This window comes from Pseudoduganella violaceinigra DSM 15887, assembly GCF_000425385.1.
Taxonomy (GTDB): Bacteria; Pseudomonadota; Gammaproteobacteria; order Burkholderiales; family Burkholderiaceae_D; genus Rugamonas; species Rugamonas violaceinigra.
The window spans coordinates 55456-262426 of the sequence record NZ_AUDI01000016.1; the positions used below are offsets into that span (position 1 = coordinate 55456).

At 62.6% G+C, this 206971-nt stretch carries 212 protein-coding genes, 2 rRNA genes, 1 pseudogene and 1 riboswitch (1 of these 216 cut by a window edge); of the genes and pseudogenes, 68 read left to right on the top strand and 147 right to left on the bottom strand.

Annotation, left to right across the window (positions count from 1 at the left end; genetic code table 11):
* The 3 genes from H597_RS0111085 to H597_RS0111095 form a co-directional block, all read left to right on the top strand.
* Positions 1–1080 carry the 3' end of a UvrD-helicase domain-containing protein gene (locus tag H597_RS0111085; RefSeq protein ID WP_028102203.1) on the top strand. The gene continues 1230 nt to the left of window position 1, outside the view, so the window shows 1080 of its 2310 coding nt (coding positions 1231–2310); its start codon lies beyond the left edge, outside the window; it ends in the stop codon at positions 1078–1080.
* Between the two features lie 155 nt (positions 1081–1235).
* Positions 1236–2159, top strand: coding sequence for a DMT family transporter (locus H597_RS0111090; RefSeq protein ID WP_028102204.1), 924 nt, complete (start codon positions 1236–1238; stop codon positions 2157–2159).
* 243 nt (positions 2160–2402) lie between these two features.
* The gene (locus H597_RS0111095; protein WP_035373902.1) at positions 2403–3785 is read left to right on the top strand and encodes a reverse transcriptase family protein; all 1383 of its coding nucleotides are present in this window, start codon (positions 2403–2405) and stop codon (positions 3783–3785) included.
* Positions 3786–3798: 13 nt separating this feature from the next.
* On the opposite strand, the gene H597_RS30535 is transcribed toward H597_RS0111095, so the two are convergent.
* From H597_RS30535 to H597_RS0111120, 5 genes are all read right to left on the bottom strand, one after another.
* The gene (locus H597_RS30535; RefSeq protein WP_083941050.1) at positions 3799–5007 is read right to left on the bottom strand and encodes a glycoside hydrolase family 5 protein; all 1209 of its coding nucleotides are present in this window, start codon (positions 5005–5007) and stop codon (positions 3799–3801) included.
* A 6-nt stretch (positions 5008–5013) separates the two neighbouring features.
* Entirely contained in the window at positions 5014–5730 is a 717-nt protein-coding gene (locus H597_RS0111105; protein ID WP_154668049.1) for a hypothetical protein, read from the bottom strand.
* A 414-nt stretch (positions 5731–6144) separates the two neighbouring features.
* The gene (locus tag H597_RS0111110; protein ID WP_028102207.1) at positions 6145–6405 is read right to left on the bottom strand and encodes a hypothetical protein; all 261 of its coding nucleotides are present in this window, start codon (positions 6403–6405) and stop codon (positions 6145–6147) included.
* Between the two features lie 106 nt (positions 6406–6511).
* Positions 6512–7036 carry a hypothetical protein gene (locus H597_RS0111115; RefSeq protein ID WP_028102208.1) on the bottom strand — a complete coding sequence of 175 codons (525 nt, stop codon included), beginning with the start codon at positions 7034–7036 and terminating at the stop codon, positions 6512–6514.
* A 235-nt stretch (positions 7037–7271) separates the two neighbouring features.
* Entirely contained in the window at positions 7272–7778 is a 507-nt protein-coding gene (locus tag H597_RS0111120) for a GNAT family N-acetyltransferase (RefSeq protein ID WP_028102209.1), read from the bottom strand.
* 130 nt (positions 7779–7908) lie between these two features.
* Between H597_RS0111120 and H597_RS0111125 the strand changes: the two genes are divergently transcribed.
* The gene (locus tag H597_RS0111125) at positions 7909–8229 is read left to right on the top strand and encodes a DUF7709 family protein (RefSeq protein WP_028102210.1); all 321 of its coding nucleotides are present in this window, start codon (positions 7909–7911) and stop codon (positions 8227–8229) included.
* On the opposite strand, the gene H597_RS0111130 is transcribed toward H597_RS0111125, so the two are convergent.
* The 10 genes from H597_RS0111130 to thiC form a co-directional block, all read right to left on the bottom strand.
* On the bottom strand, positions 8223–9335 hold the full coding sequence (locus H597_RS0111130) for an aldo/keto reductase (RefSeq protein ID WP_028102211.1): 1113 nt from the start codon (positions 9333–9335) through the stop codon (positions 8223–8225). The two genes, H597_RS0111125 and H597_RS0111130, sit on opposite strands and share 7 nt — an antisense overlap.
* A 151-nt stretch (positions 9336–9486) precedes the next feature.
* Complete coding sequence (locus tag H597_RS0111135; RefSeq protein ID WP_028102212.1) at positions 9487–11532, bottom strand: M56 family metallopeptidase; 2046 nt, start codon at positions 11530–11532, stop codon at positions 9487–9489.
* A gap of 232 nt (positions 11533–11764) precedes the next feature.
* Positions 11765–12871 carry an S-(hydroxymethyl)glutathione dehydrogenase/class III alcohol dehydrogenase gene (locus H597_RS0111140; RefSeq protein WP_028102213.1) on the bottom strand — a complete coding sequence of 369 codons (1107 nt, stop codon included), beginning with the start codon at positions 12869–12871 and terminating at the stop codon, positions 11765–11767.
* A gap of 37 nt (positions 12872–12908) precedes the next feature.
* Entirely contained in the window at positions 12909–13301 is a 393-nt protein-coding gene (locus H597_RS33225) for a response regulator (RefSeq protein ID WP_051293704.1), read from the bottom strand.
* 153 nt (positions 13302–13454) lie between these two features.
* Positions 13455–14084: an ANTAR domain-containing response regulator gene (locus tag H597_RS0111150; protein WP_028102215.1), complete on the bottom strand. Its 630-nt coding sequence runs from the start codon at positions 14082–14084 to the stop codon at positions 13455–13457.
* A gap of 18 nt (positions 14085–14102) precedes the next feature.
* Complete coding sequence (gene thiE / locus H597_RS0111155) at positions 14103–14720, bottom strand: thiamine phosphate synthase (protein WP_028102216.1); 618 nt, start codon at positions 14718–14720, stop codon at positions 14103–14105.
* Between the two features lie 12 nt (positions 14721–14732).
* On the bottom strand, positions 14733–15614 hold the full coding sequence (gene thiD, locus H597_RS0111160; protein ID WP_028102217.1) for a bifunctional hydroxymethylpyrimidine kinase/phosphomethylpyrimidine kinase: 882 nt from the start codon (positions 15612–15614) through the stop codon (positions 14733–14735).
* Positions 15611–16393, bottom strand: coding sequence for a thiazole synthase (locus H597_RS0111165; RefSeq protein ID WP_028102218.1), 783 nt, complete (start codon positions 16391–16393; stop codon positions 15611–15613). Before H597_RS0111165 ends, thiD begins: the two co-directional genes overlap by 4 nt.
* 12 nt (positions 16394–16405) lie before the next feature.
* The gene (thiS, locus tag H597_RS0111170; protein ID WP_028102219.1) at positions 16406–16609 is read right to left on the bottom strand and encodes a sulfur carrier protein ThiS; all 204 of its coding nucleotides are present in this window, start codon (positions 16607–16609) and stop codon (positions 16406–16408) included.
* Positions 16606–18465, bottom strand: coding sequence for a phosphomethylpyrimidine synthase ThiC (gene thiC / locus H597_RS0111175; RefSeq protein ID WP_028102220.1), 1860 nt, complete (start codon positions 18463–18465; stop codon positions 16606–16608). The genes thiS and thiC overlap by 4 nt, the downstream gene beginning before the upstream one ends.
* 76 nt (positions 18466–18541) lie before the next feature.
* Positions 18542–18643: riboswitch (TPP riboswitch) on the bottom strand.
* A gap of 57 nt (positions 18644–18700) precedes the next feature.
* Between thiC and H597_RS0111180 the strand changes: the two genes are divergently transcribed.
* The 10 genes from H597_RS0111180 to H597_RS0111225 all read left to right on the top strand — a co-directional run bounded on the left by H597_RS0111180 (position 18701) and on the right by H597_RS0111225 (position 31723).
* Positions 18701–19321, top strand: a complete 621-nt coding sequence (locus H597_RS0111180) for a hypothetical protein (protein ID WP_154668050.1) — start codon at positions 18701–18703, stop codon at positions 19319–19321.
* A gap of 107 nt (positions 19322–19428) precedes the next feature.
* On the top strand, positions 19429–20634 hold the full coding sequence (locus H597_RS0111185) for a DUF4382 domain-containing protein (protein WP_035373904.1): 1206 nt from the start codon (positions 19429–19431) through the stop codon (positions 20632–20634).
* A 159-nt stretch (positions 20635–20793) separates the two neighbouring features.
* Complete coding sequence (locus tag H597_RS0111190) at positions 20794–22569, top strand: acyclic terpene utilization AtuA family protein (RefSeq protein WP_028102223.1); 1776 nt, start codon at positions 20794–20796, stop codon at positions 22567–22569.
* Positions 22566–23684, top strand: coding sequence for an acyl-CoA dehydrogenase family protein (locus H597_RS0111195; RefSeq protein ID WP_035373972.1), 1119 nt, complete (start codon positions 22566–22568; stop codon positions 23682–23684). Before H597_RS0111190 ends, H597_RS0111195 begins: the two co-directional genes overlap by 4 nt.
* A 12-nt stretch (positions 23685–23696) precedes the next feature.
* Complete coding sequence (locus H597_RS0111200) at positions 23697–24569, top strand: SDR family oxidoreductase (RefSeq protein WP_028102225.1); 873 nt, start codon at positions 23697–23699, stop codon at positions 24567–24569.
* Positions 24569–26188, top strand: a complete 1620-nt coding sequence (locus tag H597_RS0111205; RefSeq protein ID WP_028102226.1) for an acyl-CoA carboxylase subunit beta — start codon at positions 24569–24571, stop codon at positions 26186–26188. The genes H597_RS0111200 and H597_RS0111205 overlap by 1 nt, the downstream gene beginning before the upstream one ends.
* Positions 26189–26201: 13 nt before the next feature.
* Positions 26202–27359, top strand: a complete 1158-nt coding sequence (locus H597_RS0111210; protein WP_028102227.1) for an acyl-CoA dehydrogenase family protein — start codon at positions 26202–26204, stop codon at positions 27357–27359.
* Positions 27356–29344 carry an acetyl/propionyl/methylcrotonyl-CoA carboxylase subunit alpha gene (locus H597_RS0111215; protein ID WP_028102228.1) on the top strand — a complete coding sequence of 663 codons (1989 nt, stop codon included), beginning with the start codon at positions 27356–27358 and terminating at the stop codon, positions 29342–29344. The genes H597_RS0111210 and H597_RS0111215 overlap by 4 nt, the downstream gene beginning before the upstream one ends.
* 11 nt (positions 29345–29355) lie before the next feature.
* On the top strand, positions 29356–30186 hold the full coding sequence (locus H597_RS0111220; protein ID WP_028102229.1) for an SDR family oxidoreductase: 831 nt from the start codon (positions 29356–29358) through the stop codon (positions 30184–30186).
* Entirely contained in the window at positions 30179–31723 is a 1545-nt protein-coding gene (locus H597_RS0111225; protein ID WP_028102230.1) for a class I adenylate-forming enzyme family protein, read from the top strand. Before H597_RS0111220 ends, H597_RS0111225 begins: the two co-directional genes overlap by 8 nt.
* Positions 31724–31754: 31 nt before the next feature.
* Here the strand turns inward: H597_RS0111225 and H597_RS0111230 are convergent, their stop codons facing one another.
* Positions 31755–32369, bottom strand: a complete 615-nt coding sequence (locus tag H597_RS0111230; protein WP_028102231.1) for a TetR/AcrR family transcriptional regulator — start codon at positions 32367–32369, stop codon at positions 31755–31757.
* Between the two features lie 55 nt (positions 32370–32424).
* On the opposite strand from H597_RS0111230, the gene H597_RS0111235 reads away from it, so the two are divergent.
* Together H597_RS0111235 and H597_RS0111240 are read left to right on the top strand one after the other, a co-directional pair.
* On the top strand, positions 32425–35220 hold the full coding sequence (locus H597_RS0111235; protein WP_028102232.1) for a valine--tRNA ligase: 2796 nt from the start codon (positions 32425–32427) through the stop codon (positions 35218–35220).
* A 161-nt stretch (positions 35221–35381) separates the two neighbouring features.
* Entirely contained in the window at positions 35382–35831 is a 450-nt protein-coding gene (locus tag H597_RS0111240) for a DUF2147 domain-containing protein (protein WP_035373909.1), read from the top strand.
* Between the two features lie 64 nt (positions 35832–35895).
* Here the strand turns inward: H597_RS0111240 and H597_RS30545 are convergent, their stop codons facing one another.
* The 5 genes from H597_RS30545 to H597_RS0111265 all read right to left on the bottom strand — a co-directional run bounded on the left by H597_RS30545 (position 35896) and on the right by H597_RS0111265 (position 44321).
* Complete coding sequence (locus tag H597_RS30545) at positions 35896–38259, bottom strand: efflux RND transporter permease subunit (protein WP_229632147.1); 2364 nt, start codon at positions 38257–38259, stop codon at positions 35896–35898.
* Positions 38256–39326 carry a WD40/YVTN/BNR-like repeat-containing protein gene (locus H597_RS30550; RefSeq protein ID WP_035373912.1) on the bottom strand — a complete coding sequence of 357 codons (1071 nt, stop codon included), beginning with the start codon at positions 39324–39326 and terminating at the stop codon, positions 38256–38258. Before H597_RS30550 ends, H597_RS30545 begins: the two co-directional genes overlap by 4 nt.
* Positions 39327–39409: 83 nt before the next feature.
* Complete coding sequence (locus H597_RS0111255) at positions 39410–40753, bottom strand: DUF1329 domain-containing protein (RefSeq protein ID WP_028102234.1); 1344 nt, start codon at positions 40751–40753, stop codon at positions 39410–39412.
* Between the two features lie 23 nt (positions 40754–40776).
* A complete protein-coding gene (locus H597_RS0111260) occupies positions 40777–42708 on the bottom strand; it encodes a DUF1302 domain-containing protein (protein ID WP_083941052.1) in 1932 nt (643 codons plus the stop codon).
* Positions 42709–42908: 200 nt separating this feature from the next.
* Complete coding sequence (locus tag H597_RS0111265) at positions 42909–44321, bottom strand: coniferyl aldehyde dehydrogenase (RefSeq protein ID WP_211232034.1); 1413 nt, start codon at positions 44319–44321, stop codon at positions 42909–42911.
* Positions 44322–44472: 151 nt separating this feature from the next.
* Between H597_RS0111265 and H597_RS0111270 the strand changes: the two genes are divergently transcribed.
* On the top strand, positions 44473–45396 hold the full coding sequence (locus H597_RS0111270) for a LysR family transcriptional regulator (protein ID WP_028102237.1): 924 nt from the start codon (positions 44473–44475) through the stop codon (positions 45394–45396).
* A gap of 7 nt (positions 45397–45403) precedes the next feature.
* Here the strand turns inward: H597_RS0111270 and H597_RS0111275 are convergent, their stop codons facing one another.
* Positions 45404–46084 carry a Crp/Fnr family transcriptional regulator gene (locus H597_RS0111275; protein ID WP_028102238.1) on the bottom strand — a complete coding sequence of 227 codons (681 nt, stop codon included), beginning with the start codon at positions 46082–46084 and terminating at the stop codon, positions 45404–45406.
* Between the two features lie 81 nt (positions 46085–46165).
* Between H597_RS0111275 and H597_RS0111280 the strand changes: the two genes are divergently transcribed.
* Positions 46166–47032: a sterol desaturase family protein gene (locus tag H597_RS0111280; protein ID WP_028102239.1), complete on the top strand. Its 867-nt coding sequence runs from the start codon at positions 46166–46168 to the stop codon at positions 47030–47032.
* On the opposite strand, the gene H597_RS33230 is transcribed toward H597_RS0111280, so the two are convergent.
* The 8 genes and pseudogenes from H597_RS33230 to H597_RS33245 all read right to left on the bottom strand — a co-directional run bounded on the left by H597_RS33230 (position 47029) and on the right by H597_RS33245 (position 54551).
* Positions 47029–48537, bottom strand: coding sequence for a sensor histidine kinase (locus H597_RS33230; RefSeq protein ID WP_051293705.1), 1509 nt, complete (start codon positions 48535–48537; stop codon positions 47029–47031). The genes H597_RS0111280 and H597_RS33230 overlap by 4 nt on opposite strands.
* 8 nt (positions 48538–48545) lie before the next feature.
* Entirely contained in the window at positions 48546–49853 is a 1308-nt protein-coding gene (locus H597_RS33235) for a response regulator (protein ID WP_371850728.1), read from the bottom strand.
* Positions 49842–50443, bottom strand: a pseudogene (locus tag H597_RS35480) (sensor histidine kinase); the annotation flags it as partial. The gene H597_RS33235 and the pseudogene H597_RS35480, both read right to left, overlap by 12 nt.
* 10 nt (positions 50444–50453) lie before the next feature.
* Positions 50454–51500 carry a GAF domain-containing protein gene (locus H597_RS34070; RefSeq protein ID WP_229632148.1) on the bottom strand — a complete coding sequence of 349 codons (1047 nt, stop codon included), beginning with the start codon at positions 51498–51500 and terminating at the stop codon, positions 50454–50456.
* A 71-nt stretch (positions 51501–51571) separates the two neighbouring features.
* Positions 51572–52048 carry a hypothetical protein gene (locus H597_RS30565; protein WP_154668054.1) on the bottom strand — a complete coding sequence of 159 codons (477 nt, stop codon included), beginning with the start codon at positions 52046–52048 and terminating at the stop codon, positions 51572–51574.
* A 73-nt stretch (positions 52049–52121) separates the two neighbouring features.
* Positions 52122–52889: a glutaminyl-peptide cyclotransferase gene (locus tag H597_RS0111320; protein ID WP_028102244.1), complete on the bottom strand. Its 768-nt coding sequence runs from the start codon at positions 52887–52889 to the stop codon at positions 52122–52124.
* A complete protein-coding gene (gene ruvB, locus H597_RS0111325; protein WP_028102245.1) occupies positions 52882–53937 on the bottom strand; it encodes a Holliday junction branch migration DNA helicase RuvB in 1056 nt (351 codons plus the stop codon). The genes H597_RS0111320 and ruvB overlap by 8 nt, the downstream gene beginning before the upstream one ends.
* A 38-nt stretch (positions 53938–53975) precedes the next feature.
* Positions 53976–54551: a hypothetical protein gene (locus tag H597_RS33245; RefSeq protein ID WP_051293706.1), complete on the bottom strand. Its 576-nt coding sequence runs from the start codon at positions 54549–54551 to the stop codon at positions 53976–53978.
* Between the two features lie 96 nt (positions 54552–54647).
* Here H597_RS33245 and H597_RS0111335 point away from each other — a divergent pair, with 96 nt between their 5' ends.
* Entirely contained in the window at positions 54648–54812 is a 165-nt protein-coding gene (locus tag H597_RS0111335; protein WP_154668055.1) for a hypothetical protein, read from the top strand.
* Between the two features lie 10 nt (positions 54813–54822).
* Here H597_RS0111335 and H597_RS0111340 read toward each other — a convergent pair whose 3' ends face one another.
* The 4 genes from H597_RS0111340 to H597_RS0111355 are packed head-to-tail and all read right to left on the bottom strand — an operon-like array spanning position 54823 to position 56744.
* Positions 54823–55104 (bottom strand): hypothetical protein, encoded by a 282-nt coding sequence (locus H597_RS0111340; RefSeq protein WP_028102247.1) that lies wholly within the window; start codon positions 55102–55104, stop codon positions 54823–54825.
* 40 nt (positions 55105–55144) lie between these two features.
* Positions 55145–55720 carry an LURP-one-related family protein gene (locus H597_RS0111345; protein ID WP_028102248.1) on the bottom strand — a complete coding sequence of 192 codons (576 nt, stop codon included), beginning with the start codon at positions 55718–55720 and terminating at the stop codon, positions 55145–55147.
* Positions 55721–56185 (bottom strand): GNAT family N-acetyltransferase, encoded by a 465-nt coding sequence (locus H597_RS0111350; protein ID WP_028102249.1) that lies wholly within the window; start codon positions 56183–56185, stop codon positions 55721–55723.
* A 4-nt stretch (positions 56186–56189) separates the two neighbouring features.
* Positions 56190–56744 carry a dihydrofolate reductase family protein gene (locus H597_RS0111355; RefSeq protein ID WP_028102250.1) on the bottom strand — a complete coding sequence of 185 codons (555 nt, stop codon included), beginning with the start codon at positions 56742–56744 and terminating at the stop codon, positions 56190–56192.
* 303 nt (positions 56745–57047) lie between these two features.
* On the opposite strand from H597_RS0111355, the gene H597_RS34075 reads away from it, so the two are divergent.
* Complete coding sequence (locus tag H597_RS34075) at positions 57048–57572, top strand: glycine zipper 2TM domain-containing protein (RefSeq protein WP_035373914.1); 525 nt, start codon at positions 57048–57050, stop codon at positions 57570–57572.
* A gap of 465 nt (positions 57573–58037) precedes the next feature.
* Here the strand turns inward: H597_RS34075 and H597_RS0111365 are convergent, their stop codons facing one another.
* Positions 58038–58970 (bottom strand): LysR family transcriptional regulator, encoded by a 933-nt coding sequence (locus H597_RS0111365; protein ID WP_229632149.1) that lies wholly within the window; start codon positions 58968–58970, stop codon positions 58038–58040.
* Positions 58971–59080: 110 nt separating this feature from the next.
* Here H597_RS0111365 and H597_RS0111370 point away from each other — a divergent pair, with 110 nt between their 5' ends.
* Entirely contained in the window at positions 59081–59935 is an 855-nt protein-coding gene (locus H597_RS0111370) for an SDR family oxidoreductase (protein ID WP_028102252.1), read from the top strand.
* A gap of 439 nt (positions 59936–60374) precedes the next feature.
* Here H597_RS0111370 and H597_RS0111380 read toward each other — a convergent pair whose 3' ends face one another.
* The 4 genes from H597_RS0111380 to H597_RS34780 form a co-directional block, all read right to left on the bottom strand.
* Positions 60375–60728 carry a hypothetical protein gene (locus H597_RS0111380; protein WP_028102253.1) on the bottom strand — a complete coding sequence of 118 codons (354 nt, stop codon included), beginning with the start codon at positions 60726–60728 and terminating at the stop codon, positions 60375–60377.
* 365 nt (positions 60729–61093) lie between these two features.
* The gene (locus tag H597_RS0111390) at positions 61094–61510 is read right to left on the bottom strand and encodes a DUF7674 family protein (protein ID WP_154668056.1); all 417 of its coding nucleotides are present in this window, start codon (positions 61508–61510) and stop codon (positions 61094–61096) included.
* A 180-nt stretch (positions 61511–61690) separates the two neighbouring features.
* Positions 61691–62931, bottom strand: a protein-coding gene (locus H597_RS0111395; protein ID WP_229632150.1) for an IS3 family transposase whose coding sequence is annotated in 2 segments (ribosomal slippage) — positions 61691–62646 and positions 62646–62931 — 1242 coding nt in all. Because the reading frame shifts where the segments join, the coding sequence is not laid out codon by codon here.
* 162 nt (positions 62932–63093) lie between these two features.
* Positions 63094–63384: a hypothetical protein gene (locus tag H597_RS34780; RefSeq protein ID WP_154668057.1), complete on the bottom strand. Its 291-nt coding sequence runs from the start codon at positions 63382–63384 to the stop codon at positions 63094–63096.
* Positions 63385–63566: 182 nt separating this feature from the next.
* Here H597_RS34780 and H597_RS0111410 point away from each other — a divergent pair, with 182 nt between their 5' ends.
* Positions 63567–63800, top strand: coding sequence for a hypothetical protein (locus tag H597_RS0111410; protein WP_028102259.1), 234 nt, complete (start codon positions 63567–63569; stop codon positions 63798–63800).
* A 246-nt stretch (positions 63801–64046) separates the two neighbouring features.
* Here H597_RS0111410 and H597_RS0111415 read toward each other — a convergent pair whose 3' ends face one another.
* The 5 genes from H597_RS0111415 to H597_RS0111440 all read right to left on the bottom strand — a co-directional run bounded on the left by H597_RS0111415 (position 64047) and on the right by H597_RS0111440 (position 67536).
* Positions 64047–64421: a DUF7674 family protein gene (locus tag H597_RS0111415; protein ID WP_028102260.1), complete on the bottom strand. Its 375-nt coding sequence runs from the start codon at positions 64419–64421 to the stop codon at positions 64047–64049.
* A 150-nt stretch (positions 64422–64571) separates the two neighbouring features.
* The gene (locus H597_RS0111425) at positions 64572–65054 is read right to left on the bottom strand and encodes a hypothetical protein (RefSeq protein ID WP_028102262.1); all 483 of its coding nucleotides are present in this window, start codon (positions 65052–65054) and stop codon (positions 64572–64574) included.
* Between the two features lie 430 nt (positions 65055–65484).
* Positions 65485–66063 carry a hypothetical protein gene (locus tag H597_RS30585; protein ID WP_051293708.1) on the bottom strand — a complete coding sequence of 193 codons (579 nt, stop codon included), beginning with the start codon at positions 66061–66063 and terminating at the stop codon, positions 65485–65487.
* Between the two features lie 128 nt (positions 66064–66191).
* Entirely contained in the window at positions 66192–66485 is a 294-nt protein-coding gene (locus H597_RS34785) for a hypothetical protein (RefSeq protein ID WP_154668058.1), read from the bottom strand.
* 130 nt (positions 66486–66615) lie between these two features.
* A complete protein-coding gene (locus H597_RS0111440) occupies positions 66616–67536 on the bottom strand; it encodes a LysR family transcriptional regulator (RefSeq protein ID WP_028102264.1) in 921 nt (306 codons plus the stop codon).
* A 202-nt stretch (positions 67537–67738) separates the two neighbouring features.
* Between H597_RS0111440 and H597_RS0111445 the strand changes: the two genes are divergently transcribed.
* From H597_RS0111445 to H597_RS0111460, 4 genes are all read left to right on the top strand, one after another.
* Positions 67739–70888: a winged helix-turn-helix domain-containing protein gene (locus tag H597_RS0111445; RefSeq protein ID WP_028102265.1), complete on the top strand. Its 3150-nt coding sequence runs from the start codon at positions 67739–67741 to the stop codon at positions 70886–70888.
* 128 nt (positions 70889–71016) lie between these two features.
* A complete protein-coding gene (locus H597_RS0111450) occupies positions 71017–72876 on the top strand; it encodes a M4 family metallopeptidase (RefSeq protein WP_051293709.1) in 1860 nt (619 codons plus the stop codon).
* Positions 72877–72908: 32 nt separating this feature from the next.
* Positions 72909–74822: a M12 family metallopeptidase gene (locus H597_RS33250; RefSeq protein WP_051293710.1), complete on the top strand. Its 1914-nt coding sequence runs from the start codon at positions 72909–72911 to the stop codon at positions 74820–74822.
* Between the two features lie 229 nt (positions 74823–75051).
* Positions 75052–75588: a hypothetical protein gene (locus tag H597_RS0111460; RefSeq protein ID WP_028102267.1), complete on the top strand. Its 537-nt coding sequence runs from the start codon at positions 75052–75054 to the stop codon at positions 75586–75588.
* On the opposite strand, the gene H597_RS0111465 is transcribed toward H597_RS0111460, so the two are convergent.
* From H597_RS0111465 to H597_RS0111535, 15 genes are all read right to left on the bottom strand, one after another.
* Entirely contained in the window at positions 75527–76027 is a 501-nt protein-coding gene (locus H597_RS0111465; RefSeq protein WP_154668059.1) for a type II secretion system protein, read from the bottom strand. The genes H597_RS0111460 and H597_RS0111465 overlap by 62 nt on opposite strands.
* Positions 76014–76445: a type II secretion system protein gene (locus H597_RS0111470; RefSeq protein ID WP_028102269.1), complete on the bottom strand. Its 432-nt coding sequence runs from the start codon at positions 76443–76445 to the stop codon at positions 76014–76016. Before H597_RS0111470 ends, H597_RS0111465 begins: the two co-directional genes overlap by 14 nt.
* Positions 76435–76911 (bottom strand): type II secretion system protein, encoded by a 477-nt coding sequence (locus H597_RS0111475; RefSeq protein ID WP_028102270.1) that lies wholly within the window; start codon positions 76909–76911, stop codon positions 76435–76437. The genes H597_RS0111470 and H597_RS0111475 overlap by 11 nt, the downstream gene beginning before the upstream one ends.
* Positions 76908–78785, bottom strand: coding sequence for a secretin GspD/PilQ domain-containing protein (locus tag H597_RS30595; protein ID WP_035373919.1), 1878 nt, complete (start codon positions 78783–78785; stop codon positions 76908–76910). The genes H597_RS0111475 and H597_RS30595 overlap by 4 nt, the downstream gene beginning before the upstream one ends.
* A complete protein-coding gene (locus H597_RS0111485) occupies positions 78782–79327 on the bottom strand; it encodes a hypothetical protein (protein WP_154668060.1) in 546 nt (181 codons plus the stop codon). Before H597_RS0111485 ends, H597_RS30595 begins: the two co-directional genes overlap by 4 nt.
* Positions 79328–79330: 3 nt before the next feature.
* Complete coding sequence (locus H597_RS0111490) at positions 79331–79870, bottom strand: hypothetical protein (protein WP_028102272.1); 540 nt, start codon at positions 79868–79870, stop codon at positions 79331–79333.
* Positions 79867–80373: a PilN family protein gene (locus tag H597_RS0111495; RefSeq protein ID WP_154668061.1), complete on the bottom strand. Its 507-nt coding sequence runs from the start codon at positions 80371–80373 to the stop codon at positions 79867–79869. Before H597_RS0111495 ends, H597_RS0111490 begins: the two co-directional genes overlap by 4 nt.
* 16 nt (positions 80374–80389) lie before the next feature.
* Positions 80390–81175, bottom strand: coding sequence for a hypothetical protein (locus tag H597_RS0111500; RefSeq protein ID WP_154668062.1), 786 nt, complete (start codon positions 81173–81175; stop codon positions 80390–80392).
* Positions 81156–82886, bottom strand: a complete 1731-nt coding sequence (locus H597_RS0111505; RefSeq protein ID WP_154668063.1) for a GspE/PulE family protein — start codon at positions 82884–82886, stop codon at positions 81156–81158. The genes H597_RS0111500 and H597_RS0111505 overlap by 20 nt, the downstream gene beginning before the upstream one ends.
* Entirely contained in the window at positions 82883–84076 is a 1194-nt protein-coding gene (locus tag H597_RS0111510; protein WP_035373922.1) for a type II secretion system F family protein, read from the bottom strand. The genes H597_RS0111505 and H597_RS0111510 overlap by 4 nt, the downstream gene beginning before the upstream one ends.
* A gap of 15 nt (positions 84077–84091) precedes the next feature.
* Positions 84092–84538, bottom strand: coding sequence for a type II secretion system major pseudopilin GspG (gspG, locus tag H597_RS0111515; RefSeq protein WP_051293712.1), 447 nt, complete (start codon positions 84536–84538; stop codon positions 84092–84094).
* Positions 84539–84688: 150 nt separating this feature from the next.
* Complete coding sequence (locus H597_RS0111520) at positions 84689–85153, bottom strand: VOC family protein (RefSeq protein WP_211232035.1); 465 nt, start codon at positions 85151–85153, stop codon at positions 84689–84691.
* Between the two features lie 5 nt (positions 85154–85158).
* Entirely contained in the window at positions 85159–85722 is a 564-nt protein-coding gene (locus tag H597_RS0111525; protein ID WP_028102279.1) for a hypothetical protein, read from the bottom strand.
* Between the two features lie 47 nt (positions 85723–85769).
* Positions 85770–86366, bottom strand: a complete 597-nt coding sequence (locus H597_RS0111530; RefSeq protein ID WP_028102280.1) for a hypothetical protein — start codon at positions 86364–86366, stop codon at positions 85770–85772.
* Between the two features lie 67 nt (positions 86367–86433).
* On the bottom strand, positions 86434–86925 hold the full coding sequence (locus H597_RS0111535) for a hypothetical protein (RefSeq protein ID WP_028102281.1): 492 nt from the start codon (positions 86923–86925) through the stop codon (positions 86434–86436).
* A 500-nt stretch (positions 86926–87425) separates the two neighbouring features.
* On the opposite strand from H597_RS0111535, the gene H597_RS34790 reads away from it, so the two are divergent.
* Positions 87426–87710: a hypothetical protein gene (locus tag H597_RS34790; protein ID WP_154668064.1), complete on the top strand. Its 285-nt coding sequence runs from the start codon at positions 87426–87428 to the stop codon at positions 87708–87710.
* Between the two features lie 84 nt (positions 87711–87794).
* On the opposite strand, the gene H597_RS34795 is transcribed toward H597_RS34790, so the two are convergent.
* The 8 genes from H597_RS34795 to H597_RS35370 all read right to left on the bottom strand — a co-directional run bounded on the left by H597_RS34795 (position 87795) and on the right by H597_RS35370 (position 91979).
* Complete coding sequence (locus H597_RS34795) at positions 87795–88013, bottom strand: hypothetical protein (RefSeq protein ID WP_154668065.1); 219 nt, start codon at positions 88011–88013, stop codon at positions 87795–87797.
* A gap of 82 nt (positions 88014–88095) precedes the next feature.
* Positions 88096–88443, bottom strand: coding sequence for a hypothetical protein (locus H597_RS0111540; protein ID WP_028102282.1), 348 nt, complete (start codon positions 88441–88443; stop codon positions 88096–88098).
* Positions 88444–89285: 842 nt separating this feature from the next.
* On the bottom strand, positions 89286–89759 hold the full coding sequence (locus H597_RS34800) for a hypothetical protein (protein ID WP_154668066.1): 474 nt from the start codon (positions 89757–89759) through the stop codon (positions 89286–89288).
* A gap of 463 nt (positions 89760–90222) precedes the next feature.
* Positions 90223–90522, bottom strand: coding sequence for a hypothetical protein (locus H597_RS0111555; protein WP_028102283.1), 300 nt, complete (start codon positions 90520–90522; stop codon positions 90223–90225).
* Between the two features lie 89 nt (positions 90523–90611).
* Positions 90612–91007 carry a toxin-antitoxin system YwqK family antitoxin gene (locus tag H597_RS34080; protein ID WP_229632151.1) on the bottom strand — a complete coding sequence of 132 codons (396 nt, stop codon included), beginning with the start codon at positions 91005–91007 and terminating at the stop codon, positions 90612–90614.
* Positions 90994–91200 (bottom strand): hypothetical protein, encoded by a 207-nt coding sequence (locus H597_RS35690; RefSeq protein WP_028101337.1) that lies wholly within the window; start codon positions 91198–91200, stop codon positions 90994–90996. The genes H597_RS34080 and H597_RS35690 overlap by 14 nt, the downstream gene beginning before the upstream one ends.
* 80 nt (positions 91201–91280) lie before the next feature.
* The gene (locus tag H597_RS0111565; protein WP_371850726.1) at positions 91281–91703 is read right to left on the bottom strand and encodes a low molecular weight protein tyrosine phosphatase family protein; all 423 of its coding nucleotides are present in this window, start codon (positions 91701–91703) and stop codon (positions 91281–91283) included.
* Positions 91704–91979: a hypothetical protein gene (locus H597_RS35370; RefSeq protein WP_028102285.1), complete on the bottom strand. Its 276-nt coding sequence runs from the start codon at positions 91977–91979 to the stop codon at positions 91704–91706. It abuts the gene before it with no gap.
* Between the two features lie 139 nt (positions 91980–92118).
* On the opposite strand from H597_RS35370, the gene H597_RS0111575 reads away from it, so the two are divergent.
* A complete protein-coding gene (locus H597_RS0111575; protein ID WP_028102286.1) occupies positions 92119–93084 on the top strand; it encodes an integron integrase in 966 nt (321 codons plus the stop codon).
* 14 nt (positions 93085–93098) lie between these two features.
* On the opposite strand, the gene H597_RS0111580 is transcribed toward H597_RS0111575, so the two are convergent.
* The 9 genes from H597_RS0111580 to H597_RS35695 form a co-directional block, all read right to left on the bottom strand.
* A complete protein-coding gene (locus H597_RS0111580; RefSeq protein ID WP_028102287.1) occupies positions 93099–93878 on the bottom strand; it encodes a hypothetical protein in 780 nt (259 codons plus the stop codon).
* The gene (locus H597_RS0111585; RefSeq protein ID WP_154668068.1) at positions 93850–94239 is read right to left on the bottom strand and encodes a hypothetical protein; all 390 of its coding nucleotides are present in this window, start codon (positions 94237–94239) and stop codon (positions 93850–93852) included. Before H597_RS0111585 ends, H597_RS0111580 begins: the two co-directional genes overlap by 29 nt.
* A 12-nt stretch (positions 94240–94251) precedes the next feature.
* Entirely contained in the window at positions 94252–94773 is a 522-nt protein-coding gene (locus H597_RS0111590; RefSeq protein ID WP_028102289.1) for a GNAT family N-acetyltransferase, read from the bottom strand.
* A gap of 9 nt (positions 94774–94782) precedes the next feature.
* Complete coding sequence (ruvA, locus tag H597_RS0111595) at positions 94783–95361, bottom strand: Holliday junction branch migration protein RuvA (protein WP_028102290.1); 579 nt, start codon at positions 95359–95361, stop codon at positions 94783–94785.
* A 19-nt stretch (positions 95362–95380) separates the two neighbouring features.
* Entirely contained in the window at positions 95381–95917 is a 537-nt protein-coding gene (ruvC, locus tag H597_RS0111600; protein WP_028102291.1) for a crossover junction endodeoxyribonuclease RuvC, read from the bottom strand.
* A gap of 146 nt (positions 95918–96063) precedes the next feature.
* Positions 96064–97638, bottom strand: a complete 1575-nt coding sequence (gene purH / locus H597_RS0111605) for a bifunctional phosphoribosylaminoimidazolecarboxamide formyltransferase/IMP cyclohydrolase (RefSeq protein ID WP_028102292.1) — start codon at positions 97636–97638, stop codon at positions 96064–96066.
* 92 nt (positions 97639–97730) lie between these two features.
* Positions 97731–97964, bottom strand: a complete 234-nt coding sequence (locus H597_RS0111610) for a helix-turn-helix domain-containing protein (RefSeq protein WP_028102293.1) — start codon at positions 97962–97964, stop codon at positions 97731–97733.
* Between the two features lie 43 nt (positions 97965–98007).
* On the bottom strand, positions 98008–99024 hold the full coding sequence (gene dusB / locus H597_RS0111615; protein ID WP_083941059.1) for a tRNA dihydrouridine synthase DusB: 1017 nt from the start codon (positions 99022–99024) through the stop codon (positions 98008–98010).
* A 69-nt stretch (positions 99025–99093) separates the two neighbouring features.
* Positions 99094–99372 carry a hypothetical protein gene (locus tag H597_RS35695; RefSeq protein ID WP_211232036.1) on the bottom strand — a complete coding sequence of 93 codons (279 nt, stop codon included), beginning with the start codon at positions 99370–99372 and terminating at the stop codon, positions 99094–99096.
* Positions 99373–99411: 39 nt separating this feature from the next.
* Between H597_RS35695 and H597_RS0111620 the strand changes: the two genes are divergently transcribed.
* A complete protein-coding gene (locus tag H597_RS0111620) occupies positions 99412–100371 on the top strand; it encodes a hypothetical protein (protein WP_211232037.1) in 960 nt (319 codons plus the stop codon).
* A gap of 66 nt (positions 100372–100437) precedes the next feature.
* Here the strand turns inward: H597_RS0111620 and H597_RS0111625 are convergent, their stop codons facing one another.
* From H597_RS0111625 to tyrS, 4 genes are all read right to left on the bottom strand, one after another.
* On the bottom strand, positions 100438–101082 hold the full coding sequence (locus H597_RS0111625; protein ID WP_028102296.1) for a histidine phosphatase family protein: 645 nt from the start codon (positions 101080–101082) through the stop codon (positions 100438–100440).
* Positions 101079–101693: a YbhB/YbcL family Raf kinase inhibitor-like protein gene (locus H597_RS0111630; protein ID WP_028102297.1), complete on the bottom strand. Its 615-nt coding sequence runs from the start codon at positions 101691–101693 to the stop codon at positions 101079–101081. Before H597_RS0111630 ends, H597_RS0111625 begins: the two co-directional genes overlap by 4 nt.
* A gap of 194 nt (positions 101694–101887) precedes the next feature.
* Complete coding sequence (gene dtd / locus H597_RS0111635; RefSeq protein WP_028102298.1) at positions 101888–102337, bottom strand: D-aminoacyl-tRNA deacylase; 450 nt, start codon at positions 102335–102337, stop codon at positions 101888–101890.
* Complete coding sequence (gene tyrS / locus H597_RS0111640) at positions 102334–103566, bottom strand: tyrosine--tRNA ligase (RefSeq protein ID WP_051293713.1); 1233 nt, start codon at positions 103564–103566, stop codon at positions 102334–102336. Before tyrS ends, dtd begins: the two co-directional genes overlap by 4 nt.
* A 156-nt stretch (positions 103567–103722) precedes the next feature.
* On the opposite strand from tyrS, the gene H597_RS0111645 reads away from it, so the two are divergent.
* Entirely contained in the window at positions 103723–105105 is a 1383-nt protein-coding gene (locus H597_RS0111645; RefSeq protein WP_028102300.1) for a M23 family metallopeptidase, read from the top strand.
* An 82-nt stretch (positions 105106–105187) separates the two neighbouring features.
* On the top strand, positions 105188–106279 hold the full coding sequence (locus tag H597_RS0111650; protein ID WP_028102301.1) for an anhydro-N-acetylmuramic acid kinase: 1092 nt from the start codon (positions 105188–105190) through the stop codon (positions 106277–106279).
* Positions 106280–106346: 67 nt separating this feature from the next.
* Here H597_RS0111650 and erpA read toward each other — a convergent pair whose 3' ends face one another.
* From erpA to rplM, 5 genes are all read right to left on the bottom strand, one after another.
* Entirely contained in the window at positions 106347–106703 is a 357-nt protein-coding gene (erpA, locus tag H597_RS0111655; protein ID WP_028102302.1) for an iron-sulfur cluster insertion protein ErpA, read from the bottom strand.
* A 162-nt stretch (positions 106704–106865) separates the two neighbouring features.
* The gene (locus H597_RS0111660; RefSeq protein WP_028102303.1) at positions 106866–107534 is read right to left on the bottom strand and encodes a DUF6776 family protein; all 669 of its coding nucleotides are present in this window, start codon (positions 107532–107534) and stop codon (positions 106866–106868) included.
* Between the two features lie 12 nt (positions 107535–107546).
* Entirely contained in the window at positions 107547–108584 is a 1038-nt protein-coding gene (gene argC / locus H597_RS0111665) for an N-acetyl-gamma-glutamyl-phosphate reductase (RefSeq protein WP_028102304.1), read from the bottom strand.
* 205 nt (positions 108585–108789) lie between these two features.
* Positions 108790–109182, bottom strand: a complete 393-nt coding sequence (rpsI, locus tag H597_RS0111670) for a 30S ribosomal protein S9 (RefSeq protein ID WP_028102305.1) — start codon at positions 109180–109182, stop codon at positions 108790–108792.
* 9 nt (positions 109183–109191) lie between these two features.
* On the bottom strand, positions 109192–109620 hold the full coding sequence (gene rplM / locus H597_RS0111675) for a 50S ribosomal protein L13 (protein WP_028102306.1): 429 nt from the start codon (positions 109618–109620) through the stop codon (positions 109192–109194).
* A gap of 224 nt (positions 109621–109844) precedes the next feature.
* Between rplM and H597_RS0111680 the strand changes: the two genes are divergently transcribed.
* From H597_RS0111680 to H597_RS0111695, 4 genes are read left to right on the top strand one after another with little or no spacing between them, the layout of a single operon-like run.
* A complete protein-coding gene (locus H597_RS0111680; RefSeq protein WP_028102307.1) occupies positions 109845–111251 on the top strand; it encodes an alpha/beta hydrolase in 1407 nt (468 codons plus the stop codon).
* On the top strand, positions 111248–111982 hold the full coding sequence (locus H597_RS0111685) for an ABC transporter ATP-binding protein (RefSeq protein ID WP_028102308.1): 735 nt from the start codon (positions 111248–111250) through the stop codon (positions 111980–111982). The genes H597_RS0111680 and H597_RS0111685 overlap by 4 nt, the downstream gene beginning before the upstream one ends.
* 2 nt (positions 111983–111984) lie before the next feature.
* A complete protein-coding gene (locus tag H597_RS0111690; RefSeq protein WP_229632152.1) occupies positions 111985–113163 on the top strand; it encodes an ABC transporter permease in 1179 nt (392 codons plus the stop codon).
* A 30-nt stretch (positions 113164–113193) separates the two neighbouring features.
* Positions 113194–113616, top strand: a complete 423-nt coding sequence (locus H597_RS0111695) for an OsmC family protein (protein WP_028102310.1) — start codon at positions 113194–113196, stop codon at positions 113614–113616.
* On the opposite strand, the gene H597_RS0111700 is transcribed toward H597_RS0111695, so the two are convergent.
* Both H597_RS0111700 and H597_RS0111705 read right to left on the bottom strand, forming a co-directional pair.
* Positions 113603–114163, bottom strand: a complete 561-nt coding sequence (locus H597_RS0111700; protein WP_028102311.1) for a flavodoxin family protein — start codon at positions 114161–114163, stop codon at positions 113603–113605. The two genes, H597_RS0111695 and H597_RS0111700, sit on opposite strands and share 14 nt — an antisense overlap.
* On the bottom strand, positions 114160–114633 hold the full coding sequence (locus tag H597_RS0111705) for a DUF2938 domain-containing protein (protein WP_035373925.1): 474 nt from the start codon (positions 114631–114633) through the stop codon (positions 114160–114162). Before H597_RS0111705 ends, H597_RS0111700 begins: the two co-directional genes overlap by 4 nt.
* Before the next feature lie 66 nt (positions 114634–114699).
* Between H597_RS0111705 and H597_RS30600 the strand changes: the two genes are divergently transcribed.
* The 3 genes from H597_RS30600 (at position 114700) to H597_RS0111720 (ending at position 116772) form a co-directional block, all read left to right on the top strand.
* Entirely contained in the window at positions 114700–115107 is a 408-nt protein-coding gene (locus H597_RS30600) for a helix-turn-helix domain-containing protein (RefSeq protein WP_035373928.1), read from the top strand.
* 76 nt (positions 115108–115183) lie between these two features.
* The gene (locus H597_RS30605) at positions 115184–116035 is read left to right on the top strand and encodes a DUF2167 domain-containing protein (RefSeq protein WP_051293714.1); all 852 of its coding nucleotides are present in this window, start codon (positions 115184–115186) and stop codon (positions 116033–116035) included.
* On the top strand, positions 116032–116772 hold the full coding sequence (locus tag H597_RS0111720) for a hypothetical protein (RefSeq protein ID WP_028102313.1): 741 nt from the start codon (positions 116032–116034) through the stop codon (positions 116770–116772). Before H597_RS30605 ends, H597_RS0111720 begins: the two co-directional genes overlap by 4 nt.
* Positions 116773–116845: 73 nt before the next feature.
* On the opposite strand, the gene coq7 is transcribed toward H597_RS0111720, so the two are convergent.
* The 3 genes from coq7 to H597_RS0111735 are packed head-to-tail and all read right to left on the bottom strand — an operon-like array spanning position 116846 to position 118461.
* The gene (gene coq7 / locus H597_RS0111725) at positions 116846–117484 is read right to left on the bottom strand and encodes a 2-polyprenyl-3-methyl-6-methoxy-1,4-benzoquinone monooxygenase (RefSeq protein WP_028102314.1); all 639 of its coding nucleotides are present in this window, start codon (positions 117482–117484) and stop codon (positions 116846–116848) included.
* Between the two features lie 60 nt (positions 117485–117544).
* Complete coding sequence (locus H597_RS0111730; protein WP_154668069.1) at positions 117545–118006, bottom strand: hypothetical protein; 462 nt, start codon at positions 118004–118006, stop codon at positions 117545–117547.
* Between the two features lie 8 nt (positions 118007–118014).
* Entirely contained in the window at positions 118015–118461 is a 447-nt protein-coding gene (locus H597_RS0111735; protein WP_035373930.1) for a hypothetical protein, read from the bottom strand.
* Positions 118462–118686: 225 nt separating this feature from the next.
* On the opposite strand from H597_RS0111735, the gene H597_RS0111740 reads away from it, so the two are divergent.
* The 3 genes from H597_RS0111740 (at position 118687) to H597_RS0111750 (ending at position 123654) form a co-directional block, all read left to right on the top strand.
* A complete protein-coding gene (locus H597_RS0111740; RefSeq protein ID WP_028102317.1) occupies positions 118687–119580 on the top strand; it encodes an ABC transporter ATP-binding protein in 894 nt (297 codons plus the stop codon).
* 11 nt (positions 119581–119591) lie between these two features.
* Complete coding sequence (locus tag H597_RS0111745) at positions 119592–123167, top strand: ABC transporter permease/M1 family aminopeptidase (RefSeq protein WP_028102318.1); 3576 nt, start codon at positions 119592–119594, stop codon at positions 123165–123167.
* 70 nt (positions 123168–123237) lie between these two features.
* Complete coding sequence (locus H597_RS0111750) at positions 123238–123654, top strand: DUF3597 domain-containing protein (protein ID WP_028102319.1); 417 nt, start codon at positions 123238–123240, stop codon at positions 123652–123654.
* Positions 123655–123658: 4 nt separating this feature from the next.
* On the opposite strand, the gene H597_RS0111755 is transcribed toward H597_RS0111750, so the two are convergent.
* Positions 123659–124588, bottom strand: a complete 930-nt coding sequence (locus H597_RS0111755) for a LysR family transcriptional regulator (RefSeq protein WP_028102320.1) — start codon at positions 124586–124588, stop codon at positions 123659–123661.
* A gap of 75 nt (positions 124589–124663) precedes the next feature.
* Between H597_RS0111755 and H597_RS0111760 the strand changes: the two genes are divergently transcribed.
* Genes H597_RS0111760 through H597_RS30610 form a run of 3 tightly spaced genes read left to right on the top strand, consistent with a single transcriptional unit; the run spans position 124664 to position 126899 of the window.
* Positions 124664–125689: an NADP-dependent oxidoreductase gene (locus H597_RS0111760; protein WP_028102321.1), complete on the top strand. Its 1026-nt coding sequence runs from the start codon at positions 124664–124666 to the stop codon at positions 125687–125689.
* Entirely contained in the window at positions 125686–126369 is a 684-nt protein-coding gene (locus H597_RS0111765) for a hypothetical protein (protein ID WP_229632153.1), read from the top strand. Before H597_RS0111760 ends, H597_RS0111765 begins: the two co-directional genes overlap by 4 nt.
* Complete coding sequence (locus tag H597_RS30610) at positions 126366–126899, top strand: hypothetical protein (protein WP_051293715.1); 534 nt, start codon at positions 126366–126368, stop codon at positions 126897–126899. Before H597_RS0111765 ends, H597_RS30610 begins: the two co-directional genes overlap by 4 nt.
* Here H597_RS30610 and H597_RS0111775 read toward each other — a convergent pair.
* The 10 genes from H597_RS0111775 to H597_RS0111820 form a co-directional block, all read right to left on the bottom strand.
* A complete protein-coding gene (locus H597_RS0111775) occupies positions 126896–128011 on the bottom strand; it encodes a succinylglutamate desuccinylase/aspartoacylase family protein (RefSeq protein WP_028102323.1) in 1116 nt (371 codons plus the stop codon). The two genes, H597_RS30610 and H597_RS0111775, sit on opposite strands and share 4 nt — an antisense overlap.
* A gap of 10 nt (positions 128012–128021) precedes the next feature.
* On the bottom strand, positions 128022–129407 hold the full coding sequence (locus tag H597_RS0111780; protein ID WP_028102324.1) for a YfcC family protein: 1386 nt from the start codon (positions 129405–129407) through the stop codon (positions 128022–128024).
* A gap of 86 nt (positions 129408–129493) precedes the next feature.
* Positions 129494–129829: a hypothetical protein gene (locus tag H597_RS0111785; protein WP_028102325.1), complete on the bottom strand. Its 336-nt coding sequence runs from the start codon at positions 129827–129829 to the stop codon at positions 129494–129496.
* Between the two features lie 259 nt (positions 129830–130088).
* The gene (locus tag H597_RS30615; protein ID WP_051293716.1) at positions 130089–130517 is read right to left on the bottom strand and encodes a hypothetical protein; all 429 of its coding nucleotides are present in this window, start codon (positions 130515–130517) and stop codon (positions 130089–130091) included.
* 37 nt (positions 130518–130554) lie between these two features.
* Positions 130555–131094: a hypothetical protein gene (locus H597_RS0111795; protein ID WP_154668070.1), complete on the bottom strand. Its 540-nt coding sequence runs from the start codon at positions 131092–131094 to the stop codon at positions 130555–130557.
* Positions 131081–133129, bottom strand: coding sequence for an alpha/beta hydrolase domain-containing protein (locus H597_RS0111800; RefSeq protein WP_154668071.1), 2049 nt, complete (start codon positions 133127–133129; stop codon positions 131081–131083). Before H597_RS0111800 ends, H597_RS0111795 begins: the two co-directional genes overlap by 14 nt.
* Before the next feature lie 43 nt (positions 133130–133172).
* Positions 133173–135839, bottom strand: coding sequence for a DNA topoisomerase III (locus tag H597_RS0111805; protein ID WP_028102328.1), 2667 nt, complete (start codon positions 135837–135839; stop codon positions 133173–133175).
* 147 nt (positions 135840–135986) lie between these two features.
* Positions 135987–136451: a Smg family protein gene (locus H597_RS0111810; protein ID WP_028102329.1), complete on the bottom strand. Its 465-nt coding sequence runs from the start codon at positions 136449–136451 to the stop codon at positions 135987–135989.
* A 49-nt stretch (positions 136452–136500) separates the two neighbouring features.
* Positions 136501–137667, bottom strand: a complete 1167-nt coding sequence (gene dprA / locus H597_RS0111815) for a DNA-processing protein DprA (protein ID WP_035373932.1) — start codon at positions 137665–137667, stop codon at positions 136501–136503.
* Positions 137668–137672: 5 nt separating this feature from the next.
* Complete coding sequence (locus H597_RS0111820; RefSeq protein WP_028102331.1) at positions 137673–138770, bottom strand: LysM peptidoglycan-binding domain-containing protein; 1098 nt, start codon at positions 138768–138770, stop codon at positions 137673–137675.
* A gap of 176 nt (positions 138771–138946) precedes the next feature.
* Between H597_RS0111820 and def the strand changes: the two genes are divergently transcribed.
* Genes def through H597_RS0111835 form a run of 3 tightly spaced genes read left to right on the top strand, consistent with a single transcriptional unit; the run spans position 138947 to position 141362 of the window.
* Positions 138947–139486, top strand: coding sequence for a peptide deformylase (gene def, locus H597_RS0111825; protein WP_035373996.1), 540 nt, complete (start codon positions 138947–138949; stop codon positions 139484–139486).
* 16 nt (positions 139487–139502) lie between these two features.
* Complete coding sequence (fmt, locus tag H597_RS0111830; RefSeq protein ID WP_028102333.1) at positions 139503–140459, top strand: methionyl-tRNA formyltransferase; 957 nt, start codon at positions 139503–139505, stop codon at positions 140457–140459.
* A complete protein-coding gene (locus H597_RS0111835) occupies positions 140460–141362 on the top strand; it encodes a LysR family transcriptional regulator (protein WP_028102334.1) in 903 nt (300 codons plus the stop codon).
* Between the two features lie 29 nt (positions 141363–141391).
* Here H597_RS0111835 and H597_RS0111840 read toward each other — a convergent pair whose 3' ends face one another.
* Entirely contained in the window at positions 141392–141793 is a 402-nt protein-coding gene (locus H597_RS0111840) for a tautomerase family protein (protein ID WP_028102335.1), read from the bottom strand.
* Positions 141794–142174: 381 nt separating this feature from the next.
* Between H597_RS0111840 and metH the strand changes: the two genes are divergently transcribed.
* The gene (gene metH / locus H597_RS0111845) at positions 142175–145942 is read left to right on the top strand and encodes a methionine synthase (RefSeq protein WP_028102336.1); all 3768 of its coding nucleotides are present in this window, start codon (positions 142175–142177) and stop codon (positions 145940–145942) included.
* A gap of 56 nt (positions 145943–145998) precedes the next feature.
* Here metH and H597_RS0111850 read toward each other — a convergent pair whose 3' ends face one another.
* The 17 genes from H597_RS0111850 to rsmB form a co-directional block, all read right to left on the bottom strand.
* The gene (locus H597_RS0111850) at positions 145999–147288 is read right to left on the bottom strand and encodes an ABC transporter permease (RefSeq protein WP_028102337.1); all 1290 of its coding nucleotides are present in this window, start codon (positions 147286–147288) and stop codon (positions 145999–146001) included.
* A 9-nt stretch (positions 147289–147297) separates the two neighbouring features.
* The gene (locus H597_RS0111855) at positions 147298–148236 is read right to left on the bottom strand and encodes an ABC transporter ATP-binding protein (RefSeq protein ID WP_028102338.1); all 939 of its coding nucleotides are present in this window, start codon (positions 148234–148236) and stop codon (positions 147298–147300) included.
* A 60-nt stretch (positions 148237–148296) separates the two neighbouring features.
* Entirely contained in the window at positions 148297–149580 is a 1284-nt protein-coding gene (locus H597_RS0111860) for an EAL and HDOD domain-containing protein (protein WP_028102339.1), read from the bottom strand.
* Positions 149581–149635: 55 nt separating this feature from the next.
* On the bottom strand, positions 149636–150421 hold the full coding sequence (locus H597_RS0111865) for a class II glutamine amidotransferase (protein WP_035373935.1): 786 nt from the start codon (positions 150419–150421) through the stop codon (positions 149636–149638).
* Between the two features lie 43 nt (positions 150422–150464).
* On the bottom strand, positions 150465–150944 hold the full coding sequence (locus H597_RS0111870; protein ID WP_154668072.1) for a hypothetical protein: 480 nt from the start codon (positions 150942–150944) through the stop codon (positions 150465–150467).
* Positions 150945–150998: 54 nt separating this feature from the next.
* Entirely contained in the window at positions 150999–151382 is a 384-nt protein-coding gene (locus H597_RS0111875) for a VOC family protein (RefSeq protein WP_028102342.1), read from the bottom strand.
* Positions 151383–151401: 19 nt separating this feature from the next.
* Positions 151402–152406, bottom strand: a complete 1005-nt coding sequence (locus H597_RS0111880) for an ankyrin repeat domain-containing protein (RefSeq protein ID WP_028102343.1) — start codon at positions 152404–152406, stop codon at positions 151402–151404.
* Between the two features lie 18 nt (positions 152407–152424).
* Positions 152425–153081, bottom strand: a complete 657-nt coding sequence (locus H597_RS0111885) for a glutathione S-transferase family protein (RefSeq protein ID WP_028102344.1) — start codon at positions 153079–153081, stop codon at positions 152425–152427.
* A 30-nt stretch (positions 153082–153111) separates the two neighbouring features.
* On the bottom strand, positions 153112–153966 hold the full coding sequence (locus tag H597_RS30620) for a DUF695 domain-containing protein (protein WP_035373940.1): 855 nt from the start codon (positions 153964–153966) through the stop codon (positions 153112–153114).
* 1 nt (position 153967) lies between these two features.
* Positions 153968–154336, bottom strand: coding sequence for a hypothetical protein (locus tag H597_RS0111895; protein WP_028102345.1), 369 nt, complete (start codon positions 154334–154336; stop codon positions 153968–153970).
* A 29-nt stretch (positions 154337–154365) separates the two neighbouring features.
* A complete protein-coding gene (locus H597_RS0111900) occupies positions 154366–154890 on the bottom strand; it encodes a hypothetical protein (protein WP_154668073.1) in 525 nt (174 codons plus the stop codon).
* 255 nt (positions 154891–155145) lie between these two features.
* Positions 155146–155403 carry a BTH_I0359 family protein gene (locus H597_RS0111905; RefSeq protein ID WP_028102347.1) on the bottom strand — a complete coding sequence of 86 codons (258 nt, stop codon included), beginning with the start codon at positions 155401–155403 and terminating at the stop codon, positions 155146–155148.
* Positions 155404–155458: 55 nt separating this feature from the next.
* Positions 155459–155821, bottom strand: a complete 363-nt coding sequence (locus tag H597_RS30625; protein WP_035373941.1) for a hypothetical protein — start codon at positions 155819–155821, stop codon at positions 155459–155461.
* Complete coding sequence (locus tag H597_RS0111915) at positions 155818–156534, bottom strand: response regulator (RefSeq protein WP_028102348.1); 717 nt, start codon at positions 156532–156534, stop codon at positions 155818–155820. Before H597_RS0111915 ends, H597_RS30625 begins: the two co-directional genes overlap by 4 nt.
* 100 nt (positions 156535–156634) lie before the next feature.
* Positions 156635–158920, bottom strand: coding sequence for a sensor histidine kinase (locus H597_RS0111920; RefSeq protein ID WP_028102349.1), 2286 nt, complete (start codon positions 158918–158920; stop codon positions 156635–156637).
* Positions 158921–159454 carry a DUF4390 domain-containing protein gene (locus H597_RS0111925; RefSeq protein ID WP_035373943.1) on the bottom strand — a complete coding sequence of 178 codons (534 nt, stop codon included), beginning with the start codon at positions 159452–159454 and terminating at the stop codon, positions 158921–158923. It abuts the gene before it with no gap.
* Between the two features lie 64 nt (positions 159455–159518).
* Entirely contained in the window at positions 159519–160868 is a 1350-nt protein-coding gene (gene rsmB, locus H597_RS0111930; RefSeq protein WP_051293727.1) for a 16S rRNA (cytosine(967)-C(5))-methyltransferase RsmB, read from the bottom strand.
* Positions 160869–161541: 673 nt separating this feature from the next.
* Here rsmB and argS point away from each other — a divergent pair.
* The 7 genes from argS to H597_RS0111965 are packed head-to-tail and all read left to right on the top strand — an operon-like array spanning position 161542 to position 167660.
* Positions 161542–163251: an arginine--tRNA ligase gene (gene argS, locus H597_RS0111935; protein ID WP_028102352.1), complete on the top strand. Its 1710-nt coding sequence runs from the start codon at positions 161542–161544 to the stop codon at positions 163249–163251.
* Positions 163252–163258: 7 nt separating this feature from the next.
* Positions 163259–163942 carry an SPOR domain-containing protein gene (locus H597_RS0111940; protein ID WP_028102353.1) on the top strand — a complete coding sequence of 228 codons (684 nt, stop codon included), beginning with the start codon at positions 163259–163261 and terminating at the stop codon, positions 163940–163942.
* Between the two features lie 13 nt (positions 163943–163955).
* A complete protein-coding gene (locus H597_RS0111945; protein ID WP_028102354.1) occupies positions 163956–164624 on the top strand; it encodes a thiol:disulfide interchange protein DsbA/DsbL in 669 nt (222 codons plus the stop codon).
* A 4-nt stretch (positions 164625–164628) separates the two neighbouring features.
* Positions 164629–165402 carry an SDR family oxidoreductase gene (locus tag H597_RS0111950; RefSeq protein ID WP_035373945.1) on the top strand — a complete coding sequence of 258 codons (774 nt, stop codon included), beginning with the start codon at positions 164629–164631 and terminating at the stop codon, positions 165400–165402.
* Positions 165399–166184: a biotin--[acetyl-CoA-carboxylase] ligase gene (locus H597_RS0111955; protein WP_028102356.1), complete on the top strand. Its 786-nt coding sequence runs from the start codon at positions 165399–165401 to the stop codon at positions 166182–166184. The genes H597_RS0111950 and H597_RS0111955 overlap by 4 nt, the downstream gene beginning before the upstream one ends.
* A complete protein-coding gene (locus H597_RS0111960) occupies positions 166181–166942 on the top strand; it encodes a type III pantothenate kinase (RefSeq protein WP_028102357.1) in 762 nt (253 codons plus the stop codon). The genes H597_RS0111955 and H597_RS0111960 overlap by 4 nt, the downstream gene beginning before the upstream one ends.
* A gap of 16 nt (positions 166943–166958) precedes the next feature.
* Positions 166959–167660 carry an SPOR domain-containing protein gene (locus H597_RS0111965; RefSeq protein WP_028102358.1) on the top strand — a complete coding sequence of 234 codons (702 nt, stop codon included), beginning with the start codon at positions 166959–166961 and terminating at the stop codon, positions 167658–167660.
* On the opposite strand, the gene H597_RS0111970 is transcribed toward H597_RS0111965, so the two are convergent.
* The 6 genes from H597_RS0111970 to H597_RS0111995 are packed head-to-tail and all read right to left on the bottom strand — an operon-like array spanning position 167647 to position 174388.
* A complete protein-coding gene (locus H597_RS0111970; RefSeq protein ID WP_028102359.1) occupies positions 167647–168648 on the bottom strand; it encodes a septal ring lytic transglycosylase RlpA family protein in 1002 nt (333 codons plus the stop codon). The two genes, H597_RS0111965 and H597_RS0111970, sit on opposite strands and share 14 nt — an antisense overlap.
* Positions 168645–169760, bottom strand: coding sequence for a rod shape-determining protein RodA (rodA, locus tag H597_RS0111975; protein WP_028102360.1), 1116 nt, complete (start codon positions 169758–169760; stop codon positions 168645–168647). The genes H597_RS0111970 and rodA overlap by 4 nt, the downstream gene beginning before the upstream one ends.
* Positions 169761–169769: 9 nt before the next feature.
* Positions 169770–171824, bottom strand: coding sequence for a penicillin-binding protein 2 (gene mrdA / locus H597_RS0111980; protein WP_028102361.1), 2055 nt, complete (start codon positions 171822–171824; stop codon positions 169770–169772).
* 2 nt (positions 171825–171826) lie between these two features.
* The gene (mreD, locus tag H597_RS0111985) at positions 171827–172339 is read right to left on the bottom strand and encodes a rod shape-determining protein MreD (protein ID WP_028102362.1); all 513 of its coding nucleotides are present in this window, start codon (positions 172337–172339) and stop codon (positions 171827–171829) included.
* Positions 172336–173298, bottom strand: a complete 963-nt coding sequence (mreC, locus tag H597_RS30630) for a rod shape-determining protein MreC (protein WP_083941062.1) — start codon at positions 173296–173298, stop codon at positions 172336–172338. Before mreC ends, mreD begins: the two co-directional genes overlap by 4 nt.
* 46 nt (positions 173299–173344) lie before the next feature.
* On the bottom strand, positions 173345–174388 hold the full coding sequence (locus H597_RS0111995; protein ID WP_028102363.1) for a rod shape-determining protein: 1044 nt from the start codon (positions 174386–174388) through the stop codon (positions 173345–173347).
* Between the two features lie 240 nt (positions 174389–174628).
* Here H597_RS0111995 and gatC point away from each other — a divergent pair, with 240 nt between their 5' ends.
* The 3 genes from gatC (at position 174629) to gatB (ending at position 178035) form a co-directional block, all read left to right on the top strand.
* Entirely contained in the window at positions 174629–174928 is a 300-nt protein-coding gene (gene gatC, locus H597_RS0112000; protein WP_028102364.1) for an Asp-tRNA(Asn)/Glu-tRNA(Gln) amidotransferase subunit GatC, read from the top strand.
* Between the two features lie 81 nt (positions 174929–175009).
* A complete protein-coding gene (gene gatA / locus H597_RS0112005; RefSeq protein WP_028102365.1) occupies positions 175010–176485 on the top strand; it encodes an Asp-tRNA(Asn)/Glu-tRNA(Gln) amidotransferase subunit GatA in 1476 nt (491 codons plus the stop codon).
* 89 nt (positions 176486–176574) lie between these two features.
* Positions 176575–178035, top strand: a complete 1461-nt coding sequence (gatB, locus tag H597_RS0112010) for an Asp-tRNA(Asn)/Glu-tRNA(Gln) amidotransferase subunit GatB (protein ID WP_028102366.1) — start codon at positions 176575–176577, stop codon at positions 178033–178035.
* A 95-nt stretch (positions 178036–178130) separates the two neighbouring features.
* Here gatB and H597_RS30635 read toward each other — a convergent pair whose 3' ends face one another.
* From H597_RS30635 to pyrE, 3 genes are all read right to left on the bottom strand, one after another.
* Complete coding sequence (locus H597_RS30635) at positions 178131–179033, bottom strand: alpha/beta fold hydrolase (RefSeq protein WP_051293720.1); 903 nt, start codon at positions 179031–179033, stop codon at positions 178131–178133.
* 4 nt (positions 179034–179037) lie between these two features.
* Entirely contained in the window at positions 179038–179415 is a 378-nt protein-coding gene (locus tag H597_RS0112020) for a hypothetical protein (RefSeq protein WP_028102367.1), read from the bottom strand.
* A 72-nt stretch (positions 179416–179487) separates the two neighbouring features.
* Positions 179488–180144: an orotate phosphoribosyltransferase gene (pyrE, locus tag H597_RS0112025; protein ID WP_028102368.1), complete on the bottom strand. Its 657-nt coding sequence runs from the start codon at positions 180142–180144 to the stop codon at positions 179488–179490.
* A gap of 48 nt (positions 180145–180192) precedes the next feature.
* On the opposite strand from pyrE, the gene H597_RS0112030 reads away from it, so the two are divergent.
* The 3 genes from H597_RS0112030 (at position 180193) to H597_RS0112040 (ending at position 182204) form a co-directional block, all read left to right on the top strand.
* On the top strand, positions 180193–180963 hold the full coding sequence (locus H597_RS0112030) for an exodeoxyribonuclease III (RefSeq protein WP_028102369.1): 771 nt from the start codon (positions 180193–180195) through the stop codon (positions 180961–180963).
* Between the two features lie 4 nt (positions 180964–180967).
* Positions 180968–181681 (top strand): hypothetical protein, encoded by a 714-nt coding sequence (locus tag H597_RS0112035; RefSeq protein WP_028102370.1) that lies wholly within the window; start codon positions 180968–180970, stop codon positions 181679–181681.
* Positions 181682–181802: 121 nt separating this feature from the next.
* A complete protein-coding gene (locus H597_RS0112040; protein WP_028102371.1) occupies positions 181803–182204 on the top strand; it encodes a hypothetical protein in 402 nt (133 codons plus the stop codon).
* Here H597_RS0112040 and H597_RS0112045 read toward each other — a convergent pair.
* Together H597_RS0112045 and H597_RS0112050 are read right to left on the bottom strand one after the other, a co-directional pair.
* Positions 182182–183318: an alkane 1-monooxygenase gene (locus H597_RS0112045; RefSeq protein WP_028102372.1), complete on the bottom strand. Its 1137-nt coding sequence runs from the start codon at positions 183316–183318 to the stop codon at positions 182182–182184. The two genes, H597_RS0112040 and H597_RS0112045, sit on opposite strands and share 23 nt — an antisense overlap.
* Positions 183315–184292: a 2Fe-2S iron-sulfur cluster-binding protein gene (locus tag H597_RS0112050; protein WP_229632154.1), complete on the bottom strand. Its 978-nt coding sequence runs from the start codon at positions 184290–184292 to the stop codon at positions 183315–183317. The genes H597_RS0112045 and H597_RS0112050 overlap by 4 nt, the downstream gene beginning before the upstream one ends.
* Positions 184293–184383: 91 nt before the next feature.
* Here H597_RS0112050 and H597_RS0112055 point away from each other — a divergent pair, with 91 nt between their 5' ends.
* Positions 184384–185415, top strand: coding sequence for an AraC family transcriptional regulator (locus H597_RS0112055; protein ID WP_028102374.1), 1032 nt, complete (start codon positions 184384–184386; stop codon positions 185413–185415).
* Positions 185416–185446: 31 nt separating this feature from the next.
* The gene (locus H597_RS0112060; protein ID WP_028102375.1) at positions 185447–186148 is read left to right on the top strand and encodes a hypothetical protein; all 702 of its coding nucleotides are present in this window, start codon (positions 185447–185449) and stop codon (positions 186146–186148) included.
* Here H597_RS0112060 and H597_RS0112065 read toward each other — a convergent pair.
* The 12 genes from H597_RS0112065 to H597_RS0112120 form a co-directional block, all read right to left on the bottom strand.
* Positions 186145–187062, bottom strand: a complete 918-nt coding sequence (locus tag H597_RS0112065; protein WP_028102376.1) for a pseudouridine synthase — start codon at positions 187060–187062, stop codon at positions 186145–186147. The genes H597_RS0112060 and H597_RS0112065 overlap by 4 nt on opposite strands.
* A 1-nt stretch (position 187063) precedes the next feature.
* A complete protein-coding gene (locus H597_RS0112070) occupies positions 187064–187954 on the bottom strand; it encodes a M48 family metallopeptidase (protein ID WP_028102377.1) in 891 nt (296 codons plus the stop codon).
* A 22-nt stretch (positions 187955–187976) separates the two neighbouring features.
* Positions 187977–188588 carry a methionine biosynthesis protein MetW gene (metW, locus tag H597_RS0112075; RefSeq protein ID WP_028102378.1) on the bottom strand — a complete coding sequence of 204 codons (612 nt, stop codon included), beginning with the start codon at positions 188586–188588 and terminating at the stop codon, positions 187977–187979.
* The gene (metX, locus tag H597_RS0112080; protein WP_035373948.1) at positions 188585–189742 is read right to left on the bottom strand and encodes a homoserine O-succinyltransferase MetX; all 1158 of its coding nucleotides are present in this window, start codon (positions 189740–189742) and stop codon (positions 188585–188587) included. Before metX ends, metW begins: the two co-directional genes overlap by 4 nt.
* Positions 189743–189768: 26 nt before the next feature.
* Entirely contained in the window at positions 189769–191517 is a 1749-nt protein-coding gene (gene ptsP / locus H597_RS0112085; RefSeq protein ID WP_028102380.1) for a phosphoenolpyruvate--protein phosphotransferase, read from the bottom strand.
* Positions 191518–191535: 18 nt separating this feature from the next.
* Entirely contained in the window at positions 191536–191805 is a 270-nt protein-coding gene (locus H597_RS0112090) for an HPr family phosphocarrier protein (protein WP_028102381.1), read from the bottom strand.
* A gap of 12 nt (positions 191806–191817) precedes the next feature.
* On the bottom strand, positions 191818–192219 hold the full coding sequence (locus tag H597_RS0112095; RefSeq protein ID WP_028102382.1) for a PTS sugar transporter subunit IIA: 402 nt from the start codon (positions 192217–192219) through the stop codon (positions 191818–191820).
* A 2-nt stretch (positions 192220–192221) separates the two neighbouring features.
* Positions 192222–193172 (bottom strand): glutathione synthase, encoded by a 951-nt coding sequence (gshB, locus tag H597_RS0112100; protein WP_028102383.1) that lies wholly within the window; start codon positions 193170–193172, stop codon positions 192222–192224.
* A gap of 93 nt (positions 193173–193265) precedes the next feature.
* Positions 193266–194564, bottom strand: a complete 1299-nt coding sequence (gshA, locus tag H597_RS0112105; RefSeq protein WP_028102384.1) for a glutamate--cysteine ligase — start codon at positions 194562–194564, stop codon at positions 193266–193268.
* A 152-nt stretch (positions 194565–194716) separates the two neighbouring features.
* The gene (locus tag H597_RS0112110; RefSeq protein WP_028102385.1) at positions 194717–196270 is read right to left on the bottom strand and encodes an ammonium transporter; all 1554 of its coding nucleotides are present in this window, start codon (positions 196268–196270) and stop codon (positions 194717–194719) included.
* Positions 196271–196281: 11 nt separating this feature from the next.
* The gene (locus H597_RS0112115) at positions 196282–196620 is read right to left on the bottom strand and encodes a P-II family nitrogen regulator (RefSeq protein WP_028102386.1); all 339 of its coding nucleotides are present in this window, start codon (positions 196618–196620) and stop codon (positions 196282–196284) included.
* 12 nt (positions 196621–196632) lie between these two features.
* Positions 196633–197394 (bottom strand): TorF family putative porin, encoded by a 762-nt coding sequence (locus H597_RS0112120; protein WP_028102387.1) that lies wholly within the window; start codon positions 197392–197394, stop codon positions 196633–196635.
* 193 nt (positions 197395–197587) lie between these two features.
* Here H597_RS0112120 and H597_RS0112125 point away from each other — a divergent pair, with 193 nt between their 5' ends.
* Entirely contained in the window at positions 197588–197830 is a 243-nt protein-coding gene (locus tag H597_RS0112125) for an accessory factor UbiK family protein (protein ID WP_028102388.1), read from the top strand.
* Positions 197831–197985: 155 nt separating this feature from the next.
* On the top strand, positions 197986–199506 hold the full coding sequence (locus tag H597_RS0112130) for a YifB family Mg chelatase-like AAA ATPase (protein WP_028102389.1): 1521 nt from the start codon (positions 197986–197988) through the stop codon (positions 199504–199506).
* Here the strand turns inward: H597_RS0112130 and H597_RS0112135 are convergent.
* Positions 199503–200879, bottom strand: a complete 1377-nt coding sequence (locus H597_RS0112135) for a hypothetical protein (RefSeq protein ID WP_154668074.1) — start codon at positions 200877–200879, stop codon at positions 199503–199505. The two genes, H597_RS0112130 and H597_RS0112135, sit on opposite strands and share 4 nt — an antisense overlap.
* Positions 200876–201307 carry a hypothetical protein gene (locus H597_RS34805; RefSeq protein ID WP_154668075.1) on the bottom strand — a complete coding sequence of 144 codons (432 nt, stop codon included), beginning with the start codon at positions 201305–201307 and terminating at the stop codon, positions 200876–200878. The genes H597_RS0112135 and H597_RS34805 overlap by 4 nt, the downstream gene beginning before the upstream one ends.
* A gap of 235 nt (positions 201308–201542) precedes the next feature.
* On the opposite strand from H597_RS34805, the gene H597_RS0112145 reads away from it, so the two are divergent.
* The 3 genes from H597_RS0112145 to H597_RS0112155 all read left to right on the top strand — a co-directional run bounded on the left by H597_RS0112145 (position 201543) and on the right by H597_RS0112155 (position 204800).
* Complete coding sequence (locus H597_RS0112145; protein WP_028102392.1) at positions 201543–203837, top strand: TonB-dependent receptor domain-containing protein; 2295 nt, start codon at positions 201543–201545, stop codon at positions 203835–203837.
* A 30-nt stretch (positions 203838–203867) separates the two neighbouring features.
* On the top strand, positions 203868–204380 hold the full coding sequence (locus H597_RS0112150; RefSeq protein ID WP_051293721.1) for a hypothetical protein: 513 nt from the start codon (positions 203868–203870) through the stop codon (positions 204378–204380).
* Between the two features lie 69 nt (positions 204381–204449).
* The gene (locus H597_RS0112155) at positions 204450–204800 is read left to right on the top strand and encodes a DUF1840 domain-containing protein (RefSeq protein WP_028102394.1); all 351 of its coding nucleotides are present in this window, start codon (positions 204450–204452) and stop codon (positions 204798–204800) included.
* A 3-nt stretch (positions 204801–204803) separates the two neighbouring features.
* Here H597_RS0112155 and H597_RS0112160 read toward each other — a convergent pair whose 3' ends face one another.
* The 3 genes from H597_RS0112160 to H597_RS0112170 form a co-directional block, all read right to left on the bottom strand.
* Positions 204804–206564, bottom strand: a complete 1761-nt coding sequence (locus H597_RS0112160) for a DUF885 domain-containing protein (RefSeq protein ID WP_051293722.1) — start codon at positions 206562–206564, stop codon at positions 204804–204806.
* A gap of 83 nt (positions 206565–206647) precedes the next feature.
* Positions 206648–206760, bottom strand: a 5S ribosomal RNA gene (gene rrf, locus H597_RS0112165).
* An 86-nt stretch (positions 206761–206846) separates the two neighbouring features.
* Positions 206847–206971 (bottom strand): 23S ribosomal RNA (locus H597_RS0112170); the annotation flags it as partial.

Here is a 206971-nt window from a genome sequence, read left to right on the forward strand (position 1 = left end):
GTGGTGAACTTCCCGGCGCGCGGCATTGGTGCGCGCTCCATCGAGCAGTTGCAAAATGCTGCGGCCACGTACAACTGCTCGCTGTATGCGGCAGTGCCTTATATGGTCGGCAAGGCGGGCAGCTCGCTGGCGGCCTTCACCAAGCTGGTTGAAGGCGTGCGTTTCGAGACGCAGCAGCTGGCGTTGCCCGAGCTGGTGCGCATTACGCTGGATTCGTCCGGCCTGCTGCAGCACTACCAGAATGAAAAAGAAGGCGCCGACCGGGTGGAAAACCTGGAGCAGATGGTCAGCGCCGCGACGCAATTCGTGTCGGAAGAAGGTTTCGGCCAGGGCGCTCCCGCCCACCTCGGCCCGCAGGCTTCCGCTTCCGCCGGCGCCCAGGTGGTGGTGGCCGATGGCGTGGAAATCATCGACGCCGACGCGCCGCTGGCAACCGTGATGTCGCCGCTGTCCGCCTTCCTGTCGCATGCCTCGCTGGAAGCCGGCGACAACCAGGCGCAGGAAGGCCAGGATGCGCTGCAGCTGATGACCGTGCACTCGGCCAAAGGCCTTGAGTTCGACAATGTCTTCATCACGGGCCTGGAAGAAGGCCTGTTCCCGCACGAGAGCAGCTCGAAGGAAGAAGGCGGCGTGGAAGAGGAACGGCGCCTGATGTACGTGGCGATCACCCGCGCCCGCAAGCGCTTGTACATGGCGTTCTGCCAAACCCGCATGCTGCACGGCCAGACCCGCTACAACATGAAGTCGCGCTTCTTCGACGAACTGCCGGAGGAATCGCTGAAGTGGCTGACCGCACGCGCCCAGCAGAACAACTGGTTCAGCACCGGCTCGCGCAAGTCGGCGTGGGATGAGATGCCTTCCGTGCCAAGCGCAGACAACCGCCTGGCGGCGCGCATGAACGAGCGCTCCGGCGCATCGGGCGGCTGGCGCATCGGCGAATCGGTGGCGCATGCCAAGTTCGGCGAAGGCGTGATCGTCAACATCGAAGGCAGCGGCGCAAACTGCCGCGCGCAAATCAACTTCGGCTCCTTCGGCATGAAGGTGCTCGACCTGTCGGTCGCCAAGCTCGAACGGCTCTAACGACCCTGGGTGGAAGCTTCTTCGCTTCCGCCCGATTGGGATTCCAAATCGCGTTCTGCATTTTTGCATAGCCAGAACGCGATTTTTTGGAATACCAATGCATGAAAGCATAGCCTACAGTGGGCGCCAGTGAACAATCACACTGGAGCCCACAGATGGAAACCTTCCTGATCCCCGCCTCGCTGATTGCAGGCGGACTGCTCGCCGTCCAGGCGGGCGCCAATGCGCAACTGTCGAAGGCAACCGGCAGCCCCTTTGCCGCTACGACGCTGCAATTATCGGTCGGCACGCTGGCACTGCTGGTGCTTGCGCTTTTAAGCGGAACGCTGACCGCGATCTCAAGTCTCCCCAAGGTGCCTTGGTGGCATGCCGTCGGTGGCGTGGCCAGCGCGTTTTATGTCGTTTCCACTATCCTGTTGTTTCCACGCCTCGGCGCGATCGTGTCGGTCGGCCTCTTCATCGCAGGGCAGATGCTCGCGTCTTTTGCCCTCGATGCCAGCGGCGTGGCCAACGGCGCGCCGCGTCCGATTGATGCGCCGCTTGCCCTCGGCATGACTGCAATACTCGCGGGCGCGGCCATCATTGTGAGAGGCCAGGCTGGCCAACAGTCGCAGCCCGTTCAGGGCAAGGCCGGCTGGATCGTCCTCGCCCTGCTGGCAGGAGCCGTCCTTCCTATCCAGGGCGTGGTCAACGGCCTGCTGCGACATGACCTCGGAGCGCCATTCGTCGTCGGCGCAGTGAGCTTCCTGGTCGCCACATTGGCAATGGCGGCTGCGCTGCTTTTCTCCGCCGTAGTCCTGCGCGCGCCGGCGCCCACGCTGCAAGGTCTGCCCACTATGCCATGGTGGGGATGGTTGGGCGGCTTTGCCGGCGCGGTTTATGTCACCACGGTATTCACAGCCATTCCGGTGATCGGCGCATCGGCAGCGGTAGGCCTGACAGTGGCCGGCCAACAGCTGGCCTCCGTGTTCGTTGACCGCCACGGCTGGTTCAGGCTACCAAAACGCGAGGTCTCGCCGCTGCGGCTGGCCGGTGTCGTGCTGCTGCTCGCCGGTGTCGCTGCAATCAAGCTGCTGTAAGCAACCGCAAGCGCGAGGAGCGCAGTGCCGGAGTTGACCTTTAATTGGAATTCCCCTAAGGTGTCGGCGGGGCGTATCCTTCAAGCCGGCCTGTCCTTGCCTCGCGCAGTGACAGCCTCTACGGGGCTACCCCGTGGGATATTTTTTGCTCAGCATTTCGCCGCATGAGAGTCCTTGCGCTCCGCGCAACGAAACTCAAGCATCACGAGACTCGTTGAAGGCTCTGCGCCCCTCCCTACACCAATGACTACCGATAAACTCACCGCGCTGGCACTTGCCGATACGATGCTGGCCACCGACGGCAGCATGGAAAGCCTGATCGCGGCATGTAATCGCGTCTTCGGCTCCCGTCAGCCGTGGGCGACGGGAATCTGCGTTGCACTCATTGAACGGACCGGCGAAAGCTTCCATTACTTCAGCCGGCATGAGCTGGCCGACATACTGCTGCAGCTCCTTGGCCACCAGTTCGACGACGATGAGTACGGCGAGTACAACGACGACGAGTTTGGGGAAGAAGACAGCTCGCCGCCATACATCGAGCTGCCGCAAGTGCGGCGCTATTGCCTCGATCAGCCGATACGCCCCCCGAAACCGGAGTGGCTGGCCGCACTTGCACTCCCCGAGCTTCCCACCATCGGCGATCTCGCCCACTGGCTGAACGAACCGGTCGGCGCGCTCGAATGGTTTGCAGACCAATGGCGCCTTGCGGGCGACGCGCAGTCGCGCCTGCAAAACTACCATTATCGCTGGGTAGCAAAACGCAGCGGCGGCTTGCGCCTGATTGAGATACCCAAGGCACGACTTCGCAGAGTCCAGCAAAAAATCCTGCGCCAGATACTGGATCTGGCGCCGCCGCATCCATCCGTACATGGTTTCCGCCGGGGGCGTTCCAGCGTTACGCACGCTGCCCTGCACGCAGGCAAGCGCGTCGTGATTCGCATGGACCTGAAAGACTTTTTTCCAAGCATTCAAGTCTCACGCATCCATGCGCTGTTTGAAAAGCTGGGCTATTCCCAAAGCGTCGCAGGCACACTGGCCCGGATATGCGTCAACCGCGCACCCTATGGCCTGTTCCGTGACAAACAGACGGGAGGCTCGCTACCCTGGGTCGAACGCCAGGCTTTGAAGACGCCTCACCTACCGCAGGGATCCCCCTGCTCGCCGGCATTGGCCAACCTATGCGCATACCGTCTCGACATACGGCTCGAAACGCTGGCTCAGTCGCTTGGCGCTTCCTACAGCCGCTATGCCGACGACCTGGCATTTTCTGGTGGCGCGGATTTCGCGCGCGCTGCCCACCGCTTCCATATCCAGGTTGCGGCGATCGCGCTTGAAGAGGGATTTCGCGTCAATACACGGAAGACCCGCGTCATGCGCGAAGGTACTCGCCAACAAGTGACAGGCGTTGTCGTCAACACCCACCCCAATCTCGCGCGCAGCGAGTACGACACGTTGAAGGCCATGCTGACGAACTGCGTCCGCCACGGGCCGACATCGCAGAACAGGCATAACCGTCCCGACTTCCGCGCCCATTTGGCTGGCAGGATTTCTTATGTGAAGATGCTTAACGTGAATCGGGCAGTCAAGTTACAGAGACTGTTCGAAAGCATTGCGTGGACACCTTAAGCATGACACCTGCTTACGGGACCGCGCCCATAATAGCGTGCATCAGCTCCGGATAGACCCACGTGTTGTTCCGGCGGTCCAGCAATCCAAAGACTTCGGCCTGCTCGGATGAAACGGAAAGGTCGCCGTTATCCCACACAATCGTTGGAATGCCTGCGCGCCTGGCACTACGGATCAAATATGCTGCGTGGCGGACTCTCTGCGCCAGGTTGTTCTTGTGTATCGATCCCCACTCGCCAATCACCACCGGCACGCCCTTCTCGATAAAATTGCGTGTCAGGCGGTCGAAATACTGGTCAATCTCCTTCTCGCCGTGGAATTCCGCCGTCCCTGCCCACTTCATTGTGAACTGCGACGGCATATAGGCGTGGGTGGACAATGCAACCATCCGGTCCGGGGGCATTACAACAGCGTCCAATTGCGCCGCTCCTCCCGTCGCCGCGTATGACGGCAGCATAACCAGCCGTCGGGCATTATTGCCGCCACTGGCCCGAATTGCCGCCAGCGCCGCTAAATTCAACCGGTTGACCACCTCGAAATATTCCGGTTTTCCTTTCCAGTCTTCCTTGCCGTTGACCGTTACGTGCGGCTCATTCATGACCTCAAAGATTAAATGATGCCCGTATGGCTTGAAGCGTTGGGCGATCTGTACCCATAGCTTGGCCAGGATATCGTTCGCACGCGCCTCGTTAGCGGAAGTTGGCTCTTCCCAGCCGTTGTTGTGATGGACATTGACGATCGCATACATGCCGTTGTCCAAAGCGTAGTTGACTATCTCCTCGACCCGGTCCATCCAGGCATTGTCGATAGTCCAGTCAGGACCGCTCACATGATTGTCCCAGCTGACAGGAATGCGCAAGGTATTCATGCCCAGGTCCTTGAGCTTGTCGACGTTGACCCTGGTCGTCCTGGGATTACCCCATCGCGTTTCATCACCCGGTGCGTCGGGTTTTTCGTCAATGGAATCCATGGTGTTGCCAAGATTCCAGCCCGTCCCCATTTCACGAGTGATGTCAAAACCGTTGCGCACCGCGCATCCGTCGCCGGACGCGAGGCCTGCGCAGATTGGCAAATCCGCGCTGCGATGCAGCGATTCCGCATTTGACGATGGGTTGCAGGCGTTGGGCGGCATGTCGCCCGCATTGACGCCGACGCTAACAAACACCGCCGCTGCGATTGCGGCAAACCTGATAGTTCGTATGTTCGGCACCTTCTTCTTCAATTGCCGCTAGCGCTCAATATCAGGCGCCACTGCGACGGGATAGCCAATTTCCAGTGCCATTTCTTCCGCCTCATTCATTTCGATTTCTGGATTCAAGCTTGCGACCAGGCTCGCGGTGAGCGGCGCATGCGCAAAGATGGCGCGGATGGCATCGATCGGAATATTTTCCTCAAAATAGTCGCTGGCATATTCCTGGTATGCCTCCTCAGGCGCGATCAGGAGTGCTAGCAAATAGCTGCTCCCATCATCCTCGTCTGCCCACTGCACGTCTTCCACATTCACCTGCGACCAGTGGCTGTCGTACCCGCGCCGCCAGAAGCAGAAAGTCGCTTGCGCCATCGAGAACGCCGGCTCGCCAAGGAAGGAACTGAAGTCCTGGGGCACCCTTTCCTGTATCGCCTTTGCAAGGTTGGCACCGACGACCGCTGATTCATGCGAAAATCCTTTCAGCGCCGCGTCATTTTCGTCGAACAGCAGAAACCAGTCGTCTCCTTCGCCATTGCGCATCGATGCCATTTCCTCACCGGGGGACCAGTGTGCATTGAAGCTGAAATACCGATAATCCCACTCAGGGCAAATCAAGGCATCCAACATCGCCAGCGCCATACACTTGCGGCGAAGGATCTCAATCTCAGGTAGCTGCGCCGCTTTTATTTGCATTGGTGGCCAATCACTTCGCGAATTCGACATAGGTGTGGCTTTCACCTTCCAGTTCTTCTTCAATGATCGATGAGCTGGACTAGATCACCGCGGATCGTCTGGAGGGGCATGAGCAATACACCTTATCGTGGCTATTTAAATGAAGTTAAAAAATGCGTTATGTTTCAGCGGGCAAAAATGCCCACCGTAGCGCTTCTATACTAAGGGTGTCACCTGACTGAAGCTCAATTTCGAACAGTCCATTCCGTGGCTGACGCACGGAGTTAACCGACGAGGATGGTCCCCAGCTCTCATGGCGCGGAAGATCGATTCGTGTGAACCCTTCGAATACCAGCAGGTGCGGCAGCGTGCCGACCGGACGAAATCGGAGTTCGCATCGTGCTACGTCCCAGCTAACCAAAACCGAGATTAAGACGGCATCATGCATTGGCAAGGTATCGAATCCGTCGTCCACCGGCATTCCCATCGTTTGACTATTCATCTTTCAGTATTTTGATTCGACCCAAACAATCGCGTCGGGATGATGTTCTCGTACCGTTTCAATTGCGCCTGCAAGGATGTTTTCAGGCTCACCTGCCAACGGGAAGGAAATCGGGTAAGGCTCAAACCACTGTGCGCGCCGAACTCTTGCTCGGTCATCGCGTCGGCACCGCACCAAATGACAGCACCGCTCACTGAGGCGGTCAAAAGCGCTTGCTGAAGACCCTTTGCACTAATCGCCAAATAAACGGTGCTCATTTTTTTGCATCCCGTCGCATGTAAGACAGAAGACGAGCTGCTGCGCGCTCAACGGACGAAAAGGCAAATCGGGAGAACGGCAACCAAACGCTCGACGCAAACTTTATTAGCGCTCTTCTTTACATCTTGCATAAGCAATGAGCACACGGTCTGTGTAGAGTTCATCCGTCACCACGTTTACGGTTCGGAGCAGACGTCCATCTTTCATGCGCAGGAAATCGGAGATCTTCGTATCGCCATCGTCATAGCGAAGAATCGCGTTGCCATAATTCGCCGCCAGATGCTCCGACCACGAAGGTATGTCGTCCGGTTGCAAATAGATGCCCTCATCATTCCGGCGAAGCGCACCATTGAATGGAACCACGCTGTTGCACAAGACACCTTCTACGTCGAACCAGGTAACCGATGGCTGTCCGGTCAGGTGCTCGGAAAAGCGTCCATCAGGTGCCACTTCAAGTTTCATGCCGGAGGTGCTTTTCAAACTCTCCTCAAGTTCGTCGCCAACACCGTTCAACCAATCAGCGATCCCGTCTGGATCAGGTTCATCGTCGACGAACGCGATCTCGCTATTGATCGTGGTGCTTCCCACCAGCTCCCAGCAACCGGCAATCGATTCGAAATTGTTTTGCATCAGAGCACCTCAAACAAGGAAGGTTGGCAATATAGCACTGCCACTACCCTGATGGCCAATGATACCGTTTCGTTCGAAGAGATTTTTTGCTTCCTTCAGCGCGCTTAGACGACCTGCGATCCAGGCGTTCTGCGGAGCAGTCAACTAGCCTGGATGACAAAAATATTCCTTCTCACTTCGCCTTAACGACCATTAACCCGGCTCAGGATGATGGCCTGCGCCTCTTCTGCAGCAATCACGCTTCCAATACCTTTGTCATCGGGATTTCATCATAGGCTACACCGTTCACTACCAACGCGGCCGGCTCGCATCCCCATGCTTTGAATCCTAATGACTCATACAGCTTCTGTGCAGGCACATTCCCCGCGGTGACCGCGAGATTGACGTGAGTTACGCCGGGTAGCGAAGCGGCGAGATTCAACCCGTATTCCATCAATTTCCGTGCTGCGCCTTTGCCGCGATGTGCGGCGGACACGTAGACGCCGCGAATGTAGGCGCGGTGACGCTGTTTCGGGCTGCTGTCCCGGTCAACACGCGCGATTGCAATCAGTACGTCCCCTTCGAAGACGCCGAAATAGTCGCGCCCCGATCCGGGTGCGAGACGCCATTCAATTTCGCTGAGCGGCGTCCGCAGCTCTTCCTCGTAGCTCGCAGTGAATGCGGAGGGGGTATCAAGCAGCCCCTCAAGCCGCAGCGCGTGGTAGCTGGCAGCATCGGCGGGTATCAAGGATCGGGTTTGCATGTAGCGAAGTACGCCGGATGAATGGTAATCGCCAGATGTTATCGCAAAACCGTCAAGGTTCGCCCCAAAGGATTTAAAGCGCCGCGGACGGTGCGAATATGCATCTCATCCAACGACGAAAGGAACCAAGATGGAAAACAATCTCGCGGCAATCAACCAGAAAATCCTCGCCGACGGCGAATCGCTGCCGCTGGTGCAGCTGAAAGACGGCAGCAAGGTGCAGACCGGCACCGTGGCCACCATGCTGCGCAATATCGACCTGTACAACGCCGGCGAACGCGGCGACATTGAACGGCAGCTGGAAGCCGCCATTTCTACCGTCGCCAAAGTGGGTCTGTTCGACCTGTTCCCGCCGCAGGAATGGATCGCCGGCGACAACGCAGGCCGCCGGCTGGTCGGCCAGCTGGCAATGCGCCACCTGGCCAAAGAGGGCGATGCTGTCCTCTATTGAACCCCGGCCGCCGGGCCGCTGATACGCACCGGCGCGTGGTAGCCATCGGGCTTATCGCCCAGCGGCGCCGCGCCCGACAGCATGGTCTGCATCCCCGGCGTGAAGAAGGTATATGGGTAACCAGGCGTGTTGGCGCTGACTGCATCGAGGCGCGCAAGCAGCTCGTGCGGCAGCTCGAAATCCAGCGCGCCAAGGTTATCCTGCAACTGCGACAGCTTGGTCGCCCCTATCATCACGGTGGACACGCCAGGCCGGTTGGCGACCCAATTCACCGCCACCTGCGCCATACTGCGGCCCATCTTCTGCGCCACCTGTTCCAGCTCCGCCACGATGGCGAAATTGCGCTCGCTGAATTTGGAGAAAGCCGGATTATTGGAAGCGCTCATGGTCTGCAACCGCCCTTCGCCGAACTGGCCGCCGGTGCTGGGCTTGTACTTGCCGGACAACAGCCCACTGGCCAGCGGACTCCATACCATCACACCCATGCCATGGCGCGTGCCAAGCGGGATATATTCATTCTCGATGGCGCGTTCGGCCAGCGAGTATTCCAGCTGCAGCGTCGTCAACGGCTCGTAGCCGCCCAGTTCAGCGACCGCCTGCATGCGGCTGGCGTACCAGGCCGGCACATTCGACAGGCCGATGTGGCGCACTTTACCGGCGCGTACCGCATCATCCAGCGTGCGCAGCACTTCCTCAGGCTGGGTCACCAGATCCCAGGCATGCACCAGGTACAGATCCACATAGTCGGTACCCAGGCGCTGCAGCGAACCTTCCAGCGCGCGCATCAGATGCTTGCGGCCATTGCCGCCCGCGTTCGGGTTGGACGGATCGGAACTGTAGGAAGCCTTGGTGGCCAGCACCAGCTTATCGCGCAAGCCGCTGTCGCGGGTGAACTCGCCGACCCAGCGTTCCGACTCGCCGTTGGTGTACAGGTCGGCCGTGTCGACCAGATTGCCGCCCGCTTCCGTATAAGCCATGAACAGGTCGCGCGCACTGGCCTTGTCGGCGCCCCATCCCCAGTCGGTGCCGAAGGTCATGGTGCCAAGCGCCAGGCGCGACACGCGCAGGCCGGAATTACCGAGGGTGTAGTACTGTTTCAGGGACATGCTTTCTCCATGTGGTTTGTTGACAATGAGGAAATGCAAAATAGACCATAGCATGGATTTGAAAGTCGGGATCAGCTCGGCTTCTCGAGGAGCTTTTCGCTGCGCGACGCGCAGCGAAATGTCCGATTGCCAGAGCTGACCCCGACTTTCATTACATAAGCGGCTTGGCGCTGCCGTTGCTGATGGCTTCGTCGATCAGGGTGCGCGAGGTTTTGTCCGCTTCACGCGACAGGCGCCCTTGTTCTCGGCCCAGTTCGCCCATCTTCCGGCCCAGTTCGCGCATTGGCTTGGAGGCTTCGGCGATGCGGGCGTGCAGGTCGGCCATCGGGGCCTGGCGTGCCGCCAGTGCGGCGTGGCGTTCGGCGATCTCCTTGCCCTGGCGCGCCATGTCGGCTGCCAGCGGTTCCATCTGCTTGCGCAGCTCTTCCATGTCGCGTTCGAGCTGGGCGCGCGTCTTGTCGTCCGCCAGTTCCATCTTGCGGCTGGCTCTTTCCATGGCGCGGCCGATGCGTTCCTGCTGGCGTGCCGAACGTTCCAGTTTGCGCTCCACGTCGCGCTCGATTGCGCGCTGGGACGCCTGCTGTTCCCGGCTGCCCATGGCGGCGTCGACTTCTTTTTCGATTTGCGCACTCATGGCTTCCACTTGCTTGCTGTGGACCTCCATCAGCTTGCCTTGCTCTTCCAGCTTCTTGCCCTGCTCTTCCGCCGGCTGCCAGGCGGCCTTCACCTTGGCCAGCGTGGCGGGATCCTGGATCAGGTAGGCCTTGCCTTCCTTGCGCACAAAGATGAAGTCTCCTTTGGTGTCGCGTTTCAAGCGCTGCACTTCGGACGTGTCCGAACCGCGGCCATGGACGTTCATTGTTTGCTGGCCATCGCGCACGATGGTGTAGGCGGTGCGGCTGCTGTCGTTGAAGTTGTAGTTGTTGCTGCCCTCTTCGTCCTTCAGCTCCTTGGGTGGCTTGGGCGGTTTCGGTGGCTTGGGGGGGTGGGGGAGCGGCGGCACGGCGGCCATCGGTGCCGCTGGCGCAGCGTCGGCGGCTGGCGGCGGTGGTGCCGGGGGCGCAGGAATAGCCGGCGGCGCAGGCGGGGCCACTGGTGCCGGTTCCACCTGGTGCTGGTCGCCGGCGTCCGTGACATGGACCGCTGCGGGCGCGCTGGCCGCCTGCGGCGCCGCATGGGCGTACAGTGCGGCGCAGGCCGCGAAAATACCTAACAGCGGGGTCGCCATCTTCCAGCTCAGTGGTTGTGCATCGGGACGGATCAGGCGTTTGATTCGGGACATGAGGTCTCCTCCGTGTGCCGCGGGGGCAGCAAAGTGCGTGGTGGTGAACTGGAATTTATCCAGCTCGGAAAGTGCAAGTGCCAGGCGCCGCGGTTCGCCGAGCGTGCTTGCGGCTAAGTCGTCTGCAATTTGTTCGCGTTCGCAGCGGATGCATTGCGACAGCATCCACACGCTTGGGTGATAGAACAGGAAAATCTCGATGCCGCTCTGGACCAGGTTGACCAGGTAGTCGTGGCGCCGCACGTGGGCCAGTTCATGCGCCAGCAGCGCTTCCAGCAAGTCGGGCGGCAGGCCGCTGACCAGGGCTGCCGGCAGCAGCACGATCGGGCGCAGGATGCCGGCCGTGATCGGGCCTTCCAGCGCATCGTCCGAGACGCCCAGCAGCACCGGGCGGCGGATGCCCATGCGCTGCGCCAGGACCGTGGCGCGGGCCTGCCAGCCGGCGTCGGCGTGGTAATGGCCGTGAAGCGTGCGGCGCCGCACCCATTGCAGGCCAAGCGAGAGCCGCAGCGTCATCAGCGCCGCGCCGGCGGCCCACAGCAGCACCAGCCAGGGCATCTGGCGGCGCAGCAGGTATTCCCAGGCAGTCATGGCGTCGGCGTCGACCAGGGCCGTATCGCTGCCTTGGACCTCGGCGATCCCGGGGATGGCGGCGATGGCCGTGGCTTCGAGCGGCGCCGGCAGCACATAGCCGGTCTCGGCGGCATCGGCCAGGCGCCAGGCGAAGTTGGCCAGCGGCAGGGCCGCGCACAGCAGCAGGGCGCCGCAGGCAAGCAGGTAGCGCGCCTGCGGCCTGGCGTTGCGCAGGGCGTGCAGGGCCAGGGCCGCCACGCAGCCGATCAGCAGGCCTTGCCACAGGAAGTGCAGCAGGGACCAGCCCAGGGCGGGGATGACGGCGTTCAGCAGGTGGCTCATGGCAGGCGGCTCCGGTGGTGGTGTCCTTGCAATCTAGATTAAATTATCTAGAACTTTATGTCTAGAAATTTTTGTCTAGATCAGGGTGCGAGGGCTCAGGAGGGAATGTAGCCAAGTGCTGCCGGGGTGGGGGAGGATTTGCGACGGACGGCGTTTTTTGCCGACTGGGATGCGTTTACAGCGGAAAACCGGGGTCCGACCCAAGGGTCGGACCCGGTCTGTTCTGGCTGTATCAGTAGACGACCACGGAGCGGATCGATTCGCCGCGTTCCATCAAGTCGAAGCCTTCGTTGATGCGCTCCAGCGGCAGGGTGTGCGTGATCAGTTCGTCGATCTTGAGCTTGCCTTCCATATACCAGTCCACGATCTTCGGCACGTCGCTGCGGCCGCGCGCGCCGCCGAACGCGGAACCGAGCCAGTGGCGGCCCGTGACCAGCTGGAATGGACGGGTCGAGATCTCCTGCCCCGCCGCCGCCACGCCGATCACGATCGACTTGCCCCAGCCCTTGTGGCAGCACTCGAGTGCCTGGCGCATCAGCTCGGTGTTGCCGACGCACTCGAAGCTGTAGTCGGCGCCGCCGTCGGTCAGCTGCACGATGGCGTCCACCACGTTTTCCACATTGCGCGGGTTGATGAAGTGGGTCATGCCGAACTGGCGCGCCATGGCTTCGCGCGCCGGGTTGATGTCGATGCCGATGATCTTGTCGGCGCCCACCATCTTCGCCGCCTGGATCACGTTCAGGCCGATGCCGCCCAGGCCGAACACCACCACGTTGGCGCCCGCCTCCACTTTTGCCGTGAACAGCACGGCGCCGACGCCGGTGGTCACGCCGCAGCCGATGTAGCACACCTTGTCGAAGGGCGCGTCGGAACGGATCTTGGCCAGCGCGATCTCCGGCACCACGATGTAGTTGGAGAAGGTGGACGTGCCCATGTAGTGGAACAGCGGCTTGCCGTTCAGCGAGAAGCGGCTGGAACCATCGGGCATCAGGCCTTTACCCTGGGTGGCGCGGATCGCCTGGCACAGGTTGGTCTTGCGCGACAGGCAGAATTTGCATTGGCGGCATTCCGGCGTATAGAGCGGGATGACATGGTCGTCCTTCTTCAGCGACGTCACGCCCGGGCCGACGTCGACCACCACCCCGGCGCCCTCGTGGCCGAGGATGGCCGGGAACAGCCCTTCCGGATCGGCGCCGGACAGCGTGTAGTGGTCGGTGTGGCAAATGCCGGTCGCCTTGATTTCGACCAGCACCTCGCCCGCGCGCGGGCCGTCCAGGTCGACCTCTTCAATCGTCAGCGGTGCCCCCGCCTTCCATGCTACTGCCGCTTTCGTCTTCATCGCCGTACTCCGAATGTGATAAAGACGACAGCATAGCCTAACTCCTAACAGCGAGCATGGACTCCAGGCCCAGCATATGCGACACGGTGCGCCACAGCTGGCGCGGCGACGTCCACGGCTTGGGCAGGAAGGCATGCGCCTGATGGTGCAGCATGGGCTGGCTGGCCGAATACAGCAGCACCGGCGTCCGCAGGTCGGTCTGGCGCATGGTGCGGATCAGGGTATGGCCGTCGCCGTCCGGCAGATCGGGGTCGATCACCAGCAGGGCGAATTCGCACTCCCGCAACTGGTCGCGCGCCTGGCCATACGTGGCGGCGTGCACCACGTGGATTTCGGGTGCCAGCAAGGTGGCCAGCACGATGGCGCTATCTTCATCGGAATCGACGTGCAGCACCCGTGGCGCCGGGTGCAGATCAAATGACATATTCATGGAACGTTCTCCGCACTGCAGGGATGGTCGGCGGAGCTGGGCCGAAGGATATTGCCGGGCCGCGAAGAAGGGGCGGCCGCTGAGGGATGCGACGGGCGGGCGAGTTGAGGCCCATCTCGACAGTGTAGCCCAAGAACCAGGCTGGCGGAACGATTATTTTTTCAGGCGTGTATTGAAAGCAGCGTGCAAGCCGTTCAACATTTCTTCCGCTGCAAGCAGCTGGTCCGCCACTTCGTTGATCTTGCGCCGGCTCGAGCGCGCGTGGTCGCGCAGGACTTCAAAGGCGGTATTGCGGTCGGTCTGGTACTTGCACATTAACAGGCCCACCGCCAGGCTGGTTTCACGCCCCGCCGCCAGCGCCGCGTTGAGGTTGATTTCCGTGCGGCGCAGCTGGCGGATTTCATCCGCGCGCGCCAGGCCGGCCTCAAAGGCCGGCATCAGGTGCTGTTCATCGACCGGCTTCACCACGAAGCCCACCGCGCCATAGGCCGCGGCCTGCTTGCCGGCATCGGCGTCGCCGCGGCCGGACAGGAACATGAACGGCACGGAGGTGTTGCGGTTGAGCTGCTTGGCCAGGTCCAGCCCCGACATGCCGGGCATGTGGATATCGAGCAGGGCCAGGTCCGGTTCGCATTCGGCGATCAGGGCCAGGGCCTGGTCGGAGGAATGCGCCAACATGGTGTCGTAGCCGGCGCGCGCCAGCAACTCGCCCAGGAACTCGGTCAGGATCTTATCGTCGTCAACGATGAGGATCAGTCGCTTCAGTGCAGGCTGGGCATTCATTGGGCGGCAACCTTATGGTTATGCTAATGGCCCGATTATAGACCGAAATTCCCGCACCGCCGCCGCCACGTCTTCAGCCATATACACACTGGTGATTGCGGCTACCAGCTGTGCACCCTCGGCCACCAGCGGGGCCGCGTTCTGCGGCGTCATGCCGCCGATCACGCACAGCGGCACGCCGATCGCTTCGCGCGCATGGCGCAGGATGGCCGGCTCGGTGCTCACCGCGTACTGCTTCACTTTGGACGGATAGAAACCGCCGAAGGCGACGTAGCTGGCGCCAGCCGCCTGCGCCGCCTGGGCGCGCGCCAGCTCGCCGTAGCAGGAAGCGCCAATCAGCTTGTTCGGCCCCAGCGTGGCGCGCACTTCGGCCAGCGGCGCATCGGTGCCGCCCAGATGCACGCCGTCGGCGCCCAGTTCGCGGCACAGCGCCACGTGGTCGTTGACCAGGAAGGGCACGCTGTATTGGTGGCACAGTTCGCGCAGCGCCCCGCCCTGCTCGCGCCGCAGCGCCGGGCTGGCTTCCTTGTGGCGGTACTGCAGCAGGGCCACGCCGGCGCGCAGCGCCTGCTCGGTCACCGCCAGCAGTTGTTCGGTGTCATCCCAGTTCGGGGTGACCAGGTAAAGTCCTTGCATTACATGTGCTCCTTAGCGTTGCGGGATGCGCTGGCCGGGCGCGATGGCGTACGAGGCGGCCAGTGCATGCTGGGTATAACCCTGGGCCTTGGTCAAGGCCTGCGCCATGCTGTTGCCCAGCGCCAGCAGGGCCGCGGCAGCGGCCGCCAGCGTGCAGCCACTGCCGTGGAAACTGCCCGCCAGGCGCGGCCAGCTCCAGTTCTGCTGGCGGTCGGGGCCCAGCCAGCGGTTCACCACCACATCGGTGTTCTCTTCGTGGCCGCCGGTGACCAGCACATGGCTGCAGCCCATGGCGCGCAGGGCGCGCGCATGCGACAGCGCGTCGCCGTGCGGCGTGCCCTGCCAGGCCGCATGCCCGGCGCCGGGCGGCAGCGACGCGTGGCGCGCCATACCGGCCGCCAGCGCAGCCGCTTCCGGCCCGTTGGGGGTGACCAGGGTGGCCAGCGGCAGCAGCGGCGCCAGCGCCTTGACCGCGTCGTCGCGGCCCAGCGCATCGCCGTGGCCGCTGCGCAGCACCGGGTCCAGCACCACCGGCGGTTCGCTGTACAGCTGCTGCGCCCAGCCGGGCGCCGCCCCCGCCGCCTGGCGGTGGGTGGCGCGCAGCTCGGCGATCAGCTCGGCGATGGCCTGCGCGTTTTCCGCGCTGCCCGGGATGCCGATCTTGACCGCCGCCACCGGCACCTGCGCCATCAGGGTGCGCGCCTGCTGCTGCACCACTTCCGGCGCCAGCGGCATGACGGCGTGCACGCGGTTGTTGTCCTGCACCGTGATGGCGGTCAGCACCGGCAGCGCGTGCGCGCCCATGGCGGTGATGGCCTGGATGTCGGCGGCCATGCCGGCGCCGCCCGACGGGTCGGCGCCGGAGAACACCAGCACGCAGGGCCGGTCGCTCATGCGATTCTCCCAGCCATCGGCGAGGAAGGCGAGGCGGCAAAGCGGCGCGGCATGCGGCCGGCCAGGAAGGCCTCGCGCCCGGCCTGCACGCCCAGTTTCATGGCGCGCGCCATGCGCACCGGGTCGCCCGCCGCCGCGATGGCCGTGTTCATCAACACGCCGTCGCAGCCCAGCTCCATGGCGATGGCCGCATCGCTGGCCGTGCCGACGCCGGCATCCACCAGCACCGGCACGTTCGACTGTTCGATGATCAAGGACAGGTTCCACGGGTTGAGGATGCCCATGCCCGAACCGATCAGGGAAGCCAGCGGCATCACGGCGCAGCAGCCAATGTCTTCCAGCATGCGCGCCTGGATCGGGTCGTCGCTGCAGTAGACCATGACGTCGAAGCCGTCCTGCACCAGCTGTTTTGCCGCCACCAGGGTTTCCGGCATGTTCGGGAACAGGGTTTTCTCGTCGCCCAGCACTTCCAGCTTGACCAGCTTGTGGCCGTTCAACAGCTCGCGCGCCATCTGCAGCGTGTACACCGCGTCCTTGGCCGTGTAGCAGCCGGCCGTATTGGGCAGAATGGTGAATTCATGCGGCGGCACGTAGTCCAGCAGGCTGGGGGCGTGCGGGTCCTGGCCGATATTGACGCGGCGGATCGCCACCGTGATGATTTCCGCGCCGGCCGCCAGGGTCGCTTCGCGCGTCTGCGCCAGGTCCTTGTACTTGCCGCTGCCGACCAGCAGGCGCGAGCCGTATTCCTTGCCGGCGATGGTCAATGGTTGGTCTTGCATCTTGATTCTCCCTTAGCCCCCGCCGATGGCGCGGACAATGTCTACTTTGTCGTTGGCCGCCAGCGCGACCAGCGGCCAGCGCTGGCGCGGCACCACCTGGCGGTTGACCGCCAGCGCCAGCGCCTGGCCGGTCAGTTCGAGCGCATCGACCAGCTGGTCCAGCGTCTGCTGCGGCGGCACCGCATGCGGTGCGCCATTCAGTTCGATCGAAATCATGCCTGCTCGCGGTAGATATTCGCACCGCCCTTGACGAACTCGATGGACTTTTCCTGCATGCCCTTGGCGGCGAATTCACGCACTTCCTGCGTGATCTTCATCGAGCAGAAATGCGGGCCGCACATGGAGCAGAAATGCGCCACCTTGGCCGAATCCTTGGGCAGGGTCTCGTCGTGGAATTCGCGCGCGCGGTCCGGGTCCAGGCCCAGGTTGAACTGGTCTTCCCAGCGGAATTCGAAGCGTGCCAGGGACAGGGCGTTGTCGCGGATCTGGGCGCCCGGATGGCCTTTCGCCAGGTCGGCCGCATGGGCCGCGATCTTGTAGGTGATGATGCCTTCCTTGACGTCGGCCTTGTTCGGCAGGCCCAGGTGCTCCTTCGGCGTCACGTAGCACAGCATGGCGGTGCCGTACCAGCCGATCTGCGCCGCGCCGATGCCGGAGGTGATGTGGTCGTAGCCCGGCGCGATATCGGTGGTCAGGGGGCCCAGGGTGTAGAACGGCGCTTCGCTGCACTGCTCCAGCTGCAGGTCCATATTCTCTTTGATCAGCTGCATCGGCACATGGCCCGGGCCTTCGATCATCACCTGCACGTCGTGCTTCCAGGCGATCTGCGTCAGTTCGCCCAGCGTCTGCAGTTCGCCCAGCTGCGCGTCGTCATTGGCGTCCCACACCGAGCCCGGACGCAGGCCGTCGCCCAGCGAGAAGCTGACGTCGTAGGCCTTCATGATCTGGCAGATGTCTTCGAAATGCGTGTACAGGAAGTTTTCCTTGTGGTGGGCCAGGCACCATTTGGCCATGATCGAGCCGCCGCGCGAGACGATGCCGGTCATGCGGTTGGCCGTCATCGGCACGTAGCGCAGCAGCACGCCGGCGTGGATGGTGAAGTAGTCGACGCCCTGCTCCGCCTGCTCGATCAGGGTGTCGCGGAAGATTTCCCAGGTCAGGTCTTCGGCCTTGCCGTTGACCTTTTCCAGCGCCTGGTAGATCGGCACCGTGCCGATCGGCACCGGAGAATTGCGCACGATCCATTCGCGCGTTTCGTGGATATGCTTGCCGGTGGAGAGATCCATCACGGTGTCGCCGCCCCAGCGGATGGCCCAGGTCATCTTCTCCACTTCCTCGCCGATGGAGGAAGTCACGGCGGAGTTGCCGATATTGGCGTTCACCTTGACCAGGAAGTTGCGGCCGATGATCATCGGCTCCAGTTCCGGGTGGTTGATGTTGGCGGGGATGATGGCGCGGCCGCGCGCAATTTCCTGGCGCACGAATTCGGGCGTGATTTCCTCCGGTATGGCGGCGCCGAAGGATTCGCCGCGGTGCTGGCGGCCCAGCAGCTCGGCCATGCGCTGGCCCTTCTCGCCCTGGGCGCGCAGGCCGGCCAGGTATTCCTTGCGGCGCAGGTTTTCGCGGATCGCCACGTATTCCATTTCCGGCGTGACGATGCCCTGGCGCGCGTAGTGCATCTGGGAGACGTTGCGGCCCGGCTGGGCGCGGCGCGGCTGGCGGTGCAGCTTGAAGCGCAGCGCGTCGAGCTCCTGGTCGGCCAAACGCTGGCGCCCGTAGTCGGACGTCGGGCCGTCCAGCACGTCGGTGTCGTTACGCTCGGCGATCCAGGCCGCGCGCGGGGTGCCGAGGCCGGAGCGGATGTCGATCCGCGCCTCGGGATCGGTGTAGGCACCGGAGGTATCGTACACGGTGACCGGCGCATTCTCGCCGGACAGGCTGATTTCGCGCATCGGCACGCGCAGGTCGGCGCGGCTGCCCTGGATGTAGATTTTACGGGAGTTCGGCAGCGGTGCTACGGCTGCGGAGTCGACCTCGGCCTGTTCGGCGAGGAATTTCGGATTGGCGTTCATTTGGCTCCTTGGTTGGCGCAGGAGCCAGCAAAGGAGGTTAGGTTGCGACCGCCGCGCGCGCGTCGGCGCAGGCAGCAAGCGTATCCTGAAGCTTCCCTTCGCTGGCATTATCCAGATCAGGTTCGGAGGGTATTTCTCACCCGCGCACTTGCAGCGCGCAGGACCCCTAGCGTTTGCCACCTTTCGGCAGCGAGCGGATTATATCTATAATCACCGCGCATTGAAAGGAGAGTGGATGCGATATGTACTATTCGTGGCGGCGATGACCGCGCAGGCCGCCGCGGCCGCGCCAGGCGAGGCATCGCGCGCGCCGACGCTGGCCGAGCAACGATCGTTCGCGCAGTTCTGGCAGGGCATTGCACCGGGCACCAGCGCGCCGCCCCTACAGGCGCAGCGCGCGGCGGGCGCGCGGCAATGGAGCGTCAGCGCGGTGGCCGACGCGCCGCCGCTGCGGCTGGGGCTTCCCCTGTGCCGCGTAAGCCGCACGCGCTACACCCTGGGCGCCGGCGACAGCTGGCAAAGCGCCAGCAGCCAGCATGTCTGGGTCAACCACAGCACCGCCTGCGGCGCCCCGCCCGCCACCATGGTCGAACTGCGCGCCGCGCTGCCGGAGATGGACGCGTTCAAGCTGCTGCTGGCCCAGGGCGAGCTGCTGCAGCGCGCACGCTTGCTGATGTCCGGCAACACCAGCTGTGCCCCCATGCGCTCGCGCAACTTTGCCGTGGTGGCGCTGGGATACGGGGAGGATAAGCTGCCGCTGTTGGTATACCGCAACGACCTCGGCGGCCTGCTCAAGCTCTCTGTGCGGCCAGCGCGCAGCGATTACCTGCCATGGAATGTCGCCTGCTCGCCATGAGCTGAGGCGGCCATGTAACAATCGATTCCTAAGTGTGTAAGCGCACATGGCAGTAGGCCAATCCGGCGCCATAATGGAGGAGTGCTAATCAACCGAGAGGCAACATCATGAGCCCGAAGGTCTTCCTGCTTCCCCTGCTGCTGTCCGCCCTCCTGCTCACCGCCTGTGGCGGCGGCGGTGGCAGCGGCACTGCCCCGCCGTCGCAGACCGCCGGCACCCTGGTCGTGTCGCTCACCGACGCGCCATCCTGCGGTTTCGATGCGGTCAATGTGACCGTGACCAAGGTGCGCGTCAATATGAACGCCACCGCCAGCGAAACCGACGGCGGCTGGACCGACATCACGCTGTCGCCGGCGCGCAAGATCAACCTCCTGAACCTGGCCAACGGCACGCTGGACGCGCTGGGCCAGACTGCGCTGACCGCCGGCCACTACACCCAGGTCCGTCTGCTGCTCGACCCGAACACCGGGAATTCGATGGCGAACTCCGTGGTATTGAGCAGCAATGGCAGTGAAGTCTCCCTCGACACGCCAAGCGCAGTGCAAAGCGGCATCAAGCTAAATGCCGACTTCACGGTGGAAGCGGGCCAGCGCTACGACCTGGTGATGGACTTTGACGCCTGCAAATCCATCGTCACCAAGGGTAACGGCAGGTATGCCCTGAAACCGGTGGTCAAGGTGGTGCCGACCGCCCTGAACGGCATCAGCGGCTTTGTCAGCACCGCCCTGCTGGCCGACGGCGTCATGGTCAGCGCCCAGCAGAGTGGCGCGGTGATCGCTGCCACGGTACCGGGCAGCACCGGTGAATTCGGCCTGACCCGCCTGCCGGTCGGCAATTACGACGTGGTGATCACCTCCAACAGCCATGCCGCCTATATCGTGGGCGGGGTGCCGGTCAATTCCAGCACCGCCATGGTACCGATCAGCACCAGCGGCGCACCCTTCACCCTGGCCGCCAGCAGCCTGATGGGATCGATCAGCGGCAGCGCCGTGCTGGCGCCGGCCAGCGCCACCGAGTCGGCCCTGCTTTCGGCCAAGCAAGCCATCGCCAGCGGTCCGACGGTGACCGTCCGCTATGCGGGCGCCGACCTGGTGACCGGCGCCTACAGCCTCGGCAAACTGCCGCTGGCGGCGCCGCAGTATGCGACCTACAGCGCGATCCTGCCGCTGACCTTCGTGGGCGCGACCACCTTGCCTGGGATGGGCAAGTACAAGGTGGAGGCCGGGGCGGCCGGCTACACCACGCAATCGACGCCGTCGGTCGACATCAATGCCGCCGACGCCACCGGCGTCAACTTCAACCTGGTGCCCTGAGGCACCGGCCCGGCGCCGCCTTGCGGCGGCAGCCGGGTTCCCCCCCACACATTCCCGTCATCCATGCGTCGTGCGCCCGCAACGGGATGCGCTTGCGCCTTGCCATATTTTCACGGTATCCTGAATTATTCAATCGATTGATTTAATAAAGGAGGCGCGGTGCGCACAGGCAGGAACCATGTCCGCATTGGCGGCGCGGCGGGGTTCTGGGGCGACAGCGCCCTCGGCCCGCGCCAGCTGCTCGAGGGCGGCGACCTCGATTACCTGGTATTCGACTATCTGGCCGAGCTGACCATGTCGCTGCTGGCGGCGGCGCGCCGCAAGCAGCCAGAGCTGGGCTATGCCACCGACTTCATCGACGCCATGCGCGATGTGCTGGGGGACGCCTTGGCGCGCGGCGTGCGCATCATCGCCAATGCGGGCGGCATCCATCCGCAAGGCTGCGCCGCGGCCCTGCGCGCCCTGGCGGCGCAACAGGGCCTGGCGCCGCGCATCGCCGTGGTCGAAGGCGACGATGTCGCGGCCCTGCTGCCGGCGCTGCAAGCGGAGGGGACGGCGCTGCCGGCCGCCGTGCTGAGCGCCAACGCCTACCTGGGCGCCCTGCCGATCAAGGCGGCGCTGGACGGCGGCGCCGACGTGGTGATCACCGGCCGCTGCGTCGACAGCGCCGTGACGCTGGGCGCCCTGATGCACGAATTCGGCTGGGCCGGCGACGATTACGACCGGCTGGCCGCCGGCAGCCTGGCCGGCCACCTGATCGAATGCGGCTGCCAGGGCAGCGGCGGCCTGTTCACCGACTGGGAAGCGGTGCCGGATTGGGCCAACAGCGGCTACCCGGTGGTGGAATGCCGCGCCGACGGCAGCTTCGTGCTGGGCAAGCCGGACGGCACCGGCGGCCTGGTGGCGCCGGCCGTGGCGGCCGAACAGCTGCTGTACGAAATCGGCGACCCGGCGCGCTATGTGCTGCCGGACGTGGTGTGCGATTTCACCGGCGTCACCCTGGCGGCCGACGGTCCGCAGCGCGTGCTGGTGCGCGGCGCGCGCGGCCATGCGCCGACGCCCACCTACAAAGTCAGCGCCACCTATGCCGACGGTTTCCGCAGCGCCGCGCAGCTAACCATCGTCGGCCATGACGCGGGGCGCAAGGCGCGCCGCAGCGCGGAGGCGATCCTGGCCCGCACGCGCGCCATGTTTTCCCGCGCCGGCCTGGGCGACTACACGGCCACGCATATCGACGTGCTGGGCGCCGCCGAAGGCTTCGGCCAGGCGGTGATGTGGCTGGCGGTGGCGCATCCCCAGCGCGCCGCGCTGGAACTGTTTGCGCGCGAAATCGCGCCCGCGGGCACCTCGTGGGCGCCCGGCACCACCGGCTTCGGCGGCCGCCCCGCCGTCTCGCCGGCCATCAAGCAGTTCTCCTTCCTGCTCGATAAGACCCGGCTGCAGCCCGTGGTCCACCTGCCCGATGGATCGCAGGTACGGCCCACGATCCCGCCCGGCCAGGCGGTCACGGACGGGCCCATGCCCCAGCTTGGGCACACCGCCAGGGCCGACGGCGGGACGCGGGCCGAAACGCCGACAGAGGCAAAGGACGGCTGGCGCAGCGTGCCGCTGATCGAACTGGCCTGGGCGCGCAGCGGCGATAAGGGCGACATCTCCAATATCGGCGTGATCGCGCGCCATCCCGACGACCTGGCCCTGCTGCGCGAGCAGCTCACGCCGCAGACGGTGGCGGCGTTTTTGGCCGACAAGGTCGGCGGGCCGGTGACGCGCTACGAACTGCCCGGCATCCACGCCTTCAATTTCGTCTGCGAGCAGGCACTGGGCGGCGGCGGCATGGCTTCCCTGCGCCACGACCCGCTCGGCAAAGGCATGGCGCAATGGCTGCTGGCGATGCCGGTGGTGGTACCGCCCGGATTCACGACGCGGAGGCCATGATGGAAGAAGCCCTGCGCGCCACCGTGCGCCGCTTCGTCGACCAGGAGCTGCAGCCGCATATCAACGACTGGGAGGAAGCGGGCGTCTTCCCGCGCGCCCTGTACCGCCAGGCCGGCGACCTTGGCCTGCTCGCCCTGGGCTTCCCGGAAGCGGAAGGCGGCATTCCCGCCAGCTACCGCAACCTGCAAGCCCTGAACGAAGAATTGTGCCGCACCGGCTGCGGCGGCCTGCTGGCATCGCTGTTCAGCCACCGCATCGGCGCGCCGCCGATCGTGCACGGCGGCTCGGCGGAACTGCGCGCGCGCGTGCTGCCCGAGATCTTCGCCGGCGACAAAATCAGCGCCCTGGCCGTGACGGAACCTGGCGGCGGTTCCGACGTCGCCAACCTGGCGACGACCGCCGTGCGCGACGGCGACCACTACATCGTCAACGGCAGCAAGACCTTCATCACGTCCGGTATGCGCGCCGACTGGCTCACCGTGGCGGTGCGCACGGGCGGTGCAGGCGCTGGCGGCGTGTCGGCCCTGCTGGTGCCGGGCGACGCTCCCGGCCTGGCGCGCTCGCCGCTGAAAAAGATGGGCTGGTGGTGTTCCGACACCGCCGAACTGCACTTCGCGCAGTGCCGGGTTCCCGCCGCCAACCTGCTGGGCGCGGAGAACGCCGGCTTCGCCCTGCTGATGCGCAATTTCAACGACGAGCGCCTGATGCTGGCCATGCACGCCTGCTACCTGGCGCAAGCCTGCCTTGACGAAGCGGGCGAATGGGCGCGCCAGCGCAAGACCTTCGGCAAGGCCCTGGTGCAGCACCAGGCGGTGCGTCACAAGCTGGTGGAAATGGCCACCCGCGTCGAGGCCACGCGCGCCTTCATCGACAGCGTCGTGGCGCGCATGGACGCCGGCGAAGCGCCGGTGGCGCAGGTGTGCATGCTGAAGAATTTCGCGGCCCAGACCATGCAGGTGTGCGCCGACCACGCCGTGCAGATCCTGGGCGGCATGGGCTTCATGCGCGGCACGGTGGCCGAGCGGGTCTACCGCGACGTCAAGGTGTATATGATCGGCGGCGGCGCCGAAGAAATCCTCAACGACCTGGCCGCGCGCCAGCTCGGCTGGTCCTGAAAGGAAAGACGAATGTACCGATCCATCTTCAAACCCGGCCTGTTCGACGGGCGCACCATCGTCGTCACCGGCGGCGGCAGCGGCATCGGGCGCTGCACGGCGCACGAGCTGGCGGCCCTGGGCGCGCGCGTGGTGCTGGTGGGACGCGACGGCGCCAAGCTGGAAAGCGTACAGGCCGAAGTCGCCCAGGCCGGTGGCGCCGCGTACACCGCCAGCTGCAATATCCGCAGCGAAGAGGCGGTGCGCGAAACGGTGGCCGGCATCGTCGCCGCGCACGGCCCGATTCACGGCCTGGTCAACAACGCCGGCGGCCAGTTCCCGGCGCCGCTGCGCAGCATCTCGCAGAAAGGCTGGGAGGCCGTGGTGCAGACCAACCTGACCGGCGGCTTCCTGATGGCGCGCGAATGCCTGGAACAGAGCATGGCGCAGCACGGCGGCGCCATCGTCAATATCGTGGCCGATATGTTCGGCAGCATGCCCAATATGGGCCACTCCGGCGCCGCCCGCGCCGGCATGGTGAGCCTGACGGAGACCGCCGCTTTCGAGTGGGCGCAATACGGCGTGCGCGTGAACGCGGTGGCGCCGGGCTATATCGCCTCCTCCGGCATGGACCAGTACCCGCCAGAGATGCGCGACACCATCCGCGCCTTCCCGCGCACCGTGCCGCTGCACCGCTTCGGCACCGAATCCGAAGTGGCGGCGGCGATCGTCTTCCTGCTGTCGGAAGCGGCGGGCTTCATCACCGGCACCACCCTGCGCGTCGACGGCGGCCGGCCAAACGTGCGGCCCGGCATGCCCATGCCCAGGCCGCAGCAGGCTGGGGCAGCGGCCGCCTTCGACGGCTTCCACCTGGCGGCCCGGCCGCGCGTGCTGGAGGGCGAATAATGCCCGCGCTGTCGAGCCGCGTCACGCCGCAGGGCGAAGCCTTCCAGGCCAACCGCGCCGCGCTGAGCGGCCAGCTGGCACGCCTGCGCAGCCTGGAAGCGCGCACCCGCGATAAATCCGCCGCGTCGGCGCCGCTGTTCGCCAAGCGCGGCCAGCTGCTGCCGCGCGAACGCCTGGGCGCCCTGCTCGACCCCGGCGCGCCCTTCCTGGAAATGGCGACGCTGGCCGGCTACTGCCTGGACCACGCCGATCCCGAACGCTCGGTCCCGGGCGGCGGCCTGCTGGGCGGTATCGGCTTTGTCAGCGGCGTGCGCTGCATGGTGGTGGCCGACGATTCCGGCATCGACGCCGGCGCCGTGCAGCCGATGGGTATCGAAAAATTCCAGCGCCTGCAACAGGTGGCCCTGGCGCAGAAACTGCCCTTCATCCACCTGGTCGAATGCGCCGGCGCCAACCTGCTGGACTACAAGGTGGAGACCTTCATCCACGGCGGCAGCGGCTTTTACTGGCTGGCGCGCCTGTCGGCGGCCGGGCTGCCGGTGATCAGCGTGGTGCACGGCCCCAGCACGGCGGGCGGCGCCTATATGCCGGGCCTGTCGGACTACGTGGTGATGGTGCGCGAGCGCGCCAAGGCCTTCCTGGCCGGTCCACCGCTGCTGAAGGCGGCCACCGGCGAAATCGCCAGCGAAGAGGAACTGGGCGGCGCCGAGATGCACGCCGCGGTCTCCGGCCTGGCCGAATACCTGGCCGAGGACGACGCCGACGCCCTGCGCATCACGCGCGAGCTGGTGGCAAGCCTGGGCTGGAACGCCGCCCTGCCGCCGGCCCTGCCGGCCTTCGAGCCGCCGCGCTACGCGGCCGAAGAACTGCTCGGCATCGCCTCCTGCGACCAGCGCAAGCCGCTCGATATGCGCGAAGTGATCGCCCGCATCGCCGACGGCTCGGCCTTCCTGGAATGCAAGCCCGGCTACGGCGCGGCCACCGTGACCGGCCACGCGGCCATCTGCGGCATGGCGGTCGGCATCGTGACCAATAACGGCCCGCTGGACCCGGCCGGCGCGACCAAGGCGGCGCATTTCATCCAGCTGTGCTGCCAGTCCGGCACGCCGCTGCTGTTCCTGCAGAACACCACCGGCTTCATGGTCGGCAAGGCCTACGAGCAGGCCGGCATGATCAAGCACGGCTCGAAGATGATACAGGCGCTGGCCAACGCCAACGTGCCCAGGATCACCGTGCATTGCGGCGCCTCCTTCGGCGCCGGCAACTACGGCATGTCGGGGCGCGGCTTCATGCCCGACTTCTGTTTCAGCTGGCCCAATGCGCGCACCGCCGTGATGGGCGCCGAGCAGGCCGCCACCACCATGGCCATCGTGATGGAGGGCAGCATGCGGCGCAAGGGCAAGGAAGTCGACCAGGACGCCATCGCCGCCATGCGCGCCCGGGTAATCGAGACCTTCGAGCGCCAGACCGACGCTTTCACGACATCCGGACGCCTGCTGGACGACGGCGTCATCGATCCGCGCGACACGCGCAAGGTGCTGGCCTGCGTGCTGGCGGTGTGCGCCGAAGCGCGCCGCCGCGAGCTCAAGCCCGTGCAATTCGGCGTCGCCCGGCCATAACCAAGGAGACCACATGGAATACAGCCACGAACACCTGGAATTGCAGCGCAACCTGAAACGCTTCATCGACAGCGACATCAATCCCTTCGTGGACGAATGGGAGGCGGCGGAAATCTTCCCGGCCAAGGAAGTGTTCCAAAAGCTGGGGAAACTGGGCATGCTCGGCGTGTCCAAGCCGGCCGCATTCGGCGGGCTGGGGCTGGACTACTCTTATTCGATGGCGATGGCCGAGGCGCTGGGCCACATCCGCTGCGGCGGCGTGCCGATGGCGATCGGGGTGCAGACGGATATGGCGACGCCGGCCCTGGCGCGCTTCGGTTCGGACGCGCTGCGGCGCGAATTCCTGGCGCCAGCCATCAGCGGCGAGGCGGTGGCCTGCGTCGGCGTGTCCGAGCCGGGCGCGGGCTCCGACGTGGCGGCCGTGCGCACCACGGCGCGCAAGGACGGCGGCGACTACGTCATCAACGGCAGCAAGATGTGGATCACCAACAGCCTGCAGGCGGACTGGATGTGCCTGCTGGCCGTGACGGGCGACGGCCCGGCCCACCGCAACAAGTCGCTGATCATCGTGCCGATGGATACGCCCGGCGTCAGCGTGGGCAAGAAGATCCGCAAGATCGGCATGAACTCCTCCGACACGGGCCTGATCCACTTCGACGAGGTGCGCGTGCCGCAACGCTTCCTGATCGGCGAGGAGGACAAGGGCTTCACCTACCAGATGCTGCAATTCCAGGAAGAGCGCCTGTGGTGCGCCGCCAATATCGTGCAGCAGATGGACAACTGCATCGGCGCCACCATCGAATACACGCGCGAGCGCAAGATCTTCGGCGCCAGCGTGCTGGATAACCAGTGGGTGCATTTCAAGCTGGCCGAAATGCAGACCGAGCTCGAATCGCTGCGCGCCCTCACCTACCGCGCCTGCGGCATGTATATCGGTGGCGCCGACGTCACCGAGCTGGCCTCGATGGCGAAGCTGAAGGCGGGCCGCCTGGCGCGCCAGATCACCGACGGCTGCATGCAGTTCTGGGGCGGCATGGGCTTCACGCTGGAAAACCCGGTATCGCAGTTCTACCGCGACGGCCGCCTGACCTCGATCGGCGGCGGCGCCGATGAAGTCATGCTGGGCATCATCTGCAAGTACATGGACATCCTGCCGGGCCGCAAAGCGTGAGCGCCTTCGACACTATCCTGGTCGCCAACCGGGGCGAAATTGCGCTGCGCGTGATGCGCACGGCGCGCCGCATGGGCTACCGCTGCGCGGCGGTGTACTCGGACGCCGACCTGGGCGCGCCGCACTGCCTGGCCGCCGACACCGCCCTGCGCATCGGCGGCCCCGCGCCGGCCGACTCCTACCTGAATATCCCGGCGCTGGTGGCAGCTGCGCGCGCCAGCGGCGCCGGCGCGGTGCATCCGGGCTACGGCTTCCTGGCCGAACGGGCGGAGTTTGCGCAGGCCTGCGCCGACGCGGGGCTGGTCTTTATCGGGCCGCCGCCCGCGGCGATTGCGGCCATGGGCAACAAGGCGGGCGCCAAGCGCCTGATGCTGGAAGCCGGCGTACCTTGCGTGCCGGGCTACCAGGGCCAAGACCAGTCCGACAGCCGCCTGGCGCAGGAAGCGCAGCGCATCGGCTACCCCGTGATGGTCAAGGCCGCCGCCGGGGGCGGAGGACGCGGCATGCGCCGGGTCGACGACGCGGGCGCGTTCGGCGCGGCGCTGGTCTCGGCGCGCTCCGAAGCGATGCATGCCTTCGGCAGCGGGGAAGTGATCCTGGAGCGGGCCATCATCGAGCCGCGCCACATCGAAATCCAGGTCTTCGCCGACGCCCACGGCAACGTGGTGCATCTGGGCGAGCGCGATTGCTCGGTGCAGCGGCGCCACCAGAAGCTGATCGAGGAAGCGCCATCGCCAGCGGTTTCGGCGCAGCTGCGCGAGCGCATGGGCGCGGTCGCGGTGGCGGCGGCGCGCGCCATCGGCTATGTCGGCGCCGGCACGCTGGAGTTCCTGCTCGACCGCCACGGCGAATTCTATTTCATGGAAATGAACACCCGCCTGCAGGTTGAGCATGCGGTCACGGAAGCCATCACCGGCGTCGACCTGGTCGAGTGGCAGCTGCTGGTGGCCGCCGGCGCGCCGCTGCCGCTATCGCAGGCCGAACTCGATACGCGGCGCTCGGCGGGCGGGCATGCCATCGAAGTGCGCCTGTGCGCCGAAGACCCGCAGCAGGACTTCCTGCCGCAAAGCGGGGCAGTCTTGCGCTGGGAAGCGCCGTCCGGCGTGCGCTGCGACCACGCGCTGGCTGACGGCGTGCAGGTGCCGCCTTACTACGACTCCATGCTGGCCAAACTGGTGGCCCACGGCCGCGACCGCGCCGATGCCTTGCGCCGGCTGCGGCGCGCGCTGGACGATTGCTTGCTGCTCGGGCTTCAAAGCAACCGCGCCTTCCTGGCGCAATGCCTGGCGCATCCGGTCTTTGCGGCGGGCCAGGCAAGCACCGGCTTCATCGCCCAGCACCTGCCTGCCGACCGGCGCGGCAATGGCCCCGCGCACGAGCGCGTCTTACTGGCGGCAAGCGCGCTGCTGGCGTGGCACCGCGCGCAGCGCAACGCGCGCCGCTATCCGGCCGAGCTGCATGGCTGGTGCTCCAGCCACGCAAATGCCCAGCCCTTGCGCTTCACGCTGGATGACACCGGGCACCGGGCCCGCGCCAGCGCCGACGGCCCCAATGCCTGGCGCATCGACAGCGACGGCGCCGCAGCGTGTGCGCTGGCCGAAGTAGTCGATGCCTGCGCGGGAACCCTGCGGCTGGCTCTTAATGGCCAGCCCGCGACCCTGCATTTCGCCGCCGACGGCACCCACCTGTTCTTCCTGCTGGACGGCATTGAACACAGGCTGGACGACCTGGGCGACGCGCCGCCGCGCGCCGCGGGCAACGGCGCCGTTGACGGCCGCATCGAAGCGCCGATGAACGGCCGCGTGATCGCGCTGCATGTCCGGGAAGGCGACATGGTCAGCATCGGCCAACCGCTGCTGGCATTGGAAGCGATGAAAATGGAACACAGTATGCTCGCCACACGCGACGGAACAGTATCGGCGCTCGGCGCTGCCCTTGGCACACAAGTGGCGACCGGACAGCTGCTGCTGGAAATCACACTCTGACGGAGAAACCCATGGATACGCTGCAAGGCAAGACCCTGTTCATCACCGGCGCGAGCCGGGGCATCGGCAAGGCGATCGCCTTGCGCGCGGCGCGCGATGGCGCCAACGTGATCATTGCGGCCAAGACCACCGAGCCCGATCCGCGCCTGCCGGGCACCATCTACTCCGCAGCCGAGGAGATCCGCGCCGCCGGCGGCAAGGCGTTGCCGCTGGTGGTCGATGTACGCGAAGAGGAGCAGGTCGCCGCCGCCATCGAACAGGGCGTCGCGGAGTTTGGCGGCATTGATATCCTGGTCAACAATGCCAGCGCCATCAGCCTCACGAACACGCAAAGCACGTCGATGAAGCGCTATGACCTGATGATGGACATCAATGTGCGCGGCACCTTTGTCTGCGCCAAGCACTGCATCCCGCACCTGCTGCAAGCGAGCAATCCGCACATCCTGACACTCTCGCCGCCGATCGACCTGAACCCGAAATGGTTCGCCCGCCACGCCGCCTACACCACGTCGAAGTACGCGATGAGCATGATCGTGCATGGCCTGGCCGCCCAGCTTGCGGAGGACGGGGTCGGCGTGAACGCGCTGTGGCCCCGTACGGCCATCGCGACGGCAGCCCTCAACGTCGCCATGCCTGGCGGCGCCAAGTACGGCCGCACGCCGGACATCATGGCCGATGCCGCCCACCAGATACTGACCAGGAAAAGCCGCACAACGAACGGCAACTTCTTCATCGACGAGGCGGTCTTGCGCGACAGCGGCATCACCGACTTTTCCCATTATCAGGTGACGCCGGGAGAGGAACTGATGATCGACCTGTTCGTGGAGCCCGGTCATGCATGACCGCATGCAGGATACCCTTGGCAACCTCGTGTCCCGCAGCGCGCGCCGCAACGGCGCCGCACCGGCACTGCTGGAAAACGGCCGCAGCATGTCTCACGCCCGCCTGGACGAAGACAGCAACCGCTTCGCGCACTACCTGCTCGCCGGCGGCCTGCAAGCCGGCGACAAGGTCGCCATGCTGAGCCCCAATTCGATGGACTTCGTGGTGGCGGCTTTTGGCATCCTGAAGGCCGGCCTGGTATGGGTGCCGGTCAACGCCATGCTGTCTCCGGCCGAAGTGGGCTATATCGTGCACCACGCCGAAGCGCGGCTGCTGCTGGTGGATGCCCAACTGGCCGCACATCCCGCCTGGAGCGCCGCCCTGCCGGCATTGGGCGTCCCCCTGCTGCGCTGTGCCAGCGGCACCGATGACGGCGACGGTACGCTGGCGCAGGCAATCGCCGGGCAAGCAGCCACGTCGCCCGAATTGGATATCGATGAGAACACACTGGCGCTGATCATGTACACCAGCGGCACCACCGGCAACCCGAAAGGCGCCATGCATTCGCACCGCTCGGTGCTGGCGGCGGTGATGTCGAACGCCGTCACGATCTCGGTCGTGCCGCGGGATGTGCTGTCGGCCACCCTGCCGCTATTCCACTGCGCGCAGTTCAGCATGTCCGCCGCCGCACTGGCTTGCGGCGCGGCGATCTCGCTGTCGCGCGGCTTCGATCCAGCCGCCGTCCTGGCCGCACTGCAACGAGACCGCGTCACCGTCATGGCTGCGCTGCCGGCCATGTATGGCGCCATGCTGATGCACCCGGCGCGCGCCGGAACCGATTTGTCCGCGCTGCGCCTCGCCATCTACGCCATGGCCCCCATGGCTCCCGTCCTGCTGCAACGCCTGATGCACGAGTTCTGCCCGCGCTTCGCCCTGGGCAGCGGCCAGACCGAGATGTTCCCGATGACGGTCTATTTCCCGCCCGAGCAGCAATTGCAGCGCAGCGGCAACTGCTGGGGCCAATCGACGCCGGTCAACGACACGGCCATCATGGACCCGGACGGGCAATTGCTGGGCGCGGGCGAGATTGGCGAAATCGTGCACCGGGGGCCCAACGCGATGCTGGGCTACTTCAAGGAACCCGAAGCCACGGCCGCCGCACGTCGCTTCGGCTGGCACCACACCGGCGACCTTGGCATGTGGGACGAGGATGGCCATCTGCATTTCAAGGGCCGCCTGAAAGACATGATCAAGACCGGCGGCGAAAACGTGCCCGCCATCCGCGTGGAGGAAGCCCTGCTCGGCCACCCCGCTGTCGCCGTGGCCGCCGTGGTCGGCCTGCCGCATCACGAATGGATCGAGGCGGTGACCGCCTTTGTCTGCCTCAAGCCGGGCCAGACTGCCGATGCCAGCGCACTGCAGGAACATTGCCGCGCCACGCTGGCCGGCTTCGAAATCCCCAAGCACATCGCGATTGTCGAAGCGCTGCCGATGACATCCACCGGCAAAATCCAGAAGCACGTGCTGCGGGCAAGTCACGAAAGCTTGTACCGCTAGCCTCCCTCGGGAGGAGGTGCTGAAATCTCACCTAAGCGCGCAGCAGGAACCGGATGGCGGACTCCGCCAGTTCATCGATGCTGACGCCCGCATCGCGCCGGTACCACTGCGCCGACCAGTTCAGCGCCCCGAACAGCCACAACCGGTCCAGCTTGCCCGGCGCCGGCCACTCGCCGGAAGCCTGCAGCTCGCGCAGCACCGCATCCCACAGCGCCTCGTAGCGATCCTTGGCCGCCACGATGCGCAGCTGCGCCTGCGCATCCAGCGCGCGCCACTCATACAGCATCACGTAGACAAAATCCTGGCCTGGCAAGAGCAAGGTCTCCAGGTGGGTGTGCACCAGGCGCCGCAAGGTTTCGCGCGGCGGCAACTGCAAAGCCGCCACTTCCTCGATGCGGGCCAACGCCTGCTGCATGCCCTCCTCGATCACCGCCTGCAGGATGTCCTGTTTGGATTTGAAGTGATAGAACCAGGACCCGGCCTGCACCCCGGCAGCCGCGGCGATATCGCGCACGGTGGTGTTGTCAAAACCCTTTTCTCGGAATAGTCTTGCTGAAACGGCAACCAATAGCACTTTCAGGCTGTCGGAAGCGGCCTGCGCGGGGCGGCCGCGCTTGCGGGGCGGGGGGGAATTGCTGGCGTCCATGTCCCCAACAATCTACCTTATAATGAAAGTTTTCGCCAAATTTACAGCCCAAATCATGGAATTAGCCAAGTCTTTCGAGCCTGCCGACATTGAACAGTTCTGGCGCAGCGAGTGGGAAAAGCGCGGTTACTACGCAGCCTCCCTCGACCTGAGCAAGCCGTCCTTCAGCATCCAGCTGCCGCCGCCGAACGTCACCGGCACGCTGCACATGGGCCACGCCTTCAACCAGACCATCATGGACGGCCTGACCCGCTACCACCGTATGCTGGGCCACAACACCGCCTGGATCCCGGGCACCGACCACGCCGGCATCGCCACCCAGATCGTGGTGGAGCGCCAGCTGGACGCGCAGAAGGTGTCGCGCCATGACCTGGGCCGCGAAAAATTCGTCGAAAAAGTATGGGAGTGGAAGGAAAAATCCGGCTCCACCATCACCGGCCAGATGCGCCGCATGGGCACCTCCCCCGATTGGAAGCGCGAATACTTCACCATGGACGCCGAGCGCTCCCAGGTGGTCTCCGAAGTCTTCGTGCGCCTGTTCGAACAAGGCCTGATCTACCGCGGCAAGCGCCTGGTCAACTGGGACCCGGTGCTGGGCACCGCCGTCTCCGACCTGGAAGTGGTATCGGAAGAAGAAGACGGCTCGATGTGGCACATCAAGTACCCGCTGGCCGACGGCAGCGGCCACCTGGTGGTCGCCACGACCCGTCCTGAAACCATGCTGGGCGACGTCGCCGTGGCAGTCGACCCGACCGACGAGCGCTACACCGCGCTGGTGGGCAAGATGCTCACGCTGCCGCTGGTCGGCCGCGAAATCCCCGTCATCGCCGACGAATACGTCGACAAGGAATTCGGCACCGGCTGCGTGAAAATCACCCCGGCGCACGACTTCAACGACTACGCCGTCGGCCAGCGCCACAAGCTGGACATGCCGTCGATCCTGACCCTGGACGCCAAGATCAACGAAAACGGCCCAGCCGCCTACCAGGGCATGGACCGCTTCGCCGCCCGCAAGCAGATCGTCGCCGACCTGGACGCGCAAGGCTTCCTGGTCGAAGTGAAACCGCACAAGCTGATGGTGCCGCGCGGCGACCGCACCGGCGTCGTGATCGAGCCGATGCTGACCGACCAATGGTTCGTCGCCATGAGCAAACCGGCTCCTGAAGGCACCTTCAACCCGGGCAAGTCGATCACCGAAGTGGCGCTGGAAAAAGTCGCCAGCGGCGAAATCAAATTCGTTCCTGAAAATTGGAGCACCACCTATAACCAGTGGCTGAACAACATCCAGGACTGGTGTATTTCGCGCCAGCTGTGGTGGGGCCACCAGATCCCGGCCTGGTACGACGAGCAAGGCAACGTCTACGTCGCCCGCAGCGAAGAAGACGCGAAGGCACAAGCCGCCGCCAAGGGCGTGAGCGGCACGCTGACGCGCGACAACGACGTGCTCGACACCTGGTTCTCCTCCGCCCTGGTACCGTTCTCCACCCTCGGCTGGCCGAACGAAACGCCTGAACTGCAGGCCTTCCTGCCGTCGTCGGTCCTGGTCACCGGCTTCGACATCATCTTCTTCTGGGTCGCGCGCATGGTTATCATGACCAGCCACTTCACCAACAAGGTGCCGTTCAACACCGTCTACGTGCACGGCCTGGTACGCGATTCGCAAGGCCAGAAGATGTCCAAATCCAAGGGCAACACCCTGGACCCGATCGACCTGATCGACGGCATCGGCCTGGACGCACTGGTGGCAAAGCGCACCACTGGCCTGATGAATCCGAAAGACGCGGCCAAGATCGAAAAAGCCACCCGCAAGGAATTCCCGGACGGTATTCCGGCCTACGGCACCGACGCCGTGCGCTTCACCATGGCTTCCTACGCCTCGCTGGGCCGCAACATCAACTTCGACCTGGGCCGCTGCGAAGGCTACCGCAACTTCGGCAACAAGCTGTGGAACGCCACCCGCTTCGTGCTGATGAACACCGAAGGCCACGACTGCACCGCCAACGAGGCCGACCTGTCCGCCGCCGACAAGTGGATCATCTCCGCCTTGAACCGCGCCGAGCAGGAAGTGCACAAAGGCTTCGCCGACTACCGCTTCGACAATATCGCCTCCACCATCTACCAGTTCGTCTGGTACGAATACTGCGACTGGTACCTGGAACTGGCAAAAGTCCAGGTGCAGCAAGGCACGCCGGGCCAGCAGCAAGCCACCCGCCACACCCTGCTGCGCGTGCTGGAAGTGATCCTGCGCATGGCGCATCCGATCATCCCGTTCGTTACCGAGCAGCTGTGGCAGACCGTTGCCCCGCTGGCCGGCAAAGGCGGCGAAGGCCAATCGATCATGACCCAAGCCTACCCGCTGCCTAACTTTGCGGCCATCGACGAGGCGGCCGAAGCATGGATCGGCGAGCTGAAGGGCCTGACCGATGCGGCGCGCAACCTGAAGGGCGAGATGAAACTTTCGCCGGCTGTGCGCGTGCCGCTGCTTGTGGAAGCATCCAGCGCCGACAAGGCAAAGATGGAAGCATTCGCACCTTATGTGCAGATGGTAGGCAAGTTGTCGGAAGTGCAGATCGTGGACGCCCTGCCGGAGTCGCCAGCCGCCGTCTCCGTGGTCGGCACCACGAAGCTGATGCTGAAGGTCGAAATCGACGTGAAAGCGGAACGCGAGCGCCTGTCCAAGGAAATCGCCCGCCTGGAAGCGGAGATCGCCAAAGCCTCGGCCAAGCTGTCGTCCGAATCCTTCGTCGCCCGCGCCCCCGCGGCCGTGGTCGCGCAGGAAAAGGAAAGGGTCGCCAACTTCGGCGCCACCCTGGCCAAGATGCAGGAACAACTGGCCAAACTTCCAGCATAAAAGCCGGGGTCAGCTCTGGCAATCGGACAAAAAGGCGCACTCAGGTGCGCCTTTTTCATTTCTAGAGTATTTCCTCCAAAAAAAATAGCATGAGCGTGCGGTGTCGTTGCGGGCCTTACGCTAAACTGGGTTTCCCCAAACCTATAAAAGAGACACAACCCATGCGCCTTATCCGCACCGCGGCGCTGGCTGCAGCGGCTTTGCTGGCTGCCGCTCCCGCCATTGCCCAAGAACCCTCCCCTGTCGGCCTCTGGAAGAATATCGATGACGTTTCCGGCAAGCCGAAAGCCCTGATCCGCATCACCGAGGAAAACGGCACCCTGCAGGGCAAGATCGAAAAACTGTACCGCGCTCCGAACGAGGAACAGAATCCGGTCTGCGACAAGTGCACCGATACGCGCAAGGACAAGCCGATCGTTGGCATGGTGATCGTCTCCGGACTGAAGAAGGACGGCAGCGAGTACGGCGGCGGCGAGATTCTCGACCCGAATAACGGCAAGGTTTACAAGAGCAAGCTGGAAGTTGCCGACGGCGGCAAGAAGCTGAAAGTACGCGGCTATATCGGCGTGTCTTGGCTGGGCCGTTCGCAGACGTGGGAACGCCAGGAGTAAAACCGGTAAACCAGGGTCAGACCCGCAGGGTCAGACCCTTGGCTCCGACCCTGCCCTACCGGTATTAACGCTTAGGCAGCAGCAACGACGCCAGCGCCGGAATCATCACAATCGCCCCCACCATATTCCACAGGAACATGAACATCAGAAGCAGGCCCATATCCGCCTGAAACTTGATGTCCGACCAAACCCAGGTCAGCACCCCCAGCGCCAGCGTGACGCCGGTCAGCGCCACCGCCACACCGGTAGTCTTGAGCGTCTCGAAATAAGCTTCCTTCAGCGCCATCCCCCGGTCCAGGAATCCCTGCAGCCGGTTGTAGATATAAATGCCGTAATCGACCCCAATACCGATACCCAGCGCAATCACCGGCAAGGTCGCCACCTTCACGCCCAGCCCCAGCCGCGCCATGATGGCCTCGCACAGTGCTGAAGTGATATACAGCGGCACCATAATGCAAATGGTCACGCGCAGCGAACGGAATTCCCACCACACCAGCAGCGCCACGATGGCATACACCAGCACCAGCATGGTGATTTCTGCCTGCTTGATCACGATATTGGTGGCCGCCTCGATCCCCGAATTGCCCGCCGCCAGGATGAACTCCGCCTGCAGCGTATTGTTCGCCTTCGCGAAGGCCTCCGCCGCCTGCACCACCCGCGTCAGGGTATCGGCCTTATGATCGGCCAGGAACACGAGCACGGGCAGCATCGAGCAATCGTTGCTGTACAACTCGGACGGAATCATGCGCTGCGCCGAATTGGACACGAAACGGTTGCGCGACAAGGCCTGCCACTTCAAGCTGCCGCCGTTCACATTGGAGATGATCCGCTTCTGCACCGTGAACAGCGAAGTGGTCGACTCCACGCCCGGCACGTTCTCCATCTCCCACTGGAAGCGGTCCACCACCTCCGCCGCCGGGTAAGCGCCGCATTCGCCGGCCGGCGTCTTCACCATCACCACGAACACGTCCGAGCTGGTCGAATAGTGCCCGGTGATGAAAGCGTTATCGCGGTTATAGCGCGAATCGGCCCGCAGTTCCGGCGCGCCGGGATCGAGGTCGCCGATCTTCAGGTCGCGGTTCAGCGCAAAGGCGGTGGCGAACACCGCCAGCGCGCCCAGTACCGCCAGGCGGGCGAATTTTGGCTCCGCAAAACGCGACAGCTTGTGCATGAAGCGGTGCTTGCGCTTGGCCTTCCTCGCCTGGTTGCGCAGGCAGGCATCGGTCACGCCCACATACGACATCAGGATCGGCAGCAGGAACATCTTGGTCAGTACGATCACCGCCACGCCCACCGAAGCGGAAATGGCCAGCTCGCGGATCACGCCGATCTCGATCACCAGCAAGGTCGAGAAGCCGACCGCGTCGCACAGCAGCGCAATGGTGCCGGGAATGAACAGCTGGCGGAACGTCTGCTTGGCAGTTTCCATATCCGATTTACCGGACAGGCGCTCGGTCGCCATGGTATTGATGTTCTGCACCGCATGCGACACGCCGATGGCAAAGGTCAGGAACGGCACCAGGATCGAATACGGATCGAGTCCGAAGCCCAGCAGCCGCACAATGCCCAGCTGCCAGATCACCGCCAGCGAACAGCAGAACACCGTCACCAGGGTCGACTTCCAGCAGTGCGAATACCACAGCAGCAGCGCCACCGTCATGGCGAACGTGATCGCGAAGAACATGCCGATCGCCTTGGCGCCGTGAATCAAATCGCCCACCACCTTGGCAAAACCGACGATGTGGATCTTCACACCCTGCGCTTCATACTTGTCGCGCACCAGCTTTTCCAGGCGCTCTGAGAACAGACCATAATCGAGCTTGGTCCCCTTATCGGGATCGATCTCCAGCAAAGGCACCTGTACGATGGTGGACTTCTGGTCCGCCGCCACCAGGCTGCCGATACGTCCCGAGCGCGCCACGTTCGCCCGTACCTCGTCCAGCATGGCCGGCGAACCGTCAAAGCCCTGCGGGATGATCTGGCCGCTGTTCATGCCCGTTTCTGTGACCTCCATCCACTGCACGTTCGGCGTCCACAGCGACTTCAGGTTGCCGCGGTCGACGCCGGGAATGTAGAACACTTCGTCGGTCACCGCCTTCAGCGTATCCAGGTACTCTTTCGAGTAGATATCGCCTTTGCCCGCCTCCACCGCGATACGGATATTGTTACCCAGCGGGCGCAGCTCGTTTTCGTATTTCAGGTAGTTGGCAATGAAAGGGTGCGTGGCCGGCACCATCTTCTGGAAGCTGGCGTCCGGCTTGAGCTGCGCGGCCTGCCAGGCAAACAGCAGCGACGCCGCCAGGAAGGCCAGCATGATGAGGAAGCGGTGCCGGAACAGGCGCGGCTCCAGCCAATGTTCGATGGAATTGAAGCGCTGGTGGCTCTGCTCCATCGCCTCGCAGGCTTTTTCACTATCGTCGCGCATCATCTCCCGCCCTCCCGCACGCCGCCGATACCGGACAACAGCAGCGCGCCGCCCACGTCCAGCATGCTGGATGTCGGCACCGCATCGCCCTGGCGCAGCACGCGGAAACTGGCGCCGTCGTCCTCGCTGCGCAGCAGCGCGCCGTCCTGCGCAGCCAGCACAATGCTGCTGCCCTGCATGGCGCCGCCGACCAGGCTCTTTTTCGTCACGGCCGGCGTTTCGCGCCATGTAGCCCCGCCGTCTTCGCTGCGGAACACATGGCCGCCGAAGCCGTAAGCCAGCATGCTGCGGCCGGTGAACATCACCCCGTACAGCTGGCCGCTGTAGCCGGTCTCGCCGCGCTGCCAACTGGTACCGCCGTCCGTCGAGCGGTAGACGTAACCGCCCTCACCTGCGATGGCCAGGATGCCGCCCGGGCCGCCCGCCACCGCGTTGTAATGCAGGCCTTCTGGATTGGGCAGGCCGGCGCCCATGGAAGTCCAGTTTGCCCCGCCATCCGTCGTGCGGAAGGCCTGGCCGTAGGCGCCCACCGCGTAGCCCGTTCTGGCATCGCCGAACCATACGCCAAACAAGGGGCGCGACGGACCGAATTTGGCCGCCGCTTCGATATCTCCCAGCGCGTTTTCGGCGTCGGCCAGGGCATTGCCGCCCGCCGCCCGCGCCTTTTCCACTGCCGCCCTGGCGTCGGCCAGCATCAGCGCATTGGCCTGCTTGCCGTCAAAGCGGCTGGTCCATTGCGCCCCGCCGTCATTGGTGGACAGGATGGCGCCATCGTGGCCGACCGCCCAGCCGTTGGCCGCATCGGCAAACGCCACCCCGGTCAGCGTGACCGACACCGGCACCCGGGCCTGGCGCCAGGGCGCGCCTGCGCCGCCGTCGCGCACCACGATGATGCCGCGCTCGCCCACCGCCACCGTGCGCTGCCCGGCCTGGGCCAGCGCCAACAGCATGGCCTTCGGCGCACGCGCCGCCATGCGCGCCGGCGTTTGCAGCGGATCGCCCGCCACGGCCGGCAAGCCCGCCAACGCGCCCAGCAAGGCTGCGCCGGCCTGTATCAACACTTTTTTCATGCTCCGCCTGCGAAAAAATGGGCGCAGCGCTCCATGGGAACGCAAGCGCCCGAAGAGACACCCCCAAAGCCCGCTGCGCCCTCTTAGTTGGAAGAGCGGCGCAACGTATCCGGCGTGAAGTTCGACGGGTCGAGCTTCACGCCAAATTTCATCGGTTTCTCCTGGTTGGAGATGCCCGACAGCAGGTAGCGGCGTGCCTGCAGGTCATAGAACACTTCGTTGGCGAAGTAATGGGTCATCGCATCGTAGTACTGGATGCCGCCGATCTCGTGCACGCGCCACAGCTCACCGCGTCCGTCGTAGGCATCGGTGTGCGCGACTTGCCAGCTATCCTCGTCGATGTAGAACACGCGCTTGGCGTAGATATGGCGCTTATCCTTCTTCAGCGTCGCTTCCACCACCCAGACCCGGTGCAGCTCATAGCGCACCATGTCCTGGTTGATGTGGCCCGGACGCACGATGTCGGCGTATTTGACGGCCTTGTTGGTCATCTTGTAGTTGTTATAGGAGATCAGCATCTCCTTCTTGCCGACCAGCTTCCAGTCGTAGCGGTCCGGCGCGCCGTTGAAGCCGTCGTAGTCGTCGGTGGTGCGCAGACCATCGGCGCCCTGGCCCGGCGAGTCGTACGCCACGTTCGGCGCGCGCAGCACGCGGCGCTGGCCCGGGTTGTAGGTCCAGGCCAGGCGCGATTCCTTGACCTGGTCGAGCGGATCCACCACCAGCAGCGCGTCGCCGGCCACCGACGACGGGCCGGTCAGGGTCGCCATGTAGTACAGCAGGCGGTTCGGTTCCGGATTGCTCATGCCCTGGGCGAAGGCCACTTTCTCGGTGCGGGTCACGGGCGTAAAGGCGCCGTTGGTCTGCACCGGGAATTCGGCCGTGTGGCGCTCGATGGTGCCGCCGCGATAGCGCATCAGGTGGTTCCAGATCACCTCCACGCCGGTTTTCGGAATCGGGAACGGCACCGTGGTCTTGCTGATGCCGGTCACGCCGTTGCCGCCGCCGGTCAGCTCGGCCTTGGAAGCCTCGGCCTTGACGGTGTCGTACACCGCCTGCGGGTAGCCCGCCGTGCGGTAGGTCTTGTAGACATTCATCTTGTAGCTCGGGTAGCGCTTCAGCATCTCCATCTGGCCCGGCGTCAGCACGTCTTTGTACTTGTCCATATTGGCGGCGGTGACGGTGTACAGCGGCGCTTCGTTCGGCAGCGGGTCGGCATAGCCGTTCTTGCCGTCGAAGCCGGCCGGCGCCTTGGTCAAGCCGCCGCTCCAGGCCGGGATGGTGCCGGCCTTGTTGCCTTCTTTTTCCGCGCCGACCGGAGTCAGGTCCTTGCCCAGGCGATCCACTTCGTTTTGCGCCAGGCCCGCCAGTGCGCCACCCGCGATGCACGCCAGCGCCGCGGCCAGCAAGCTTTGCTTCATCATCTTCATCTACATGTCTCCTCAGTGCTTTTTTAGAAGTTGGCGCCGATCACGAAGGACATATTGTCCCGGTCGTGGAACTGGTCGTACTTGGCGCTCTTGTTGTAGCTGGTGTAGCTGATGTCCGCGTAGTAGCGGTTGTTGTAGTCCGCGCGCAGGCCGATGCTGCGGGTCTGGCGGTCTTCGACGAACAGGTTGTCCGCGGCATAGCCTTTCACGTCGTGCGCGAAGTAGACGCGCGGCTTGAGGTTGATGCCGGCCAGGGCGTTCGGGAACAGCAGTTCCGCCGACAGGCGATAGCCCCAGGCGCTGCTGGTGGCGTAGCCCTGGTTCTCGCAGTAGGAGGCATTCGGCTGGACGCCGGCCGGACCGCAGGTGCCGCCCAGCGCCGCCGTGGGACCGAAATTGAACATGAAGGCGCGCACGTAGCGGGTGCTGGTGTTCGGGTCGCCGATGCCGCTCCACTTCTGGCCCGCCACTTCGCCCAAGAGCGTCAGCGAGTCAGCGCCCAGCACCTGCGGAATCTGGCGGATGAAGGAAAGCTGCACCTGTGTCTTGTCCTTGCGGTCGTAGCCGTGGATCACAGTGCCGGTCGGTACGTTCGGGTCGCGTGCAATGGCCGCCAGCTTCGCTTGCGGGCCGATGCCCAGCGCCGTGCCGACCAGCAGGTCGATAGCGTTGATCTGCACCGGGATATCCTTGGTGCGCGATATCTCACCGAACAGCGAGAAGCCCCCGACTTCGGTGGCGGCCGACAGGCCCATGGTCTTGACGTTCTCGCCGCTGTAATCCCACACGATATTCCCGGGCGGCAGAACGGCCAGCGTGCCGAGCGAAGGCGCCAGCGCCGGCACGGCCTTGGCCAGCTGCGCGATGCGGCCCGACCACACCGACGGCAGGGCCGACGGCTGCTTGACCACCGAAACGATCGGCGAGTGGCCGTGGTAGCGCGCGAAGTAGACACCGAAGTCGGTGGCGATCGCATCGGCGAAGTAGTGGCTGGACAGGCCGAACTGGCCCGAGTCCTTCGGCTTGATCTTGGTGGCGGTGGTCATGCGGAAGTTCAGCGGCATGGAGCGCGACAGGCCCATCGAGGCCAGCACCGGATCCAGCGCGGCCGGCAGACCGGCCAGGAACGGCCGGCCGTTGTACTGGCCCTGGTCGTCCAGCTTGGTGCCGTCGCCGAACAGCACGGTACCGTTATTGCAGTTCAGCGAATCGGCCGCCGACCAGTAGGTGCCGCAGCCATCGACCACGTTCTGGCGCCAGCCCAGGTTGTAGAAGGCTTCCACCGAGACGCCCTTGCCCAGGCCCAGATTGAACATCAGGGCCGGCTGCGGACGCAGGATCTCTTTGACCTGGGCGCCCGGACGGCGCGCGGCGCTGGTGTCGAAGGCGCCCATGGCGTTAATCCCCGGCACGAACAGGCTCTCGCCCCAGTTGATCACCTGGTTGCCCAGCTTGACGGACACCGGTTTGCCGCCCAGGTCCCAGTTGGCGAACACATAGGCGTCGGCCAGCGCCGCGCCATCGAAGGTGGACAGGCGGTCAAAGCCGTTGTCGCTCAACTCCGTGTTCGGCACATAGCCGTTGTTGAAACTGCCGTGCGGCACATTGTGGCTCTTGAGCACCTGGTCGTACCAGGCGAAGCCGCGCATGAACAGGCCGTAAGTGTCGCCTTTGAGCTCGAATTCGCCGGTCAGCTTGCCGACGGTGGAATAGGCATCGTGCTTCTTGAAGTTCAGGTTGCCGTCATCGGCGCCGGCGCCGGCCGTGCCGCCGTTGACGACGGAGATCAGGTTCTTGTCCGCATCCTTCATGCGGATGCTGGTGCCGACCGAAGCGTTGAGGGACCAGCGTCCCTCCAGTCCATTGTCGGTGGTGAAGGTATCTGCGTGCGCCAGCGGTACCGCAAGCGCAGCCGCCACGGCGAGCGCCATGGTACGGTTGTACTTCCTCGTCATCCTTGTGTCTCCTAATGGTTTTGTTTTACAGCTTTTTAACCAGCTTTATTCAACTGCTTAAACTGCGAATCCAAATCATCTTCTACACACTGCCTTTGGCATGGCTACGCGGCAGGCAAGGTAGCCTAACACTTCATTGCGCGCACGGGAACTGGCGTGACGCGCAATGACAACCGGGCGAGCGAAACGCCCGCTAGCCTTTACATATGGCGCTTCAGGAAACCGGCCAGGGAATCGAACAAGGGGCCGTAAGGAGGACGGAACAGGCCGAAACCGTTCAACCGCGCCTGGCGGTAGATCGGCTTCTGCTTGGAGAAGGCAAGGAAACCATGCTCGCCGTGGTAGGCGCCGATGCCGCTCGCACCCACGCCGCCGAACGGCAGGTTCTCCTGCGCCGCATGCCACAGCGCGTCGTTGACGGTGACGCCGCCGGAAATCGTCGAGCGCAGCACCAGGTCGCAGTTGCTGCGCTCCCGGCCGAACCAGTACAGCGCCAGCGGGCGCTCGCGCTGGTTGATGAAGGCGATGGCCTGCTGCAGCGTGTCATACGCCACCACCGGCAGCACCGGCCCGAAAATCTCCTCGCGCATCACCGCCATTTCAGGGGTGACGTTCAGCAGCAGCACCGGCGCCATGCGGCGCTCGCCGTCCGCGCCCAGCCGCACCGCCATCGCGCCCTGCTCTTCCGCTTCGCGCACCAGTTGCTGCAGGCGCGCCAGGTGGCGTTCGCTGATGATGCTGGTGTACTGCTGGTTGCCCGCGTACTGCGGGTACATGGCGGCGGCCGCGGCGGTGACTTCGCGCACGAACTCGGTCACGCGGGCGCGCGGCACCAGCGCATAGTCGGGCGCCACGCAGGTCTGGCCGGCGTTGAACAACTTGCCGAAGGTCAGGCGCGGCGCCGATTCCGCCAGGTCGCAGCTCTCGTCGATGATGGCGGGCGACTTGCCGCCCAGTTCCAGCGTGACGGGGGTCAGATTGTGCGCCGCGGCGACGGCCACCTGGCGCCCCACCGCCGTCGAGCCGGTGAAGATCAGGTGGTCGAACGGCAGCGCGGCGAATTCGCGGCTGACATCGACGCCGCCTTCGACCACGGCCAGTTCGTCCGGGCTGAAATACCGGGCCGCCAGTTGCGCCAGCAGGCGCGAAAAGGCCGGCGTCAGCTCGCTCGGTTTGATCATCACGCGGTTGCCTGCCGCCAGCGCCGCCGCCACCGGCACTAGCGCCAGCTGGCAAGGGTAGTTCCAGGGCACGATATTGCCGATCACCCCCAGGGGCTGCGGCATGATCTGGCTCGATCCCGGCAGCATATGCAGCGGGGTCGCCACGCGGCGCGCGCGCATCCAGCGTCCCAGCTTGCGGCGCTGCTGGCGGATGGCCGACAGCACCACAAACAGCTCGGTCAGCACCATCTCCTGCCGCGCGCGGCCGCCGAAGTCGGCGCTGATCGCCTCCAGGATGGCCGCCTCGTTGCCGGCCACCATTTCATGCAGCTTGTCCAGGCGCTGGCGCCGGGCCGCGGCGCTGGGCAGCATATCGGCGTTGAAGGCGGCGCGCTGGGTTTCCAGCATGTCGGCGAGGGATGCTCCAGCGTTCTGCAGCGGTGCGTTCATGGCTCTCCTGGTCTTGTGGCTATTATTTTGCAGGCCGGCTTGGATGGGCGAATGCCGGCCATTATTGAAAAGAGTATGTGTTTGGCACTACTATTCGTCCAATGCATTGTACTCATTGATCCAATGCATAGTGCGCATACTAGGAGATTGCATGGATTTCAAGCGCCTGCGCTACGCGCTGGCGGTGGCCGACGAGGGCAATTTCGTCCGTGCCGCCGAGCGTATCAGCATCAGCCAGCCGGCCCTGTCGCGCGCGGTGCAGGCCCTGGAGGAAGAGCTGGGCTTCCTGCTGTTCGACCGCGGCAACCGCAACGTGGCGGTGACGGTGGCCGGCGCGGCCTTCTTCAACCACGCGCGCCGCATGCTGTTCGATGTGCGCAATATGGAGCACGACCTGGCCCTGTTGCGAAATGGCGACAGCGGCCACGTGGCCTTCGGCGTCGGCCCCCTGCACTCGGGTGCCCTGCTGCCGCGCGTGCTGCGCCAGGTGCGCGCCGGCCAGCCGGGGATCCGGCTGTCGGTCACCATCAATACCTCCAGTTACCTGCTGGACCACCTGCGCGCCGAGGAAATGGAATTCTTCATGTCCGACGTGCGCCTGATCGAACCGGCGGAAGACCTGATCATCACCCATGAGTGCCGCCAGTACGGCGGCATCTACTGCCGCCCCGGCCACCCTTTGCTGCGGCGCAGCGACCTGGCGCCGACCGACCTTCTGCCCTACGGCATGGCCGCGCCCACCATGCCCGAGGTGCTGATGGTGCAGATGAACCGCCTATTCCGCCTGCCGCCCGGGCGCAACCTGCCCATCATGCTCAGTTGCGACAGCGTGCACACCCTGGTCGACGTGGTGGCGGAAAGCGACCTGCTGCTGATCTCCAGCCACGCGGCGCTGGCCGAGGCGGCCGAACTGGGGCGGCTGGAACAGGTGCCGGTGCCGCTGCCGCCGCTGTGGGCCGATATCGCCACCATCCGCCTGCGCGGCCGCACCCTGTCGCCGGGTGCGCAGCGCGTGCTGCAGACGGTGCGCGCCATCCTGTCGCAGCTGGCGGGAACGGAGATGCCGCGCCAGTAAGCGCGGCTCAGGCGGCGGCCGCGGCGCGCAGCAAATCCAGGTCCAGCACTTCAATCTGCCCATAACGCAGGGCGATCGCCCCGCTGCGGGCCAGCGCACGCAGCTCCGTGTTCAGGGTGGTGCGCCCCACGCCCAGCATCATGGCGATATGGTCCTGCGAAGCGACGATGGTGCTGCGCGCACTGCTGGCGTTGGTCAGGTCCCCGCGCGCCAGCATCAATAAGCGCCGCGCCAGCCGCGCCCGGGTTCCGTGCAGCGCCATGTCCGCCACCAGGCCCAGCGCGGCGCGCAGGCGCTGCGCTTCCAGGCGGGCGATGGCGTAGGCAAAATCGGCATGCCGCATCAAGGCTTCGAAATGTTCGGCGCTGACGGCCAGCAGTTCGGTATCTTCCTGGGCGGTTGCCGTGGCGGCCCGCGGCAAGTCCTCCAGCAGCGCCGTTTCGCCGAACCAGTTGCCCGGTTCGACAATGGTCAGGATCGCCTCATTGCCATTTTCGTGCATGACCGACAGGCGGATCGCGCCGGAGGCGACGCCCCAGATGCCGTCGCGCACCTTGGCCGCAGGCTCGCCCTGCAGGTAGAGCATCGCGCCCTGGGCCAGCCGCATGGGGCGCGCCGCCGCCAGCATGGTCCGGGCATGGGCGGGCGGAAGCGCTGCGAACCAAGGGTTATCGAAGAACACCTGCATTTAAAAATCCTGAATTGCACGGAATTGAACAATTTTCGCGGGTAAGGCATTGCATCATGGCGGCGACAGGAGGCAAAACACATGGATCAAGACATGATATATCTGCTGCTCGCGCTCGTGATCGCGGGCCTGGCGACGGCGGAATTCGCGAGCCGCCGCTACCGCGAGACGGTGCATGCCAGCGCCAATGATACAACGCTCGAATTGCTGATGACAGCCAGCCTGCTGGCGCTGACGCAACCCTTCATCCTCTTCTGCACCCATCTGCTGGGCCAGTGGCTGGCTCCCGGCATGCGCGGCGCCTGGGCCGGGATACCGTGGTGGGCCTGGGCCGGTCTGCTGCTGGTGGGCGACGACATGACGCAGTACTGGTGGCACCGCATGTCGCACTCGCCGCTCCTGTGGCCGCTGCACCGCGCCCACCATTCCGCCTGCTACATGAGCATTCGCATCACCTACCGCAACAACTTCTTTTACTACCTGATGATGCCGGGCCTGTGGGTCGGCGGCGCGCTGCTCTACCTGGGCTGCGGCTGGATGTACTTTGCCTATGTCTTCGTCAAGCAGACGGTGATCCTGGGCGCCCACTGCGCCTGGGCCTGGGACGCACCGTTGTACCGGATCCGGGCGCTGCGCCCCCTGGCGTGGCTGGTGGAGCGCACCATTTCCACGCCCGCCACCCACCGCGCCCATCATGCCATCACCAACGACGACGGCATCGGCCACTACAAGGGAAATTTCGGCAACCTGCTGTTCTTCTGGGATGTCGTCTTCGGCACCGCCCACATCACGCGCCGCTATCCGGCCGAAGTCGGCCTGCGCGACGACCAGCTTTTCGGTGCCGAGCGCTGGGACAGGCAGATGTTCTATCCCCTGCTGCAATCGAAGCGGGAATACAGCGCGCTGAAGTTCGGGGGAAAAATCTATGGCAACGACGAGCAGGCCTAGCCAGCCACCAGCGGCAGGGTGAATTCGAAGCGCACGCCTTGCCCGGGCACGCTGCTCAGGCTCACGCTGCCGTTCAAGGCGCCGCATACCAGGTTGTTCACGATATACATGCCCAGCCCGGAACCGCCAGCCCCGATCTTGGTGGAGAAGAAGGGCTCGAAGATCCTGGCCTGCACTTCGGGAGCGATGCCGACGCCGTCGTCGGCATAAACCAAGTGGACCGCGTCGCCCGCCACACTGGCCGTAATCGACACTTTGCCGCCGCCGCGGCCCTCGAAGCCATGCAGGATGGAGTTGACGATCAGGTTATTGAAGATCTGCTCCAGGTGGCCGGGATACGAATCCATCTGCACCCCGTGCGGTACCTGCAGCGCCCCCGTCACATGCGCCTGGCGCATCATGCGCCCCAGAGTCACCAGGCTGTCCTGCAGGCAGGTGTGCAGGTCGAACCGGCGGCGGCGCTGGCTGGTCTGGTCCACCGCCACATTCTTGAAACTCTCGATCAGCTCGCGCGCCTTGTCGGCGCTGCGTATCAGCACCTCGCTGGCATCCCGGCATTCGCCGGTCGACTGGATCAGGCAGGAGCGCGTCAGCTTGCCCGCCAGCGCGTTGTCGGCCAGCTCGGTGACGCGGTCGCGCAGCGTCGACGCCAGCAGCACCAAGTTGCCAACCGGGGTATTCAGCTCGTGCGCCACGCCGGCCACGATGCTGCCCAGCGCCACCATCTTTTCCTGCTCCACGATCTGCTGCAAGGCTTGCCGCAGCTCGCAGCTGCGCGCCGCTTCCGCTTCCTTGCGCTGGGTGATGTCGCGCACCAGCGCCGCGAAGACGGGCGGCTGCGACTGCGGCAGCTGCCACTGCGACAGTTCCACATCGAATTCGCGTCCTTCGCGATGGCGCGCGCGCTGGCCGCCGCCCTGCGCCGGCGGCAGCACCCTGGCGGCCGGCTGGCCCAGCATCTCGTCGCGGCGCCAGCCGAACAGCGCCTCCGCCGCGTGGTTCCAGTCCGTGACCAGGCCGTGGCTGTCGGTGGCGATGAACGCTTCGCTGGCACTGTCGATGACCATGCGCAGGCGCTGCTCGGACGCGTGCAGGGCCTGGGTGCGCTCCCGCACCTTGGCGTACAGCTCGCACAGCACGGCGACCTTGTTGCGCAGCACCGCCGGTTCGATCGGCTTGTTGAGGAAATCGACCGCGCCCATTTCGTAGCCCTGGAACTGGCGCACCTTGTCGTGCAGGCCGGCGGTGACGAAGATGATGGGCAAGTGGCGCGTGCGCGGATTGGCGCGCAGCAGTTCGGCTGTTTCCAGGCCGTCCATCCCGGGCATCTGCACATCCAGCAGCACCACGGCGAAATCGTGCTTGAGCGACTGGCGCAGGGCGTCATTGCCGGACATGGCTTTCACCATATGCAGCGGCTGCGGCATATCTTCCAGCAAGGCTTCCAGCGCCGTCAGGTTTTCCTGTCGGTCGTCCACCAGCAGCACCGGGATGGCTTGGTCCATGCGCTCCCCTAGCGTCTTGTCCACACCCGCAACAGCGACAGCAGCTGGGCGGTATCGATCGGCTTGGCGAGGTAATCGCTGGCGCCCGCCTCCAGGCATTTCTGATGGTCGCCCGGCATGGCCTTGGCAGTCATCGCGATGATGGGCAGCTCCTTGAAACGGGCATCGGCGCGGATCCGGCGCATCGCTTCATAACCGTCCATCTGCGGCATCATTATATCCATCAGCACGACGTCGAAACCCGCTTCGGCGGCCAGCTTGTCGAGCGCCTCCTGCCCGTTCTCCGCCTCCACCACCTGCACGCCCCGGTCGCCTAGCAGGCTGGCGAGCGAGAACAGGTTGCGCATATCGTCGTCCACCACCAGAACCTTGCCTCCCGCAAGGGCCAAGGCTTCCTGCTCCACCGCGTGCCCGCCCTGCTCCACGCTATGCAGGAATAGCTGCACTTCGCTGAGCAGCCGTTCCGGGCTATGCCTGCCTTTGATGATGATGCTGCGCGCATGGCGGTTCAGCACGCGCAGTTGTTCGCGGTCCAGGTCCTGGCCCGAATGCACCACCACAGGCACGTGGCGCAAGGCCGGCGCAGCCTGCACGGCCTCCAGCACCTCGTAGCCGGACATGTCCTGCAGGCCCAGGTCCAGCACCATGCAGTCGAAGTGGCTATGCGCCAGCAATTCCAGCGCCGCGCGCCCGGACTTGCAGCGTACCACCTCGATGTCGCGCCCCGCCAGCAAGGCTGCCAGGCTGCTCAACTGGCTCTCGTCGTCCTCCACCACCAGCACCCGTTTCAAGGCACCGGCCCAGGCCTGCTCGATGGCGTCGAATACCTGCGCCAGCTGCTCGCGGCTGACAGGCTTGCTCACCAGGCCGAGCGCCCCCAGGTCGCGCGCGCGCTGCCATTCGTCAAGGCAGGAAATGAAGTGTACCGGCAGGTGGCTGGTGCGCGGATCCGCGCGCAGGCGGCGCATCACTTCCCAGCCGTCCATGCGCGCCATCATCACGTCCAGCAGCACGGCATGCGGCGCCTCCAGCTGCGCCAGTTGCAAGCCCTCCTCGCCGTCGGCCGCCACCAGCGGGGTATAGCCGCGGCCATGGACGAAGTCGGCCAGCAGGTGGGAAAAGAAGGGATCGTCCTCGACAATCAGGATGCGGCGGGTGCCGCCCGCGCCCGGCGCCACCGGCAGCGTCGTCGCCACCGGGGCTGGCACGGCTGGCCGTGCTGCGGCGTGGTCGGTGCTGCCCGCCTGCAGCGGCAGCATGAAGGTGAACGTACTGCCTTCGCCTTCCTTGCTGTGCAAGTGCAGCGCCCCGCCCATGGTGCGCGCCAGCTGCAGCGAAATCGACAGCCCCACCCCGTGCCGCCGTAATGCCGGCTGATACTGCCATCGGCCTGGCGGAAGGCTTCGAAAATCGTCACCTGCTTATCCATCGGAACGCCGATGCCGGTGTCGCTGACGGCGAACGACCGCTGGTCAGCCGCCACCGACACCCGCAGCGCCACGCTGCCCTGGTGCGTGAACTTGATGGCGTTGGCCAGCAGGTTGCGCAGCACTTGCAGCACGCGCTGGCGGTCCATCTGCGCCGCGGCGGGCGTGCCCGGCAGGCGTTCGATCAGCAGGGCCAGGGCTTTCTGCTCGGCCTGCGGCTGGAATTGCGCCTGCAGCTCCTCGCACAGGCCGGCCAGCTCCACCGGCTCGATATGCAGCTCCACCTTGCCCGCCTCCATCTTGGCCAGGTCGAGGATATCGTTGATCAGGTTGAGCAGGTCGCGCCCGGCGGTGTGGATGGTGCCCGCGTATTCCAGCTGCTTCTCGTTCAGGTTCCGCCCCTTGTTCTCCTTCAGCAGCGCCGACAGGATCAGCATGGAATTGAGCGGCGTGCGCAGTTCATGCGACATATTCGCCATGAACTCGCTCTTATAGGCGCTGACGCGCTGGATTTCCTCGCGCTGCCGTTCCAGCAGATCGGCGCGCTCCTCCAGCTCCGAATTGCTTTGCTGGAGCTCTTCCTGCTGCACCCGCAATTCCTCCGCCTGCTGCGCCGTTTCCGCCAGCAAGGCGCCCGTGCGCTGGCGGGTGATATTCACTTCCAGCCCGATCGCCATGGCCTCCAGGCTCAGGTCGACGAAGGCCAGCTCGTTCTCGCTGAACGCGCGGAAGGCGCCCAGCTCCATCACCCCCACCATATTGCGCCCATGCTGCAAAGGCATCACCAGCACCGCGGACGGCGCCGCGTTGCCCAGGGCCGAACTGATTTCCAGGTAGCCCGGGGGGGGCGGCGCCGACCAGCACGCGCTTGCCGTCGCGGATAGCCTGCCCCGCCAGCCCTTCGCCCGCCACCACGCGCTGCGGATGGCGCTCCAGCACCAATCCATAGCCGGCCAGCAGGCACACGCCCGCGCCCTGCCCTTCGTCCACATACAGCGCGCCAACGCGCGCGCCCAGCAGCCTGGCCAGGAAGTCGAGCAGGCGCTGGCTCAGCACCGCCAGGTCCTGTTCGCCGCGCATGACGGTGTTGAGTTCATTCTGGCTCGACTTGAGCCAGTCCCGCTCACGCTCGGCCAGGTTGCTGCTGCGTAGCGCCTCCGTCATCTTGGCGAACGCCTCGTCGAAGCTGCGCTGCGACTCCGCCAGTTCCGCCACCGATTGCAGCAAGTCGCCCGCCTCGTCGTGCGCCACGCCGCTCATGTCCACCTCGGGCAAAGGCACGGGCGTGAAGCCGTGATCCAGGTTGCCGCCCGCGAGGGCTTGCACCGCTTCCACGTGGCCGGCGCGCGAACTGGCCAGGGCGCGCGCCGAATCCAGCGCCCGATGCAGCGGCCGTGCCACATTGCGCTGGTAGAAAATGCGCAGTGAAAGCGACACCAGGGCCAGCACCGAGCCGAAGGCGATCAATACCCAGCTCGCAATGCGGGAGGCGCGGGCCGCCTCCCGCGTCGAATCGACTTCCAGTACACCGCGCACATCGCCCAGCTTCCAGTCGGTCTTCGGGCTTTGCGGGTGGCTGTTATGGCAGGACACGCAAGCCTGGGCGCTCATGCGGTCGGCCAGGGCCACGCGCACCGTGTTTCGGTCCGGGAGAACACGCCCTCCGGCGTCTTCTGCAGGTAGTTCCAGGCATCCTGCGCGAACTGGTCGCTGGGGCGCTCGCGCCGCTGGGGGAAGGGATAGGGGCTGTACAGCTTGACCGCGGTGCCGCTGCCCTGCATCAGGGCGCTCAGGTCGTGGATCATGGTGGCCGGCAGCGGGATCGCGTTCTGCTTGGTGCGATAGTCCGCGTCGACCTGCAGATCGGACTGCGACAGCACGCGCGCCGCCACGTTTTCGGTGTAGTACTTGCGCAGCAGCAGGAACTGGCGCACGGTGGCCTGGGCCGCATCGACCGCATCCCGTTCCGCGTTATCGCTGATCAGAACAGGCAATAATGCCGAAACGACCAGAGCGCAGCCTGCCAGCAGCGCGCCGACATGCAGGAACAGCTTCCAGAACAAGCTGCTGGAACGAGCGCGCACGGTCAGTCTCCGCCAGGATGAGTTCTCACCCTATTCTTGCGCGGAAAACTGGCCGAGGCAAGCCTACCGAAAGTTACTTCTTCTTGTGGGACTTCAGCTCGATCTCGAACAGCTTCGGCCAGCGCTTGCCGGTCACAAACAGGCGGCGCGACTTGGCGTCGTAGGCAATGCCGTTCAGGACATTGTCGGCATCCGCCCCCACCTTGGCGGTGGCGGCCAGGCCGGACAAATCGATCCAGCCCAGCACCTGGCCGCTGGCCGGGTCGATGCGGGCGATGCGGTCGCTCTGCCAGACATTGGCATAGATCTGCCCTTCCACCCACTCCAGTTCATTGATCTGCATCAGCGGCTGGCCATCGGCGGTCACCTGGATGCGGCGCTGTTCGCCGAAAGTCTTGGGATCGAGAACGCGGATCTCCGGCGTGCCGTCGCTCATATACAGGCGCTCGCCGTCGCTGGTCAGGCCCCAGCCCTCGCCCAGGTAATTGAAGGTGCCCTTGATGGCGAAACTGCCCTGATCCATCACATAGCCGGCCTGGTTCATCCAGGTGATGCCGACGATGCTGTCGCCGTGCGGCGCAATGCCTTCGCCGAACACTTTTTCCGGCAGATCGCGCTTTTGCAGCACCTTGCCGGTGGCCAGCTCCACCTTGCGCACCGAAGACGCTCCGTACTGGCCCGTGCTCTCCCACAGGAAGCCATCCTTGAAGAACAGGCCCTGGGTGAACGCTTGCGGATCGTGCGGGTAAGCCGCCTTGATTGCATATCCTTGCACCGGCACGGCGGCCGATGCGATTTGCGCGGCCAGCGCCGCCGCGCCCAGCGCTACCAGCTTACGCATCCCACAGGTCCCCGCTGGCGTTGGTGCGCGGCGGGTTGACGCCGAAATGCTGGTAAGCGAGCGCGGTGGCGACCCGGCCGCGCGGTGTGCGTTGCAGGTAGCCCTGCTGGATCAAGTAAGGTTCCAATACATCCTCGATAGTATCCGCGGCCTCGCCGATGGCGGCCGCCAGGTTGCCGATGCCGACCGGGCCACCGCCGAATTTGTACAGCACCGCTTCGAGCAGCTTGCGGTCCATCACGTCGAAGCCCGCGTGGTCGACGTCCAGCATGCGCAGCGCCGCATCGGCCTGCTCGCGCGAAATGTCGCCGTTGCCCTTCACTTCCGCATAGTCGCGCACCCGGCGCAGCAGGCGGTTGGCGATACGCGGCGTACCGCGCGCGCGGCGGGCGATTTCCACCGCGCCGGCGTCGTCGATATTGGCCTTCAGCAGCGCGGCGCTGCGGGCGACGATCTTCGCCAGTTCATCGGTGGTGTAGAACTCCAGGCGCGCCACGATGCCGAAACGGTCGCGCAGCGGGTTGGTCAGCATGCCGGCGCGGGTGGTGGCGCCGACCAGGGTGAAGGGCTGCAGGTCCAGCTTGACGCTGCGCGCCGCCGGGCCTTCGCCGATCATGATGTCGATCTGGTAGTCTTCCAGCGCTGGGTACAGGATCTCCTCGACCACGGGCGACAGGCGGTGGATCTCGTCGATGAAGAGGACGTCGTTCGCTTCCAGGTTGGTCAGGATGGCCGCCAGGTCGCCCGGGCGCTCCAGCACCGGGCCGGACGTCTGGCGCAGGTTGACGCCCATTTCGCGCGCAATGATATTGGCCAGCGTGGTCTTGCCCAGGCCCGGGGGGCCGAACAGCAGAGTGTGGTCCAGGGCCTCGCTGCGCTTGCGGGCCGCCGTAATGAAGATTTCCAGCTGGTCGCGGATCTTGGACTGGCCGACGTATTCGTCCAGGTGCTTGGGACGCAGCGCGCGCTCAATGGCCTCCTCGTTGGGCGAGGTGGGCGCCGCATCGATAATGCGCTGCTCCGTGAAGTTGTCGGTTTGAATGCTCATGCCAGCTCGTTCAGAATGTCTGGCCATGATTGTACCCGTTATCGCTGCGCGCTCCGTGCCGGCAACAGCCCGGAAATCGCGCTGGCCCAGAGAATCAGGCCGGTGCCCAGGCAGCCGACCGGGTCAGCCGCGCCGCCCTTGGCCAGCAGGGGATAAGCGAGCGCCAGCAGCATCAGCGCCACGCCAACCACGTAATGGCGCGGCGCCCTGAACACCGGCGCCAGCGGGATGAAGTGCAGCCCCACCACGAAGATAAATGCCGGGATGAACCACTCCGGATGGCCGATGTTATTGGCCACATTCAGCGCCAGGAAAATCGCTATGCCCTGGCCGGCGTTGACCCAATTGAACACTTTGGCCGCACGCTTGCTCTCCTCGGAACCGGATTCCGCCGCGTGAGCCTCCTGGTTGCGCTTGAACTGCATGATCGCCGCCAGCAGCATGCCAAGTCCAAGCAGCGCGATGGCGCCCCAGACGACAGGCACCCGTCCCATGGTTTTCTGGGACCAGACGATCAGCCAGCCCGCGCCGAACACGGAGAAAATCAGGGAACCGATGGCGGCGCTGGCGCGCGATGCCGATTGAACTGCCACGTTACGGGTTGCTCCAGCCATCGCCTTGCCTTGAAATAGTGAAAAGCCAATACTAATTGAAAAGTTATTTATTTTGCAAACCGAACGTGTGCAATGGCACTTGCGGATGTTATTCTTTTGGCAAAATGCCGCCTGAGTTTCAGGAGTGCCTCGTGTGACGGCTGCTCGCGCACGCTGCGCCTGGCCGGCGCGCCAAAAGTGGAGACCGTCGAGAAGTCCGGGCACTACCTGCAGAAGGACGTGCCGGACGAAGTGGCGAATGCCATCGACAGCCTGCGTTAGCAGGCCTGGCTTACTTGGTGTTTGAAGCCGCCGCACTGGCGGTGTCGCTGGTCTTTTTCTGCACGCTGCCCGCCACCTTTTCCGCACGCTCATAACGGGCTTGCGCATCCTGCTGCGGGCTGCTTTTCACGCCGGTGGCGGTACGCGCCGAACTGGCCGCCCGCATCTTGATGGAAGACGACGCCTTTTGCTGATTGGACTGCTCCTGCGTGGTGTTCGGCTTATCCTGCCCGATCGCCGCGCCCGCAACGCATGCGGCGAGCGACAGCAACAACAGCTTTTGCATCTTCATGGGTCGTCTCCTATCTGGAATAGCCTGTGACGCGGAAAGCTTATCTCTCTTTGTAGACAATGTCGATGGCCAGGCCGGCCGCCAGCAGCAGGCCGGCATTAGCCTTGAAGTCTTCGGCAATCGAGATCATGTAGTTGTCGGCGGTGGTGAACAGTTCCTTGCCGATGCCCGCCCATTTCTTACTGACGGAGCCCTTTTCATTGCCGCTGGCGTCGATGAACTTGAAGTTCCAGCCTTTCCAGTCGCCCTTCACTTCCGCGATCAACTGGTCGCGCATATCGTAGACGAAGAAGCCGCCGCCCAGGCTGAACAGCTTGGACTTGAAGTAGCCGATCGCCTGGCCGGAGCCGTCCAGGATTTCGATGCGGGAACGCAGCAAGGTGATGCCGCGCTTCATCGTCAGCAGCGCAGGCCCGTTGGCTTTGTCTGAAATTTCCACTTTGGTCGGCAGGACGCGTTTGTCGATCACCAGGCGCAGGGCCTGCACCAGGAAGCTCAGTTTTTCCTGCGCCACGCCCAGTTGCTGCTGCGTTTCCGGATCGATGATATCGTAGGCATCCGTCAGTTTAAGCAAGCCGACGTGTTCTTTGACGAAGTAATTAGTCCTGTCCAGCATTTATTTCCCCAGTAGAGAGTTAGAGTTATGTAATACATGTGCCGACGCGGCAAACTGCTCGTTGCCCGCCAGCTTGCCGCTGATCGTGTCGATGATCTTGAAACCGGCACTTTGATACAAGGCCAGCGCCGCGGCATTCCCGACCAGCACGTCGAGCGACAAAGGCTTGCCGGATTCGCGTAATACCGCATCAAGCAGCGCGCGGCCTATTCCCTGCCGGTAGCGGGCAGGGTCGACATACATCCAGGTGACTTCGTCGTCGGTGAAGCCGGCAAAGCCTGCCACGACGCCATCGACCTCCGCCACCAGCAGCGTGGCATCGAACAGGCCCTCTTCCTCGCCGGTTTCTTCCAGCGTCAGGAAGGCATCGGCCAGGCCGCTGGCCTCGAGTTCGAACTTGCGCGCAGCATCATGCACCTGGCAGATCCGCTGCCAATCGGATGTCTGGTAAGGACGGATCAGCATGGGTTCAGCGTCCCGGAACCAGATAGCGCAATTCCGCCATGCCGCTGCCGATCTGCCGTGCCGATTGCAGCAGCAGCGGCGGGTTCGTCAGCCGGCGCGGGAACAGCGGTTTGCCACGTCCCAGCGTCACTGAGCCAACCTGCACGATCAACTCGTCCAGCAGGCCGGCATCATGGAATTGCCCGGCCAGGTCGCCGCCGCCCACGATCCAGATATTCTTCCCGTCCGCGGCAGCGCGCATGGCGGCATGCACATCGCGCACGTCGCCCTGCACGAAGCGCAGGTCTGCACCGGGAATCGCCGGCAAGGTACGCGACGAAAACACCCACGTCGGCTGCGAATAAGGCCAGGGCGATCCCACTTCCGCCGCCACCGTTTCCGCATTGCGCCACATCCACTGGTAGGTGGAGGAGCCCATTGCAATGGCGCCGATCTGGGCGATGAATTCTGGATAACTGCTGTCATTGACGTCGCCGAGCGGGAACAACCAGTCGAGCGAATCGTCTTCCGTCGCGATAAAGCCGTCCAGGCTCGTCGCGGTAAAGAATTGGGTCTTCATATTTCAAGGCTGCCGCCTGTGCGGCGGTAATGAGGTGCAATATTGTACCGTCAGGCGCCTGTTCGAATTCTCTCGAAATATTACGCAGTGCCAGCGGGCTGCACACACGCGACCACCTTGCCAAGAACAGCACGCACCAGAATAAAGGGATAGCCAAATGACAAGCCCTTCCCTCAATTTCAAGCTACCGCGCCGCCCGTAACATTTCCTTACTGACGAAACAATTTCTGCGTCACCGTGTTTTCCTTCCAAGCCGTTTTATGAGCATGCGCCACTGATGGCGAATCTTCTGTGAGGACAAAAATGGAAAACAGCGCACGCACCCCAATTCATCCAATGATGGTCATCGCGGCCGCTTCGGTGGCGCTTGTAAGTCTGGTTGGAGCAGCTTCAATCGCAGGCCTTCTGCCGAATTCGCATGCGTCCACGATGTCCAACGATGCCGCCGCGCCGGTGGCTGCGGTTACGACGCCCGCTGCGGTTGTGGCGCCAATGCCTGCGCAAGAAGCCCCCCGCGTAGTCGAGCATAAGTCTGTTTCACATCGCACCAGCATGCCAGCTTCGCGTGTCGTGCCATCTGAATCGCAGGCACCAATGTCGGCCGCAGTTTCCCAACCTGCGACGGTGCCAGCGCAAGCACCGGCACCAGCGCAAGCACCACAGAACAGTGCACTTGGCATCGGCATTGGAGCCGTGGTGGGTGGCCTGATTGGCAATCAGGTAGGCGGCGGCAATGGCCGTAAGGTCGCCACCATCGTCGGTGCTATCGGCGGCGGCTACGTTGGCAACGAAATCGCCAAACACAATCAGCAGCAACCGCAGCAGTGAGGACCGAGGTGCACAAGGCAGCGAAGGCCGCTGATCGAAGTTAGCGAGAGCAATCGCGAATTTCGAATTCAACGCCTAAGCAATCGCGAAGCGAGCGGAGAAACTCCGCCGCTTCAACGTGAAAATGTGCACACAGGGTAATGCGTCAGTTGATGGACTTGGCCGTCAAGGTCATTGCACCTTGAACGGCATGGATTTTGACGGCACGGCACTTGACCCGATCAAGAAGGCGACCGGCCTCGCCCCCGCAGCGGTGACCGGATACGGCGTCTCTGGCAGAAGCTTGAACTGCGCTGCAAGTAGCGTCTGCCGGTGGCCAATGTGCTGGAGTAGTACTTTTCGCCGATGCAGCCCAAGCAAGTGCGGGTAACAGACATCAATTACGTGCCCACGGGTGAAGATCGGCTGTATCTGGCCGGTAGCGAAGAAGTAGGTCTTCGCAGGCTCGGTTGCCAGTCGGGTTACCTATGCTCGGGATGGCGGGCGCCGCTGAGTGGTTGCGATGTACTCGCGCAGGAAGTCGATGAAATGGCGCACTTTCGCTGGGACGTGCCGTGTTTGGGGATATACCGCGTGGATTCCCTGGCGCGGCATGTCATAGTCCGGCAGAAGACGTACTAGCCTCTGATCCCGCAAGTCGTCTTGCACGATCCATTCCGGCAGCACGGCAATACCTGCGCTGGCCAGCGTAAAGTGCCGCTTGGCTTCTGCGCTGTCGGCTTGAATGGCGCCCCTGAAGGGTACTGCAAAAGGTGTCGCGGCTCCGTCGCGCCTGGTCATCCGGATTCTCTGATCGAATCCCGAGAGCACGATCCAACGCAAGCGTTCGAGGTCTTGAGGTGATTTGGGGACGCCATTGTCACGTACATAGTCGGGTGACGCCACTAAAACAATGTCGAACGACCCTAGTGTCGTGGCATGGTAGCCGGAATCCTCCAGCCGCCCGAGACGGATCGCAAGATCGAAGCGCTCCGCAACCAAATTCGCCAACCCTGTCGACCCGGAAAAATCGACCGCAAGATCCACGTGCTGCTTGGCAAAAGCAGCAAGCGCCGGAATTACCGCATGTATTCCAAACTCAAGCGTTGAAGTAACGCGCAGCTCGCCGCTCAGCTTGGTTTGACCAGAGCGTGCAGCGTCGATGGCGCGCTGCGCGTCGCCAAGCAGCTTAACGCAATCATTGTAGAAGCGCTCCCCGACATCGGTAAGTGCTAGTGCGCGCGTCGTCCGTGTGAGGAGGCTGCAGCCGAGTTCCAACTCCAATTGTTTTAAGTGCGTGCTGAGCATCGCCTTCGTCAGTCCCATGTTATGCGCAGCGCGGGTTAGGGAGCCAGCATCAACGATGCTGACGAAGGCATGCATGCGATTCAAGTTAATTTCCACGACCAGGCTTTCCACTTCGAAGATATTGTCAATATTAACTGAACAATCAATTACTGCCGAGCACGTTTTTCGCTGATGTGGTTCTTGCTACCATCCGACCACATTCACTTTCGGAAGGAATCGATATGATCGGTATTACTGGAGCAAACGGACAACTGGGGCAGTTGGTGATTCGAGGCTTGCTGAGCGCCGTCCCGGCATCACAAATCGTTGGCCTGGTCCGTCGCCCCGCAGAGGCGCAGGCCTTACATGCAATGGGAGTAGAAGTGCGTATGGGCGACTATGATCGCCCCGACACTCTGAAGGCTGCCTTACGCGGCGTGGACAAGCTCCTGCTGATCTCCGCCGTCCAACCCGGGGAGCGGTTGCGGCAGCATAGGGCCGTGATCGATGCGGCCAAGCAGTCGGGCGTGACATCGATCGCGTACACAAGCATGCTGCGTGCCGATACGTCCAGCATGATTCTCGCTCGCGAGCATCGGGAAACCGAAGCCTACCTGAAGCAGTCTGGTCTCGAATACGTCATCCTGCGCAACGGCTGGTACCTGGAAAATCATACTGGTTTGGTCGGGGCGGCAATCGCCAATGGCGCTGTCATCGGTAGTGCGGGGGAAGGTCGTTTCGCCTCCGCTACTCGTGCAGACTACGCGGCGGCGGCAGTCAAGGTCTTAAGCAGTGCTGGTCATGCCAACCAGACCTACGAACTGGCAGGCGACCGAGCCTTTTCGATGACCGAATTCGCCGCCGAAATCTCGGCCCAAACGGCAAAACACATCGGATACACCGATCTGCCGCCTCAAGACTATGCCGCAACGCTATCGACCTTTGGCTTGCCGCCCATGATCATAGAAGTGGTGATTGACGCGGATCTCAAGGCGCAAGCGGGCGAGTTGGACAGCACGTCAAGCACCCTGTCGGAACTCATCGGTAGGAAAACCACTACGCTCGGCGAGGCAATTGGGGCAGCTCTGCGACCATAATTTTTTGAACGTCTTACCAGAACGCGCTTCGCGAAGCAGCCAACTGAATGTTGGCTTCATCGCGACGCCGCTCGGTATGTCGCTCAACAAACTGCGGCAAGAGCAGAACGCGTTCCTTGTGCCTGCTTCCTTGGATGGGCCGCAAGATGCCGAGCGGTGGGTGCATCGCCGCTGGAGCATGTTCTTCGAGCGCAACCTGAACGAATGGTACACGCTGGAATCGTGGCGGCCCCAGAAGCGCACGCTGAAGATGTTTAAGGAATGGTTCGGCGTCCAGTACCACTCGATGGCGTGGGACATGGCGGCAGGCGAGCCTATTGAATTACGAAGACTCGGACTCGCCAGAGGATGGCCTGGAACTGATCAGAGAGCGATCTGCGAGCGCTCTGGAGAAAATCCGAGTCGAGCGAGATTACGAGTTCTTTCATCAGATTCAAGTTCACCATGTAGTTCCACAGCACAATGCTCTTATGCCGTACCAAAAAATATAGTGGGAAACGCAGACAGCAATAATCACAATGATGAGAGTCCAGGGATCCCGCTTCCAGGCGCGTTCTACCGCGCCACGCATTTTACGAAGCCTGATCAACATGCTGCCTCCAGCGAGTAGCCCCGGCAAGAAACCAGCAAGTAGAGTCTCAAGCATAAAATCGGACATGCCCCATACCTCATCGAAATAGTATTGGCCAATCATGTAGCCGTATGACAGATAATTCCAGATTCCCGATAGCACCCAGGTGGCGCACATCGCACCGATGTAGTGGATCGTTGCCAAACGATGGAATGTCATCATCAAACGCACCTCGATTCAATCACGATGTTCGGGTAGTCAAGCTTCTGGGACACTTGCCGCTGCTGGAGCGCTTTGTAGGTAGAACTGCCGATCAGTCCTCGTGAGGCGAAAATCCCGGTAAAGTCGGATTGACACTCCCCGGCATGGCCTATCGAAAATAGCGCAATTTCGGCGGCATGCGTGCCTGCGGGAAGGATGAGATTCGTCATCGATTCGTTGTTCTCAATAGTGCTGCATCGACATGAACATCCGTCGGGTGAAGGTATCCGACTCAAGCAAATTTGCGAGGACCGAATTCCTTGGCCCAACGTGCATGATCAGCCGCGCCGTAAGGCGTCCGCTGGATTGTTCCCCTGAACTTGCGTTTAGTTTCGATGCATCCATTCGCGGGCGCCCCAGGTTTTCTCGTACAAAGCGCGAACTTCTTTCGCGATGTTCGGCCAGCCAGCGGTTTTGTCCTCTGCACCAAGATTCCACATCAAGTTTTCTGCATAAGCAACGTCAACAAGTTTGCGCACTGCGTCGGAGCCCTTCCGATACTCCGCAGCCAGGAACTTCGTGTGTTCAATCACCATATTCCAGTCTGCCAAGCGAACCGCGTCACTTGTTCGGTCGGCGAAAGCTTCAATCCAGACGTATGGCACCTCGTTCAGGTCATCCCAACCACGCTCTCGCAACCAAGCATCTGTGCGATCTGCTTCGCCAGGGAACCGATTCCGAATTCGGATGACGACATCCTTTTCATCTAAATATTCAATGCTCATTTCCGTCATCGCGACCATCGTTTTCTGCAATAGTAACCAATTCCAAATAGCCCTTTCAAATCAACCTTGGGTGAGTGAACTCTTCGATCTGACGCAGCTCGTATAAGTAACGGTCCCAGAACGAATTCCACTTTTTAGCTTTCTTCGGAGACGGGATTGTAAAGTGGACCCATCAGTCAAGACACTTTGCTGCGTAATTTAAGCTGTATCCATTTCCTCAGCTGCTCGGCGCTGGCCCGCATTACTTTTCTTCTGTTCCTCGTCCGAGTCACCAAACCGATCAACGATCAGCGCACCACCACCAACGCCAGCGCTGTAGACGGAGGCTGGCGTTTGATAGCCCAGTGCCTGGTGCGGCCGCTCAGCGTTGTAGAACGCAAAATACTGCGTCAGCCCCAACGTCAATTCGGCCATATTGGCATAGCCCTTCAGGTAGACATCTTCGTACTTCACGTTCCGCCACAGCAGCTCGACGAATATATTGTCCAGCGCCCGCCCGCGACCGTCCATGCTGATGCTCACTGCTTCACGCTTGAGCACGTCGGTAAACGCCTTGCTGGTGAACTGCGATCCCTGGTCGCTGTTAAACACCTCAGGCGTTCCGTGGTGGCGCAAAGCGTCCTCCAGGCAATCCACGCAGAACGACGCGTCCATGCTGTTGCTGATACGCCAGGACAGCACTTTGCGGCTATACCAGTCGATGATGGCCACCAGATAAGCGAAGCCGCGCGCCAGTCGGATATATGTGATATCCGTGCTCCACACTTGGTTCGGTCGCGTCACCGCCACGCCTCGTAGCAGGTAAGGATAGACCTTGTGCTCCGGATTCGGTTTGCTCGTCGCCGGGCCCGGCGCCATGCCCGCCAAGCCCATTTCGCGCATCAGGCGCTGCACGCGCTTGCGGTTGACGCAGTGGCCTCGACCACGCAGAAATACCACCATGCGCCGGCTGCCATAAAACGGCCGATTTGTATATTCCTCGTCGATCAAGCCGCGCAGCTGCAAGTCCTCTTCGTCCAAACACTGCTGTCGGGCTGCCGCTTCCAGGCGCCGGTAGATCCAGGAGCGCGGCACGCTTGCCAGCTCGCATTGCATGGCCAACGGCATTTCAGCGCCTTGCTCGATCCATTGCGAGCGCTCGGCCGGGCTCATTCCCCTAGCTTTTTTTTAAGCCAATCTACCTGCATCTTCAGCTTGCCGATCTCGCTGTACAGCTTGTCCTCTGGGCTGCTTTCGTCCACCGGCTTCGGGCCGCGTTTGACGTCGAATAGCGCTCCCGCGTTCTCCAGAATTTCCTTCTTCCACTGGCCGACCAGCACCGGATGCACGCCGAACTCCTGCGCGATCTCCGTCACCGTCTTCACCCCGCGTACCGCTTCCAGGCCGACCTTGGCCTTGAATTCCGCCGTGTGCACCCTGCGTTTCTTACCTTCACTCATTTGCTATCATCCTTTCGCGGACGACAGCTTAAACCACTGTCCCAAACTCGGGGTCCACTATAATATGACCTCGTGGCTTACCGCTTATCGCCTTTGAATGGCATCAATGCCTTCAACCAAGGTCACAACGGAACTTCCGCAGGGCTGCTTCAGCCTGGTTGGCTAGCGCTGATCGAGGTTAGGATGAATCGTCCACGATGCGATGAAGTGAACTCCAGTTATGGTTTCGCCTGTCGACCGAAGCGTATAGGTGGAATCTGGATCAGCGACATCCAGTTCACCATCAAACGGGATCGAAAACTCCCCATTACCATCCGCTCGCTCAAAATAAAGTGAATGCGCAGCCAGCCGCGAGATGATTCCGTGAAGCTGAATTTGTTTCGCCACGCCTCCCGAAGCATCAAGGTAAGTAAGCCCAACCAAGATTCGCTTTCCAAAAATTGTGTCGTTCATATTGCTATCGTAGACGTTCGTTGGCGGCCGTAAGCCGTGCGACGGAGTGAGGAGAGAGGCAGATGGCCACTAGCAGGCTGCTGAAATACTGATTTGCGTCATCTTCTGTCGGATTGCCGACCTCGTAAAACGAGCTACAAGCGATTTTTTCGACATGTTCAAGGGTAAAGGCACCCTGACTCATGTCCAAACTGGGTGTGTTTCGGAGGTATTTCAGCAGCCTGCTAGCAGTCATGACTTCCCCCACATTCAGAGTCAAGATTGCCACCGCCGGAATCAAGGTCAATGCTTATGTGGGGATAAAAGCTGGGGTCGTTTTCTTTAGCTCTTTTTCGTTGAGCTTCTTCATTGGCCAGTATGGCTTCTTCGCGTTCTTTAGCCAAGATGGCCCTAAGTTCTTCGCCCGAGAGAACTAAGCCCGTCGGCAATTGCAAACCACAATTTTCGCACTTGGGATAGCGGTTTGTGAACACTGTAAAGCCACAATTTGGGCACCGTGGAGTTGTTGCTGAATCTGGCATCATGAATTCTTGGTCTTAAGTTTTTATCGTCATCTGGAGCTGATGGCTAGAGCGCATATTTATCATCCCTAAATATTTTGCAACCACCGCGCTACCTGCGGCATTCGGCGTACAGAAAATCCATTCCGCTTTAATGACAGCCTAGGGTTCCCGGTGGTGGAAGCCAAGGTATAGCTCGCGGATGGCAGGTGGCAATTGTGGCCAGTAAGCGGCGCACTTGGCGCTGGACACTTGCCAGAAGAGGTTCTCGACAAAGGCTACATCGATGCATCGATAAACTTCTTCGCTGGCGTTTTGGAGAACATGGCCGAAGTAAACGAAGAGCGGTTCATATACCTTGAATTCGACTTGTCGATTCATCTCTGCGTTAAGTGCGTTAGCCAAGCTCTCGAACCACGAATATGCGAACTCAGAATCGATTTCCCCCCATTGGCGAACATGAATCGTGTCCGCCTTTTTACGAATGGCCGGGAATTTCGATCTCACCGCGTTGTATAGGTCGAGGACGGTTTTCAACGAGCAGAACCCTTGCGTGTCTGATCAGCGGCACGTTCAGGCATCCGCTGTAAAAAGAGCAGACCCTGGAGCTTAGCCGGGGCTCCCTGAAGCTTCCTTTCCAGAGCCCCGCTCTTACGCTTGGTCAAGGTAACACGCTGATCGAGCATGTCAGTTGGCTGGGTGGCAATAGCGTGCATGCCAGGCTTTCATAACTTCAAGGAGCTCTTTAGTCGAGACTCTGAACTGATTTTGAACCGCTCCCTCTACCCCGGAAAGCGCCGATGCCACTGCGCGTCCGGCTTTGAAGCGCGAGTACGTGGCAACGTAGTTGAATCCGACCATTTGGTTGCCGTGAACGGAGACAAGCTGGAGGTCTCTGATGTCGCACCAAGCGGTCTTGTGCCGTCGGCCAAGACTACAGATCTCAAATCCGGCGTGATCCAGTTTGAGATAGGTGAGTCCCGGCAGAAGCATAGCCAGGGATACCGGGACACCTAGGCCAAAGAAGCACATGACGAACCAGCCCATCATGGGCTGATCACGTCGCATGAAGAAGCCGATAGCAACGAAGGCGCAGCTAATTGCGAGGAGCAATATCCCCTTCTTTGGGCTCGGGCCAAAGAAGATTTCGGAGTTTTCAAGATGAGTCATCTAGCGTTAAAGGTAATGATCAGAACGCTTCGCTAGCCGCAAGCGTTGAAATTCACGTGTCAGATACCAGCCAACTCTCGGGCAAGCGATCATCAGCTATTAGCTCCCTGACGGCTAGGGTAATGGTTGCGCGGTCTAGAGTTTCGACCAGCAAGTCCGGTGGTAATAGCCATTGCGCCCGAGTATCCGAAGCCGCGCCCGTCATGGTCCTGCTGCGCGCCTGTTCAAGGAAAGTAAATGTCCACACGTTCGCCGCATACATCACTGAATCCAAGCAAATATGGATATTGCAAAAGTCGCACGCTGGGTCGTCCTGCGGACCCGGGAAGGCTCCGGCGTACTCCTCGAACTCGAGCCAAAGCGAAAATTTTTCCACTGGGACCTATTCTAATGATAAGCGGCGTCCTAAGACTCCGGGTTGAATGCAATCCTAGTCACCATGCAGCGTGGCGAACTTTGTTGCCCAGTTTCCGGGCGCGGCGCTGACAAGCTGACGCAGTGCACCGTGAAGTTCGTTGGCGACAGCGCCAAGACTTTGATTTGACTGCGGTGTTTCCTGGCCCGTCAGTTGAGCAATGAATGTCTCAATATCGTCGATACTTGGCTCAGCCCAGCCCCCCGCAGCACTCAGCAAATAAAGCAAATGATATTCAATATTCAGTCCGCTAACACTGTACCCATCTTGAGCGGCTTGTGCAATGAGGGCGGCAGTGGCAGCCAGCTGTGTACTGCTGAAGCTGCGATCTTCCAACTCGGAACATAACTCCGAATACGCGATACTTTCCTGGGCCAGGTCACGCCAATACGCCGCGTCGTGAGTGCCGTCGAGCTGCTCCATATAGTGGTGGGCGAATTGTGCCATTACATCAATGCTGTCGAGCAGGGGCGAAACCACCAAATCATTCGAATAGTCGAAACCAAAGAAATAGGTCTGCCCATCGAGCACTAGAGATTCGATGCCGCCAATGTGGCCGATGCGCTCAGCGATGGGTTCGTGCGAGGAATTCATGGGATGTTGCTCCGGTAGATGGATGGTGTGAATAGGCTAACGTGGCTGATCTGCGGCGCTGTCAGGCGCCGGTTGGAGCTTCGACGCTTGAATGGCGGCCTTTCGCAAAAGCGAGCTTGTGCATGCAATTAGTCACTGCGTCGTACGCCAGACACGATAAGCCGGTACAAATACCAGACCGCCAGTCCCAGACTGAGCAAGCCAAATTCGAAGCGATCGTTTGAAAACAGTGCCGCAACGCCGAAGATGACAAACAGGGATGCATACGCGGCATTAAACGAAGGGTGCGGCCGGAACGAACTCGCAACATCGAGAATAATTCGCACCGGCAGGCCAACGAATACAACCATAGTAAGAAGTGGCGACATACTTTGCGCTTGGGCTAATGTGTGCGATATCTGGCGGCTGGAGCGCGCAGCCATGCGAAGTGGCGGAGATGACAGTCAAGTACAAGGAACGGCCAGACGAAAGTCGACGTCAAATTGACGTTTTCGCAAATTTTAACACGACGAAAGATCGCCCTTTTCTCCGTGCCTTGCCCCACTTACGCGATCAGGGCGTACATGACCAAGGCTGCACAGGATTGAAGCGCGCCCGGAGGAATTCGAAGAAGCGCCGAACCCGAACAGGAATCCCGTCACGATGCGGCACGATGGCAAGGATATCGGCATCAGGACAATGCCAGTCCGGCATTACCCGCACCAGCTCACCGCGCATCAAGCTATCACGCACGCTCCATTCCGAGCGGATGATCAGCCCTTTTCCAGCCACGGCCCACTGCTTGGTCACTTCGCCGTCATTGCTGCTGAAGGTCCCTGCCACGCGCACGCGTTCCATATGTCCATCCTGGTGGAACTGCCACAGCGTCGCGTCTTCATCGTTCTCGCGCAGGATGATGCAGCGATGATGCAGCAGGTCGGCGGGATGCTCCAGCGGCGGTGCGGTCTTGAGATAGGAAGGAGCCGCGCATAAGTAGCGCGCGTTGGGCGCCACCTTGTAGACGGCGGAACTGGTGGCCGGCATGGCGCCAATATGCACCACCAGGTCGAAGCGGTCATGCGCATGCGCCGACAGGCGGTCGGCCAGCGTCAGGGTGATGTCCACTTCGGGATGCAGGTCATGGAATTCCGCCACCATGCTGGAAAGGTATTGGCGCCCGAAGCCCGGCGGGCCGAATACACGCAAGGGCCCCGCCAGCGATTCGTGCTGCTGGTGCAGCTCGCGCTGCAGCGCGTCCAGGTCGCCGAGGATGCGTTTGCCGCGCTCATATACCAGGGTGCCCTCCTCCGTTAGCTGCAGCCGGCGCGTGCTCCGGTGCAGCAGCTTGGTGCCCAGGCGACCTTCGAACTGGCGCAGGCGTTGCGACAACGCCGATGAGGTTTGTCCCAGCTGGCGCGCGGCCGTCCCCATACCCCGTGCGTCGACAATCGCGACAAAAATGCGCAGTGATTGGATCTCACTGAAGTTCTTCATACTTTCCATAGCTTGCCTGCCGTCGGGTTGGTGGAATAATGAGTAGGAGTCGGTGCGCGAGTTTGCTGGAAATCAATATGCGGATCGTTTACGGATTCTGGCTATCGTTCAAAAAGTTATAAAATGTTGCCAAATTGCACCACTCTTGCCCATGCGACCTGCTGACCACGTCTTGAACGTTGTTAAACTGTCATGCCCAGACATGCATGAGGCTCTGCCGCGCCCGCGCCTGTTCAAACTGCTGGACGCCATGCGCCTGCGGCACAAGCTGGTCTGGCTGACGGCGCCGGGCGGCGCCGGCAAGACAACCCTGGCGGCCGGCTACCTGCAGCACCTTGGACAAGTCCCGCTGTGGTATCAGTTCGACAATGGCGACGCCGATCCGGCCTCGCTATTTTTTTACCTGGCGCAGATGCTCGGCGAACGCGGCGCCGGCCTGCCCTCGCTGCAGCCGGAGTTAAGCGGCGACGTTCCCCGCTTTGCACGCATCTTTTTCCGTGCCTATTTCGCGCAACTGGCGCCGGGCAGCGTACTGGTGTTCGACAATGTGCAGGAATTCGCTTGGGAGCATTGGGGCCAGCTGTTCGAAATCGCGTGCAGCGAAATCCCGGCGGGCATCTGCGTGCTGGCCCTGAGCCGCCACGCACCGCCGGCGCGTCTGGCGCGCTTTGAGCTTGACGCCAGCCTCGCCACGCTGGCGTGGGAAACCCTACGCTTCAACGCCGATGAGGCGCGCGCACTGGCCAGTGCCGACGGCATGCCGCTCGATCCCGCATGGCTGGAGCGCGCCGACGGCTGGGCCGCCGGCATCGTGATCATGCGCGACCATGCGGCGCGCGAGAATGGCACCGCCATCCCTGCGCTGGAGGGGCACGACGCCATCTTCCGCTACCTGGCCGGCGAAATCTTCGAGCGCGCACCGGCGGCGGTGCAACGCCACCTGATGATGCTGTCCTGCCTGCCGGCCGTGTCGGCGGACGACGCGGAACATCTAAGCCAGGATCCCTCCATCCGCCAGACCTTGGACCACCTGTACCGCAATCGCCTGTTCATCGAACGGCGCGGCGGAGCGCTGCCGACCTACCACTTCCATGCCCTGTTCCGCGACTTCCTGCAACACGCCGCGCAGCAGCAGCTGCCGCAGGCGGAGCGCCAGGCCTTGCTGGCGCGCGCGGCGCGTATCCTGGACCGGCAAGGCCGCACGGAGGAAGCGCTGCAGCTGTACCGGGACAGCGGCGCCTTCGATGCGCTGGTGGCGGTGCTGCTGGAGCATGCCTACGAGATGATGGGCACCGGCCGCGCCCAGTCCTGGCTGCATTGGCATAGCTGGGTGCCGCAGGCGGTGGTCGAAAATTATCCGCGCCTGTGGTTCTGGCAAGGCGTCATGCTCAATCCCGTGGACCCGCAGCGCGCCCGCCCGATGCTGGTGCGCGCGGAAGCCGTGTTTGCCGCCCAGGCCGATGTGCAATGGCGGCTGATGTCCGCTGCCACCCTGGTCGACAATTCCTACTTCCAGTATGGCTGGCGCGATTCCGACACCATGTCGCACTGGATCGGCGTGATGCTGGCCGGGCTGGCGCAGGTCGATGCGGACGGGATCGACCTGGAGATTTCGGTGCGCATCCAGTCGCGCCTTATCCTGGCCCTGATCTCCAGCGGCGAGGCGCCCGACCCGCGCGTGTTCGGCGCCGCCGTGGAGTCCTGCGCCAACGCCCTGCGCCAGATCGAGGATTACGGCCGCGTGCTCGACGTCATCGGCATCGTGCTGCTGGCATCGCACTGGATCGCCCTGGCGCCCGATATGGAAGCGATCCTGCTGGCCGCGCTGCGCCAGAATATGCACAACGCGGCGGCCAATCCCTACGCCCGGCTGCATGCGGTGCAGTGGGCGGCCTTCCGCATGCTGAACCTGGACGGCGACCTGCAAGCAGCGCGCGAGCTGTTCGAATTCAACCGCAAGCTGGTCGACGAATACGGGCTGGATCGCTGGCGCCTGAATATCACCTACTTCAACACCCTGGTCCACCTGGCGCTGCATCAACTGGAGCCGGCCGGCGACTGGCTGCGCCAGACCAAGCAGCACTTGCTGCCGCTGACGCCTTACAAGACGTCGCGCCTGGCCATGCTGGAAGGGGAATACCTGCGTCAAAGCGGCGACGCCGCCTGCGGCCTGCAGCTGCTGCTGGACGGTTTTGAGCGCGGCACCGACAACCAGGCCACCAGCGCGCTGGAGCGGGCCCGCTTCGAGCGCCTGATCGCCGGCCACTACGCGCTGCAAGGCGAGTTCGACGCGGCCGAGCGCTGGTCGCAGCGCGCCATCGCGGACGCCTATGGCCTGGACCAGATGGTGTCGCAGCTGGGGCTGAGCTTCCTGCGCGCCTATGCCTGCGCGCGGCGCGGCGACCGGCAGGAGGCGGAAGCGCTGATGCGTCCTGCCATGCAGGCGCATCGCGCGGGCCGCCACCACGGCTTCTACGTACGCCTGCCGCAGCTGGCCAGCGAGATCGCCGCGCTGGCGCTCAGCATGGATATCGAAGTCGAGCATGTGCTGCAGATCATCCGCCGCCAAAACCTGCCGGCGCCGGCGCGCGCGGTGCGGCACTGGCCATGGCCGGTTGCCGTGCGCACCCTGGGCCACTTCAGCGTGGCGCTGAACGGCGCGCCCCTGACGGCGGGCGGCAAGACGCAGCAGCGCCCCTTGCTGCTGTTGAAGGCCCTGCTGGGCAGCGGCGAGGCCGGGCGTCCCCTCTCCATGCTGATGCAGCTGTGGTCGGACGTGGCGGCGCCCAAGGCGGCGCTGAATGCCGCCATCCACCGGCTGCGCAAGCTGCTCGGGAATGACGCGGCGATCCTGGTCTCCGGCGCCAAGGCCAGCCTGGACCGCCTGCAGGTCTGGTCCGACGTCGATGCGCTGCTCGCGCTGTGCGACCGCATCGACAGCCTGCCGCCGCAGGCGCCGCTGGCGGACCTGCGCGCCTGCGCCGACGAGCTGCTGGAATTGTATCGCGGTCCCTTCTGCGAAGGCGACGACGCCTTCTGCCTGCGCCCCACGCGCGACCGCTGCCGCAACCGCTTCCTGCACGCGGCCGACGCGCTTGGCCAGCGCCTGGAGGCGCGGCAGGAATGGCCGCTGGCGCACGATGTTTATGCGCGCGCCAACGAAGCCGAACCGCTGGCGGAAGCGGCCTACCGCGGCTTGATGCGCTGCGCCCAGGCGCGCCGCGATCCGGCTGCGGCGTTCGCCATCTACCGCCGCTGCCGCGAAGTCCTGTCGATCGTCCTCAATCAGCAACCCTCCCCCGAAACGGCGGCACTGGCCCACTCGCTCGGCCTGCCGCCGGATGCCGCCTGACGCCCGCCGTCGATCGGCATTGTGTAGCGTTACTAAGGAGTCAATGTAGCGTGCACTAATTGCCGCTAAGAAACACAAATGTTTGAATGTCGTCCGGCTTCTGGTGAAGTCATTTACAAGGACAAGACATGAAACAGAGACTCTACCGCCGGCAATTCCGCCTGGCGGCGTTAACGTGTGCCGTACTGAGTATCAACCCGGCGTTTGCCGCCACCCGTGTTGACCTGTCCAAGGGCGTGCAGCGCGACGCCGTGGGCAGCGCTGATGTGCGCCCGACCAATTCCGCCTTCATGACGGCGGACGGCAAGCGCAAGGTACGCTTCCAGCAATTCTTCCACAATGTCCCGGTATGGGGCGAATCCCCGGTCGTGGCCGAGCAGTCGCCGGACCGCCACGGCACCTTCGGCGATGCCGGCACCAACTTCGTCAGCGGCACCTTGCTGGAAGGCCTGGACGCCGATCTGCCGCAGGGGAAGCCTAAGCTGTCCAAAGCCGACGCGCGCCGCCTGCTGCTGGCGCAAGTGCGCAGCCAGGGCGGCGACACCGCCAAGGCCGAACACGACGACATCGAACTGTACGTCCAGCTGGACAAGAACGGCCGCGCCCAATTCATCTACATCGCTTCCGTCTTCCTGCACGGCGACGCGCCATCTCGCCCGACCTACATTTTCGACGCCAACAGCGGCGCCATCCTGCAGCAGTGGGATAACCTGCAGCACCGCGACGCCACCGGCATCGGCGGCAACGAAAAGACCGGCGCCTACCACTACGGCAAGGAGTTCAAGCCGCTGCAAATCATGGACGACTGCAGCTACGACAGCGCCAACGTCATGACCATCGACATGCAGAACGGCACGGCCGCTGTGACCACGCCGTTCAAGCTGGCCAGCTGCCCGACCACCGGCATGCCGAACAACGACCTGCGCCCGATCAACGGCGCCTTCTCGCCTGAGAACGACGGCCAGGGCTACGGCAATGTGCTGTTCAATATGTACCGCGACTGGTACGGCGTGCGTCCGATCGAGCAGAAGCTGTCGGTGCGCGTCCACTACAGCAACAACTATTCGAACGCGTTCTGGGACGGCCGCCAGATGACCTTCGGCGACGGCGGCACCAGCATGTACCCGCTGGTCTCGCTGGGCGTGCTGGCGCACGAAGTGAGCCACGGTTTCACCGGCCAGCATTCGAAGCTGGTGTACAGCGGCATGTCGGGCGGCATGAACGAGGCTTTCTCCGACATGGCGGCCCAGGCGGCGGAAGAATACTTCCTCGGCAAGCCGACTTTCCTGATCGGCGGCGAGATCGTCAAGGCGCAGGGCAAGGCGCTGCGTTATATGCTGAATCCGGAGCAGGACGGCAAGTCGATCGGCCACGCCAGCAAGTTCACTTCTTCGCTGAACGTGCACTACTCGAGCGGCGTGTACAACAAGGCCTTCGCCACCCTGGCCAGCACGCCTGGCTGGACCGCGCGCAAGGCCTTCGAAGTCTTCCTGCTGGCGAACTCCATGTACTGGAAGTCGGGCAGCACCTTTAACGAAGGCGCTTGCGGCGTAGTGCAGGCAGCCAAGGACAAGGGCTATCCGCACGCGGAAGTGACCAGCGCCTTCTCCGTGGTCGGCGTCAGCTGCGACGGCGGCACCACGGGCGGCGGCGGCACCGGCAACACCGGCAGCGCCAAACCGCTGACCAACGGCGTCGCTTTGACCGGCCAGACCATCGCCGCCAACGGCAACCTGCAGTACACCGTCACCGTGCCTGCCGGCGCCAGCTTCCTGGCCGTGCGCACCGGTAACGGCAACGGCGACGCCAACGTCTATGTGAAGGCCGGCAGCACCATGCCGACCACCACCAGCTTCGACGCCAGCTCCACCGCATCCGGCAACGCCGAAGTCGCGCTGGTGAAAGCGCCAAAAGCCGGCACCTACTCGATCCTGGTGACCGCAGGCGCCGCTGTCAGCGGTCTGTCGGTGATTGCCGTGACCCGCTAAGCGCCGCATAAAAACCACAAAGGAAGACATTGATGAAATTCGAATTAAAGTTGATGGCCGGCGCTGTTGCGGCGGCCCTGCTGGCAGGACAGGCCTTCGCCGACCCGATCGACAATCCGGAACTGGCGCAGGCGCGCCGTCCGGTCACCGCCAGCGCAGTGGTGCAGGGCACCGACCAGGTGCTGACCTATGAGGTGGTGGACGACCGCGCCATGCTGGGCGACATCGTGCTGGGCAAGCATAAGGACATCCAGGCGCGCGGCATTCCTCCGCTGTTCGTGCAGAACTGGACCAAGAAGACTGCCGTGCAGAGCGCCATGGTGGCGATGGACAATGTGTACAAGTCGGCCACCCATTGGCCGAACAACACCCTGTACTACACCCTGGACCCGCTGCTGACGCAGAAAAAACTGGACGCCATCGCGGCCGGCCAGAAACTGATCTCCGACGCCACGGCGATCCGCTTCGTCAAGCGCACCAACGAGCCTAACTACGTGAAGTACACCTCCTCGGGCGGCTGCTGGTCCTACGCCGGCATGGTGGGCGGCGAACAGCCGATCTCGATCGGCGACGGCTGCGAGAAGTCCGGCGTTGCGGCGCACGAAACCATGCACTCGCTGGGCTGGATGCACGAGCATATGCGTCCGGACCGCGACACCTACGTCAAGGTCAACACCGACAATATCTCGCCTTCCATGCAGAGCCAGTTCACCAAGCTGCGCCAGGACCAGGTGGTCCTGAACGGCCCGTATGACCTGGACTCCGTCATGCACTATCCGTCCTGGGCCTTCTCCGCCAACGGCAAGCCGACCATCGAACCGGTCGATCCAGCCGTCGATCCGAAACGCATGGGTCAGCGCACGCAACTGAGCCCGCTGGACATCGCCGCCCTGCGCGCCACCTATCCGGGTGAAGTGGGCACCGTGGAACTGAAGATCGCCCTGAGCGCCAAGGAACTGACCTTCGACCAGGACAGCAGCGGCAAGCTGACCCTGGACGTATCGGCTCCGGCAGGCGACCTGGCCGGCCTGAAATTCAGCGCCCAGTCCGACAACACCGCCCTGATCGCCAACACCGGCGTGGTAGTGGGCGCCGCGGCGGGCAACCAGCGTCCGGTCACCATCACACCGGTGGCGGGCGCCTCCGGCGTGGCCAATATCGTGCTGCACGCGACCAACAGCGCCGGCAAGGATGTCACGGCCAACGTCAAGGTCACCGTACTGAAAGGCTCCGGCGGCGGCACCACCCCGGGCGGCGGCGGTACGACTCCCGGCGGCGGCACGTCGGGCAAGCCGTTCGAACAGACCGTCAAGTACCGCGGTGGCGATGTGGTGTCGATGGGCGGTAAGAACTACACCTTCAAGGTGTTCTTCAACGGCGCGGCAGTCACCAACTACTTCATCAACGGCAAGTCCTGCGTGCCAGGTTCCTGCACCGAGCAGAAGCCGTTCATCTGGGGCGGCATCAAGTCCTACTGGGTCGAATCGGGCACCAGCGGCGGCGGCACCACCCCGGGCGCGAAGTGCGACGTGACCCTGGACACCACGCGCGACTACCTGATCGCCACCGCCGGCCAGCAGAAGTCCCTGGTACCGGCTGCCGACGTGGCAGGCGCCCCGGGCATGGTCTGGCCTGACGGCGGCGTGCAAGTCTGGAACCTGCAGCGCAACGCGGACGGCTTCTACAGCATCGTCAGCAAGGCTTCGCGCCTGGCGCTGGACACCCAGGGCGGCAACGCCGGTGCGCAAGTCGTACTGGCGGCGGCATCCAGCGCGCAGAGCCAGCAGTTCTGCGCCAAGGCTTCCGGCACCGGCTACCAGCTGACCACCCGCGCAGGCAGCCTCGCGCTGAATACGACTGACGCCGACGGCGCCGCAGTCAGCCAGGCCGCCAGCGGCAGCAACTGGCTGCTGACCGCCAAGTCCGGCATCAAGTCGATCAAGTAAGGCCCTTTTACCGGCGCGGCGGCCTCCTCCCGCTGCGCCGGTTTTTTTTGCGTTAACATCAGCAAACGTAAAATTGGCCCGCATCAGTGGCAAGGGCGGGTCTGCCCCTTGGGTCGGACCCTGGTTTGCCGGTTTTGGCAAACGCCGGCACAGGATCGCCCCATCAACTCGACTGAAACAGACCAATCCCGCGTTACCGCTGATCCGTGAAACCAGAAAGATCTCCCCCATGCGCTACCGCCCCCCGCTTCTCTCCCTTCTCCTGACCGCCAGCCTGGCCGCCTGCGCCGCCGAAACCGGCCCCCAGCAGCACTGGCAATCCGCCACCCGACTGCTCCTGCAATGCCCTCCGGGCCAGGACTGCAGCGGAAAAGTGGACTACCGCGCCCTGTACATCAACGAAAACGGACGTCAGCTCTACCTCTCGTTCGCCGGCAACCTGCCGTCAAGGGCGCTGGACGCCGCGGCACTGTCCGCGAACTTCCGCTACGGCGATTTGTACTGGCCCGAAGGCGGCGGCACCGCAGCCGCGCATTTGCAGGCCGACGGCAAAGGCGACGGCAAGCTGCGCTTCCTGCCCGCACCCGATGGACGCCTGCAAGCGGAAGCTTTGCTGGAGCAATACAAGATCGTGATTGAGCGAAGCGGCGGCGCCGAATGCCGGCTCGACGACGTGGCCGGGATATGCCGCACGGAGACCGTGGTCAAAAAGCCGCTGCGGGTTTTGCTGGACTTCCCGCTGCCGGAGCCGTTGCCTGGTAAGTGAAGCGCCACTCGGCCAGCGTCGTCTTGCCTTCGAAATCGGCATTGATGGTTGCGAAGCCGCTGCGCTTGTGCGGCGCGCGCGACGACCTGCTGGCCACCCCGATCAGCGATCCATCCGGGCCGCGCAGCAAGCTCCATTCGCCGCCCGTTTCAGGGTCCGGCCGCATCCGGCGCAAATGCCGCACCACGACGGGAAAGCGCGGATCCTGCAACAGATCCTCCAGCGAGCGCGGATAATGGCCGTTGGCGCCTGGCGCCTGCACATAGCTGGCGATGGCGCGGCGGTACTCGTCGCCCACCTCCAGCAACTGCTTCTCGCGCAGCCGTTCGCCCTGCGTGAGGTCGACTTCCACCGCACGCCCCAGCAGCAAGGCCATCACGGCCAATAAGCCCAGCATCCACAGGTAAGCCATGCCCTGCTGCCGCCTACCATTGCGCATAGGGCCTCCCATCGCTGCCGGTGCCGGGCGCACCGCTGCGCACATCGGCCACATTGCCGCGCGGCGCTTCCGCACTGACCGGAGCACCAGGAGGCAGTTCCGCCACCTGAGCCGGCGCCACCACCAGCCAGCTGTCGCGCCGGTCCGTGATCGGGTCAACCGGGATGTCGCGCAGGTAGCGCAGGCTGACCAGTTCCTCCAGCGAGTCCGGGAAGGCACCGCGGTCGCTGTGATATTGGTCGATCAGACGGCGGAACGTCGCCAGGTCGTCCTTCAGGACAGATTCCTTGGCGCGGTCGATATGGCCCATATAGCGCGGCGCGATGATGCTGAGCAGCGTCGCCATGATGGCCATGGCGACCAGCAATTCCAGCAGGCTAAATCCAGTTGCGCGCCGTCCCTTGGTCTTACCATTCACGGTACGGTACCCCGTTCAGCCCCGTGCCCTGGTTCAGGGACATCACATCGTAAACATCTTCCCCAGCCTGCGGCGCGTCGGCGGGAGAAGCATAGGCGCGCTGCGCCCAGGTGGCTTCCGGCGCAGCCGCCGGGTCGGGAAAGAATGGGTCGCGCGGTATGCGGCGCAGGAACTGCAATGGTTTGCCGTCCGGCGTGCTGCGGTCCGGTACCCCGGCGACCAGGATCTGCAAGTTGGCCGGGTAGCCGCTGCCGCCAAGCTTCTTTTCGATCTTGCCTTCGTCCGTGGCGCGCTTGTAGGCATCCAGCGCGTTGCGGATCTCGCGCAGGTTGTCGCGCAACTCCGCCTCTTTCGCACGCAAGGCAAACCTTTGCGAAAGCGGCATGGCTGCCCCCGCGATGATGCCCAGCAGGGACAGCGTCACCATCAACTCAAGCAGGGTAAATCCCCCCGAACGCGGTTTCATTGCTGCGCGCCTGCCGGTGACTGTTCCACGGCCGGCGCCGGAGCCGGAGCCGCGACTGGCGCAGCGCCCGGCGGCGGCAGTGCCACGCCCGATTCGCGCTTGGGCAGTCGCAGCAGGTCGCCGCCAACATCTTCTTCGGTGCCACTGGCGAACTCGCTGACCTCCGCCGCAGGCAGCTCGCGGCCGCGCAGGATATGCGGGGTAATCAGCAGCACGATCTCGGTCTTGCTATGCTGGCTGCGCTGCGACGAGAACAGGCGGCCCAGCATCGGCAACTGCCCCAGGCCCGGCACACGCTGCGCCGATTCGATCTCGTCGCGCTTGATCAGGCCTGCCAGGATCTGCGTTTCGCCATCCTTCAGGCGCAGCGCGGTATTCGTGGTGCGGGTGCCGATCTGATAGGTGAGAAGGCCGGACTTGCTGGCCACTTCCTTCACGATATTGCTCACCTCCAGGCTAAGCTTGATGCCAACCTCGCTGTCGTCGTACACCTGCGGCTCCACGTCCAGCTTCAGGCCGACGTCAAGGTAGTTGACCGATTCAGCAATCGAGCCGGAAGTCGGATTGGTGGTGGTGGTGATCACGGGCACCCGGTCGCCGATATGGATCTTCGCCTTTTCCTTGTTCTTGACGCGGATGCGCGGATTGGCGAGGGTATTGGTATCGCCGTCCGTGCTCTTCATGCGCAGTACCAGGGCGGGGTCGGCCACGCGCAGCGGCATGTCGCGCAGGCCGACGCCTTTCAGCCCGTTCAGCGACAGCTGCGCGCCGTCCGCCGACAGGGGCAGCGCCAGGCCGATGGTGTCGGGGAATTGGAGGCCCAGGTCATTCATCTTCTCGCGCGCCACCTCCATGACTTCAACCTCCAGCATCACTTCCGCATCGGCGATATCGTTGGCGGCAATCAGCTTCTCGGCAATAGCGATGGCGGCCGGCGTGTCGCGGATGGTCACCGAGTTCATTTTTTCGTCGACATGGATATCGCGGGTACGGGCAATGGTCTTGATCAAACCGCTGGCCACTTTGGCGTCGATGTTATTGAGATAGAAGGTTTTCACGTTCAGCGCCTCCAGCCGCTTCATCTTGTTCGGCGTGGCGGGGTAGATCAGGATCGAATTGTCATTCAGGATGCGGCGCGCCAAGCCGTTGCCCGACAGGAGCACGCCCAGTGCGTCGATCAGCGGCGTATCGTGGGCCAGGATGGTGGCGCGCCCATCGAGCTTGACGTCGCTGTCGAACACGAAATTGATGCCGGTGCTCTGCCCCAGCATGTCGAAAATCGACAGAAGCGGCGCATTGCGGAATTCCAGGTTGACCAGCTTGTTCATGGCCGACGACATAGCAACCGGCGACAGGTCCTGCCGGTTGCGCGCCGCATCCAGTTCCGCCAGCTGCTTGCGCGCACGCGCGTCGCGCGGCGCCGCCAGCAGCACTTGCCTGACCAGGAAGCGCGCATGCTCCGCATCGCCCTTCTGGAAGGCGGCTGCCGCTTCGTCCAGTTGCCCCGTATGCAGCCGGCTGCGCTCCAGTGCCTGCAGTCCCAGCACGGCGCGCGGGTGGTCGCGCTGGATGCGCAGCACAGCTTCATAGCTTGCCTGCGCCTCGTCGTATTTCTGGTTGGCCGCCAGCGTGGTGGCATTGCGCAGCAAACGGTCGGTGGCGATCTCGCGCTGGCGCAGCCAGTACTTGCGGTATTCGTCGTTGGCGCCACCGCTTTGCACCAGTTGCTCCAGGTTGGAGAGGCCTTCTTCGCTGCGGCCGTCCGCCAGCATCTGGCGCGCCTGTTCGAAGCTGCGTTCCGACGAGGTACTGCAGGCGCCCAGCAAGGCGGCGCAGCAGGCCAGGAGGGTCAGGCGAAATGGAATGGCATTCATTGGTTAACCTTCAGGGACAGCATCTTCTTTTGGTTCGATGGCAGATGGGTAAAGGCCAGCGCGCCCGCTTCGACGCCGTCGAAGCGCCAGCCGCCCGGCAGGTTCTGGCCAGCACGGGCAACCAGCGGCGCGCTGCCGTTATCGAGGTAGACATCGAGCACGCCGTCCTTCTCCAGCTTGCCCAGGTAGACGTAGGGAAGCTGCAGCTCCGGCGCAGGTTCGGCGGCGCGCGGCTGCCGCGGATTGCCGGCCGCCGGCGCGCGGGTCGAGGTCTGGGGCATCGGCGGCGGTGCGGCCTGCTCCATGCCGAAGGGGTCGCCTGCGACCGGCGTCCCGGCCAACGCCCGCAAATGCCCGCGCCATGAAGCGCGCGCCATTTCCACAATGTCCACAGCGGGAGCTTCGTGGCGCGACGCGGGAGCGGGAGCGGCCTGGGCACCTCCAGCGCTCTCGTCATCGTCCGGCGCCTGCCATATGCTCCACACCGACAGCAGCAGCACGGCGGCCAGTGCCAGCACCATCTTTTTCGTTCTCGCGTCCACGTCTTATGACTTACCCTTCCCCGGCGCCGGCGGCGGCCCCTGGTAGTAGAAACTGATACGCAGATGGGCCGTCACCTGCTGCCCCTTGGCGTCGCGCTCAAAGCGCGTTTCATCGAAGGTGGCGTTACTGGCTTCGTTCATCGCCATGTTCAGGAAGGCGCGCAGGCTGGCGTAATCGCCGGCGATGGCGAGCACCACCTGGTAGCGCTGCAACGCCAGCGAAGGCACTGGCTGCAGCTGGTATTGCGCCGCGCCGATCTTCAACTTGACCGAGTCTGCCGCGGCATCGAGCTGCGCCAGCTGGTCCGGCAGCACCTCGAGCTTAGGGAAGTGCTGGTAGAAGTCCCCCAGGGATGGCGCTGCGGGGAGCGGCGCCGCTTTCGCCGGCCGCGCCGCGCGGAGCTCCGCCGTCAGATGCGCAGCCTGGCGCCAGGCCGGCAGCACACGCACGGCCAGAAGCAGCGCGGCCCCCAGCAGAAGCCAGGCGCCGATCCGCCCCGCCGGTCCCAGCTGCTTCCAGCCGAATTGCAGCCACGCCTTCATGGCGCGGCCTTCTGCTTCGGCCCCTGCTCCCAGGTGGCGGCGAGCTGGAACTGATGGATATGGGCCTGTTCGTCCCAGCGCTGCTGCATCAGATGCACGTCGCGCAGCTCTCCGCTGCCCGACAACCTGCGCAGGTACTCATACATATCCTCGGGCCGATCCGCTTCGCCCGCCAGTTGCAGCTGGCTGCGCGCGCCGGCGGTCTGCGGCAGGATCTGCGTCAGACGCACGCCGGGCATGCTCGTGCCCTCCAGCGTCAGGAACAGCTGCTCCCACGGACGGCGAAACTGCAATGCCAGGCGGTCCGCTGCAGCCAGGGCTTCCGCCTGGCCTTTCGGTACGGGCGCGGGCGGCGCGCGCAAGCGCCATAACTGCCCTTCCAGCATCGAGCGTTCGGCATCGGCCCGGCTGTACATATAGCTCGCACCGAGGGCGCATGCCAGACCGGCCAGCAGGACGGCCAGGCCAAGCACCCGGCTGCCGTCGCGGCCTACAAAATCCAATTGCACTGCGCGCATCTCAAACCCCCAGGCACATGGACAGCACCTGGTCGCGGCGCGGATCGAAGCGACCGCTGGGCGGCAAACGCAGCCAGGTACCCTGCAGCAGTCCCAGGTCGGGTCGCTCGTGCTGCGGTGCGATGATGAACAGGGGCACATTGAACGCACCCAGCGCGGCACGTGCCTGCGTGATGAAGCCAGGCAGGTGCGGCGCCCAGTTGGCCGGCAGCATGCGGTTATGCACGCTGTGCCACTGCCCCTGCGCCAGCTGCAGCAATGCCAAGCGGCGCGGCTCCACCATGGCAAGCAAGGCGTTCGGCGGCAGCTCGCGGCCGACCCGGTTCAACACTGCGGCCAGCGCCGGGCGCACAGCCGCCAGCTTCATGCCGCTGCGCGCCGCCAGTCCTTCCAGGGCGGCAAACCAGCGCTCATCGACCGCGACGGCAACACGCGGCCGGCGCGGGTAAAACGCCGACAGCGTGACACGCCAGCCGTTACTGGCATCGCCGTACTGCTGCTGGAACAAGGCGCGCGCAAAGTCCATGGCCAGCGCCTCGTTACCCAGCGCATCCTGCCATGGCACGATCACATAGCGCACCCACGTGTTCGAGAGGACCACCTCCAGCCGCCCGCCGGATTTTCCCAGCCAGTCGCCCACTTCGCTGAAATCCGGCGCCCCATCCTGCATGGCGAGGGCGCACGACATCGGCTCGCCCGGCGTGCCGCGCCAGCCCTGCAGCCGCACGCAGTCGATACGCTCGGCCCCCACAGCGAGCCGCACGCGTTCAGCGGACAAAAGTGACACGGTTGATCTCCTCCAGGGTAGTTTGGCCGCGCGCCACCGCCTTCAGGGCCACTTCGCGTAGCTGCCTGGTGCCGTTGGCCCGCGCGGCCGCCTTGATGTCCGCCATGGGCGCCTGCTTGACGATCAGCTCGCGCAGATTGTCATTCAGCTCCAGCACTTCGGCGATGGCGATCCGTCCCGCATAGCCTGTGTTACGGCAATGGGAACAGCCCGCGCCGCGCATGAAATTGAAATACTTGAGCGCCGCAGGCTGCACGCGCGAATGCAGGACCAGCTCCGACGAAGGCCGGTATGGCCGTGCGCAGGAAGGGCAATTGCGGCGCACCAGGCGCTGCCCGACGATGCCGTTCAAGGCCGACACCAGGCTGTATGGGTCGACTTCCATGTGCAGGAAGCGGCTGATCACGTCGAACACCGAGTTCGCATGCACCGTCGACAGCACCAGGTGGCCTGTCAGCGAAGCCTGCACGGCGATCTGCGCGGTCTCCGGATCCCGGATCTCGCCGACCATTACCTTGTCCGGGTCATGGCGCAGGATGGAGCGCAGGCCCCGTGCAAAAGTCAGGCCCTTTTTGTCGTTGACGGGGATCTGCAGCACGCCCGGCAGCTCGTATTCCACCGGATCCTCGATCGTGATGATCTTGTCGTCGCCGGTATTGACCTCCGTCAGTGCCGCATACAGCGTGGTGGTCTTGCCGGATCCGGTGGGGCCGGTCACCAGCAGCATGCCGTAAGGCTCGGCCGCCAGGGCGCTGATGCGCGCCCGCGTCACGGCGTCCAGGCCCAGGCTCTCCAGCGTCAGGCCCGACATCTGCCCGGCGACGGCCTGCTTGTCCAGGACCCGCAGGACCGCGTCTTCGCCATGGATGGAGGGGATGATCGAAACGCGGAAGTCCACCTCCCGCCCCAGGATCACGGCTTTGAAGCGCCCATCCTGCGGCACGCGCCGCTCGGCGATATCCAGTTCGCTCATCACCTTCAGGCGCGATACGGCTTGCATCGCCAGTTCGCTGCCGGCCACGCGGTTGGCGCCGTGCAGTACGCCGTCGATACGGTACTTGATACGCAGGCCTTCCGGCTCGCTCTCGATATGGATGTCGCTGGCGCCGCTTTTCAGCGCGTCGTACAGCATCGAATTCACCAGCTTGACCGGGGCGCTATGCTCCGCATCGATGCGCTCCAGCGTGATGACCTCGACCACCTCGCCGCGCTTCTTGCCTTCGCCTTGCGACTGCACGCCGTCGATCGCGCGCTGTCCCTCTTCCAGTAGCGCAAAGCGGCGCTTCAGCGCATCGACGTCGCACAAGGCCAGCTGGTAGCTGCCGTCCAGCTTTTGTTCCAGCCAATGCATCAGACCCGGTTGCAGGGGATCGGCCACGATGGCGAACAGCATGCCCTTGTGCAGGATCGGCAGGCAAAGCCGTGTCAGCGCCTCGGAAAATGGCAGGCGCGTAAAGTCAGGATTCAATTCGGGCAGTTTCTGGTGCGCCAGCAAAGGGATGCCCAGCGTTTCGGACAATGCCACCAAGACCATTTCCGGCGTATTTCGAACCAGCACCGCCAGCGCGGCCTGCAGGCTCGATCCGTCCTGCTGCGCGCGGTCGCGCGCGCACTGCAGCTGGGCGGGAGTCAAAAGGTTGCTGCGGCGTTTGCGGGGCGGCACCTTGGCCACCGGGCGCTCCTTGCTCGATATCAGCTTGTTGTCGCTCATTGCATGCCTCCCGCCAGGTCAAAGATCGGCAAATACATCAGCACTACGATCAAACCGATAAAGCCGCCCATGAACAGCATCAACAAGGGTTCAATCAGCTTGGTGGCCACGTCGACGAAACGCGCCAGTTCATCGTCGTGGAAAGCGGCGGCGCGCTCCAGCATTTCCCCCAGCTTGCCGCTGCGCTCCCCGACCCGTATCAGGCGCAAAGCGACCGGCGTGGTCAGGCCGGCCGTGGCCATGGTGTCGCCCAGGGGATGCCCCTGTTTCAGTTGCCCCACGGCCTGCAGCAGGGCGCTGCGCAGGCTGGGATGCAGCAGATCCGCCACGCGCTCGCATGTAGTGACCAGCGGGATGCCGCTGCATAACAGCATTCCCGCCGCGCGGTAAAAGCGCGCCAGCTGGAATAGTTTCAGCTTGGTGCCAAGCCCCGGACTGCGCCAGGCCCACAGGCCCAGTTGCGCGCGCGTGGCGGGCATGCGCAGCAGCAGTGCCAGGCCGATGATCGTCCCGGCCAAAGCCGCCAGCGTCAGGCTGCCGTGGCGCTCGACGATGCCGCCGAACTCCAGCAGCAGGCGCGAAGCGAACGGCAAATCGCTATGCAGGCCATCGTAAATACGGGAGAACTTGGGCACCAGATAGCCAAGCAGGAACGCGCACACGCCGCCGCCAGCCACCAGCAGCATGGCCGGATACGTGGCAGCGCTAACAAGACGCTTGCGCAGCGCATCGACCTGTTCCTGATAGCTGATGTAGCGCGCCAGCGCGCGATCCAGGTCGCCGGTGGTCTCGCTGGCGCGCACGCTGGCGACCAGCAGGTCCGGGAACGTCGCCCCGCGCGCCGCCATGGCCTGCGACAGGGAATTCCCCTGGTACAGCGCATCGCGCAAGGCATCCAGCTCCGCCTTCATATGCGGCCGCAGCTCCTTCTCCGCCAGCGCTTCAATCGCCTCGGTCAGGGCCAGGCCAGCTTCCAGCAAGGCAGCCAGCTCCTGCGCGAACAGCATCAGATCGAAACGCGGGCCGCGCTCCCAAGGGGAAGCCTTGGCCGGCGCACCGCTCACCCCGAGCACCTTCAGGCCGCGCGCGGCGGCTAGGGCACGCGCCTCCTCCGGCGAGGCGGCCGCCAGGGCCAGGCTCGCCATGCGGCCAGCCGGGTCCTGTGTGATCAGGCGATACAGGTGCGACATTGCGGTGCGCCGAAGTCAGTTCACCAGGTCAGCGTCGTCGCCGGTACCGCCCGGCCGCCCATCGCGGCCCATCGACATGATGTCGAACTCCCGCCCCTCGGCACCGGGTTGGTGGTATTGGTAAGGATTGCCCCAAGGGTCATTTGGCACGCCCTTGCGCATATACGGACCATGCCAGTTCGGCTCATCCGACGGCGCGTTGTTCAGCGCAGACAGGCCCTGGTCGGGACGCGGGTAATGACCGTTATCGAGACGATAAGCTTCCACGGCTTTGGCAATCGAATCCATCTGGGCGCGCGCCGTGGTCACCTCGGATTTACCGAGGTTTTTGAACAGATTGGGGCCGATAACGCCAACCAGCAGGCCGATGATGACCAGTGCGATCAGCAATTCCAGCAAGGTGAAGCCGTCAATGCGGCGCTTGTGCCGGAGCGCCGTCCGGTGATGCAAGGGTACGTTCATTCTGTCAGCTGCAAATGGGTGGCAACATCCCGCCGCCAGCGGCGACGGATGCCCATTGGAGCATTCCAGGAATTTCGTAACAAGCGAGGCACGCTAAACGCTTAGTTCAGCAATGCTAAAGAATTGTCGTTTCGTTACTACCTTTCGGCGTCACGCTGAGTTGACTTTGTCCACGATCAGCCTGTGGCCGTCGTCAAACACCCAACCATCTTCAAAATTGACTTCGAACAGGTGGCCATCTGGATCCTTGAAATAGCCGGCCACACCCCAGGCAGTTTTGGTCGCGGGCTTCACCAACGTTCCGCCCGACGCGACTGCCATTTCCAACATGCGCGGAACTTCATCCGCAGTTCGCGCCAGATAAACCAGGCCGATCCCCGCAAACCCCGATCCCGTCGATGTGGGAGACAAAGCATCCTTGGCGAATGCGTCGCGCGCGAGCAGGCACAGTGCGTAGCCGCCTAAATCGAATTTCGCAAAACCGTCATTCCCCGTGGGAGAGCGTCGCCATCCCAGCGATTCATAGAACCGTATGGACGCGGCTACATCGTTCACGCCCAGCAGGATCAGATGCAGCCGCTGGCTTGGGGGCTGTGATGAAGTCATAATTGGCATGGCGCTCATTTTTCAGACCGTATCACAAGGGCGCCGCTATCGCACAAGTCCTGGTTCGCCTTACGAAATTCGCCAGCATACTCAGGATTGCTGAACCCCAGGGTGATGCTGCGGATATCACCGCGAAAAGTGCGCTTCAAACCCCGCAAATAAATTGGCTGGTCGTTGCTGGTTCGGGGTAAATCCGGCTTCCGCAGCCGGAAGTATGCCGCCATCAGGAGGACGGCGAGAATCGCCGCCGTCCGGCCCAGGTTGTCCCGGACCAGATCCGGCAAGAAGTTCATCGGAATGAACATCAGCGCCCCCATCAGCACAAAAAAGACGCCCATGGTAATGAGCGCCTTGGAGAGCAGCCCCAGCCTGTAACGATCCGCCGTGCCGATGCAGCCTGTACAAAACGGCAGCGTAAGCAATAGGTTGGTTTCAGTACCGGCCAGCAGAAAGTATCGCGTGTACTTCAGCGTTACCTCAATTGGATGAAGGTCGGAACGCTGCCCGCAGTTGCAGCACATATGCGAAGGCGACACAAACGGCAGCTCCGCTGCTCGCCCGGGAAAATGGAGGATCATTTGCGTTGCTGAATATAAGGGAGTTTGTCCATCGTCCGATGCCCGGCCTACTTCAAAGGAACAAGGCGTAATTCATCCGGGAGCGCGCCTCCGCGCAGCGCTGCGCTCACCAGCGATATATCTTCATCAGATTTGAAGCTCAGCGCCATATCGCGTGACAGGGGCCCCGTAATGCGGATCCGATCCAGAACCCGGCCTTCCCATTCAATGAGAGCAAGCTTGCCGGACACGCCTCGAGTAAGCGCAGCCACGCGCTCGGCTGCACTTTCTGTCAGCCGAATTGCCAGTTCTGAGCGAGCACCGCTGGAAATCGGCCGGGCATCGGCAACATCCGCTTGGGTCACGAGGGGACGCGATTCCCCTTCCATGATGAGCCGGAACTTCCCATGGGTTGAAGTCAGGTAGTTGATCTGCTTTGAACTGGGCGACCAGCCGCCGAAGCGAAGTGTGATTTTGTTCGCGATGACTTGTGCTTCAACTGAAGTAAAGAAGCCTGGCTCAAGGCTCTTAAATCGCCGTTCAAGAATTTTTGCAATCGCTGGTATGGATGCCGGAGCAAGTTGATCCGCACGCAGGGTGATTGCGATTGTTTCTGCACTCGCGGCCGCGGATGTGACCAGGGCGGCTACTACGATAGATATCATTGCGCACCTGCGCTCAAATTGCAGACCCATATTTCCCTTTACATTCACCTTAGGTCGGCCGGCTCGATCAGCGATCGCTTTCCGGTGTTTCGGCTGAGCCCACGCGGGCGCCATCACTTCGCTTCCCAAGTGCCTCAAAGGTCAATGGAAAGTGCTTCTTGAACGTAGTCCAGTCCGGAGAATCAGTGAAGCCTCCGTATTCGTAGCCCGCATCAAAATAGCTATATAACAGTTCAGATTCTTGTTTGTCCAGCTTGAAGACCAATGCACTAAAAGGGCGATCGCCTGCCTTGAGCAGTACTTCCACCAAGGTTGTACCATGATCATAGCACCCGGCTGCGCCACCACAATCAGCGCTAAGCAGGTACTTCAGGGCATCAATATCCAGTTCGGCGACCAGCGACTTGAGCGCCCTGTGATACCGGTATTGTTCAATAATTGATTGAGTCCCCAGCACCGTTTCGTACACACGAACGCCTTCGACTGTGCGAAACACATAATAGAGATGAGTCGCAATTGCCAGGAGGCAGAAAGTAATAGCAGCAATCTTCTTTTTCATTTGGTATCCGACATTCCGGCGCCGTCAAGCTGCGATCCCGTTGAGTCCAAGCTGCTTCCATTTCGCGTAAGACAGCGCCGAAATGAGCGTTTGCAGAAGCGGAGGCTGCATCGAAGAGCCCAGCTCCCGGCTCCTCTGGATAGGAGGTGTGATAAATGATCCATCGCTTCGGATAGTCCCGTTTAGGATTAGTCTTTCCGGGAACGAACAGAATCCAATCTTGGCTTTGAACGCCGCGTGAACACGTTGACCAACCTGAGTCAATCTCAAACATATCACCGGGACGCAATTTCCCTTTATAGGTCCGCTCGACTCGAAACCTTGCACGCTCGATGTCCATCTTGAAGTTAGGGTCGATCCAAGATCCCTCGCGTACATTCCTGACGTCGATCACGGTGGCGACCACAACAAACTGAGCGTTATCAAAATTTGATTTGACTCGGGCTGGCGAATTTTCCCAATATTTCTCCGCCAACGGTTGGCATGCATTGGCGCTCTGCATGAGAAAAGTTGCGATTACCAAAGCGTTCAGTTTGTTGCGTATTTTCTTAGCCGGCCAGGTGAATATGGACGTCCAACCGTGCAGCGTAACCGGACGTTACAGCGCGCAGCGATGTCACGCAGCTGATACATCGACCGCAAAGAAAAATAAGAAGATGACGAAAATGCGAAGGATCATAGATGTCGCGCCCAACGTTGCGGTTCAGCGGCGCGCGTCAGCGCGTCCGCTGGAAGATATGGTTGAGCGAGATTCCGGCAAAAAAGTCACGAGCCGATTGCCGTAAGATAGCCGCCGGTACCGTCGGGAGTCAAAATCGGATAGAAGGTCTTTGTCTTGCCGCATACGTCGGCGATCCACTTCTCCGAAATCACACCGGGACGCGCGCAACATTGGGTTGAACCTCAATAATTTTCGGCGAGTTGCACTGATGTTCCTGTGCTACCTGAGACAGCCATCGCTGATAGGTGTAATTGAGCAGCCCATCTGTCTTGATGCTTGATCCAGGAACAGCATTTGCAACGGTTCCGGCGATTGCGCAGCCAGACGCAATTGCGGCAAACGCCAGGGCGGTCAAAACAGATTTCATAGTTCTCCAATAAGATGCGCGAGCTCGCGCCAAACATCGCTATTCAACGACGGCGCAGTCAGGCGTCCGCTGAAGCTGATGGTTAAAATGCGGCCAGTTCGTAGATATGATCGGCGCCATACTCGGTGATGAATTTTCTCAGTAAGGCAATATCTTCAGGGTGTTCAACCTCTAGTGCCGAACACGGATCGAGCACTTTTTGAAGAGCAGTCGGATTGATCTGAAAAATGGCGATTCCAGAGGCCTCGTCATACACAATTGGATCTCCATGGACCCAGCTAACGTTGGCTCCGTCAAGCGCCATTTCAAAATCAAGGGTAAGAAGCTCGTCCAGCGCAACGTGCACGAAGTCCTCCAGTGCATCAAGATCATCCCCTAGCTTTACCAGTTCTTTCGAGATTTTTGTTGAGATGAAGGTACTTCCGAGCATATGTCTATCTTTCTAACGTGCCGATTCAGCGGCGCCGGCAGGCGTCCGCTTGAAGGAATTGTTAGCGCATTTGATCACGGCGTTTGCATCCCAATGAATACTACAGCTCCGCCACCAATTGAGGCGGCAACTTTGACTAAAGCTTTAAGCATTACGAAAGAGCGAAGCCTCGGTTTCATCGGACGCCTGCATTCTACATTCCAACGCCCGTTTTCTAGGCCTTCCAACTCAACGGCCACAAAACAGTAGCCTAGGATTCTCGATACACGACGTGCGTTTCCCTCTGCCGGGAAATTGAGCAGGCACATCATTGTGCGCGCTACGGCCTGATCAAGTTCGATGTCAGTTCCCGCCAAATGAATTGGAGCCGACCACAAGTACTTCACATACCGAGACAGCATAATGAAGCAAATGATAACCAGAGTCTTTACAAGAAATTCTGCCATGTGTGCGCTAACGTGCTTGTTCAGCGGCGCCGTCAGGCGTCCGCTGGAACTGAAGGTTAGATTTTTGCATTGCGGCCCATAACGAAGGAGAGCGGGAGATAGAAGTACTTGTCATCATCCGCACTTGGCCATTTGAAGGCACACGGAGTCTCGCCATTCACGGAGCCATGACAACAACGAACCAATGTTCCATCTGCATGTTGGGTCGAGCCGAATTTGGTGTCACCGCAATTCGGGCAAACAAGACGGCCTGCGAAGTACGCGTCGTCTGACACAGAAACAGCTCCAACAGTTCGCATAGTCTTCTTCAAAATCTAACGTAGAATTGAGCGGCGCGCGTCAGCGCGTCCGGCGGAACGAAGTGCAGCGAACTCGAATGTCATGTTATGCATTTGTTTATGGCTTGGTGCCGCTGCCTTTAATAATCGCATCCCGAATGCAATCAATGATCTCATTTTTTTCATTGTCGCCATATTTCGATTGGCAGGCGAGAACATCAGCAGCAACTAATCTAAAACCAACAGGAATCGACTTCCGCTGAGCTTCGCGAAAACAGACTTCAGAACGGAAAACATAGTAAGGAAATTGTCGTATTTCCGGATATCCATAGACGTCATCGAGTACTTCATACATCAATTGCGCCATGCGATTGTTGTTCGGCCCTCGCTCCGGAAGTAGCCTTGCCATTTCTTCCTTTGTCTTGCCCTTATCCCTTAGCGCAACAGCGGATACAGCTGCTTGTTGGTCTTGCTTGCAAATAAATGCACTCATTTCCAACTGTGCTTTGGGATCGGTGGGTTGCTCGGCAAGGGCAGCTGAACTTGATACAACCGAAATAAGACAAAGAAATAGTTGTGACGCAAATTTCATACCGCTCCTATGGGGCATAACGTGGCTGTTCAGCGGCGCCGGTAGGCGTCCGCTGGAACTGGAGGTTATGCCAAAGCGTTATTGTAAGGGTCATCGGGTTTGGCGACGGAATACCTGGTTAAGGAGCGGCAAGCGAATCTCAGATATGTTGGGGTTGTGCTTGAACTCTTTGATCTGGCGCAGCTCGTACAAGTAACGATCCCAGAAAGAATTCCACTTCTTTGTTTTCTTCGGAGACGGGACATGAAGCTTCCAATGCACACGAACGCTCTCGCGACCGCAAAGCGGGCAAAAGAAAGCCTCGATGTTTTGATCTTTGCGTTGAAGTTTGCGGCAATGGAGGCACGCGAATGTTCGATTACTCATGATGCATAACGTTGGACGTAACCGGACGCAGCAGCGCGCAGCGATGCGGAGGTCCGGTTGACGGAATTGTTGGGCATATAGCGAGACCGCAAAAGCATTATTCGGGCTCCAATTCGCGAATACGGTCCCGGAGCCCGCGAGCATCATCATCTCGATGCATGTTCGAAGCCGCACGTTCGAGCGCATTCAGAAGCGGGAGCGTTGACCATTGGCTTTCGCGCGTGATCGATTCCAGCCAATCGAACGCCAAACCTAGCTCATTATGTTCGAGGAACTCGTCGAACTGCTCCAAGCTCGTGGAGTGTAACGAAGCCACTTCGGGCTCCAAAAATGCCCGCGCATCAAGCAAGTGACGTTCTGTCACCGCCCAAGATTTTAGGAGTTCAGCCGTTGCCATGTCTCTCAGCCCAACGTGATTGCTCAGCGGCGTGCGGAAGCGGGCAACGCCCGCTGTAGCACGTCCGCTGGATCTGAAAGTTAGGACAATTATTGCTCTTTGTGACCATCGGGACTCCAATAGCTCCAGGTGCCAATTTCCACTCCGCCCTCGTAGTGACCTTCCGCTGCCAACTGAGCATTGTCATGAAAATCTCGCCAAAGGCCTTGTTCATTCCCATGTGAATAGGTGCCAGTGGACGCAAGGGTTCCGTTCTCGTGATAGGCCTCGAACAGCCCATGGCGTATCCACTTGCTTCCGTCTTCCGCAAGGTATCGGGCGTATCGAAACCTCAGGCCTCCAGATTCGTAAGGGATTTCGGCGATTTCTAGGTGCAGCATGTCTTCTAACGTTGGACGTAACCGGCCGCTGCGGCGCGAAGCGATGCAGTGGTCCGGTTGACGGAATTGTTGGGCATAGGGATCAGCGTTCTCATCCGCGTTCAAAATGTACCCAAAAATGATTGTTGGGACAGTAAAGGCCCAGCGCTTTCTTATACTTGATAATGTCTTCTACCGTTAGCACAACTATTACGGTTTCACTGCATTTTGGACAGATGACTTTCAGCTGGCCAGCGGAGTACTCGTTCACAATTCGGATTTTGGTCTTGAGCGTCCCATCGTAGACGATCTCTTCCATCGATATCTCAATCTAAGTAAGCCCAACGTGGCGGTTCAGCGGCGCCGCTAGGCGTCCGTTGGAACATTTTGTTGGGCCGATTATGTGCCATTGAATGCACCTGCAGGAAGAAATTGGGGAACCTTTGCCTCGAGGAGTCGAATGAGGCTCGGATCCATGAAGTCATATTCATCGGGGATTTCAAGGCACACAATCCGCTTTCCGTTCAGCGAAGACCGGAATTTCTTCTGAAGCTTATTTCGATGTGCGCGTTCCATGACAATGATGATGTCGGCCCACTCCAATGCCTCCGGAGTCACAGGGTTTTCGGCATCGTGGTTTGTGCCGGCGGAACTAACTTCCAGTCCCATCCAAGTCGAGAACACTTGTTCCGCCGTAGGGCTCCTCAGCTGATTCTGACTGCAAATAAAGAGTACCTTCTTCATATAGCCCAACGTGTGCGATAACCGGCGGCTGGAGCGCGCAGCGCGGAAGCCGTCCGGTTGATTGTTCTGTTCGGCCACTTAGTCATGCAGCGGCACTACAGAATGGACTGTGATTCCGCCGTCAAAGCCCTCAGCAATATAGGCCGAGATGCAATCCGAAAATTCATCGACGAGACCAAGTCCCTTCGGGTCATTTTCTGAATTCGCCCGTAGCGTCAAGGCTTGCCCGTCCCACGTGCAAAGAACATTCGCCTGCCAGGGGCGATGATCCGCAAATTCTTTCGTAATGTCGATAGCTGCCTCCGCGCCAGCGGAGGCGGGCACGCCATGGCAGATTAGAGTTATTTGATCCATAAAGCCGAACGATAAGTGGACGTCATATTGACGTTTTAATAAATTTCATTATGACGCCTAATCCCACATTGATCAATGTCTAGGTTCTCCGGTTGAAACCGCGCGAACATAAAGCGTCCCGCCGCCGGAGAAAAACGTCATGCATTCAAATGAGCCGAAGCTGCTTGACCGCGTTCGCGCGCTGATTCGAACAATGCATTACAGCATTCGAACCGAAATCACCTACGTAGAATGGGCCCGGCGCTACATCCTTTTTCATAAGAAGCGCCATCCCGCCGAAATGGGTAAAGATGAGATCGAAGCCTTTCTAACCCATCTCGCCGTCAATCGACGCGTATCGGCATCCACTCAATCGCAGGCTAAAGCCGCCCTACTCTTTCTTTACCAAAAGGTCCTGAAACTCGAAGTCGACTGGTTGAAAGACGTCGTCTCCGCCAAGCAGCCCCAACGCCTGCCAACTGTCCTGACAATTGACGAAGCGAAGTCCTTACTGTCGCGAACTGAGGGAAATGTTTGGCTTATCGCATCTTTGTTATACGGCAGCGGACTGCGCCTCATGGAGGCTTGCCGCTTGCGCGTCCTGGATGTTGACTTCAACATGCCGCAAATTACAGTCCGAAATGGGAAAGGCGCCAAGGACCGCGTCACCATGCTGCCGGAATCGCTTGTCGCGCCGCTCACATCGCATCTGGATCTGGTCAGGCTACAACATCAGCGCGACTGCAATCAAGGCGGCGGAGACGTCTATTTGCCATTTGCCTTAGATCGAAAATATCCCGCAGCGGAAAGGGAATGGAAATGGCAATATGTTTCTCCCGCAGACAGCCTCTCGCAAGATCCGCGCTCGGGCGCAGTCCGGCGTCATCATTTTGACGAACAACGTGTTCAGCGTGCAGTGAGGCAGGCTGCGCAGGACGCCAATATCCAGAAGAAGGTGACGCCGCATACCTTACGCCATAGCTTTGCAACGCATTTACTGCAAAGCGGCTGTGACATTCGGACCGTCCAGGAGCTACTCGGCCACAAAGACGTTCGCACGACCCAGATTTATACGCACGTCCTCAATCGTGGCGGCAATGCCGTCCTCAGTCCGCTGGATCGCTAGCGTTACCTTAGGCATCAGCTTTGCGGCGCCGGCATGTCGCACGAACTATAACCGTCCTTGTCATGCAGCACACAAGACTTTCGGACGAACTTGGAGTCGGCCAGCTGGTAAATGGTTGTGTACAACCCATACGTCTTCGGCGCTTGTTCAACGAGGACTAGCTTGCCATTGACTTTATCGTCAAGCACTTGCAACCCGTACGAAGCCCAATCCCCATGTGCCGGTTTGAAGCCCTTCTTCGAATCGGAGAGCATCACGAAGTAGGCATTGGTCTGGTTATTCGAAAAATCCCGGCAGTAGTACCTGTCGGAGATGATGTAATCTTTGATGCCATCACCATTCAAGTCGAAACGGTCCGCAGTCACGGCCTGGCCCAGCGACTCTAGGCCGTAACCGTGCTTTTTGAGGCAGGCTTCATCGGCTTCATTATCGTACTCGTTATAGCATGCGGATTTATCGCCAAGACGTTCCGAAACCAGCTGTCCGGAGCAGCGCGCGAGCATATCAGCCAGCTCGCGCCCCTTCGGCCATTTCGCAAGCTGCGACCGCAGCGACTGTGCCACCGGTTCCGGAACATAATCCGGCTCCTCGGGCTTTACCAGGCGCGGTTTGCCAATCAGGCTGTTGGCGCTGCCCTGCAGTATTTTCAGGTTGGATATGCGGACATCTTCTTCCGATACGCCGCTTACCTTCTCGCCGCAGGCCGATATTAAGAGCGCGCACGACATGGCCAGGAAGGCGGTGGACTTCGGTTGGCAGGACATTTCAGCGCGGCCCTTCCGGCGCGACGGCATTCGCGGCTTGCTTACATTGCTCCACATTGGACGCAAAACGCGGCAGGAATGCAGGGTCCTCGCATTGCTTATCCGGTGTAGGCGTACGACAGATTCCTGCCACGATCATGGCGATCACGGCATCAGCGCAGCGCGGCGCAGTTTCAATCTTCGCCCCATACTGGCTAATGAGCGCCATCATGCGCGCGTATGCCTCGCCGAAATATTTGCTATCGTCCGCCTGCACCGCGCTGTCCATCAACGGCAGTTCGGTAGAAAGGAATTCGTCTGCCGCAATAGCAAACGGCTTGGCCTCTTTACTTGCATGCGCGACCGAGACAGCAAGGAGCGCGAGGCATGCTGCCATCACATTTCGTTTCATGTTTGCTTTGGTTTAGCTCACCATTTCAGGGAACCAGTAAAGATAGAGCGCGGTTTCGTTGGCCACGGCAGCCTGCGTGCGATACGAAAACCGGTCAAATCCGCCGACCTGGAAGCCATTTCGAAAATACACTTTGCACGCCGCGACGTTATTGGTCTGCGTCTCCAGCCGAACGCCTTTGAGTTGCCGCTCAAGCGCCCAAGACTTTGCAAAATCAATCAGTCCCGTAGCGACGCCCCTTCCACGGAATTCGCGGGCGACCACAATATGTTCGATGGAAGCCAGCTCATTCCACGTCGGCGCCAGTTCTACCTTGCCAACCAGCCCATTGTTTACAAATGCGCCGTAGGATTCGACTTCATCGCCCCACTCTTCCGCAGCATCGTATGCCTTGGAGAACGGTTCGACCGCCCGCACTGTCAGTTTGATTTCACCGTCGACAAGGTCAATATCAAACACTTCGCCGGACGTAAAAACGTTCTCCTCGCGATCCAGCGGGCTAGGCGCTTGTTCATGGATCCGCCTGATTTCCATGTTCGAATATCAGCCTTTGGACAGCGCTTTGAGTGCTTGCTTGATGCCGTCAGAGACGGTCGAACCCGCAGGCACGGTCTTCAGCGCCTGCAGCGCTTCCTTATCCGAGTAGCCCAGCGCCAGCAACGCGTTCAGGATATCGGATTGCGAATCGTGGACCGGATGCGCGCCGGTTGCGCCGATGTCGGCCCCCAGCTTACCCTTCAGTTCCAGCAGCAGGCGTTCGGCGGTTTTCTTGCCGATGCCGGGAATCTTCACCAGTCGGCCGGCTTCCTGCAGCGTCACAGCTTGCGCCAGATCGGCGATGGACAGGCCGGACAGGATCGACAGCGCGGTGCGCGCGCCGACGCCGCTGATCTTGATCAATTGCCGGAAGACAGCGCGCTCCTCGGCGTTACCGAAGCCGAACAGCAGATGGGCGTCTTCGCGGATCGTCAGGTGCGTGAACAGGCTGACCTTTTCGCCCACGCCGGGCAAGTTGTAAAAGGTCGACATCGGCACATCGACTTCATAGCCGACGCCTTGCACGTCTACCAGCAGTTGCGGGGGATTCTTTTCGAGCAGGATGCCGGTGAGACGACCGATCATATTGTTCCTTTGGATTCGATTAGCCGACCAGGCGGCCGCGCTTCATGCGCAGTCCGGACAAGGCGGGATGGACGTTGGTGACCACCGACAGTGTGGCCTGGCTGTGGGCATGGCAGATCGCGATGCCCAGCGCATCGGCGGCATCGGTGCCGGGCAGGCCGGGCAGCGCCAGCAGGCGCGCGACCATGTCCTGCACCTGCGCCTTGGTGGCGCGGCCGGTGCCGACAACGGCTTGCTTCAACTGGGTCGGGGAGTATTCGGCGACGTTGAGTTCGTGCGTCACCAGTGCGCATATCGCAGCGCCGCGGGCTTGCCCCAGCAGCAGGGTCGATTGCGGGTTGACGTTGACGAAGACTTTTTCGATTGCGGCGCAATCGGGCTTGTAGGTGGCAGCCACTTCGGCCACGCCGTCGAGGATGACCTTAAGCCGCTGCGGCAGCTCCCCCTCGCCGCTCTTGATGGTGCCGGAGGCGATGTAGCGCAGCTTGTTGCCCACTTTTTGGATAACGCCAAAGCCAGTGGTGCGCAAGCCGGGGTCGATGCCGAGAATAATCATTCCGGGATTTTACGGCAGAAACCGGTAAACCGGTGTCAGACCCACAGGGTCAGACACCGTCTGAGCCCAGTTTGCGGCCACAAAAACACCTGCGGCCTTCGCGCAGACAGTGTCAGACCCTCGGGTCTGACACTGGTTTACCGGTTTTAATGACGGAAGTGACGGGTACCGGTGTACAGCATCACCACACCACGCTCATCGGCAGCATCAATCACTTCCTGGTCGCGCATGGAGCCGCCCGGCTGGATCACGCAGGTAGCCCCCGCATCCACCACCACATCCAGGCCATCGCGGAACGGGAAGAACGCATCGGAAGCCACCACGGAGCCTTGCAGCGACAGACCGGCATTCTGCGCCTTGATCGACGCAATACGCGCCGAATCGATACGCGACATCTGCCCCGCACCCACGCCCAACGTCATATTGCCGCCGCAGAAGACGATGGCGTTCGACTTGACGTACTTGGCCACGCGCCATGCGAACATCAGGTCCGCCAGCTGCTGCTGGGTAGGCTGCAGCTTGGTCACCACGCGCAGTTCCGACTGCAGCACATTCTTCGCGTCAGCCGACTGCACCAGCAGGCCGCCGCCCACGCGCTTGAAGTCCATCGCATTCACGCCGTCACCCAGCGGGATTTCCAGCAGACGCACATTCTGCTTGGCGGACATGATCTGGCGCGCTTCAGCGGTGAAGGAAGGAGCGATCAGCACTTCCACGAACAGTTTGGCCAGTTCGGTGGCGGCAGCGCCATCCACTTCCACGTTGAAGGCGATGATGCCGCCGAAAGCGGAGGTCGGATCGGTCTTCAGCGCGCGCTGGTAGGCTTCCAGGGCGTTTGCGCCCAGGGCCACGCCGCACGGGTTGGCGTGCTTGATGATCACGCAGGCGGTGGAGCCCATGGACTTCACGCACTCCCACGCCGCATCGGCGTCGGCGATGTTATTGAACGAGAGCTCCTTGCCCTGCAGCTGGCGGTAGTTGGCCAGCGCGCCGGCCACCGGGGCCAGGTCGCGGTAGAAGGCGGCCGACTGGTGCGGGTTTTCGCCGTAGCGCATGTCCTGCACCTTCTCGAAGGCCACATTCAGAGTTGCCGGGTAGGCGGAACGGGTCTCGTGCTTGCGGTCCGGGCCCAGGCTGGAGAAGTAGTTGGTGATGGCGCCGTCGTACTGCGCGGTGTGCGCATAGACTTTCTTGGCCAGGTTGAAGCGGGTTTCGTAGGTAACGTAGCCGGGGGCGTTGTCGGTGCCCTTCATTTCCGCCAGCACCGCGCCGTAGTCGTGCGGGTCGCAGATCACCACCACATCCTTGTGGTTCTTGGCGGCGGAGCGCAGCATGGCCGGGCCGCCGATGTCGATATTCTCGATCGCGTCTTCCAGCGAGCATTCGGCCTTGGCCACGGTCGCCTGGAACGGATACAGGTTCACCACCACCATGTCGATGGTCGGGATGCTGTGCTCTTCCAGCTTGGCGACGTGCTCAGGGAAGTCGCGGCGCGCCAGGATGCCGCCGTGGACTTTCGGGTGCAGCGTCTTCACGCGGCCATCCAGCATTTCCGGGAAACCGGTGTAGTCGGCCACTTCGGTGACCGGCACGCCGTTATCGGCCAGCAGTTTTGCGGTGCCGCCGGTGGACAGGATGTTGACGCCCATGGCCGACAGGGCCTTGGCGAAATCCAGCACGCCGGTCTTGTCGGAAACGGAGATGAGAGCTTGTTTGATCATAGCTGTGGGGGGAAGGTTATGGGAAATCTGTCGAACCCACCGGCCCCACGGCCCGTCGCGGCCTGAGTAGGGACCGGGACGCGGAATCAGCCTTAGAGCAGGCCGTGTTCCTGTAATTTCTTGCGCAAAGTATTGCGGTTAATGCCCAGCATCTGGGCTGCGTGCGACTGGTTGCCGTCTGCGCGGCCCATCACCACTTCGAGGATAGGACGCTCAACGGTCATCACCACCATGTCGTAAACGTTCGAAGCTTGCTGCTCGCCCAGGTCATTGAAGTAGTCTTCCAGGCTTTTCTGGACTACTTCCTGAATGCTTTCTTTGCTCATTTTTTGTCTGTATGTTGCTAACTATTGCCAGTGCAGGCGCGGTTCACGCAGCCAGCGGTTCTTCGGCGAGGCGGTATTGTAACCGCTCGCCGTATTTCCATTGGGATTCGAAGAAACTGTCGACTGCGCGCAGTTGTTCTGCGGTCGACTCGAGGCGGTTCATCTCCTGCCGGAATTCCTCCCCGCCCGGGAGGTCGCGCACATACCAGCCGATATGCTTGCGCGCGGTGCGCACGCCCAGGAATTCGCCGTAGAAGGCGTAATGGGCCTGCAGGTGTTCGTCCATCAGCTTGCGCACCTCGGCCACCAGTGGCGCCGGCAGATGTTCGCCGGTGCGCAGGAAATGGTCGATTTCGCGGAAGATCCAGGGACGTCCCTGGGCGGCGCGGCCGATCATGACGGCATCGGCGCCGGTCTTGTCGAGCACATAACGCGCTTTCTCAGGGGTGGTGATATCGCCGTTGGCGACCACCGGGATGTTGACTGCGGCCTTGACGGCGGCAATGGTGTCGTATTCGGCGTCGCCGGTATAGCCGTCGGCGCGGGTGCGGCCGTGCAGCGTCAGCATCTGGATGCCGGCTTGCTCGGCGATGCGGGCGATGCGCAGGGCGTTCTTGTTCTCGCGGTTCCAGCCGGTGCGGAATTTCAGGGTGACGGGCACGTTCACGGCCGGCACCACCGCTTCCAGGATGCGCTGGACCAGGTCTTCATGCTGCAACAGGGCCGAACCGCACCAGTTGTTGCAGACCTTTTTCACCGGGCAGCCCATATTGATATCGATGATCTGGGCGCCCCGGTCGACGTTGAACTTGGCGCAATCGGCCAGTTCTTCCGGCACCGCGCCGGCGATCTGCACCGCCTTCGGCTCCATCTCGCCCGTGTGGTCGGTGCGGCGCGACGACTTCTCGCTGGCCCACAGGCGCGGGTTGGACGCCGCCATCTCGGACACCGCATAGCCCGCGCCCAATTCCTTGCACAATTGGCGGAATGGGCGGTCCGTCACGCCAGCCATGGGCGCGACAAAGACGTTATTGCGGAGCTCGTGAGGTCCGATTTTCACTTAGTAAATCCGTAAGACATGGCGGGAAAGGGGGGTATTTTAACCGATCCGCTGCCCAAAAACTAAGCACTATTTTTCGGAATATTTGTTGCCGCCGTGCCAATAGGCTAAAATTTTAGGCAAATGACCTATCCCGCCCGACTGAACGCCCTTCTTTACGCCCTGCTCCTGTCTTTCGGCGCGCCCGCCATGGCCGTCGCGGAGCCCGATACACCGCCAGCCGCAAGCGCCGCCGTGGTCAGCCCTGCCCATGCCGCGAACCTGCGCCAGATCATCGAAAACATCCAGCTGCACGAGTACCTGCGCCGCCAGCCGGCGCCGGCAGGGATCGGCGACTTCGAACGCCAATTCGCGCTACTTTTTGCCCGCCATACGACCGAAGATGAATTGATCCGGCGCCTGACACCCAGCCTGGCCAGGATTATTCACCCTCAGCTGGCTGCACAACTGGCCAAGCTGGTCAACTCACCGGCATTTCGTGCACGCGAATCGCGCGCGGCGACCGGCAGCTTCGGCTCCCCTAGCAGCGCGGAAGCCGCCGAATTGCGGCGCATCGATGCCGATCCCGCCATGGCGGAGTTCCGGCGGCTGCGTCCGGCAATGACGACGGCGGTCAGCAACACGGTCCGGCAATGGTCGATGGAATTCGGCGCACAGCTGAACGCCAGTGCGTGGGCCTTGATCGATAAGCTGGAAGACGATTTGCGCACCGCACCCGAATCGTCCTACCGCAGCGTGGAAATCGGCAGCGTAGGCTTCGAGCCCCTGGACCAGGTCATACGCTCGATAGGCAAAAGTATCATCAGGTTCAACAAAGCCTTCAAACGGCAAGAAAAAGAAATGAAGGCGGCCCACTATGATGAGTACTTTATAGCAAAGAATCTGGCCAACACCCAGTACCTGGCCAATGCTGAAAGAGTGATCGACCAGGCGGAATGGATTCTTGAAAACACGCTGACCGAATTGAACGCCGCCATCAAGGAACGTGAGGAGGGCATTGCAAAAAGCTCAATGTCCAGCCAGCCCGAATTCCGCGCCAAGAACGACAACACAACGGCCATGCTGTACTCCTTTGCCGGCGATTACGGTGAAGCCGTGCGCCGCATGACAACACAGCACCGCAAAGTAGTAGCCTTCATGCAGACCCACCTGTTCAACGTGACTGTTAAGGACGATAAGCTGATCTTCAGCGATGAGAACGACCTTCAACAGGCGACCGAGGTATTGGACCAGCTGCGGCAGGCAAGAGCGAAGGTGGAGGAAGTCGTCGCCAACCTGGCCGCGCGCGAAACGCAACTGCGCGGACAGCAGCCAAGGACTCCCTCTTCACTGCGCGGCGGCTCTTGATCCAACGGTAGTCAGGGCAGGCCGTCCGTCCTGGAACGGCATTATGGCCGGGCGAACGACATGGATTCAGACGATATCGTCCCGCGCGGCAGCCTGGAGGTGTGCCGCGTCCCCCCACTGCTCCAGGACCAGCAGACCGTCGCTGAACGCAAAGCGGTTGATGCTGGCGTTCTTGACCTGGAAATCGCGCGGCCCGTCGATCGACAGGCCGCAAGCCGCGCGGTAGGCGCATTCCAGCACGCCGCCGTGGGCCACGATCAAAATGGACTGCTGTGGGAAGCGCGCAGCCCATCGAGCGATGCCGTCCTGGCAACGCTGGTAGAACTGGCGGAAGCTCTCGGCCATCCGCGCCCCCGCCGGCATTACGGCGTCCACATCCCTTGCCTGCCATTCGGCGAATTCGACCGGGTAGCGTTCGGCAATCTCGGTATATAAGAGCCCTTCAAAAGCGCCGTAGCCGCGCTCACGCAAGCCAGCGTCGGTGTGCAAGCGGATATGTGGATGGTGAACAGCCACCGCCTGCGCCGTTTGCACGGCGCGCGCCAAATCACTCGATATGATAGCGTCCAGCTTCTCCTCGGCCAGCGCCTGCGCCAGGGCTTCGGCCTGGCGCTCGCCTTCTTCATTCAGGGGGATGTCGGTGTGCCCTTGCAGGCGGCGCACGGCGTTCCAGGCGGTTTCGCCGTGGCGGATCAGCAGGATTCTAGTCATGCAAACAGTGAGTAGCTGCCGATCACCTGCGCCTCGTCGACGATATGGCCGTGGATGGCTTGCAGCACGTCCTGGCAGGTGAAGCGGCCTTCCAGCTCCAGGCGCGGGATGTCCAGCGCGAACAGGCGGAAAACGTAGTGGTGGGTGCGTTCGTCGTTCCATGGCGGGCATGGGCCGTCGTAGCCGTAATAGTCGCCTGCCATGTCCTTGTCGCCGGCGAACCAGCCGGTGTAGTCATTGACGCCGTGGCGCAGGGGCGCGGGCAGGCTGGATGGTTTGCCTTTCGGCGTGACTTCTTTCGAAAACTCGCCGGCGGCGATGCTGCCGCGGGTGGGCGGGATGTCGACCAGGGACCAATGATAAAAGTCGGCGCGCGGCATGCTGGCCGGGAGCGTGTGTCCTTCCTTATTGACGTACGTGCCGTCGGTGGGGGCATCGCCGTCGATGCAGAGCAGGACCAGGGACTCGGTGCCGGAAGGGACGTCGGACCAGGCCAGGTGGGGGTTCTTGTTGGACGACAGGCGCACGTTCGTGGCCGGGTCGCGCACGGCGAAGGCAAACTCGCCGGGGATGGCGGCGCCATCCTTGAAGGAATCGCTCCAGATTTTCATCTTTGTCTCCCAGCTTGCTTTTTTGAACCGGTAAACCAGGGTCTGACCCGCAGGGTCAGACCCTGTCTGTTCGTCTGTTTGGGGTAAAGTTTAGAGCCTTTGATCTTCGCCGAAAGTCAAAAGCCTCGAACCAAACCCACGACCGATGAGCAGACGGGGTCTGACCCTGCGGGTCAGACCCCGGTTTACCGGTTTTAAGTTTTAGGCCCCACCTGCAACCAGAACGTCACCGGCCCATCATTAGTCAGCGACACCTTCATATCCGCCCCAAACACCCCAGTCCCAACGACCGGGTGTTTCGAGCGTGCCTGCGCAACAAAATAATCGAACAAGCGCTTGCCATCAGCCGGCGCCGCCGCCGGACTGAACGACGGCCGCGTGCCGGAATTGGTATCCGCAGCCAAGGTGAACTGCGGCACCAGCAACAAACCGCCGGCGACATCCGTCACCGACTTGTTCATTTTGCCAGCATCGTCGGAAAACACGCGATACGACAGGAGTTTGGCCAGCAACTGGTCCGCCTCCTTCTCGGTATCGCCCTTCTCCGCGCACACCAGCACCATCAGGCCGCCATCGATGGCGCCAGTTGTCTCGCCGTCAACAACGACCTTGGCGGACGTCACCCGCTGCAGCAGCCCGATCATGCCGACAGCGTCACTTTCGCAAATTTGCGCTTGCCGACCTGCAGCACGAAGGTGCCGGCTTCAATCTTCAGCCCTTTATCGCTGACCACGGTACCGTCGATCCTTACGCCGCCCTGGTCAATCATGCGCAGCGCCTCGGAGGTCGAAGCACACAGGTTGGCCTGCTTCAGCAGTTGGCCAATCCCGACCGGCGCGCCAGCCAGGGCCACTTCCGGCACATCATCCGGAATCCCGCCCTTGGAACGGTTGACGAAGTCCGCCAGCGCATCCTCCGCCGCTTGACGCGAGTGGAAGCGTTCCACGATTTCCTGCGCCAGTGCCACTTTGGCATCACGCGGATTCGCACCGCCTTCGATCGCCTTCTTCAAGCCGGCGATGTGCTCGATCGACTGCCACGACAGCAAGTCGTAGTAACGCCACATCATCACGTCCGAAATCGACATCACCTTGGCGAACATGGTGTTGGCCGGTTCGGTGATACCAATATAGTTGTTCTTGGACTTGGACATCTTGTCGACGCCATCCAGGCCTTCCAGCAGCGGCATGGTCAGGATGCACTGCTGTTCCTGGCCATAATCCTTTTGCAACTCTCGGCCAACCAGCAGGTTGAACTTCTGGTCGGTGCCGCCCAGCTCCAGGTCGGCCTTCAGGGCCACGGAGTCGTAGCCCTGCATCAGCGGGTACAGGAACTCGTGCACGGAAATCGGCGTGCCGTTCTTGAAACGCTTGGAAAAGTCGTCGCGCTCCATCATGCGCGCCACGGTGTAGCGCGAGGACAACTGGATCATGCCGCGCGCGCCCAGCGGATCGCACCACTCGGAGTTGTAGCGGATTTCCGTCTTGCCCGCATCCAGCACCAGCGACGCCTGCTTGAAGTAAGTCTGGGCGTTCAGCTCGATCTGCTCGCGGGTCAGCGGCGGACGGGTCACATTGCGGCCCGACGGGTCGCCGATCATGGACGTAAAGTCGCCGATCAGGAAGATCACCTGATGGCCCAGGTTCTGCAGCTGGCGCATCTTGTTCAGCACCACGGTATGGCCCAGGTGCAGGTCGGGCGCGGTCGGATCCAGGCCCAATTTGATACGCAGCGGCACGCCGGTCTTTTCCGAGCGCGCCAGCTTTTGAGCAAATTCGCTTTCGATGATGAGCTCATCCACACCACGTTTGGTGATGGCGAGGGCTTCCTGGACGCTATCGCTCAGCGGCAGGATTTTCTTGTCTGTATCCATTTTTTGCGAGATTCTCTCAAATTGTTGGCACGGCTCAGGACTTTGTTATAATGCCCGATCCCATCAATATTGCCCGATGAAATCGAATTAAATCAACAACTTAGAACAAAATACCAAGAATCCTAAAAGTTCAAGCGGCAAATTTTAACTGATTGCATGAACCCTATAAACAAGTTCACAAGCTCACGCTTGCACAATCTGCTAGGTTCGACACGTAAGTCGCGAATCATCAGCGCATCGGCGATCTTCCTCGCCGTATGCGCTTTTGGCGCCGCTGGCGTGGCTCCGCTCGCCCCTGATGCGAGCGACCTGCCGGTCAAGACCATCGCCCAGGATATCGCCCTGCCCGACCTGACCACGCAGATTGCAGCCCTGCAGCAGCAAGAGTCTTCCCAGAAATACGTCCACGAAGAAAAGATCCGCGCCGGCGACACCCTCGCCACGCTGCTCAACCGTTTGGGCGTGGAAGACGAAGCAGCAGAATCCTTCATCAAGAAAGACAAGACCGCGCGCGCCATTATGCAGCTGCGCAGCGGCAAACGCGTGCAGGCGCAGACCGACGATAACGGCAACCTGCTGTGGCTGAAAGCCACCGTTGTGGACGGCAAAGACAATCCCGTCAAGAATATTATGGTCTCCCGTTCGGGGGACGCAGAGTTCACGGCTGAGGAAATCGCCGCGAAGCTGGAACGCCGCGTCGAAATGCGCGCGCGTGAAATCACCTCGACCCTGTATGCCGCGACCGACTCCAGTTCCGACGGCAGCAGCCTGCCCGACTCGATCGTCGCGCAGATCATTGAAATGTTCTCCACCAACATCGACTTCCGTTCCGACCTGAAGCGTGGCGACCGATTCAACGTGGTGTACGAAACCTTCTGGCAGGACGGCGAGTTCGTGCGCGCCGGCCGCATCCTGGCGGGCGAATTCACCAACAAGGGCACCACCTACCAGAGCGTCTGGTTTGAAGACCCGCTGACCAAATCGGGCGGCGGCTACTACAGTTTCGACGGCAAATCGCTGAAGAAAGCCTTCCTGAAATCGCCGCTGGAATTCTCGCGTATCTCGTCCGGCTTCGGCATGCGCTCGCACCCGATTTCCGGCAACTGGAAGCAGCACAAGGGCACCGACTTCGCCGCGGCGACGGGCACCCCGATCCGCGCCGCCGGTGACGGCGTGATCGACTTCGCCGGCGTGCAAGGCGGCTACGGCAATATGGTCGTGATCAAGCACTGGGCCAACTACTCCACCGCTTACGCCCACATGAGCCGCATCGGCAATGGCATGAAGAAGGGCGCCAAGGTCAGCCAGGGCGACATCATCGGCTACGTCGGCTCGACCGGCTGGTCGACCGGCGCCCACCTGCACTACGAGTTCCGTGTGGCAGGCGAAGCCCAGGACCCGGGCAAGCTGAACATCACGGCGCAAGCTCCGCTGACGACGGCCGAACTGGCCCGCTTCAAATCGGTGGCCGGCGACATGATCCACCGCTTCGCCCTGCTGCGTCCGAACGACAAAGCAAGCACCGTCGCTGCCAAGTAAGGCAGGGGGAAACGAACAAAAGGCGCACATTTGTGCGCCTTTTGTTCGTTTGGCCGGGCCGCGGCCGAACTACAATACACCCATGAGCCTCTATATCGGATTAATGTCGGGTACCAGCCTGGATGGCGTGGATGGTGTCCTGGTCGACTTCTGGGCGGGCGCCGCGCGCACCATGTCGGCCGCCTATGTGGAATTCCCCCAATCGCTGCGCGACGAGCTGATGGCGCTGCAGGCTGCCTCGCCGAACGAGATCGAACGCGAGGCGCTGGCGGCTAATAAGGTGGCCGAACTCTATGCCGACTGCGTGGCCCAATTGCTGGCCAAGGCGGAAGTGAAATCCGCCGACGTGCGCGCTGCGGGCGCGCATGGCCAGACCATCCGCCACCGCCCCGAACTGGGCTTCACGCGCCAGATCATCAATGCGTCCCTGATGGCGGAACTGTGCGGCATCGACGTCGTCGCCGATTTCCGCTCGCGCGACGTGGCGGCGGGTGGCCAGGGCGCCCCCCTGGTTCCGGCCGGGCACAAGGCGCTGTTCGGCAAGGAAGGCAAGACCCGCGTACTGGCCAATATCGGCGGCATCGCCAATATCTCGGTGCTGCACAAGGATGGCACGGTGGGCGGCTATGACACCGGGCCAGGCAATGTGCTGATGAATGCCTGGATTTCGCGCCACAAAGGATTGGAATTCGACGACAGCGGCGCCTGGGCCGCGACGGGCCAGGAAGTGCCCGGCCTGCTGGCCGCACTGCTGGCCGAGCCCTACTTCGCCCTGGTCCCGCCCAAAAGCACCGGCCGCGACCTGTTCCACACCGACTGGCTCGATGCGCGCCTGGCGCCCTTCGCAGGCGCCAAGCCGGAAGACGTGATGTTCACCCTGTTACGCCTGACCGCCGTATCCCTGGCGCGCGAAATTACGCAGCACGGATCGGAAGCGGTTTACGTCTGCGGCGGAGGCGCCTATAACGCCACGCTCATGCGCGAACTTCAGGCGGAGTTGGGGGAAGGAACCAAAGTCGAGTCGACCGACGCGCTGGGCGTGCCGCCCAACCGCGTGGAAGCGATGGTGTTTGCCTGGCTCGCCTTCCGTTTCGGCGAGCGCCAGCCCGGCAACCTGCCATCGGTGACAGGCGCGCGCGGGGAACGCATCCTCGGCGCTTTGTATCCGCGTTAACGGACGAACCCGTGGCAACCTTGGGGTCAAGCCCCTAGGTTGCCACGGGCTAAGCTGTGAAGCTGGCTTATACGGAGAAGGAGGAACCGCAGCCGCAGGTCGAGGTCGCGGATGGGTTCTTGATCACGAATTGCGCGCCTTCCAGGTCGTCCTTGTAGTCGATCTCCGCGCCTACCAGGTATTGGTAGCTCATCGAGTCGATCAGCAGCTGGACGCCGTTCTTCACCATGGTGGTGTCGTCTTCGTTGACGATTTCGTCAAAGGTGAAGCCGTATTGGAAGCCGGAGCAGCCGCCACCCTGCACGAACACGCGCAGCTTCAGGTCAGGATTGCCCTCTTCTTCGATCAGTTGCGCTACTTTCTCGGCCGCGGCGTCGGTGAAAACGATCGGTGCCGGAATCACGTCTTCGGCTACTGCAGTCATGTGTTACTCCTACTTAAATTCAGTTGTCCCATTATAGTCCATGCCGGGGCCGGCCGCTTTAGAGGCCGCTTCAAAATGGCCATGGCGTTGTTGCAGCTCCTTGCCGTGCAGGCGCACTGCCTTCGTCGCTGCGCCTAGCCACGCCCATTTTGAAACAGCCTCTTAGAGGCCGCGCACGGTCGTTGTGTCATGAACAACGACCTTTCCTTTTTCCGACAGACTGACCTTGACCGCCACCGCTTTGGCGCCTTCCGGCAATTCCAGCGTGCCGTCGACGCGCTGGTAGCGGTCCACTTTCAAGTCGTAGCGCTCAGCGCCCTCTTTCGGGTATTCGAGCACCGCCTTCTTGCCATCCTGGAGCACGGCGACCGCCAGCTTGAGCTGGCCGGCAAAGGCGGATGGGCCCTTCTTCTTCGCCCCATATTGGAGCAAGACCGTGTAATGCAAGAGTTTTGGCGTAGCCATGCGCGCTTGCATGCCGATGATGTCCAGGCCGGAACCGGGCTCCGCCGGCGGCAGCGCTTTTTCCAGCAAGGCCAGGTCGGCAGTCAATTTTGCCAGTTCGGCATCAGCGACCGCCGGCAACGGCGCGGGCGCCTGCTGGGCCGCCTTCAGTTTTTCAGTCAGCGCGTCGCGCTCGGCGGTCACGCGGGCCAGTTCCAGTTCCGACGCGGCGAGCTGCCTGGCGACCGATGGGCCGGATTCGCCGCTCGAGACGCCAATCACGCGCTTGCCCAGGTCCACGCCCCACACCACCAGCACGCCGCTGGCGACCAGGACGGCGGCCAGGCCGAGCACGCGCACCAGCATCGGCGCGCGCACCTGCTCCATGCCCGCTTCCACTTACGGCATCAGGGCGATGGTTTGCAGGCCCAGGCCTTCGTCCAGGCCGAACATCAGGTTCATACACTGCACGGCTTGGCCGGATGCGCCCTTGACCAGGTTGTCCTGCACCACCAGCACGATCAGGGTGTCGCCGTCGCCCGGACGGTGCAGCGCCAGGCGCAGCATATTGGCGCCGCGGGTGCTGCGGGTTTCCGGGTGCGAGCCCCATGGCATCACATCCACGAACGGTTGGTCGGCGTAGGCTTCTTCGAACAGTGTTTGCAGCGCTTCGTTCGTCACGTCCTTGGTCAGGCGCGCGTACAGGGTCGAGTGCATGCCGCGGATCATCGGGGTCAGGTGCGGGGTGAAGATCAGGTTGACCTTCTCGCTGGTGTAGCGCTGCAGCTGGGCCGCCGTTTCCGGGGTGTGGCGGTGACCGCTCACGCCGTAGGCCTTGAAATTGTCCGACGATTCCGAGAACAGGGTGCCGATTTCGGCTTTGCGGCCGGCGCCGGAGACACCGGACTTGCAGTCGGCGATCAGGTGGCCGGCATCGATCAGGCCGGCCTTCAGCAGCGGCACGAAGCCCAGCTGCATGGTGGTCGGGTAGCAGCCCGGGTTGGCGATCAGCTTCGCTTTCTTGATGTCTTCGCGGTTCAGTTCCGGCAGGCCGTAGACGGCTTGCTCCAGCAGCTCGGGCGCGGTGTGGTCGATCTTGTACGTCTTTTCGAACACGGCGCGGTCCTTGATGCGGAAGTCCGCCGCCAGGTCGATCACTTTCACGCCTTTGGCCAGCAGTTCCGGGGCTTGCGCCATGGCGACGCCGTGCGGGGTGGCGAAGAAGACGACGTCGCACTGGGTCAGGTCGACCTTGTCCGGCGAGGAGAAGGCGATATTCACGCGGCCGCGCAGGGAAGGATACATCTCAGCCACCGGCAAGCCGTCCTCTTTGCGCGACGTGATCGCGGTCAGTTCGGCTTCAGGGTGTGCGGCTAACAGTCGCAGCAGTTCCACACCCGTGTAACCAGTGCCGCCGACGATGCCTACTTTGATCATGTTTTCTTCCTTGCGAGGTTTGTTTAGGTAAGGGGGTCATTTTATCAAAACCGGCAAAGCGGTGTCTGACCCGCAGGGTCCGACACCTGGAATGCGGCGGTCGCTGGCCGAGTGCCTGCCCCCGCGGGCCCGACATTGGTTTACCGGTTCTAAAAAACAAAAAAGCCGCTGGAATCCAGCGGCTTTTTGGTCGAGAGCGTAAAGATTAACGCTTCGAGAACTGCTTGGCGCGACGTGCTTTGCGCAGACCAACTTTTTTACGTTCAACTTCACGAGCATCGCGAGTGACGAAGCCGGCACGTGCCAGATCGCCCTTCAGGCCTGCATCGTAGTCGATCAGTGCGCGGGTGATACCGTGACGCACTGCACCTGCCTGGCCGGACTCGCCGCCGCCGTGCACGTTGACTTTGATGTCGAAACGTTCAACGTTGCCGGTCAGTTCCAGCGGCTGACGGATCACCATCAGGCCGGTTTCACGGGAGAAGTACTCAGCTGCTGGCTTGCCGTTCACGATGATCTGGCCGGTGCCAGCTTTGATGAACACGCGAGCAACTGCACTCTTGCGACGGCCGGTGCCGTAGTTGTAGTTACCGATCATGTCAGTTCCTTAGAATTCGAGTGCTTTAGGTTGCTGGGCAGCGTGTGGGTGGGAACCCTCAGCGTACACTTTCAGCTTCTTGATCATGGCGTAGCCCAGTGGGCCTTTTGGCAGCATGCCTTTAACGGCCTTTTCCAGAGCACGGCCTGGGAAACGCTGTTGCATTTTCAGGAAGTTGGTCTCGTAGATGCCGCCTGGGTAACCGGAGTGACGGTAGTAGGTCTTCTCGGTTGCTTTGGTACCGGTCACGCGCAGTTTGCCTGCGTTCACGACAACGATGAAGTCGCCGGTGTCAACGTGAGGGGTGAATTCTGGCTTATGCTTGCCGCGCAGTCGGCGTGCCACTTCGCTGGCAACACGGCCGAGGACTTTGTCCGTCGCGTCAATCACGAACCAATCGCGCTGGACTTCATGGCCCTTAGCGGAAAAAGTTTTCATGTTTGAACTTTCTGTGAAAGATGTAAAAACGCTCTATCGGTGGTTCCGCCCCTGTACTTCAGCGGACGCAGCCTTCTTGTTTGCTTTTCCCGAGCGAAAAGGAAAGCTGACGATTATAGCCCGTCCCGAGCCGTTGGGTCAACCCCGCACTGTACCGCGTTTCCGTTGCTAAGCAGATATTGCCGGGCTACTATGGAACCCCGGAATCACAAGAGGAGACGGCCATGCGATCGCCCCTGCTGGCACTGATGCTGGCGCCCGTCCTGGCTATGGCCCAGCCCGGCAAAGATTGCCACCTCCCCGGCACGGAAGAATCCCTGAAGTGTGTCCGCCTGGCCGTGCCGCTGGACCACCATGCGCCCGGCGCCACCCTCACCCTGCACGTGGCCGTCGCCTCCGCCCTGCGTGAAACGGCCCGGCGCGACCCGCTGTTCCTGCTGGCCGGCGGCCCGGGCGAAGCGGGCTCCGACCTGGTGCCCCTGCTGAACAGCACCTTCCGCAAGGTGCGCGCCACGCGCGACATCGTCCTGATCGACCAGCGCGGCACGGGATTGTCCGGCAAACTCGATTGCAAACCCGGCAAGAATTCCGAAACGGCAACAGAAGATGAGCTGCTGGCGGAGACCCGCAGCTGCATCCAAGGCCTGAACAAGCCGCTCAACCTGTACACCACCGAGCAGGCCGCGCGCGACATCGAAGCGGTGCGCGGCGCGCTCGGCTATGGCCGCATCAACCTGTGGGGGGGCTCCTACGGCAGCCGCCTGGCCCAGGCCTATGCCCGCCTGTTCCCGGGCAGCGTGCGCTCCCTGGTGCTGGATGGCGTGGCGGCGCCCGACCAGGTGGTGCCGGCCGGCGCCCACGATGCGCAGGCCGCGCTGGAGGCCCTGTTCCGCCAATGCGGCAACGATACCGCCTGCGCCAGCGCCTTCCCCGGCCTGCGCTCCGAGTTCGACGCGCTGGCGGCGCGCCTGGCCAAATCGCCGCAGTCGCTGACCCTGCCCGATCCGCGCACGGCGGAGAGCAGCAAGGTCCAGATGACCAGCATGCGCTTCCTGGGCACCGTGCATAACATCCTGTATTCGCAATCCGACAGCCGGCGCCTGCCCTTCCTGATCCACAGCGCCTACCAGGACCGCTGGCAGCCCTTCATCGCGCGCAGCAATGTGTCGCGCGACTTCGCCTCCGACGGCGGACCGGCCATGCCGCTGCACCTGGCGGTGGTCTGCGCCGAAGACTACCCGCGCCTGACGCCGCAGCTGCTGGAGGAGGACACCAAGGGCTCCTTCCTCGGTGCGCCGCAGATCACGCGCATCGGCAAGATGTGCGAAAGCATGGCCGTGCCAGCCGTGCCGTACCAGGAGCCGTCGACCATTACGGCGCCGGTCCTGCTGCTCTCGGGCGCACTGGATCCGGTCACGCCGCCGCGCCGCGCCGAAGCCGCGCGCAAATACATGAAGCATGCCCAGCACCTGATCGTGAAGAACGGCGGCCATATCGTTTCCCCGCTCGGCTGCGCGCCGCGCCTGCTGCGCACCTTCCTCGACCAGCCTGCCGAGCCGCTGAAGGCCGACTGCCTCAACGAGATTCCCGCCCCCACCTTCCAACTGAACAGCGCAGGACCGCAGCCATGATCGAAGTCCAAAACCTCTGCAAGCGCTTCGGCAAGGTGCAGGCCCTGGCCGGCGCCAGCTTCACCGCCCGCGACGGCATCATCACCGCCCTGCTGGGTCCAAACGGCGCCGGCAAAACCACCTTGCTGCGCACCTTGGTCGGCCTGCTGCAGCGCGACCACGGCACCATTTCCATCGACGGCGTCGATCCGGCCGTCGACCCGATGGCGGTGCGCCGCAATGTCGGCGTGCTGACCGACCAGTTCGGACTGTACGAACGCCTGACGACGCGCGAATACCTGCGCTATTTCGGCGAACTGAACGACATGCAGGAAGCGGCCATCGACCAGCGCACGCGCGAAGTGACGGAATTGCTGTCGCTGGAAGACATCATCGACCGCCGCGCCAAGGGCTTCTCGCAGGGCCAGCGCATCAAGGTCGCCCTGGCGCGCACCCTGCTGCACCGCCCGCGCCACCTGCTGCTCGATGAGCCCAGCCGCGGTCTCGACGTGATGAGCACGCGCGCCCTGCGCCGCGCCCTGGCGGCGCTGAAAGCAGACGGCTGCTGCGTCATCATGGCCACCCACGTGATGCAGGAGGTGATCCATTCCTGCGACGATGTGATCGTGATTGCCGGCGGCACCACGGTCACGCAAGGCACGCCGCAGCAGCTCTGTGAACAGGCTGGACTGCCAAGCCTGGAAGACGCTTTCGTACGCCTGGTCGGCACCGAAGAAGGGATTGAATTATGAGGATGAAATTTCCCATCGTGCTGCGCAAGGAGTTAGTGGAAACCTTGCGCGACCGCCGCGCCCTCAGCCTCTTGCTGCTGTTCGTGCTGATGTATCCCATCCTGGTGGGCATGATGCTGCAGCGCCAGATCGACCGCGCCACCAAGCCCGAACGCGAGGGCGTCGAACTGGCGGTGATCGGCAGCGAGCAGGCGCCCACCCTGATGAACCAGCTGCGCCAGCGCAATGTGACGATCACCGAGCTGGAGGCCATGGACGAGGAGCAGATCAATGCCCTGCTGCGGCGCCAAACCGTGACGGCCGTGCTGCGCCTGACGCCGGAGTTCGCCGATAACTACCACGCCATGCGCCCGGCGCGGGTCGAGCTGTGGTTCGACTCCGCCGCGGACAGCTCGCGCAAGGTCGAGGAAGTGGAAATGGTGCTGCGCGACTACAGCCGCAACATCGCCAGCGCGCGCCTGCTGGCCCACGGGGTCTCGCCCGTGAACCTAAACCCGGTGCTGGTGCAGCGCTACGATGCCGGCACCAGCGCCTCGCGCTCGGCCAACACCATCAGCACCATGCTCGGCATCTTCTTCATTCCCGCCTTCATGTTCTGCATGAGCACCGCGGTCGACAGCACGGCCGGCGAGCGCGAACGGCGATCGCTGGAAGTGCTGATGGCGCAGCCGGTGCGGGCCGCCGACCTGATCGTCGGCAAATGGCTGGCGGCGTCGCTGCTGTCCATCGTCGGCATCACGCTGGAGCTGGCGATAGCGCACGGCATCCTGAAATGGCTGCCGCTGGAGGAAATCGGCCTGTCCTGGCGCCTGGGCTGGCGCGACCTGGCCATGGTCTGCCTGGCGTCGGCCACCCTGTCGCTGTTCGCGGCGGCGCTGGAGATCGCGCTGGCGATCAACGCCCGCTCCTTCAAGGAAGCGCAGACCCTGGTCAGCTTCACCATGATCGTGCCGCTGGTGCCGGTGATCCTGGTGCCGATGATGAACCTGACCAACAGCTGGTGGATGTATATGGTGCCCGTGCTGTCCAACCAGACCTTGCTGCGCGAGCTGGCCAAGGGCCAGAGCATCGGCATGCTGCCCTTCCTGCAAACCTTCTTCAGCAGCCTGCTGCTGGCCATGCTGTGCGTCTGGTATACCGAGCGGCGCATGAAGAGCGAGAAATACATGATGACCGTATAATGCCCGGACGCATTTTACGGAGAAAAGTCGATGGAAGTGAAAGTCAGCTGGAATGGCCCATCGGGCATGAGTTTCCGCGCCCAGACGGGTTCTGGCCATATGGTTGCCATGGACGGCGCGCCGGAAGGCGGCGGCCATAACCTGGCGCCGCGCCCGATGGAGATGGTGCTGCTCGGCACCGGCGGCTGCACCGCCTACGACGTGGTACTGATCCTGAAAAAGGGCCGCGCCGATGTACGCGGCTGCGACGTGACTCTGCAGGCCGAGCGCGCCGAGAGCGAGCCCAAGGTCTTCACCAAGATTAATTTCCACTTCACCGTCACCGGCAAGGACTTGAAGCCGGAAGTGGTCGACCGCGCCATCACCCTGTCGCACGACAAATACTGCTCCGCCAGCATCATGCTGGCCAAGACGGCGCAGATCACCCACAGCTTCGAGATTATCGAAGCCTGAGCAGCGTCTCGGCAAAACCCTGCCCGAACATGCGGGCAGTCTTGATATCCCCGGCGGCGAAATCGTTTGCCGCCGAGCCGTGGCCGGCCTGCGCCATCAGGCCGGACCACGACCCCAGGCGGTTCGCCGCTTCCTCGTAAGGCACGCCCGCATGCTGCTCTGGCAGGATCGGGTTGCCGGCCCAGATCATCCCGTGCTGCATGCAGAAGGTGAACATCGACACCAGCGTCGACTGCTTGTCGCCCGCCGGCAGCGAAGACACCGTAAAACCGCCCGCCAGCTTGCCCTTCAGCTGCTGCGTGCGCCACATCTTGCCGGTGGCGTCCATGAAGGTTTTGAACACGCCCGACACGCCGCCCAGGTAGGTCGGCGAGCCAAGCAGGACGCCCTCGTATTGCAGCAGCGCTTCCGGCGCGGCCGCCAGCTCCGACGCTTTCAGCACATGCACTTCGGCGCCCGCCACGCCGGCGGCGCCTTGGGCGATCTGCGAAGCGATATGCTCCGTATGGCCATTGGCGCTGTGGTAGATGACTGCGATTTTCTTCATGGTGTGATTCCCTTCGTGAGTAAAGCGGACAGATAGAGGCCGAGGCCAAACACCGTATGGTTGGCCAGGCTGCGCAGGCAGTTCTGCAGCGGCGCCGGGGTCTTGCTGGACGCCACGCCCAGCCCCATCGCGGGCTGCATGACGAACAGGGGGGCGCCGACGGTGGCAATGCCGACGGCAAGTGCCGGTCCCACGCTGGGCGCATGCAGCCAACCCTGCCCCGCCACCGCCACCAGGGCGGCCGCGAACGCCACGCCGGTGGCGTAATGCACCAGCCAGCCCAGCGCCCGCTCGCCGCCGACCGCCGGCGACGCGGCAATCGAATCGTGCGCAAAACGCCCCTGCGCCAGATGCCCGGCCCAGCGGCCGATGAAGGCCATATTCATCGTTTTCACGCCCATCCGCTTGAGCAAGGCCAGCCACAAATCGAACACGATGGTGGCGCCGATGCCGATGATGATGATTTCCATTGCAATCTCCCAGGTTGATGTGCACACTGTAGAAGTTGAAGCCAACTTCAAGTCAAGGGATTTTCGATGGATATCGCCGAAGTTGCCCAGCGCTCGGGCATCGCCGCCTCCGCCCTGCGCTATTACGAGAAAAAGGGCCTGATCACGCCGGCCGGCCGCAACGGCCTGCGGCGCACCTACGCCCCCGCCGTGCTGGACACGCTGGCCCTGATTTCGCTCGGCCAGTCGGCCGGCCTGTCGCTGGATGAAATCGGCGCCATGTTCACGCCCGAAGGCGGCACCTCCATCGACCGCGCTTTCCTGCTGGCCAAGGCAGAGCAGATCGAAACGCTGGCCAGGCGCCTGAAAGCCATGAGCGAAGGCCTGCGCCATGCCGCCGCCTGCCCGGCCCCCAGCCATGCCGAATGCCCAAAATTTCAGCGCCTGCTGAAAGCCGCCGCCTCCGGCGCCATAGCGCGCAGCCTGCGTTTGTGAGAAAGTGCGCATTTTCACCCCTGCCTTCGCTGGTATCCTGTTGGGTTTATCAAAATAACTCCACGGGGAAATAACAATGAAGGTACGTAACTGGGTAATTGCACTCGCGCTCCTGCCGGTGTTTGCGATGGCGGGCGACATGACGCCGGAACAGCGCAAGGATGCAATGAGCAGCCTGGAATGGCACGTCGGCCCGCGCGCCGAGGCGATCGCCGGCAAGGCCACGCTGAAAACGCCAAATGACAAAGTGCAGTTCCTGGACGAGAAAAACTCGCGCCGCTTCCTGGAGCTGACCGGCAATCTGCCCGATGACGGCAACTTCATCGTGTACGAGACCGAAGGCGGCTGGTGGGCCGACTTCTCCTTCGACCCGAGCGGCTATGTGAAGGAAGGCGAAAAGATCGACGCCGACGCGCTGCTGAAAACCCTGAAGGAAGGCGACGGCCCGTCCAACGAAGAGCGCAAGCGCCTGGGCCTGGGCGAACTGCATACCGAAGGCTGGTACGTTCCGCCGCACTACGACGAAAAGACCAAGCGCCTGGAATGGGGCCTGAAACTGCGCGACAGCGAAGGCATCGTCCTGAACTACACCATCCGCCTGCTGGGCCGCAGCGGCGTGATGAGCGCGACTCTGGTGTCCTCGCCGGAAACCCTGGACGCCGACGTGACCAGCTTCCGCAAGGTCCTGGACGGTTTCGACTATAACGACGGCGAGAAGTACTCTGAATTCAAGGCGGGCGACCACGTTGCCGAATACGGCCTGGCGGCACTGATCACCGGCGGCGCCGCCGTGATCGCCACCAAGAAGGGCTTCTGGGCCGCAGCGGCGCTGTTCCTGGCGAAGATGTGGAAGCTGGTTGCCGTGGGTGGCGTTGCGGCCCTGGCCGGCCTGAAATCGCTGTTCAAGAAGAAGGAAAGCAGCAATTGATCGCCCTCCACGCCGAAATCCTGCTGTTAGCGGCCATGGTTGGCCTCTACCTGTACGACTCGGCGCGGCTGTTGCATGCGAACGAAGGCGTGCTGGCGGCCACCCTCGGTGGCCGCTGGTCGCTGCATTTCGGCGCCGAGCATTACACCCTGCGCGGCAAGGAACCCTTCGTGCCCAATCCCCTGCTGCCGCACCGCCCGGTTTTCCCGATGCGCTGGAAGCAGCAGGTGGACGCGGCGCCCAAACCGGCGCAGCGCTGGACGCCGCCGCATTTCGGCCCCTACAAAGTACTGGCGCCCCTGGTCTGGCTGATGGCCCTGGCCTTGTTCGGCCTGATCCCGGCGGGGCTGTTTTCGCGCTACGGCAATCTGGCAGTGGCGGCCGGCATCTTGCTGTTTTATTCCACCGCGCTGGTCGCCCTGGCCTATGTATGGTTCAAGCGCCGCGCCTTGCAGCTTTCGCCGCGCCAGGTCGCTTCGCTGGCATTTGAATCGCTCACCTGCCCGCCGTTCGCGCTGAACCTGGTCCGCCATATCAGCTGGAAGGCCGCGCCCACGGACGAAATGGTCTCCGCCAGCCGCCGCCTGATGCGCAAGGATGACTGGGCCGCCACGCTGCCTTTTGTGATCAAGCGTATCGACAATGCGATCGCCTGGGAAAACGAAGGCACCCCACGTGCCCAAGCACTGGCCGAATACCAGGCCTCCCTTACGCATGAGCTTGCATCGCACTCCTGAAGCGGAACGCGGGACTGTTATTTACTTATGCGACGATGCTTGTTGGCTGGGCGTTGAAAGCAGTAGGGGCAATTTAAACGTAATACGTGGTCGACGTCATGACTTTCGACATCACCTTCATCGCCAGTTGAATCGGCAGCGGCGTCTTCTCCGCGCCCATGTCTTCGGCAGCTTTGCCGTGCGCGATTTCATCGACGCGCATCTGCTCGACGATAGCGCGGGACTTGGCGTCCTGCGGCGGCAGTCGATCCAGATGGCTGGCCAGGTGGGCTTCAACCTGGCGCTCCGTTTCCACCACAAAGCCCAGGCTTTGCTTATCCCCCGCCAGCGCAGCGGCTGTGCCCAGCGCGTAGGCGCCGGCATAGAACAATGGATTCAGGAAGCTCGGCTGCGAGCCCAGTTCTGACAAACGCTGAGCGCACCAGGCCAGGTGGTCTTCTTCCTCGCGGCTAGCCTTATCGAAGGCCGCACGCGCCTCGTCGCTCTTGGCAAAACGCGCCTGCGAGTTGTACAACGCCTGCGCCATCACTTCCCCCACATGGTTCACACGCATCAGGCCCGCGCTATGGCGGTGCTCCTGCTCCGTCATCTCCGCATCGGCGGCCCGCGCCGCAGGATTCGGCCGCGAAGCCGAGTGCACGCCAGCCAGCACGCGCAAGGCCTTGTCGGCGCCAGTGATGAAACGGTCGAGGGGATTATGGTAGCGGTTCATGGTGGTTCGTCCAGCTAGTTCGGAAGCGCACATTATATGCCGCCCATCCTGCCCTGTTCTTTACCCGATCCGTGGAAAATCGATATTGATCAGGAAAAGGTAAGGTGCCACGCAGGCGACCAGTCCGGTCACGGTGCCCAGCACAGCGCCAATTCCACGGTCAATCGCATACTTTGGCTGCTCATCGTCCCGGTTGGCGAGCAGCAGCGCGCCAGCACTTGCGTTCAGTGCCAGCAAGACCATCACGGCCAGCACTTCGGTATGGGCCGGCTTGAATATCGGACTCCACAATATCAGCCAGAGCAGCGTGACCGAAACGCTGAATGCAAACGCACGCCACCATGGCAGCATGTAGCGGCCTGGCAGCCTGGCCACGAGTTTTGTTATCAATGCCATTACAACGATCAAACCGATGAACACCAACTCCACAATCCTGTACCTCCATCGTCGCGCCACGGCGCTTTCATTGAAAAAACCCTGCGTCTCCAATCCGGCAGACGAGTAAAACTGCAGCGGCAGCACAAGGTTGCTTATGAACCTTCGCGCAAGATACGCTGCTTTTCCAGCCAGTCGGCCACCGGGCCGCGCGCGTCGATCTTCGAGATATCCTTCGCCACGCCCAGGTTCAGCCCAAGCAGGAAGGGAATGGAATCGACCGGCACTTCGGGCAGATAGTCCGCCATCGCCCGCATGAAGCGCGGCGATTCCAGCACGTCCACCACCTTGCCGCCACTCATGAACTGCAGGATGCTGGTCATGCTGTGCCCGCCGCCGAGCGAGCGGTAGACGAATCGGTTGAAAGCCTTGTCGAGCGCCTGGAAATCAAGCTGCTCCTTGGTCATCAGGCTGGCCAGGTAGTACAGCCCGAGCGCGGTGCGGAAAAACCCCGTGGACTCGCTGGCCGTCAGGCCGCAACGGGTCACGCTCAGGATCTTCTCCTGCACGTCAGCGTCGAGTTTTGGGTGGTGTACTTGCATTGCTTTGAACTATATAGCAATTTTATCCAGATTTGTTCCTTGCGCCGGGGTATCAACCTTGCTACCCTTGAAACTTTAGCGCTAAACCAACGCAGGAAGCCGCTTTTTCGTTCCCGGGAAAGTGCATCCTGGGACGCTGAATGTGCGGGCTATCGCATACGGGCAACCGATATGTCGAGCATTCAATACAATGCCACCATATGAAAAGGGGTTAGCGGAGCAGCCATGGAATTGCGCATCAAGAATTTATCCAAGACTTACGCCAATGGCGTGGTCGCGCTCGACAATGTGTCGCTGACCATCCCCGCCGGCATGTTTGGCCTGCTGGGCCCGAATGGCGCCGGCAAGTCGACCCTGATGCGAACCCTGGCGACCCTGCAGGAATGCGATTCCGGCTCGGTGTTTTTCGGCGAGCTCGATGTGCTCGATGAAAAGGATGAAATCCGCCGCCTGCTGGGCTATCTGCCGCAAGACTTCGGTGTCTATCCGAAAGTCACCGCCTACGAAATGCTCGACCATTTCGCGATCCTGAAAGGCTTGTCCAACCGTTCCCGCCGGCGCGAAGTGGTGGACGGCCTGCTGCAGCAGACCAATCTGTTCGAAGTGCGCAACCAGCGCCTGGGCGGCTTCTCGGGCGGCATGCGCCAGCGCTTCGGCATCGCGCAAGCCCTGTTGGGCGATCCGAAACTGATCATCGTCGACGAACCGACCGCCGGACTCGACCCGCAGGAGCGCGTGCGCTTCCACAACCTGCTGTCCGATATCGGCGAAGACCGCACCGTCATCCTGTCCACCCACATCGTGTCGGACGTGGCCGACCTGTGTTCCAACATGGCCATCATCAACAAGGGCCAGCTGATGGTGGCCGGCTCCACCCAGCAATTGATCGATGACGTCAGCTGCAAGATTTGGGCACGCTTCATCGACAAGAAGGAGCTGGCCTACTTCCAGCAGCGCCACGCCGTGATCTCGACCCGCCTGATGTCCGGCCGCACCCTGATCCACGTCTACAACGACGATGATCCGGGCGACGGCTTCGAGGAAGCACTGGGCGACCTGGAAGACCTGTACTTCGCGACCATCCTCGGCCGCCACGACGTCAGCCAGGCTTGCGACTGACCGGGGCCGCCATGTTTGCCATCGCCCTTTTTGAAGCGAAGCAGCGCCTGAAGCTGCTGTCGACCTGGGTCTACTTCGGCATGTTCATGCTGCTGGCCGTGCTGTGGATGGCGGCGGCGGGCGGCGTGTTCAAGGAAGCCATCGTCACGTTCGGCGGCCGCGTGTTCATCAACGCGCCGCGCTCGATCATGATGACCTCTTCCTTCCTCGGATCGATGGGCGTGATCATTATCGCCGCCGTCATGGGCCGCGCGGTGCAGCAGGACTTCGAATACGAGACCCACCATTTCTTCTTTTCGGCCCCGATCCACAAATTCCAGTACATGATGGGCCGCTTCATCGGCGCCTGGCTGGTGCTGTGCGCGGTGTTCGCCTCGATCCCGCTTGGGATCTGGATCGGCACCCAGCTGCCGGGCATCGATCCCGACCGGCTGGGACCATTCAACCTGGTGCATTACCTGGCGCCATATGCGCTGTCGCTGCTGCCCAACCTGTTCATTTTCGGCGCCATCTTCTTCGTGCTGGCGGCGCTGACGCGGCGCATGCTGCCGGTGTACGTATCCAGCGTGGTCATGCTGGTCGGCTATATCGTGGCGCCGGGCCTGGCGCGCGACCTCGATTACAAGACCCTGGCCGCGCTGATCGATCCCTTCGGCACCACCGCCGTCATCCGCCTGACCGAATACTGGCCGATTGCCGAGCGCAATGTGCGCATGGTGCTGCCGGAAGGCGTCTTCCTGCTGAACCGCGCGATCTGGTCTTCCTTTGCCCTGGTGGCGCTGCTGCTCGGCTACTGGCGCTTCCATTTCGTCAGCACCGTGGACAGCGGCGCCGCGGCGCGCAGCGATAGCGATATGCCGGTCAGCCTGACCCAGGCCGCCATTTCGACCAGCGAAAAGCCGGACTTCAAGGCGCGCAGCCTTGGCCTGCTGCTGATGCGCTTCAGCTACCTGAACCTGCGCGAGACCGCCAAGAACGTCTACTTCTTCGTCATTGTGCTGGCCGGCGTGCTGACCATGTACGCGGGTTCGCTGGACATGGGCGCCATATTCGGTACCGGCACCTACCCCGTCACCTACCAGGTGCTGGAACTGGTGACCAATACCTTCTCGCTCTTCATGCTGGTGGTGACCACCTTCTACGCGGGTGAAATGGTATGGCGCGAACGCGAGCACCGCATGGCGCAGATGCTGGACGCGATGCCGGTGCCAAGCTGGCTGCCCATTCTGTCCAAGCTGCTCGGCCTGATCGGCGTGCAGGTGCTGCTGCTGTTCATCGTCATGCTGGTCGGGATGTCGATCCAGCTGTTCAAGGGCTATTTCAGCCTGCAGCCGGGGCTGTATTTCCAATGGCTGTTCACGGTGCAGCTGCCCAGCTGCATCTTCATCGCGGTGCTGGCGATTGCGGTCCAGGTGCTGGTGAACCACAAATACGTGGGCTACTTCGTGATGATCGTCTACTACGTGGCGACGCTCACTTTTGCCACCCTGGGCCTCGACCATCCGATGGTGATGTACGGCGTGACGCCGGAACTGCCCTACTCGGACATGAACGGCTTCGGCCACTTTATGGTGCGCGAGCGCTGGTATGAGCTGTACTGGTCGGGCGCCGCCGTCATGCTGGTGGTGCTGACCGTGGTGTTCTGGCAGCGCGGCACCAATGAAGAATGGCGCCAGCGCGTCAGCCTGGCGCGCCGTGCGCTGAGCATGCCGGTGCTGGCCAGCTTCGGCTTCGGCCTGGCGGTCTTCCTCGGCGCCGGCGGTGTATTGGCCTACAACCTGTGCGCCAGCAACTTCAAGACGGCCTTCGGCCACGACGCGCTGCGCGCCGATTATGAGCGCAAGTACAAACAGCTGCTGGACGTGGCGCAGCCGCGCATTACCGATGTGAAGCTGGGGCTCGACATGTATCCGGAGCAGCGCACGCTGAAAGTCAAAGGCCGGTACCAGCTGGAGAACAAGACCGCGCAGGCCATCGGCACCATCTACGTGCAGCAGGATACCGACGCCAGCCTGCAGCCGCTGACTTTCGGCCGTGCCGCGCACCGCGTGCTGAACGACACGGAACTGGGCTTCTACAGCTACCGCCTGGACCAGCCGCTGCAGCCGGGCGAGAAAATCACCCTGGATTTCGTCCTGAGCTACGAGCCGAAGGGATTCTTCAACCTGGGCAAGACCACGCCGGTCATGAACAACGGCACCTTCTTCAACAACACCGTCCTGCCGCACATCGGCTATCAGCGCCACGCCGAACTGACGGACCCGCGCGACCGCAAGAAGCACGGCCTGCCGGCCCAGGAACGCGCACTGCCGCGTGACGATCCCAAAGGGCTGGCCAGCAACTATATCGGCACCGACGCCGACTGGGTCGGCTTTGAAGCGACGCTGGGCACGTCAGGCGACCAGACCGCGGTGGCGCCGGGCACGCTGGTGAAGGAATGGCGCAAGAACGGCCGCCGCTATTTCCATTACAAGATGGATCAACCGATCCTGAACTTCTATGCCTTCCAGTCGGCGCGCTACGCGGTCAAGCACGACTGGTGGCAGGACGTGGGCATCGAGATTTACTACCAGCCGGGCCACGAGTACAACCTTGACCGCATGGTCAAAGGCGTCAAGGATTCGCTCGACTACTACACGCGCAACTTCAGCCCTTACCAGCACAAGATCGTGCGTATCGTGGAATTCCCGCGCTACGAGCGCTTTGCGCAATCGTTCCCGAACACCATCCCGTTTTCCGAGGCGGTGGGCTTTATCGCCAAGGTGGACGACAAAAACCCGAAAGACATCGACTACCCGACCTATGTCACGGCGCACGAAGTGGCGCACCAGTGGTGGGCCCACCAGCTTGTGGGCGGCAACACGCGCGGCGCCACGGTGCTGAGCGAAACCCTGGCCGAGTATTCGGCGCTGATGGTGATGAAGAAAAGCTTCGGCCCGCAGCGCATGCGCCGCTTCCTGCGCTATGACCTGAACAAATACCTGTTCGGCCGCGCCACCGAAAACAAGAAGGAGCTGCCGCTGGCGGACAACGAAGACCAGGGCTACATCCACTACCACAAGGGCAGCCTGGCCATGTACCTGCTGGCCGACATCGTCGGCGAGGCGAAGGTCAACGAGCTGCTGGCCGAGCTGCTGCGCAAATACGCCTACCACGGCACTCCCTACCCGAGCGTGACGGTGCTGGTGGACGGCTTGCGCAAGATGGTGCCGCCGGAGCAGGCCTACCTGGTGGACGACCTGTTCAACGACATCATCCTGTTCGACAACCGCATGGTGGAGGCCAGCGCGGCCAAGCGCGCAGACGGCAAGTACGACCTGACGCTGACGGTTCACGCGGCCAAACTGCGCTCCGACGAACTGGGCGCGGAAAAGGAAATTCCCGTGCACGACCTGATCGACATCGGCGTGGACGACAAGGACGGCAACGCCCTGCTGCGCGAACGCAGGCTGATAGAGCGCAGCGAATCGACCTTCAAGCTGGTGGTAACGGGCCGCCCGGCCAGGGCCGGCATCGACCCGGACAATAAGCTGATCGACCGCAAGCCGGACGATAATATGGGCGGCGTGGAAATCACCTCGCGCTAAAAGTTAAGCAACGCACTTTGCGCGGCGCCCATGCTTGTTAAGCTTTCACGCAATCGAAAGCGAGGCAATCATGGGCATCCTGAGCAATATTTTCCACAAGATTTTCCCGTCGTCGCACCAAGAGGCCGCACCACCGCCGGCCTCTGGTGCGCCTTCCACCGCGCCAGCAGCCACGCCTGCCGCACCAGCGGCACAAGCAGCGGCAGCAGCAGCGGCGCCGGCCGCCACGGCCGCGGTCGATGTCGAAGCCATCCTCAACGAAAAGGCCGCCAGCGCCGGCCAGCCATTGAACTGGCGCACTTCTATCGTTGACCTGCTCAAGCTGCTCGACCTCGACTCCAGCCTGGCGGCACGCAAAGAGCTCGCGCACGAGCTGCATTACTCCGGCGATACCGGGGACTCCGCCGCGATGAATATCTGGCTGCACAAGCAGGTCATGAACAAGCTGGCGGAAAACGGCGGCAAAGTGCCGGCCGAGTTGAAATGAGCTGCTAGGCCAGTACACCAGCAAGCTGGTGCATCCATTCGGCGGCGTGCGCCCGGTTCCACACCAGCGCCACCTGCTCCACGCATTGGTAGGCGCAATCGCTGACATGGATGCGCACCAATTCTTCGTCTTCCAGTGCGAAATCCGGCAGGTACGCCAGTGCGGCGCCGGATTTGACGAAGCCAAGCAACAGGTGGATATCGTCGGTCCAATAGCGGATCTTGCGCGGCAGCTGGTCGTCGCGCCAGCCATCGGACCGGGCGCCGCGCTGCACGCCGCAGAACATTGAGCGCGGCGGACAGGCAAAATCGTGCGCCAGTACCTGCGCCGTGCTTGCCTGTAAAGCCTCCCCGGCTGGCACCTGGCGCCGGCCGCCGGCAGCAGCCAGCTGCTGCACCAGCGGATGCGCCACGCCGCCCACCAGGTGCTGCACGACGCTGCCCAGCGGCGTCACCGACCATGCCTCCGACCAGTGTTCGCCGCGCCCGTCGATCGCCTCGCGCGTCACAATGGCCGCATTGAGGTCGCCGCGCGCCAGCGCCGCCAACGCCTCGTCCTCGAACATGGCCTGCATGCGCAGGCTCGCTTGCGGCCACGCTTGCAAGGCCTCGCCCATCGCCCGGCCGTGGCGCCACAGCAGCACGGCCGGTCCGCCTACCCGGCAATCGATGGCGGCGAGGCCGCCCTGCAAGTCCTCCCGCGCCTGGTCGGCCAGCGCCAACAGCGTTTGCGCACGCGACAGCAGGAAAGTGCCCGACTGGTTCAACACCAGGGCCTTGGCACTGCGGTCGAACAGCGGCATGCCAACGTTTTCCTCGAGCCGCTTCAGGGCTTTGGAAACGGCGGACGGCGTAAGATGGGATTCCAGTGCGGCCGCCGCCAGCGACGGGCTGCGCGCCACGCTGACGAAGATGCGCAAATCGGCAAGATTCATTTATTTCCAATCAGGACGCAACCAGTGAATTTAAGTTGCTTTACGAGACACAATCACCCAGCATACCATGCCAATATGAACACCATCCTCCAACGCCAATGGATCTACCGCCAACAGCCGGTAGGCGCCATCACTCCCGATCATTACGAACTGGTCGAACAAGCACTCGACACCACCCTTGCCGACGGCGAGGTGCTGCTTGAAGCGCGCTGGTTCAGCGTGGATCCCTATATGCGCATCGGCCAGTCCAGCAAGCCGACCTACGACCCCGACCCGCATCCGCTGAACACTGTGCAGCAAGGCGGCGTGGTGGCCCAGGTACTGGCTTCCCGCTCGCCGGGCTTCATCCCAGGCGATTGGGTATTGAGCTATACCGGCTGGCAAACCCACGCCAGAACGCACGCCAGCGCCTTGAAAAAGCTTGATCCGCAAGCGGCCCCCGTGAGCACCGCGCTTGGTGTACTGGGCATGCCCGGCCGCACCGCCTGGTTCGGCCTGACCGAGTCCGGCCGACCGCATGCAGGCGAAGTCGTGGTGGTATCCGGCGCCGCCGGCGCGGTCGGTTCGCTAGTGGTGCAATTCGCCAAGCGCCACGGGGCGCGCGTACTGGGCATCGCCGGCGGCGGGGCGAAATGCGCCTGGCTGAAGGAAAAGCTGGGCGCCGACTGGGCCGTCGACTACAAGGCGTTCGATAGCGCGGAGGCGCTCAGTACCGAAATAAAAGCCCTGACCGGCGGCGTCGACGTCTATTTCGACAACGTCGGCGGCATGGTCACCGACGCCATCATCCCCATCATCAACCGCAGGGCGCGCATCGTCATCTGCGGCCAGATCAGCCAGTACAGCGGCGGTCTTGAAACCGCGGAAATGGGACCGCGCCTGCTGCAGCACCTGTTGTATCAACGCGCCACCATCCAGGGCATGCTGGCGCGAGATTACCTGCATCGCATGGACGAAATGATCCGCATCGTCGGACCTTGGGTAAAATCGGGAGACATCGTGTTTGAGGAAACCGTGGTGGAAGGATTCAACCAGCTACCCGCTGCCTTGAATTCCCTCTTTACCGGCGAACACCGAGGCAAACTTTTAGTCAAAGCATGAACCCGATACGTTCCTCCATCGCAGGCGCGTTGCTTGCGCTTTGCACGCTCCCGCTGCATGCGGCCGACGCCACCTACGGCAGCCACGGCATGGCTTTGTTCGGCGGACAGGAGGGCCTGTACGCCTCGCACCTGCCGATGTTCCATGCCCCGCATGACTTCCAGGTTATCCTGCAAGTCCATATCGAAGACAAAGCCACCGATGCCGCACTGCGCAAGCGGCTCGATGGCAAGGATGCCCTGTGGACCATCGATCCCGAAAAATTCGAACTGAGCACCCTGGCCCCGGAAGCGAAAAAGCAGCGCAAGGGCTTCAAGGCCGACATTGTGCAAGGCCATTTCGAACGGGGCGGCAACACCCAGTACAAGGCCGCGAACATTGTCATCGACAAGGTACTGCTTTTCCGCCAGCTGGACGACAAGCCGCGCGACGCTGCGCTGTCGCGCTATATGCAGATCGGCAGCGGCGCGCAGCGCTTCCTGGTCAAGGAAATCGATGCCCGCCCCGACTTCGACCATATCGTTTCCTACCATGCGGCGCCGGGTGCGCCGACCGCACCGGTCCAGGTGCGCAAGTGGGGCTTGCAAGGCACTGGCAATGATGCGTTGGCCATGGCGCTGAAGGCGAATATGGCTGCCATCGGCGGCACCATCTACTTCGAGACGGACGACCTCAAATGAGCGTGCCAAATATTTACCTGGGGCTGTGGCGCCGCAAAGGCATCTGGCGCAGCGACGGCAGCAGCGACCTGGTGACGCCGGTCTGGTGGTTCCAGGCGGCGGACTTCCATATCGACCTGCGCATTCCCGCCGACCGCAAGGCCGTGACGGGCTTTGCCGGCACCACGGTGGTGGAGGGCGAACGCTGCGAGTGGCAGCCCGAAATCGCCTACCCCCTGGTCAGCCCGGAACTTGACGCAGGCGTCATGCGTTTCGACAGCGAAGACGCCTTGCACGAGACGGGAGTCGACGGCAGCTACACGGAAGACTGGTGGCGCGAAGCCGCCGGCCCGGTGAACGCCGGCCGGAAGCAGCTCGATGATGGCCGCATCCAGTATGAGATCGCCTGTGGCGAATTCTTTGCGCGCGCTGTGGGCAAGCCGTACAAGGCGGCCGAAATCACGGTGTGGCGCCGCACGCCAGCCGGCTTGTGGCGCGTGATCGCCTCGACCACGGCCGCACGCGAAAACGTTACCGTCGAAACGCCTTAAAGGCTCAGCAAGCTGCCGCTGCGGAACGGCTCGGCGCCGGCGATCTTCGCCACGTTCATGCCGCGGATGATGTAGCGGTGCGACAGGCGCGTGAACAGCACGCCGTCCACTTCCGACTTCAGATGCGTGGTATCGCCACTGACCGGATCGATCAGGTCGGCGATCACTTCACCGGCACGCACCTTGTCCCCGACTTCCTTGAGATAGACCAGCATGCCAGCATGCGGCGCATCCAGGCGCTGCACACCTTCCAGCGGCGTCGGCGCGCAGCCGTGTTCCGGCACAGTCACCGCACCGGCATCGAGCATGCCGCGCACATGCAGGTAGCCGATGATCGCCTGCGCGTCGCGCGCCGCCAGCTCGTAGCTGACCGACACTTCGCCGCGCAGTTCCACGGTCGCCGCCATGCAGGCGGAAGGAATTGGATAGTCCGGGCCGAAATGCTCCGCCAGGTCCCACCACAGCCGGCTGCAGGCCTCATCGAAAGGCTCGCCGCCGGCCCCGCTGGTGTGCAATACGGCGCAGGCGCCCATCAGCTTGCTCAGCGGCTGGGCGATCTCGCACAGCGCAGTGCCGACGTACAGGTGCAGCTCCCCTTCATTTTCGCAATGCATGTCCAGCACCACGTCGGCATCGATCGCCATCTCCAGCAACGCTTTCTTGAGCGTGGTCGCATCCGACGTCGGCTGCCACAGGGCGACCAGCTCGCGCAGATGGCGGCGGATGGTGCGCACATTGGCTTCAGCATTGCTCCCCAACTGCCCTAGCAGGCGGGTTTTCAGCTGTTCGAAATAGTGGGGATAGCCGCGGTTGAAATTGATGCCGTTGCTGAGGTCAAAGCGCCCGAACGGCCGCTCATTGATGACTTGGGCCAAGCCGATCGGGTTGGCCGCCGGCACCAGGATCACTTCTCCCGTCACCTTGCCCGCAGCATCCAGCGCCTGCAGGCGCTTGCGCAATTCCTGCGCCACCAGCATGGCCGGTACCTCGTCGGCATGCAGCGCGGCCTGGATATACGCCTTGGGCCCGCCCGGCTTGCCGAAGTGGTAGCTGGTCAGTTCGCAATATACCGAGCCGTAAGGCGCGGACAAAGGGGTTTTGACGGTTTCCATGAGAGCCATCCTACCAGTTCATGAGACAAGGCGGCACCAGCAACAGCAGCGCCAGGACGAGGTAAATCAACTGCAGCGGTACCATCCAGCGCGCCCAGGTCAGCCAGGGAATGCGCGCCAGCGCCAACACGCCGACCGTGATGCCCGACGTCGGAATCATCGGCGTGGTGAACTCGCCGAACTGGAAGGCCAGGATCGCGGTCTGGCGCGTCACGCCCACCAGGTCGGCCAGCGGCGCCATGATCGGCATGGTCAGGGCCGCCTGGCCGCTGCCGGAGTGGATGAAGAAATTGATCACCGACTGGATCAGGAACATCTTCTGCGCCGAGAATACCGGCGAAGACGAGGACACCAGCGGCATCAGGGCGTGCAGCATGGTGTCGATGATGTGAGCATCGCGCGCCAGCACCATCGTGCCGCGGGCCAGCGCGATCACCAGCGCGGTGCCAACCAAATCCTTCGAGCCTTGCACAAACGCCGCCACGGCATCGTCGGAGCTGAGCCGCCCGATCAGCGCCACCAGAATAGTCATGGCCAGGAACAGCGCGCCAATCTCCTCGATAAACCAGCCGAACTTCACCACGCCGAACACCATGCCGCCCAGCGTGGCGACAAAAATCCACAGCACCAGGCGATGGCGCATGGTCATGCCGTCGAAATCGCTGACGTCAACCACGCCTTCCGCGCGTTTTTCCAGGTCCAGCAAATAGGTCGGGCTTTTCTCAGGATGGCGCTTGATGCGCGCCGCCCACCACATCAGGAAGGCGATAGTGACGCCGGTTGCAATGAACCATACGATCACACGGTAGCCGATGCCGGAGAACATCGGCACGCCCGCGATGCCCTGCGCGATGCCGACGTTGAAGGGATTCAGGAACGCCGCGCAAAAGCCCACTTGCGAACCGAGGAAGGGAATCGAGACCCCGGTAATGGTGTCATACCCAAGCGCCAGCGCCAGCGGCACAAAAATCAGGATAAAGGGAATCGCTTCCTCATTCATGCCGAACGTGGCGCCCCCAATCGAGAACAGCGTCACGAACACGGGGATCAGCGCCATGCGCACCACGCGCGAGCGCGAATGCGCCTTGGCGATGGATTTGATCATGGCGTCAACCGCCTGCGTCTTGTGCAGCACGTTAAAAGTGCCGCCCGTCAGCATGACAAAGCCGATGATCAGGCCCGCTTCGGCAAAGCCCTTGATCGGCGCCATCAGCAACTGCGCCAATCCCTGCGGCTTGCTCTCGATGTAGTGGAAAGTGTCCGGGTCAACGAGCTGCTTGCCGTTCACCAGGTGGGTTTCATATTTCCCGCCAGGGACCAGCCAGGTGGCCAGTGCAATCAATGCCAGGATGATGAACAGCAGAACAAAAGTATTTGGAAGCTTCAGTTTTTTCATGGATTGTTATAGCTCAGACTTCTCGAAGGCTTCCTGCCGAAAATGCTCCGGCAAGTCGGCCACCTGACCGCACGGCATTGCTGCGTTCATACGCGCCCCGTCGCAGGCGTAGCTTCTAGCAGCGCTATTTTGATCGATGAAGCTAACCATTTCACGACTGAAAGCGAATCTTTTGTCTTGATCTTGAAAATAGCGACCACAAACGCCGCTATGGCAAGCGAAAAGACAATTCCGCCCGCCGCTTCCAGATTGTGATTGAATATCACGTCACGACTTGCCAAGACAACGAACAAGGTTAGCAATGAAAGAACGCAGGACAACTGGCATTTAGCCCTGAACGGCATGTGAAAGATGCCTTGCAAAACAACGTATTCTCCTTGATCGCAAAGGCAACCATCAAATTCCATCAGAGGCTTGCTCATTCCCTTAGTTCGACATTCAAGAGTAACACTTGATTCGCTCACCGAACCGGCGATCCACCGCAACGCCATTGTCTTCGAGTTGCATGAGGCGCAGAGAATCGATAGCTGGCGCAATGCGTCGACAAGTGAAAGCCGAGATTCGTAGCGGACCTCGAAGGACTTCACTGCGCGTTCACATGCAAGAAAGACACAAGGCGTTACCACCGCGAGACAAGCCAGAAGATATAAATACGATGGAGTGTTCATATGTTACATCGCCCTATTCGCCCCGTGCCCGAACGAGGTAAACAATTTCGCCATCATAGCTGGCCGACCCAAGCTGGTGCGTCGCAGGCATGGCGGCCATCATCCAATCCGGAGCAGGCGAATCCCAAGTCACGCCGGGGAAATCATGGGGATAGGCGGAACCATTTGGATTTGGCGAGTGAGCATAGACGGCATTGTCCATCGTATTGCCGCAGAGGGTTGCCCAATACTGGATCGGCTCCGGTCGGGCTTTTCCCCGCAACTCCATGTAGAGCAACAGGCGCACGGTTGCTGCCGCAATTTCCGGGATATTCTCGGGCCGACAGTTACCCCGCCCGTACAGATCCAGGTGAGTGTGCCAGTAGTCGAACCAGCCAGTGAAGTCGAGGCGGTCGATATTGCAGCGGCCACGGGATTCCGCTCGTGCCCAGTAGGCTTGCATTCTCTTGCTATATCGAGGGTCCAAAGCCGGTCCCCGCCTAATCGTAAACATGGGTCCAGCGGTGTTGCGTGAAGTCGTAATTCTCCATTTCAAATGGCATGAAGGTACTGCCATACGAGAACATGGGCTTACCTGCCTCACATATATAGCCATTGATACCGATTACTTCCTTTACCTCGTCCCTGCCGATGCCGACCGTAGCCAGCGATTCCGGGCAAGATCCGTGCTGTGCTATGTATGCTTCGACCTTGGCGACAATACGCTGCCCCTCTTTTCTCGCCGCGGCATTCATGTACGCATGGGTCCCGAGGACGACCATTACGCCCAGTATCCAGATTCCCATGCGGATAAGAGTCAGCGGCCTGATCGCAGGCTTACGTATGGCGCTCCAACTGGAATGGATCAGCCACGGAACCAACGGCAGGGCCCCAAAAAAGAGGAGAAAGCCCATGTACCGGTTAGAAAGCAGAAATGTCACGAGACCGCAAGTGATGAGGCTAGGAACAAGTGGGCGGATCATTGACTTGGGGTGAGAACAAAAGAGTGACGTGGCTTCAGTCTTTTCATGGATTGGCATACAGATAGTTGCAGCCCTGGTCGGCAGGATCGCGCGCCATGATGCGGTCGTACAGGCCGGCGCGTTCGGCAACAGTGCGTTCGACATCTTCCTGCAGCAACAAGCGCGCGGCAACCTGGCGCACAGCGGCGGCACGGGTGGCGGCGATAAAGGCGTCGCGATTGGCGTAGCGCGCCTGCAGGCTTGGGCGCGGATCGTTGGCAGCCTTGCGCTCTGCCTCAGTGCGGGCGAACGGGACGAAGCTGCCCTCGTAGCGCGAAGTGGCCCAGGCGAAGCCGGTCTCCGGCGCGCGCAGGTTCCAGCCGGTGTGGGTGCCGAGCGGCGCTTGCAGCTCCACCAGGCGCACACCGCCACGGTCGTTACCGTCACCGTCCGGTGCCGGGACGCGGGTCTCAAACGCCATCTTCTGCGCGGCGGGCACCATATCGGCAATGCCTTGCGAGAGGAAGCGCGCGCCATGGTCAAGCCGCGGCTCGCGCAGGTTCTGCTCCGGCGGCGTCAGTCCCGGCACGGCCGGGAAGGCCTTGCGGTATGCCTCCACTGAAACCAGGGTGCCGTCCTCCAGGCGCGGATAGGCGCTGGCCGGCGGCGGCGTGCCCTTGCTGGTCCAGCCGTCCAGCGCCAGCATCAGGGCCCGCAGCGGCAGGTAGTAGTTGGTGGTCGACGTGCAGGCGGTGAAGGGGCTGCGGGTCTGCGAACGGCCCACGTAATGCTGGGCACCCATCAAGCCGTACACGCGCACATTGGCGGCCGGGGCAACGTCGCCCACGCCATCTGGCGCAGTGGTCACCAGCGAGGCGCCGCGGTTCCAGAATTCCGCCGAGGTGTTGGCAATCAAGAGCTTCGGCGCGCGGCCATACTTGTCCTTCGCGTGGTCCAGCGTGGAAGCGATGCGGCCGGTCACAGGGTCGCGCGTCGGCGTGCTGGTGAACGGGAAGGAATCGCTCGGGTAGTCATGTTCCTCCAGCATCGACGGATGGCGCGTGACCTGCACGAAGCGGCTATTGAAGCCGCTCGATCCACCAGCGCCCGGCACTTCCAGCAAGGCGCCGTCGAATACCATCCGGCCTTGCTCGTCGAGATTCAGACCGTCATGCAGCATGCGGCCGATCAGGCGTGCCGACTGGCTGTAGCCGAACATGAGCACCGTCTTGGGCAGCGAGGCGCCTTCGATCGGGTTATCGCGGAAATACGCCAGCAAATCGCGGATGCCGGCCAGCCCGGCAGCGGTTACGCGCGGGTCTTTCACCTCATAGCGTACCTCGTAGATCGTCCCCGTCTGGAAGCCGCCTTGCAGCTTGATGCGGCCCGGGCCGCCGGGCTGCTCCGGCGCCAAGAATTCCCAGCGGTTGCGCTCGATGGGACGGCGGATATCGCCCTGGCGGGTACGCTCCGTCAGCACCGCCTCCGGATCGTTAGCGGTGGCGGGTTCATAGCCGATGCCGCGCAGGCCGGCGTAACTGGCCACGTCGGCCGGCGCGTCGACGATGAACTCATTGGCCGACATGCCGCGCAGGCCTTTCGCCACGGGCGCCTTGAAGACCAGCGGCCGCACGCCGGCAGGCGAAGGCGCGACGTCCCAGGTCCAGGCCGAGAACAGCATGCTGAAACCATGCCGCATCATGAAGCCGTCGCCGGCATCGTCCGCCGTGGTGGGATCGTTGTTCTTCGGCGCCTTGCCATTGAGCTGGCCCAGCACCACGATATTGCCGCGGTTGTTGACGTCGTATACCAGCGTGCCGGTCTTGCCGCTCACGGGCCGCAGCAGCACGAACTCGCTGGAAAAGCGCACCATGCCGCGCTTGTCGCGCGGGGCGCGCTTCAGGTCGACGATAGGCAGGTTGGCGGCGGCCTTGGGGTTGAGCGAGAAGTAAGCGATGCCGCGCAGCTTTTCGTATTCGCCGGCCTCCCCGAACTTGACGCCCGGCGCAAACGGCACACGTTCCGTGATCTCGATACGTTCGACGGCAGCCCGCGCAGGCAGGGCTGCGACGGCAACGACGGCGGCGGCCGCCGCCCGGCGCAATGTTTTCATGGAGTCGTATGAAATAAAACGGGACCGCGCGGGTCCCGTTGGTTTATTCCGCTGCTGCGGTTTTCTTGGCGGCTGCCTTTTTCGCTGCCGGCTTCTTGGCTGCAGCTTTTTTGGCGGGAGCCTTTTTCGCGGCGGCCTTCTTGGCTGCCGGCTTGGCGGCTGGTGCCGCTTCGGCCGCCCCCTCATCGCTGTCCGCCTTGGCTGCCGTCTTCTTGGCCGCGCCAGGCTTGGCCTTGCGCTCCTCGAACTCGAAGCTGATCTTGCCATCCTTGCCGCGTACCAGGAAGGCCTTGAACGGCCGGCGGGTCCGCTGCGAGATGAAGCCCGGCAGCAGATCGGTCTTGCCTTCATTGAGCAGCTTGGCCATCTGTTCCGGCAGGATCTCCTGTTGCAGGATGATGCGGCCGGAGCGGAAGTCGCAAGTCTTTGGCTTGGCTACCTGGTTTTCGCAAACATAGGCCAAGCCCATCTCGTACACCCCGGCGGCGCACTTCGGGCACGGGCCGAGCGGGGTCTGGCCGGTGAAGTCGACGCCTTCGCCGTCCTCGCCTTCCTCATCGTTCTGGCCGAAGTCGAACTCCAGCTTGAAGTTCTTGATCTCTTCGTCGCGCACAATGCGCAGGATCGCCGCGAACGGGCGGCCCATCTTGGAGCGGAAACCTTGCAGCGGGCCGATGGTGCGGTCGCGCAGCAGTTGCTCCACTTCCTCGATTTCGAACTGGCGCCCACCCGGCACCTTGGTCATCGAGAACTCGCACTTGGTGCAGGCGAAACGGCGATAGTTTTCCTTGACCACGCCGCCGCAGTTCGGGCACGGCGCGGACAGGGTCGCGTAGTCGCCCGGGATGGTGTCGTTGTCGTATTCCTTGGCGCGCTTGACGATGATCTGGGTCATCTGCGCGATTTCGCGCATGAACTCTTCACGCGAGATGCGGCCCTTTTCCATCTGCGACAGCTTGTATTCCCACTCGCCGGTCAGCTCCGGCGCGGTCAGTTCGCTCACGCCCAGGCCGCGCAGCAGCGTCATGAGCTGGAAGGCTTTCGCCGTCGGCATCATTTCGCGGCCTTCGCGCAGCAGGTATTTCTCGCCCAGCAGGCCTTCGATAATGGCCGCACGGGTAGCCGGCGTGCCCAGGCCCTTGCCGGCCATGGCGTCGCGCAGCTCGTCGGAGTCGACCAGCTTACCCGCGCCTTCCATTGCCGACAGCAGCGTCGCTTCGGTATAGCGTGCAGGCGGCTTGGTCACCAGGCCATTCGGCGTGACCTTTTCGGTCTGCACCTTCTCGCCCTTGGCCACCGGCACCAGGTTGCCGCCGCTGCCTTCCTTGTCGTCGTCGCTCGCGGCGTCCTTGCCGTAGATGGCCAGCCAGCCCGGGTTGGTCATCACCTTGCCTTCGGTCTTGAACTGGTGACCGGAAACTTCGGTAAAGCGCGTGGTGACCAGGAATTCCGCAGCCGGGAAGAACACGGCCATGAAGCGGCGCGTCACCAGGTCGTACAGTTTCTGTTCCGGTTCGCTCAGGTTTTTCGGCACGATGCCGGTCGGGATAATGGCGAAGTGGTCGCTGATCTTGGTGTTGTCGAAGATGCGCTTGTTCGGTTTGACCCAGCCCTTGTCCAGGATCTGCTTGGCGAACTGGTTGTAGTTATTGCTTTCTTTCAGCACTTCCAGCGTGTCCTTGACGGTCGGCAGGTAGTCTTCCGGCAGGTGGCGCGAATCGGTACGAGGATAAGTCAGCACCTTGTGCTTTTCGTACAGCGCCTGCGCCAGGCCCAGGGTGTTCTTGGCCGAGAAGCCGAAACGCGAGTTGGCTTCGCGCTGCAGCGACGTCAGGTCGAACAGGCCGGGCGACATCGAGGTGGTCGGTTTCGACTCCTCGCTGACGTTGCCCTGCTTGCCCTTGCAGGCCAGCGCGATCGAGTCGGCAGCGGCCTTGCTCCACAGGCGCTCGGCGCGCTTCTCCGGATCGTGTTCGTCTTTCTTGAAGCTGGTGTCGAGCCAGCGGCCTTCATACACGCCGGCGGCGCACACGAATTCGGCGCGCACTTCCCAGTAGTCGCGCGAGACGAAACTCTTGATCTTTTCTTCGCGCTCGACCACGATCGACAGGGTCGGCGTCTGCACGCGGCCCACGGTGGTCAGGTAGAAGCCGCCCTCTTTCGAGTTGAAAGCGGTCATGGCGCGGGTGCCGTTGATGCCGATCAGCCAGTCCGCTTCCGAGCGGCAGCGCGCGGCGTCGGCCAGCGGCAGCATCTCGTCGTCGCTGCGCAGGTGGGTGAAGCCGTCGCGGATGGCGTTCGGCGTCATCGACTGCAGCCACAGGCGCTTGACCGGCTGCTTGGCTTTTGCATTCTGCGCAATCAGGCGGAAGATCAGTTCACCTTCGCGGCCCGCGTCGCATGCGTTGATCAGGGTGGTGACGTCCTTGCGCTTGATCAGCTTGTTCAGCACCTTGAGGCGCGATTCAGTCTTGGCGATCGGGTTCAGCGCGAAGTACGGCGGGATCATCGGCAAATGGGTGAAGGTCCATTTGCCGCGCTTGACGTCGTGCTCTTCCGGCACGGCGATTTCCAGCAGGTGACCCACTGCCGAGGACAGCACGTAGTCGTCGGATTCGAAATACTCATCGTGCTTGCTGAAGCCGCCAAGCGCTTTCGCGATGTCGTTCGCGACAGAAGGTTTCTCGGCGATGATGAGGGCTTTGCTCATATTTATAGTTCTCGTCGGTGAATGCGGCAGCGCGCATCATACAACATTAGAAAGTAAACGATGCCAAGTGATGCTTGTGATGCATCACTACGCTGCGAATATTATTACGGAAACGGCCAGCGCAGGGCAACGCTGGCAAGAGTGTGCTTAATGCAACAGGCGAGGCGCCTGTTCTTCTTCTGCGCCGAACAGGTCGTCGAACATCAGGGCGTCCGGTTCCTTGCCCTGGCTCCACAGCAGCATCAGCACGATGATCTTCAGCTTGCCCAGCGACACCGGCGCCTCGTCCAGCGCCAGGGCGCGTTCGATGACGATTTCACGTTGCAGCGGGGACAGCAGGCCGGCGCTCTCCAGGAACTGGATAAAGCCGACGGCAGGGGTGCCCAATACGTCCAGCTCCTGGCGCACGTAAAAGCGCGTGCCAGTCGATGCGGCCGTCAGCGATTGCTCGACGCCAGCCATGGCGGCAAGATCGTTCAGCCAGACCAGCGCCTCGGAAATTTCCACGTCGTCGAAGCCGACTGCGGAGAGTTTCTTTGCCAATGCTGCGGGTTCAGGGCAGGCATCAGGGCGGTAATAGGTCTCGTACAGGTAAACCAGGATGTCAAACATGGCGCTACTTTAGCAGCATCTGCGAGCCGGGCACAAGCGTTGCGGCGGTTCACGCGCCTTTCAGCCGCTGGAAAGCGCCGCCGGGCAGCCTTTCCACCACACCGGCCAGTTCCAGGGCAAGCAAACTTGCCTGCATATCACCTGGCGCAAGTTGCAACCTTGCAGCAAGTTCATCGGCCCCGACCGGATCGTGGCCGAGAGCCGCCAGCAGCCAGCTCCCCGCCTCGTCGCTCTGGGCGGCCGCGGCGCCCGGCAGCGGCAGGCCAAGGTCTTCCAGCAAGTGCTCCGGCGTGGCGACCAGGCGGCCGCCGGCGCGGATCAGGGCATGGCAGCCGGCCGACTGCGGCGCATGCACCGAGCCCGGCAGCACATAAATATCGCGCCCCGCGTCCACGGCCGCGTTGGCGGTGATCAGCGAGCCCGATTTGGCCGCCGCTTCCACCACCAGCGTGGCGCGCGCCATGCCGGCGATGATGCGGTTGCGGATCGGGAAATGCTCGGGACGGGCGGGCGCGGCAAGGGGGAACTCGCTGAGCAGGCAACCCTCCTCGGCGATGCGGCGCGCCAGGGCGGCATTGCGGCGCGGGTAGATGCGGTCGATGCCGGTGCCGATCACGGCCACGGTGCGGCCCGGCCCGGCCAGCCCGCCTTCATGGGCGGCCGCATCGATGCCCAGCGCCAGGCCGGACACCACCAGCATGCCGGCCTCGCTCAGCGCGTGCGCAAACTGGCGCGCGTTGGCTTTGCCTTGCGTGGTGGCGTTGCGAGCGCCCACTACCGCCACGCCTTCGCGGCGCAGCAGGCCGGGGTCGCCTTTGGCGTAAAGCAGCAAGGGCGGGTCGGCAATATGCTGCAGCGTTGGCGGGTAGTCGGGGTCGCCCAGCATGACCAGGTGGTTGCCGTCCTGCGCCGCCCATGCAAGTGTGGCTTCGGCCAGGGCGTGTATCCGCGCCGGCAGGGGGCCCGCAAGAAGACGCGCCGCGTCGAGCGACATGCCGGACGCCGCATCATCGCCGGCGCCGTGCTCGTGCGCAGGCGCTACCGCAAAGCGCAAATTGGCCGCGGAAAAAACTGCCTGGGGAGAATGGTAATGCTGGAGCAGCCGGGAAGCTGCGTGGCGGCCGACGCCTGGCGTATTTGCCAGGCGCAGCCACATCGCCAGGCGCTCGAAGTCCTGGCGGGCGGGATGGGGGGTGTCCGTGGCGTGCACGGCCATGGAGATTACTCCGCTGTCTTGGCGACATCCCCCACAACGATCGGTTCGGTCACCTGCATGATCAAGCCGTACGACACATGCTTGAACACGCGGAAGATAAACAAACTGCCCACTTCTTCATCCGGCAGCTTGACCATTTTGCCAGCAGTACCATAGCGGCCGGTGCTGCTGCCAGGCTCGGTAACCGTGTCACCTCGATGGTACAGCTGCAGCACAGCTCCGACATCGAGTCCGTCAATCTTTCCGCGATTAATGCTCACAACCTGGTTCTGGCCGGCGTGGGTGACGCCGTTGTAGACCGCCAGCACATTTGCGTGGACGTCCACTTCCGGCGGATGCGGTACATAGTTTTGCATCGGCATCGGCGGCATTGCCATCAGCATATCGCCCTTGCCCATTTCTTCCTTGGCGGCAGCGACCACAAAGGTATGCACGCCGCCGACTTCTTTCGACTCGGTTTCCAGCTTCAGCGTGCCCAGGTAGAACGCCTCCTGCGCCACGACTTTCTGGGTCAGCGGGTCTTTCAGCGGTTTACCCGGACGGAAGACCTGGAACGAGGTGCCGCCTTTCAGATCGCCGCGGACATAGGCCTTATCGCCCTTGCCGATGAAGACATGGCCGCCACGGGTAGCGAGAATGCGCGGTGCGTTCGCCATTTCATCGTCTTCGATGATCAGCGGCTGGGTCAGGAACGGCTCGATCACGCCGGACGGGATCGACCTGACGGCTTCCTTGCCCAGGCCTTCGGTGCGCAGTTGCGGGCCGAGGCGCATATCGCCGGTGCTGCCATCGCCGCCGACCTTGTTACCCAGGCGCAGACGGCCGGCTTCACGGTCGAACCACACGATCTGGCCTGGATAAATCCAGTGCGGATTGGCAATTTCTTCCTTGTTCATACCCCAGACCTGCGGCCAGCACCAAGGCTTGTCGAGGAAGGTACCGGAGATATCCCACAGGGTATCTCCCTTGACTACGGTATGGCTGTCGGGCGCGTTCGGCTTGAATTCGCAAACGATAGGTTTTGCGTGGGCCGAAACGGCCGTCACACCGCAAAACATGGCCGCGGCCAACAGGCGGCTGCTGCTTGTGCTAAAATTTTTCATTGATATATCCATTAGGTGCGGCAATGACGGAAGGCCACAAAGGCTTGCCTCACTGAAATCAAATTCTGCCCATATTACCCTGATCAAGCAAGGAATTCGTGTCACAGAAGCAATCGTGCACACATAATATGCGCAGTTTACCGCACTTTCATTATAGTTTAACCAAGATTCCCGCCGTGAAACTGAATATTCTCCGCTACCCAGACCCCCGCCTGCACAAAGTTGCCAAACCTGTGGCCGTGTTCGACGAGCGCCTGGCCAAATTGGTGGAAGACATGGCGGAAACCATGTACGACGCCCCCGGCATCGGCTTGGCCGCCACCCAGGTGGACGTGCATGAGCAGGTGGTCGTCATCGACATTACCGAAGACAAAACCGGCCTGACCGCCTTCATCAACCCGGAAATCCTGTGGTCGAGCGAAGAAAAACAGGTGTACGACGAAGGCTGCCTGTCCGTGCCCGGCGTCTACGACGGCGTCGAACGCCCGTCCGCCGTGAAAGTGCGTGCTTACAATGTCAAGGGCGAAGCCTTCGAACTGGACGCCGACGGCCTGCTGGCAGTGTGCATTCAGCATGAAATGGACCACCTGAAAGGCAAGGTGTTCGTGGAATACCTGTCCCCCTTGAAACGCAACCGCATCAAGACCAAACTGCAAAAAGAAGAACGCGGCATCCAGCGCGACGAAGCGCTGCGCGCCTCGGGCCGCCGTTATTGATACCAGCGGGGGAAGCATGAAAGTGATCTTCGCGGGCACGCCCGAATTTGCGGCCGTCGCCCTTCAGGCTTTGCACGAAGCGGGTTTCGAGATTCCCCTGGTACTGACCCAGCCGGACCGCCCGGCCGGCCGCGGCATGCAGCTGCAGCCGTCGGCGGTCAAGCAATACGCCGCCAAGCACGGCATCGAAGTGCTGCAGCCGCTCTCCCTGCGTATGGACGCCAAGGACCCGCAACGCGCCGCGGAAGCCAACGCCGCCCATGAGCGTCTGCTGGCCACCGACTACGACGTGATGGTGGTCGCGGCCTACGGCCTGATCCTGCCGCGCGCCACCCTCGACATCAAACCCTGCCTGAACATCCACGGCTCCCTGCTGCCGCGTTGGCGCGGCGCCGCCCCGATCCATCGCGCGATCGAGTCGGGCGATGCGGAAACCGGCGTCACCATCATGCAGATGGAGGAAGGCCTGGATACCGGGCCGATGCTGCTGATCGAACGCACCCCGATCACGCCGCAGGACACCACCGCCACCCTGCACGACAAGCTGGCCGCCATGGGCGCCCAAATGATGGTCAAGGTGCTGCACAAGATGGAAAAAGGCGTGGTGGAAGCGGTACCGCAGCCGGAACACGGCGTTACCTACGCCAACAAGATTCTGAAGGAAGAAGCGGCGCTGGACTTTACCCAGCCCGCGCGCGAAATCGGCCGCAAGATCCGCGCTTTCAACCCCTTCCCCGGCGCGCATGGCGATGTGAACGGCACCACCATCAAACTGTGGGGCGCCGAAGTGCTCGAGAGCGGCAGCAAGGCCGCTCCCGGCCAGGTGATCGCGGCCGACGCCCAGCACGGCATCGTAATCGCCTGCGGCGAAGGCACCTTGCGCCTGACGCAGCTGCAAAAGCCGGGTGGCAAGCGCCTGCCGGCCGAGGAATTCATCAAAGGCTTCCCGCTCGACGGGCAGCGATTCCAGTAAATGGACCAACTCGCGGCGCTGCGCGCGCTCCGCCGCGTCGTTGAACTGGGCAGTTTTACCGCTGCCGCCGACGCCCTCGGCATCTCCCACACCATCGTCTCGCGCCAGGTGCGCCAGCTCGAAGAGCACCTCGGCGCCCAGCTGCTGAACCGCACCACGCGGCGCTTCGCCCTGACTGATGCGGGCCGCGACTACTACGAGTCGACCCGCGCGGTGCTTGACCTGCTGGACGACGCCGACCGCAACGCCGGCCGCCACCAGGCAGAACCCACCGGCATCCTGCGTATCAACGCGCCGATGGCCTTCGGCACCATCGAAGTGGCCCAGTGGCTGCCAGGTTTCATGGCGAAGTATCCCGGGCTGCAAGTGGACCTGGTATGCAATGACCGCCTGGTCGACCTGATCGAGGACGGCTTCGACGTCGCCCTGCGGCTGGCGCGCGAATTGCAGGACTCCACCCTGGTCGCGCGCCGCCTGGCCAGCAGCAAGGTCAAGCTGGTCGCCAGCCCGGCTTACCTGCGCGCGCACGGCGCGCCCGCGATCCCGGCCGACCTGGCGGCGCACAACTGCCTGGTCTACACGGCGGCCGCCCGCGCCAATGAATGGCTGCTGACGGGTGCGGATGGGACGGAGCATGCCGTCGCCGTGCGCGGCACGCTGCAAGCCAACACCAACATCGCCCTGCGCGCGGCGGCGGTGGCCGGCGTCGGCATTGCCAATGCCGCCGCCTTCATCGTACGCGAGGACCTGGCGCGCGGCGCGCTGGTCGAGCTGCTGCCCGGCTATACGCCCAAGTCGCGCGAGCTGTACGCCCTTTACCCGCAAAGCCGCCATTTATCGCCCAAGGTACGCGCGTTCGTCGACTATGCCGCGGGCGTCTATCGCACTGCCCCCGCCATTTGACGGCGGCAGCGCGGTCGAACAGGCAGTCCTTACATCAGCATCTTCTGCACCGCGCGGAACTGCTGCGTAAGGCCGCCCCAGCCCCAGGCTGCCGGGCGCGCATCGTCGATATGGATGTAGCTCACCTCATGCAGCTCACCCAGCAGCGCCTGCATATCCTTCCACACCGCCGCGATATAGGCCGCCTTTTCGTTGGCGGTATTGGTCTCGTCGGTGACCTTGATATCGAAGAAGAAACTCGCTTTACCCAGCTCCGCCAGCGATTCGCCGCCCACGAACCATTGCTCGCGCGGCGTGTAGTGCACGGCGATGGCGGTCAAGGCCGGCGCCTTGTGCAGGATTTCGGCGGTGTGCTTCATCAGGATACTGGTGACTTTTTTGGCTGGCACTTGTTCCGGGGTGCCGCTGACGGTGATATTCAGGATAGGCATTTGGAGCTCCTTCAAAGTGGTTGGTAGATGAAGCCATCTTAGACAGGCGGGCGGCGAGTTGCTAGCCTTATGGCAACACAGGATTTGTGCGCTTTCTGCACAAATCCCGGCGAACGGGATAAAATTAACTACATAACAACAATTCCATGCTCCATGCGCGACCTTGTTCCGCTGACCGGGCATGCCGTCCCAGGCGCGCAGCAAGCGCGCCCAACTACGCTGCAACTGCAAGTAATGTCCACCGTGGGGTCAGGAAGAAAAGTGGACATTTTGTATAAGCAAATGCCGACCTTATCGCCTTGGCGGCCAGCCATGGCCGAGGGCAATTGCTGCTTTGCCGTATAATTTCAGGTCCCCTATTGCCCACCTTTCGATACCCAGATGACTAACTCGAACCGTCCAGCCTCCAAGACCGAAGCCCAGCTACGCGAGCTGCTCGCGACGCGCATCATGTTCCTGGACGGTGCAATGGGTACCATCATCCAGCAGTACAAACTGGACGAAAAGGCCTACCGCGGCGAGCGCTTCGCCAATTTCGCGGCGCCGGAAGGCAGTGGCCACCGCGAGCTGTTCGTCAAAGGCAATAACGAGCTGCTGACGCTGACCCAGCCCCACATCATCCAGGAAATCCACGAGCGCTACCTCGCAGCCGGCGCCGACATGATCGAGACCAACACCTTCGGCGCCACCACCATCGCCCAAGACGACTACTTCATGGGCCATCTGGCGTATGAAATGAACGTCGCGGCAGCCAAGCTGGCAAAAGCGGCCACCGCCAAGTATTCGACGGCCGACAAGCCGCGCTTCGTCTGCGGCGCCCTCGGCCCGACCCCGAAGACGGCATCCATCTCGCCGGATGTGAACGACCCGGCCGCCCGCAATGTCACCTTCGACCAATTGGTCACCGCCTACTACGAGCAGGTGCGCGGTCTGGTGGACGGCGGCGCCGACGTGCTGCTGGTTGAAACCATCTTCGATACCCTGAACTGCAAGGCGGCGCTGTTCGCCATCGACCAGTACTTCGACGAGCGCCCAGCCATCGAACGCCTGCCGCTGATGATCTCCGGCACCGTGACCGACGCTTCCGGCCGAATCCTGTCCGGCCAGACCGTGCCGGCCTTCTGGAACTCGGTGCGCCACGCCAAGCCGCTGACCATTGGCCTGAACTGCGCCCTGGGCGCGACCCTGATGCGCCCTTATGCCGAGGAGCTGTCGCAGATCGCCGACACCTTCGTCTGTATCTACCCGAACGCCGGCCTGCCCAACCCGATGAGCGACACCGGCTTCGACGAGCTGCCGGACGACACTTCGCGCCTGCTGCGCGAATTCGCCGACGCCGGCTTCATCAACGTTGCAGGCGGCTGCTGCGGCACCACGCCCGACCACATCGCCGCCGTCGCCAAGCTGCTGTCGACCGCCAAGCCGCGCGCCTTGCCGCATGTGCCGGTGGCGCAGCGCCTGTCCGGCCTGGAGCCGTTCACCATCGACGACGATTCGCTGTTCGTTAACGTGGGCGAGCGCACCAATGTGACCGGCTCCAAGGCCTTCGCGCGCATGATCCTGAACGAGCAGTACGACGAGGCGCTGTCGGTGGCCCGCCAGCAGGTGGAGAACGGCGCGCAGGTCATCGACATCAATATGGACGAGGCGATGCTGGATTCCCAGGCCGCCATGACCCGCTTCCTGAACCTGATCGCTTCCGAGCCCGATATTTCACGCGTGCCGATCATGATCGACTCGTCCAAGTGGTCGGTCATCGAAGCGGGCTTGAAGTGCGTGCAGGGCAAGTCCGTGGTGAACTCGATCTCGATGAAGGAAGGCGAAGAGGAATTCATCCGCCAGGCCAAACTGTGCCGCCGCTACGGCGCCGCCGTCATCGTCATGGCCTTCGATGAAAAAGGCCAGGCCGACACCTTTGCCCGCAAGATCGAGATCTGCGAACGCGCATACAAGGTGCTGACCGAAAAAGTCGGCTTCCCGCCGGAAGACATCATCTTCGACCCGAATATCTTCGCGGTGGCAACCGGCATCGAGGAGCACAATAACTACGCGGTGGACTTCATCGAAGCGACCCGCTGGATCAAGAATAACCTGCCGCATGCGAAGATTTCCGGCGGCGTATCGAACGTTTCGTTCTCCTTCCGCGGCAACGATCCCGCGCGCGAGGCGATCCACACAGTCTTCCTGTACCACGCCATCAAAGCCGGCATGACTATGGGTATCGTGAATGCCGGTATGGTCGGCGTGTACGACGACCTGCCGGAAGAATTGCGCGAGCGCGTGGAGGACGTGGTGCTGAACCGCCGCGAAGACGCGACCGAGCGCATGATCGAGTTCGCGGCGACCCTGAAGGGCGGCGCCAAGCAGGAAACGGCCAACCTCGAATGGCGCAATGCGCCGGTCGAAAAGCGCCTGGCGCACGCGCTGGTGCACGGCATCACCCAGTTCATCACCGACGATACGGAAGAAATGCGCCAACAGGTATTCAACAGCGGCGGCCGCCCGATCAATGTGATCGAAGGCCCGCTGATGGACGGCATGAATATCGTCGGCGACCTGTTCGGCCAGGGCAAGATGTTCCTGCCGCAGGTGGTGAAGTCGGCGCGCGTAATGAAGCAGGCCGTGGCCCACCTGATTCCCTACATCGAGGAAGAGAAAAAGGCGGAAGAAGCGCGCACCGGCATCGTGGCCAAGCCGAAGGGCAAGATCGTCATCGCCACCGTCAAGGGCGACGTGCACGACATCGGCAAGAACATCGTCTCCGTGGTCCTGCAGTGTAATAACTTCGAAGTGGTGAACATGGGCGTGATGGTGCCCGCTTCCGAGATCCTGGCGCGCGCCAAGCTGGAAAACGCCGACATCATCGGCCTGTCCGGCCTGATCACCCCGTCGCTCGAGGAAATGGCGCACGTGGCGAAGGAAATGCAGCGCGACGAGCACTTCCGCATGATGAAGATCCCGCTGCTGATCGGCGGCGCGACCACCAGCCGCGCCCACACCGCCGTGAAAATCGCCCAAAACTACGAAGGCCCGGTGGTATATGTGCCGGATGCATCGCGTTCGGTGTCGGTGGCGCAATCCCTGCTGACCGACGAGCAGCGCGGCAAGTTCGTAGAGGAACTGGACCACGACTACGCCCGCATCCGCGAGCAGCACGCCAACAAGAAGGCCCTGCCGACCGTGTCGCTGCAAGCCGCGCGCGCCAACAAGGCCAAGCTGGCGTTCGCCCCGGTGCGTCCGAAGTTCGTCGGCCGCCGCATGTTCAAGAATGTGGACCTGGCGGCGATCGCCGAGTACATCGACTGGGGCCCGTTCTTCCAGACCTGGGACCTGGCCGGTCCCTTCCCCGCCATCCTGACCGATGAGGTGGTGGGCGAAGCGGCTTCCAAGGTGTTCGAAGAAGGCAAGGCGCTGCTGAAGAAGATCATCGAAGGCCGCTGGCTTACCGCCAACGGCGTGATCGCGCTGCTGCCGGCGAACACCGTCAACGACGACGATATCGAGATCTATTCCGACGAGACCCGCTCGGAAGTGGCCTTCACCTACTACGGCCTGCGCCAGCAGGGCCTGAAGCCGGTGATCGACGGCGTGCAGCGTCCGAACCAATGCCTGTCCGATTTCATCGCGCCGAAGGATTCGGGCCAGCAGGATTACATCGGCATGTTCGCCGTCACCGCCGGCCTGGGCATCGAGAAATACGAAAAGCGTTTCGAGGATGCGCACGACGACTACTCGTCGATCATGCTGAAAGCGCTGGCCGACCGCCTGGCGGAAGCCTTTGCGGAATACCTGCACGAGCGCGTGCGTAAAGACCTGTGGGGCTACGCGGCCGAAGAGAGGCTGTCGAACGAGCAGCTGATCAAGGAAGAGTATCGCGGCATTCGTCCGGCGCCAGGCTATCCGGCCTGCCCGGAGCACACCGTGAAAGCGGACGTGTTCCGCGTGCTGAACGCGAACGAGATCGGGATGGAACTGACGGAGTCGTTTGCGATGTTCCCGGGTGCGGCCGTTTCGGGCTTCTACTTCGCGCACCCTGAATCGAAGTACTTCACCGTTGGCAAGATCAACGAAGACCAGGTGGCCGATATGGCGGCCCGCCGCGGTGTCGAGAAGGACCAGCTGGAACGCTGGCTGGCGCCGAACCTCTAAAGCCGGTACCCCGGTGTCTGACCCGCGGGGCCAGACACCGGCCTGCGGCTGCCGCTTTACCGATTCTGGGCGCGGAAGCGCCAGATCGCCAGCGTCCCGAACAACGCCGCAAACGCCAGCTGCACGCCGGCGGTCTGCAAGGCCACATCCATCCCCAGCCCGCGCCACGTCATCGCATCCAGGCCGTCGACCGCCCAGCGCGTCGGCACGACAAGGGTCAACTGCTGCATCCAGGCCGGGAATACAAAGGTCGGCACCCAGGCCCCGCCCAGCATCACCAGGATCAAGGTGGCAAACACCGCCAGGCCGCGCGCCGCTTCCGGTGTCTTGCCGAAGGCCGCGATCAGCAGGCCGAACGCCGCCGTCATCAAGGCAAAGCCTCCCACGACCAGCGCAAACCCGGCCACATTGGTGATTTCCACCTTAAAAATCAGCATGGCGCAGGCGAAAATCGCCACCATCAGGCCCGCGGCAATCATGGCGCCCGACAGCGCGCGCGAGACCAGCACCTGCGACATCGTGATCGGCGCCGCCAGCAGGCGGTTCCAGATCCCCATGCGGCGCGCCAGCAGGATGCCGATACCCAGGTCGATCCCCATGAACAGGATGAACTGCACACCCATGCCCGCAAACGCGTGCGCATAGGCGTTGTACTTCGGACCGGAGCTGAGCGCCTCATCTTTGGTGGTGAACGGCACGCTCAAACCGCCGCCGCCCGACACGCCCTCGCCACCGCTCTTCTCCGGCTTGGCTGCCGCGCGCTCCTGGAACTTCTTCAGGCTGCCCAGCAGGTCCCTCAGTGCCGCCTTGTCTGCGCTGGCGGGCACCTCGTCCAGTCTTTTCAGGCTCTCTTCGGTATATTTGCTGCCCGAGCCGCCGCCCATCACTTCGCCCGTCACGCCCTGCATCACATGCTGCGTCAGCAGGCCCTTCACCATCGCCAGCACGGTCGATTGCGAAGGATCGTAATACACTGGCAATTCCGGCTTGCTGCCCGGCTGGAACAGGGACTGGCCAGCCGCATCGCCAAAACCGGCCGGGATCACCACGGCCACCATCAGCTTGCCCGCGCGGACCTTGTCCTGGGCTTCCTGCAGACTCAATTCCTGCACCGTCAGCGCCGCATCGGCCTTCAGCGATGCGCCAATCTTGCGGCCGATCACGCTGCTGTCCTGCTGCACCAGGCCGATTTCAATCTTGCTGCTGTTGCTGCCCGCGGCGCCGCCGAACAAGGAGCCGAAGAAGGCAGCCAGCACAATCGGCATCAGCAGGTTGAGCATCAGCGCGCGCTTGTCGTTCAGGTAAAGGATCAGATCCTTGCGGATCATGGCAATCATTGCTGTCATTGGAATTCCTTAGTCGCGCAGGGTGCGGCCGGTCAGGGAGAGGAAGATGTCTTCCAGCTTGGTGCGGGCGGTGGCGAAATGCGCCAGCCGGTGGCCCTGCTCGTCCAGCCAGCGCAGCACCGGCGCCGCATGGGCACTGTCGTGCAGGCTGATGTCGAACTGGGCGCCAGCGCGGCGCACGCCGGCCACGCCGGGCAAGCCCGCCAATGCGCTCAGCAGCGTTTCGGCCGGCGCCGCGGCGGCATCGGCCAGCTCGACCTGCAGGGCCGCTTGCGCCGGCAGGCGGCGGTACAGCTCCGCAGGCGGCGCGTCCGCCAGCACCTTGCCGTGGTCGATGATCACGATATGGTCGGCCAGGCGCTCCACCTCCTCCATGTAATGGCTGGTGTAGATCAGCGAGCGGCCCTGCGCCTTCAAGGCCTCCAGAGTGTCGAAGATGGCATTGCGGCTTTGCGGATCGACGCCCACGGTCGGTTCGTCGAGGATCAGCAGCTGCGGGTCGTGCAGTAGCGCGGCGCCGATATTCAGGCGGCGCTTCATGCCGCCCGAGAACGTGGAAGGCTTCTCCTTCGCCCGGTCCGACAAGCCGACCAGCGCCAGCACCTCTTGCGCACGCTGGTTCAGCGCCGCCCCCTTCATGCCGTACAGCGCGCCGAACAGCTTGAGGTTCTCGATCGCGGGCAGCTCCTCGTATAGCGCCAGATCCTGCGGCACCAGCCCCAGTTTCTGCTTGGCCGGGCTGGCGCCCTGCCCGACCGGCTGGCCGTCCAGCGTAACGGTGCCGCTGTCCGCCTGGATCAATCCGCAGATCATGCCGACGGTGGTCGACTTGCCCGCACCGTTCGGTCCCAGCAGCCCGACAGTCTGGCCGCGCTGCACCTGGAACGACACGCCGTCGACGGCGCGCCGCGCCCCGTAAGTCTTGCTCAATCCACTGACACTAAGCACTGTTTCTCCTCCAAAAAAAACGGCGCCGCTGCTGCGGCGCCGCTATCTGTGCGCGTACCTCTAAAGGGCGTAGCGCACGACGTTGTCACTCCATTCGAATGCCGACATTTCCAGCTCCACCAGTTCCTCGGTCGAAATCGCGAGGTCGGCCAGCGCCGGCAGGATGCGCGTATCCATGTCTTCCAGGCGCTCGATGCATTCGGCCAGCTTGAGCAGGTCGCCGAAGAAGCCGCCACGGAACATCAGCGCTTCGCAGACTTCGTCGCCCATTGGAATCTGGGTGAGGATTTCCTGCATCGGGATGCCGAACAGCGTATCCATCAGCGACATGATGCCGACGGTGAAAGCGATATCGGCCACATGGCGGTGCGCCGGCCGCAGCTTGGTGGCCAGCAGTTCCAGCAGGCGGCCGCGCGTGGTGGCCAGCATCAGCAAAGGCGTCATCGAGTGGCCGCGCTTGCCCGGCTCGGCGTACAGCATGATCTGCAGCCAGCGCTGCAATTGGCGGCGCCCCAGGATATGCACGGCCTGGCTCAGGGAATCGATGCGCTGGCGGGCGCCGACCGCCGGCGTGTTCACCAGACGCAGCAGGTTCAGCGCCAGCGACACGTCCTTCTTGATGGCGCGCTCGATGTCGGCGTTGTCCGCATCGGAGGTCACCAGGGTCATCAGCTCCATCACCGCCAACTGCGACGGCGACAGCTTCTTGCCGCTCATGATGACCGGCTTGGCGAAGTAATAGCCCTGGAAGTAATCGCAGCCCAGGTCCAGGCAGTTCTTGAATTCGTCGCGGTTCTCGACCTTGCAGGCCACCAGCTTCTTGCCGTCCTGCTTGAAGCGCGGCGCCAGGCGTACCAGGCCATCCAGCGGCATGGCGCGCATCGACAGCTTGACGTATTCCACCATCGGCAGCAGCGCCGGCAGTTGCGGCGAATCGGGGTTGATGTCGTCGAGCGCGAAGCGGAAACCGTGGCTGACCAGCTCCGACATGCGCGATAGTACTTCCGGCGCCAGGGCCGTTGCCCCGCTCACCTCCAGCACCAGTTTTTCGCGCGGCAGGAAGCCGAAGATATCGCTCAGGATGGCGTCCGCATCGACATTGACGAAGCCGATGGCGTCGCCAATCGTGCGCTCCATGCCCAGTTGCGCCGCATGGGCGATCACTGCCGCGGTGGCCGACAGCGGGGAAGTATTGATATTTGCGGGCCCGACGGGAGCGTTGCGAAAAAGCAACTCATAGCCGAACAGGGCCTGGTTCCGGTCCAAGATCGGCTGCCGGCCCAGATAGAATTCGCGAACTTTCAGGCTCTGGGAGGCCGCATCGTTGCTGGAAAGGTCGATCATAGGGAGATTCCTGACGTGTACTAACATTTTGGCATCAAAATATGCCGGTGTCTGTCTAAATTTGCTCGAAGTCCCGTTTCTGCGGCAGGCCATCCACAAAGCATTTCATCTCGCCCGCCGAGAAGGGAGTCCATTGTTCATTGGTAGTTAGCGGCTGGGTGACGATCACGGCAACCCGGTCGTTCGGCGTGGTGACCTGGGAAAAGTCGACGCTCACATCCTCATCCGACAACTTGGCCTTATCAAAAGGATACTGGCGCACGATGTAGTGCAGATTGGTCGAGCAGTGCGCAAACATGGCGCGGCCGTCGGACAGCATCATATTGAAGGTACCGTGGGCCGCAATGCTGCGCACCGTCTTCTCCACCTGGGCGCGCAGCATCGGCAGCGGCGGGCAGGTGTCGCCGAAGCGCTCGCTCAGTTCCTGCAGGATCAGGCAGAAGGCCTGCTCGCTGTCGGTGGTACCGACGGGACGGAAGGGCCCGTGCAGCACCGGCGCGAACTCCTTCAGGTCGCCATTATGGGCGAACACCCAGTAGCGGCCCCACAATTCGCGCACGAAGGGATGGCAGTTTTCCAGCATGACCTCGCCCTGCGTGGCCTTGCGGATGTGTGCGATCACATTCTTCGACTTGATCGGGTAGTTCTTGATCAGCTCCGCGATCGGCGAATGGATGGCGGCCTGGTGGTCGACAAAATGCCGCACGCCGGCGCCTTCGAAAAAGGCGATGCCCCAGCCGTCATGGTGGGTATCGGTCTGGCCGCCACGCAGGGCAAAGCCGGTAAAACTGAACACAATGTCGGTCGGGACATTGCAGTTCATCGCTAATAATTGGCACATCCCTCAACTTTAACAGGTTGGGGAGCCGAGGCAACAATACGTGCTAAGGCATGTCATTCTGCGCCAGGAAGCCGGGGGTGATACATTCCGGGAAATATGAGTATTTGCCGGACGCCAAAGAATCCATCAGCGACAACAAGATTGCGGACCGCCACTGGTTGATGGTGTTCCAGGAGGTTTGGTCCAGCACGGAAAAGTAAGCCGCGGACAGGCGCTCCGGATCATTCTCGGGAGCACTGATCTTGACGTCGCCGATCCGCTTTGCCAATTCAGGCAGTGGGCCATCGCACCTGGCCAGATAATTATGGAAAAGGATCTCGTACTGCATCCCCATCTCGCCTTGCTCCTGCACGGTCTTGAGGATTCCATGCCTTTTTTGGAATTCCACCAGGTCGTCAGACAGGCGCGATGCCAGGGTCCAGATAAAGCGATCCTCATACACGATGGAACGCGGCAGCGCATCAGCGGCGAAGGCAGGCATGCTTAACAACGCAGCTAAACAGATCGAGAATAAGAAGCGCAAGGGAGTTTCCTGGTAAGGTCATTGAAGGAATTCCAGCGATGATACTGGAGTACTTCAGCCGCAGGCACTGACCATAACGTAATAACCGTCTGGGTCACGCAGTGCAAACTCCAATGTGCCGGCATTGGGATTCACGCCGGGCTCCGCCTCCAGCTTCATTGCCCGAGCGCGCGCCCTGGCCAGGCAAGCGTCGAAATCGTCCACGCGGAAGAACAGCAGCAAGCCGTTGCCGGGTTGCGCCGGGCCAGGACTTTCCAGCGTGGGATGGTCATGCGAGCCCCATTGGTGAAGGCAAAGCAGGACCGTTCCATCCTCATCGACGATTTGTCCGAAGAAATCGTGGGCGGGGCCAGTCCTCGATTGTCCAAACAAGGACTGGTACCAGTCGAAGCTTCGAGCGACATCGGCGACGCCGATGATGGTCCAGGTCCGTTTCATACGCCCTCCCGTGATCCGCCTATCGCTTGTATTCCGTCCGCCCAAGCGGGATCGGGACCGGATGTTGCGCAACCCAGGCGACTGCAAGCTGGGCCATGCGAGCGCTGTCCTTGACCAGCTCCGACGCCGGCTCCGCGAGCGCAAGGTGCTTCACAAAGGCTTCCGCCATGGCCTTGTAATCCGCATCCCAATTGACCCCGCCATTTCCCTCCAGTTCATTGGCGATGCGTCCTGAAATACGAATCACCTCGCCTTGCACCGTCGCCGCAGGGCCGCTGGATGGCACCAGGAACGCCCACAGCATATCGTGCTGTTCCTGCCAGCTTCCGCCCTGCACGGCAATTGGTGCAGTCCCGTCATGGATAAGGCGTGGCGCAACCGGTGCGGCGCCAAACAGCTCGTATAGGCGGTTCAGGCCAGCGCTGGCGGCGTCACGCAAGTCCGGATTGAATGCGCTCCGGTGAAACTCAAAAGTCTTGCCGAGTTCCGCCACGACTTGCTTCATCGCGGGGGATGTCGAAGCGCCTGCCGCCAGAAGAAGCTCGGCCAGCGGCGCCATATCCTCAAGGTCAACGTTGCGGCAGCGGCGTAAGGCCAATTCCAGCGGAGTCAATCCGTCGCGATTGAGCGCATTGACGTCCGCCCCTCGCTCGACCAGGAGACGCGCATTCGGGACGTTGTATGAATCGGCTGCGGCGTGCAGCGGCGTACCGATCGATGCGTTGCTGTTCAGGTCAGCGCCCAATTCAAGCAGCCCCGCAATACTCCCGAGGCGACTCCGGGCACGCGAGTGAAGCGGGGTGTTACCCCGCACGTCCGACGCCGACAAATCGGCGCCTTCAGCGACCAGCCAGCGCTCCAGTTCTGGAGAGCAGTCATCGAAGGCCAGCGCAGTCTCTTTCGCACTGCCGCCACGTGCGTTGATATCGCACGTCTCAAAAACCGTTTGCAACTGCGCCAGGTCGCCCGCCTTCAGCAGGTCCTCGAAGTTTTTTGGTAAGAGTTTTTTCTTCGCCTTTGCCATCACTGCTCAACTGTGAATTTATGAATCATGGGGAAAGCGCTGCTCCCAGAGAGCCTTGAGTCTCGGCTCATGGTCGACGCGCCTGATTGCCGCTGTCATCTTCGGCGCTTCGGCATAGAAACGCTCGCGCCACGGCCCGAAACGGGAAACGACGGCCACGTAGATATCGAGAACGCTCAACGTATCGCCCAGCAGATATGTGGATGGCGTCAGCTGCGCATCCATATTACGCCAACAGAATGCGATACGTTCATGGACTGCATTCACCACGTCATCCCTTGCGCTTTGGGACGCGCCAATCCGGCTCACATCCGGCTTGATCCAATGTAGTGAATAGATGGCCGACGAGACGAAAAACATCCAGCGCAGGAATTGTCCGCGTAAGGGATCGCTCAAGGCCGGCGACAAGCCGGCGTCCGGATGGGAATCGGCAAGGTGGATCAGGATGGCTGCGCTTTCCGTCAAGGTCTCACCGCCCGGGAGCAGCAGCGTTGGAACCTGCCGCAATGGATTCCGTTCGCCGACAAGGTCGCGGGCAGCGTCGGATGACCAGGTCTCTCCCTCAATCAGCTTGAATGGGATATCCAGTAGCGTCAGTACTGCCTCCACGGCGACGGAACCGGAAGCGGCCGCTCCGTACAAGCGCAGCATGTCATTGGTAGTGGTTGATGTCACTCGACCTCCTGCGCCGCAAGTCCTTAAGATCTAACTTGTCAGCGAACGTGCTTTTCGCCAGTAATCCCATTGCGGGTCGGCTTGAAAGGAGACTTCAATCGGCAATTTCGGCAGAGACGCTAGCACCTCATTAAGCCGCGTTTCAAAGGCCGGGTAATTCCCCGTGTAATAGCACCATTCGCGCAACCCGTTTCCCGTCAGGGTATGGACGTGAACGGCAACACCCTCGTTGCGGATCGCTTCCAGCGCGTCTTCGAACAGGTAGACGCAGCTCATGGTGGCTTCGTCCGGAAGCCCTGCGGCGGCAAATCTCCATTCCATGACGACCGCAGTTTCATACAAGCCGCGCTTGTCTTCCGGTTTCGCATCCCTTGATTGAAGAAGCACTGGGCCGCCTTCACTCTCCCATTGGAGCATTGACCAATCGGACTTCTCATCAGCAAAGCCATGTGCCGCAACAGCCGGTCCTTTTGGTGAGCGCCAAACGGTAATAACCCAGAACACTGCCGCTGCCGTTGCCGAATACAGTGTCGCGACGAGAGAAGCTCCGAGCGAATTGCGCAGGACAGCAAAGAACTGTCCCGGATAAGTGTCAACTACAGTAAGCAGAACACTAAAAACAAATCCAACCAGCCCCCCGAACAGAATATAAGCCGCGAAGCTATGGATCCGCTTTTTTTTCATCATAAGGTATGCTGGCACGCCCATCAGTACGGTGGCGGCATATGCGACGAAAATCAGGATAAACGGACCGACAACGGCAGCGTCGCCGTATCCCTTGGCCAGTCCATAAAAATAGAGCAGACCGGCCGGCACGGCTGGCGCCACCAGAAACCCTATGATTGCACGCTCTAGTTGCGTGATGCGAAAGTGCTGGGAAGCCATTTTAACGTTTGCAGCCGAGCTTTTCGCCAAGGCTGTCAATGTCCAGTGAGTATTGCTGGTACAACTTGTCCAGCATCTCCTTCTCTTGCCGCTGATTTGGCGGCGGCGCCAGGAGAGCTTTACAGAGGCGGGCCGGTACCGGCTTGGCCTGGCTTATACAAGCCCGCACGTCGGGAGACAGATCGTTCTTCCATCGCACGAAGCCTTCCTCGCTCGAGAACGCCTTCCCCATCGGGAGCGACGCGTATTGTTCGTCCTGGATCAGGCAAAGGGATACCGTCATGGGATACCACAAGCCGCCCCCATGGGCGTGCGCGCCCTGCGCCAGGGTAATCGCCAATCCTGCCACGAACATCCGGCCAACAACCATTTATTATCCCTTCAGGCTATGGATGCAGGTCACCGCGCGGCAGGGCACTTCTTGCGTGGCGCCCAATCCCAGACAATGTCTTGTCTCACCAGCTTGACCTTCCACTTGCGCGCCTGGTCCGTGAAGCACGCTGCGGTTGCAACCAGCTCGCCATTGGGCATCCATACCGGATCTCGCAAGGTAGCGCCCGATTGCCCTTGTTCATCTGATCGAGTACTGTCGTAGCCGTACCAGGACAAATCGCCTTTGACTGAATAGACCTTCCATTCATTGCCATCCATCCCGTTCGAGTACTCGCTGATCAGGTAAGCACGCCGGTCTTCGGAGAACAGGACGCTGCGCCCGGCATCGGTCACCGCCCCCGTCCGTTCATTGATCAACTTGCCGGTGAACGACATCCCGTCTTCCACATTCAGCAAGATGAACCCTTCCTTACGGTCACAAAAGAAGTAATGAACCCCTTCCAATGGCTCATTATGTGGCGGCTTGTCGCTGAATGTCTGCACGCCGGCGCTGGTACGAACCTGCAGTTGGTGCGTGCTCGTTCGCGTCACGACACCTGCAGCATGGGCACGAATGCGTGCTTGCTCGCTGTCAGACCCCGAGCATGTCAGTTCCAGAGGAGCCGCGTGCAGGCTTGTGCCCGCGAGCAGAGAAATGGCTGCGGCAACCGCAATTCTTGAACACATTTAATGGCATTAACGTTTTAGCAAAACGCCACTATGCCATATCCGGGAAAAAACGGGCAGCACTGACATGGCTGCCCGACAGTGGAGCAAGGGAGCGCTCCACGGAAGAATGCTTCAAGCTTAGTGCAGCAGCACCGGCTGACTCATCAGTGCTTCGTAATTGCCCAGGAAATCGTCGATTTCCTCCATCGTGGGCTCGCTGGCAATCAATTCATTAACGTCGCGGCGGAAGTTCTGCGCCAGGACCCCGGCAATGAAGATTTCGCGTTTGCCGCCCTTGTCGACGATCTCATAACCGCCGAAGCGCAAGGCTTCCAGGCTACGGTCCGCGCCAAATTCGACAACACTGTATTGCTCGCTGTTGTAAATCAGGTTCATATCGCTTCCTTCACAGTTCCGTTGCCAAACCGAGATGGGGCTGTGTCAGCCGAATTCAAGCGGTCAGTACCGGCTCCAGGCGCAGCAAGGCGTCGTAAGGTGCCGCTTCAAGCATGGCGCGCAGGCGATCCACGTGGGTGGCATCAGCCAGGCTGATAAAGAGCTGCGCCGGGGGACGGCGCAAGAGGCGATTCAAGGTTACACGTAATACCAGATTGCCGGCGCAGCATAGGCAGCCAGGGGCGATACGATGCACCTGCCAGGCGGCTGAGTCACTTTCATCATATACTAAACTGGAGTTGCCGTCGGCCATACCTTCAATGATGATGGCGGTTGGCCGGCCAGGCGACAAAACGGCCGCTATCGCGTTTTCACGCGCTGCGGCCGTCGGTCCCGTTACCAGGATAGTGGAAATCAAGCCTGGTTCTTCTTCGACAGCTTGCCTGGCTCCACGCCCAGTTGCTTCAGCTTGCGGTACAAATGGGTGCGTTCCAGCCCGGTCTTTTCGGCCACGCGGGTCATACTGCCGCCTTCGCGGCCCAGGTGGTGTTCGAAGTACATGCGCTCGAACGCGTCGCGCGCTTCACGCAGCGGCAGGTCGAACGACAGGTTGAAGATCGGGTTGTCGCCGTTGACGGCGCGCGCCATGCCCAGGTTGTGGGTCACCGGCTGCTGCACCATTTGCGTCTGGCCGAAACTGCCGCTTTCCTCGACCGGCGCCTGCATGACCGGACGCGAGGCCAGGACCGGGGCCCTGACCGCTTCCTGCGCGCGGCTCAGGCCGGCTTGCACCGCCTTCAGCAGCTTTTGCATCGCAATCGGCTTTTCCAGGAAATTCATGGCGCCGATGCGGGTCGCTTCCACTGCGGTATCAATCGTCGCGTGTCCCGACATCATGATCACCGGCATGGTCAGCAAGCCGTCGCGCTGCCATTCCTTGAGCAGCGTGACGCCGTCCGTATCGGGCATCCAGATGTCGAGCAAGACCAGATCGGGCGCCCCTCCGGCGCGCGCCATGCGCGCCTGTTGGGCGTTTTCAGCCAGCGTCACCGCGTGGCCTTCGTCGCCCAGGATTTCCGAGAGTAACTCCCGGATGCCCATTTCATCATCAACTACGAGAATGTTTGCCATGTATCCCTTGCCCCTTCCCTCATTTTTATCGCTCTCTACGCAGGCATTCTATACCTGTCGGCACGACAATGATTTTATTAGTCCAACAATATTATGCCAACTACACCGACGCCAACTTTAACAGCAAAATCAGCACCGACGCTCCACTACTATCGTCACGGTTCTGGATATCGATCCGGCCCCCATGTTCTTCGATAATCTTTTTCACCATCGCCAGGCCCAGGCCGGTGCCCTTGGCCTTCGATGTCACATACGGTTCGAACGCATTGGCCAGGATTTTCGGTGCGAAACCGGGGCCATTGTCCGAGATTGAGAGGCGCACTGCAATACGTGTTCCGCCATCCGCGCTCTGGTAGATGATGCCCTCCGTGACCACGTCGATGCGCGGCTCGGCATCGGCCGGCGGATGCTCCTGCAGCGCGTCCTGCGCATTTTGCAGCAAGTTGTGGATTACCTGGCGCAATTGTGTGTCATCGCCCAGGATCATGGGCAGCGCGGGCGCCAGGCTGGCGTGCACAATGTCGTTGCCCTCGCCGCTCACGTACAGGTGCAGGATGTCTTCGATCAGCGAGTTCAGGTCAAGCGGCTGCAGTACGGCCGGCGGAGTGCGCGCGTAATCGCGGAAGTCGTCGACCATGCGTTTCATGGCCGAGACCTGGTTGACGATGGTGGTGGAGGCTCTGTTCAGCAATTCCACATCGGCACCCGCCAGCTTGGATTCAAGCTTCATCTGCAGGCGTTCGGCCGACAGCTGGATCGGCGTCAGCGGATTCTTGATTTCATGGGCCAGGCGGCGCGCCACTTCGCCCCAGGCGATCGAGCGCTGGGCCGAAATCACGTCGGTGATATCGTCGAACACGACGATATAGCCGGTGCCGGTTTCCAGCGGCAGGCGCGAGCCGCGCGTCAGCAGGATCTGTTCGCTGTCTTCCGGGCTGTCGGGCTTGCGCGGGATCTCGATCTGGCGCTGCCAGTGCAGGCGCGCCACGTTGCGTCCGGCCGCCGTCTGCGCGCTCTGGGTCGAGAAGGCGCTGATGATGGCGGAAGCGAATTCCTGCATGCCCTCCACCTCCGCCAGCGGCTGGCCGATCAGGGTCACGCCCGCGTGCTGCAGGATGCGTTCGACCGAATCGTTGCAGGTGACCAGGCGGAAGTCGGAATCGAGCACCATCACCCCGGCGGACATGTTTGCCAGCACCGATTCCAGGTGGGCCTTGGCGTTCTGCAGCGCGATCCGGTTGCGCTCCACGGCGCCGCGCGCGTCGGACAGCTGGCGCGTCATGGTGTTGAAGGATTGGGTCAGCGTACCCAGCTCATCCGAGCTGGCCACAATGGGGCGCGGCGACAGGTCGCCTTCGGCCACGGCGCGGGTGCCCTCGGCCAGCAGCAAGAGCGGCTGCGCCAGGTCGTTGGCGATCAGGAAGGCAGCCGCGATGGCGCCGAACACCGCCAGCAGCAGCGTCAGGGTCAGCGTTTCGATATACATCTTGCGCAGGCCGACGCGGGCCACGAAGCGCTCCTTGTATTCGGAGAAGGCGGTGCGCAGCATTTCGCCGTTGCTGGCCAGCTTCTGCGGCACCGCCTGGATGATCTGCAGATAGCGTGGAGCCAGGTGGGCGCCGGACGGCTGCACCGGGTCGGGAATGGCCATCAGCACGCGCAGGCGCAGCACGCTGTTGGCGTCGAGCGGCGCCGGCTGCGGGGCACCGATATGGTCGTCGCGCAGTTCGCCGCCGCCCTCGTAGGCGGCGTAGGATGGATCGTCCTTGGCCTTGGCCAGCATGACCGCGGAAGGCAGGTCGGCCGACAGGTTGATGCGGCGCTCGCCCATGGCGGACACGATCAGGCCGCCGTCCGCGTCGACGATGATGGCGCTCTGGGTGCCGGGGTGGCGGCGCACGAAGCGCGCCAGCGTGGCCGGGGCGGCGTAGAACGGGTCTTCCGCCAGCTGGCGCACGGTGCCGCGCGCCTGCGCTTCGAGCTCGGCCAGCGATTCATCCAGCGCCGAGCGGCCCAGGTCAAGGCCGGCGTCCAGCGCTTCCTCGACACGCACATTGAACCAGGAATCGATGGAGTGCGACACGAACTGCACCGACACCAGGAAGATCACCAGGCCGGGGAGCACGCCGATGGCGGCAAACAGCACCACCAGCCGCGTCATCAGGCGCGAGCCGAATTTGCCGCTCTTGTAGCGCGAATACAGGCGGAACAGGGAGACGCCGACCAGCAGCACCAGGGCCACGGCGACGGACGCATTCAGGCCGAGCAGCCAGCCGTAATAGCGGTCGAACAGGCCGGAGTTGTCGGAGGCCGATGCGAGCAGGAACAGCAATATGCTGCAGGCCGCGCCCGCGACGACAAACAAATACCTGAGGGCTGATCTCACTTACTCAGCCCTGTACTGGAAGGTTTTCTGTTTGGACGAGAGCCGCCACTCGCTGTTGTTGAAGGCATTGACCTGGATCGGCTTGGGCAGGAAATCTTTGTCCATGCCCATCTTCAGGGAGACGTTGTACGTTTCGCCCACCTTCAAGGCGCCGCGCGGCGCGACGACCCAGCGGGTAGGACGGCGAATGAAAAACAGCGCCTCTTCCAGCGTCTGGAAGGGCTGGGCCACGGAGCCGATGATCTTGACATGGTACTGGCGCGTCAGCACGTCGTACCACAATTTATGGGTGCGCCTGGCGGTGACGGCTTTTTCGTCGAACCAGTACCAGCGCGGGCGGGTAAAGCTGATTTCAGTGGTGAAGTGCAGGGAAACGCCCGATTGCACGGCGTCTTCCAGGCCGTGGCTCAATTCGAAGGCGTAGTCGGCACGCAGGCGATATCCCTCTTCCGCCGCCTCGATATAGGCGCGCGTGATCTCCACCGTCTCATCGGAGGCGTGGGCGGCGTGCGGCAACGCGCAGGCAAGCGTCAACAGCAACTGCCAGCAAAGGAGTCGAAAAAATCTTTGGATCACTTGCCTGGTGCTCGTTAAAAAGTCACGCATCTTTCCGGAACAATGCGTAGAACAAACCATCGTGATCCTGCTCGGCGCCGCCCAGGGGCAGCATCTGGCCGGGCGCATCGAGGCGGGTGGCGCGATTGCGCACCGCGAAAGCGGCCGCCTGCGCCTCGGACTCCTGCGGCCACAACGAACATGTCACGAACAGCAATTTACCATTGGGGGCGAGCATTTTCCAAAGGTTGTCGAGAATTTGCGACGAAAGTGTTGCAAGTTGACGGGTATCGCTCTTGCGGCGCAGCCAGCGGATATCCGGATGGCGGCGCACAATGCCGGAGGCGGTGCAAGGCACGTCGGCCAGAATGCGGTCGAACGGCTGACCGTCCCACCAGCCGTCCGCCTGGGCCTCGGCCGCCTGCAGCGTTGCCTGCAATTGCAGGCGCTCGAGGTTCTCCTGGACGCGCAGCAGGCGCTTCGGATCGGCATCCAATGCTGTCAAATTGACATCGGTCAGCTCGAGGATATGGCAAGTCTTGCCGCCGGGCGCGGCGCAAGCGTCCAGCACGCGCATGCCCGGCTGGACGTCCAGCAGCGGGGCAGCCAGCTGGGCGCCGGCATCCTGCACCGAGACCTCGCCTTCGGCGAAGCCAGGGATCTGCTGCACCGGCACCGGCCTGGCCAGGCGCACCGCGTATGCGCCGATGCGGACCGCTTCCATGCCAGCTTGCGCCAGGCGCGCCAGGTAGTCCGGCACATTCGTGCGGCGGCTGTTGACCCGCAGCGTCAGCGGCGGCGGCTCGTTGCCGGCCGCCAGCAGCTGCTCCCACTGTTTCGGGTAGGCGGTGATGACGGCGTCGATCCACCACTGCGGGTAGTTGTATTTGGCCTCCGGCTGCTGCATGGCTTCATCGAGCAACGCATCCTTCTCGCGCAGGAAGCGGCGCAGCAGGGCGTTGACCATGTTCTTGGCGCGTGCCGTGTCCGGGTGCGAGGCGGCGGCCGTCACGGCCTGGTCGACCACGGTAAAGGCTTCGTAGGGCGCCGGGCTGCCGTCGGCCGGGTGCATCAGCGGCAGGGCCACCGAGAGCAGGGCCTGGACCAGCGGCTCCGGCGCTTTGGGCGCCATCAGGCCGATCAGGATGTCGCTCAGGGCCAGCTGGCGCATGGCGCGGTAGCCGATGTCCTGGATCGCGCCGCGCGCCTGGGGGATGGCGTCGTTGGCGGCAAATACGGCCGCCAGCGCCTGCGGCAGGGCGGTACCGTGCTGCACTTGCACGGCAGCGGTGGCGGCGCCCAGGATGGCGAAAGCGAGAGAATCCTGCTTCAATTCGGACTGGAAATTGGTCTGTACGCGCGGTTTCAGGTCGCGGTGGTGGCTTTCGCGCATGGCTGGCTTGGCAGCAGCGCGCGGCGCCGGCGCCGGCGTATCCATGCCACGGGCGGCAGGCTTGCGGGCTGCCCATGGCGAGCCCGAGCCGGAACCGGAACCAGCACCCGCGCCGCCCGGCGCGCTGCCAACGCCGCGCTGGCCGCCATCCGCACGCGAATCGTTGCGGAATTCCGCGCCTTCGCGCTTGCCGAAGCCGCGCTGATCGCGGTCGCCGCGCCCTTCGCTGCGGCCCGCGCCGCGGTTGTCGCGCTCGGGACGCGGGCCGAAGCTGCGCTGGCCGCCTTCGCTGGCCGGGCGCGGTGCACTCGTGCGCGGGGCCGCTTCGCCACCGGATTGCCGAGCCGGGCGCGGACCGCCCGGGCGCGCCGCGCCATCCCCCTGCGCGCGCGGCGCCTTGGCCGCCGGCGCAGCCGGTTTCGCCTTGGGTTTGAGGGATAAGGTTGGGCGCTCTTTCTTAGTCATTGCAATCCTGTCATCGCGCCCGCCGGCCGGCGGAACGGCCCGTCAGGCCGTCTTCATCGCGGTAAATCTGTGAAAACCAAGATTGTACCCGGGATAGGCGGCCGAACCGCCTGTTTCCCCCGATTTACCCGTTCTTGCAAACAAGTATAATGTTCCTCTTTCAGACGTTTAGATAGAGGCAGGCCGAAACGGCCGCCCAGCCAACCACATGCTCGCCCAACAAAAGCAAGAGATCATTTCCCTGTTCCAGTCCGCCCTTGCGCCTATCCTGGAAGGTTCCGACGTTAAAGCCAACGTGGTGCTGGAGCGTCCGCGCGATGCCTCGCACGGCGACGTCGCCTGCAATATCGCCATGCAGCTGGCCAAGCAGCTGAAAATGAATCCGCGCGAGCTGGCGCAAAAGATCGTTGCCGCGCTGCTGGAAGCGCCTGCCGGCAAATCGCTGGTAGCTTCCGCCGAAATCGCCGGCCCGGGCTTCATCAATCTGCGCGTGAGCGACGCCGCCAAGCAGTCCGTGGTCAAGACCGTGCTGCAGCAGGGCGCCGCCTTCGGCCAGAGCGACTCGCTGGCGGGCAAGAACGTCATCATCGAATTCGTTTCGGCCAACCCGACCGGCCCGCTGCACGTGGGCCACGGCCGCCAGGCGGCCCTGGGCGACGCCCTGTCCGCCCTGTTCGAGGCGCAAGGCGCCAAGGTCGTTCGCGAGTTCTACTACAACGACGCCGGCGTGCAGATCCAGACCCTGGCCAACTCGGTCCAGTCCCGTGCCCGCGGCTTCAAGCCGGGCGACGCGGAGTGGCCTGAATCGGCCTACAACGGCGACTACATCGCCGACATCGCCGCCGATTTCCTGGCCAGGAAGACCGTCTCGGCCTCCGACGGCCAGCCGGTCACCGGCTCCGGCGATGTGGAAGACATCGACAATATCCGCGCCTTCGCGGTCACCTACCTGCGCAACGAGCAGGATATCGACCTGCAGGCCTTCGGCGTGAAGTTCGACAACTACTATCTGGAATCGTCGCTGTACTCCGACGGCAAGGTGGAAAAGGCCGTCGAGGCGCTGGTCGCCAACGGCCACACCTATGAAGAAGGCGGCGCGCTGTGGCTGCGCACCACCGACTACGGCGACGACAAGGACCGCGTGATGCGCAAGACCGACGGCGGCTACACCTATTTCGTGCCGGATGTCGCCTATCACATCGTCAAGTTCCAGCGCGGCTTCACCCAGGCCATCAACATCCAGGGTTCCGACCACCACGGCACGATCGCCCGCGTGCGCGCCGGCCTGCAGGCGGTCGGCATGGGCGTCCCGCAAGGCTTCCCTGACTACGTGCTGCACAAGATGGTCACCGTGATGAAGGACGGCGCCGAGGTGAAGATCTCCAAGCGCGCCGGTTCCTACGTCACCGTGCGCGACCTGATCGAATGGTCCGGCGGCGGCGATATCACCAAGGGCCGCGACGCGGTGCGCTTCTTCCTGATCTCGCGTAAAGCCGACACCGAATTCGTGTTCGACGTCGACGTGGCGCTGAAGACTTCCGACGAGAACCCGGTCTACTACGTGCAGTACGCCCACGCGCGTATCTGCCGCATGCTGGAAAACTGGGGCGGCGACGAGGCGTCCGTGGCCAACGTCGACCTGTCGCCGCTGACCGCGCCGACCGAGGCGACGTTGCTGGCCGCCCTGGCCCAGTATCCTGAAGTGCTGGCCCGCGCCCAGTCCGAACTGGGCCCGCACCAGGTGGCCTTCTATCTGCGCGATCTGGCTGCCGCCCTGCACTCCTTCTACTTCGCCGAAAAAGTGCTGGTGGAAGACGAGGCGACCAAGCTGGCCCGCTTGGCGCTGATGGTTGCCACCCGCCAGGTGCTGCGCAATGGCCTGGCACTGATCGGCGTATCCGCTCCTAACCAAATGTAAGGAACTCATGGCTTTTCGCTCCATTCGCTCTGTGCGCCAACAAGGCAACACCCTGGTTGGCATCGTCATCGGCCTGGTCATCGGCCTCGTCATCGCCGTCGTCGTGGCGCTGATGATCACCAAAGGCCAGACGCCGTTCACCGACAAGGTTCCGAAGAACGGCAAACCGACCGATGAAGCATCCGGCCAGATCGCCGATCCCAACAAGCCGATGTACGGCAACAAGGACGCCGTGAAAAAGGCCAACAGCGATTTCGAGCGCGATGCCGCCAAGCCGACAGCCGCGGACGAATTGCAGAAGGTGGTCGACAATATCCAGGCACAGGGCCGGGACAAGCCGGCACCGGCTCCCGCCGCGCCGGCGACCACGTCGCCGGCGGCGCCGCCACCGCTCAACAGCGCCGCGCCGCCAGCGCAGGCGGCGGCTCCGGCGCCTGCATTGCCGGGCGAAGACAAGTTCGTGTACTACCTGCAGGCCGGCGCATTCCGCGAAGCCGGCGACGCGGAAAACACGCGCGCCAAGCTGGCCCTGCTGGGCTTTGAGGCGTCCGTCTCCGAACGCGCCACCGACGCGGGCGTGCTGCACCGCGTGCGCATGGGGCCTTTCACCCAGGTGGAAGCGATGAACAAGGTGCGCGCCAAGCTGTCCGAAAACGGCATCGACGTCGCCGTCGTCCGCAACCAGAAATAAGGGAGTCAGTACGATGAAACTGATCAAGCAGATGCTGGCAGTTGCCTTGTTCGGCGCGGCCTTTGCCGCCGGCGCGTCGCCGGCAGCGCCGGTTGCCGGCACCGACTACGTGAAACTGTCCGAGCCCCAGCCTGTCGATACCGGCAAGAAGGTTGAAGTCATCGAATTCTTCGCCTACTACTGCCCGCATTGCTACGCGTTCGAGCCATCCCTGTCGGCCTGGGTCAAGAAACAAGGCGACAACATCGTCTACAAGCGCGTGCATGTGGGCCGCGGTCCGGCGGTGCTGCCGCAGCAGAAGCTGTTCTTCTCGCTCGAGGCCATGGGCCTGGTCGAGCAGTACCACCAGAAGGTGTTCGAGGCCATGCACGTGCAGAACAAGCCGCTGCGCAGCGATGCAGAAGTGCTCGGCTGGGCCGCCGGCGCGGGCATCGACAAAAGCAAGTTCGCGGAAACCTACACTGGCCTGGGCGTGGGCGCCAAGGTGCGCCGCACCGAGCGCATGATGGGCGACTACCGGGTCGACTACTGGCCGATGGTGGTTATCGACGGCAAGTACATGACTTCCCCGGCCGAAGCGAGCAGGAACATCAAACCGGCGCCGAACGAAGAGCAGATGCACGCCAACGCCCTGGCTGTGATGGACTACCTGGTGTCCAAAGCCAAGTCTGAAAAGAAGTAAGGCTTTGAAGCGCGTCTTTATTACCGGCGCTTCGAGCGGCATCGGCGCGGCGCTGGCGGCGCATTACGCCGCCCAGGGCTGCACCCTTGGCCTGCTGGGACGCCGCGCGGACGCGCTGCAAGCACTGGCCGCTTCCCTGCCCAATGCCGGCCGCCACCGCTGCTATGCGGCCGACGTGACCGACCATGCGGCACTGCGCGGCGCCGCCGAAGCGTTCCTCGGCCATGCCGGCGGCTGCGATATCGTCATCGCCAGCGCCGGCATTTCGCATGGCACCATCACCGAATTGCCGGAAGACCTGCCAGTGTTCGAGTCCATTATCGCCACCAACGTCACCGCCACGGTCGCCACCTTTGCGCCCTTCATCGCCGTCATGCGCGCGCAGGGCACGCCGGCGCGCCTGGTCGGCATCGGCAGCGTGGCCGGCGTGCGCGGACTGCCGGGCGGCAGCGCCTATAGCGCGTCCAAGGCGGCGGTGCGGGTGTACTGCGAGTCGCTGCGGGTGGAGCTGCGCGGCAGCGGCATCGAGGTGGTCACCATCGCGCCCGGCTACATCGATACGCCGATGACGCAGCAGAACAAGTATCCCATGCCCTTCCTGATGCAACCGGGCGCTTTTGCGGCCGCGGCGGCGCGCTGCATCGAGCGCGGCGCCAGCTACCGCGTCGTCCCTTGGCAGGCGGGCATGATCGCGCGCCTGCTGCGCATCCTGCCGGACTGGCTGTACGACCGGGCTTTCGCCAAGGCGCCGCACAAGGCGCGCAAGGGCGCCGCATGAACGCAACACCGCTCGCAGCAGCGGCGATCCACCGACTGGTCGCCGCCAGCGCTTCCCATGTCGCCATCGAGGTGGTGGACGAAACCGGCTCCACCAATGCCGACCTGCTGGCGCGCCTGCCGCTGGCCGGGCCGGTGCTGCGCGTGGCCGAACGCCAGACTGCGGGGCGTGGACGCGCCGGCCGCAGCTGGCTGTCCGCGCCGGGCGCTTCCCTGACGTTCTCCGTCGCCTGGCAATTCCACGCACCGCTGCAGCGCATGGTGGGTCTGCCGCTGGCGGTCGGCGTCGCCCTGGCGGAAACCGTGAACGGGCTGGGCGTACCGGTCCAGCTGAAATGGCCGAACGATCTGCTGAAGGATGGCGCCAAGCTGGCCGGCATCCTGGTCGAAACCCAGGCGGCGCCCGATGGCAGCATCTGGGCCGTTATCGGCTGCGGCATGAACCTGTTGATGCCCGACGAGATGGAAGCGGCCATCGGTCGCCCCGTCTCCTCCGCCCCATGGCTGGCGCAGATGGACCGCAACGCCCTGCTGGCCCAGCTGCTGAGCCGCCTGTGCGCCGTGCTCGATGCATTCGACGCCGCCGGCTTTGCCGCCTTCAGCGAGCGCTGGAATGCGCTGCAGGCCTGGCGCGGGCAGCCGGTGCGCCTGCTCGACCAGGGTGCCATCCAGCAGGAAGGCCTGGCCGCCGGCGTGGACGAGCAGGGCCGCCTGCTGCTCGATACGCCGTCCGGCCGGGTGGCCGTGCTGTCGGGCGATGTGTCGCTGAGGCTTGCGCCATGAGCTACGCGCTGCTGATCGATGCCGGCAACACCCGCATCAAATGGGCCCTCGCCGCGCCCGGCGCCGCCCTCGGCGACTGGCATGCCCAGGGCGCCCATCTGCATGCCGACGCGGCGGACTTCCCGGCCGCGCTGGACGCCGCCGCGCGCGGTATGCCCATCGGCCGGGTCCTGGCCGCCAATGTAGCGGGGCCGGCGGTCAAGGACATGCTGGCCGGCTGGCTGGCCGCGCCGCAGCTGGGCATCGATGCGCAAGGCGTTGAATGGTTCGCCTCCGTCGCGCAGCGCGCCGGCGTACGCAATGCCTACCGCAACCCGGCGCAGCTTGGCTGCGACAGGTTCGCCGCCGCCATCGGCGCGCACGCACTGGCGCCAGGCAAAGCCATCGTGGTGGCCAATTGCGGCACCGCGACCACCATCGACGCGATCACGGCGGACGGCACCTTCCTGGGCGGCATGATCCTGCCCGGCCTGGGCCTGATGGCGACCAGCCTGGCCCGGAATACCGCCCAGCTGCCACAGATCAAACCCGGCAAGCTGCCCGAGGGCTTCGCCGACAATACCGACGACGCCATCCTGACCGGCTGCCTGGCCGCGCAGGCCGGTGCGATTGAACGCGCATTTGCGCTGCACCGGGCCGCAGAGTGTATTATTTCCGGCGGCGCCGCGCCGTATGTCGCGCCCGCGGTCCCCGTGCCGCACCGCCATGTCGACAACATCGTAATGATAGGCCTGCACGCCGCCCTGCGCTGCGCCTGACCCGTATGGAGTACCCGTGCTGAAACTGATCTTCGTCCTGCTCCTGGCCGCCAATGCCGCGCTGTTCGCCTACGGTGCAGGCTACCTTGGCCAGTTCAGCGGCAATGAACACGAACCGGCGCGCCTGCAACAGCAGCACAACGCCGACAAATTGCAACTGATCAGCGCCAGCCAGGCGGAAAGCGCGGCGGCCGCCGTAGCGCCGCCGCCCCCGCCGGCGCCGGTACCGCGCGACGAACCGGCCGCCGTCGCCTGCCTGGAAGCCGGCAACTTCCCGCAGGCCGAGGCGCGCAAATTCGAGGACCGCCTGGCAGCGCTGCAGCTGGGCGACCGCCAGCAGCGCCGCAACCTGCCCGACCAGGAAATCTCCAGCTACATCGTGCACATTCCGCCGCAGGCCAGCCGCGCCGCCGCCGAAAAGAAAGCCGACGAGCTGCGCGAGCTGGGCATCACCAACTTCTTCATCCTGAATGAAAGCTCGCCCCTGAAATGGGGCATCTCGCTGGGCGTGTTCCGCAGCGAGGCGGCGGCCCAGTCGCAACTGGCAACGCTGCACAAGCAGGGCGTGCAGACCGCCCGCGTGGCGCCGCGCTACACCGGCAGCAAGCAGATGGTCTACCAGTTCCGCGACATCAGCGAGGACACCAAGGCGCGCATCGCCAAGATCGTCGCCAAATTCCCCGAGCAGGAAACCCGCGCCTGTTCTAGCGCTCGATAACGATAGGCTTCAGCTTGAAGCTCGAAGGCAGCGCCTTGCCTGCTGCCTGCGCATCTTCGCGGCTGGCGTAAGGACCGGCGAACAGGCGGTAGAACTTGCCCGCCTGTTCCATATCCAGTTTCAAGCCGGCGTCGCTGGCCTCCAGCCGCTTGCGCAAGCCGTCGGCGCCGTCGGCACGCGCGTAGGAACCTAGCTGCAGGTAGTAGCCCTGCGCCGTGGCGGCGGGGGCGGCGCCGCCTGCCGGCATGGCCTTGGCCTCTTCCTCGCCGCCGGACGATACCAGCATCGGCGCGGCCTTCGGCATCGCCTGGGGCTGCGGGGCGGCGGCCACCGGTGCCGGTGCGGCGCCGCGGGCGGCGGCCATGCGCTCGATTTCGGCCGGCAGCAGGTGTTCCACGTCCAGCTGGCTGGTGCCGTTGGCCAGCAGGCCAAGCTTCAGCGCCGCGGTATAGGAAACGTCGATGATGCGGCTGGAATGGAATGGCCCGCGGTCGTTGATGCGCACCACCACCGAATTGCCGTTGGCGACATTGGTCACCCGCGCATACGATGGAATCGGCAGCGTCGGATGCGCCGCCGTCATCTTGTACATATCGTAGATTTCGCCCGACGAGGTGCGCTGGCCATGGAATTTCTTGCCGTACCAGGTACCGATACCGCGCTGCTTGAATTCAGTGCCGGGCGCGATCGGCGTATAGGTCTTGCCGAACACGACGTAGGGACGGTTCGAGCGCGGCAGCAAAGGATCGATACGCACCTCGGCGTCCGGCGTTTCCAGCAGGCCGGCCGGCGGCTTTTCGCCCGGGCCGTCGTCCTGGTAATAGGCGCCGCGCCCGGAATTGGCCGGCGGCAGCACTGGAGTGGCCGGCTGCGGCTTGGCCGTCACCGGCGCAGGCGCGCGGCGCGCGGTGGAATCGGTCTGCGTCGTGCCGCAAGCGGCCAGCAGCGCGGCGGCCGCGAGCGGCAGGAGTCGATATGCGTGCTTCATGTTTGTACCAGCTTTCTATGTCGCTGGATCGACATCAGGATGCCCGATGCCAGACCCAGTGTCAGCAGCGCAGTGCCACCGTAGCTTATGAACGGCAGCGGCACGCCCACTACCGGAAGAATACCGCTCACCATGCCCATATTGACGAAGGCATAGGTGAAGAAAATCATCGTGATGGCGCCCGCCAGCAGGCGCGTGAACAGGTTCGGCGCGTTCGACGCGATCATCAGCCCGCGGCCGATCAGCAGCAGGTAGAAGAACATCAGGACCAGGTTGCCAACCAGGCCGAATTCCTCCGAATACACGGCGAAGATGAAGTCGGTGGTGCGCTCCGGGATGAATTCCAGGTGCGCCTGGGTGCCCAGGGTCCAGCCCTTGCCGGTGATGCCGCCGGAGCCGATCGCAATGGTCGACTGGATGATGTGGAAGCCCTTGCCCAGCGGGTCGGAAGTCGGGTCGATCAGGGTCATAATGCGTTCGCGCTGGTAGTCGTGCATCATCGACCAGGCGATCGGCAGGCAGGCCGCCCCCATCAGGACCAGGGCCAGGATGGCTTTCCACGCCAGGCCGGCCAGGAAGATCACGCAGGCGCCAGCCGCCACCACCAGCAGCGCCGTGCCCAAGTCGGGCTGGCGCGCGATCAGGAATACCGGCACCAGCAGCAGCAAGGCGCCCAGCGCATAGGCTTGCCAGCGCATGTGGCCATGGCGCTGCTGGAAATACCAGGCCAGCATCAGCGGCACCGCGATCTTGGCGAATTCGGAAGGCTGGATCTGGATGAAGCCCAGGTTCAGCCAGCGGCGCGCGCCCAGTTTGATGGTGCCAAACAGCGCCACCGCGATCAGCAGCGACACGGTCACCGCATAAGCGGGCAGCGCGATGCGCATCATGTTCTGCGGCGAGACGTTGGCCACGGCCCACATCACGAAGAAGGACATGGCGATATTGCGCAGCTGGTCCTCGATCTTGCCGGGGATGCCGATGCTGGCCGAGTACAAGGCCACCAGGCTGGTCGCCAGCAGAAGCACGATGACCAGCATCAGCGGGCCGTCGAATACGGTTAAATAGGGGCGCATGCGCCGCCAGATGGAACGCCGTTCATTGATTGGCATGCTCTCTCCTTACTCTTTCCTGCGCGGCGGGCCGACCGGCGCTTTCTGCTCGGTGGCCGGGGCCGGCGGCGGCGCCGGCTGATCGGCCTGCTGCTGGGCGGCCGCGCGGCGCTCGGCGGCGGCTTCCACATCCGCTTCCGGCAATTCTTCCACCGGCACGTTGACCGCGTCTTCCTTCGGCACCGGCGTGGTGTCCTTGCCGTCCGGGCGCTTGCCCAGCAGCCAGTAGTCCAGCACCTTGCGCGCGATCGGCGCCGCCTCGACGCCGCCGAAACCGGCATTTTCGACGATCAGGGCCAGCGCGATCTTCGGCTTGTCGGCCGGCGCGAACGCGGTGAACCAGGCGTTGTCGCGCAGGCGTTCGTCCAGCTTGGCCGCGTTGTACTTCTCGTTGGCCTTGATCGCCACCACCTGCGCCGTGCCGGTCTTGCCGCCGACGGTGTAGCCGGCGTTCAGGAAAGCGCGGTAGCCGGTGGCGCCCGGCTGCGTCGTCACGCCCACCATGGCGTCCTTGATGAAATCGATATTGGCCTGCTTGAGCGGGATGCGATAACTTTCCTTCGCCACGGTCAGGGTGCGCTGGCGGGTGCCGCCGTCTTCGATGATCTTGACCAGGTGCGGCTTCATCACCACGCCGTTGTTGGACAGGTTGGCCACCGCGTGCGCCACCTGCAGCGGGGTGTAGGAATTGTAGCCGGAGCCGTTGGAGACGGAAATCGTGTCGCCGCCCACCCACTTGCCGGCCGCCGGGTTTTTCCTGAAGCGGGCGCGCTTCCATTCCTGCGAAGGCAGCACCCCGGTCTTTTCGTTTTCCAGGTCGATGCCGGTCTTCTCGCCGAAACCGAACGGCTTCATGAAGTCGTGGATCAGGTCGATCCCCATGTCGCGGCCCAGGATGTAGTAGTAGGTATTGCAGGACAACACGATCGACTTGCGCATGTCGACCATGCCATGGCCGCCGGCCACGTCGTCGCGGAACTTGTGGTCGCCCAGGTAGAAGAAACCCGGATCGGCAATGGCCTGGCCGGTGGTGCGCTTGCCCGTCTCCAGCGCCGCCAGCGCCATGAAGGGCTTGAAGGTGGACCCGGGCGCGTAGGTGCCGGACAGCGGGCGGTTCATGAGCGGCTTGTCGAGCGAGGTATTGAGCTCGTTCCAGCTTTGCGCGTCGATGCCATCGACGAACAGGTTGGGGTCGTAGCCCGGACGCGACACATAGGCCAGCACGTCGCCGGTGCTCGGTTCGATCGCCACCAGGGCGCCGCGGCGCTGGCCGAAAGCTTCCTCCGCCACTTTCTGCAATTCGATGTCGATCGACAGGATCAGGTTGGAGCCCGGCGTGGCAGGGGTCCGCGACAGCGTGCGGATGGCGCGTCCGCCGGCCGTCTTTTCCACCTCCTCGTAGCCGGTGGTCCCGTGCAGCTGGCGCTCGTAGCTTTTTTCCAGCCCTTCCTTGCCCATATGCTCGGTGCCGTTGTAATTGGCCTCGTACTCGGTGCCCTCCAGGGCCTTGGCTTCGGCCTGGTTGATGCGGCCGATGTAACCGATCACGTGCGACGCCACCTCGCCCAACGGGTACTGGCGGAACAGGCGCGCCTGGATATCGACGCCGGCGAAGCGGAAACGGTTGGCGGCAAAGCGCGCCACCTCCTCGTCGGTCAGGCGGCTGCGCAGCGGAATGCTGGAGAAGCTTTTCGATTCCTCCATCAGCTTCTTGAAGCGGCGCCGGTCTTTCGGCGTCACTTCCACCAGCTTGGCCAGGCCGTCGATCACGTCGTCCACCGGCAGCACCAGCTTGGACGGTGTGATTTCCAGCGTAATGGCGGAATAATTGCGCGCCAGGACCACGCCGTTGCGGTCCAGGATCAGGCCGCGGCTCGGTACGATCGGCACCACCGCGATGCGGTTGTCCTCGGCCTTGGCGATGTAGTCGCTATGCTTGACCACCTGCAGCCAGATGAAGCGCGCCAGCAGCAGCGCGAAGCAGACGAACACCAGCCCGCCCAGTACGGTCAGCCGCACCCGGAAACGGTGCAAGTCCTGCTCTGTATTCTTGAACTCGGTCATGCTCAGATGGGGCGGGTATGGTCTTTATCCACCGCGCGGCGCTGCGGCGCCAGCAGCAGCATGGTGGCCAGCGGCCAAAGCAGGGCCGTGACCGCGCTTTCGATGAAATAGAACCAGCCGGGGAATTTGCCGGCCACGATGAAGCGCACCACCATTTGCACGATCTGCGCCAGCAGCAGCAGCGGCAGCACATGCAGGATCTGGGTCGTGACGCGGAACCACAGGATACGGCGGTGCAGCATGATGGCGAAATACGACAGCAGCGTATACGCCAGGGCGTTCTCGCCCAGCAGCGACGCGTCGTGCACGTCCATCAGCAGCCCGAGGAAGAAGGCGGTGCCGATGCCGACCTTGCGCGGCTGGTGCACGCCCCAGAACACCAGGGTCAGCGCCACGAAATCCGGCGCCGCGATAAAGCGGCCCCAGGGCAGCATATTCAGCAGCACGGCGCAGAGCAGGCTGAAGCCGATGAACAGCGGGCTGACCGGCAGCAGGATGTATTGTGGACGGTTCATCGGGCGACCTCCTTCGGAGCCTGGGCAGCCGCCGCGGTGGTATCGGCGGCGGCAGCGGCGGCGCTGTCCTTGCCCTTCTTCTTGGGCTTGACGGGCGGCTCCTCTTCCGGAGGGCGCGGCGGCAAGTCCGGCAGCGACATCAGGATCAGCAGCGCCGTATTGCGCTCGGTGCCGGCCAGCGGCGCGCAGATCACGCGGCCGAAGGCGCCGGCGGCATTGCTCTCCACTTGCACTACGCGCGCCACGGCCAGGCCGGCCGGATAAACGCCGTCGATGCCGGAGGTAATCAGGATATCGCCGACCACCACATCGGCTGTCGGCGCCATGAAGCGCAGGTCCAGGTTGCCCGATTGCCCGCGCCCGACCGCCACCGAACGTAGGCCGTTGCGCAGGATCTGCACGGGAATCGCCTGCTCCTTGTCGGTCAGCAGCGTCACTTCGGACGTGAACGGGAATACCCGCGTCACCTGCCCCACCACGCCCTGGTTGTCGATCACCGGCAAGCCCGCCGACACGCCATGCTGGGTGCCGCGGTTCAGGATCACCTTGCGCGTGAAGACGTCGCGCGCGTCGTACAGGATCTCGGCCAGCTGCGACTTGCCGGGCACGCGCTGCTGCGCGTCCAGCAGCTTGCGCAGCTGGTTGTTTTCGGCCTGGTAGAGCTGCGCCTGCTGCAGGGCCTGGGAAGCGGCGATCTGCTGCTGCTGCAAGGTGCTGACCTGCTTTTCCAGCTTCGACAGGGTGGAGAAATAATCGCCCATGCCGTAGATGGCATCGCGCGGCAGCAATGCGATCTTCTGCAGGGGATAGAGGACAAAGCCGACGCCCTGCCGTACTGTCGACAGCGCGTTGACGCGCGAATCGGCCAGCAGCAGCGCGATCGAGATGCACGCGAACACCATCATCTTGAAACGGGCGGACGCGCCTTGCTTGAACAGTGGCGGTGGACTGTATTCCATGGCTTCCAATTGATAAGGGCAGCTTGCGCTGCCCTTTTACTCAACCTTACTCGTAGGAGAAGATGGACCCCAGCTGGTCCATGCGCTCCAGCGCCAGGCCGGAGCCGCGCACCACGCAGGTCAGCGGATCTTCAGCCACCAGCACCGGCAGGCCGGTTTCTTCCATCAGCAGACGGTCCAGGTCGCGCAGCAGGGCGCCGCCGCCGGTCAGCATCATGCCTTTTTCTGCGATATCCGCGCCCAGTTCCGGCGGGGTCTGTTCCAGCGCGTTCTTCACGGCGGAAACGATGTTGTTCAGCGGGTCGGTCAGCGCTTCCAGGATCTCGTTGGACGAGATGGTGAAGGAGCGCGGGATGCCTTCCGACAGATTGCGGCCCTTGACTTCCATTTCCTTGACTTCGGAGCCAGGGAAGGCCGAGCCGATGGCCTTCTTGATGGCCTCGGCGGTCTGCTCGCCGATCAGCATGCCGTAGTTGCGGCGGATGTAGTTGACGATCGCCTCGTCGAACTTGTCGCCGCCCACGCGCACGGAACCCTTGTACACCATGCCGCCCAGCGAGATGATGCCCACTTCGGTGGTGCCGCCGCCGATGTCGACCACCATGGAACCGGTGGCGTCGGAGACCGGCAGGCCGGCGCCGATGGCCGCCGCCATCGGTTCTTCAATCAGGTACACCTGGGATGCGCCGGCGCCCAGCGCCGATTCGCGGATCGCGCGGCGTTCCACCTGGGTCGAGCCGCAAGGCACGCAAATGATGATGCGCGGCGACGGGCGGAAGAATTTCGAATCGTGCACCATGCGGATGAACTGCTTCAGCATCTGCTCGGTCACGGTGAAGTCGGCGATCACGCCGTCTTTCATCGGGCGGATCGCCTCGATATTGCCAGGCACTTTGCCCAGCATCTGCTTTGCTTCTTTACCAACTGCCTGGATGGTTTTCTTGCCGTTTGGACCACCTTCCTGGCGGATCGCCACCACCGAAGGCTCGTCCAGCACAATACCGGAACCGCGTACATAAATCAGGGTGTTCGCCGTACCCAGGTCGATGGCCAGGTCAGACGAAATATAGCGACGTAAAAAACCAAACATGAGTGTCCTGTAACGCGTTACCGCGCAAAATTCGTTATCTGAAATATCCGGTGGAATGCGTCCGGGCGGGTATTCAGCACCAGCAGCGCATTAACCCGCGATTGTACCTTATAATCTACAGCTTATTTGCCTTAAATCCACTCTATTGTGCGAGCGTGCAACCGTTGAATTATGCGGCGTTCGCCGCGATTTAACTGGTAAAAGGCAACCGATCCAATAAATTACATTTCTGACAATTCCATGTCCCTGACACTAACTGACGTTACCCGCATTGCCAATCTGGCGCAGCTGGAGATGGACCAGGCCCAGACCGCCGATATGCTAGACAAGCTGAATGGCATTTTTGCGCTGGCCGAGCAGATGAAAACCGTGGATACCGAGGGTGTCGCCCCGCTGTCCCACCCGCTGGCCAATGCCATGCAGGTCGCCCTGCGCCTGCGCGAAGACGCGGCCACCGAGCCGAATCGCCGCGAGGAATACCAGCAAGTGGCGCCGAAGACCGAAGATGGCCTGTATTTGGTGCCGAAAGTGATCGAATAAAACCGGGAAACTCGCAGTGAGGGACGGGGGCTGGACCTAGGGCCGGTCCCCGCCGGTTTACCGGTTTAAAAAGGAAAACGAATGCACACTAAAACAATCAAAGAGCTCTCCGAGCTCCTGCAAAAAAAGGAAGTCAGCGCCGTCCAGCTGGCCACCCACTTCCTCGACCGCATTGAAAAAAGCGACCTGAATGCCTTCCTGCACGTGGACCGCGCCCTGACGCTGGCCCAGGCGGAAGAAGCCGACAAGCGCATCGCCAACGGCACCGCCACGCCCCTGACCGGTGTGCCGATCGCGCACAAGGACATTTTCGTGACCAAGGGCTGGCGCTCGACCGCCGGCTCGAAAATGCTGGCCAACTACACCAGCCCCTTCGACGCCACCGTGGTGCGGAAGATGCTGGACGCCGGCATGGTCAACCTGGGCAAGCTGAATTGCGACGAATTCGCCATGGGTTCCTCGAATGAGAACTCGGCCTTCGGCGCCGTGAAAAACCCGTGGGACAAGTCGGCCGTACCGGGCGGCTCCTCCGGCGGCTCGGCCGCCGCCGTCGCCGCGCGCCTGGCGCCGGGCGTGACCGGCACCGATACCGGCGGCTCGATCCGCCAGCCGGCATCGTTCTGCGGCATCACCGGCATCAAGCCGACCTACGGCCGCGCCTCGCGCTTCGGCATGATCGCCTTCGCCTCCTCGCTGGACCAGGCAGGCCCGATGGCGCAGACCGCGGAAGACTGCGCCCTGCTGCTGTCGGCCATCACCGGCTTCGACGAACGCGATTCGACCAGCCTGACCGTTGAACAAGGCAACGCCGCGGAAGACTTCACCCGCGACCTGAACCAGCCGCTGACCGGCCTGCGCATCGGCGTGCCGAAGGAATACTTCGGCGAAGGCCTGGCGGTCGACGTGGAAAAAGCCGTGCGCGCCGCGCTGGCCAAGTTCGTGGAACTGGGCGCCACCCTGGTCGACATCTCGCTGCCGAACACCGCACTGTCGATCCCGGCCTACTACATGATCGCCCCGGCGGAAGCCTCGTCCAACCTGTCGCGCTTCGACGGCGTGCGCTACGGCCACCGCGCCGAGGGCTACAAGGATCTGCAGGACATGTACAAGAAGAGCCGCGCCCAGGGCTTCGGCCCGGAAGTGCAGCGCCGCATCATGGTCGGCACCTACATCCTGTGCCACGGCTACTATGACGCCTACTACCTGAAAGCGCAGAAGATCCGCCGCAAGATCACGCAGGACTTCGCCAATGTGCTGGGCAGCCAATGCGACGTGATCATGGGCCCGGTGGCCCCGACCGTGGCCTGGGACCTGGGTTCGAAGTCGGACGATCCGGTAGCGAACTACCTGGCCGACATCTTCACCCTGTCCACCAGCCTGGCCGGCCTGCCTGGCATGTCCATTCCTTGCGGTTTCGGCGAAGGCGAGAAGAACGCCAACCGCCCGGTAGGCCTGCAAATCATCGGCAACTACTTCGCTGAAGCGAAGCTGCTGAATGTAGCCCACCAGTTCCAGCAAGCCACCGATTGGCATAAACGCGCTCCGGCCGCGATTTAATTCCAGGGGTCAGCTCTGGCAAACGGATATCTCGCGCAGCGAAATGTTCGTTTGTCAGACCTGACACCTCTGACGAAAGAGAGAAGAATATGGAATGGGAAGTCGTTATCGGTATTGAGAACCACGTACAGCTCACCACCGACTCCAAAATTTTCAGCGGTTCGCCGACCAAGTTCGGCGCCGAACCAAACACCCAGGCCAGCCCGGTCGACCTGGCGCTGCCAGGCGTGCTGCCGGTCATGAACAAGGCCGCCGTTGAGCGCGCGATCCGCTTCGGCCTGGCCGTGGGCGCGAAAGTCGCCCCGCAGTCGATCTTCGCCCGCAAGAACTACTTCTACCCCGACCTGCCGAAGGGCTACCAGATCTCGCAGTTCGAAGACCCGGTGGTGCAAGGCGGCCAGCTGACCTTCGGCTACGAGAAGGACGGCAAGTTCGTCACCAAAACCGTCAACCTGACCCGCGCCCACCTCGAGGAAGACGCCGGCAAGTCGCTGCACGAGGATTACCACGGCATGTCGGGCATCGACCTGAACCGCGCCGGCACGCCGCTGCTGGAAATCGTGTCCGAGCCTGAAATGCGCAGCGCCGCCGAAGCCGTGGCTTACTGCAAGGCCTTGCACGGCCTGGTGATGTGGCTGGGTATTTGCGACGGCAATATGCAGGAAGGCTCCTTCCGCTGCGATATCAACGTATCCGTGCGCCCGAAAGGCCAGAAGGAATTCGGCACCCGCTGCGAACTGAAGAACCTGAACTCCTTCCGCTTTATCGAAGAAGCTGTGCACGTTGAAGTGGCCCGCCAGATCGAGCTGATCGAAGACGGCAAAGCGGTGGTGCAAGCGACCCGCCTGTACGATCCGGACAAGAAGGAAACGCGCGAAATGCGCTCGAAGGAAGATGCGCAGGATTACCGCTATTTCCCGGACCCCGACCTGCCGCCGCTGACCATCGGCCAGGATTGGATCGAGCGCGTGAAGGCCGGCATGCCTGAACTGCCGGCTGTCATGCGCGATCGCTTCATCAACGAATACAAGCTGCCGGAATATGATGCGCTGATCCTGACGTCGTCCAAGGGCATGGCGCTGTACTTTGAAGCCGTTGTCGCCGCCGCAGGCCTGGAAAACGCCAAGGCTGCCGCCAACTGGCTGATGGGCGATGTGTCGTCGACGCTGAATCGCGAAGGGGTGGAAATCGCCGCCGCGCCTGTACTGCCTGTGCAGCTGGCCGGCATGCTGAAGCGCATCGCCGACGGCACGATCTCCAACAAGATCGCCAAGGAAGTATTCGGCGCGATGTGGGAAGCCAAGTCGGAAGACCCGAATCTGGTCGATGTGATCATTGAACAGAAAGGCCTGAAGCAGATTTCCGACACCGGCGCGCTGGAAGCGATCGTCAACGAAGTGATCGCCAACAACGAGAAGTCCGTTGAGCAGTACCGTGCCGGCAAGGAAGCGGCCATCAACGCCCTGATCGGCCAGGCGATGAAAGCCTCGAAAGGCAAGGCCAACCCGGCCCAGCTGACCGAGCTGCTGAAACAGAAGCTGGCTTCCTAAAACCGTTAACCGGGGTCAGACCCGAAGGGTTGCGGTTGTGCGCTGTTGATCTTCGCAGAAAGTCAAAGACCTTGCCCCTCCCCGGGGCAGCCAGATCATACGGGGTCAGGCACTTGTGCCTGACCCTGGTTTACCGGGTTGGCCAGCCGCCCGCACATCCACCGCAAAATATCCGCAAAAATCTCCTCGCGGTTCACTTCATTGAAATTCTCGTGATAGTTCTCATGCTGCACATGGCATTCCAGCAGCTTGGGATCGACCGTCGCCAGCAGGCTCAAAGTCGCCTTCGCATCGGCCAGCTTGTCATGCCCCGCCACCACCGCGTATAAAGGCCAGCGCCAGGTCGGCATCTTCTCGGCCAGCCCCTTTTGCGCGCCCTGCAGCGCCACGCCGAAACGCACCGTGCACTCGCGCGCCCGTACGTCATCCGCCTCATCGCGGTGATGGCGCGCCGTGATCGCCGGATCGTGCGTCAGCAAATCCGTCAGCGACGCCATCGGCACCTTCATGGTCGGCGCCAGCGCAGCCAGCACACCGGACAACTTCTCCAGCACCACCGGCACCTTGATCGCATTCACGTAATACGGCGACGAGAGCACAAACCCCTTCACCAGCGGATCGCGTTCCAGGCATTCCAACCCGAAGCGGGTCGCGATCAGCGCCCCCATCGAATGGCCCATGATGAACACCGGCACGCCGGGATAGTGCTGCTTGATCCAATGCAGGAACAGCTCCACCTCCTCGACAAAGATGGCGAAATCCGGAATATCGACGCGGCGCGCATTCTCGTGCCCGCACAAATCGAACGCCACCGTCGCAAAGCGGTGCTGCTTGAAATACAGCGCAGGCGTCACATAGTCGCCTGCATGCGCCATACCGCCGTGGATCGCCAGCAGCACGCCAGCCGCGGGCTTTTCCGGTTCCCAGATATGGATCTTGCGTTCAGCGCCGTTGCGGCCCTTGAAAGTAGCAAAGCGGTCTTCGGAGAATCGGTTCATGCGTTCAGGAGGAAATGCTCAGCGCAATGCCCATCTCCAGCAACAGCGTGAGGTCGGCCAGCGTGAAATCGAGGGTGGTGGATGCGCCCTGGTCGGGCGCGGCGGAAACGAAGGCGATGCGCAACTCCGCCTGGATCGGCGCGACATCGAAGCTGATGCCGCGCGCCTGGCATTCGTGCAGGTAGGCGCGCACCTGGCGCATCAAGGCGTCGGGGTTGGGATCGGTTCCCAGCGTTGCGTAAAAGCCGTGGTCAAGCCGGGTGCGTCCGGTCGGGCTGGTATCGCCCTTCTTCCAGTCGCTATCGGGCTCGCTGGGGAGCCCATCCCGCACATCCGTGACCGCGGCTTCGTCGCCGTACGCCTTGAGCGTTGCGATGTTCATTACTTTCCTCGTTTTAATGTTGTAAGGAAGCAATCACAGTCTAGCACAACGCCCGGCGGGCGCCAGCACGGCTTATTCGACGCCGTACTTGCTGCGGTAAGCGGCTACCGCATCCTTGTGCTGTGCAAGCGACGGGTCGGCGGACAGGTAGGTAAACAGGTCGGACAGGTTGCCGATCGAGATCACCGGGATGCCGTAGTTCTTGCTGACTTCCTGCACCGCCGACAGTTCGGACATCTGCCCATCCTTGCCGCCGCGCTCCATGCGGTCCAGCGCGATCAGCACCGCGCATGGCTCAGCGCCGGCCTTGCGGATCATTTCCACGGATTCGCGCACCGAGGTGCCGGCCGAGATCACATCGTCAATAATGACAACTTTGCCAGATAGTTTGGCTCCCACCAGGGTGCCGCCTTCGCCATGGTCCTTGGCTTCCTTGCGGTTGTAGGCGAAGGAGGTGTTGCGGCCTTTGCCGGCCAGCGCCATCGAGGTCGCCGAGGCCAGGGTGATGCCCTTGTAGGCAGGGCCGAACAGCATATCGAATTCGACGCCGGAGTCCAGCAAGGTCTGGGCGTAGAAGTCGGCCAGCTTAGCCAGGGTCGCGCCGTCATGGAACAACCCGGCGTTGAAGAAATAGGGCGATTGCCGCCCTGCTTTGGTCGTAAACTCGCCGAATTTCAGCACTCCCGCCTGTACGGAAAACGCGATAAACTCTTGCCTCAAATTGCTCATAGTGCACCCATCTTTGTTCAAAGTGCCGATATTTTAACCGGAACCTCCATGCCAAAAATCATTTCCGCAAACCTGAACGGTATCCGCTCCGCCGCCAAGAAGGGCTTTTTCAACTGGATGGGCACGATCGACGCCGACATCATCTGCGTGCAGGAATTGAAGGCGCAGGCGCCCGATATGACCGAGGAATTCCTCAACCCGCACGGCTACCATGGCCATTTCCACTACGCGGAAAAGAAGGGCTATTCCGGCACTGGCATTTACAGCAAGACCGCGCCTGACCGCGTCGAGATCGGCTTCGGCAGCGAAGAATTCGACGCCGAAGGCCGCTACGTGCGCGCCGACTTTGGCAACCTGACCGTGATTTCCGTGTACTGCCCTTCCGGCTCCTCGTCCGAAGAGCGCCAGCTGGCCAAGTTCCGCTTCATGGAGCTGTTCCTGCCGCACCTGCAGCAGCTGCGCGCCGAAGGCCGCGAGTTCGTGATCTGCGGCGACTGGAACATCGCCCACAAGGAAATCGACCTGAAAAACTGGAAGGGCAACCTGAAGAACTCCGGCTTCCTGCCGGAAGAACGGGCCTGGATGACCAAGCTGTTCGACGAAGTGGGCTACGTCGACGTGCACCGCGGCCTCGACCCGCGTCCAGAGCAGTACACCTGGTGGTCCAACCGCGGCCAGGCTTACGCGAAAAACGTGGGCTGGCGCATCGACTACCACGTCGCCACCCCGGGCATCGCCTCCAAGGCCCATGCCGTGTCGGTCTACAAGGACGTGAAGTTCTCCGACCACGCACCTTTGATCATCGAGTACCACGGCTGATCGCATGCAAAAGATCGCGACCCGGCACGACGGCATCGATTGGCCGCAACAATGCGCCGTGTGTAACGGCAAGGCCAATCGCCGGCTTGCCGTGGACATGTCGGCAGTGAGCGGTATTGCCGTTGGCGCTCCCCACGCAAAAATTCAAAGCACGGTCACGCGGATATGGCATCCCATCTGCCAACGGCATTACTGGCGCACGTGGATCGCAAGCGGACTTTCGCAACGCAGCCTGGTGACATTAGGCCTTGGCATCATCGCAGTATGTGCGCTGCTGTCGGCGGCGGGGCAGGTTGCGGACCTCCCCTTTGACGCTGGTCTTGTTGCTGCGTTGGAAAACCTGGGCTGGGGCACAGCACTCTGCATGGGCTACGGCGTCTTGTTCTGGCTCGGCCTTTTCTGGGCCAAACGAAACACACCGGTCAAGATTATCGGAGCCAGCCTGGAAGGCGTGCTTTTCCTGTTTTCCAATAACGAGTACGCGCAGCGCTTCTCTGAGTTGAACCGGCGCCAGATTGGCGCCAGCCTTGCCTGGCTAAAGGATGAGAAGAATCGGGTCGCAGAACAGGGCGATCTTGCGTGCCAATCGGGTCTGCCAAAATCCGTCAATCCATATCGCGCCCCTAACACCGCGCAGCCTCATTTTGAGCTTGCGGCCTATTGGGACCGTGGTTTCGCCGTGGCGGAACAGCGGCTAAAAACTGCAGGAAAATCTTAACTTTCGCGTTCGTTGGCGGTTTGCGAGCAGCCCCGCAAGCGCGCCTCCCTACTTCCCGCGCGAGCCGGGGCATCGGATGGGCGCCTATAATAAGGGGATAAAAATCGCCCGGGAACCGAAAATGAAATCTGTACTTGTCCTTTTCCTGCTGACCATCAAGAGCAGCTTTATCAGCGACGAAGAGTCCGAAGCCACCGAAGAGCAGTTCGACACGATCCAGTTCGTGCAGACCGACAAAGGCACGTGGCGCTTCAAGACTTTCGCCGAGGATGAGGATGTGCACCTGTGGAGCATCGAAGCCGAAGGCGACCTGGTCGAACTGGCGATTGAAACCACCAACCGCCATTACGGCGACGTGATCGACGAAGCCTTCATCATCGAGAGCGAAGACGGCGTGGAAGGCTTGCGCCGCGAATTGAAAAAGCAGGGTTTGAGCGACAATCTGCAGATCTCCCCGAAAGGTCCGCTGTTCTGGGCCCCGCCAGGCTCCAGCTACAGCCCTAAGTCCGCACCTTCGCACTGAGCGCCAGCGCGCGCTCGGCATCGGTGGCATGGTCGCGGTCCCAGGCCGCCAGCCTGGGCGCCATCAAGCGATGCCAAAGCGGCGGCACCAGCGCCAGCATCATCGTGCCGAGGTAGCCGCTGGCCATCATTGGCGCATCCGGGAAGGGATTCAGGTCCTGGTAGTGCACGTTCGCGTTCGCATGGTGGTGCGAGTGGCGCGTCAGGTTGAACATGGCCCAGGAGCTGATGCGGCGGTTGGTATTCCATGAATGGCGCGGCTGCACCGGCGTCCCCGGGTCGCGTACCAGGCCGTAATGCTCCATGTAGTTGACGATCTCCAGCATCGCCTTCCCAGTCAGCGCGCACAGGATGAAGTACAGCGCCGCGCGGCCGCCGCCCATGGCCCATGCGGCGCCCACCAGGACAACGCTCATCAAATGTCCCCGCAAATAGGCATTGCGCCAGCCAAAGCGCGCGTACCCGCGCCGCGCCAGGCGGCGCGTTTCAATCTCCCATGCACTGATATTGCCCTTGATCGTGGATACCACGATGTGCCAATACACATTGCGGCCGCGCGGCGCCGTCGCCGGATCAAGCGTGGTCGAGACATAGCGGTGGTGGCCATACACGTGCTCGATCGAGAAGGCCGTGTCGACGCTGAAGGCCAGCAGCCAGCGCCCAATCAGCATCGATAGCGGATCCCGCGTGCGATGGGTCAGCTCGTGGCCAGGAATCGTGCCCACCATGCCGATCATCAAGCCGGTCTGCACCACGGCGGCGCAATGCTGCCATGCGGGCGTGGCGGCGCGCGCCGCCAGCACGTCGTAGCCGCTGGCGTGCGTGATCCAGGCGCCGAATCCGAGCGGGTCGCCGCGGCACGCCGTCCAGGTGGAAATAAAGACAATCAGCGCCAGCAGGGGCAAGGCCAGCCACAGCTGGGCCGTCAGCAGCCACCCGGCCTGCAGCCGCGGCACCGACGTATCGTCGCCGCACAGGATATCGCCCAGCACATACAAGCCCAAGATGGCCAGCAGGCCGGTGCCGATCCAGCTGCCGCCGGCAAGCAGGTTCACGGCGGCGAACAATCCGATCAGATGGAACAGGAAGTACTTGAGATAGTGGAGGAAGTTCACTGGGCCAGCTCCTGTCGGGTGTGAAAACGGTCGGCATGAATACGGCTGGCGTCCAGGCCAAGTGCTTGCAGCCGCACGCTGATGCTGTCCACCATGCCGGGCGAACCACACAGGTAGGCGCGCGTATCGGCCGCCAGCGCCGCCCCGGCCGCGTGGACCAGCGCGTCGCGCCCGGCGCCGACAACGGGCTGGTAACGGAAAGGCGCCTGCCAGGCGGCGGCGAGCCCGCCGATCTCCTGCTGCGCATACAGGTCGCGCTGCTCGCGTACGCCGAACAGCAAGGTGACCGGCGGCATGGCGCGCTCCTCCAGCGCCTGGTGCAGCATGGCGAGGATGGGCGCCAGGCCGCTGCCCCCCGCCGCCATCAGCACTGGATCGCGGCCTGGACGCAGCCAGAAGTCGCCTGCGGGGCCGCGCAGCGCCACCCGCTTGCCCAGAAGCGGCGCGTCGTTGGCCAGCACCGAAAATTCGCCGCCCCGCACCCGGCGAATATGAAACAGCACTTTGCTGTCCGGCCGTACCGGCGTCGCGAAGGAATAGCTGCGGCGCACGCCGGGCAGCGCATCGATCGACAATTCGGCAAACTGGCCGGCCTTGTAATGGAGGGTGTCGTCCAACTGGACGCACAGTTCCGCGATGTCGTGCGTCAGCTGGCGCTGGCCGACGATACGTCCCTGCACTTCGCGCGGCGCCGCGGGGCGCGACAGGTCGACCTCGATCGACACGTCGGACAACGGCACGCTCTGGCAGGCAAGGATGCTGCCCGGCTCTCCGCCCAGTACATAGGCGGCGTCGGTCAGCTCCTGCACGTCCCCCGCCAGCAGCCGGCATTTGCAGCTCGTGCAACTGCCCGTACGGCAGCTATGCGGAAAAGCCAGGCCGGCGCGCAAGGCTGCCTGCAGCAAGGTTTCTTTCGGCTCGACGCCGATGGCGCAGCCATTGATGTACGCCGTCACGGGGCGCTTCGTTCGCATGAAAGTCAACATGAAACCAGTCTAGGCAGGCCGGCCTCGCAGCGGCAGGGCCGTAATTGACAAGCATGGGTCATTTATTGACAATTGGCGCATGACCACGTCCGCACCGCTCTTCCCCGTCTATTACCTGCGCCAGATTGCCGACCAGCTGACAAGCGGCGGCGCCGATGCCGGCGCCTGGCTGGCGCGCCACGGCTTGCAGCCGGACCAGCTCAGCGACACGAGCGTCACCCTGCCCTTTCCCGCCTATCACGCCCTGCTGACCGACGCGGTGGCGACCTCCGGCGAACCGGCCCTGGGATTGCTGGTCGGCGCGCGCCTGCCAATCAATACGCATGGCGTGCTGGGGCTGGCGGCGATGAGCAGTTCCACGCTGCGCCAGAGCGTCGAAATGCTGGACCGTTTTGTCAGCCTGCGCACGCCGCTGGTTGCCATCAGCCACGCCACAGCAGAAGACGGCGGGGCATTGAGGCTCCGCATTGACCCCGCCCTGCCTCTTGGCGATATCCACCAGCTTGTGATGGAAGCGGTGACGCTGACGGTGAAAAACCTGCTCGATTTCATCGCGGGTGCCCGGCATATCGCTGCGGTGGGATTCGGCTTTCCGGAACCGCCCTACGCCGCGCTGGCGCAGGACCTGTTCCAGTGCGAAGTGCTTTACGGCCAGCAGTGGACCGGCTTCGACCTGCCGCCTGCAGTGCTGGACCAGCCGCTCAAACTGGCCGATCCGACCACGTTCAGCGAAGCGGCCGCGATGTGCCAGCGCGAGTTCGACCGCCTGCGCCAGCCTGCCTCGATGGTCGCCCGCATCCGGCGCGCCATGCTCGCCTCGCCGGGCCAGTTCCCCTCGCTGCAGGTCACCGCGCGGCTATTCAACTGTACGCCGCGAACCCTGCACCGCCGGCTGCTGGCGGAAGGGACATCGTTTCAGCAACTGCTGGACCAGGTCAGGCACCGCCTCGCCTGCGAGCACCTGAAGGCCGGCAAACTGAGCGTGCAGGAAATCGCCTATGCGCTTGGCTATACCGAGATCGCCAATTTCCGCCGCGCCTTCAAGCGCTGGGAAGGCGTTCCACCGTCTGCTTTTGGCGACAGTGCGCGCGCTGTGCGCGAGGTTATATAAAATACCAAGTTTTAACATTGCAGAACTGTCCATGAGCCAAGCCCCGAACCAGCCCCCTGAAGAAAACAGCAGCATCGACAAAATCGCCCTTGGCAAGCAGCTGGCGGGAGACGTCGCACGCGGCGCCGGCGCCGGCATCCTGCGCACCGTGCTGGCCGTGCTGGCGGCCATCGTCGTCAACGCTCTCGGCGTGGCGCTGTTGTTCAGAAGTGAACTGGGCGGCGGACATGGTTCGGCCATGATCTACGCCGCCTTTGTCGCCGCGCCCTTCATTATCGGCACCGGCCTGACCGGTATGTTGGCGTATAAGCTTGGCTTGCAGGGCATCCTGGCGCGCGTGGTGGAAAGCCAGTCTGGCCTGATCGCGAAACTGGGCACCGGCATCCTGGAAACCTTCCTGCGCAGTGTGAAGTACGAACCAGGCAGCCCGCTGGCTGAAAAATTCCTGGGTCAGTGGCGCAGCTTCCTGGACCTGCAATCGGGCCTGCCCAAGCCGCTGCCGTCCCTGCTCGCAAGCCTGACTTCGCGTATCCCGCTGGCTGAAACCATCACCGAAGTCGCCACCACCGGCATGACGCTGCGTGAAGTGGCGCATGCTGCGATGACGCGTACGATTTCGGAAGCCGCCAACGGCAGCCTGCGCCCTTCCAGCCAGTCCTTGCTGATCGCCCTCGCGATCCAGTTCGGCATGTGGTTCCCGCTTGGTTTGCTGGTGCGCCGCCTGTTCGGCTAAGGCTCCAGGCTGCGGCGGCTTTCGAAGTAGCGCCACTCGCCTGTCAGCGGGTCGGGGAAGCCGATGGCCTTGGCCAACAGCTTGAGCGGAGAGGATACGTCGTCCTGCTTGCACGGCAGGGCGACCGGATAGAACACATCATTCACGATCGGGATGCCGAGCGCGGACAGATGCACGCGCAGCTGGTGCTGGCGGCCGGTATGCGGCCACAGGCGATACAGTATATGTTCGCCGCGCGGGCCGATCACATCGACCATGGTTTCCGAATTCGGTTCGCCCGGCTCTTCCTTCATGGTGAAGAACTTGTCGCCTTCCACCATGCGGCTGCGGTAGAGGAAGGGAAATGCCGTTGCCGGAGGTAGCGGGCCGGCCAGCGCCTCGTATTCCTTCTGCACCAGGCGTTTTTGGAACAGCGACTGGTAAGCACCCCGGCTGGAGGGATTACAGGAGAAAATCACCAGCCCCGCTGTTTCGCGGTCCAGACGATGGATCGGCACCAGGTCTTCGATGCCGAGCTTGCGGCGCACGCGCACCAGCAGGGTCTCCTTGACGAAGCGGCCGGACGGAATGGTGGGCAGGAAGTGCGGCTTGTCGACCACCACGATATGCTCATCCTGGTGCAGCACGTCTTCTTCAAATGGGATCGGCGTTTCGTGTTCCAGTTCCCGGTAATACCAGATGCGGGCGCCGCGCACATAGCGCGACTCCGGCTGTACCGGCACGCCTTTGCCGTCCACCACATCGCCGCGCGCCATGCGGCCGCGCCACTGCGCTTCGCTCACGGCCGGATAGTTGGCGGACATGAAGGTGATCATGTCCGGCCAGTCGCCCTCCGGCAGCCACAGGTAGCTGGGCGTGACGCCGTCGCGCATTGGCAACGGCGGCGCGCTCGCGGCCTGCTTCGGGCGGGACATGTCAGGACTTGGGCAGCGGGGTGGCCTGGTAGGGCGGCAGCTTGTTCACGTCCAGGCCGCGTACGCGGGCATACACCGGCAACACCAGGGGCATCTGGCGCTGCATGTCTTCAATGCGCGAGTTGCCGCTCGGGTGGGTGGACAGGAATTCCATCGGCTGCTGCGCATTGATGGCGCTCATCTTCTGCCACAGGGCGATGCCGGCGCGCGGATCAAAGCCGGCGCGGGCCGCCAGGTCGATCCCCACCAGGTCGGATTCGGTTTCATCGCCGCGCGAGAATTTCATGACCGTCAGCTGGCCGGCCATATTGGCGCCGGCATCGGTGAGGCGCGGGTCGATGCCGAGGTAGGACGACAGCACCGCGCCGCCCAGCTTGCTGGCGATCGACACGGCGGTCGACTGCACGGCGCGCTTGCGCGCGTGTTCGCGCAGGGCGTGCGCGATTTCGTGGCCCATGACCATGGCCACTTCATCGTCGCTCAGGTTCAGTTTCGCCAGGATGCCGGTGTAGAAGGCGATGCGGCCGCCCGGCATGCAGAAGGCGTTGACCTGGTCGGAATTCAGCAGGTTGACTTCCCATTGCCAATTGGCGGCGGACGGATTCCAGCGCTGCGCGTAGGGCACGATGCGGGCCGCGATGGCGCGCAGGCGTTTGACCTGCGGATCGCTGTCCGGCACCAGGGCTTCCTTTTGTTTTGCTTCGCTCAGCAGTTGCGAGTACTGCAGCTTGGACTGCTGGTCCATTTCCTGCTCATCGGCGAAGACGCGCAAGCGCGACAGCTTGGTGACGGGGATGCCGTCAGCCTTGGGATTCATCGGCGCCGCCTGCTGGGCCGACGCGGTGCCGGCGGCGAGCGCCAGGGCGATTAAAGTGAGCTTGAACTTCTTCATGGCTTTACGATACCACAATGGTTTAACTGGACTGTTTTTTCCGCAAGCGGAACACGGCAAGGTCGCCGCGCAGGTTGGGCAGCACGGTAACAATTTTGCCCTCGGCCAGGGCCACGCATTCGATCACTTCCAGCCCCACCTCCTCCGCCAGCTCCTGGAAGTCATAGATGGTGGCGCAGCGCACGTTGGGCGTGTCGTGCCACTGGTAGGGCAACGATTTGGATACCGGCATGCGGCCCTTCAGCAGGGCGACGCGGTGCGGCCAATGGGCGAAATTGGGGAACGATACGATGGCTTCGCGGCCCACGCGCACGATGTCGCGCAACAGGTCTTCCACATGCTTCATCATCTGCAGGGAAGACAGGCACAGCACCGTATCGAAGGAGTTGTCGCCGAAGATGCCCAGGCCGTTCTCGAAGTCCTGCTGGATCACGCGCACGCCGCGTTTGGTCGACGCCAGCACCTGCTCGTCCGCCAGCTCCAGGCCATAGCCGGTGCAGCGCTTGCCAGCCTGCAGGTAATCCATCATCACGCCGTCGCCGCAACCCACGTCCAGCACGTGGGCGCCTTCGCGCACCCAGTGCGCAATGAAAGCCAGGTCGGGACGGGCGCTGCTCAGGTCATCGAAAGTCATGCTGCTTGTTCCTTGTTCGTTTCTTTCCACACTTGCTCGTAGTAGGCGCGCACCATGTTCATATAGCGCGCATCCTCGAGCAGGAAGGCGTCGTGGCCGTGCGGTGCATCGATCTCGGCGTACGTCACCTCGCGGCGGTTGGCCAGCAGCGCCTGCACGATCTCCCGGCTGCGCTCCGGCGAGAAGCGCCAGTCGGTGGTGAAGGACGCGAGGAAGAACTTGGCGCGCGTGGCGGCCAGCGTCCTGGTCAAATCCCCGTCGAATTTGCGCGCAGGATCGAAGTAATCGAGCGCCTTGGTGATCAAGAGATAGGTGTTGGCGTCGAAGTATTCCGCGAACTTGTCGCCCTGGTAGCGCAGGTAGGACTCGATCTCGAAATCGATGCCGAAACCAAACTTGTAGTCGCCGCCGCTGGCCGCGATATCGCGCAGCTTGCGGCCGAACTTCTCGGCCATGTCGTCGTCCGACAGGTAGGTGATGTGGCCGATCATGCGCGCCACTTTGAGGCCGTTCTTCGGCACCACGCTATGTTCGTAAAAATCGCCGCCGTGATAATCAGAATCGGACAGGATGGCCTGGCGCGCCACGTCGTTGAAGGCGATGTTCTGCGCCGACAGTTTGGGCGTGGATGCAATCACCAGGCAGTGGCGCAGGCGTTCCGGGTACATGATGGACCAGGCCAGCGCCTGCATGCCGCCCAGCGAACCGCCCATCACGGCGGCGAACTGCTGGATGCCCAGCTGGTCGGCCAGGCGCGCCTGCGCGGCGACCCAGTCCTCCACCGTCACCACCGGGAAAGCGGCGCCGTACTGTTTGCCGGTCGCTGGATTGATGTGCATCGGGCCGGTCGAGCCGAAGCAGGAACCCAGGTTGTTGATGCCGATGACGAAGAACTTGTCGGTATCGAGCGGTTTGCCCGGGCCGACCATATTGTCCCACCAGCCCACATTCTTCGGATTGTCGGCATAGTAGCCGGCCACGTGATGCGAGGCATTCAGCGCGTGGCAGACCAGCACCGCGTTCGACTTGTCCGCATTCAGCGTGCCATAGGTCTCGTACATCAGCATGTAGTCGCGCAGGGAGGCCCCGCTCTGCAGCTGAAGGGGTTCCGCAAATTGCATGGTCTGCGGCGCGACGATTCCAATCGATGGCATGTGAATCCGGTTTTAAAAGGTTGGTGTTACAGGGATTGCAGGGCGGCGACGGCGTCGCTGATGGCATCGGGATCCATGGCCCGCATGATCTTGCGCATTTGCGGCGTAATCTGGCCCAGGTCGCTGTTCAGGATTTCCTGCTTGACCGACAGCAGCTGGGACGGATGCATCGAGAATTCGCGCAGTCCCATGCCCAGCAGCAGGCGGGTCAGCTTGGCGTCGCCCGCCATCTCGCCGCACACCGCCACCTCGATGCCAGCCTTGTGGCCGGCGGCGATGGTCATCGCGATCAGTTGCAGGATGGCCGGGTGCAGCGGGTTGTACAGGTGGGCCACTTCGTAGTCGACGCGGTCGATCGCCAGCGTGTACTGGATCAGGTCATTGGTGCCGATGGACAGGAAGTCCATCTTCTTGACGAACATGGGCAGCGCCAGCGCGGCTGCGGGAATCTCGATCATGGCGCCGACCTGCACCGCGGGATCGTACTTGTGCCCCGCTTCGTCCAGCTGCGCCTTGGCGCGCTTGATCATGGCCAGCGACTGGTCGATCTCGAAGGCGTGCGCCATCATCGGGATCAGGATGCGCACCTTGCCGTGCACCGAGGCGCGCAGGATGGCGCGCAATTGGGTCAGGAAAATCTGCGGCTCCGCCAGGCAATAGCGGATGGCGCGCAAGCCCAGGGCCGGATTGAGCGCAGTGTGCTCCATCTGGTCCAGCGGCTTGTCGGCGCCGATATCCAGCGTGCGGATGGTGACCGGACGGCCTTTCATGGCCAGCACGGCCTTGGTGTACTGTTCGACCTGCTCATCCTCGGACGGCATGCTGCCGTCGCGGCCCATGAACAGGAACTCGGAACGGAACAGGCCGACGCCGTTGGCGCCGGACTCCATCGCGTGTTCGCAGTCTTCCGGCAGCTCGATATTGGCCATCAGCAGGATCTGCGTACCGTCCTTGGTGACGGCGGGCGTCTTTTTCAGCTTGCCCAGCTTCTTGCGGGCGCGCATCGCCGCCATCTGGCGCTCGCGGTACTGCTCCAGCACCTGGGCGCTCGGCGTGACGATCACCACGCCGGCGTCGCCGTCGATGATCACCCAGTCGTCCTGCTGGATCAGGGTCGACGCCTGCGACATGCCGACTGCGGCCGGGATGTCGAGCGAACGCGCCACGATGGCGGTGTGCGAGTTCTGCCCGCCCACATCGGTCACAAAGCCGATGAAGGAGCGGTCGCGGAATTTCAGCATGTCGGCCGGCGAGATATCGTGGGCCACCACGACCATCTGGGCCAGGAATTCGTCGCCTTCGAGTTCGGCCTGCTTGGGCAGCAGCGGTTCGCTGCCCATCAACACTTTCAACACCCGCTCGGCGACCTGCTGGATATCGGCCTTGCGCTCGCGCAGGTAGGGGTCTTCGATTTCGTCGAACTGCGCCGACAGTTCGTCGATCTGGGTCAGCAGCGCCCATTCGGCGTTGTAATGGCGGCTGCGGATGATGTCGAGCGGCGCCTCGGAAATCATCGGATCCGACAGGATCAGCGCATGCACGTCGATGAAGGCGCCCAGCTCCGTCGGCGCATCCTTCGGCAGCTCATTCCACAGCGTCTGCAATTCGCGGTGCACGGCGGCCAGCGCCTGCTGCAGGCGCCGCACTTCCGCTTCCACGTGCTCCTCGGAGATCAGGTAGTGCTTCACATCGAGCGCCGCCGGCGTCAGGATGTGGGCGCGGCCGATCGCGATGCCGCGCGAAACGGGGATACCGTGGAGAGAGAACGATGCCATCGGGCTGCCGTCCCGCATTTACTCGCCTTCGCCGAACTTGTCGTTGACCAGCGCGGTCAGGGCATTGATGCAATCCTGTTCGTCGGCGCCGTCCGCTTCCAGCAGGACCTTGGCGCCCTTGCCGGCGGCCAGCATCATCACGCCCATGATGGACTTGGCATTGATGCGGCGGCCGTTGCGCGACAGCCAGACATCGCTCTGGTACTTGGCTGCCAGCTGGGTGAATTTTGCAGAAGCACGTGCATGCAATCCGAGCTTGTTGATAATTTCAAGTTCTTGCTGAATCATATTTTATTTTGTCTAGTTGACTCGGATACGGTTATCGACCTTGACCGCGCCATTCTGCGCGCCGGCCAGGGCCATTTCCACTACTACGTCCAGCGTATCGGTACGGTAAGTGATGGCGCGCAGCAGCATCGGAAGACTGATGCCCGCCACCACCTCGACCTGGCCCGCATCGGCCAGCTTGTTACAGCAGTTGGCAGGCGTACCGCCCTTGATATCGGTCATGACCAGCACCCCGGCCCCCGTATCGAGGCGGGCGATGGCTTCACGCGCCAGCTTCTGCACTTCGTTCAGGTCCTGGTCCGCCAGCACGTCGATCGCCTCCAGTTTTTCGACCGGGGCCCGGAACACATGTGCCGCGGCGGCCAGGAAAGCCTGGCCCAGCGGCGCATGCGTCATCAATAAAATCCCTACCATGTTTATCCTTGCTTGCCTGCCCGCGCTTCCACCGCGTCGACGAACATGGACGCAACCTGGAAGCCTGTCTGCTGCGTGATCTCCTGGAAGCAGGTCGGGCTGGTGACGTTTACCTCGGTCAGGTAATCGCCGATCACGTCTAATCCTACCAGCAACAGGCCGCGCGCCGCCAATTCCGGCCCCAGGGCTTCGGCGATTTCGCGGTCGCGCTGCGACAGCGGCTGCGCCACGCCGGTACCGCCGGCGGCCAGGTTGCCGCGCACTTCGCCTGCCTGCGGGATGCGCGCCAGGCAGAAAGGCACTGGCTTGCCGTCGATCAGCAGGATGCGCTTGTCGCCTTTGACGATGTCGGGGATGTAGCGCTGCGCCATGATGGTGCGGGTGCCGAGCTGGGTCAGGGTCTCGATGATGGAGCCCAGGTTCAAGCCATCGGCCTTGACGCGGAAGATGCCGGCCCCGCCCATGCCGTCCAGCGGCTTGAGGATCACGTCGCCGTGTTCGGCCTGGAAGTCGCGCAGACGGGTTTCATCGCTGGTCACCAGGGTCGGCGCGGTGAACTGCGAGAACTGGGCGATGGACAGCTTTTCATTGTGGTCGCGGATAGCGGACGGCTTGTTGAAGACCTTCGCCCCCTGTTGTTCCGCCAGTTGCAGCAAGTAAGTGCCATAGACGTACTCCATGTCGAACGGCGGGTCCTTGCGCTGGATTACGGCGTCGAAGGCGGCCAGGCTGGTGTCCTCCGACGGCGCGGCCTTGTACCAGTCGTGCGAATCGCCGGTCAGCTCGATGCGCGCGACATGCGCCGTGACCTTGCCTTCCTTGAGGGCCATATGGCGCTGCTGGAAGGCATACACCTCATGCCCCCGGCGCGCCGCCTCGGCCATCATGGCAAAGGTAGAGTCCTTGTAGATCTTAAAACTGGACAACGGATCGGCGAGGAAGGCGATTTTCATGGATTAGTCCAAAAATGTAACGACTGATTCTAGCCGAAAACCGGTAAACCCGTGTCCCGCCGGACGAGGCGCCCCTCCGACGGGTTTGCCGGCTCAGTACACCTCAGGATCCGGGTCGGTGCGCTCCATTTCCAGCGAAGCGGCCAGCAGCGCCAGCCGCGCCACCACGCCGTATACATAGAAACGGTTCGGCGCCGCCGTCCCCGGCTTGGCCTTCACATCGGGCACCGCATGCTGCTGCGCGAACGCCAGCGGCACAAACTGGGAACCGGGCGCGTTCAAATTCTGGTCCGGCCCCTTCTCGCCGTGCACGCGGTAGAAACCGCCCACCACATAGCGGTCGATCATATAAACAACCGGCTCGGCAAACGCCTCTTTGATGCTCTCGAACGTCGGCACGCCCTCCTGGATATTCAGGTCGGTCACCGCCTTGCCATCCTTGATCACGGTCATGCGCGCGCGCTGCTCATCCGACAACTCTTTCAGCTCGGCCGCATCGCGGATCGTGATGATGCCCTTGCCATAGGTACCAGCATCGGGCTTGATGATGACGAACGGTTTCTCCTTGATCCCGTATTCCTTGTACTTCTTGCGGATCTTGGCCAGCACCGCATCCACCGACGACGCCAGGCATTCCTGCCCCTCGCCGGTCGCCAGGTCGACCGCGCCACACTTGGCGTGGAAGGGATTGACCATCCAGGGATCGACACCGATCAGCTTGCCAAATTTCTTCGCCACCTCATCATAAGCATTGAAATGGTTGGACTTGCGGCGCAGCGCCCAGCCCGCATGCAGCGGCGGCAGCAGGCTCTGCTCATGCAGATTGGCCAGGATCTCCGGGATACCGGCGGACAGATCGTTATTCAGCAAAATGGTGCAAGGATCGAAATCCTTCAATCCCAGGCGGCGCCCGTTCGGCGAGCGCAGCAGCGGCTCCACCACCAGCATATTCCCGTCCGGCAGCGCCAGCGGCGTCGGCTGGGTCACCGACGGATCCAGCGACCCCAGGCGCACATGCAAGCCGGTCTGGCGGAAGATCTGCATCAGGCGCGCCACGCCCTGGAAGTAAGTCGGATGGCGCGGCTTGATTTCCGGAATCAGCAACAGATTGCGCGCATCCGGGCAATACTTGTCGATGGCCGCCATGGCCGCCTGCACCGACAGCGGCAGCATTTCATTGGCCAGGTAATGGAAGCCGCCAGGGAACAGATTGGTATCCACCGGGGCCAGCTTATAGCCGGCATTGCGCAAGTCGACCGAGGCATAGAATGGCGGAGTATGCTCCTGCCACTCGAGGCGGAACCAGCGTTCGATGGCTGGGGTCGCGGCAATGATCTTTTCTTCAAGATCCAGTAACGGCCCGTTCAGAGCCGTGACGAGATGGGGCACCATGTGACTTCCTTGCTGGTTGGTATCGGCAGACTCTCCATTTTGGGGCAAAACCTGCAATTAAAAGATACTTTTGAACAAAAAAAGCGCCCCGAAAGGCGCTTCTAGTTGAGTTCGTGGCAACCTTGGGGTCAGGCTCCCGGGTTGCCACAGCCTCAAGCGTGATATGCGGATTCGCCGTGGCTGGTGATGTCCAGGCCTTCGCGCTCTTCTTCTTCCGGCACGCGCAGGCCGATCAAGAGATCCACCAGCTTGTACGCAAGCACCGAAACAATGGCCGACCAGACGATCGTGATGCCCACCGCCGTTGCCTGGGTCATGACCTGGCCCGCGATCGAGTAATCCGCGCTTGCCTTGTTGGCAACGTAGTCAAAAATGCCCTGGCCGCCCAGCGAAGGCGCCGCGAACACGCCGGTCAGGATGGCCCCCAGGATGCCGCCCACCCCGTGCACGCCGAACACGTCCAGCGAGTCATCGGCGCCGATCAGGCGCTTCAAGCCGTTCACGCCCCACAGGCAGATCACGCCGGCCAGCAAGCCGATCGCCAGTGCGCCCATCGGACCGACGAAACCGCAAGCCGGGGTAATAGCCACCAGGCCGGCGACCGCGCCGGACGCGCCGCCCAGCATGGAAGGCTTGCCCTTGAACATCCACTCGCCGAAGACCCACGACACGGTGGCGCACGCGGTGGCCAGCAAGGTGTTGACGAAGGCCAGTGCAGCGACGTCGCCCGCTTCCAGCGCCGAGCCGGCGTTGAAGCCGAACCAGCCCACCCACAGCAGCGAAGCGCCGATCATGGTCATGGTCAGCGAATGCGGCGCCATGGAATCGCGGCCGTAGCCGACACGCTTGCCGATCAGGATGGCGCCCACCAGGCCCGCCACGGCGGCATTGATGTGCACCACGGTGCCGCCGGCGAAGTCCAGCGCGCCCCTCTGGAAGATGAAACCGGCCTTGGCGGTTTCGCTGGCCAGGGTGGTGGCATCGGTGATTGCGTCAGGACCGGTCCAGAACCAGACCATGTGGGCGATCGGCAGGTAGCTGAAGGTGAACCACAGCACCATGAAGCTCACCACGGCCGAGAAGCGCACGCGCTCGGCAAAGGCGCCGACGATCAGGCCGCAGGTAATCGCCGCGAACGTGCCCTGGAATGCGACGTAGATGAACTCAGGGATGACAACGCCCTTGCTGAAGGTCGCCGCGCTCTTGAAGGCGCCCTTGATCGGGTCGTAGATATCCATCAGCGCCAGTCGGCTGAAACCGCCGTAGAAGGCATTGCCCTCCGTGAAGGCAAGCGAATAACCGTACAGGCACCACAGCACGATGATCAGCGCGAAGATGAAGAACACCTGCAGCAGCACGGACAGCATATTCTTCGAGCGCACCAGGCCGCCGTAGAACAGGGCCAGGCCCGGGATGGTCATCATGATCACCAGCACGGTGGACACGAACATCCAGGCGGTATCGCCCTTCTGCGCCACCGGTGCGGCGGCTGGAGCGGCTGGAGCGGCCGTAGCCGGCGCAGCCGCTGCTGGTGCAGCAGCGACAGCGGCCGGCGCCGCGGCAGGCGCCACCGCCGAAGCGGCAGCGGCGGCAGCGGCGGCCGTTGCTTCGGCCGGCTTGGCGTCTTGCGCCAGCACAGGCAAGGCTGCGCTGAAGGCCAACAGGACAGTCACCCCCGCCAGCCATTTCTTCATGGTCTTTTGCATCACGGTTCCCCTTACAGTGCTTCGTTGCCGGTTTCGCCGGTACGGATACGGATAACTTGCTCCAGCGAGGAAACGAAAATCTTGCCGTCGCCGATCTTGCCGGTGCGGGCCGCATTTTCGATCGCCTCGATCGCCTGGTCGACGATGGCGTCGTCAACCGCTGCCTCGATCTTGGTCTTGGGCAGGAAATCGACCACGTATTCCGCCCCGCGGTACAGCTCGGTGTGGCCTTTTTGGCGGCCAAAGCCTTTCACTTCCGTCACCGTAATGCCTTGCACGTTGATGGCCGACAGCGCTTCACGCACTTCGTCGAGCTTGAACGGCTTGATAATGGCAGTAATCATTTTCATACGAATGCCTCTTCAGAAGGTTTTGGACACGGTCAGCACGACGCCGCCCTTGCCCAGGTTCTTGCCATTGCTTGGGGCGAGATAGTTGTTGTTATTGGTATCGATGTAGGCCAGCGCCACGCTGGCGACGCCAAAGTCCTTGGTGACGCCGACCTTCCAGTCGGTATAGCTGAAGGCGCCCCAGTTTTTCACTTTCTGGTGGCCCGCATGCAGGTTCAGCACGAAGCCCTGGCCCAGGTCCTGGTTGAGCGAAGCGTCCAGATAGCTGCTGTGCTTGCTGTCTGCGAAGCCAAACAGGTTGCTCACCGAATGGGAATACTTCAAGGTCGCGGGACCATAGCCAAGCTGGCCGTACAGCTCGCGGGTATTGGTGCTGGGGTTGAGCTGATTGGAGGGATAGACATAGGCCAGGAAGCCCACGTCATAGCTGACGCCCTGCCCGATTTCGCCGCGCTTGCCGCCGTACAGGTCGATTTCAACCGACGCATCCCCGCCGCTGTCCTTGATCCACTTGATGGTCGAGGCCCAGGCGCCCGCATAGAAACCGGTCGGATTGTTGACCCAGTCGGCGCCGCCTTGCAGCGCAGGTTTCAAGCGGGTTTGCGAGATACCGCGGTAACGGTAGTCGCTGACCAGGGCCGCGTTATAGCTGAACTCGTTATCAGGCTTCGCCTCGGGTGCGGCATCGGCTGCTTGAGCCACGCCGGTTCCCGTCATTGCCATTGCCAACGCGATTGCAGCGGCGAGGCCCAGCTTCTTGCTCTTATGAATCATGGCGATTTCCTTTTGAGTGAACTTTTATTGCGGTTTAAAATTCAGTCTGAAACAAAAGCTTTCCTACTCAGTAGCAGATTGCGTGCCAGCCATAACTCGTGCGTGATTTGATGTTAGGGCAGTTTTCCGCACCAATTAATGCCAAAGTCGCACCGTTGTGGTGCGAGAACCTCACATATCAGGAATGAACAACATGGACATGAACGCCTTCTTCAACGACTTGCAACAGAAGGTCAACCAGGTCATCGAAAACTCGCCGGCCAAGGATATTGAAAAGAACGTCAAAGCAATGATGACCCAGGGCTTCGCCAAGCTGGACCTGGTGACCCGCGAGGAATTCGATATCCAGGCCCAGATGCTGGCCAAGGCCCGCGCCAAGCTGGAATTGATGGAGGCACGTTTGGCAGAGCTGGAGGCCAAGCTGGCCAGCAAGTGATGCGTCCGGTGGCTGGCACGCTCATGGCTGCCAGAGAGCGCATGGGAATTCAGTAAGGCGTAGGCGCCCGCTGGGCTCTTGCACGAGTCTTGTGCCAGCTCAAAGTCCACCCCTGCCCTGGCTCTACGATGACAGTTGAGCCCGGGGAGATCCTCATGAGCATCGCAGTCATCAAAAGCCGCGCGCTGTCCGGCATGCAGGCGCCGGAGGTCAGCGTGGAAGTCCATCTCGCCAACGGCCTGCCGGCCTTCACAATCGTGGGCCTGGCCGACACGGAAGTGAAGGAGTCGCGCGACCGGGTTCGCGCCGCCATCACCAACGCCGGCTTCAAGCTGCCGGAACACCGCATCACCGTCAATCTGGCGCCGGCCGACCTTCCAAAAGAATCCGGCCGCTTCGATTTGCCGATCGCTATCGGCATCCTGGCCGCTTCCAACCAGGTTCCGGCAGCAGCGCTGGAACACTTCGAATTTGCTGGCGAGCTTTCGCTGACCGGAGAGCTGCGTCCGATCCGCGGTGCGCTGGCCATGACTTACGCCATGCAGCGCTCGACCGGCGGCCGCAGGCGCGGCTTCATCTTGCCCATGGCTAACGCCGATGAGGCTGCGCTGGTTGCCGACGCCGCCATCTATCCGGCTGCCACGCTGCTGCAGGTCTGCGCCCACTTCTCCGCCGACGCCGATGCCAGCTTCGCCCTGGCGCGCCATGTGGCGCAGCCCCTGCCGCTGCCGCCCGTCATTCCGGACTTTGCCGACGTCAAAGGACAGCTGAATGCCAAGCGCGCCATGGAAATCGCCGCCGCCGGCCGCCATTCCGTGCTGCTGGTCGGTCCGCCCGGCGCCGGCAAGACCATGCTGGCCACCCGCTTCGCCGGCCTGCTGCCGATGATGACGGACGACGAAGCGCTGGAAGCGGCCGCCGTGCAATCGCTGATCAACGGCTTCACCGTCGAAGGCTGGAAGGTGCGACCTTTTCGGGCCCCGCACCATACCTCCTCGGGCGCGGCATTGGTCGGAGGCGGCAGCGTACCGCGCCCCGGCGAAATTTCATTGGCCCATTGCGGCGTGCTTTTCCTCGATGAGCTTCCGGAATTCGACCGGCGCGTATTGGAAGTGCTGCGCGAGCCGCTGGAGTCGGGCCGCGTCACCATCGCCCGTGCCACGCGCCATGCGGATTTTCCCGCCCGCTTTCAACTGATCGCCGCGATGAATCCCTGCCCTTGCGGATACCTCGGCCACCCCGCCGGCTTATGCCAATGCACGCCCGACCAGATCCTGCGCTATCAAAGCCGCGTATCCGGCCCGCTGCTCGACCGGATCGACATGCAGATTGAAGTGGGCCCGGTGCCGCCTGACATACTGCAGGCCGATGCCGTCGGCGAGCTCTCCGCTTCAATCGCCGCCCGGGTACATGCCGCCTTTGAACGCCAGCTCGCACGGCAAGGCAAATCCAACCAGCAGCTCACACCGCGCGAAATCGACCGTTTCTGCAGGCCCGATAGCGGCGGCCAGGCCGTATTACGCGATGCCATGCACAAGCTGCACTGGTCAGCGCGCGCCTACCATCGCGTGCTGCGCGTGGCGCGTACCGTGGCCGACATGGAGGGGAATAAGCATGTCGGCGCCCGGCATATATCCGAAGCCATCCAGTTGCGGCGGGCCCTGCGGCAACTCTAGTCCTTCGAAGGCCCGACCGCTTCCAGCGATTGCTTGTCCGTTTGGCCAAACTTCAAACCAAAGTTCAGCAGGTTGCGTTTGTCGCCGTTCACGAATCCGCGCTCCTGGACGCTTCCGAGCACCACCCACAAGTCCTCGCGCACTTTGTATTCGGCGCCGTAGCCGAAGCGGCGCACATTGGCCGATAACAAGCCATCGGTTCGAACGCGGGCCAGGCCATAATCGATGAAAGCGTTCCAGCGATCGCGGCTATACCGCAGGCGGGCGATGACGTCCGCGCGATCCTCGCGCAGCAGCTTGCTATCGTCTTTTTCATCCTGGACTGGCAGCTGCCATTTTCTGTTGGCGGCGAGTTCGAACAAGGTTCGGCCGGTGGCCGAGGCATTGTGCGGATTCAGGAAGTCAAATCCTTGCGAATAGGTCATCCAAACCATCCTTGGACCACCCGACAGGTCGTTCAGTTTGTCGCCCTCGCCCGTTTTCCAAGACTTCGCATAACCGACATACCAGCGCGGCAGCTTCCACAGCAAATTGCTTACCTCGGAAGCACGCTGACGGTAACAGGCCTGAGCCTTCCTTACCCCTGCGCTCTCCCATTCCTGCCAGGCTGCCTTTTCCGCTTCCGACATCAGCTGCACCGGTTTCGGCGGGACGCCGATTTCGGCCATGCTCTTTCTTGCGCAGTCATCTGGCATCTTCCACGCCAGGCGCGGATCGGCTTTGTCGATCAGGCCAATCGTCAATGACGCAGCGGCCTGCTGGCCTAGGCGTTTGTCGTCGGAGCTGGACGTCGCCAGCTCGATCGAAGTACGCGCCCATGGCCCCATCCACCACGAATCCTCATACGTCGTACCGCCAATGAGCGTGGAAGGGAAGAAGACGTTGGCCGGCGAGAATTGGAGCGCAACACCCTCCTTCACTTTGCCTGTGGCGTCGGTGCCCTTGGCCAGCGACACCGCGACGTCCTTGGGCGTCATGGCGCGATTAATTTCGCCTGCGCCGACGCCAAGTACGCTCAAGCCTGGAGAGTCAGTAATATTCGCATTGGCCTCCCTGGCGAGTGCGTCCCTGAGCTCTTCCCGGATTTTTGGCAGTTGTTCTGCAGGCGCGCTGCCGCCGGTGGTCGGCTCTGCCGAATGAGCGACCGGTGCCGCCATATTGCTCGCGACCGGCTTTTCGACCGCTTGCTCAGGCGGCGGACCGGGAATAGGTTTCAGGCGCACGACGATTTCCCCTGTCTTCACATCGACATAGCGCCCCAATTCCTGGTACCGGCTCGCCCCGATCACGACCACATCGTCGGCGGCATTTGCCAACTGCACCTGGAGCACCAGCAAGAGCAGCGCCAATAAACGGTGGGCTAAATATTTCATGGCAATGGCGCTCCGATGAACAGCCCATCGCTTTCAACCGCCGCAATCTTGAACTCCTTCGGCATTTGCGCTTTCACGTGCGCATTCCAGACCACCGCGCCTTGCTCGACCTTGATCGACTCCGTGAAGACGACCTGGTCACTTTGCGGATAGTTGGCCCAGGTGTTCCAGATGATGTAGCGCGCAGCCGGGTATTTCGACAGGTCGATTGCGACCCGCACAACGCCGCCAGCTACATCGCCTGTCGATAAAGGAATTCCATCATTCACGCGCAGCAGGTCCCGGTGGCTTGCGTCCCTTACCGAAATGAGAATGTCGGCCACTACTGCGTTATCGGCCTTCACGGATAAGGTAAGCGGAACCGCGCGACTTAGTATTCTGTCGTGCTCAAAATTGAAACGACCATCTTCCAATATCCTTGCATACATATCGAATTCCCCAGTTGATTTTTATCAGGCCGGAAGTGCTGTTTGATCTTTGTCAAAGGCCCAACCCGAGATTCTGATATGCCTTGATGAAAAAGATGCTCTCGAAATGTCACAGGCCGAAAAAATCACCACAGGAAATTCCAGCAAGCGCATGCTCCATGTCCTGAAGTTTCATATGTAATTTCAAGTAAATCGCTGACTTTTGCTGCCGTTTGTTGGCTAGAATGCCCGCACCATGACGATCCAATACCGTTACTCGCCCTATGCTGCCGGCCCGCTCTTGATCCTTTTATGCTGCGGTAACGCCGCTGCGCAATCACCGGCTTCCCAGCCGGAAAAGAACGTCGCCGCGCCAGCCGCCGTCAAGAAGGAATCCAGTCCCGAGCCGGGCGCCATCACCAGCGTAACGGTCGCCGCCGAGCGCCCAACCAACCGCATCGACCGCCAGGTCTATGACGTGAAGTCGGACGCATCGACCAGCAACAGCTCCGCCGCCGATGCCTTGAACAACGTCCCTTCCGTCAACGTCGATCCGGACGGCTCGCTGACGCTGCGTGGCAGCAGCAATGTCCAGATCTATGTCGACGGCAAGCCTTCCGCCATGCTGCAAGGCGACAACCGCGGCCCGGCGCTGCAAGCCATTCCGGCCGACGACCTGGAGTCAGTGGAGGTGATCAACAACCCCGGAGCGCAGTTCGGCAACGAAGGCGGCGGCGGCCCGATCATCAACCTTGTGATGAAACGCTCGCGCCGCCCCGGCGGCTTCGGCGTGGCCAACGCCAATTACGGCACGGCAGGCCGCTATAACAGCGCCCTCTCGGGCAGCTATAACGAAGGCCTGTGGGGATTCCAGGGCGGCATCAATGTCCGGCATGACGGCCGCAATTCCGTTGGCGATACCGTGCGCGATCGCATCGACCCGCGCAGCGGCAGCCTGTCGCACAGTGACCAGCATGCGCAATCGAGCGGTCTCAATGACAATGCCGCCTTGAACGGCGGCGTCACCTACAACCTCGGGGCGAACGACACTGTTGGCGCCCAGGTCGCCTATTCCCAGCGTACCAATGACGGCCATGCGACCGACCGCTATGTGTCGACCGACGCCGGTGGCATTGTTACCGATGACTATCTGCGCAGCACAGTGCGCGAAGGCGAGAGCAAGAATTATTCGTGGACTGCGCGCTGGGACCATAAGGGCGCGACGCCCGGCGACACCTTCAAGATGGACCTGCGCGTCTCGAACTCCACCAACGATTCTGATAACGCCTATCGCAACAGCTATGTAGTGCGTCCGCCTTTTGGCAGCCAGTTGGACAGCGCGCAACAAAACCACAACAAGACCGAAATCATCGACTTCACCGGCGACTACGAAGCCAATATGTTCGGCGGCCTGACCAAACTCGGTTACAAGATCGTCCAGAACCGCAATGACTCGAGCGTCGATTACACCAATATCGACCCGGTCACGCTGGAAGGATCGCCGAACGCACTACGCAGCAATGCATTCGACATGAAGGAGACGATCTACGCGGCATACGGTTCGTACCAGATGCGTTTGAACGAACAGTGGGGTATGCAGGCCGGCCTGCGCGCCGAACGTACTGAAATGGAGATCGACCAACTGACCAGCCAGACTGTCGCCGGCAACAGCTATACGAACCTGATCCCCAGCTTTTTCGTGACCTATAAGATCGACGATACATCAACGCTGCGCTTCGCGTACGCGCACCGCCTGCGCCGTCCTAACGCACAGGACCTGAATCCCTTCGTGGTCTATCGCGATGAGCTGAACGTCTCCTCCGGCAACCCGAAACTGAAGCCAGCCCAGACCGACTCGTTCGAGCTGGGTTATGAAACCCGCCTGTTCGGCCTGGAAACCAACCTGCGCGGCTACTTCCGCGATGAGACCGATTCGATCCTGGACCGCAAATACTTCATCGGCAATAACGTGTTGCTGACAACGCGCGAAAACGCCGGCAGTACGCGCTCCGGCGGCATGGAGTTCACCCTGACCGGCAAGCTGCTGCCAACGCTGACGCTGAACCTGAGCGGGAATGCGGCCCGCTTTGAGCAGAACGTGCTGGAAGCGAACGGCGACCAGTCCAAGCGTACCGCATCGTCATTGAGCGGACGGCTGCGCCTGAACTGGCAAGCCACCGCCAGCGACATGCTGCAGGCTGCCGTACAGGCACAGGGAAAGATGCTGACCGGTCAAGGCTACCGCGAGCCGAACACCACGCTGAACCTGACCTGGCGCCACGCCATCACGCCGCAGCTGGCATTCGTGCTGAACGCCACGGACGTCTTCAACAGCAACAGGATTTCCACCATCACCGATACCTATGCCCTGCGCGAGCAATCGCTGCGCCGATTTGATGGCCGTATCGTGTACCTTGGTCTGTCCTACCGCTTCGGCGGGGTGAATGGCGTGCGGCGCGAGGGCGGGCCTGAGCACGGCCCTGGTGGAATGCGCGGACACGGTGGTCCCGGCATGGGCCCGCCGCCTGGTATGGGCCCTGGCGGCGATTAAGCGACGCTGCAAGGTGCTACCATTCGGGATATGAAAAAATCAATCCCGAAATCGGCATGCGTGGTGCTCTTCACGGCCGGCGTACTGGCTGCTTGCAGTCCGAAGTTCAACTGGCGCGATTTCCACAGCGCCGATGCGCCCTACACCGTCATGCTGCCCGGCAAAGCCGCAACGTATACCCGCCCCGTCAATCTCGATGGGCAGGAAGTGAAGATGACCATGTCGGCGGCGGAGGTCGACGGTACGATGTTCGCCGTCGGCACAGCTGAATTAGCGGATGCGGGAAAGGCCGCGCTCGCCGTGCAGGCAATGAAGCTTGCCATGGTACGCAATATCGGCGGGACCATTACGAAGGAGAGCAGCAAGAACGGGGCATTCGAGGTCGAAGCGCGCGGTGCGGCGCCGAACGGTGCGCCAATGGCGCTGCATGGGCGCTTCCTGGCAAAGGATAAGCGCGTCTACCAGGTCGTCATGCTGGGGAACCAGAAACATTTTGATGTGGATACGGTTGATACATTCCTGAGTTCGTTTAAATTGAATTAAGAGATACGACGCACGCGACTGCACTCGTGCTATCGTATTAGCACATCAACAAACCACGGGAAGCACACCATGTTGATCAAATTTAATTCCATATCGTCGCCGGAAGTGATGATGGCTCGCGAGCATGTCGAACGCATCATGGATCTGCTGAAGAAGAGCCCCACGCGGGGGGTGATCACGGCGGCGGAGGCTTCCCAGGCCCTGCAGCTGCTGGAGAAGGAAGTTGCGTTAAGCAAACTGCATCCGGAAGTCGATTCCGAACACGCGACCCACATGCCGAGCCATGGGCTGCCGGACGATGATGGCGATGCCGAATTTGGCGAAACGCAGAAGGTCGGCTTTGCACAGCGCGCCTTCCCCCTGCTTGAAATGCTGCGTGCCGCCCAGACGGGCGGACACGATATCGTGTGGGGCGTGTAGCGTTCAGCGTTGCGCTGGGACGAACTCTTCCATTACCGCCTTGCGCAGCAGCGCAGGCGGCAACATCCCCTGGGCCAGCACAAAGTCATTGAAGGCTTTGCGATTGAATTTCCGGCGCAAGGCCACCTCCGCCGCCTGGCGGGTTTCCATCAGGCGCTGGTAGCCGTAGAAATATGAGGTGGCCTGGCCTGGAGCGCGGAAGGTATAGCGCTGCATCTCCTGCGCCGCCATGCCCTCAGACAGCCCAACTTCGTCCATCAGAAACGATTTCACGCCATCCGGGGTAATCTCGCCCAGGTTGACCATCGGATCGAGGAAGGCACGGGCCGCGCGCATCATACGCGCCTGCAGCGCGAACAGCTGGCCATCGAGCGGTTCGAATGGCTGCATTTCCGCTTCCGCGTACAGGGCCCAGCCTTCCACATTGACGCTGTTAAAGGCAAACACGCCACGCGCGATCGATACGCCCATTTCGATCATCTTGGCGAACTGCAGTTCGTGGCCCGGACGTGCTTCATGCGCGGTCAGGGTCCAAGTGCCAGCTTCGTGAGTGAAATCATCAAATGCCAATTTCTTGCCGTTGGCATCAGGCGGCATGCCGGTGGTCAGCACAAACTCACCATACTCGCCGGTGTTGCCGATCAAGCGTGGCGGGCTCATATGCGGCGCAGGTTGCTGTGCATTCTCCGCTTCGCTCGCCAGGCGGATGACAGCCTTGCGCTCCGGCAGGGTGACGATGCTCTGCTGACGCACGGTGGATTCGATCTGCGACAGGCGATCGCCATATAGCGGCATCACCTGGTCAGCTGGAATCTGCTGCTTTTTCAGCTCCAGCATGACGGCGCGGTAATCGGGGTTGGGCAGCTTGCGTTCCTTGGCGATCAGGCTGGCGGTGATCGCCATCTGGTTGCGAATCTCCGCAAAAGAGGTCAAGGCCTTGGCAATCAGCTCTTTAGGTGCGATGTCTACGCCGAACTGATGCAGATTGTCAGCGTAAACTTCAGGCGGCAGGCGATGGTCGGCGCGTGCTTTCGGCAGGATCTGGTCTTTGAGTTTGGCGTTGTATGCCGTCAGCTGGGCCTCAATCGCAGCAAATGCGGGCTCCCAGCCCTTGAGCTCGCTCTTGCTGAGCAAGTCTTTCATCCCCTTGATCATGGCGGGCGCGGCCGTCAGCGACTGCTCGACCTCGCCCTTGTAGGGGCCCAAGAGGTTCTTGTCGGCTTTCTGCCGCTCAAGGTAGCGCTCGTAGGCCAGCTCGGTGATCGGTCGGTAACCCTTGGTAATGCCGGCATATTTTTCCATGCGGACCAGCAGTGTTTTCTGGCGCTCTTTTGGAATACGCGGATCCAGCGTCTGACGCATGACGCCAAACAACAGCTGGGTTACGTCGACGAATGGCAACAGGTGTTTGCGGTTGACGGCGGCTGAGCGCAGCTGGTCCTCCGCAGCGCCGATCAGGATCTCCAAGTCCTGTTTGATCTTCGGGTCGGCCTCTACCTTCAAGCGCCGCTTGAGCTCGGTGATTACTGCGCGTGTGTCTTTATTGTTCGCCTCGAAGAGGTCGCGCGACATATCGGTAATCTGTTCGTCGTAGCCGTCCACACCCAGGCTGCTCGCGCTTTCAGGTGAATACTTGGCTTGTACGTTTAACAGCAGCTTGGCGTTGTCATTGCTCTTGGTGACCCAAGCTGGCTCGGTGGCCGCAGCGACGTGCAGGGAGAGCAGGGCCAAGGTAAGGCCACTGAGAATTTTCGGGATCGGCATCGTGATTCCTTTACAAAGAATTGCGTGCCGTATAGTAAAGCAAAAAGCCCGCTAACACACGTTAGCGGGCTTTTCTAATAAGAGCCTGACAATAACCTACTTTCACACTGGTTGCAGCACTATCATCGGCGCAAAGTCGTTTCACGGTCCTGTTCGGGATGGGAAGGGGTGGGACCGACTTGCTATGGTCATCAGGCATAACTTGTCAACAATCCGGGAAGAAGTAAAAGGAGGGGTAGTGTTCTCAAACACGGGTAAGTGCTACATAACCGTCAAGGTTATAGGGACAAGCCGTACGGGCAATTAGTATCAGTTAGCTTAATGCATTACTGCACTTCCACACCTGACCTATCAACGTCCTGGTCTCGAACGACCCTTCAAAGAGCTCAAGGCTCTGGGAAATCTCA

Bases quoted from the DNA above. Each gene is read 5' to 3' on its own strand.
- H597_RS0111340 (WP_028102247.1), bottom strand. From the start codon at position 55,104: ATGAAGATGCAAAAGCTGTTGTTGCTGTCGCTCGCCGCATGCGTTGCG.
- H597_RS0111530 (WP_028102280.1), bottom strand. From the start codon at position 86,366: ATGATATCTATCGTAGTAGCCGCCCTGGTCACATCCGCGGCCGCGAGT.
- H597_RS0111225 (WP_028102230.1), top strand. From the start codon at position 30,179: ATGCATGACCGCATGCAGGATACCCTTGGCAACCTCGTGTCCCGCAGC.
- H597_RS0111995 (WP_028102363.1), bottom strand. From the start codon at position 174,388: ATGTTTGGTTTTTTACGTCGCTATATTTCGTCTGACCTGGCCATCGAC.
- H597_RS0111525 (WP_028102279.1), bottom strand. From the start codon at position 85,722: ATGATCCTCCATTTTCCCGGGCGAGCAGCGGAGCTGCCGTTTGTGTCG.
- H597_RS0111120 (WP_028102209.1), bottom strand. From the start codon at position 7,778: ATGCAAACCCGATCCTTGATACCCGCCGATGCTGCCAGCTACCACGCG.
- H597_RS0111540 (WP_028102282.1), bottom strand. From the start codon at position 88,443: ATGCTCGGAAGTACCTTCATCTCAACAAAAATCTCGAAAGAACTGGTA.
- H597_RS0111505 (WP_154668063.1), bottom strand. From the start codon at position 82,886: ATGAGCGACAACAAGCTGATATCGAGCAAGGAGCGCCCGGTGGCCAAG.
- H597_RS0111535 (WP_028102281.1), bottom strand. From the start codon at position 86,925: ATGAAAAAGAAGATTGCTGCTATTACTTTCTGCCTCCTGGCAATTGCG.
- H597_RS35690 (WP_028101337.1), bottom strand. From the start codon at position 91,200: ATGGAAGAGATCGTCTACGATGGGACGCTCAAGACCAAAATCCGAATT.
- H597_RS0112135 (WP_154668074.1), bottom strand. From the start codon at position 200,879: ATGAAATATTTAGCCCACCGTTTATTGGCGCTGCTCTTGCTGGTGCTC.
- H597_RS0111180 (WP_154668050.1), top strand. From the start codon at position 18,701: ATGCGATATGTACTATTCGTGGCGGCGATGACCGCGCAGGCCGCCGCG.
- H597_RS0111240 (WP_035373909.1), top strand. From the start codon at position 35,382: ATGCGCCTTATCCGCACCGCGGCGCTGGCTGCAGCGGCTTTGCTGGCT.
- H597_RS30545 (WP_229632147.1), bottom strand. From the start codon at position 38,259: ATGATGCGCGACGATAGTGAAAAAGCCTGCGAGGCGATGGAGCAGAGC.
- H597_RS0111960 (WP_028102357.1), top strand. From the start codon at position 166,181: ATGAGCTACGCGCTGCTGATCGATGCCGGCAACACCCGCATCAAATGG.
- H597_RS0112115 (WP_028102386.1), bottom strand. From the start codon at position 196,620: ATGAAAATGATTACTGCCATTATCAAGCCGTTCAAGCTCGACGAAGTG.
- H597_RS0111765 (WP_229632153.1), top strand. From the start codon at position 125,686: ATGAACCCGATACGTTCCTCCATCGCAGGCGCGTTGCTTGCGCTTTGC.
- H597_RS33225 (WP_051293704.1), bottom strand. From the start codon at position 13,301: ATGAATATGTCATTTGATCTGCACCCGGCGCCACGGGTGCTGCACGTC.
- H597_RS0112035 (WP_028102370.1), top strand. From the start codon at position 180,968: ATGCAAAAGATCGCGACCCGGCACGACGGCATCGATTGGCCGCAACAA.
- H597_RS0111380 (WP_028102253.1), bottom strand. From the start codon at position 60,728: ATGATGACATTCCATCGTTTGGCAACGATCCACTACATCGGTGCGATG.
- H597_RS30600 (WP_035373928.1), top strand. From the start codon at position 114,700: ATGGATATCGCCGAAGTTGCCCAGCGCTCGGGCATCGCCGCCTCCGCC.
- H597_RS30550 (WP_035373912.1), bottom strand. From the start codon at position 39,326: ATGAAAAAAGTGTTGATACAGGCCGGCGCAGCCTTGCTGGGCGCGTTG.
- gshA (WP_028102384.1), bottom strand. From the start codon at position 194,564: ATGGTGCCCCATCTCGTCACGGCTCTGAACGGGCCGTTACTGGATCTT.
- pyrE (WP_028102368.1), bottom strand. From the start codon at position 180,144: ATGAGCAATTTGAGGCAAGAGTTTATCGCGTTTTCCGTACAGGCGGGA.
- H597_RS0111660 (WP_028102303.1), bottom strand. From the start codon at position 107,534: ATGGAGCAGGTGCGCGCGCCGATGCTGGTGCGCGTGCTCGGCCTGGCC.
- H597_RS0111795 (WP_154668070.1), bottom strand. From the start codon at position 131,094: ATGCCAATCCATGAAAAGACTGAAGCCACGTCACTCTTTTGTTCTCAC.
- gatB (WP_028102366.1), top strand. From the start codon at position 176,575: ATGGAATGGGAAGTCGTTATCGGTATTGAGAACCACGTACAGCTCACC.
- H597_RS0112040 (WP_028102371.1), top strand. From the start codon at position 181,803: ATGAAATCTGTACTTGTCCTTTTCCTGCTGACCATCAAGAGCAGCTTT.
- H597_RS0111520 (WP_211232035.1), bottom strand. From the start codon at position 85,153: ATGCCAATTATGACTTCATCACAGCCCCCAAGCCAGCGGCTGCATCTG.
- metH (WP_028102336.1), top strand. From the start codon at position 142,175: ATGACTAACTCGAACCGTCCAGCCTCCAAGACCGAAGCCCAGCTACGC.
- H597_RS0111840 (WP_028102335.1), bottom strand. From the start codon at position 141,793: ATGCCTATCCTGAATATCACCGTCAGCGGCACCCCGGAACAAGTGCCA.
- ptsP (WP_028102380.1), bottom strand. From the start codon at position 191,517: ATGGCATCGTTCTCTCTCCACGGTATCCCCGTTTCGCGCGGCATCGCG.
- rplM (WP_028102306.1), bottom strand. From the start codon at position 109,620: ATGAAAACTTTTTCCGCTAAGGGCCATGAAGTCCAGCGCGATTGGTTC.
- ruvC (WP_028102291.1), bottom strand. From the start codon at position 95,917: ATGATTATTCTCGGCATCGACCCCGGCTTGCGCACCACTGGCTTTGGC.
- H597_RS0111580 (WP_028102287.1), bottom strand. From the start codon at position 93,878: ATGCCGTCGCGCCGGAAGGGCCGCGCTGAAATGTCCTGCCAACCGAAG.
- H597_RS0111785 (WP_028102325.1), bottom strand. From the start codon at position 129,829: ATGAGCAAGCCTCTGATGGAATTTGATGGTTGCCTTTGCGATCAAGGA.
- mrdA (WP_028102361.1), bottom strand. From the start codon at position 171,824: ATGACCGAGTTCAAGAATACAGAGCAGGACTTGCACCGTTTCCGGGTG.
- H597_RS0111875 (WP_028102342.1), bottom strand. From the start codon at position 151,382: ATGAAACGGACCTGGACCATCATCGGCGTCGCCGATGTCGCTCGAAGC.
- gatA (WP_028102365.1), top strand. From the start codon at position 175,010: ATGCACACTAAAACAATCAAAGAGCTCTCCGAGCTCCTGCAAAAAAAG.
- H597_RS33230 (WP_051293705.1), bottom strand. From the start codon at position 48,537: ATGGACCAAGCCATCCCGGTGCTGCTGGTGGACGACCGACAGGAAAAC.
- H597_RS0111955 (WP_028102356.1), top strand. From the start codon at position 165,399: ATGAACGCAACACCGCTCGCAGCAGCGGCGATCCACCGACTGGTCGCC.
- H597_RS0112125 (WP_028102388.1), top strand. From the start codon at position 197,588: ATGGACATGAACGCCTTCTTCAACGACTTGCAACAGAAGGTCAACCAG.
- H597_RS0111110 (WP_028102207.1), bottom strand. From the start codon at position 6,405: ATGAGCACCGTTTATTTGGCGATTAGTGCAAAGGGTCTTCAGCAAGCG.
- H597_RS0111475 (WP_028102270.1), bottom strand. From the start codon at position 76,911: ATGAAACCGCGTTCGGGGGGATTTACCCTGCTTGAGTTGATGGTGACG.
- H597_RS0111490 (WP_028102272.1), bottom strand. From the start codon at position 79,870: ATGAAGGCGTGGCTGCAATTCGGCTGGAAGCAGCTGGGACCGGCGGGG.
- H597_RS0111625 (WP_028102296.1), bottom strand. From the start codon at position 101,082: ATGACTAGAATCCTGCTGATCCGCCACGGCGAAACCGCCTGGAACGCC.
- H597_RS0111895 (WP_028102345.1), bottom strand. From the start codon at position 154,336: ATGGTTGTTGGCCGGATGTTCGTGGCAGGATTGGCGATTACCCTGGCG.
- H597_RS0111745 (WP_028102318.1), top strand. From the start codon at position 119,592: ATGTTTGCCATCGCCCTTTTTGAAGCGAAGCAGCGCCTGAAGCTGCTG.
- gshB (WP_028102383.1), bottom strand. From the start codon at position 193,172: ATGAAAATCGCCTTCCTCGCCGATCCGTTGTCCAGTTTTAAGATCTAC.
- H597_RS0111270 (WP_028102237.1), top strand. From the start codon at position 44,473: ATGGATTTCAAGCGCCTGCGCTACGCGCTGGCGGTGGCCGACGAGGGC.
- ruvA (WP_028102290.1), bottom strand. From the start codon at position 95,361: ATGATCGGTCGTCTCACCGGCATCCTGCTCGAAAAGAATCCCCCGCAA.
- H597_RS0111775 (WP_028102323.1), bottom strand. From the start codon at position 128,011: ATGGAAACCGTCAAAACCCCTTTGTCCGCGCCTTACGGCTCGGTATAT.
- H597_RS0111235 (WP_028102232.1), top strand. From the start codon at position 32,425: ATGGAATTAGCCAAGTCTTTCGAGCCTGCCGACATTGAACAGTTCTGG.
- H597_RS0111230 (WP_028102231.1), bottom strand. From the start codon at position 32,369: ATGGACGCCAGCAATTCCCCCCCGCCCCGCAAGCGCGGCCGCCCCGCG.
- H597_RS0111275 (WP_028102238.1), bottom strand. From the start codon at position 46,084: ATGCAGGTGTTCTTCGATAACCCTTGGTTCGCAGCGCTTCCGCCCGCC.
- H597_RS0111630 (WP_028102297.1), bottom strand. From the start codon at position 101,693: ATGAAAATCTGGAGCGATTCCTTCAAGGATGGCGCCGCCATCCCCGGC.
- H597_RS30605 (WP_051293714.1), top strand. From the start codon at position 115,184: ATGAAGGTACGTAACTGGGTAATTGCACTCGCGCTCCTGCCGGTGTTT.
- H597_RS0111090 (WP_028102204.1), top strand. From the start codon at position 1,236: ATGGAAACCTTCCTGATCCCCGCCTCGCTGATTGCAGGCGGACTGCTC.
- rsmB (WP_051293727.1), bottom strand. From the start codon at position 160,868: ATGCGCGAAAGCCACCACCGCGACCTGAAACCGCGCGTACAGACCAAT.
- H597_RS34795 (WP_154668065.1), bottom strand. From the start codon at position 88,013: ATGAAATCTGTTTTGACCGCCCTGGCGTTTGCCGCAATTGCGTCTGGC.
- thiD (WP_028102217.1), bottom strand. From the start codon at position 15,614: ATGAGCGACCGGCCCTGCGTGCTGGTGTTCTCCGGCGCCGACCCGTCG.
- H597_RS0111810 (WP_028102329.1), bottom strand. From the start codon at position 136,451: ATGTTTGACATCCTGGTTTACCTGTACGAGACCTATTACCGCCCTGAT.
- H597_RS0111320 (WP_028102244.1), bottom strand. From the start codon at position 52,889: ATGCGTAAGCTGGTAGCGCTGGGCGCGGCGGCGCTGGCCGCGCAAATC.
- H597_RS0111700 (WP_028102311.1), bottom strand. From the start codon at position 114,163: ATGAAGAAAATCGCAGTCATCTACCACAGCGCCAATGGCCATACGGAG.
- H597_RS0111390 (WP_154668056.1), bottom strand. From the start codon at position 61,510: ATGGTCGCGATGACGGAAATGAGCATTGAATATTTAGATGAAAAGGAT.
- H597_RS0111800 (WP_154668071.1), bottom strand. From the start codon at position 133,129: ATGAAAACATTGCGCCGGGCGGCGGCCGCCGCCGTCGTTGCCGTCGCA.
- H597_RS0111425 (WP_028102262.1), bottom strand. From the start codon at position 65,054: ATGACTCATCTTGAAAACTCCGAAATCTTCTTTGGCCCGAGCCCAAAG.
- H597_RS0111345 (WP_028102248.1), bottom strand. From the start codon at position 55,720: ATGCTGGACAGGACTAATTACTTCGTCAAAGAACACGTCGGCTTGCTT.
- H597_RS0111695 (WP_028102310.1), top strand. From the start codon at position 113,194: ATGGAAGTGAAAGTCAGCTGGAATGGCCCATCGGGCATGAGTTTCCGC.
- H597_RS0112095 (WP_028102382.1), bottom strand. From the start codon at position 192,219: ATGGTAGGGATTTTATTGATGACGCATGCGCCGCTGGGCCAGGCTTTC.
- dtd (WP_028102298.1), bottom strand. From the start codon at position 102,337: ATGATCGGGCTGCTGCAGCGGGTGACGTCCGCCAAGGTCGTTGTTGAC.
- H597_RS0112110 (WP_028102385.1), bottom strand. From the start codon at position 196,270: ATGCAAAAGACCATGAAGAAATGGCTGGCGGGGGTGACTGTCCTGTTG.
- H597_RS33235 (WP_371850728.1), bottom strand. From the start codon at position 49,853: ATGGGCGGGGCGCTGCACTTGCACAGCAAGGAAGGCGAAGGCAGTACG.
- H597_RS0111165 (WP_028102218.1), bottom strand. From the start codon at position 16,393: ATGCAAGACCAACCATTGACCATCGCCGGCAAGGAATACGGCTCGCGC.
- H597_RS35370 (WP_028102285.1), bottom strand. From the start codon at position 91,979: ATGGATCAAATAACTCTAATCTGCCATGGCGTGCCCGCCTCCGCTGGC.
- H597_RS34805 (WP_154668075.1), bottom strand. From the start codon at position 201,307: ATGTATGCAAGGATATTGGAAGATGGTCGTTTCAATTTTGAGCACGAC.
- H597_RS34790 (WP_154668064.1), top strand. From the start codon at position 87,426: ATGAGAAAAGTTGCGATTACCAAAGCGTTCAGTTTGTTGCGTATTTTC.
- H597_RS0111610 (WP_028102293.1), bottom strand. From the start codon at position 97,964: ATGAGCAAAGAAAGCATTCAGGAAGTAGTCCAGAAAAGCCTGGAAGAC.
- H597_RS0111905 (WP_028102347.1), bottom strand. From the start codon at position 155,403: ATGAACCTGATTTACAACAGCGAGCAATACAGTGTTGTCGAATTTGGC.
- H597_RS0111705 (WP_035373925.1), bottom strand. From the start codon at position 114,633: ATGGAAATCATCATCATCGGCATCGGCGCCACCATCGTGTTCGATTTG.
- erpA (WP_028102302.1), bottom strand. From the start codon at position 106,703: ATGACTGCAGTAGCCGAAGACGTGATTCCGGCACCGATCGTTTTCACC.
- H597_RS0111095 (WP_035373902.1), top strand. From the start codon at position 2,403: ATGACTACCGATAAACTCACCGCGCTGGCACTTGCCGATACGATGCTG.
- H597_RS0111445 (WP_028102265.1), top strand. From the start codon at position 67,739: ATGCATGAGGCTCTGCCGCGCCCGCGCCTGTTCAAACTGCTGGACGCC.
- H597_RS0111690 (WP_229632152.1), top strand. From the start codon at position 111,985: ATGAAATTTCCCATCGTGCTGCGCAAGGAGTTAGTGGAAACCTTGCGC.
- H597_RS0111750 (WP_028102319.1), top strand. From the start codon at position 123,238: ATGGGCATCCTGAGCAATATTTTCCACAAGATTTTCCCGTCGTCGCAC.
- H597_RS0111780 (WP_028102324.1), bottom strand. From the start codon at position 129,407: ATGAAAAAACTGAAGCTTCCAAATACTTTTGTTCTGCTGTTCATCATC.
- H597_RS0111685 (WP_028102308.1), top strand. From the start codon at position 111,248: ATGATCGAAGTCCAAAACCTCTGCAAGCGCTTCGGCAAGGTGCAGGCC.
- coq7 (WP_028102314.1), bottom strand. From the start codon at position 117,484: ATGAACCGCTACCATAATCCCCTCGACCGTTTCATCACTGGCGCCGAC.
- H597_RS0111115 (WP_028102208.1), bottom strand. From the start codon at position 7,036: ATGCAAAACAATTTCGAATCGATTGCCGGTTGCTGGGAGCTGGTGGGA.
- H597_RS0112130 (WP_028102389.1), top strand. From the start codon at position 197,986: ATGAGCATCGCAGTCATCAAAAGCCGCGCGCTGTCCGGCATGCAGGCG.
- H597_RS34800 (WP_154668066.1), bottom strand. From the start codon at position 89,759: ATGAAATTTGCGTCACAACTATTTCTTTGTCTTATTTCGGTTGTATCA.
- H597_RS33245 (WP_051293706.1), bottom strand. From the start codon at position 54,551: ATGGCTGGAGCAACCCGTAACGTGGCAGTTCAATCGGCATCGCGCGCC.
- thiS (WP_028102219.1), bottom strand. From the start codon at position 16,609: ATGATTTCGATCGAACTGAATGGCGCACCGCATGCGGTGCCGCCGCAG.
- H597_RS30610 (WP_051293715.1), top strand. From the start codon at position 126,366: ATGAGCGTGCCAAATATTTACCTGGGGCTGTGGCGCCGCAAAGGCATC.
- H597_RS0112065 (WP_028102376.1), bottom strand. From the start codon at position 187,062: ATGTCCCGCCCGAAGCAGGCCGCGAGCGCGCCGCCGTTGCCAATGCGC.
- H597_RS0111915 (WP_028102348.1), bottom strand. From the start codon at position 156,534: ATGGCAAACATTCTCGTAGTTGATGATGAAATGGGCATCCGGGAGTTA.
- mreD (WP_028102362.1), bottom strand. From the start codon at position 172,339: ATGAACCGTCCACAATACATCCTGCTGCCGGTCAGCCCGCTGTTCATC.
- rodA (WP_028102360.1), bottom strand. From the start codon at position 169,760: ATGCCAATCAATGAACGGCGTTCCATCTGGCGGCGCATGCGCCCCTAT.
- H597_RS0111760 (WP_028102321.1), top strand. From the start codon at position 124,664: ATGAACACCATCCTCCAACGCCAATGGATCTACCGCCAACAGCCGGTA.
- H597_RS33250 (WP_051293710.1), top strand. From the start codon at position 72,909: ATGAAATTCGAATTAAAGTTGATGGCCGGCGCTGTTGCGGCGGCCCTG.
- H597_RS30635 (WP_051293720.1), bottom strand. From the start codon at position 179,033: ATGAACCGATTCTCCGAAGACCGCTTTGCTACTTTCAAGGGCCGCAAC.
- H597_RS0111590 (WP_028102289.1), bottom strand. From the start codon at position 94,773: ATGGAAATCAGGCGGATCCATGAACAAGCGCCTAGCCCGCTGGATCGC.
- H597_RS0111370 (WP_028102252.1), top strand. From the start codon at position 59,081: ATGATCGGTATTACTGGAGCAAACGGACAACTGGGGCAGTTGGTGATT.
- H597_RS0111410 (WP_028102259.1), top strand. From the start codon at position 63,567: ATGTCCAAACTGGGTGTGTTTCGGAGGTATTTCAGCAGCCTGCTAGCA.
- H597_RS0111865 (WP_035373935.1), bottom strand. From the start codon at position 150,421: ATGTGCCAATTATTAGCGATGAACTGCAATGTCCCGACCGACATTGTG.
- H597_RS0111880 (WP_028102343.1), bottom strand. From the start codon at position 152,406: ATGGCAAAGGCGAAGAAAAAACTCTTACCAAAAAACTTCGAGGACCTG.
- H597_RS0111350 (WP_028102249.1), bottom strand. From the start codon at position 56,185: ATGCTGATCCGTCCTTACCAGACATCCGATTGGCAGCGGATCTGCCAG.
- H597_RS0112030 (WP_028102369.1), top strand. From the start codon at position 180,193: ATGCCAAAAATCATTTCCGCAAACCTGAACGGTATCCGCTCCGCCGCC.
- H597_RS0111135 (WP_028102212.1), bottom strand. From the start codon at position 11,532: ATGAGCCACCTGCTGAACGCCGTCATCCCCGCCCTGGGCTGGTCCCTG.
- H597_RS0111850 (WP_028102337.1), bottom strand. From the start codon at position 147,288: ATGACAGCAATGATTGCCATGATCCGCAAGGATCTGATCCTTTACCTG.
- ruvB (WP_028102245.1), bottom strand. From the start codon at position 53,937: ATGAGCATTCAAACCGACAACTTCACGGAGCAGCGCATTATCGATGCG.
- H597_RS30595 (WP_035373919.1), bottom strand. From the start codon at position 78,785: ATGAATGCCATTCCATTTCGCCTGACCCTCCTGGCCTGCTGCGCCGCC.
- dprA (WP_035373932.1), bottom strand. From the start codon at position 137,667: ATGGCCGTGCACGCCACGGACACCCCCCATCCCGCCCGCCAGGACTTC.
- H597_RS0112145 (WP_028102392.1), top strand. From the start codon at position 201,543: ATGACGATCCAATACCGTTACTCGCCCTATGCTGCCGGCCCGCTCTTG.
- H597_RS0111140 (WP_028102213.1), bottom strand. From the start codon at position 12,871: ATGAAGACGAAAGCGGCAGTAGCATGGAAGGCGGGGGCACCGCTGACG.
- H597_RS0111940 (WP_028102353.1), top strand. From the start codon at position 163,259: ATGGCTTTTCGCTCCATTCGCTCTGTGCGCCAACAAGGCAACACCCTG.
- H597_RS0112150 (WP_051293721.1), top strand. From the start codon at position 203,868: ATGAAAAAATCAATCCCGAAATCGGCATGCGTGGTGCTCTTCACGGCC.
- H597_RS0111585 (WP_154668068.1), bottom strand. From the start codon at position 94,239: ATGAAACGAAATGTGATGGCAGCATGCCTCGCGCTCCTTGCTGTCTCG.
- H597_RS0111835 (WP_028102334.1), top strand. From the start codon at position 140,460: ATGGACCAACTCGCGGCGCTGCGCGCGCTCCGCCGCGTCGTTGAACTG.
- H597_RS0111735 (WP_035373930.1), bottom strand. From the start codon at position 118,461: ATGCAAGTACACCACCCAAAACTCGACGCTGACGTGCAGGAGAAGATC.
- H597_RS0111210 (WP_028102227.1), top strand. From the start codon at position 26,202: ATGGAATACAGCCACGAACACCTGGAATTGCAGCGCAACCTGAAACGC.
- metW (WP_028102378.1), bottom strand. From the start codon at position 188,588: ATGACTTTCGATGACCTGAGCAGCGCCCGTCCCGACCTGGCTTTCATT.
- H597_RS0111510 (WP_035373922.1), bottom strand. From the start codon at position 84,076: ATGTCGCACCTGTATCGCCTGATCACACAGGACCCGGCTGGCCGCATG.
- H597_RS30620 (WP_035373940.1), bottom strand. From the start codon at position 153,966: ATGGCTTCCCAGCACTTTCGCATCACGCAACTAGAGCGTGCAATCATA.
- H597_RS0111265 (WP_211232034.1), bottom strand. From the start codon at position 44,321: ATGAACGCACCGCTGCAGAACGCTGGAGCATCCCTCGCCGACATGCTG.
- H597_RS30615 (WP_051293716.1), bottom strand. From the start codon at position 130,517: ATGCAAGCCTACTGGGCACGAGCGGAATCCCGTGGCCGCTGCAATATC.
- H597_RS0112155 (WP_028102394.1), top strand. From the start codon at position 204,450: ATGTTGATCAAATTTAATTCCATATCGTCGCCGGAAGTGATGATGGCT.
- H597_RS0111860 (WP_028102339.1), bottom strand. From the start codon at position 149,580: ATGATCGACCTTTCCAGCAACGATGCGGCCTCCCAGAGCCTGAAAGTT.
- thiE (WP_028102216.1), bottom strand. From the start codon at position 14,720: ATGCAAGGACTTTACCTGGTCACCCCGAACTGGGATGACACCGAACAA.
- H597_RS0111575 (WP_028102286.1), top strand. From the start codon at position 92,119: ATGCATTCAAATGAGCCGAAGCTGCTTGACCGCGTTCGCGCGCTGATT.
- H597_RS0112020 (WP_028102367.1), bottom strand. From the start codon at position 179,415: ATGAACATCGCAACGCTCAAGGCGTACGGCGACGAAGCCGCGGTCACG.
- H597_RS0112055 (WP_028102374.1), top strand. From the start codon at position 184,384: ATGACCACGTCCGCACCGCTCTTCCCCGTCTATTACCTGCGCCAGATT.
- H597_RS0111220 (WP_028102229.1), top strand. From the start codon at position 29,356: ATGGATACGCTGCAAGGCAAGACCCTGTTCATCACCGGCGCGAGCCGG.
- H597_RS0111945 (WP_028102354.1), top strand. From the start codon at position 163,956: ATGAAACTGATCAAGCAGATGCTGGCAGTTGCCTTGTTCGGCGCGGCC.
- H597_RS0111805 (WP_028102328.1), bottom strand. From the start codon at position 135,839: ATGAGCAAAGCCCTCATCATCGCCGAGAAACCTTCTGTCGCGAACGAC.
- argC (WP_028102304.1), bottom strand. From the start codon at position 108,584: ATGATCAAAGTAGGCATCGTCGGCGGCACTGGTTACACGGGTGTGGAA.
- H597_RS0111755 (WP_028102320.1), bottom strand. From the start codon at position 124,588: ATGAATCTTGCCGATTTGCGCATCTTCGTCAGCGTGGCGCGCAGCCCG.
- H597_RS0112120 (WP_028102387.1), bottom strand. From the start codon at position 197,394: ATGATTCATAAGAGCAAGAAGCTGGGCCTCGCCGCTGCAATCGCGTTG.
- H597_RS0111255 (WP_028102234.1), bottom strand. From the start codon at position 40,753: ATGAAGATGATGAAGCAAAGCTTGCTGGCCGCGGCGCTGGCGTGCATC.
- metX (WP_035373948.1), bottom strand. From the start codon at position 189,742: ATGCCATCGATTGGAATCGTCGCGCCGCAGACCATGCAATTTGCGGAA.
- H597_RS34780 (WP_154668057.1), bottom strand. From the start codon at position 63,384: ATGAACGACACAATTTTTGGAAAGCGAATCTTGGTTGGGCTTACTTAC.
- H597_RS0111195 (WP_035373972.1), top strand. From the start codon at position 22,566: ATGATGGAAGAAGCCCTGCGCGCCACCGTGCGCCGCTTCGTCGACCAG.
- H597_RS0111200 (WP_028102225.1), top strand. From the start codon at position 23,697: ATGTACCGATCCATCTTCAAACCCGGCCTGTTCGACGGGCGCACCATC.
- H597_RS0111440 (WP_028102264.1), bottom strand. From the start codon at position 67,536: ATGAAGAACTTCAGTGAGATCCAATCACTGCGCATTTTTGTCGCGATT.
- H597_RS34075 (WP_035373914.1), top strand. From the start codon at position 57,048: ATGGAAAACAGCGCACGCACCCCAATTCATCCAATGATGGTCATCGCG.
- H597_RS0111125 (WP_028102210.1), top strand. From the start codon at position 7,909: ATGGAAAACAATCTCGCGGCAATCAACCAGAAAATCCTCGCCGACGGC.
- H597_RS0111740 (WP_028102317.1), top strand. From the start codon at position 118,687: ATGGAATTGCGCATCAAGAATTTATCCAAGACTTACGCCAATGGCGTG.
- purH (WP_028102292.1), bottom strand. From the start codon at position 97,638: ATGATCAAACAAGCTCTCATCTCCGTTTCCGACAAGACCGGCGTGCTG.
- H597_RS0111260 (WP_083941052.1), bottom strand. From the start codon at position 42,708: ATGACGAGGAAGTACAACCGTACCATGGCGCTCGCCGTGGCGGCTGCG.
- H597_RS0111645 (WP_028102300.1), top strand. From the start codon at position 103,723: ATGAACCCTATAAACAAGTTCACAAGCTCACGCTTGCACAATCTGCTA.
- H597_RS0112050 (WP_229632154.1), bottom strand. From the start codon at position 184,292: ATGCGAACGAAGCGCCCCGTGACGGCGTACATCAATGGCTGCGCCATC.
- gatC (WP_028102364.1), top strand. From the start codon at position 174,629: ATGTCCCTGACACTAACTGACGTTACCCGCATTGCCAATCTGGCGCAG.
- H597_RS0112060 (WP_028102375.1), top strand. From the start codon at position 185,447: ATGAGCCAAGCCCCGAACCAGCCCCCTGAAGAAAACAGCAGCATCGAC.
- H597_RS0112090 (WP_028102381.1), bottom strand. From the start codon at position 191,805: ATGATTCAGCAAGAACTTGAAATTATCAACAAGCTCGGATTGCATGCA.
- H597_RS0112160 (WP_051293722.1), bottom strand. From the start codon at position 206,564: ATGCCGATCCCGAAAATTCTCAGTGGCCTTACCTTGGCCCTGCTCTCC.
- H597_RS30585 (WP_051293708.1), bottom strand. From the start codon at position 66,063: ATGAATTCCTCGCACGAACCCATCGCTGAGCGCATCGGCCACATTGGC.
- H597_RS0111450 (WP_051293709.1), top strand. From the start codon at position 71,017: ATGAAACAGAGACTCTACCGCCGGCAATTCCGCCTGGCGGCGTTAACG.
- H597_RS0111650 (WP_028102301.1), top strand. From the start codon at position 105,188: ATGAGCCTCTATATCGGATTAATGTCGGGTACCAGCCTGGATGGCGTG.
- tyrS (WP_051293713.1), bottom strand. From the start codon at position 103,566: ATGGATACAGACAAGAAAATCCTGCCGCTGAGCGATAGCGTCCAGGAA.
- H597_RS0111185 (WP_035373904.1), top strand. From the start codon at position 19,429: ATGAGCCCGAAGGTCTTCCTGCTTCCCCTGCTGCTGTCCGCCCTCCTG.
- H597_RS0111130 (WP_028102211.1), bottom strand. From the start codon at position 9,335: ATGTCCCTGAAACAGTACTACACCCTCGGTAATTCCGGCCTGCGCGTG.
- H597_RS0111205 (WP_028102226.1), top strand. From the start codon at position 24,569: ATGCCCGCGCTGTCGAGCCGCGTCACGCCGCAGGGCGAAGCCTTCCAG.
- fmt (WP_028102333.1), top strand. From the start codon at position 139,503: ATGAAAGTGATCTTCGCGGGCACGCCCGAATTTGCGGCCGTCGCCCTT.
- H597_RS0112070 (WP_028102377.1), bottom strand. From the start codon at position 187,954: ATGAAGAAGTTCAAGCTCACTTTAATCGCCCTGGCGCTCGCCGCCGGC.
- gspG (WP_051293712.1), bottom strand. From the start codon at position 84,538: ATGAACGTACCCTTGCATCACCGGACGGCGCTCCGGCACAAGCGCCGC.
- H597_RS0111820 (WP_028102331.1), bottom strand. From the start codon at position 138,770: ATGAAAAATTTTAGCACAAGCAGCAGCCGCCTGTTGGCCGCGGCCATG.
- rpsI (WP_028102305.1), bottom strand. From the start codon at position 109,182: ATGATCGGTAACTACAACTACGGCACCGGCCGTCGCAAGAGTGCAGTT.
- H597_RS0111465 (WP_154668059.1), bottom strand. From the start codon at position 76,027: ATGCGCAATGGTAGGCGGCAGCAGGGCATGGCTTACCTGTGGATGCTG.
- H597_RS0111280 (WP_028102239.1), top strand. From the start codon at position 46,166: ATGGATCAAGACATGATATATCTGCTGCTCGCGCTCGTGATCGCGGGC.
- H597_RS0111150 (WP_028102215.1), bottom strand. From the start codon at position 14,084: ATGAATGCCCAGCCTGCACTGAAGCGACTGATCCTCATCGTTGACGAC.
- H597_RS0111460 (WP_028102267.1), top strand. From the start codon at position 75,052: ATGCGCTACCGCCCCCCGCTTCTCTCCCTTCTCCTGACCGCCAGCCTG.
- H597_RS0111555 (WP_028102283.1), bottom strand. From the start codon at position 90,522: ATGGCAACGGCTGAACTCCTAAAATCTTGGGCGGTGACAGAACGTCAC.
- H597_RS0111355 (WP_028102250.1), bottom strand. From the start codon at position 56,744: ATGAAGACCCAATTCTTTACCGCGACGAGCCTGGACGGCTTTATCGCG.
- H597_RS0111680 (WP_028102307.1), top strand. From the start codon at position 109,845: ATGCGATCGCCCCTGCTGGCACTGATGCTGGCGCCCGTCCTGGCTATG.
- mreC (WP_083941062.1), bottom strand. From the start codon at position 173,298: ATGGAATACAGTCCACCGCCACTGTTCAAGCAAGGCGCGTCCGCCCGT.
- H597_RS34785 (WP_154668058.1), bottom strand. From the start codon at position 66,485: ATGGCTGCGCGCTCCAGCCGCCAGATATCGCACACATTAGCCCAAGCG.
- H597_RS0111970 (WP_028102359.1), bottom strand. From the start codon at position 168,648: ATGAAGCACGCATATCGACTCCTGCCGCTCGCGGCCGCCGCGCTGCTG.
- thiC (WP_028102220.1), bottom strand. From the start codon at position 18,465: ATGAACGCCAATCCGAAATTCCTCGCCGAACAGGCCGAGGTCGACTCC.
- argS (WP_028102352.1), top strand. From the start codon at position 161,542: ATGCTCGCCCAACAAAAGCAAGAGATCATTTCCCTGTTCCAGTCCGCC.